The 230,686-nt window shown below is 40.1% G+C and carries 198 protein-coding genes, 8 pseudogenes, 4 riboswitches and 1 other annotated feature (1 of these 211 cut by a window edge); of the genes and pseudogenes, 146 read left to right on the top strand and 60 right to left on the bottom strand.

Features of this window, described 5'->3' with window-relative positions:
* The 9 genes from FNK51_RS05755 to FNK51_RS05715 all read left to right on the top strand — a co-directional run.
* Positions 1-865: the 3' portion of an ABC transporter substrate-binding protein gene (locus FNK51_RS05755; protein ID WP_141992710.1), read on the top strand. The gene continues 425 nt to the left of window position 1, outside the view; 865 of the gene's 1,290 nt are visible here — the last part of the coding sequence; its start codon lies off the left edge, out of view; its stop codon occupies positions 863-865.
* Between the two features lie 167 nt (positions 866-1,032).
* The gene (locus tag FNK51_RS05750; protein WP_098370419.1) at positions 1,033-1,893 is read left to right on the top strand and encodes a carbohydrate ABC transporter permease; all 861 of its coding nucleotides are present in this window, start codon (positions 1,033-1,035) and stop codon (positions 1,891-1,893) included.
* A complete protein-coding gene (locus tag FNK51_RS05745; RefSeq protein WP_076370711.1) occupies positions 1,893-2,711 on the top strand; it encodes a carbohydrate ABC transporter permease in 819 nt (272 codons plus the stop codon). The genes FNK51_RS05750 and FNK51_RS05745 overlap by 1 nt, the downstream gene beginning before the upstream one ends.
* 57 nt (positions 2,712-2,768) lie before the next feature.
* On the top strand, positions 2,769-3,812 hold the full coding sequence (locus FNK51_RS05740; RefSeq protein ID WP_141992766.1) for a LacI family DNA-binding transcriptional regulator: 1,044 nt from the start codon (positions 2,769-2,771) through the stop codon (positions 3,810-3,812).
* Positions 3,813-4,031: 219 nt separating this feature from the next.
* Positions 4,032-4,760: a ThuA domain-containing protein gene (locus FNK51_RS05735; protein WP_141992709.1), complete on the top strand. Its 729-nt coding sequence runs from the start codon at positions 4,032-4,034 to the stop codon at positions 4,758-4,760.
* Positions 4,761-4,773: 13 nt separating this feature from the next.
* The gene (locus FNK51_RS05730) at positions 4,774-5,796 is read left to right on the top strand and encodes a Gfo/Idh/MocA family protein (RefSeq protein ID WP_098370421.1); all 1,023 of its coding nucleotides are present in this window, start codon (positions 4,774-4,776) and stop codon (positions 5,794-5,796) included.
* A gap of 17 nt (positions 5,797-5,813) precedes the next feature.
* Complete coding sequence (locus FNK51_RS05725) at positions 5,814-6,854, top strand: Gfo/Idh/MocA family protein (RefSeq protein WP_098370422.1); 1,041 nt, start codon at positions 5,814-5,816, stop codon at positions 6,852-6,854.
* A gap of 21 nt (positions 6,855-6,875) precedes the next feature.
* Positions 6,876-7,844, top strand: a complete 969-nt coding sequence (locus tag FNK51_RS05720) for a sugar phosphate isomerase/epimerase family protein (RefSeq protein ID WP_141992708.1) — start codon at positions 6,876-6,878, stop codon at positions 7,842-7,844.
* A 44-nt stretch (positions 7,845-7,888) separates the two neighbouring features.
* Positions 7,889-8,089, top strand: a complete 201-nt coding sequence (locus FNK51_RS05715; RefSeq protein ID WP_141992707.1) for a hypothetical protein — start codon at positions 7,889-7,891, stop codon at positions 8,087-8,089.
* Between the two features lie 131 nt (positions 8,090-8,220).
* Here the strand turns inward: FNK51_RS05715 and rluF are convergent, their stop codons facing one another.
* From rluF to brnQ, 4 genes are all read right to left on the bottom strand, one after another.
* Positions 8,221-8,928: a 23S rRNA pseudouridine(2604) synthase RluF gene (gene rluF, locus FNK51_RS05710; RefSeq protein ID WP_063235298.1), complete on the bottom strand. Its 708-nt coding sequence runs from the start codon at positions 8,926-8,928 to the stop codon at positions 8,221-8,223.
* Positions 8,929-9,042: 114 nt separating this feature from the next.
* The gene (locus tag FNK51_RS05705) at positions 9,043-9,942 is read right to left on the bottom strand and encodes a DMT family transporter (protein WP_098370425.1); all 900 of its coding nucleotides are present in this window, start codon (positions 9,940-9,942) and stop codon (positions 9,043-9,045) included.
* 172 nt (positions 9,943-10,114) lie between these two features.
* On the bottom strand, positions 10,115-11,047 hold the full coding sequence (locus tag FNK51_RS05700) for an aldo/keto reductase (RefSeq protein WP_141992706.1): 933 nt from the start codon (positions 11,045-11,047) through the stop codon (positions 10,115-10,117).
* Between the two features lie 122 nt (positions 11,048-11,169).
* Positions 11,170-12,501, bottom strand: a complete 1,332-nt coding sequence (gene brnQ, locus FNK51_RS05695) for a branched-chain amino acid transport system II carrier protein (RefSeq protein ID WP_141992705.1) — start codon at positions 12,499-12,501, stop codon at positions 11,170-11,172.
* A 98-nt stretch (positions 12,502-12,599) separates the two neighbouring features.
* Positions 12,600-12,846: a binding site (T-box leader), on the bottom strand.
* 207 nt (positions 12,847-13,053) lie between these two features.
* Between brnQ and FNK51_RS26405 the strand changes: the two genes are divergently transcribed.
* The 6 genes from FNK51_RS26405 to FNK51_RS05670 all read left to right on the top strand — a co-directional run bounded on the left by FNK51_RS26405 (position 13,054) and on the right by FNK51_RS05670 (position 21,165).
* Positions 13,054-13,227: a hypothetical protein gene (locus FNK51_RS26405; RefSeq protein WP_164468807.1), complete on the top strand. Its 174-nt coding sequence runs from the start codon at positions 13,054-13,056 to the stop codon at positions 13,225-13,227.
* A 494-nt stretch (positions 13,228-13,721) separates the two neighbouring features.
* Positions 13,722-16,463, top strand: a complete 2,742-nt coding sequence (locus FNK51_RS05690; RefSeq protein ID WP_286178582.1) for a GTPase domain-containing protein — start codon at positions 13,722-13,724, stop codon at positions 16,461-16,463.
* A 95-nt stretch (positions 16,464-16,558) separates the two neighbouring features.
* Positions 16,559-16,664, top strand: a riboswitch (SAM riboswitch).
* A gap of 116 nt (positions 16,665-16,780) precedes the next feature.
* On the top strand, positions 16,781-17,893 hold the full coding sequence (locus FNK51_RS05685) for a sugar ABC transporter substrate-binding protein (protein ID WP_141992704.1): 1,113 nt from the start codon (positions 16,781-16,783) through the stop codon (positions 17,891-17,893).
* A gap of 57 nt (positions 17,894-17,950) precedes the next feature.
* Entirely contained in the window at positions 17,951-19,453 is a 1,503-nt protein-coding gene (locus tag FNK51_RS05680; RefSeq protein WP_141992703.1) for a sugar ABC transporter ATP-binding protein, read from the top strand.
* A gap of 1 nt (position 19,454) precedes the next feature.
* Positions 19,455-20,459 carry an ABC transporter permease gene (locus FNK51_RS05675; RefSeq protein ID WP_098370429.1) on the top strand — a complete coding sequence of 335 codons (1,005 nt, stop codon included), beginning with the start codon at positions 19,455-19,457 and terminating at the stop codon, positions 20,457-20,459.
* Positions 20,460-20,805: 346 nt separating this feature from the next.
* Entirely contained in the window at positions 20,806-21,165 is a 360-nt protein-coding gene (locus FNK51_RS05670; protein ID WP_098370430.1) for a winged helix-turn-helix transcriptional regulator, read from the top strand.
* A gap of 69 nt (positions 21,166-21,234) precedes the next feature.
* Here the strand turns inward: FNK51_RS05670 and FNK51_RS05665 are convergent, their stop codons facing one another.
* Positions 21,235-21,765 carry an NAD(P)H-dependent oxidoreductase gene (locus FNK51_RS05665; protein ID WP_141992702.1) on the bottom strand — a complete coding sequence of 177 codons (531 nt, stop codon included), beginning with the start codon at positions 21,763-21,765 and terminating at the stop codon, positions 21,235-21,237.
* Between the two features lie 319 nt (positions 21,766-22,084).
* Here FNK51_RS05665 and FNK51_RS05660 point away from each other — a divergent pair, with 319 nt between their 5' ends.
* Both FNK51_RS05660 and hmpA read left to right on the top strand, forming a co-directional pair.
* Positions 22,085-23,068, top strand: coding sequence for a ketoacyl-ACP synthase III (locus tag FNK51_RS05660; RefSeq protein WP_098370432.1), 984 nt, complete (start codon positions 22,085-22,087; stop codon positions 23,066-23,068).
* A 274-nt stretch (positions 23,069-23,342) separates the two neighbouring features.
* Complete coding sequence (gene hmpA, locus FNK51_RS05655) at positions 23,343-24,563, top strand: NO-inducible flavohemoprotein (protein WP_141992701.1); 1,221 nt, start codon at positions 23,343-23,345, stop codon at positions 24,561-24,563.
* Between the two features lie 61 nt (positions 24,564-24,624).
* Here hmpA and FNK51_RS05650 read toward each other — a convergent pair.
* Positions 24,625-24,726: pseudogene (locus tag FNK51_RS05650) on the bottom strand (IS3 family transposase); the annotation flags it as partial.
* A gap of 212 nt (positions 24,727-24,938) precedes the next feature.
* Positions 24,939-25,295, bottom strand: a complete 357-nt coding sequence (locus FNK51_RS05645; RefSeq protein WP_076370771.1) for a hypothetical protein — start codon at positions 25,293-25,295, stop codon at positions 24,939-24,941.
* 189 nt (positions 25,296-25,484) lie between these two features.
* On the opposite strand from FNK51_RS05645, the gene FNK51_RS05640 reads away from it, so the two are divergent.
* The 8 genes and pseudogenes from FNK51_RS05640 to FNK51_RS05605 all read left to right on the top strand — a co-directional run bounded on the left by FNK51_RS05640 (position 25,485) and on the right by FNK51_RS05605 (position 33,924).
* A complete protein-coding gene (locus FNK51_RS05640) occupies positions 25,485-26,156 on the top strand; it encodes a DUF309 domain-containing protein (protein WP_141992700.1) in 672 nt (223 codons plus the stop codon).
* A gap of 190 nt (positions 26,157-26,346) precedes the next feature.
* Entirely contained in the window at positions 26,347-27,582 is a 1,236-nt protein-coding gene (locus FNK51_RS05635; protein ID WP_141992699.1) for a S1C family serine protease, read from the top strand.
* A 264-nt stretch (positions 27,583-27,846) separates the two neighbouring features.
* Positions 27,847-28,161, top strand: a complete 315-nt coding sequence (locus FNK51_RS05630; RefSeq protein ID WP_179891008.1) for a hypothetical protein — start codon at positions 27,847-27,849, stop codon at positions 28,159-28,161.
* 1,176 nt (positions 28,162-29,337) lie between these two features.
* A complete protein-coding gene (gene qoxA, locus FNK51_RS05625; RefSeq protein ID WP_141992698.1) occupies positions 29,338-30,267 on the top strand; it encodes a cytochrome aa3 quinol oxidase subunit II in 930 nt (309 codons plus the stop codon).
* Positions 30,268-30,340: 73 nt separating this feature from the next.
* The gene (qoxB, locus tag FNK51_RS05620) at positions 30,341-32,287 is read left to right on the top strand and encodes a cytochrome aa3 quinol oxidase subunit I (protein WP_141992697.1); all 1,947 of its coding nucleotides are present in this window, start codon (positions 30,341-30,343) and stop codon (positions 32,285-32,287) included.
* Positions 32,287-32,883, top strand: a complete 597-nt coding sequence (gene qoxC, locus FNK51_RS05615; protein ID WP_141992696.1) for a cytochrome aa3 quinol oxidase subunit III — start codon at positions 32,287-32,289, stop codon at positions 32,881-32,883. Before qoxB ends, qoxC begins: the two co-directional genes overlap by 1 nt.
* Before the next feature lies 1 nt (position 32,884).
* Complete coding sequence (qoxD, locus tag FNK51_RS05610) at positions 32,885-33,169, top strand: cytochrome aa3 quinol oxidase subunit IV (RefSeq protein ID WP_076370787.1); 285 nt, start codon at positions 32,885-32,887, stop codon at positions 33,167-33,169.
* A gap of 300 nt (positions 33,170-33,469) precedes the next feature.
* A pseudogene (locus FNK51_RS05605) lies at positions 33,470-33,924 on the top strand (YfmQ family protein).
* A 247-nt stretch (positions 33,925-34,171) separates the two neighbouring features.
* Here FNK51_RS05605 and FNK51_RS05600 read toward each other — a convergent pair.
* Positions 34,172-34,462 carry a BA3454 family stress response protein gene (locus FNK51_RS05600; RefSeq protein ID WP_098370443.1) on the bottom strand — a complete coding sequence of 97 codons (291 nt, stop codon included), beginning with the start codon at positions 34,460-34,462 and terminating at the stop codon, positions 34,172-34,174.
* 91 nt (positions 34,463-34,553) lie between these two features.
* The gene (locus FNK51_RS05595; protein WP_260398002.1) at positions 34,554-35,411 is read right to left on the bottom strand and encodes a DMT family transporter; all 858 of its coding nucleotides are present in this window, start codon (positions 35,409-35,411) and stop codon (positions 34,554-34,556) included.
* 130 nt (positions 35,412-35,541) lie between these two features.
* Positions 35,542-35,587: riboswitch (PreQ1 riboswitch) on the top strand.
* Positions 35,588-35,691: 104 nt separating this feature from the next.
* Here FNK51_RS05595 and queF point away from each other — a divergent pair.
* The 3 genes from queF (at position 35,692) to FNK51_RS27090 (ending at position 38,036) form a co-directional block, all read left to right on the top strand.
* On the top strand, positions 35,692-36,192 hold the full coding sequence (gene queF, locus FNK51_RS05590; RefSeq protein WP_061461394.1) for a preQ(1) synthase: 501 nt from the start codon (positions 35,692-35,694) through the stop codon (positions 36,190-36,192).
* A gap of 203 nt (positions 36,193-36,395) precedes the next feature.
* Complete coding sequence (locus FNK51_RS05585; protein WP_141992695.1) at positions 36,396-37,742, top strand: aspartate kinase; 1,347 nt, start codon at positions 36,396-36,398, stop codon at positions 37,740-37,742.
* Between the two features lie 162 nt (positions 37,743-37,904).
* Positions 37,905-38,036 carry a hypothetical protein gene (locus FNK51_RS27090; RefSeq protein ID WP_286178581.1) on the top strand — a complete coding sequence of 44 codons (132 nt, stop codon included), beginning with the start codon at positions 37,905-37,907 and terminating at the stop codon, positions 38,034-38,036.
* A gap of 426 nt (positions 38,037-38,462) precedes the next feature.
* Here the strand turns inward: FNK51_RS27090 and FNK51_RS05580 are convergent, their stop codons facing one another.
* Positions 38,463-39,023, bottom strand: a complete 561-nt coding sequence (locus FNK51_RS05580; protein ID WP_141992694.1) for a nitroreductase family protein — start codon at positions 39,021-39,023, stop codon at positions 38,463-38,465.
* Positions 39,024-39,473: 450 nt separating this feature from the next.
* On the opposite strand from FNK51_RS05580, the gene FNK51_RS05575 reads away from it, so the two are divergent.
* From FNK51_RS05575 to FNK51_RS05535, 9 genes are all read left to right on the top strand, one after another.
* On the top strand, positions 39,474-41,222 hold the full coding sequence (locus tag FNK51_RS05575) for an ABC transporter ATP-binding protein (protein ID WP_141992693.1): 1,749 nt from the start codon (positions 39,474-39,476) through the stop codon (positions 41,220-41,222).
* 4 nt (positions 41,223-41,226) lie between these two features.
* Positions 41,227-42,987: an ABC transporter ATP-binding protein gene (locus tag FNK51_RS05570; protein WP_141992764.1), complete on the top strand. Its 1,761-nt coding sequence runs from the start codon at positions 41,227-41,229 to the stop codon at positions 42,985-42,987.
* Positions 42,988-43,366: 379 nt separating this feature from the next.
* Positions 43,367-45,421, top strand: coding sequence for a carbon starvation CstA family protein (locus FNK51_RS05565; RefSeq protein WP_141992692.1), 2,055 nt, complete (start codon positions 43,367-43,369; stop codon positions 45,419-45,421).
* A 13-nt stretch (positions 45,422-45,434) separates the two neighbouring features.
* A complete protein-coding gene (locus FNK51_RS05560) occupies positions 45,435-45,638 on the top strand; it encodes a YbdD/YjiX family protein (RefSeq protein WP_098370450.1) in 204 nt (67 codons plus the stop codon).
* 304 nt (positions 45,639-45,942) lie between these two features.
* Positions 45,943-47,157, top strand: a complete 1,215-nt coding sequence (locus tag FNK51_RS05555) for an ammonium transporter (RefSeq protein ID WP_141992691.1) — start codon at positions 45,943-45,945, stop codon at positions 47,155-47,157.
* Positions 47,158-47,170: 13 nt separating this feature from the next.
* Positions 47,171-47,533, top strand: coding sequence for a P-II family nitrogen regulator (locus tag FNK51_RS05550; RefSeq protein WP_098370452.1), 363 nt, complete (start codon positions 47,171-47,173; stop codon positions 47,531-47,533).
* A 581-nt stretch (positions 47,534-48,114) separates the two neighbouring features.
* Positions 48,115-48,765 (top strand): LytTR family DNA-binding domain-containing protein, encoded by a 651-nt coding sequence (locus FNK51_RS05545; RefSeq protein WP_098370453.1) that lies wholly within the window; start codon positions 48,115-48,117, stop codon positions 48,763-48,765.
* Positions 48,766-48,896: 131 nt separating this feature from the next.
* Positions 48,897-50,423 (top strand): succinyl-CoA:acetate CoA-transferase ScpC, encoded by a 1,527-nt coding sequence (locus FNK51_RS05540; RefSeq protein WP_141992690.1) that lies wholly within the window; start codon positions 48,897-48,899, stop codon positions 50,421-50,423.
* Between the two features lie 318 nt (positions 50,424-50,741).
* Positions 50,742-51,848 carry an AI-2E family transporter gene (locus tag FNK51_RS05535; RefSeq protein ID WP_063235330.1) on the top strand — a complete coding sequence of 369 codons (1,107 nt, stop codon included), beginning with the start codon at positions 50,742-50,744 and terminating at the stop codon, positions 51,846-51,848.
* A 68-nt stretch (positions 51,849-51,916) separates the two neighbouring features.
* Here FNK51_RS05535 and FNK51_RS05530 read toward each other — a convergent pair whose 3' ends face one another.
* The 5 genes from FNK51_RS05530 to FNK51_RS05510 all read right to left on the bottom strand — a co-directional run bounded on the left by FNK51_RS05530 (position 51,917) and on the right by FNK51_RS05510 (position 58,136).
* Positions 51,917-53,335 carry an NAD-dependent succinate-semialdehyde dehydrogenase gene (locus tag FNK51_RS05530; protein WP_141992689.1) on the bottom strand — a complete coding sequence of 473 codons (1,419 nt, stop codon included), beginning with the start codon at positions 53,333-53,335 and terminating at the stop codon, positions 51,917-51,919.
* A gap of 210 nt (positions 53,336-53,545) precedes the next feature.
* The gene (locus tag FNK51_RS05525; protein ID WP_141992688.1) at positions 53,546-54,814 is read right to left on the bottom strand and encodes a dicarboxylate/amino acid:cation symporter; all 1,269 of its coding nucleotides are present in this window, start codon (positions 54,812-54,814) and stop codon (positions 53,546-53,548) included.
* A 231-nt stretch (positions 54,815-55,045) separates the two neighbouring features.
* Positions 55,046-55,957: a ketopantoate reductase family protein gene (locus FNK51_RS05520; RefSeq protein ID WP_063235333.1), complete on the bottom strand. Its 912-nt coding sequence runs from the start codon at positions 55,955-55,957 to the stop codon at positions 55,046-55,048.
* Positions 55,958-56,113: 156 nt separating this feature from the next.
* Positions 56,114-56,674 (bottom strand): 3D domain-containing protein, encoded by a 561-nt coding sequence (locus FNK51_RS05515; protein ID WP_063235334.1) that lies wholly within the window; start codon positions 56,672-56,674, stop codon positions 56,114-56,116.
* A gap of 397 nt (positions 56,675-57,071) precedes the next feature.
* Positions 57,072-58,136, bottom strand: a complete 1,065-nt coding sequence (locus tag FNK51_RS05510) for a M20 family metallopeptidase (RefSeq protein ID WP_141992687.1) — start codon at positions 58,134-58,136, stop codon at positions 57,072-57,074.
* A 163-nt stretch (positions 58,137-58,299) separates the two neighbouring features.
* On the opposite strand from FNK51_RS05510, the gene FNK51_RS05505 reads away from it, so the two are divergent.
* Positions 58,300-58,806, top strand: coding sequence for a general stress protein (locus FNK51_RS05505; RefSeq protein ID WP_098370460.1), 507 nt, complete (start codon positions 58,300-58,302; stop codon positions 58,804-58,806).
* A 50-nt stretch (positions 58,807-58,856) separates the two neighbouring features.
* Here the strand turns inward: FNK51_RS05505 and FNK51_RS05500 are convergent, their stop codons facing one another.
* The 3 genes from FNK51_RS05500 to FNK51_RS05490 form a co-directional block, all read right to left on the bottom strand.
* Positions 58,857-59,195, bottom strand: a complete 339-nt coding sequence (locus FNK51_RS05500) for a methyl-accepting chemotaxis protein (protein ID WP_141992686.1) — start codon at positions 59,193-59,195, stop codon at positions 58,857-58,859.
* Between the two features lie 180 nt (positions 59,196-59,375).
* Positions 59,376-60,839 (bottom strand): PH domain-containing protein, encoded by a 1,464-nt coding sequence (locus FNK51_RS05495; RefSeq protein WP_141992685.1) that lies wholly within the window; start codon positions 60,837-60,839, stop codon positions 59,376-59,378.
* Positions 60,839-61,333, bottom strand: a complete 495-nt coding sequence (locus tag FNK51_RS05490; RefSeq protein ID WP_141992684.1) for a PH domain-containing protein — start codon at positions 61,331-61,333, stop codon at positions 60,839-60,841. Before FNK51_RS05490 ends, FNK51_RS05495 begins: the two co-directional genes overlap by 1 nt.
* Positions 61,334-61,646: 313 nt before the next feature.
* On the opposite strand from FNK51_RS05490, the gene dacB reads away from it, so the two are divergent.
* The 3 genes from dacB (at position 61,647) to bluB (ending at position 64,698) form a co-directional block, all read left to right on the top strand.
* Positions 61,647-63,068 (top strand): D-alanyl-D-alanine carboxypeptidase/D-alanyl-D-alanine endopeptidase, encoded by a 1,422-nt coding sequence (gene dacB, locus FNK51_RS05485; RefSeq protein WP_141992683.1) that lies wholly within the window; start codon positions 61,647-61,649, stop codon positions 63,066-63,068.
* 288 nt (positions 63,069-63,356) lie between these two features.
* Entirely contained in the window at positions 63,357-63,962 is a 606-nt protein-coding gene (locus tag FNK51_RS05480) for a uridine kinase family protein (RefSeq protein WP_141992682.1), read from the top strand.
* Positions 63,963-64,056: 94 nt separating this feature from the next.
* Positions 64,057-64,698, top strand: a complete 642-nt coding sequence (gene bluB, locus FNK51_RS05475; RefSeq protein WP_098370466.1) for a 5,6-dimethylbenzimidazole synthase — start codon at positions 64,057-64,059, stop codon at positions 64,696-64,698.
* A gap of 182 nt (positions 64,699-64,880) precedes the next feature.
* On the opposite strand, the gene FNK51_RS05470 is transcribed toward bluB, so the two are convergent.
* Positions 64,881-65,303 (bottom strand): RNA polymerase factor sigma-54, encoded by a 423-nt coding sequence (locus tag FNK51_RS05470; protein WP_286178579.1) that lies wholly within the window; start codon positions 65,301-65,303, stop codon positions 64,881-64,883.
* A 20-nt stretch (positions 65,304-65,323) separates the two neighbouring features.
* A complete protein-coding gene (locus FNK51_RS05465) occupies positions 65,324-66,241 on the bottom strand; it encodes an RNA polymerase factor sigma-54 (protein ID WP_141992680.1) in 918 nt (305 codons plus the stop codon).
* Positions 66,242-66,607: 366 nt separating this feature from the next.
* Here FNK51_RS05465 and FNK51_RS05460 point away from each other — a divergent pair, with 366 nt between their 5' ends.
* From FNK51_RS05460 to FNK51_RS05450, 3 genes are all read left to right on the top strand, one after another.
* Positions 66,608-67,933 (top strand): aminotransferase family protein, encoded by a 1,326-nt coding sequence (locus FNK51_RS05460; RefSeq protein ID WP_141992679.1) that lies wholly within the window; start codon positions 66,608-66,610, stop codon positions 67,931-67,933.
* An 18-nt stretch (positions 67,934-67,951) separates the two neighbouring features.
* The gene (locus FNK51_RS05455) at positions 67,952-69,385 is read left to right on the top strand and encodes an aldehyde dehydrogenase family protein (protein ID WP_098370639.1); all 1,434 of its coding nucleotides are present in this window, start codon (positions 67,952-67,954) and stop codon (positions 69,383-69,385) included.
* Positions 69,386-69,634: 249 nt separating this feature from the next.
* On the top strand, positions 69,635-71,155 hold the full coding sequence (locus FNK51_RS05450; protein WP_098370469.1) for an aldehyde dehydrogenase family protein: 1,521 nt from the start codon (positions 69,635-69,637) through the stop codon (positions 71,153-71,155).
* 226 nt (positions 71,156-71,381) lie between these two features.
* Here FNK51_RS05450 and FNK51_RS05445 read toward each other — a convergent pair whose 3' ends face one another.
* A complete protein-coding gene (locus FNK51_RS05445; RefSeq protein ID WP_141992678.1) occupies positions 71,382-73,430 on the bottom strand; it encodes a molybdopterin oxidoreductase family protein in 2,049 nt (682 codons plus the stop codon).
* Between the two features lie 156 nt (positions 73,431-73,586).
* Between FNK51_RS05445 and putP the strand changes: the two genes are divergently transcribed.
* From putP to megL, 4 genes are all read left to right on the top strand, one after another.
* On the top strand, positions 73,587-75,056 hold the full coding sequence (putP, locus tag FNK51_RS05440; protein ID WP_098370471.1) for a sodium/proline symporter PutP: 1,470 nt from the start codon (positions 73,587-73,589) through the stop codon (positions 75,054-75,056).
* Positions 75,057-75,220: 164 nt separating this feature from the next.
* Complete coding sequence (locus tag FNK51_RS05435; RefSeq protein ID WP_098370472.1) at positions 75,221-76,498, top strand: ATP-binding protein; 1,278 nt, start codon at positions 75,221-75,223, stop codon at positions 76,496-76,498.
* Positions 76,499-76,545: 47 nt separating this feature from the next.
* Positions 76,546-77,682: a DEAD/DEAH box helicase gene (locus FNK51_RS05430; RefSeq protein ID WP_098370473.1), complete on the top strand. Its 1,137-nt coding sequence runs from the start codon at positions 76,546-76,548 to the stop codon at positions 77,680-77,682.
* A 379-nt stretch (positions 77,683-78,061) separates the two neighbouring features.
* Positions 78,062-79,237, top strand: coding sequence for a methionine gamma-lyase (gene megL, locus FNK51_RS05425; RefSeq protein WP_098370474.1), 1,176 nt, complete (start codon positions 78,062-78,064; stop codon positions 79,235-79,237).
* Positions 79,238-79,250: 13 nt separating this feature from the next.
* Here megL and FNK51_RS05420 read toward each other — a convergent pair whose 3' ends face one another.
* Complete coding sequence (locus FNK51_RS05420; protein ID WP_141992677.1) at positions 79,251-79,982, bottom strand: TspO/MBR family protein; 732 nt, start codon at positions 79,980-79,982, stop codon at positions 79,251-79,253.
* A 203-nt stretch (positions 79,983-80,185) separates the two neighbouring features.
* Positions 80,186-80,316, top strand: a riboswitch (FMN riboswitch).
* A 146-nt stretch (positions 80,317-80,462) separates the two neighbouring features.
* Between FNK51_RS05420 and ribE the strand changes: the two genes are divergently transcribed.
* The 4 genes and pseudogenes from ribE to FNK51_RS05400 all read left to right on the top strand — a co-directional run bounded on the left by ribE (position 80,463) and on the right by FNK51_RS05400 (position 83,749).
* The gene (gene ribE, locus FNK51_RS05415; RefSeq protein WP_141992676.1) at positions 80,463-81,101 is read left to right on the top strand and encodes a riboflavin synthase; all 639 of its coding nucleotides are present in this window, start codon (positions 80,463-80,465) and stop codon (positions 81,099-81,101) included.
* A gap of 18 nt (positions 81,102-81,119) precedes the next feature.
* Positions 81,120-81,758 (top strand): annotated as a pseudogene (gene ribB, locus FNK51_RS05410) (3,4-dihydroxy-2-butanone-4-phosphate synthase); the annotation flags it as partial.
* Between the two features lie 79 nt (positions 81,759-81,837).
* A complete protein-coding gene (gene ribH, locus FNK51_RS05405) occupies positions 81,838-82,308 on the top strand; it encodes a 6,7-dimethyl-8-ribityllumazine synthase (RefSeq protein ID WP_048685088.1) in 471 nt (156 codons plus the stop codon).
* Between the two features lie 274 nt (positions 82,309-82,582).
* Positions 82,583-83,749 carry a DHH family phosphoesterase gene (locus FNK51_RS05400; RefSeq protein WP_098370478.1) on the top strand — a complete coding sequence of 389 codons (1,167 nt, stop codon included), beginning with the start codon at positions 82,583-82,585 and terminating at the stop codon, positions 83,747-83,749.
* A 60-nt stretch (positions 83,750-83,809) separates the two neighbouring features.
* Here FNK51_RS05400 and FNK51_RS05395 read toward each other — a convergent pair whose 3' ends face one another.
* From FNK51_RS05395 to mreBH, 5 genes are all read right to left on the bottom strand, one after another.
* Entirely contained in the window at positions 83,810-84,676 is an 867-nt protein-coding gene (locus FNK51_RS05395; protein ID WP_141992674.1) for a YihY/virulence factor BrkB family protein, read from the bottom strand.
* A gap of 444 nt (positions 84,677-85,120) precedes the next feature.
* Positions 85,121-86,347, bottom strand: a complete 1,227-nt coding sequence (locus FNK51_RS05390; RefSeq protein WP_098370480.1) for a cation:proton antiporter — start codon at positions 86,345-86,347, stop codon at positions 85,121-85,123.
* A gap of 6 nt (positions 86,348-86,353) precedes the next feature.
* On the bottom strand, positions 86,354-86,851 hold the full coding sequence (locus FNK51_RS05385; protein WP_098370481.1) for a cation:proton antiporter regulatory subunit: 498 nt from the start codon (positions 86,849-86,851) through the stop codon (positions 86,354-86,356).
* A gap of 52 nt (positions 86,852-86,903) precedes the next feature.
* Positions 86,904-87,467, bottom strand: coding sequence for a tyrosine-type recombinase/integrase (locus tag FNK51_RS05380; protein ID WP_063234693.1), 564 nt, complete (start codon positions 87,465-87,467; stop codon positions 86,904-86,906).
* A gap of 263 nt (positions 87,468-87,730) precedes the next feature.
* Positions 87,731-88,738, bottom strand: a complete 1,008-nt coding sequence (mreBH, locus tag FNK51_RS05375; protein ID WP_141992673.1) for a rod-share determining protein MreBH — start codon at positions 88,736-88,738, stop codon at positions 87,731-87,733.
* A gap of 400 nt (positions 88,739-89,138) precedes the next feature.
* Here mreBH and FNK51_RS05370 point away from each other — a divergent pair, with 400 nt between their 5' ends.
* The 7 genes from FNK51_RS05370 (at position 89,139) to map (ending at position 94,119) form a co-directional block, all read left to right on the top strand.
* On the top strand, positions 89,139-90,236 hold the full coding sequence (locus FNK51_RS05370) for an AbrB family transcriptional regulator (protein ID WP_181762193.1): 1,098 nt from the start codon (positions 89,139-89,141) through the stop codon (positions 90,234-90,236).
* Between the two features lie 37 nt (positions 90,237-90,273).
* Complete coding sequence (locus FNK51_RS05365; RefSeq protein ID WP_141992671.1) at positions 90,274-90,549, top strand: hypothetical protein; 276 nt, start codon at positions 90,274-90,276, stop codon at positions 90,547-90,549.
* Between the two features lie 139 nt (positions 90,550-90,688).
* On the top strand, positions 90,689-91,480 hold the full coding sequence (motA, locus tag FNK51_RS05360) for a flagellar motor stator protein MotA (protein WP_141992670.1): 792 nt from the start codon (positions 90,689-90,691) through the stop codon (positions 91,478-91,480).
* The gene (gene motB / locus FNK51_RS05355) at positions 91,473-92,228 is read left to right on the top strand and encodes a flagellar motor protein MotB (RefSeq protein ID WP_141992669.1); all 756 of its coding nucleotides are present in this window, start codon (positions 91,473-91,475) and stop codon (positions 92,226-92,228) included. Before motA ends, motB begins: the two co-directional genes overlap by 8 nt.
* 45 nt (positions 92,229-92,273) lie before the next feature.
* Entirely contained in the window at positions 92,274-92,549 is a 276-nt protein-coding gene (locus tag FNK51_RS05350; protein ID WP_260398005.1) for a late competence development ComFB family protein, read from the top strand.
* Between the two features lie 200 nt (positions 92,550-92,749).
* Positions 92,750-93,265 carry a type 1 glutamine amidotransferase domain-containing protein gene (locus tag FNK51_RS05345; RefSeq protein WP_141992668.1) on the top strand — a complete coding sequence of 172 codons (516 nt, stop codon included), beginning with the start codon at positions 92,750-92,752 and terminating at the stop codon, positions 93,263-93,265.
* A gap of 107 nt (positions 93,266-93,372) precedes the next feature.
* Positions 93,373-94,119, top strand: coding sequence for a type I methionyl aminopeptidase (map, locus tag FNK51_RS05340; protein WP_098370491.1), 747 nt, complete (start codon positions 93,373-93,375; stop codon positions 94,117-94,119).
* Positions 94,120-94,160: 41 nt separating this feature from the next.
* Here the strand turns inward: map and FNK51_RS05335 are convergent, their stop codons facing one another.
* The 4 genes from FNK51_RS05335 to FNK51_RS05320 form a co-directional block, all read right to left on the bottom strand.
* Complete coding sequence (locus FNK51_RS05335; protein WP_179891011.1) at positions 94,161-94,403, bottom strand: DUF2164 domain-containing protein; 243 nt, start codon at positions 94,401-94,403, stop codon at positions 94,161-94,163.
* An 11-nt stretch (positions 94,404-94,414) separates the two neighbouring features.
* Positions 94,415-94,930, bottom strand: coding sequence for a molybdopterin-guanine dinucleotide biosynthesis protein B (gene mobB, locus FNK51_RS05330; RefSeq protein ID WP_181762192.1), 516 nt, complete (start codon positions 94,928-94,930; stop codon positions 94,415-94,417).
* Positions 94,918-96,183, bottom strand: a complete 1,266-nt coding sequence (locus FNK51_RS05325) for a molybdopterin molybdotransferase MoeA (protein ID WP_141992666.1) — start codon at positions 96,181-96,183, stop codon at positions 94,918-94,920. The genes mobB and FNK51_RS05325 overlap by 13 nt, the downstream gene beginning before the upstream one ends.
* A 97-nt stretch (positions 96,184-96,280) precedes the next feature.
* Positions 96,281-96,505, bottom strand: coding sequence for a DUF1128 domain-containing protein (locus tag FNK51_RS05320; protein WP_098370495.1), 225 nt, complete (start codon positions 96,503-96,505; stop codon positions 96,281-96,283).
* 231 nt (positions 96,506-96,736) lie between these two features.
* Between FNK51_RS05320 and FNK51_RS05315 the strand changes: the two genes are divergently transcribed.
* Together FNK51_RS05315 and FNK51_RS05310 are read left to right on the top strand one after the other, a co-directional pair.
* Positions 96,737-97,129: a YtxH domain-containing protein gene (locus FNK51_RS05315; RefSeq protein WP_141992665.1), complete on the top strand. Its 393-nt coding sequence runs from the start codon at positions 96,737-96,739 to the stop codon at positions 97,127-97,129.
* A gap of 16 nt (positions 97,130-97,145) precedes the next feature.
* On the top strand, positions 97,146-97,985 hold the full coding sequence (locus tag FNK51_RS05310; RefSeq protein ID WP_141992664.1) for a YihY/virulence factor BrkB family protein: 840 nt from the start codon (positions 97,146-97,148) through the stop codon (positions 97,983-97,985).
* 234 nt (positions 97,986-98,219) lie between these two features.
* Here FNK51_RS05310 and FNK51_RS05305 read toward each other — a convergent pair whose 3' ends face one another.
* Positions 98,220-100,139, bottom strand: coding sequence for a heavy metal translocating P-type ATPase (locus FNK51_RS05305; protein ID WP_141992663.1), 1,920 nt, complete (start codon positions 100,137-100,139; stop codon positions 98,220-98,222).
* A gap of 330 nt (positions 100,140-100,469) precedes the next feature.
* On the bottom strand, positions 100,470-101,636 hold the full coding sequence (locus FNK51_RS05300) for an MFS transporter (protein WP_141992662.1): 1,167 nt from the start codon (positions 101,634-101,636) through the stop codon (positions 100,470-100,472).
* Between the two features lie 192 nt (positions 101,637-101,828).
* On the opposite strand from FNK51_RS05300, the gene cax reads away from it, so the two are divergent.
* A complete protein-coding gene (gene cax, locus FNK51_RS05295; RefSeq protein WP_181762191.1) occupies positions 101,829-102,884 on the top strand; it encodes a calcium/proton exchanger in 1,056 nt (351 codons plus the stop codon).
* Positions 102,885-103,354: 470 nt separating this feature from the next.
* Complete coding sequence (locus tag FNK51_RS05290) at positions 103,355-104,167, top strand: YfkD famly protein (protein ID WP_141992661.1); 813 nt, start codon at positions 103,355-103,357, stop codon at positions 104,165-104,167.
* A gap of 33 nt (positions 104,168-104,200) precedes the next feature.
* On the opposite strand, the gene yfkAB is transcribed toward FNK51_RS05290, so the two are convergent.
* Complete coding sequence (gene yfkAB, locus FNK51_RS05285) at positions 104,201-105,328, bottom strand: radical SAM/CxCxxxxC motif protein YfkAB (protein ID WP_098370501.1); 1,128 nt, start codon at positions 105,326-105,328, stop codon at positions 104,201-104,203.
* A 150-nt stretch (positions 105,329-105,478) separates the two neighbouring features.
* On the opposite strand from yfkAB, the gene FNK51_RS05280 reads away from it, so the two are divergent.
* On the top strand, positions 105,479-105,664 hold the full coding sequence (locus FNK51_RS05280; protein ID WP_034305661.1) for an SE1561 family protein: 186 nt from the start codon (positions 105,479-105,481) through the stop codon (positions 105,662-105,664).
* A gap of 307 nt (positions 105,665-105,971) precedes the next feature.
* The gene (locus FNK51_RS05275; protein ID WP_098370502.1) at positions 105,972-107,540 is read left to right on the top strand and encodes a fumarate hydratase; all 1,569 of its coding nucleotides are present in this window, start codon (positions 105,972-105,974) and stop codon (positions 107,538-107,540) included.
* 49 nt (positions 107,541-107,589) lie between these two features.
* Here the strand turns inward: FNK51_RS05275 and FNK51_RS26400 are convergent, their stop codons facing one another.
* Positions 107,590-107,727, bottom strand: coding sequence for a hypothetical protein (locus FNK51_RS26400; RefSeq protein WP_181762190.1), 138 nt, complete (start codon positions 107,725-107,727; stop codon positions 107,590-107,592).
* Positions 107,728-107,838: 111 nt separating this feature from the next.
* On the opposite strand from FNK51_RS26400, the gene FNK51_RS05270 reads away from it, so the two are divergent.
* From FNK51_RS05270 to FNK51_RS05250, 5 genes are all read left to right on the top strand, one after another.
* The gene (locus FNK51_RS05270) at positions 107,839-108,024 is read left to right on the top strand and encodes a hypothetical protein (protein ID WP_098370503.1); all 186 of its coding nucleotides are present in this window, start codon (positions 107,839-107,841) and stop codon (positions 108,022-108,024) included.
* Between the two features lie 219 nt (positions 108,025-108,243).
* Positions 108,244-109,029 (top strand): delta-lactam-biosynthetic de-N-acetylase, encoded by a 786-nt coding sequence (pdaA, locus tag FNK51_RS05265; protein ID WP_377412602.1) that lies wholly within the window; start codon positions 108,244-108,246, stop codon positions 109,027-109,029.
* Between the two features lie 122 nt (positions 109,030-109,151).
* On the top strand, positions 109,152-110,036 hold the full coding sequence (locus FNK51_RS05260; protein WP_098370504.1) for a DNA-3-methyladenine glycosylase family protein: 885 nt from the start codon (positions 109,152-109,154) through the stop codon (positions 110,034-110,036).
* Complete coding sequence (rlmD, locus tag FNK51_RS05255; protein ID WP_141992660.1) at positions 110,033-111,418, top strand: 23S rRNA (uracil(1939)-C(5))-methyltransferase RlmD; 1,386 nt, start codon at positions 110,033-110,035, stop codon at positions 111,416-111,418. The genes FNK51_RS05260 and rlmD overlap by 4 nt, the downstream gene beginning before the upstream one ends.
* A 116-nt stretch (positions 111,419-111,534) precedes the next feature.
* Positions 111,535-112,056, top strand: coding sequence for a YehS family protein (locus tag FNK51_RS05250; RefSeq protein ID WP_141992659.1), 522 nt, complete (start codon positions 111,535-111,537; stop codon positions 112,054-112,056).
* Between the two features lie 172 nt (positions 112,057-112,228).
* Here FNK51_RS05250 and FNK51_RS05245 read toward each other — a convergent pair.
* A pseudogene (locus tag FNK51_RS05245) lies at positions 112,229-113,121 on the bottom strand (3-hydroxyacyl-CoA dehydrogenase).
* Between the two features lie 275 nt (positions 113,122-113,396).
* On the opposite strand from FNK51_RS05245, the gene FNK51_RS05240 reads away from it, so the two are divergent.
* Positions 113,397-113,597: a hypothetical protein gene (locus tag FNK51_RS05240; RefSeq protein WP_098370508.1), complete on the top strand. Its 201-nt coding sequence runs from the start codon at positions 113,397-113,399 to the stop codon at positions 113,595-113,597.
* Between the two features lie 92 nt (positions 113,598-113,689).
* Here the strand turns inward: FNK51_RS05240 and FNK51_RS27085 are convergent, their stop codons facing one another.
* Positions 113,690-113,821 carry a hypothetical protein gene (locus FNK51_RS27085; protein ID WP_257790335.1) on the bottom strand — a complete coding sequence of 44 codons (132 nt, stop codon included), beginning with the start codon at positions 113,819-113,821 and terminating at the stop codon, positions 113,690-113,692.
* 375 nt (positions 113,822-114,196) lie between these two features.
* On the opposite strand from FNK51_RS27085, the gene FNK51_RS05235 reads away from it, so the two are divergent.
* The 6 genes from FNK51_RS05235 (at position 114,197) to FNK51_RS05210 (ending at position 121,998) form a co-directional block, all read left to right on the top strand.
* Complete coding sequence (locus FNK51_RS05235; RefSeq protein ID WP_098370509.1) at positions 114,197-115,387, top strand: glycine C-acetyltransferase; 1,191 nt, start codon at positions 114,197-114,199, stop codon at positions 115,385-115,387.
* Between the two features lie 44 nt (positions 115,388-115,431).
* Complete coding sequence (locus FNK51_RS05230) at positions 115,432-116,391, top strand: L-threonine 3-dehydrogenase (protein WP_098370510.1); 960 nt, start codon at positions 115,432-115,434, stop codon at positions 116,389-116,391.
* Positions 116,392-116,722: 331 nt separating this feature from the next.
* Entirely contained in the window at positions 116,723-118,120 is a 1,398-nt protein-coding gene (locus FNK51_RS05225) for an amino acid permease (protein ID WP_141992658.1), read from the top strand.
* Positions 118,121-118,504: 384 nt separating this feature from the next.
* Positions 118,505-118,798 carry an RNA polymerase alpha subunit C-terminal domain-containing protein gene (locus tag FNK51_RS05220; protein WP_141992657.1) on the top strand — a complete coding sequence of 98 codons (294 nt, stop codon included), beginning with the start codon at positions 118,505-118,507 and terminating at the stop codon, positions 118,796-118,798.
* Between the two features lie 175 nt (positions 118,799-118,973).
* Positions 118,974-119,894, top strand: a complete 921-nt coding sequence (gene coaA, locus FNK51_RS05215) for a type I pantothenate kinase (protein ID WP_141992656.1) — start codon at positions 118,974-118,976, stop codon at positions 119,892-119,894.
* A gap of 598 nt (positions 119,895-120,492) precedes the next feature.
* Positions 120,493-121,998 (top strand): malate:quinone oxidoreductase, encoded by a 1,506-nt coding sequence (locus FNK51_RS05210; protein WP_141992655.1) that lies wholly within the window; start codon positions 120,493-120,495, stop codon positions 121,996-121,998.
* Between the two features lie 188 nt (positions 121,999-122,186).
* Here the strand turns inward: FNK51_RS05210 and FNK51_RS05205 are convergent, their stop codons facing one another.
* Positions 122,187-123,239: an ion channel gene (locus FNK51_RS05205; RefSeq protein ID WP_181762189.1), complete on the bottom strand. Its 1,053-nt coding sequence runs from the start codon at positions 123,237-123,239 to the stop codon at positions 122,187-122,189.
* 106 nt (positions 123,240-123,345) lie between these two features.
* Between FNK51_RS05205 and FNK51_RS05200 the strand changes: the two are divergent.
* The 13 genes and pseudogenes from FNK51_RS05200 to FNK51_RS05150 all read left to right on the top strand — a co-directional run.
* A pseudogene (locus FNK51_RS05200) lies at positions 123,346-123,869 on the top strand (hypothetical protein); the annotation flags it as partial.
* 286 nt (positions 123,870-124,155) lie between these two features.
* Positions 124,156-124,302, top strand: a complete 147-nt coding sequence (locus tag FNK51_RS26395; RefSeq protein ID WP_181762188.1) for a hypothetical protein — start codon at positions 124,156-124,158, stop codon at positions 124,300-124,302.
* Positions 124,244-124,646: pseudogene (locus tag FNK51_RS27730) on the top strand (DDE-type integrase/transposase/recombinase); the annotation flags it as partial. The gene FNK51_RS26395 and the pseudogene FNK51_RS27730, both read left to right, overlap by 59 nt.
* A gap of 108 nt (positions 124,647-124,754) precedes the next feature.
* Positions 124,755-126,377 carry a nickel ABC transporter substrate-binding protein gene (gene nikA / locus FNK51_RS05195; protein WP_141992652.1) on the top strand — a complete coding sequence of 541 codons (1,623 nt, stop codon included), beginning with the start codon at positions 124,755-124,757 and terminating at the stop codon, positions 126,375-126,377.
* Positions 126,378-126,397: 20 nt separating this feature from the next.
* Entirely contained in the window at positions 126,398-127,342 is a 945-nt protein-coding gene (gene nikB / locus FNK51_RS05190) for a nickel ABC transporter permease subunit NikB (protein ID WP_141992651.1), read from the top strand.
* Entirely contained in the window at positions 127,339-128,169 is an 831-nt protein-coding gene (gene nikC / locus FNK51_RS05185; protein ID WP_141992650.1) for a nickel ABC transporter permease subunit NikC, read from the top strand. The genes nikB and nikC overlap by 4 nt, the downstream gene beginning before the upstream one ends.
* An 18-nt stretch (positions 128,170-128,187) precedes the next feature.
* The gene (nikD, locus tag FNK51_RS05180) at positions 128,188-129,015 is read left to right on the top strand and encodes a nickel import ATP-binding protein NikD (protein WP_141992649.1); all 828 of its coding nucleotides are present in this window, start codon (positions 128,188-128,190) and stop codon (positions 129,013-129,015) included.
* 33 nt (positions 129,016-129,048) lie between these two features.
* Positions 129,049-129,870: a nickel import ATP-binding protein NikE gene (nikE, locus tag FNK51_RS05175; protein WP_141992648.1), complete on the top strand. Its 822-nt coding sequence runs from the start codon at positions 129,049-129,051 to the stop codon at positions 129,868-129,870.
* A 96-nt stretch (positions 129,871-129,966) separates the two neighbouring features.
* Positions 129,967-131,283 (top strand): MATE family efflux transporter, encoded by a 1,317-nt coding sequence (locus tag FNK51_RS05170; protein WP_141992647.1) that lies wholly within the window; start codon positions 129,967-129,969, stop codon positions 131,281-131,283.
* A gap of 556 nt (positions 131,284-131,839) precedes the next feature.
* Positions 131,840-132,112 (top strand): hypothetical protein, encoded by a 273-nt coding sequence (locus FNK51_RS05165; protein WP_141992646.1) that lies wholly within the window; start codon positions 131,840-131,842, stop codon positions 132,110-132,112.
* A gap of 161 nt (positions 132,113-132,273) precedes the next feature.
* On the top strand, positions 132,274-133,050 hold the full coding sequence (locus tag FNK51_RS05160; protein ID WP_098370515.1) for a transporter substrate-binding domain-containing protein: 777 nt from the start codon (positions 132,274-132,276) through the stop codon (positions 133,048-133,050).
* A gap of 65 nt (positions 133,051-133,115) precedes the next feature.
* Positions 133,116-133,760, top strand: a complete 645-nt coding sequence (locus FNK51_RS05155) for an amino acid ABC transporter permease (protein ID WP_098370516.1) — start codon at positions 133,116-133,118, stop codon at positions 133,758-133,760.
* Entirely contained in the window at positions 133,757-134,491 is a 735-nt protein-coding gene (locus FNK51_RS05150) for an amino acid ABC transporter ATP-binding protein (protein WP_098370517.1), read from the top strand. Before FNK51_RS05155 ends, FNK51_RS05150 begins: the two co-directional genes overlap by 4 nt.
* A gap of 221 nt (positions 134,492-134,712) precedes the next feature.
* On the opposite strand, the gene FNK51_RS05145 is transcribed toward FNK51_RS05150, so the two are convergent.
* On the bottom strand, positions 134,713-137,220 hold the full coding sequence (locus tag FNK51_RS05145) for an NEW3 domain-containing protein (RefSeq protein ID WP_141992645.1): 2,508 nt from the start codon (positions 137,218-137,220) through the stop codon (positions 134,713-134,715).
* 254 nt (positions 137,221-137,474) lie between these two features.
* Between FNK51_RS05145 and FNK51_RS05140 the strand changes: the two genes are divergently transcribed.
* From FNK51_RS05140 to argH, 5 genes are read left to right on the top strand one after another with little or no spacing between them, the layout of a single operon-like run.
* Positions 137,475-138,701 (top strand): ROK family transcriptional regulator, encoded by a 1,227-nt coding sequence (locus FNK51_RS05140; protein WP_098370520.1) that lies wholly within the window; start codon positions 137,475-137,477, stop codon positions 138,699-138,701.
* Positions 138,701-139,792, top strand: a complete 1,092-nt coding sequence (locus tag FNK51_RS05135) for an extracellular solute-binding protein (protein WP_141992644.1) — start codon at positions 138,701-138,703, stop codon at positions 139,790-139,792. The genes FNK51_RS05140 and FNK51_RS05135 overlap by 1 nt, the downstream gene beginning before the upstream one ends.
* Before the next feature lie 15 nt (positions 139,793-139,807).
* Positions 139,808-140,920, top strand: a complete 1,113-nt coding sequence (locus tag FNK51_RS05130; RefSeq protein WP_098370522.1) for an ABC transporter ATP-binding protein — start codon at positions 139,808-139,810, stop codon at positions 140,918-140,920.
* Positions 140,917-142,605, top strand: coding sequence for an ABC transporter permease (locus FNK51_RS05125; protein ID WP_098370523.1), 1,689 nt, complete (start codon positions 140,917-140,919; stop codon positions 142,603-142,605). Before FNK51_RS05130 ends, FNK51_RS05125 begins: the two co-directional genes overlap by 4 nt.
* Positions 142,606-142,621: 16 nt before the next feature.
* Complete coding sequence (argH, locus tag FNK51_RS05120; RefSeq protein WP_098370524.1) at positions 142,622-144,106, top strand: argininosuccinate lyase; 1,485 nt, start codon at positions 142,622-142,624, stop codon at positions 144,104-144,106.
* A 26-nt stretch (positions 144,107-144,132) separates the two neighbouring features.
* On the opposite strand, the gene FNK51_RS26390 is transcribed toward argH, so the two are convergent.
* The 4 genes from FNK51_RS26390 to FNK51_RS05105 all read right to left on the bottom strand — a co-directional run bounded on the left by FNK51_RS26390 (position 144,133) and on the right by FNK51_RS05105 (position 147,850).
* Positions 144,133-144,279, bottom strand: coding sequence for a hypothetical protein (locus FNK51_RS26390; protein ID WP_181762187.1), 147 nt, complete (start codon positions 144,277-144,279; stop codon positions 144,133-144,135).
* A gap of 264 nt (positions 144,280-144,543) precedes the next feature.
* On the bottom strand, positions 144,544-146,022 hold the full coding sequence (locus FNK51_RS05115) for a sodium:solute symporter family protein (protein ID WP_141992643.1): 1,479 nt from the start codon (positions 146,020-146,022) through the stop codon (positions 144,544-144,546).
* Complete coding sequence (locus tag FNK51_RS05110) at positions 146,019-146,219, bottom strand: DUF3311 domain-containing protein (protein WP_098370527.1); 201 nt, start codon at positions 146,217-146,219, stop codon at positions 146,019-146,021. The genes FNK51_RS05115 and FNK51_RS05110 overlap by 4 nt, the downstream gene beginning before the upstream one ends.
* A 287-nt stretch (positions 146,220-146,506) precedes the next feature.
* A complete protein-coding gene (locus FNK51_RS05105; protein ID WP_141992642.1) occupies positions 146,507-147,850 on the bottom strand; it encodes an amino acid permease in 1,344 nt (447 codons plus the stop codon).
* Between the two features lie 207 nt (positions 147,851-148,057).
* A riboswitch (glycine riboswitch) is annotated at positions 148,058-148,136 on the bottom strand.
* 505 nt (positions 148,137-148,641) lie between these two features.
* On the opposite strand from FNK51_RS05105, the gene FNK51_RS05100 reads away from it, so the two are divergent.
* A complete protein-coding gene (locus tag FNK51_RS05100) occupies positions 148,642-150,027 on the top strand; it encodes an amino acid permease (protein ID WP_141992641.1) in 1,386 nt (461 codons plus the stop codon).
* Positions 150,028-150,295: 268 nt separating this feature from the next.
* Positions 150,296-151,645, top strand: coding sequence for an FAD-binding oxidoreductase (locus tag FNK51_RS05095; protein ID WP_141992640.1), 1,350 nt, complete (start codon positions 150,296-150,298; stop codon positions 151,643-151,645).
* A 110-nt stretch (positions 151,646-151,755) separates the two neighbouring features.
* Here the strand turns inward: FNK51_RS05095 and FNK51_RS05090 are convergent, their stop codons facing one another.
* Positions 151,756-151,968, bottom strand: coding sequence for a hypothetical protein (locus FNK51_RS05090; protein WP_057278656.1), 213 nt, complete (start codon positions 151,966-151,968; stop codon positions 151,756-151,758).
* Positions 151,969-152,371: 403 nt separating this feature from the next.
* Between FNK51_RS05090 and FNK51_RS05085 the strand changes: the two genes are divergently transcribed.
* The 17 genes from FNK51_RS05085 to FNK51_RS05005 all read left to right on the top strand — a co-directional run bounded on the left by FNK51_RS05085 (position 152,372) and on the right by FNK51_RS05005 (position 167,898).
* Positions 152,372-153,283: a LysR family transcriptional regulator gene (locus FNK51_RS05085; protein ID WP_141992639.1), complete on the top strand. Its 912-nt coding sequence runs from the start codon at positions 152,372-152,374 to the stop codon at positions 153,281-153,283.
* Positions 153,284-153,416: 133 nt separating this feature from the next.
* The gene (locus FNK51_RS05080) at positions 153,417-154,439 is read left to right on the top strand and encodes an LLM class flavin-dependent oxidoreductase (RefSeq protein ID WP_141992638.1); all 1,023 of its coding nucleotides are present in this window, start codon (positions 153,417-153,419) and stop codon (positions 154,437-154,439) included.
* Positions 154,440-154,513: 74 nt separating this feature from the next.
* Positions 154,514-155,848 (top strand): LLM class flavin-dependent oxidoreductase, encoded by a 1,335-nt coding sequence (locus FNK51_RS05075; RefSeq protein WP_141992637.1) that lies wholly within the window; start codon positions 154,514-154,516, stop codon positions 155,846-155,848.
* Positions 155,849-155,886: 38 nt separating this feature from the next.
* Positions 155,887-156,147 (top strand): glutaredoxin family protein, encoded by a 261-nt coding sequence (locus FNK51_RS05070; RefSeq protein WP_141992636.1) that lies wholly within the window; start codon positions 155,887-155,889, stop codon positions 156,145-156,147.
* A 121-nt stretch (positions 156,148-156,268) separates the two neighbouring features.
* Positions 156,269-156,802: a GNAT family N-acetyltransferase gene (locus tag FNK51_RS05065; RefSeq protein WP_141992635.1), complete on the top strand. Its 534-nt coding sequence runs from the start codon at positions 156,269-156,271 to the stop codon at positions 156,800-156,802.
* Between the two features lie 20 nt (positions 156,803-156,822).
* Positions 156,823-157,641 carry a transporter substrate-binding domain-containing protein gene (locus FNK51_RS05060; RefSeq protein ID WP_141992634.1) on the top strand — a complete coding sequence of 273 codons (819 nt, stop codon included), beginning with the start codon at positions 156,823-156,825 and terminating at the stop codon, positions 157,639-157,641.
* Positions 157,642-157,673: 32 nt separating this feature from the next.
* Positions 157,674-158,381, top strand: coding sequence for an amino acid ABC transporter permease (locus tag FNK51_RS05055; protein ID WP_141992633.1), 708 nt, complete (start codon positions 157,674-157,676; stop codon positions 158,379-158,381).
* Between the two features lie 20 nt (positions 158,382-158,401).
* Positions 158,402-159,112 carry an amino acid ABC transporter permease gene (locus FNK51_RS05050; protein ID WP_141992632.1) on the top strand — a complete coding sequence of 237 codons (711 nt, stop codon included), beginning with the start codon at positions 158,402-158,404 and terminating at the stop codon, positions 159,110-159,112.
* Positions 159,109-159,879 (top strand): amino acid ABC transporter ATP-binding protein, encoded by a 771-nt coding sequence (locus FNK51_RS05045; protein ID WP_098370538.1) that lies wholly within the window; start codon positions 159,109-159,111, stop codon positions 159,877-159,879. Before FNK51_RS05050 ends, FNK51_RS05045 begins: the two co-directional genes overlap by 4 nt.
* A gap of 22 nt (positions 159,880-159,901) precedes the next feature.
* Entirely contained in the window at positions 159,902-160,411 is a 510-nt protein-coding gene (locus FNK51_RS05040) for a GNAT family N-acetyltransferase (protein WP_098370539.1), read from the top strand.
* 14 nt (positions 160,412-160,425) lie between these two features.
* A complete protein-coding gene (locus FNK51_RS05035) occupies positions 160,426-161,568 on the top strand; it encodes an amidohydrolase (protein WP_141992631.1) in 1,143 nt (380 codons plus the stop codon).
* A 439-nt stretch (positions 161,569-162,007) separates the two neighbouring features.
* Entirely contained in the window at positions 162,008-163,012 is a 1,005-nt protein-coding gene (locus tag FNK51_RS05030) for an LLM class flavin-dependent oxidoreductase (protein ID WP_141992630.1), read from the top strand.
* A gap of 87 nt (positions 163,013-163,099) precedes the next feature.
* Positions 163,100-163,933: a MetQ/NlpA family ABC transporter substrate-binding protein gene (locus FNK51_RS05025; protein ID WP_141992629.1), complete on the top strand. Its 834-nt coding sequence runs from the start codon at positions 163,100-163,102 to the stop codon at positions 163,931-163,933.
* Positions 163,934-163,983: 50 nt separating this feature from the next.
* Positions 163,984-165,063 carry a methionine ABC transporter ATP-binding protein gene (locus tag FNK51_RS05020; RefSeq protein ID WP_141992628.1) on the top strand — a complete coding sequence of 360 codons (1,080 nt, stop codon included), beginning with the start codon at positions 163,984-163,986 and terminating at the stop codon, positions 165,061-165,063.
* A complete protein-coding gene (locus FNK51_RS05015; RefSeq protein ID WP_076371001.1) occupies positions 165,005-165,655 on the top strand; it encodes a methionine ABC transporter permease in 651 nt (216 codons plus the stop codon). The genes FNK51_RS05020 and FNK51_RS05015 overlap by 59 nt, the downstream gene beginning before the upstream one ends.
* Positions 165,656-165,690: 35 nt before the next feature.
* Positions 165,691-166,542 carry a MetQ/NlpA family ABC transporter substrate-binding protein gene (locus FNK51_RS05010; protein ID WP_181762194.1) on the top strand — a complete coding sequence of 284 codons (852 nt, stop codon included), beginning with the start codon at positions 165,691-165,693 and terminating at the stop codon, positions 166,540-166,542.
* 12 nt (positions 166,543-166,554) lie between these two features.
* On the top strand, positions 166,555-167,898 hold the full coding sequence (locus tag FNK51_RS05005) for an LLM class flavin-dependent oxidoreductase (RefSeq protein ID WP_141992626.1): 1,344 nt from the start codon (positions 166,555-166,557) through the stop codon (positions 167,896-167,898).
* Between the two features lie 195 nt (positions 167,899-168,093).
* Here the strand turns inward: FNK51_RS05005 and FNK51_RS05000 are convergent, their stop codons facing one another.
* Both FNK51_RS05000 and FNK51_RS04995 read right to left on the bottom strand, forming a co-directional pair.
* Complete coding sequence (locus tag FNK51_RS05000) at positions 168,094-168,879, bottom strand: glucose-1-dehydrogenase (protein WP_098370547.1); 786 nt, start codon at positions 168,877-168,879, stop codon at positions 168,094-168,096.
* Positions 168,880-168,897: 18 nt separating this feature from the next.
* Complete coding sequence (locus FNK51_RS04995) at positions 168,898-169,749, bottom strand: GRP family sugar transporter (RefSeq protein WP_141992625.1); 852 nt, start codon at positions 169,747-169,749, stop codon at positions 168,898-168,900.
* Positions 169,750-169,963: 214 nt separating this feature from the next.
* Here FNK51_RS04995 and FNK51_RS04990 point away from each other — a divergent pair, with 214 nt between their 5' ends.
* Positions 169,964-170,524: a thioredoxin family protein gene (locus tag FNK51_RS04990; RefSeq protein ID WP_141992624.1), complete on the top strand. Its 561-nt coding sequence runs from the start codon at positions 169,964-169,966 to the stop codon at positions 170,522-170,524.
* Between the two features lie 186 nt (positions 170,525-170,710).
* On the opposite strand, the gene FNK51_RS04985 is transcribed toward FNK51_RS04990, so the two are convergent.
* Positions 170,711-171,256, bottom strand: a complete 546-nt coding sequence (locus tag FNK51_RS04985; protein ID WP_098370550.1) for a helix-turn-helix domain-containing protein — start codon at positions 171,254-171,256, stop codon at positions 170,711-170,713.
* A 401-nt stretch (positions 171,257-171,657) separates the two neighbouring features.
* Between FNK51_RS04985 and FNK51_RS04980 the strand changes: the two genes are divergently transcribed.
* From FNK51_RS04980 to FNK51_RS04915, 15 genes and pseudogenes are all read left to right on the top strand, one after another.
* Positions 171,658-171,897, top strand: coding sequence for a PLD nuclease N-terminal domain-containing protein (locus FNK51_RS04980; protein WP_034305547.1), 240 nt, complete (start codon positions 171,658-171,660; stop codon positions 171,895-171,897).
* A complete protein-coding gene (locus tag FNK51_RS04975) occupies positions 171,894-172,799 on the top strand; it encodes an ABC transporter ATP-binding protein (protein ID WP_141992623.1) in 906 nt (301 codons plus the stop codon). The genes FNK51_RS04980 and FNK51_RS04975 overlap by 4 nt, the downstream gene beginning before the upstream one ends.
* Complete coding sequence (locus tag FNK51_RS04970; RefSeq protein WP_141992622.1) at positions 172,796-173,584, top strand: ABC transporter permease; 789 nt, start codon at positions 172,796-172,798, stop codon at positions 173,582-173,584. Before FNK51_RS04975 ends, FNK51_RS04970 begins: the two co-directional genes overlap by 4 nt.
* 49 nt (positions 173,585-173,633) lie before the next feature.
* Complete coding sequence (locus FNK51_RS04965; protein WP_179891015.1) at positions 173,634-174,350, top strand: ABC transporter ATP-binding protein; 717 nt, start codon at positions 173,634-173,636, stop codon at positions 174,348-174,350.
* Positions 174,325-175,917: a hypothetical protein gene (locus FNK51_RS04960; protein WP_141992621.1), complete on the top strand. Its 1,593-nt coding sequence runs from the start codon at positions 174,325-174,327 to the stop codon at positions 175,915-175,917. The genes FNK51_RS04965 and FNK51_RS04960 overlap by 26 nt, the downstream gene beginning before the upstream one ends.
* 79 nt (positions 175,918-175,996) lie before the next feature.
* Positions 175,997-176,284, top strand: a complete 288-nt coding sequence (locus FNK51_RS04955; RefSeq protein ID WP_098370555.1) for a transposase — start codon at positions 175,997-175,999, stop codon at positions 176,282-176,284.
* Positions 176,285-176,649: 365 nt separating this feature from the next.
* Positions 176,650-177,363: a 4'-phosphopantetheinyl transferase family protein gene (locus FNK51_RS04950; RefSeq protein WP_141992620.1), complete on the top strand. Its 714-nt coding sequence runs from the start codon at positions 176,650-176,652 to the stop codon at positions 177,361-177,363.
* Positions 177,354-178,013 carry a hypothetical protein gene (locus tag FNK51_RS04945; protein ID WP_141992619.1) on the top strand — a complete coding sequence of 220 codons (660 nt, stop codon included), beginning with the start codon at positions 177,354-177,356 and terminating at the stop codon, positions 178,011-178,013. Before FNK51_RS04950 ends, FNK51_RS04945 begins: the two co-directional genes overlap by 10 nt.
* Positions 178,014-178,025: 12 nt before the next feature.
* Entirely contained in the window at positions 178,026-185,564 is a 7,539-nt protein-coding gene (locus FNK51_RS04940; RefSeq protein WP_181762186.1) for a non-ribosomal peptide synthetase, read from the top strand.
* Positions 185,565-185,574: 10 nt separating this feature from the next.
* Complete coding sequence (locus FNK51_RS04935) at positions 185,575-185,841, top strand: phosphopantetheine-binding protein (RefSeq protein WP_098370559.1); 267 nt, start codon at positions 185,575-185,577, stop codon at positions 185,839-185,841.
* A 26-nt stretch (positions 185,842-185,867) separates the two neighbouring features.
* The gene (locus FNK51_RS04930) at positions 185,868-190,586 is read left to right on the top strand and encodes a non-ribosomal peptide synthetase (protein ID WP_141992617.1); all 4,719 of its coding nucleotides are present in this window, start codon (positions 185,868-185,870) and stop codon (positions 190,584-190,586) included.
* Positions 190,587-190,665: 79 nt separating this feature from the next.
* The gene (locus tag FNK51_RS04925) at positions 190,666-198,351 is read left to right on the top strand and encodes a non-ribosomal peptide synthetase (RefSeq protein ID WP_181762185.1); all 7,686 of its coding nucleotides are present in this window, start codon (positions 190,666-190,668) and stop codon (positions 198,349-198,351) included.
* Positions 198,348-199,631: pseudogene (locus tag FNK51_RS27725) on the top strand (amino acid adenylation domain-containing protein); the annotation flags it as partial. The gene FNK51_RS04925 and the pseudogene FNK51_RS27725, both read left to right, overlap by 4 nt.
* Entirely contained in the window at positions 199,620-201,251 is a 1,632-nt protein-coding gene (locus FNK51_RS27720; RefSeq protein WP_483296111.1) for a thioester reductase domain-containing protein, read from the top strand. The pseudogene FNK51_RS27725 and the gene FNK51_RS27720, both read left to right, overlap by 12 nt.
* A gap of 19 nt (positions 201,252-201,270) precedes the next feature.
* Entirely contained in the window at positions 201,271-202,002 is a 732-nt protein-coding gene (locus tag FNK51_RS04915; protein WP_141992614.1) for a thioesterase II family protein, read from the top strand.
* 643 nt (positions 202,003-202,645) lie between these two features.
* On the opposite strand, the gene FNK51_RS04910 is transcribed toward FNK51_RS04915, so the two are convergent.
* Both FNK51_RS04910 and FNK51_RS04905 read right to left on the bottom strand, forming a co-directional pair.
* Positions 202,646-204,037 carry a hypothetical protein gene (locus FNK51_RS04910; protein ID WP_141992613.1) on the bottom strand — a complete coding sequence of 464 codons (1,392 nt, stop codon included), beginning with the start codon at positions 204,035-204,037 and terminating at the stop codon, positions 202,646-202,648.
* 119 nt (positions 204,038-204,156) lie between these two features.
* Entirely contained in the window at positions 204,157-204,342 is a 186-nt protein-coding gene (locus FNK51_RS04905) for a hypothetical protein (RefSeq protein ID WP_141992612.1), read from the bottom strand.
* A gap of 327 nt (positions 204,343-204,669) precedes the next feature.
* Between FNK51_RS04905 and FNK51_RS04900 the strand changes: the two genes are divergently transcribed.
* The 5 genes from FNK51_RS04900 to FNK51_RS04880 all read left to right on the top strand — a co-directional run bounded on the left by FNK51_RS04900 (position 204,670) and on the right by FNK51_RS04880 (position 209,448).
* On the top strand, positions 204,670-205,734 hold the full coding sequence (locus FNK51_RS04900; RefSeq protein WP_141992611.1) for a C45 family autoproteolytic acyltransferase/hydrolase: 1,065 nt from the start codon (positions 204,670-204,672) through the stop codon (positions 205,732-205,734).
* A gap of 212 nt (positions 205,735-205,946) precedes the next feature.
* Positions 205,947-206,237, top strand: coding sequence for a DUF3817 domain-containing protein (locus FNK51_RS04895; protein WP_034305497.1), 291 nt, complete (start codon positions 205,947-205,949; stop codon positions 206,235-206,237).
* Between the two features lie 178 nt (positions 206,238-206,415).
* On the top strand, positions 206,416-207,183 hold the full coding sequence (locus FNK51_RS04890; RefSeq protein ID WP_141992610.1) for an ABC transporter ATP-binding protein: 768 nt from the start codon (positions 206,416-206,418) through the stop codon (positions 207,181-207,183).
* Positions 207,170-209,089 (top strand): ABC transporter permease, encoded by a 1,920-nt coding sequence (locus FNK51_RS04885; RefSeq protein WP_141992609.1) that lies wholly within the window; start codon positions 207,170-207,172, stop codon positions 209,087-209,089. Before FNK51_RS04890 ends, FNK51_RS04885 begins: the two co-directional genes overlap by 14 nt.
* Positions 209,090-209,094: 5 nt before the next feature.
* A complete protein-coding gene (locus tag FNK51_RS04880; protein ID WP_141992608.1) occupies positions 209,095-209,448 on the top strand; it encodes a YxeA family protein in 354 nt (117 codons plus the stop codon).
* Positions 209,449-209,506: 58 nt separating this feature from the next.
* Here FNK51_RS04880 and FNK51_RS04875 read toward each other — a convergent pair whose 3' ends face one another.
* Positions 209,507-210,907 carry a sensor histidine kinase gene (locus FNK51_RS04875; RefSeq protein WP_141992607.1) on the bottom strand — a complete coding sequence of 467 codons (1,401 nt, stop codon included), beginning with the start codon at positions 210,905-210,907 and terminating at the stop codon, positions 209,507-209,509.
* Positions 210,904-211,614 (bottom strand): response regulator transcription factor, encoded by a 711-nt coding sequence (locus FNK51_RS04870; protein ID WP_141992606.1) that lies wholly within the window; start codon positions 211,612-211,614, stop codon positions 210,904-210,906. The genes FNK51_RS04875 and FNK51_RS04870 overlap by 4 nt, the downstream gene beginning before the upstream one ends.
* A gap of 376 nt (positions 211,615-211,990) precedes the next feature.
* Between FNK51_RS04870 and FNK51_RS04865 the strand changes: the two genes are divergently transcribed.
* Entirely contained in the window at positions 211,991-213,166 is a 1,176-nt protein-coding gene (locus tag FNK51_RS04865; protein ID WP_141992605.1) for an MFS transporter, read from the top strand.
* A 79-nt stretch (positions 213,167-213,245) separates the two neighbouring features.
* On the opposite strand, the gene FNK51_RS04860 is transcribed toward FNK51_RS04865, so the two are convergent.
* From FNK51_RS04860 to FNK51_RS04830, 7 genes are all read right to left on the bottom strand, one after another.
* Positions 213,246-213,983, bottom strand: coding sequence for an amino acid ABC transporter ATP-binding protein (locus tag FNK51_RS04860; RefSeq protein WP_141992604.1), 738 nt, complete (start codon positions 213,981-213,983; stop codon positions 213,246-213,248).
* A 29-nt stretch (positions 213,984-214,012) separates the two neighbouring features.
* Positions 214,013-214,717: an amino acid ABC transporter permease gene (locus FNK51_RS04855; RefSeq protein WP_141992762.1), complete on the bottom strand. Its 705-nt coding sequence runs from the start codon at positions 214,715-214,717 to the stop codon at positions 214,013-214,015.
* On the bottom strand, positions 214,701-215,525 hold the full coding sequence (locus FNK51_RS04850) for an amino acid ABC transporter substrate-binding protein (protein ID WP_098370580.1): 825 nt from the start codon (positions 215,523-215,525) through the stop codon (positions 214,701-214,703). Before FNK51_RS04850 ends, FNK51_RS04855 begins: the two co-directional genes overlap by 17 nt.
* Before the next feature lie 308 nt (positions 215,526-215,833).
* Complete coding sequence (locus FNK51_RS04845) at positions 215,834-217,423, bottom strand: CehA/McbA family metallohydrolase domain-containing protein (RefSeq protein WP_141992603.1); 1,590 nt, start codon at positions 217,421-217,423, stop codon at positions 215,834-215,836.
* Positions 217,424-217,650: 227 nt separating this feature from the next.
* A complete protein-coding gene (locus FNK51_RS04840) occupies positions 217,651-218,238 on the bottom strand; it encodes a YjgB family protein (RefSeq protein ID WP_286178578.1) in 588 nt (195 codons plus the stop codon).
* Between the two features lie 36 nt (positions 218,239-218,274).
* Positions 218,275-218,457: a hypothetical protein gene (locus tag FNK51_RS04835; protein WP_286178577.1), complete on the bottom strand. Its 183-nt coding sequence runs from the start codon at positions 218,455-218,457 to the stop codon at positions 218,275-218,277.
* A gap of 403 nt (positions 218,458-218,860) precedes the next feature.
* Positions 218,861-219,331, bottom strand: coding sequence for a DinB family protein (locus FNK51_RS04830; RefSeq protein ID WP_098370582.1), 471 nt, complete (start codon positions 219,329-219,331; stop codon positions 218,861-218,863).
* Positions 219,332-219,841: 510 nt separating this feature from the next.
* On the opposite strand from FNK51_RS04830, the gene FNK51_RS04825 reads away from it, so the two are divergent.
* From FNK51_RS04825 to FNK51_RS04810, 4 genes are all read left to right on the top strand, one after another.
* On the top strand, positions 219,842-220,732 hold the full coding sequence (locus tag FNK51_RS04825) for a TIGR01777 family oxidoreductase (protein WP_141992760.1): 891 nt from the start codon (positions 219,842-219,844) through the stop codon (positions 220,730-220,732).
* A 62-nt stretch (positions 220,733-220,794) separates the two neighbouring features.
* Positions 220,795-221,973, top strand: coding sequence for an LL-diaminopimelate aminotransferase (locus FNK51_RS04820; RefSeq protein WP_141992602.1), 1,179 nt, complete (start codon positions 220,795-220,797; stop codon positions 221,971-221,973).
* 307 nt (positions 221,974-222,280) lie between these two features.
* Positions 222,281-222,553, top strand: coding sequence for a phage holin (locus FNK51_RS04815; protein ID WP_098370585.1), 273 nt, complete (start codon positions 222,281-222,283; stop codon positions 222,551-222,553).
* 192 nt (positions 222,554-222,745) lie between these two features.
* Positions 222,746-223,225 (top strand): C40 family peptidase, encoded by a 480-nt coding sequence (locus tag FNK51_RS04810; RefSeq protein WP_098370586.1) that lies wholly within the window; start codon positions 222,746-222,748, stop codon positions 223,223-223,225.
* Positions 223,226-223,310: 85 nt separating this feature from the next.
* Here FNK51_RS04810 and FNK51_RS04805 read toward each other — a convergent pair whose 3' ends face one another.
* Both FNK51_RS04805 and FNK51_RS04800 read right to left on the bottom strand, forming a co-directional pair.
* Positions 223,311-223,847 carry a GDYXXLXY domain-containing protein gene (locus tag FNK51_RS04805; protein ID WP_098370587.1) on the bottom strand — a complete coding sequence of 179 codons (537 nt, stop codon included), beginning with the start codon at positions 223,845-223,847 and terminating at the stop codon, positions 223,311-223,313.
* Complete coding sequence (locus FNK51_RS04800; protein WP_179891019.1) at positions 223,840-224,898, bottom strand: DUF2157 domain-containing protein; 1,059 nt, start codon at positions 224,896-224,898, stop codon at positions 223,840-223,842. The genes FNK51_RS04805 and FNK51_RS04800 overlap by 8 nt, the downstream gene beginning before the upstream one ends.
* Before the next feature lie 235 nt (positions 224,899-225,133).
* Here FNK51_RS04800 and FNK51_RS04795 point away from each other — a divergent pair, with 235 nt between their 5' ends.
* The 6 genes and pseudogenes from FNK51_RS04795 to FNK51_RS04770 form a co-directional block, all read left to right on the top strand.
* Complete coding sequence (locus tag FNK51_RS04795) at positions 225,134-225,454, top strand: PadR family transcriptional regulator (RefSeq protein ID WP_141992601.1); 321 nt, start codon at positions 225,134-225,136, stop codon at positions 225,452-225,454.
* Complete coding sequence (locus FNK51_RS04790; protein WP_141992600.1) at positions 225,451-226,005, top strand: DUF1700 domain-containing protein; 555 nt, start codon at positions 225,451-225,453, stop codon at positions 226,003-226,005. The genes FNK51_RS04795 and FNK51_RS04790 overlap by 4 nt, the downstream gene beginning before the upstream one ends.
* Positions 225,998-226,792, top strand: coding sequence for a DUF4097 family beta strand repeat-containing protein (locus FNK51_RS04785; protein WP_141992599.1), 795 nt, complete (start codon positions 225,998-226,000; stop codon positions 226,790-226,792). The genes FNK51_RS04790 and FNK51_RS04785 overlap by 8 nt, the downstream gene beginning before the upstream one ends.
* A gap of 407 nt (positions 226,793-227,199) precedes the next feature.
* On the top strand, positions 227,200-228,162 hold the full coding sequence (locus FNK51_RS04780) for a sensor domain-containing diguanylate cyclase (RefSeq protein ID WP_181762184.1): 963 nt from the start codon (positions 227,200-227,202) through the stop codon (positions 228,160-228,162).
* A gap of 335 nt (positions 228,163-228,497) precedes the next feature.
* Complete coding sequence (locus tag FNK51_RS04775) at positions 228,498-229,703, top strand: MFS transporter (protein ID WP_141992597.1); 1,206 nt, start codon at positions 228,498-228,500, stop codon at positions 229,701-229,703.
* Between the two features lie 172 nt (positions 229,704-229,875).
* Positions 229,876-230,686: pseudogene (locus FNK51_RS04770) on the top strand (hypothetical protein); the annotation flags it as partial.

Here is a 230,686-nt window from a genome sequence, read left to right as displayed (position 1 = left end):
ATTTAACCAGGAAGGATACGGCTTGATTTATAACAAACGGATATTTAAAGAAGCCGGAATTAATCCTGATGAAATTACAAGTTATGAAGCCTTAGAGGCGGCAGTTAAGAAAATGGATTCACAAAAGGACAAATTGAAAATCGATGCAGTTTTCGCTTATCCGGTCAAAGAGAAGTGGGTGACAGGAAACCATTTATCCAATGTTTTCTTAGCACCGGAGTTTGATGGGAATGTGTTAGAGGCAAGCAAGGCTCCAACGGTTAAATTCACGGATGGTGACAAGTTTAAACAACTGGTCGATATCCAAAATAAATATTCCGTCCAGCCGACAGCAAGCCTCGATTACTCCCAACAAGTGGAAGAGCTGTTCTCACTTGAAAAGGTTGCGATCATTCAGCAAGGCAACTGGGTGTATAACACAGTGTATGATATGGACCCTGAGTTAGCTGAAAAGGGAATTGGCATCATCCCGATTCCAAATGGAGACTCTGCAGGCATGCCGGTCGGCGTACCGAACTATTGGGCAGTGAACAAGAAATCGGATGAAAAGGTACAGGAAGCAGCGAAGAAGTTCCTCGACTGGATGTATACATCCGAGGAAGGGAAAAAAGCCGTTTTGGAAGACTTTAAATTCATTCCTGCATATGAAGGATATGATGTGGAAAAAATTGCCGATCCAATTTCAAAAGAAATTTATAAATACTCCCAAGAAGGAAACACGATTGGTTGGGTGTTTAATGGATATCCGGTTGGTTGGAATGATGATCTTGGGGCAAGTGTCCAAAAATACGTAACCGGTAAATTGACTTGGGAGGAACTTGTCCAACAGAACATTGAAAATTGGGAGAAGATTCATAGCAAATAAGTATTGGGAAATGCAAGTGACCGATCGGCATGAAAAGTGTGCCGATTGGTTGTTCCTTGTTATAGAAAAGTCGCATAGGGAAATTGCCTCGACAAGGGATTCATCAAATAACCCAGTCATGATCTAAAACCAATAACTATTAAATCATTTCAAGGAGGTCGGTTTCGTTGAGAAATCGGGATGCCGCATATTGGCTGTTTTTGACACCTGTTCTTGCTGCACTCATTTTGGTTGTGATCGTGCCACTCATCTACGGATTCTATTATTCCTTTACGAATTGGAACGGTTTAGGGACGCCGGATTTCATCGGTCTTAAGAATTATATAGACTTGTTTACGGATAAAGGGTTCCTTGATACATTTTGGTTCACCATTAAATTTTCCGTAGCGGCAATTGTGGTAATCAATATCATCGGATTAAGTTTGGCTCTCATCGTGACTTCGAAAATTAAATCAAGCAACATACTGCGGACAGTTTTCTTTATGCCCAATTTAATTGGCGGCTTGATTCTCGGCTTTATTTGGCAGTTCATTTTTATTAAGGTCTTCGGTGCGATTGGTGATTTGACTGGGATCGAAGCATTTAATGGATGGTTATCAACGACTGATACAGGTTTTTGGGGATTGATCATTTTAACATCATGGCAAATGGCCGGATATATCATGATCATTTATATTGCCTATCTGCAGGCTGTTCCTGAAGACTTGATCGAAGCGGCAAAAATTGATGGAGCTAACAGCTTCCAGCGCTTTCGCCATATAACTTTTCCACTAGTGGCACCTGCTTTTACCGTCAGTTTGTTTTTGACGCTTTCACACTCGTTCAAGATCTATGATCAAAATCTTTCTTTGACGAATGGAGCTCCCTATAATTCAACTGAAATGGTTGCGATGAACATTGTAAAATCGGCCTTCACCGAAAACGATATGGCATATGCACAGGCAAAAGCCGTTATCTTTTTCGTGATCGTGGCGGTCGTTTCGCTGACACAAGTCTATTTCAATAAAAAACGGGAGGTTGAGCTGTAATGAGGGGAAAATGGAAATTGTGGCTAATTGGATTCATCGGATTCATTTTGGCCATATTATGGCTCACTCCGTTTTATTTAATGCTTGTAAATGCCTTTAAAATGAAACGGGATATATTTGCCGATACACTGGGACTGCCTGAAACCTGGACATTCGAAAACTTCACTCAAGCTTTCGAGCAATTGGATTTCCTCCGGACTTTATTCAATTCTTTATTGATATCGGGCGTCAGTGTAGTCATCATCATCATTTTTTCTGCGATGGCAGCATACGCTCTTTCCCGAAACAAAAGTAAAATAAGTTCCCTTCTTTTCTTCGTGTTTGTAGCAGCCATGCTAATTCCGTTTCAGTCTGTGATGATACCGCTCGTTGCCCAATTCGGACAGCTTGGGATGTTGAACAAGGCCGGACTGATTTTCATGTATTTAGGTTTTGGCTGCAGTCTTTCCATATTCTTATATCATGGTACCCTAAAAGGGATCCCCATCTCACTTGATGAGGCAGCAAAGATTGATGGTGCTAACCGGTTTCAGGTATTTTGGTATATCATATTTCCATTATTAAAACCGATGTCGATTACAGTTGGTATCTTAAATGTCATTTGGATATGGAATGACTATTTGCTGCCATCCCTTGTTATTGGCGGAGCGGGATCGGAGACCATTCCGCTTAAATTATTCTTCTTTTTCGGTCAATATACGAAGCAATGGCATCTTGCCTTGGCTGGACTTACTTTATCCATCATTCCAGTCATCATTGCGTACTTTTTTGCTCAGAGGCAAATTATCAAAGGAATTGCAGATGGAGCCGTTAAATAACTATTTAAATATAGGGAATATTAAACCATGTGCGGTGAACGGGGAGTGTTGATGAATTTGTCTGTTACTATAAAAGACGTTGCCAAAAAAGCGAATGTCGCTCCATCAACGGTATCGCGTGTAATCCATAACAGCCCGACAATCAGTGAAAAGACAAAGCGTAAAGTACGCAAGGTATTAAAGGAAATGGGCTATCATATGAATGAAAATGCCCGGAACTTAGTCACGAAGTCAACTAAGGCCATTGGGATCGTCATGAAAAGTTCGGCAAGGGAATCACTTTATAATCCCTTTTTTCCAGAAGTGATTAGGGGCATCGGGGATTTCTGTAATAAAGAAGGGTACAGTCTTTCTCTGACAACCGGCGAGACGGAGGATGCCATCTTTGAGGATGTCGTGAAGATGGTTAAGGGCAGAAGAGTGGATGGCATGATTGTTTTGTACTCTAAAAAGGACGATAAAGTGGTGCCGTATTTATTAAAGCAGGGCTTCCCGTTCGTTTTGATCGGGAAGCCAAGCACGAACATGAGCGGTATCACATTCATTGATAACGATAATGTTCAAGCGGCCAGGGAAGTATCGGAGTTTGTAATCAGTCTTGGACATGAGCGAATTGCCTTTTTAGGGGGCAGTCCCGAGTTTGAGGTGATCCAGGACCGCTTGACAGGCTTTCAACAAGCGATGGAACAGGCCGGGTTGGATATACGACAGGAATATATCAAATTGATTCCTTTAAATCGAACTGATGGAATAAAGGCGATTGACGAATTGCTGGAATTGAAAGAGGCACCAACCGCTTTTTTGGTTATGGATCTTTTATTGGGTGTTCTCTTGCTTGGAGTGTTGGCTGAAAAGAACTTGAAAGTCCCACAGCAAATAAGCGTCGTCTGTTTTAACCACTCAGAATTCATAGAATTTTTAAGTACGCCGCTGACAACGGTTGATATCCATACGTATCAGTTAGGATATGAGGCGGCAAAATGCGTGTTCGATCTAATTGCAAATCCGGAAATGATGGAAAAGAGTATTAGCATTCCTACCAAAATCATAAAGCGGGAGTCGCATTTTGTTGTCGAAAAGGAAATTAAAAGAAAAATGTAGAAATGTTTTACCAATTAAAGCTTGATTTTTGCTAACATAAATTTACAATATAGATTATCACTATTATTTTTAAAAAATCATACTTTGAAGGCATCATAAAGTATGTTCTTATAATTTGATCTTCTCTAACGCAAACGTTTGCGTTAAGAATAAATAGGTAATAGTTAAACAGGCAAAGCAAGTTGCCATGAAATGAATCTTGAATGGAGGAGGATGTTCATGAGAGTCCTAGTATGGAATGAGTTTCGCCACGAGAAAACAAAGCCTGAAGTAGCAAAAGTATATCCGGATGGTATCCATGGTGCAATTGCCAGCTTTTTACAAAGTGGGCAGGTCGAGGTGAGAACCGCCACTCTCGATGAAGAAGAGCATGGATTAACCGAAGAAGCACTGAAACAAACCGATGTACTTCTTTGGTGGGGGCATGTTGCACATGATGAAGTTCAGGATGAAATCATTGCAAGGGTTCACAAGCGAGTACTCGAGGGAATGGGTCTCATCGTCCTCCATTCTGGTCATTTTTCAAAAATCTTCAAACGATTAATGGGCACGACTTGCGATTTGAAATGGCGGGTGGCGGATGAAAGGGAACGGCTCTGGGTTGTTGATCCAAGTCATCCTATCGTTGATGGAATCGGAGAATATATAGAGCTTGAGAAGGAAGAGATGTACGGGGAACATTTTGATATTCCTGCACCAGATCAATTGATATTCGTCAGTTGGTTTGAAGGCGGGGAGATATTCAGAAGCGGTTGCACGTATCAGCGGGGAAAAGGGAGGATTTTCTATTTCCGTCCAGGTCATGAAACATATCCTACCTACCATAATCCCGAGATTCAACGAGTGATTAAGAATGCCGTTAATTGGGTCAAGCCGGAGTTTGGAATCGTAACGAACTACGGGAAAGCCGAACCGTTGGAATCCATCTCAGGCAAAGAGCTGAAGTGAAGGAGAGAACAAAATGGGCAAAGTGAAGGTAGGAGTCATTGGATGTGGGAGTATTGCAAAAAACAGGCATTTTCCGGAGTATGATGCACATCAGGAAACGGAGATCATTGCCGTTTGTGATATTGTACCGGACCGGGCGAATGCAGCAGCACAAAGGTATGGCGCGCAAGCATATACTGATTATATAGAACTTTTGAAGAATGAGGAGATTGAAGCGATCAGTGTATGTACCCCGAATTACCTGCATGCACGCATCACAGTTGCGGCCTTGGAAGCTGGTAAGCATGTCCTTTGTGAGAAACCAATGGCTACTTCTTTAGTAGACGCTGAAAAAATGAATGCAGCAGCAGTGAAAAGCGGCAAAATACTAATGATTGGTCATAATCAGCGTTTTGTTCCCTCTCATCAAAAAGCGAAGCAGCTTATTGAGAGCGGGGAGGTAGGGAAGGTCTATAGCTTCAGGACGGCTTTTGGACATTCCGGGCCGGAAACCTGGAGCGTGGACGGAATAGAAAGCTGGTTTTTTAAAAAGGATCAGGCAGTCATTGGCGCAATGGGTGATTTAGGTGTTCATAAAGCTGATTTATTACGGTATATCCTTGGAGAAGAATTTGTTGAAGTGGGAGCCTTTGTGGAAACGACTGCCAAGAAAAATACAGACGTTGATGACAGTGCGGCCTGTATCCTCCGGACGGAGAGCGGTATCATCGGTACGCTTACCGCCAGCTGGTCTTATGCAAAAGAAGACAATGCTACGGTCATTTATGCGGAAAAAGCGGTATTGCGCCTTGAAGACGATCCGAAATACTCACTGATCATCCATCATGATAATGGAAAGACAGAAACCATCCAATTAGGAAGCATCCAGACTAATGACTCAGAAGGACAGCATGATTCCGAAGTGATCAGCCATTTTGTAAAATGTGTGGTGGACAATGAGGAGCCACTTGTCTCAGGAGTTGAAGGATTAAAATCATTAAAAGTCATTCTTGGCGCGATGGAATCAAATGCATCCCGAAAAATCATCCGCTTATAAAGGGGTTAAAAGTCATCATGTACAAATTAAAAATGGGTATTATCGGTGCTGGCGGAATTGCCCAAAAAAGGCATATTCCAGCTTTTCAAAAATTTCAAGATAAAGTGGTTTTATACGCCATTCATGATATAGATGAAATGAAGGCGCGAGAAGTGGCGCGTGAATTTCATATCGAGAAGGTTTTCACCAATTATGAAGAAATGTTTGCCGAAGTGGATGCTGTTACGATTGCAACGCCAAACAAGTTCCATGCGGAGATTTCCATTGCTGCTCTGCAAGCGGGTGTACATGTGTTATGCGAAAAGCCAATGGCCATTACAACTGAGGAATGTTTAGCAATAACCGAGGCTGCAAACATATCGGGTAAAGTTTTATCGACCGCTTATCATTACCGCTTCATGAAGGAAGCCCAGGCTGCAAAGAAAATGATTCAGGCCGGTGAAATCGGTGAACCATATGTAGCGCGTGTACAGGCAATCAGACGACGTAAAGTTCCTGGCTGGGGAGTGTTTACAAGCAAGGAATTGCAAGGCGGGGGAAGCGTGATCGATTACGGCTGCCATTTGCTTGATTTGGCTTTATGGCTGATGGATGACCCAGAACCGATTGAAATCGTAGGTTCGACATATAATTATGTCAGTAAGGGTGTCGATCAAGTCAATTTGTGGGGGAATTTCGATGCCTCTGTATTTGAAGTGGATGACCATGCCACGGCATATATCAAATTTGCCAACGGAGCATCTTTATTATTCGAAACATCTTGGGCCGCGAATATCCGTGAAGAAGCAACTGTTTTAAGTTTATCCGGAACGCAGGGCGGACTTGATGTGTTCCCGCTGGTCTTGAATCAGGCTAAGCATGGCATGCTTTTAAATAGTGAGGCAGTATGGATGCCAGGGGAGGATACACCAGACCTGCAGCAGGCAGAGAACTTTATTAATAGCTGCCTGGGGTTGGCAGAACCATTGGTAAAACCATCGGAAGCCATGAAAGTTTCGAAAATAATCGAAGCCATTTATCAAAGCTCGGCAAGTGGGAAGGTCATGAGCATAAATTAATGAAAAGGTGAGGTGGGGCATGTGAAATTAGGGATTTTTACAGTGCTATTTGCTCAAAAATCATTCGAGGATATGCTTGATTATGTCGCAGATTCCGGATTAAAAACAGTTGAAATCGGTACAGGCGGGTATCCAGGCAATATCCACTGTCCGCTCGATGAACTGCTGGAAAGTGAAGAAAAACGCCAAAAATACCTCGAAGCCGTTCAAACAAGAGGATTAACGATCAGTGCATTCAGCTGCCACGGCAATCCAATCTCTCCAGATGAAGCATTCGCTAAAGAAAGTGATGAAACACTGATTAAAACAATCAAGCTTGCATCCTTACTGAACGTCCCGGTAGTCAATACCTTTTCTGGTACAGCCGGTGATCACGAAGGAGCTAAATATCCAAACTGGCCTGTCGCCCCATGGCCGAATGAGTATACAGATGTGCTGAAATGGCAATGGGAAGAAAAATTGATCCCCTATTGGAAAACAGCAGCCGCCATTGCCGATGAGCACAATATAAAAATCGGACTTGAACTACATGGGGGCTTTCTCGTCCACACACCCTACACCTTGTTAAAACTGCGGGAAGCTACATCTGATGCAATAGGCGCCAACCTTGATCCAAGCCATCTTTGGTGGCAGGGCATCGAACCAGTCGGGGCCATCAAAATCCTAGGGAAAGCGGGAGCAATCTACCACTTCCACGCAAAAGACACATACTTGGATCAGGATAACATCAATATGTATGGATTAACCGACATGCAGCCATATGGAAATATCCAGAGCCGTGCCTGGAACTTTCGCTCTGTAGGATGCGGCCACAGCCTGCAAGAATGGTCCGACATCATGAGCGCCCTTCGCACATACGGTTATGATTACGTCGTCAGCATCGAACATGAAGATCCGCTGATGTCAGTTGAAGAAGGATTCCAACGGGCTGTTACCAATCTGAAAACTGTACTCATCAACGAAAGCCCAACTGATTTATGGTGGGTATAATTTGTAGCCCATAACGAGCAGCCTAATGCAGGTTGCTTTTTATTTTGGTCCTTACTCGTGAAAAAGTGGAATTAACGAGTAAAGTGGAATTCACGAGTAAAAGCGTGAAACTCACGAGTAAAGTGGAATTCACGAGTAAAAGCGTGAAACTCACGAGTAAAAGTGCGAAACTCACGAGTAAAGTGAAATTCACGAGTAAAAGCGTAAAATTCACGAGTAAAAGCGTGAAACTCACGAGTAAATGAGCAAAATTCACGAGTAAAGTGAAACTCACGAGTAAAAGTACTCAGATAAGAATAAAATAGCAAATTATTGCGGAAAATTCTTCTGAAATTAAAAAAGAGATGCCCCCGGAAATCTGGGGGCATCTTCATTATCATCTTTGCCTTGGAGTATAATCTAATTCCTTAAATAGTTCCGTCAATTCATCCTCGGTTAAGTCGCGCCATTGTCCGATCGCCAGTCCGTCCAGATGGATGTTCATGATCCGGATTCGATGTAAATCACGGACTTCGTACCCTAGTGCGGAGCACATACGGCGGATTTGTCTGTTCAGTCCTTGCATCAAAGTGATATTAAATGTATATTTGGTCAACTGTTCAACCTTACATGGAAGTGTTTTCGTATCCAAAATCTCTACTCCGGATGACATATCTTTAATGAAGGAAGCGGTAAGTGGTTTATCCACGGTTACGATGTATTCTTTTTCATGTTTGTTTTCTGCACGAAGGATTTCGTTTACGATGTCTCCATCATTTGTAAGAAGGATCAGACCGCTTGAGTCTTTGTCCAGCCGTCCGATATGAAAAATGCGAAGCGGATGATTTACAAAATCAACGATATTCCCTTTTATGTGTTTTTCCGTCGTACTTGTAATACCTATCGGTTTATTCAGTGCAATATAGACATTTTGCTGTTCCACTTTTATCGGCTTGCCATCTACACGAACATCATCACCGGGTTCGGCTTGACTGCCGAGCTCAGCTACAGTTCCATTAATCGTCACACGGCCCTCGGCTATCCATTTGTCTGCGCCTCGTCGCGAGGTAATTCCGGATTCACTGATATATTTATTGATCCTCAACTAAAGCACACCTTTACATTCAGATTTTCTTCTTTAAAGGATAACGTAAATCATGGTGCATAGACAAGGGGAAAAGACAAGAAAGCATAGTTGGTGAGAATTACTGGATATTCTTTACATGTTCTTCGTGAAATCTGCCGGATATTCCTTTTTCTTTTTGCTTGTCAGGTAGACGCCACTGAAGACAAAAAGACCTCCCAGGATTTGGACGATGGTAATAGTATGACCTAAAATCAGGCTAAGAATGGCGGTAAATACAGCTATCAGATTTAGATAAATTCCAGCCTGGCTAGCATTGATATGACGAAGGGAGATATTCCAGAAAATAAAGGAACCGACAGACGGGAAGATTCCAATATATAAGAGCCCCGTGACGGCTTCACTGCTTAAATTAAGGTTCATTCCCGAGCCAATGGCGAATGGAGCGACGAGAATCAATCCGAGAAATACGGAAACGGCAGTGGCTGAGATGATCGGAATGTTTTTCAGTTTTTTACCGATTATTGAATAGAAGGTCCAAACGAGAATCGCCAGGATCATCAATAAGTCGCCTTTATTGTAAGTGAGCTGGAAAATATCCAGAAGGTGTCCTTTTGTCAAGACCAATAAAACGCCGAATAAAGATATGATAAGTCCGAGTGCATGGAGGGATGAAATTTTCTCCTTTAACAGCCAAGCGGAAAAAAGCACAATTAAGGCAGGGTTCATGGAATTGACAAGAGCGGCATTCATGGAAGTTGTATAGGTCAGAGCCCAATAAAGGAAAAAATTATAACTGATGATTCCGAGCACACCCATGACTAACAGCAATCTCCATTCTTTCCATACACTCTTCCAATTTGGCTTTTCAATCCATTGGGCTAAAGGAAACAATAAGAATACGGCTATTAGCCATCGCGTAAATGTTAGTTGGATTGGGGAAAGTTCGGTCACAACGTATTTTCCGAAAATGTAATTACCGGCCCAAAACAAATTTGCAAAGATAAGAAATAAAATAACAATAGATTTTTTCATCAGACTGCCTCTTCCTTAATTGGTGGAATATTCACTAAATATATCAAAACAGGAGTACCTAAGCAATATAGCGAGCCTAGTAGTCAATTTTTGTACAAGGATGAACCAAAGAGCAGGATAAATAGAAAAAGGCCATTCAACATGAGCTGAACAGCCTTTTTTCATATCTATGTTAAGCGAAAATGGCACTGATTTCGGCGATTTCATCCATGGTTAAATCGACATCCAATGCTTGTAAGTTGCGTGTGACCTGCTCAGGCTTTTTCGCTCCGGGAATCAGTACATCTATCGAGTGCCGAGTTAAATACCAAGCAAGTACGACATCGGCGACATCGGTATGCTTCCTGTTGGCAATCGCCCGGACTTCTTCTACTTTTTGCAGGTTGCTTACAAAGGCTTGTCCTTGGAAAAGCGGACTTTTTGCCCGGCCATCCTCGAATGTTGATTCCTGATTATATTTGCCGCCGAGCAGACCGGAAGCAAGGGGAAAATAAGGAATGAAGGAAATATTATTTTCGGCTGTATATGGCAGCAGGTCTTGTTCTGCCTCCCGTTTGAATAGATTGTACTCAGATTGCAACACATCGACATAGCCGTCTTTATTCGCTTCCTTCAATTGTTCGAACGAAAAGTTCGAGACGCCGATCGACTTGATTTTGCCTGCATCCTTCAATTCCTTTAAGGCACCTACCGCTTCATCTTTAGGGGTATCCTCATCAGGGAAATGGATATAGAATAAGTCGATGTAATCCGTTTGGAGCCTTTTTAGACTCGATTCCACAGCATTTTTCAGAAAAGCCGGAGAGTTATCAAAGACGATGTTGCCATCGGCAAATTTATGTGCCCCTTTAGTGGCAAGGACTATATCCTCGCGTTTGCGACTATCTTTAAGGATTTCACCGATAAGTTCTTCTGAACGCTCAGGACCGTAAATGTAAGCTGTATCCCAAAAGTTGATTCCCTCTTCCAATGCTGTTCTCAAAACATCCCTTCCTGTATCCTCACTTAGATTAGGGAACAGGTTATGTCCGCCAATTGCATTCGTGCCAAGGCCAATCGGATTTACATACAGATCTGTTTTACCAATACGGGTTTGCTTAGACATATTACTTATCATCTCCTTTGACCCCATCATAACAAAAAGTGGATGTCGATTTCCAAAATAAAGCAGTGCAGGCGTGTACAAAATAAGCAGGTGACCCGTAAAATCACCTGCTTCCTTCATTATTATAGTGTTTCGATTTCCAACTCTTCAGCTCGAGCCGTTTGTCCAAATTGACTGAGAAGCAGGCCAAAGGCTGTACCGACGAGAGCGGGGATGATCCACTCCATTCCGTAGGCAGAAAGGGGAAGGACATCACTCAACGTTTGCACGGGTCCTAATTGTAAGCCGAAGGCATTCAGTCCGTCCATCAAGGCGAAAACTCCTGTGAAAATCATTGCACTGCGATAAACCTTCTTCGGGTTTTTGAAATGACGGCTGAAGAATGTCAGGACAATCAGGACGATCGTTAACGGATAAGCCATCACAAGGAATGGTACAGATACTTTCAAAATTTGATTCAGACCCATATTTGAAAGGATGAAACCGACGATTGTTACAATCAGAATGACGGTTTTATAGTTCAGCTTGGGGAAAAGTTTCGAGAAATACTGTCCGCAAGCAGTCGTCAACCCGACGACGGTGGTGAAGCATGCTAAAGTGAAAATGATTCCGAGAAGGACTTTCCCGCCAGTTCCAAGTAAAAGGGTGGATGCGACAGTGAGGATGTCCGTTCCGTTTTCAAAGGACCCACCGGCTGCCATGCGTGCTCCCATTACACCTAATGAGATATAAACTAATGAAAGCAAAACACCAGCGATGAGACCAGCTTTTACTGTATATCTCGTCAATTGTTTTCGTTCGGAAATCCCCCTTTGCTGGATAGAAGTCAGGATGACGATTCCAAAAGCCAAGGCAGCTAGTGCATCCATCGTGTTGTAACCTTCAATGAAACCTTTCGAAAATGCTCCTGCAGCATATGCTTCGGTTGGAGCTTGGAATGGTGCATCAAGCTTTACGAACCCAACGACACAGAGAATGACCATGGACAGAAGTAGAACGGGTGTAATCCAGCGTCCCATGAAGGTTTCCATTTTTTCTGGATTCAATGAAATGGCATAAGCTGTGATGAAAAATATGGTTGTGAAAATGAATAGGAATAGTGATTGATTCATTGAGTCGCCAAAATACGGCTTGAAGCCCATTTCATAGGCAACATTCGCATTTCTTGGAATGGCCAGAAAAGGCCCGATGCTTAAATAGATGACCACCATGAACAACGTGCTGAATAGAGGATGTACACGGGCTCCGATAGTTTGTGCCCCGCCTTTAACAAGTGAGACTGCAAGAAGCACCAAAATTGGCAGGCCGACTCCGGTTACAACAAAACCGGCAATGGCTGGCCAGAAGGAAGTTCCTGAAGATGCTCCCAAAAATGGAGGGAATATGAGATTCCCCGCTCCGAAGAACATTGAGAAAAGCATAAGGCCGATAAATAATGTGTCTGTTTTTTTCATGGTGATTTCTCCTTTTTTAAAAAATGATAACTCTCGCCGACTGGCCTGAAAAAGGCTAATTAAAGTGTTTTGTGCAAATAAAAAACTCGCCCCTGAAAATCAGGGACGAGTTTGTGCTCGCGTTACCACCCATATTCCGCAATAAAAAAAAACTGCGGCACTCAGTCAACGTACGTATTCATACGTGATCCATTGTAACGGCGGAAACCCGTCAAAGCCTACTGCATTTTCAGCTTTGCATCTCAGAGATGATTTTCGGATAGGCCTTGGACATCGACTTCCACCACATGTCGACTCTCTGTGGAACAGGGTTCTCATCTTACTCTTTCTCTTCATAGATTTTTTAATATATAGACAATTTAGCAAATTCTGATTATGAAGTCAATATAATTTATCATTAATCCTTTTAAAGGAGCAGGAAATTAGTCCCTCGTTGGCGAAACTTCCTATATCCAGAGGATATTTTCAAGAAGAATAGGATATTACTCCCTATTATCTTTCTAATCGCAACTATATTATAATAGAAGGCAGAACACTAAAGGAGACAACAGTATGTCTGAAAATAAAAAATTAAGCCTGGCGGATGCAGTCAAACAAAAACTGGCTCAAAAGCAAGCAGGATCAAGTAAAGATAAACTGGAAACAGGCGTTGTGAAGAAAACGAAACAGCTTAAAAGCCAGTTGACCAAAAAGCCGAATAACCAACGTAAGCGTACAGGGGTATAATCCTAATTTGTCAAAGGACAACGACTGTTCGGAGCTTATCAGAGAGCAGTTACCTTTTATGAATGAGGGTACTGCTTTTTTATATGAACGGAAAAATGGGGATATAGTAATGGACGAGGCAGGGTGATTTTGCTTTTTTACCGTTATAGGTAGTTGAAGGGCTGGGCTTCTGGTAATTTAGAGGTATAAAGAATGGTTCGCCCAGCTCTATCTGATATGTGGTAAAACTGGGAAAAACATTTTTTCTCGAATATGGAAATGACATTTATGTATCTCTTTATTAAAAACATTACAGTTCCAATTGTTTCTGTTTTAAAATTGTAAGAGTGGTGACATGTTGTTACCATATTGTTTTGCTAAAATAATATTTTAAGGTTTTGTAAATGATTTTTTAACTAAAGGAACCAATAGATTGAAGTTAGGTCTATTAGAAGGCTTATAGAATCAGTGATTATCCTTTAATTGAAAATATGAAATATATCGGGGGAATAAAGATGGACGAACGGCTGATCGGAAAAAAATATTATGAAACGATGATTGAGGATACAAGGAAGCACCCGATTCAAGCTTTGGGTGAAATGTTTCTCGTGGAACAAAAAAAGGAAAGAGCGGATTTAACTGCAATTCGATTTGCTCAAGGAGAAGTATATTTTCAGCATCATGACTATGAAGCAGCCATTTTTAAATGGGAGAACATAGAAGGGGAACTTGGTTCATGGGCGAAGAAAAACATCGCTGATGCTTATTTTGAACTGGAAATGTACTCTACCGCAGAGGATATCTATAAATCCGTCAATACGGATGAAGCGGTCTTGAAAACAGAGGTTCTTTTGCAACTTTTTTCGCTGTACATAGTGGAATCGAGAAATGACCTGGCTTCCAAAGTTGTGAAAGAAGCAGTCGAGTTTCAACCGGATTACCCGAATGTCACGGAAATCGCACGCGCCTTTTTTGAAGAACAAAAGGATTGGAACAGTGCAGTGGTATTAGCGGCTAATGAAAGTATCCGTACAGAATCAGTGGGCTGGTTCGATGTGCTGAAGACGTATATCCAGCAGGGTGTTGCCCAATCGATTGATCCGGATTATTTTTCAACTGTCCTTGGTTCGCTTTACACACTCGACCAGGAACGTTTCGAAAAGGTGACGGTTGCCCTTTGGAAAAATTATAAATATACGGATTCTTATTTCGAATGGCTAAGAGTGATTAATAACTTGATAGATACCATCGAATTGAACCATGCTGATGTATGGGATGAGCTTTCCGTCTATTACAGGGATGCATATGCAGGTCTTTTAGAAGGAACGCACCTAATCAAAGATTTAAGTCCTGTCGTGCCAAGGTTACTGGAAAACTGGCTCAAAATCGCAGATGGGGAGCTCTCGCTGTTTGCGGCGGCATCCGCGTTGTCCTGGAATGAAATCTTCCCGGTTACGATCAATGCGCTGGTCATTCAGGATGCAGAAAGCCTGTTGGCGAAATCGCCTAAAATAGGAGGCGGACTGGAAGCGGGAGAGAAACTGTTCAATTCCATTATCCAGTGGGCTGAAGATAATGATTTAATGGTTGGCAATAAGCTTAAATGGATGGTCGAGGGGCTTAAGGATACCGAAAACTTCAATCTTCTTCTTGTAGGAAGTACAGGAAATGGCAAGACATCCTTCATTCAGTCAATTGTTGGCGAGAGCATTGCCGCTGAAGATCATTCGTCATTAGTCAGTGTCAAAGACGGGGATGATTTGGAAATCCTTGAAATTACCGATACAGATAGAAAGGTTGTCATGGAGCTAACTGAATTGGATGAAACACGCCGCCAGCGCGGGACTATTGTTGATGTGACAATCATAAGTGACTACCTAAGAAATAATGGTCTGCGATTATTGGATACACCGGGGTTCAATGGGGAAAAAAGCGTGGAATCAGATTTCCAAGGCTATTTACATGGCAGTGATGGACTGATGTTCGTTCTTGACGCCCGGGCGCCTTTCACCGGCAGTGAACGGGATCTGTTATTGGAAATTCAAATGATGGCTCCGAAACTGCCGATTCATTTCTTGTTAAATAAAATGGATACGATATACAGTGATCAGGTGGCAGTCCGGATGGAAGACGAAACATGGGATAAAGTGAATGCATATTTCCCGAATGCGAAAGTATTCGCTTTCTCCAAACTGTATGATAGCAAGCAGCAATTGAAGGACCTTTCAGCCTTCCTTCAATCGAATTATCAAGAGGATAATTGGAAGGAAAGAAGATCTGAAAAAATCCTTGCATTCATTCGTAAAACTTTATCTTATCTGTTAGAAAAACGGGCAGCCAATGAGCGGAAATGCGAGCATTCCATCTCTTGGAATGAACAGATGGAAGTCAAACTGAATGGGGCGGTCAATCAACTGGCTGATTTGGAAAAAGAAAAAAGTGAAAATATCATAAGGTCGTATCGTCTGCTTAAGGATGAAGTGAAAAATCAGCTTTCTTCTAAAATTCCTGAATTACTGAGGGATTGCTCTAAATCATTAACGGAAAGCAGTGATTTCAGTCAGGTCCATGTACAGTTAAACCAAGAAATGAATGAACGGATTCAAAACTTCATTTCTGATAAGATCATGCCTCAATATTACCGTTCTCTTCAAGACTGGATTGCCAGTTCCCAAATGGAGTTCTCACAAAGCCAGCAGTTTATGGATGAGATGAGTGCCGGATTCAATGAATTATACAAAGAAGAACGGATTACGCTTGCAGGTGACTTCAGGGTATTGGATGACTGGCGCCGTGATGCCGATCGGATGACAAGCAGTATCCGCATCGAAAACGTTAATATCCTTTTGCGCAGGACTCCATCACAATTGCTGCTTAAAGGAGCAGGGAAGCTGTTTGGGGCGATACCGCAAAATAAAGCCAATATGTACAATCGTTATAAGAAATATCTGGAAAGTGAAGATTACCTGGATGTTGCGGAAATGATCACGGAACGTTTCCTTACCCAATTTGGATTGTTTGAAAAATCTTTGGATCGGGACATCGCACTTTTCTATCGCAGTTCATTTGCCTTACTTCAAAAAACGATTGAACAAACGCAGACCGAGATAAAAGACTTCCAGGCTGCATTGGAGCATATGAAAGAAAATCCGGAAGTTTACCGTGACCCGATCACTTTGTTCGAAGTGAAATTAAGGCAGTTGGAGAGGCTTGAAAAAATCGAGAAAAAGCGTCTAGCCCAGCTTCAAAGAAAATAAAAAATAACGGGGAACATTTCAAATATTCAAAAATCTATTGACTTTACGACTATATCCCTATAAAGTGATAATTACGAAAACGTAACACAATATATCTCTTATCAAGAGTGGCGGAGGGACTGGCCCTAAGATGCCCAGCAACCGTTCCATTAGGAATTGGTGCTAAATCCTGCAAAACAGAAATGTTTTGACAGATAAGAGAGGGACAAGTCTGCAAAACAGCCGATTAAACCTCTCTATATTAGAGAGGTTTTTATTTTGGGATTTACACCGACTTAACTGATAAGACTAATTAGAAAACATGGAGGGAAAACAAGATGAGAAGGTCTATTAAAGGGATATTTATTTCAGCCATCGCTTCGGCTTTGCTTTTAACGGGTTGCTCTACTGGGCAGAGTTCCACAGAATCGAAGAAAGAAGAAAAAGTATCATTTGAAAATGTACCGGAAAGATTTGCAGATGGGGATGGAGCCAAGATCAAAGTGATCCGTAAAATTGGCGGTGATGATCATACGGCCCAATACCTGGCGGGGGCGAAGGAAGAAGGAGAAGCACTCGGATTCCAAGTGGATACATATACAGCCAATGGTGATACGGCTAAATTTCATGATGCGATAGCGCAGGAATTGGAGGAAGATTACGACGGCTATATCATTTCCCATGGTGATGATGCAGCAACTGTGAATGACGTTCAAAAGTTGGTTGATGCAGGTAAAAGCGTTGTCACGTTCGATTCAATAAGCGATCTATCTAAAATAGATGGTGTGACATTAACTTCACAGGATGATGAAGCGTTGGCAACACTGGCTTTTGATAAACTGATAAAAGAGCAGAAAGGTGAAGCGGCAATTGCATATCTTTGGGTGGATGGTTTCCCACCAATGGTAAGAAGAAATGCAGTCTATCAGGAAAAACTAAAAGAAAATCCTGGGATTAAAGAAGTCGAAAGATTCGGAGTGGCATCTGCCGATACTTCGGTTCAGACACAAAATGCTGTAGCCGCAATGCTGAATAAATACCCTAAAGGTAAATTGGATGCCATTTTCGCAACATGGGATGCCTTTGCCATCGGTGCAGCCCGGGCGATTAAAGAAGCGGGCCGAGATGAAGTGAAGATATATGGAATTGATGTATCTAACGCAGATCTCCAGGAAATCCAATCGGCAGATAGCTCATGGTCCTACACGGCAGCAGTCGATCCCAAGTTGATCGGTGCAGTTAATATGAGGATATTGGCTAAAAAATTGGCGGGCGAAGATACGCCGCAAACCTATGACTTAGAGGCTTCACTTATTTCACAAAAGCAAGTCCAAGCTTCAAAAGAAGCGGTAAACATGGCAAATCTGTCTGGTATTGTCGATGGATGGGGTGAATCTACGGAATTTGAAGAAGATTGGATGAAAGTTTTGAAGGATCATTATAAAAAGTAAAAAGAGACACTCTCTTTCAAGTAGAAGGGAGTGTCTGTTCAATAAGGGGGAATGGACATGGGCACGCAACTAGAAATGAAGAAGATTTCGATTGAATTTCCGGGGGTGAAGGCGCTGAGTGAAGTTGATTTTTCCGTACAATCAGGGACAGCCCACGCATTGGTCGGTGCAAACGGAGCAGGGAAATCGACGTTAATGAAAGTTTTATCGGGAGCCCATGTTCATTATTCAGGTGACATTTTTATTGATGGGATGAGGCGGGATATCCGCTCGCCAAAAGCGGCTCAGGAACAAGGCATTCAAATTGTTTATCAGGAAGTGGATACAGCCCTCATCCCTTACTTAACGGTTGGGGAAAATGTAATGTTGAATGATATGGTCCAAAACATGGGGAAAAAACAGAGGGTCCAATGGAAAGAGCTGCACAAACAAGCCTCTTATATTCTTGAAGATATGAAAATTCGTGTCCCTTCGAAAAAGCTGGTAAGAGACCTTACCTTGGCTGAAAAACAGATGGTCCTGATAGCAAGAGCCGTTTCGACAGAATGCAAATTCCTGATTCTCGATGAGCCAACTGCTCCGTTAAGTCATACGGAGACGACAGAACTTTTTCGAATTGTAAATGAATTAAAGCAAAAAGGCGTGGGAATCATTTTCATTTCACATCGTCTGCCTGAGATTTATGAAATCTGTGAGGAAATTACGATCATGAGAAATGGGGAGCGTGTCACTTGTCGAAAGAAGGAGGACATAACCCGTAACGAAGTGGTAGAGAATATGCTCGGTAAAGCCATGGATGACCAGTTTCCAGAAGTCAATGCTTCGATCGGAGACGTCATTCTGGAAGTGAACGGATTGTCAGATGCCGAGAAAGTCAAGGATGTCAGTCTGAATATTAAAGCAGGCGAGATAATCGGCTTGGCAGGGTTAGTCGGGGCGGGAAAAACGGAACTCTGTAAAACCCTTTTCGGTCATACTTCGATCAAAGCGGGGGAAGTAATCCTGAATGGTCGAAAGCTTTCTTTGAAATCACCGCACGAAGCAGTAAAAAGCGGTCTGGCACTTGTACCTGAGGAACGCAGGAAAGAAGGGGTCCTCGTTCAGGAATCAGTCTCGGCGAACTTGACCGCAGCCAGTCTCGGCAAATTCTGCAAGACGTTCAGCTTCGTGGATCGTAAGGCGGAAAAGGAAAAGGCGAAGGAAATGATCGCAAGTCTCGGCATTAAAACTCCTTCAGGAGAAGTGAATGTCGAAAACCTTTCAGGTGGTAACCAGCAAAAAGTTGCCATCGGAAAATGGCTTATGGCCGATGCGGATGTATACATATTCGATGAACCAACGAAAGGGGTCGATGTTGGAGCCAAGAAGGATATATTCGAATTGATTGCAAAGCTTGCAAGGAATGGGAAAGCGATCATTTATGCATCATCCGAGCTTTCCGAAATCATTGGCATTACCAACCGGACATATGTGCTATATGACGGGAGCACTGTCATCGAATTAGAAACGAGCAAAACGAATGAAGAAGAACTACTATTCTATTCAACAGGAGGAAAATAGGATGAGCATACCCATTCCTGTTACACAGACAGCGAAAGCGAAGAAAAAGCTGGAACTATTCGACTTTTTCTATAAATACGGCACAATATTGACGATTATCATTCTGATTGTAATTTTTGCCGTGTCCAATCCATCTTTCATTCAAACGAATAATCTGATCAACATCCTGCGTTCCATTTCAATCGTGACCATCATTGCGATTGGCATTACGATATCCCTGACCGTGGATGGCTTCGACCTTTCCGTCGGCTCCGTCGCATCATTGGCCAATGCCATCGTCATATCAATGTTTGTCTGGTTTTCGCAGGATACATTAATCGCCATATTAGCTGCGATCGGCGCCTCACTTGTCGTAGGGGCTTTGAATTCATTCATGATCGTTAAATTGAGAATTCCCGACATGCTGATGACATTGGCTACCATGTTCATTATCCAGGGAATTGCCCTTACTTATACAAAAGGGGCAACGGTTTCGCAAAATATGGTCATGCCCGACGGGACATTCGCAACAGGACTGATCAGCCCATTTTTCGCCAAAATTGGCCAGGTACCATGGATAATCCTGATCATGGCAGTCATTGTGATTGCGACCCATATCTTTTTGACTTATACGAAGCACGGTCGTTATATGTACATTATTGGGGGAAATAAGGAAGCGGCGAGACTTTCCGGGATATCGGTCAATAAATACAAAATCCTTGCCTATCTGCTATCAGCTCTATTAGCTGCAATCGGGGGGATTGTCCTAGCTTCAAGGGTCATGACATCGGAAATCAATTCAGGGTCCCCCTATTTAATGGATGCCGTTGCAGCAGCCTTCATTGGTTCCTCCGTTTTAGGAGCGGGAAAACCGAATGCATTTGGAACCTTTGTCGGTGCAGTCCTGATCGGAATCCTTCAAAATGGTTTGATCATGATGTCCGTTCCGTATTATGCGATGGATATCGTCAAAGGAACAGTGCTGGCCCTTGCGCTCGCGGTAACCTATTACAAACAAAAACACTAAAATGAATCCGTTACGTTAATCTACAAGAAACCTATCATTGGGATTGTTGAATATTGATAAAGATCCTGTTGGATATGCAACAGGATCTTTCCTTTTTTAAAAGGGACGGGTCATGGATATAAATTTGCGCAACTTCATCATTTTACTTAATAATAATGAACTCTTTTTACTTTCGCTAAAATGGGGGCAGGAGGACCTTTTGCTCCTCATTGTTGGAGTATAAACATTGACCACAATAGTCAATTTTTATAGGGAACTTACTTTACCTTTTAATAAGATTGATAATGATTTATTGTAAAGTATGAACATTCATATCCTATACTTATCTAAAGGAGAGTGTAAACTTATGCGTGAAACCTGTGTTCCGACTGGCGTGAAACCAAATGACACTGGCTTTGGATATACGTTGTCCTTAATAGGCGGCAAATATAAAATGATCATAATGTATTGGCTGTCTGAAAATAAGGTTATGCGGCATAATCAGCTGAAGCGAAGTATCGGTACCATTTCCTTTAAAACACTAAGCATCATGTTAAAAGAGTTGGAGGCAGACGGCCTTATCATACGCAAGGAATTTCCCCAAATACCCCCAAAAGTAGAATATTCATTATCTGAACGTGGTCTATCTCTCATTCCATTGTTAAATTTGATGTGCGAGTGGGGAGAAAAAAACAGTTTGCCAGCTCAGGAGTCTGTACAGCCGTAGGTGTAGCTATGATTAATTCAAAAGAAGTATTTCCCTAACAAGGAAATACTTCTTTAATGGAACTGCCTATTAAAGGTTGTCGACAAAATTCAAATAATCTTGTGCGCTTTTTTCCAATTCGCTTGCGGACGGCTCATTTTCAGCACCATAAAACGCAAAGAATGAACGATAATCTGCATTGCAGTATAGGAAGGTAGTTTCAAAGGGAGATAATAAATGTTCAAGTGTATAGCGATATCTTCCATCTTCACTATAATCTTCTTTGTTAATTCCGGCAGATACAGCTAAAGCAGCTTTGCGATTCTTTAATTTATCGCCTCCATTTGAACCATAAGCCCAACCATAAGTAAAAACATCGTCAAGCCACCTTTTTAGGAGAGGCGGACAATTAAACCAATAAAAAGGGAACTGTAAAACAAGATTACTATGCGATTCGATTAATTGCTGTTCTTTTTCCGCATTAATGTTTCCGTCAAGGTAAACCTTATTCAATTCGTGTAATGTATACTTTTCCGGATATTTCCTGAGCTCTTCTACCCATCGCTTATTTATGACGGATGTTTCTAGACTTGGGTGTGATACGATAACAAGAGTTTTCAAAGATTTCTCCTCCTTAATTATTATTTATCTTAAGTATAAAGTGCACTCTGCAAGTACGTAAGTATGCACTTTTAGTATAGGTACTTACCTAAAGGAGAGTGTTAAATCGGGATAAGTCTTTAAAGAGATTAGAAAAGAATGAATGGATTTCTTCTTACTGGGGGGTGAGCAAGGACCTCGTTCTTTGTCGTTCAGCTCTTTTCCTTTGGGTTCTAAAGTGACCGGTAGTTGCATAAGATTTTTTTTACTTTATAATTAGTACCAGGTATTAATATCAGTTATAAAATTGATGCAATTCATAACACGAGGTGGTTATTTTATGTTCAAATCCAAAGCACGTATTACTGCGATAGGTTCTTATGTTCCAGAAAAAAGCTTAACAAATAAGGACTTAGAAAGAATGGTTGAAACCAATGATGAATGGATTGTTAAACGTACTGGTATTAAAGAGCGAAGAATTGCACATGAAGAAGAGTTTACTAGTGATATAAGTTATAAAGCTGTAAAGGATTTAATGGAACGGTATGATAAATCTGTCGAAGATGTTGATATGATTATTGTCTGTACCTTTACACCTGATTTTAACACTCCGAGTGTAGCTTCTTTAGTCCAAGCAAAGCTAGGTATTAAGAATACTGGAGCTATTGATTTAAACGCAGCTTGTGCAGGATTTACTTATGGGTTGCATGTAGCTAATGGATTAGTAACATCTGGTTTAAACAAGAAAGTTCTTGTTATTGGAGCTGATACTTTATCTAAAATTATGGACTATGAAGATCGAGCCACTTGTATTTTATTTGGAGATGGTGGAGGAGCAGTTCTTGTAGAATATGATGAAAAACAGCCAAGTTTTATTTCTTCACATTTATATTCGGAAGGAGAAGGCGGAAAAAATTTATATAGTACAAACCTATCGACACGTATAAATGGTGAAGACTTGAATAATAGTGGTAATCTTGTTCAAAATGGACGTGAGGTTTATAAATGGGCTGTTACTACTGTTCCAAAAGGAATGCAAACTGTGATGAAAAATACTGATTTGCATTTGAATGATGTTGATTGGTTCGTTCCGCATAGTGCAAATTTAAGAATGATTGAGTCAATATGTGATAGAAGTGGCTTTCCAATTGAGCGTACTTTATATAGCTTAGTGGAATATGGAAATACTTCTTCAGCAACAATACCATTAGCTTTAGATCAAGGAGTAAGTGAAGGAAAGCTAAATAATGGTGAGAAGCTTTTATTATATGGTTTCGGTGGTGGGTTAGCACAAGCAGGATTGCTTATCAATTGGACCCTATAACACTTTTTCTGCTACTGATCTTATTGATATAAAGGGTCAGTTTAAGTTAACTATGATACTAAAATAACAAAAGACACCGTACTAATAGGTATGGTGTCTTTGAATTATCTTAAGGGATTTCAAAATCTCCAAATGGGCTGAAGCCCGCCTTTAGTAAGGAGTTTGGGTTGGTTAGTGATAAGTGAAAAGGGCCAAAATATCATGTTTACTCCAATATTTAACGGGAATGCTATTTACAGTATATATCCCTGAAATTTGAGGAGGAAATTTTAACATGCTTGATGCTAAGACCATAGAAATCGTTCAGTCAACAGCACCTGTTCTCAAGGAACATAGTAAACCAATAGGAAAGAGATTTTATGAATTACTATTTTCAAAAGCTCCTGATTTGTATAATCTTTTTAACCAAACGAACCAAAAAAGAGGAATCCAACAGGAGGCATTGGGATATGCTGTCTATGCTGCAGGTGAACATATTACGAACCTTGAAGCGATAAAACCGGTAATTAAAAGAGTTACTGAGAAACATCGTGCCATAGGGGTCAAGCCTGAACAGTATCCGGTTGTAGGTGAAACGTTGCTTCAAGCAGTTAAAGATGTGTTGGGTGACACAGCCACAGATGAAATCATAGAGGCATGGGGAAAGGCCTATGGCTATATTGCCGATGCCTTTATTGATATTGAAAAAAACCTTTATGAGGAAACAGAACATCAGCCTGGTGGATGGGAAGGATATCGAAGTTTCAATATCGATAAAAAGATAAAAGAAAGTGATGTGGTAACCTCCTTTTATCTAAAGCCTACAGACGGAAAACCCATTGCCTCCTATCATGCTGGGCAATACTTAACACTTAAGGCTGAAATTCCTGGCGAGAAATATACGCACATACGCCATTACAGTCTTTCAGATTCACCTGGTAAAGATTACTACCGAATTAGTGTTAAACGTGAAGATGCCTATGGAGATGCTCCATCTGGAATTGTATCTAACTATTTGCATAAACAGCTGCAAGTTGGAGATATGCTGCAATTTTCTGCTCCTGCAGGTGACTTCGAACTGGATAACACTGATTTACCCGTTGTTCTAATTAGTGGGGGTATTGGAATTACACCTTTGCTTAGCATGTTAAATACCATTATAGAAAAGCAACCACAACGTCAGGTTACGTTTATCCATGCAACAAGCAATAGTCAAACACATGCTTTTAAAGATCATCTGCAACAAATAGTGAATGAACACCAACATATAAAATCATATGCAGTCTATGGTGCACCAACAGAAGCCGATCGAACCTCTGGACATTTTGATAAAGAAGGATACGTGGGTTTAGACTTCCTGCAATCAATCGTTCCATCAAAAGAAGCTAATTTTTATTTCTGCGGACCTATTCCTTTTATGGAAGCAATCAATGAGGCCCTGAATAAATGGAGTGTATCGAAAGACCATATTCATTATGAAGTATTTAGTCCACTCGCTATTTTAGGAGAAAAATAAGTAAACTAAATTTGTGGATCTTTCATTGAAGTGAACCCAAAAAGTTAGGCACTTTATTTAATTATGCAGCCTTGAGGGCATGAACCCGGTAACCTACCGGGCTCATGCCTTTTAATTTTATCTTGATTCGTTGATGATTGTAGTAATGGAAATATTCTTCTAGTTTTTACCATTAGCTTTGATGATTATTGGTGGTGTAGGTTCAGACTATTTGAAAGATAAATATGTAGATTGAAAGGAACCTGCGTATAAAACTGTATAATGAATCACAAAATGGAATCTTTTTTCCTTATATTAGGGGGGAAGGAAGGCTATTTGATTGAACTTGATCATAAAAGAACAGAACCTTTGAATTTTAGGTTCTGTTCCTATTTGTTATTTGAACTTTTGCACTTCTTCTTTTCCCTCGAATTTGTTATCTTTCAATATGCCGATTTCTTCAATATGGTTTCGTGCCGTTTCATCCCCTAATTTATAAATGAGGGCATAAAGTCTTTTCATGGCTGCATCGTATTTATCATTTGCCCGGTCATGATGATAGAGAAGGTAGGGCACATGTGAACGGGCATATGCCTCCAGGTCATCTGTCCGGTGTTCCTCCAAGCATTGTTTCAATTCTGCAAGTTCCTCATCAGTTGCGTGTATAGTGAAGCTTGGATTCTCTTCAAGTTTTTGTCCGAGTACGTCGCCGCTGACCAAATCGACATGGTAGGTCTGTTTTTCCTGCATCATTCTGCACATCATCCTTTCAAGCGTTTATCTATTCTGTACCACTATTTGTAAAAAGTTAATCATGAACGTAAACATTTCCTTAATGAAAAAGATAGGAAATAGAGGTATCGGATTTCTTATCAAATGGTTTAAGATGGATTTACAGAATATTATGGAAAAGTGAGGGGTGACATAGTGAAGAGGTCAATCATGGTTATTTTTTTTGTGTTGATTGCTTCAGGCTGCGTAACAAGGAATTATGATTCCAATATGGATTTAGGGAAAAGTCAGTTGAATGAGGAAAATTATTTAGAAGCCCATGAGGCATTTGAATTAGCTTATAAAGAAGCAAAAACACCGGAAGCAAGGGAGTTAATGGATCTTTCAGGTTTTCTGGCAAGTGGGATGAAGAATTACGACGAACAGGATTTTGGTTCGGCCAAAAGCGATTTTGAAAAAGCAACCGCATATAAAGCAAAATACCGGGAAGGTAAACAAATGGTTTCAAAGGGGGGGGAAATGCACCTGGTATCAAACTCCGCCACGATAGAAACTGTAGAGGGGAATGACGAACCGGTGGAGGAAGCAACTGAGGACGGATCCAAAGTAGAAGATAAGGCGGCAACGGAAACAAAAGGCAAAGGAAGCAAGGATTCGGTTAGTACATTAAGTAAATCTCAGGCGGAGAAGCTTGTGAAGGATTATGTGGACATGGAAAATTTCCCGAATTTGCATATCGAACATGATCATGATTCCGAAAAGGGAGATTACATTTTTCATGTTTTCGAGGTGGATGAACCTAGTCAGAAAAGTGGCCATAAAACCACTTGGGGCTGGTATGGCGTGAATAAGAAGACTAAAGAAGTTTATGAAGTCATGTAAGGATAACTGAATGTTCGGATTAAAGGCCCCTGTAGAGGCCTTTTTATTTTGTGGTGCGGCAAAGTAACAGGATTCGATAAAATTTTAATTTTTTTAAAAAGGTCACCTTATTTCTTATTTTCTTAAGAATTTTTTAATATTTACTGTTTATGATTGAGCCAAGTAAAGGACAATCCTAGGAGGGGTAAAGATGGAGAATTATAATGGTGATGAGCAAGTCAGAGTAAAGGCAGAACGGAAAAAGGGTAAATCTCTTTGGATAACCAGTCTTGTTTCCGGAGCGGTTGCTTCTATGGTTACATCGTCTGTATTTCTATTTGGCGGGGATTTTATAGATCAAGGGAAAAGTTCAGTGAATGAGGCAACAGAAACGGCAGGTGTACAGCAAACGGAAAGTGTTGAAAAGGATAAAAGTGTCACGGCGGAAAAGTTATCGACAAGTACGGATTCAAATGATAGGGCAGAGATGGTCGAATCAGCATCCAAATCAATTGTAGGGGTCGTGAATTTACAGGAGATGCAAAACCAGAACCCGTACCAGCAGCAAAGCACGGAGAGCGAAACGGTTGAGAGCGGCACTGGCTCAGGGGTCATATATAAAAAAGCTAATGGGAAAGCCTATATCATCACGAACAATCATGTTATTGAAGGAGCTAAGGAAGTCGAAATTTCATTGTATGATGGACAAAAGGCAACAGCAGCGGTTGTCGGCGCGGATGCTTTGACGGATTTAGCGGTTTTGACAATTGATGCCTCGAAAGCACCGGAGGGAATTAAATTCGGTAATTCTGATAGCATGCGTCCAGGTGAAGAAGTATTGGCAATTGGCAACCCACTTGGACTTGATTTTTCACGATCGGTTACACAAGGGATCGTCAGTGCGACCGGACGCTCCATTTCAGTCGATACCTCGGATGGGGAGTGGGAACTTGATGTCCTTCAAACAGATGCAGCGATTAACCCTGGCAATAGCGGAGGTGCTTTGATCAACACCGCTGGGGAAGTGATCGGCATAAACAGCTTGAAGATTTCCGAAAACGGTGTGGAAGGCTTAGGGTTTGCCATACCAAGCAATGATGTGATTCCGATTGTTACGGAGCTGATTGAAAATGGAAAAATCACGCGTCCATATTTAGGAGTCAGCTTGGCCAGTATGGAAGAACTGCCGCAATATTACATTCAAAATGTTCCTGAAGCCGTAAAGTCCGGTGTAATGGTGACGAGTATAGAAGCGGGATCGGCTGCGGCGAATGGAGGGCTTAAGCAACAGGATATCATCGTTGAAATTGATGGAACGAAAATAAATACAGCCGCTGCATTAAGGAAGTACTTATATACAGATAAGAAAATCGGCGATAAAGTAAAGGTTACAGTATATCGGGGTACTGAAGAGAAAACGGTAACGTTAACCTTGCAAAAACCATAGAAAGTAGTTAGCCCCCTGATTAATCATCAGGGGGCTTTTAATTGGAAGTCGAGAAGTTTTTAGTAGTATAGAAAAGGTTAATATAGGAAAAAGTAGATAGTGTATTTGCACTGTTTTACATATTTTTCATATAGTCTTGAATACCTAAAAGCTAATAGTAGCGCGTTCTATTTGTCAAGGTTTTCATTGTGAATATGTTAAAATATAGAAAAGATTTGACAAATTTGTGAAATGTCATAAAATAGAAAGAAAGGGGATGAAATTATGGAAGCTAATCAGAAGATGTTAGATGCAGTGAAATGGGTATCGGGCACAGGTTGTGTAATCGGAATTATTATTTTTGCTTTAAGCTTCTTTGTAAGCGATTACAATAAAGATTATATATTTACCGCCGTTGGAATCGCCATCACACTAAGCGCAGCTGCAATTTTTCTAGTTGGTATATTTTTTGTCCTGACAGAAGAAATGGTAATGAAAACACATAAAGGTGAAAGAATTGTACCGGAAACGACTAAAATCATAAAAATGAAGTCAAAGGCTAACACTCAAACAAAAAGAAGTACAGAATTCAGTAACTAAAACGAGGAATATAGCATAATGAACTTGCATTCTATCATCAGATTTACTAACATGGATGAACGCCTGTCTAAAGAATTTGAGTCAAAGTGATCCGAATGATTGAATGCGCTTTCATTTTGTGGAGGACTTGGATTAATTATCAGTTGGCTACTTTTTAATTCAATACAATATACTGCACTCGTCATGTACCAAAAAAATATTTCAAGTAACCCTTTGTTTTTGAAATACATACGATGTGCTTGGACATTCAAACCAAACTGCCTGAACGCCAGGAAGTTTTCACTTTGATTTTGAACTATATCCACGAGAAAAGGACACTTTTAAGAAGTCCTTTTTTTGTGGTTTTTTTTATGCACTTTTCCTTGAAGATACAAAAGGGATGTCATTGATTTTTGAGTAGTGAGTTTCCAAAAGCGGAGTTTATTGAACCACCCAATGTACTTTTTTGTAAAATGGTTTTTGTCCTGTCCTACTGATATTGATTGATAAACAACTTGACTAGTTGTAACTAGTTTGACTGATCCCTGAATTACTTCACCCACGACTACTGCTAAACGGCTGTTTAGGAATACTGTCAGGGCAATAAGTATTGCGAGGAGAATAAAGCCAATTACATTTCACACTCGTTATTTCCTTATATATATATAATATTGACCAGTGTTGGATCAAAAGGGTATTAAAGCATGGAAACAACATCGTGTACAATGCGGCTACCATTTACCAACTTCCATGGCCGAGTGGAAAAAATCCGCTATAGATCATGTTTTCCAACGATAGATACCTAATTAACAGGATAGGTAATTTAATTCATAATCTTTATAAGTCTTGAGGCAATAAACGCGGTGAATATAATGTGAAAAAATTATTTCATTATATTAGAGTAATATTAAACGGAAAGTGACCGATACTGTCAGCAATCCTGTACTGATAAGTGAATTTTCCATAGGTAATTTATTAAACAATTATTATATTTCATTTGCTGAAGATTTTCGAACATTTCTGTTCATTTACCATCTTCTTACTGCTCTTTATTGAACTTTATGTGACAGATGTCACTTTATATTGTCTTTTTTTACACTTGGGATTAATATTGGTATGTCGGGTTTGTGAACATGGTAACACTTTGTCCGAATAATTACCAATTGGAATTTTATTATGTAAGAAAGGGGTAGTACTATGAAAATAAAATGGGCTCTATTAACTATACTTTTTACAATTGCCACTGTGCTAACCGGTTGCGATAACCCATTAATGGTCTTGGACCCTAAAGGGCCAGTAGCTGCAACACAAGCAGATGTTATTATGATTTCGATATGGACAATGTCCTTTGTCGTCCTTGTCGTTATGGTACTGTATATCTTCATGATAATGAAATATCGTGCTTCCAAACAACGTGATGATTATGAACCGCCTCATATAGAAGGAAGTAAGGTTCTTGAAATAATTTGGGTTGCGATTCCAATTTTAATCGTCGCTTTCCTATCCGTTGTTACTGTTAAAACAACAAATGAAGTTGAGGCAACACCTAAAGGGTACGGAGATCAAGAACCTTTAGTTATTTACGCTTCATCTTCCAACTGGAAATGGCATTTTAGTTATCCGGAAGAGGATATCGAAACGGTCAACTATCTGTTTATACCTACTAACCGACCAATTGAATTTAAACTTTACTCATTCGGTCCAATCTCAAGTTTCTGGATTCCGCAACTTGGAGGACAAAAATACGCGATGTCGGACATGGTTAATACGTTGCACTTAGCAGCTGATGTACCAGGTGAGTATATGGGTCGAAATTCAAACTTCAGTGGTTCAGGTTTTGCTCAGCAAACGTTCAACGTTAATGCACTGTCTGCAGAAGAATACGATAAGTGGGTAGATGAAATTAAAGCTACTGCTAAACCGATTACTGAGGAAAAATTCAATGAATTATTAAAACCTGGTCATGTGGGACAATCCACTTACACTGGAACTCACTTAGAGTTTTCACCAGCTCCTGAAGGGGAAAATGCTGGTCATGACCACGGATCTTCTGATACTGAAGAAAATGATTCCAAGGATTCACACGAGGAACATTCAGAACACAGCAACATGAGTCATGATCACTAAGAATTAATTTCGTTCGATAAAACAACTAGGTTTACAAGATAAGGAATATTTTCCTGAAAGGAGTCACAAAAGTATGGATTACTTTGATCGATTTGCCGTACCTCATCCAAGTCCCGCGATTTATGCATCCATGATTGCCATTGGCTTAACCATGATTGCGGTTGTTGCCGGAATTACCTATTTTAAAAAATGGGGTTACTTATGGCGTGAGTGGTTAACAACGGTTGACCATAAACGTATTGGTATCATGTACATCTTGGCAGCACTGCTTATGCTTTTCCGTGGTGGCGTCGATGCTCTTATGATGCGTGCTCAAACGGCTATTCCAGATAACGGTCTTTTGGATGGACAGCATTATAATGAGGTATTTACAACACACGGGGTCGTCATGATCCTGTTTATGGCTATGCCATTTATCATTGGGTTAATGAACATTGTTACACCATTACAAGTTGGAGCGCGTGACGTAGCATTCCCACGTCTGAACGCAGTAAGCTTCTGGTTATTCTTCATGGGGGCTATGCTATTTAACATCTCTTTCGTAGTCGGTGGTTCTCCTGATGCAGGCTGGACATCTTACTTCCCGCTGGCAGGTAATGATTTCAGTGAATCAGTCGGTTCGAACTATTACGCGATTTCACTTCAAATAGCAGGTATCGGTACATTAATGACTGGTATCAACTTTATCGTAACCATCTTGAAAATGAGAGCACCTGGCATGAACTTAATGAAAATGCCAATGTTCACATGGTCTATCTTGATCACTAACTTCATTATCGTTTTCGCTTTCCCTGTATTGACAGTGGCACTTGCGTTGATGACAATGGATCGTCTATTCGGAACTCAATTCTTTACGATGGCCAATGGCGGTAGCGATATGCTTTGGGCGAACTTGTTCTGGGTTTGGGGACATCCTGAAGTTTATATAGTAATTCTTCCCGCTTTCGGTATTTACAGTGAAATCATTTCGACATTTGCACGTCGTAACCTGTACGGGTACAATTCAATGGTTATCTCCATGGTAGCTATTTCTACACTATCTTTCATTGTATGGGCTCACCATTTCTATACAATGGGTCACGGTGCAATGGTTAATGGTATCTTCTCGATTACCACGATGGCAATTGCCGTCCCGACTGGTGTTAAGATTTTCAACTGGTTGTTCACACTTTGGAAAGGTAAAATCGTATTTACCGTTCCAATGCTATACTCTTTAGCTTTCATTCCGATTTTCACGCTCGGTGGGGTAACAGGGGTAATGCTTGCCATGGCAAGTGCTGACTACCAATACCATAATACAATGTTCTTGGTAGCTCACTTCCACTACGTTTTAATCCCTGGTACTGTATTTGCCGTACTTGCTGGTTTCACGTACTGGTGGCCAAAAATGTTCGGTTTCATGTTGAGCGAAAAAATTGGGAAATGGTCGTTCTGGTTCATTATAGTAGGCTTTAATGTAACATTCTTCCCGATGTTCATCACTGGTTTAGATGGGCAGGCACGTCGTATGTATACGTACTCTGAATCAACAGGGTATGGCCCATTGAATATGCTCTCTTTCGTTGGAGCGATTGGTTTAGCAATAGGTTTTGCACTTATTGTGTACAATATCTATTGGAGTACTCGTTATGCATCAAGAAATATTTCGAACGATCCATGGGATGCACGTTCTCTAGAGTGGGCTACACATACACCAATCCCTGAATATAACTTTGCAATTGTGCCAACAGTTGATTCTACAGAAGCATTCTGGGATTCAAAGAAAAAAGGCTTTAAATTATTTGGCGGTAAAGTAGAAAAGATTCATATGCCAAATAACAGTGGCGTGCCGTTTATCATGAGCTGTATCTTCTTCGTTTGGGGCTTTGCATTGGTATTCAGCATGTGGATCATTGCAATCATTGCAACGATCGGTATCTTTGCTTGTATGATTCACCGTTCATTCGAAAAAGATCACGGACGTTATATCTCTGTTGAAGAGATCGAAGAAACTGAAAATAAATTGCGAGGTGCTAAGTAATGAAAATAGATAACTCGCTGCCACTAGAATATAGCACGGAAGAAAATCGCTTAAAGATTTTTGGGTTCTGGATTTTCCTAGGAGCAGAAATAGCTCTTTTCGCTACACTGTTCGCCACTTATTTTGTCTTAGTTGATGGTACTGGAAATGGTCCAACAGGGGAACATCTTTTTAAAGTCCCAACACTAATGTTTCAAACAATCTTTCTTTTAACTAGTAGTTTTACCATAGGTCTTGGAATCAATGCAATGAGACTTGGCAGGCAGAAAGCAACGATTGGTTTCTTCATTATCACCCTTATTCTTGGTTTAGGCTTCTTAGGAGTCGAAATTTATGAATTCGTGGAGTATGTACATGAAGGAGCAACGATTCAAACAAGTGCTTTCTTATCTAGTTTGTTCACATTACTAGGTACGCATGGAGCTCACGTTACACTTGGTTTATTCTGGGGAACCTTCATCGTCATGCAGATTAAAAAGCGCGGTATGACTCCACAGACAACAAACAAGGCTTTCATCTTTTCACTTTACTGGCATTTCTTGGACGTTGTCTGGATTTTCATCTTCAGTTTCGTCTACCTGAAAGGAATGATGTAATATGAAAGAACTATTCCCACGGGGCCAAGTTATGGGATTTGCTTTTTCGCTAGTTCTGACTTTGGTCGCACTATCAGTTATTGTGTTTGATCTCTCACTTAAAATGGCTGTGATCATCCTACTTGTTACAGCTTTCATGCAAGCTGCACTTCAATTTGTTATGTTCATGCATGCAGGAGAGTCTGAAGATAAAGCATCGATTTACACAAACGTTTATTACGGATTGTTCGTTGCATTGGTTACAATTTTCGGTACATTGCTAACAATGGTTTGGGGATATCAATAATCCATTCCGGAAAAACTGGGCGTCTTGATGACGCCCAGTTTTTTGTATTTAATTAATAATATACTGCTCTATCCACTTCATACTTTGAAGATGTGGATGAACCCATTTTGTTTAGTATTACCATTTCGGAACATTATATTTATAAAAGAAAAATTTTCCCCTTTCGAAGCGCGGCCGTGCGTTCTAGTGTAATGTTTTACAAAAGTAAAACGTTAATAGAACGTACACATTTTCTAAGAAAAACTGTCAGACCTTTTTATATAATAAGCGATATAAGTATTTATAAACGTAGCGGAGATGATGAACTTGACATTGCCGGTCTTGATTTTGACAATTATCTTAAGTTTGTTAAAAATATTGGTTTCCTGTCTTCCGACCGATGCAGTTAATTGGATTATCAGCAAATTTAAAATACACTCAGAAATTAGTGACGAGAATGCGATCGTAACCTTAGACGGAAAACGTTTGGAAGGTGAAGAAAAAATTCAAGTTATTAATTATTTTAATAACGCTAGATTTTTGAAAAAAATCATATATTCCCAGGGAACGAGCAATTGTTTTTACATCCAGAGAACAGTGGGACTCCATTGGTCATAGATACTAAAAGAAGCAAAAAGGATGTTAGGTTATTTGTGTACATTTACAATGACCACGTGGATGTAGTTAAACAGTACAAGAAGAAAGTCATTTCTTATAGCCTGCTTTCAGATAGCCTCCAAGAGCGTTCCATGCCATTAATAAGAAATTTAGTTTAAAAGAACATTAAAAAGACGGTCCTTAAAAAGACCATCTTTTTTTATAAGTCTTTTATAATGTAATCCTTAGGTACAACTCTAAATTACTTGTTATTCAGATTAAGAGGTTAACGCACACACTGACGTCTCAATTTTAGTTTATTTTGGAAAAAGCAATTAAAAGTGAGGGAATTGCTGTAAGAGGTTCTTTAATCGCGCATATGAAATGGTATTAAAAAAGCAGGTATCTATTGCGATGCCTGCCTTTTTATGCTTTCCATTGTTTTTCAACTTGATGAAGCGCTTGTTGTAAAATTACTTCATGATCTGTATCCGGTTTAGTAAGTACGTTAGTTTGATAAGATTTCCCTTGAAAATCAACTGTTACTGTAACTTTTACCATTATGCATCTTTCCTTTCCTAATTCAGAATTAAATGAGGTGGTTGTACCTATTTCTTTAATACCCGTGGCAGAGGATTTTTCAAACATTTCAAAAGCGGTAAAACCTAACGAATTAATATTCAAAATTATCTGATATTTTTTAGGAAGTGTCAACACTTTTTTTTGACCACTCTATTCCCCGGCAAAATAAAAAAACGACCTGGCTTGTACTCATGACAGCCAGGTCGTTTTTGTAAATGAACTAAATTCATATTTTAGTCAAGATAATGCCGATTAATGCTGCAAGTACGCCGGCAATTTGATAGTTTTTTAGTTTTTCCTTGAATAAATAACATCCTGCGAATACGACAACTAAACAGTTCAGGCTGACGACAGGGAAGATGATGCTTGCGATGCCGGTGTTCAACGCAAAGAAATAACATCCATAGCCTATAGTGCTTAAAAGGCCTACTAAGGAACCGATTTTGACTTCCTGTAGCTTGATTTTTTCCTTTTTAAAGGCCAGAGCCGAAAGAAGATAAAGAGTTCCGCCTCCATACATTGATACCAGGATATCAAGGGAATTTAAATGAAGACGTGTTGATGTCGTCATAAGAATGCCGAGCACACCAAAAGATAAAATGGATAATAATGTGTGCATCATCCAAGGGACATATTGATGGTTACCTTTAGCATTAGGTGTATACTGAATGACTAATGTAGCAAGAAACATGCAGACGATTCCAGTCCACTGCAAAGTAGAAATATGTTCGTGAAAAATTAAAGCTGCACAGAGAATGGGGAATATTGCATTCGCTGCGATTAATGGGGATGTCAAGCTTGCCGGCCCTTTTTCAAAGGCGCTTGCCATCTGGATATTACCATTAGCGTTCAGTACCCCAATGGCTCCACCAAGCATGATGGACAGCCAGTTAAACTGTAAACCATCCACAAATACTCCATAAAATATGGCCAAAATAAAAGCTGAAAAATAAAAGAAAAATTGGATATGTACTTTTGAGTAACCCTTTCCGCTACTCCATTTAAAAATGCTGTTATTGATTCCGAAACATAAACTAGTGATGAGGGCTGCAAAAATCCACATTGACGTAATCTCTTCCTTCATGTAGGATAAACTTCTTCTACATTTTAAGCTGAATGCATGCAGGAATCAAACCAAATTTAAAAAGTATGATTGACAGATTAGATATTTTTTTCTATATTTACTATGACAATTTTAAAATATTTCCCGATAAACGGGAGAGGTTCATAGCATCACCCTCTTAAAAAAACTATGGCTTTGATATTTTTCGCGAATCAACCATATCTTTGAGGAGATATGGTTTTTGTTATATAGAGGCCCATTTTATGAATCTCCCTGAAACGTGGGATTAGGAGGACTTTTAATGTCTGGAAGAAAAGAAGAAGAATTAAAAAAAGATATCACACTGCTTGGGAATCAAGGAACAAAATATACATTCGACTATGCGCCTGAAATCCTTGAGTCATTCGATAACAAGCATCCGAACCGGGATTATTTCGTCAAATTCAATTGCCCGGAATTCACTAGCTTATGTCCGATAACGGGCCAGCCGGACTTTGCGACCATCTACATCAGCTATATTCCAAGTGTGAAAATGGTGGAAAGCAAGTCTTTGAAACTTTATTTATTCAGCTTCCGCAATCACGGTGATTTCCATGAAGACTGCATGAACATCATCATGAATGATTTAATCGAATTGATGGATCCTAAATATATTGAAGTCTGGGGCAAGTTTACACCTAGGGGCGGAATTTCCATCGACCCTTACACGAATTATGGGAAACCAGGTACGAAGTATGAGGAAATGGCGGATTACCGCTTGATGAACCATGACCTATACCCGGAAACCGTGGATAATCGCTAAAGAATAGGAGAGACAATGGGCAAATGCCCGTTGTCTTTTTTAGTTTTTTAGCCATTCTCGATCAATGGTCTTGTCTCTTTGTCCATTTTAAAAATACAAATGTCCTCCTATAACGGAATTCTCACTTGATTGTTTCGAGAAAAAGCGTAATAATAGGGAGAGCTAATTATGACAGAATATTTACGAAAATAGGGGATGTCGAGATGAAAGTTGCGAAGTTTGGTGGAAGTTCACTTGCGTCAGGTGAACAGTTGAGAAAGGTGTTCGAAATTGTTGTTTCTGATCCAGAGAGGAAAATTGTAGTTGTTTCAGCTCCAGGGAAACGCAATTCCGATGATATAAAGGTGACGGATTTATTGATTGAAGCTGCGGAACAGCAGCTGCGCGGGGATAACGGAGAGCATTTGATAGAAGATGTCGTATCCCGCTATGCGAGCATTGCTGAAGAACTGGATATATCCGAGAGTGTCATCACTGGGATCCATGAAAATTTAATGTCACTGTTGCATGCAGACCAGACTAACCCGAAGCGCTATTTGGCTGCCTTGAAGGCCAGTGGCGAGGATAATAATGCGAAGCTGGTCGCGGGTTATTTCCAAAGCCGCGGGGTAGAGGCGCAGTATATAAATCCGAAGAAGGCTGGCTTGATCGTAACGGATGAAGGTGGATTTACCAAGGTGCTGCCAGAGTCTTATGATCGGTTATATGCTCTGCGTGATGAGCCTGGAATCGTAGTATTCCCAGGGTTCTTCGGTTATACGTTAGATGGTGATGTTTTAACCTTCTCAAGAAGCGGTTCCGATATTACGGGTTCGATTCTTGCGAATGGGGTCAAAGCTGATTTGTATGAGAACTTTACGGACGTGGATGCCGTTTATGCAGTGAATCCAAATGTGGTTTCCAATCCCAAGGGAATCCGGGAATTAACTTATCGTGAAATGCGTGAGCTTTCTTATGCAGGTTTCTCGGTATTTCATGATGAGGCGCTGATTCCAGCATTCCGTGCGGGAATACCTGTCCATATCCAGAATACGAACAATCCGGCGGCACAAGGGACCCGCATTGTGAGTACACGGGATAATACGAACGGGCCGGTCATTGGTATTGCAAGTGATAAAGGATTTTGCAGCATTTACATTAGCAAATATTTGATGAACAGGGAAGTTGGTTTTGGCCGGAAACTGCTGCACATCCTCGAAGATTATGGAGTTTCATATGAGCATATTCCATCAGGCATCGATGATGTGACGCTTATTCTAAGGCAGGACCAGATGAAGGGTGAAGCCGAGAAGAAAATCATTTCACGGATCAAGAAAGAGCTTCATGCTGATGAAGTGAATGTGGAGCATGATCTTGCCTTGATCATGGTTGTAGGGGAAGGAATGCGCCATAATGTCGGTACAACGGCAAGAGCGTCAAGAGCCTTGGCCGAAGCAAAGGTGAATATTGAGATGATTAACCAGGGCTCTTCGGAGGTAAGCATGATGTTCGGTGTGAAAGGGCATAACGAAGAGACGGCAATTCAGGCATTATATCACGAGTTCTTTTGAGAATAATAGTTCAGTGACCTCCTTTTAGAAGGGGGTTTTTTGTTAGTAATCTTTTAGTCACTATACATACGGCTGGACTTTTCATCTGGTTCTTTATGAAAGTGGCAATGACCGTGTGGGGATAATCATTCCAAGCTAACAGACGCGCTGTAGAGGGTCAGCGTGTCTGTTTTAATTCAATATTACCCATTTGTCAAGTGGCTAAAGCAATTGGAGGAGAACGGAGTTGACGCTCTTGAAACGGATAAAAAGGGGCGTCCAACCTCTGAATACATATCTTTCACCAAATCATAAATGAAAGAGGTGTCAATGGCAGCATCAAGTTTACGAGCCAAATGATTCACTGGACCAATTGATTTAAAGTAATCACTTCGAGTTGATCTTGCTGAATAGAATCATGTTTAGAAAGCATCCTTATCACCTCAAGTTTAATACTTCTATATAATACAAAAAAGACTGTAGGAATAAGATCTATATGTTTAAAACAAAGTTGATTGAAGTGTAAGGTGCGAGACTCCTGCGGGAAAAGCTCGTCTAGGGGAGACACCGCATGCGTAAGCCGAGGAGGCTCCCGGACCGCCCGCGGAAAGCGAATGCCCTACGTTACAATCCACGTTCAAATTGTAAAGGCCATAAAAAAACTGTAGACAAACTCGATTTTCATCGAGTTTGTCTACAGTCTGAGCCTTCTAATAGGAGATTGGAGGCTTTCCTTTTATGTTAGTCCATAATTGTCAGGAGTTGATCGATCTCTTTCCTTGGACGTGGAGTGGGGATCATATCGGGATAGCCGACGTGAAGGCTGCCGACGATCTTCTCGCCGGGTTTCACGCCTAAAGCTTCACGAAACTCCATGCTGTGTATCATGCCGTATGTTTCCCATATCATCCCAATTCCTTGTTCCCAGGCAAGCAGGCTGAAATTCTGGATCAATGCACTTGTGGCCGCATAATCTTCTTCACGTGTCATGGGATTCGGATTCTCTTCCATGATCACCGCGACAAACATCGGTACACCTATAAGTTTATTATATCCTCGCTGACCGGCCGCTTTTTTCTTTTCAGGGTCCTTCTCTTTGCCTGCCATGAATGCACTGGTTGCTTCCGCGAGTTTTAAACGGCTATCACCATGCACCACGACGAAGCGCCATGGTTGGGTCATTTTATGGTTCGGTGCCCATGTTGCAGTTTCCAATAATGATTGGATGGTATCAATAGGAACAGGAATGTCCTTAAATCGTTTGATGCTGCGCCGTTCTTTAATGATATCTTCTAGTTTCATGATCATCCTGCTCCTTTAATCATATATGTAAGTTTAATAGTTTAAAAAAAATAATCCCCGGCTGCCTAATATGCTTCCAACGTGAATAAATTACTTGAATAAAGAGGGGGCAATATTCTAGTGACTTGCATTCGCTAATGAGCATATAATTTTACTAGGCACAGAGAAGCCGGGGCGACATTGTAGCTATGTACAATATCAAAAGGGTACGATAAGAGAATATCGTAATTGCTTATCAAATTTCAGAGATCGATAATGAAATTGAAAATCATTATCAATTAGAATTTTCTCTTATTTCCTGTAATTTGTCAAGGGTATTTATTAAAAAAATTTCAATATATTTACCAATCCTATATAATAGTTAAAATCTTTTAAAAAATCTGTATAAAAATGTATAATGAGAGGATGAAAAGATGGTATATACATATGAAGAATTGAAGGGTGTCATAGATGAAAAATTTGTCCTCATTTCTTAAGCCCTACTGGCTTTTGATTATTCTTGCTTTATCCTTAATGATTGTCGAGCTAGGGGTAGAGCTGTTACAACCTCTATTTATAGCAAAAATAATTGATGATGGCATTTTGCAGAAAGATTTATCGGTAGTGATTAAATGGGGAAGTGTCATGGTTGGGCTTTCCGTTTTTTCATTCCTTGGCGGGATCGTTAATTCCTTTACGGCATCACATGTAAGTCAAAGCTTTGGACATGATGTAAGGAAAAGCCTTTTTGGTAAAATACAGGCGTTTTCTTTTGCGAATTTGAATAATATCCCTACTTCCTCGTTGATAACAAGGATGACGAATGATGTGACCCAACTTCAAAATACGGTTTTTATGGGCCTGCGTATCATGGCAAGGGCGCCATTGATTGTAATCGGCGGGGCGATAATGGCTATTACGGTCGATTTGAAACTATCCCTTGTTTTGGTCATTTCAATTCCGGTTCTTGTCTTCTTCCTTAGATGGGTGATGAAACGAGCGGCCAAGCTGTTTAAGCTCGTACAGAATAAACTCGATAATGTCAATGGCGTCATGAGGGAGAGCCTGATAGGCATGCGCTTGATCAAAGCTTTTCTGCGTAAGGAGCATGAAATCGGCCGATTTGACGATGCGAATGAAGAGTTGAAAAGAAAGACTGTGACTTCCCTTCGTTTAATTGAAACGACGATGCCTGTGCTGATGCTTGTCATGAATGTGGCGATTCTGATCATTCTCTGGCTTGGAAGCGAATTTATAACAACGGGAGATATACAGGTAGGGGAGGTTGTGGCGATTGTCAACTATGCCACGAGGATTGCGGCATCCCTTTCCGTTTTTTCATGGTTGATCATGGTCATTTCCCGTGCGAAGGCTTCAGCGGAACGTGTGACGGAAATATTTGAAACCCCGATAGATATTGATGAAGGCAAGGCGGAAAGCAAGAGTGGGGCCTTCGATGGGGGAGGCATCAAGTTTCTGGATGTATCTTTCCGCTATCCTGGAACCGATACCCCGATATTGAAAAACTTGAGCTTCTCCATCGATCCGGGAGAATCGCTTGCCATCATAGGAGCGACAGGATCAGGGAAAACATCACTGTTTCAGCTGATTCCGAGATTATACGAAGTTGAAAGCGGCTCCATTCGAATTGATGAACAGGATGTGAAGGATATTCCCTTGAATTCGCTGCGGAAAAGGATCGGCTATGTACCGCAAGAGGCCCTGCTTTTTTCAGGAACAATAAAAAATAATGTCGCTTGGGGAAAAGAAGATGCCTCGATGGAGGAAATCGTGACAGCGGCCATGCATGCTCAGGTGCATGAGACCGTAATGAAACTTCCGAAACAATATGAGACAAAGTTAGGGCAAAAAGGTGTGAATCTTTCCGGAGGGCAAAAACAGCGCTTATCGATCGCAAGAGCATTGGTGCGCAGACCAAAGATTCTCCTTCTGGATGATAGTACTAGTGCGCTGGATTTGAAAACGGAAAGTAAATTGCTTGCCGCTTTAAAGGACTATACATGCACAACGCTCATCATTACACAAAAAATCAGTACAGCCATGGAGGCGGACAAAATATTGTTGCTGGAAAGTGGTCAAGTGCTTGCGCTGGGGAAACATCAGGATTTGATGCAAACAAGCGATCTTTATCGAAAAATCGTTCACTCACAGTTTGGGGAGGAGGGGATTTCTCTTGAGTCGAAGAATATCTCCCGATAAGACAATGACTAAACCGGTCAACTCCTGGAATACGATAAAGAGGATCATTCCCTACTTAGCAACGAATAAAAGCCTGCTATATTGTGTCCTTTTCATGGTACTGATAAGCTCGGTTTTGGGATTGTTTGGCCCTTTTCTTGTTGGGATGGCCATTGATGATTATATTGTCACAAGAGATAGCGGGGGGCTGATCAGCCTTCTTTTCGGACTTCTCGGGGTCTATATATTCTATTCCTTATCCATGTGGCTTCAGAATTATTGGATGATCGGAATCGCGCAGGATACGGTTTATGCAATGCGCAATCAATTGTTCAAAAAGCTTCACCAATTGTCCATTCCCTTTTTTGACCGGCGTCAGCATGGGGAATTGATGAGTAGGGTCACGAATGATATAGAAAATGTCAGTTCCACTTTGAATAGTTCAGTCATCCAGATTTTTTCCAGTGTGCTGACACTGGTCGGGACAATCGGAGTTATGCTGTATTTGAGCCCTTTATTAACTGTTTTAACATTATTAATCGTTCCTCTTATGTTCTTTGGGCTGAGGTGGATAACGAACCGGACGGGAAAACTGTTTAAAGAACAGCAGAAGAATCTTGGAGAACTGAATGGGTTTATAGAAGAAACGATTTCCGGACAACGGATCGTAAAGGCTTTTTCACAGGAAGATAAAGTGATCCGAGATTTTGTCATCCGGAGTGAAAACTTAAAGAAAGCTGGTTTCCTATCACAATCATACTCTGGGCTGATTCCGAAATTGATGAATTTACTGAACAACTTAAGCTTCACGGTAATAGCCGCTGTAGGCGGGTTTTTGGCGCTGAGTGGCATAGGGACGGTTTCCATCGGGGTCATTGTCATTTTCACCGAGTATTCAAGGCAATTCACCCGTCCACTCAATGACCTGGCTAACCAATTCAATACACTTCTCTCAGCTGTTGCCGGTGCGGAGCGGGTTTTCACCATACTTGATGAAAAAGAAGAGGAAGTGGATGAGAAACAGGCCTCTGAACTTCGTGATGTCCGTGGTGATGTGGAATTTGAGGGTGTTTCCTTTTCGTATAATGATGAGGAGCAAACGATATATGATGTTGATTTCCGTGCGGAAAAAGGGGAGACCATCGCGCTTGTAGGTCCCACTGGGGCAGGTAAGACTACGATCATTAATCTTCTTGCCCGTTTTTACGAGCCGAACAGCGGCCGGATATTGATTGATGGCCAGGATATCCAACAGGTGACGAGGTCCAGTCTCCGTAAGCATATGGGCTTCGTTTTACAGGATTCTTTTTTGTTTCAAGGTACGATTCGTGAAAATATCCGCTACGGTCGACTGGATGCCGAAGATGAAGAAGTGGTGAATGCAGCCAAGCTTGCCAATGCCCATTCCTTTATCATGAAACTGCCGGATCGGTATGATACCATCTTGAATCAGGATGGCAGTGGAATAAGCCAGGGACAGCGCCAGCTATTATCGATTGCCAGGGCTATTTTAGCCGATCCCGTTCTCTTGATTTTGGATGAAGCGACAAGTAGTATAGATACGATTACAGAGCTTAAAATCCAGGAGGCTTTACACCGTTTGATGGAGGGAAGGACAAGTTTTGTCATTGCCCACAGATTGAATACAATTCAGCAAAGTGATCAAATCCTTGTACTTGATGAAGGAAGGATCATTGAAAAGGGATCCCATGAAGAATTGTTGCGGCAGAGAGGTTTTTATTACGAACTATTTCGCAGTTCATTAAGGGGAAACCAGATTGGATGAAGAAAGAATGTGTGCCGTCAGGGCGCACATTTTTTGTGTTGGTCCCATTATAACGACTTTAAACTTGGGGATTGCCTTCCATTCATTTAAAGATGCACCTTCAAAAATGTGGATTTTTCACCAAATGCGTTTTTTTAAAGCGTGAAAATCACCAATTCCATCTTGGTGGGAACGGAGGGAATTATCGACAAAATAATGGAAAATACTTTACAAATTGACCAATTTGCTATTGCTAAAAAACCTTATGGTAACATATAATTCAGAATATATATAAAATTCTTTAAATTTAATGGGTTAGGGGAGGAATATAGCCCTGGCCCCTTATAAATGAGGTTTTTTATAGTTGCACACCAGTTCAATAGAGAGGAGATGGAAAAAAATGAAAGCGCTTAAGTCAGTCATTCTTTGGGGGATCATATCTGCGTTGGGTGCGGTGAGTTTTGGTTTCGTCGCGCTAAACCGGGGGGAAAGCATCAATGCCATGTGGATTGTCACTGCGGCACTCTGTGTTTATTCAATTGCATACCGCTTTTATAGTAAATTCATTGCACGGAAAGTGTTTGAGCTAGATGACAATCGCCAGACTCCATCGGAAGCGAATAATGATGGGAAAGATTATGTTCCTACAAACAAATGGGTGTTGTTTGGCCACCATTTTGCAGCGATTGCCGGAGCTGGCCCTCTTGTTGGTCCCATCCTTGCAGCGCAGATGGGATATTTGCCAGGGACACTATGGCTTGTAGTCGGGGTTGTATTGGCTGGTGCCGTACAGGATTTCATCATTCTCTTCGGTTCGATGCGCCGTAACGGCAAATCATTGGGAGAGATGATCAAGGAGGAAATTGGACCGATTACAGGCTTGATAGCGATGATCGGTATCCTGGGTATCATGATCATTTTATTAGCGGTACTTGCCCTGGTTGTCGTAAAGGCGCTCGTCGGAAGTCCGTGGGGGATGTTCACGATTGCCTCGACCATACCGATCGCTGTGCTTATGGGCATTTACATGCGCTATATAAGGCCGGGACGGGTTGGCGAAGGATCGATTATCGGAATCATACTATTGATGCTCGCGTTATATTTCGGTCGCTTTGTATCAGAGAGCGCTACATTGGCGCCAATGTTCACATTCAGTGGGGAAACGATTGCCATCATGTTGATTGTATACGGATTCGTTGCCTCTGTTTTGCCTGTATGGATGTTATTGGCACCGCGTGATTACTTAAGTACATTCTTGAAAATCGGTACGATCATCGGACTTTCACTTGGTATCTTTATTGTCATGCCGAGCCTTGAAATGCCTGCTGTCACTCAATTCATCGATGGAACAGGACCCGTATTTTCCGGGAACTTATTCCCATTCCTGTTCATTACGATCGCTTGTGGGGCGGTATCAGGTTTCCATGCACTCGTTTCTTCAGGTACAACTCCTAAAATGATCGAACGCGAATCCCATTCGCGTCCAATCGGATACGGGGCGATGTTGACTGAATCCTTTGTAGCCATCATGGCGATGATAGCAGCTTGTGTACTGACTCCTGGTATCTATTTTGCCATTAATAGCCCGGGTGCCGTTGTGGGAACAGAGCCAGCTCAAGTGGCTGCTACGATATCCGATTGGGGTTTCATTTTGACACCTGAGATGATTACCGGCCTTGCCGACGATGTTGGGGAAGAGACCATTATATCCCGTACTGGAGGAGCTCCAACCTTTGCTATCGGCATGGCCCATATCTTCTCGCAAGTGATTGGCGGAGCGTCCCTGATGGCGTTCTGGTATCATTTCGCGATCCTGTTCGAGGCATTGTTCATATTGACCACCATTGATGCTGGAACCAGGGTAGGGCGTTTTATGATACAGGATATCATCGGGACCTTTTACAAACCTTTTGCCGAAACGAATAAATGGCTGCCCAATATTATTGCGACTGCCATTTGTGTAATCGGTTGGGGGTACTTCCTTTATCAAGGGGTCATTGATCCTCTTGGTGGAATCAACACCCTTTGGCCATTGTTTGGAATTGCGAATCAAATGCTTTCCGCCATTGCGTTGCTGCTTGGGACTACGGTCCTTTTCAAAATGGGCAAAAAAGCGTACACATGGGTCACTCTTGTACCTACTACATTCTTGTTGATAGTGACCATGACGGCTGGGTGGCAAAAGCTGTTCCACGAAAACCCGGCTATTGGCTTTTTAGCACATAAGGATAAGTTTAAAGAGGCCTATGATCATGGGGAAATTCTTGCTCCGGCAGCTAACCTTGCCGAGATGAAACGGGTTATCGTCAATGATTATGTCGATGCTGCCCTATGTGCCATCTTCATGATCGTTGTGATCACGGTTCTGATTTCTGCAATTCGGTTATGGATAAAAGTCTTGAAGAACCAGAAAATAGATTTACATGAAACACCTTATGTATCAAGGTCGTCATAAGGGAGGGAAGGCAATGTTGAAAAGATTAATTAAAATTCTCAGCTACAGAAAGCAATTCGTCAGTTTGCTAGTCGGCGTGCCGAGTTATGATACTTATGTGGCACATATGAGAATGCATCATCCTGAAGATCCTGTGAAAACCAGGAAAGAATTTTTCTGTGAAGCCCAGGATGAGCGGTATAACGCAAAGGGTGGGAAAGTGTCTCGTTGCTGTTAATGATATTTTTTAAAAGGGTCCTCAATAGGAGGGCCCTTTTTTTAATGGGATTTTTTTAGAACGGGACATAAGTAGAGGGGGAATGTAATGGGAATGGAGTCGTGAAAGTGGTGAAAAGTATTTTCAAAACGAAAAAAACCATATTTTCTGATTCTTTATTCATATTGATGTTATATAACCTTACATATTTTTATGGAAAATAAAAATTAAGTTGAATTTTTAGAAAATTAAGTATATGATAAAAAACATAACATTTAAGTGTTAATAAACATAACATATACAAAAATAAGGGGGAAAAAACAGTATGCAAATGGCGGATTCGGTATTCATGTTTTTGGCGACGATGATGGTTTGGCTAATGACACCAGGGATTGCCCTATTTTATGGAGGGATGGTAAAAAGTAAAAATGTCCTGAATACGGCAATGCATAGTTATATGCCACTGGCTGTCATTTCGATTCTTTGGGTGCTGATTGGATATTCATTATCATTTTCACCTGGTAATACATTTCTGGGCGGTCTTGACTGGGTTGGTTTAAAGGATGTAGGTTTTGCACCAGGACCATACAGCGAAACAATTCCTCATAGTTTGTTCATGTTATTCCAAATGACTTTTGCCGTGTTAACAGTCTCGATCATTGCAGGTGGCATTGCCGAGCGGATGAAGTTTTCAGCATTCCTGATTTTTACGATCCTTTGGTCCTTATTCGTATACGCTCCCGTTGCACACTGGGTATGGGGAGGCGGTTGGTTAGCGGAACTGGGTGCACTTGACTTTGCAGGTGGCAACGTCGTTCACATTTCTTCAGGGGTTGCGGGTCTGGTTTTAGCGATCATGTTAGGTAAAAGGAAAGAGTCGGGTGACAGTGCACCGCATAATCTTCCTTTAACATTCCTCGGCGGTTCATTAATTTGGTTCGGTTGGTATGGCTTCAACGTCGGGAGCGCACTGACAATCAATGAAGTGGCGATGAATGTATTTGTTAATACAGCTGTTGCAGCAGCAGCTGGTATCATTGGCTGGCTGATCGTTGAGTATATGGCTAATAAAAAGGCAACATTGCTGGGTGCAGTATCAGGAGCTATTTCTGGCTTGGTAGCCATTACACCTGCTTGCGGATTCGTAACGCCTGCATCATCAATGATTATCGGGGTCGTCGGCGGTGCCGTTTGTTTCTGGGGCGTTTTCTTCCTGAAGAATAAACTGGGTTACGACGATGCACTTGATGCTTTCGGATTACATGGGATCGGTGGGACATGGGGTGGCATCGCTACAGGTTTGTTCGCGACCACTTCTGTAAACGACAGCGGTGCAAATGGTTTATTCTATGGTGATTTCAACTTGTTGTGGAAGCAGCTTGTAGCGATCGTCGCGACATATATTTTCGTTGCCGTGGTCACTTATATCGTTGCGAAAGTCATTAACCTTTTCGTGCCTTTGCGTGTCAGTGAAGAAGATGAGTCAATGGGGCTCGATCTTACACTTCATGGAGAAAAAGCTTATCACGAATCAATTTAAAGGGGGGGCTCATATGTCCGAAGTTTTAACGAAAATAGAAATCATTACACGTCCTATCAAGTTTGAACAATTTAAAGCGGAACTTGCAAAAATTGGGGTAAGCGGAATGACAGTATCGGAAGTAAAAGGAACGGGTCTTCAGAAAAGTTATGTGGAAACATATAGAGGAAGAAATCGTGAAATGTCATTGCATGACCGAATGAAAATCGAAATCGTTGTGTGTGAGGTGCCAGTTCAGGACGTTGTGGATGTAGCAAGGAAATTCTTGAGTACCGGTAAGCCTGGTGACGGTAAAATCTTCACGTATGAATTGGCGAATGTTGTGAATATCCGGACCGGAAAAGAAGGTCATGATGCGTTAAAGAATGACATCTGATGCTGTGATTAATTCGGCGAATGTGCCGGATACAGTAGATTAAGGAAAGGGAGCTGAAAATGGGGAGACTGGTCCGAATTGTTAATGCGAAAAAACAGAAGATCGTTAATACGCTCATTTCAGAGGATGTATATCAACCTGATGACCGACCCTTTTTATTGGAATTGCCACTGAAAAACTTAGAAGAGATATTATCCCTTCGAATAAAATCCTCGTTTCAAAATCCCCGTTTTAAAAAATAACCTTTCGGCCGCTATCCAATATAGGGAGAGCGGCTTCTTTATGCGTTTGATGCCCAACCTCGGCTGTGGAGTTTAAATGTTAGTCATAAGGAAACCTTTTTCTAGAATCCCCCATGGAAATCGGGGAGCTTTCCAACTATAATGAATAAGGATATAAATTTAAATACGATTTTTTTGCTTTTTTTGACGTTTTTCGCTTAGTTACTTCCATTTTTCTTTATTTTACGAAACGTGAATTCAAAAAAATGTAAGTTTTCCAGAAAACGATGAATTATTTCATGAATGCCCTGTTTAATAATAGGGAAATTATTAATATGTTCTTTTAAGAGGTGAAAGGAAATGGATCAATTTACTGTCGAATCCGTTTTGAATATCATCAGGGAGTTTGTACCGAAGGATGCTTCAATTTCTGTGGCTGATTCAGAAAAATACATTTATTATCAACCGAGCAAACAAGTTGACTTAAGAATAAAACCGGGTGATTTATTCAGTGAAAAAACGGCGACATATAAAGCGCTGAGTGTTCGTAAAAAAATAGGGGTGCAAGTTGAAAGTAATGTATTTGGCGTACCTTACTATGGGCTGAGTGTTCCTATCATGGACGAGGGCAATCCTTTAGGGGCGGTAACGGCCATCTTGCCGTCAAAGCCATTAATTTTACCGACATCATTCTTGACCATTAAAACAGATGACCGCTGGATACCGCTTCCATATGATGAAATTATGTATTTGGAAGCTCAAAATAGGAAAACTAAGATTCAGTCCGAACGTGTGAGTGGATTTCATAAAATGAATTTAAGTGAATTGGAATTCATTTTACCTAGTGATTTATTCATTCGTGTGCATCGTTCGTACATCGTCAATATCAATTATATACAAGAAATCCTTCCCGATTTTCATTCTACATTTTTATTGATAATGAAAGACAACTCCAAAATCCAGGTCAGTCAAACATATGCAAGTCAATTTAGAAGGGCTTTGGGGTTTTAGTGATTCTCCTTTGTGTAAAAAAAATGCTGGTTTATGCTCTATTTAAGGCTTTTCATTCGAAATCGAATGTGATGATTACACAGGATTGGTAAAATTAAGTGTAAGAAAAGCGAAAAATGGGGGTCTTTTGTATGAACGAAAGCGTTTTCAAAAAAATTCGCAACGAACAATTTAAGGGGAAAGTAGTTACAGCGGAAGAAGCAGCTTCATGGATTAAAGATGGGATGAAACTCGGTATGAGTGGATTTACCCGTGCTGGAGACGCTAAAGTTATTCCGATGGCTCTAGTTGAAAGAGCTAAATCAGAAAAATTCAAAGTTGACGTATATACAGGTGCCTCATTAGGACCGGAAGTCGACCAACATATGGCGGAAGCAGGTATCATAAACAAACGTTTGCCGTTCCAAGCGGATAAAGGTATTCGCAATAAAATTAATGCTGATGAAGTCACTTATGTGGATCAGCATTTATCTCATACAGCTGAACAAGTTCGTCAAGGCATTGTCGGACCTATAGATTTTGCAATCATCGAAGCATTGGCGATTACGGAAGATGGATTAATCATTCCGACAACTTCTGTAGGAAACTCAGCCATATTCGTTCAAGAAGCTAAACATGTAATCATTGAATTGAACGTGTCCCATCCAGAAGGATTGGAAGGGATGCATGATATATATACACCAGCTAAACAAGGGGAACGCGAACCGATTCCTATGACTAAAGCAAGTGATCGCCTTGGTTCGATCGGTATTGCGGTTGATCCTGAAAAAGTAATGGGAATCGTAGTTTCCACAGATCTTGATGCACCTTCTACAATCGTGCCGCCGGATGAAGAAACTGCAACAATCGCCAACCACCTTATTAACTTCCTTCGTGAAGAAATCAAGGCTGGCCGTTTAACTGAAAGCCTTGCTCCGCTTCAGTCGGGTGTAGGTTCAGTTGCAAATGCAGTATTCGCTGGCTTCCTTGATTCTGAATTTAAAGATTTGGAAGTTTATTCAGAAGTGCTGCAAGATGCGGTATTTGATTTGATCGATGCTGGAAAAGTTAAATTCGCTTCAGGGTGTTCGATTACATTAGCTGAAGAAAAAGGTAAACAAGTTTACAGTGAGCTTGAAAAATACCGTGATAAACTAGTTCTTCGTCCACAAGAAATATCTAACCATCCTGAAATCATCCGTCGCCTTGGCTTGATTTCAATCAATACAGCGTTAGAGTGTGATATCTATGGTAATGTGAACTCGACACATGTTTCTGGGACAAGAATGATGAATGGAATCGGTGGATCAGGAGATTTTGCCCGTAACTCACGCCTAGGCATTTTCGTAACGAAATCATATGCAAAAGGCGGCAAAATTTCTAGTATCGTTCCTTTCGTTTCACATGTGGATCATACTGAACATGATGTGGATGTATTAGTGACAGAGCAAGGGATTGCTGATTTACGTGGTTTGGCACCAAAAGAGCGCGTAGAGTTAATCATAGAAAACTGTGCGCATCCTGACTACCGTCCACAACTTCGTGCATACTTCACTGAAGCTGTTGCGCAAACTGGTGGGCATCAAACTCCACACATTCTTGAAAAAGCATTTTCATGGCATACAAACCTAGCTAAAAATGGTACGATGCTTGAAGCAGTACTACAAGATCAAAAATAAGACACAAAACCACCCCGCCAATACAGCGGGGTTTTTTTTATTTGGGTCCGTGTCCCTTATTGGTGAAAACAAACCCATGAACCTTTCGGCACCACTGGAAATAGAATATTTTAAAATGAAGCTTAACCATTAAAAAGATAGGGAACTGTATCTTTTGGCTTTTTCTTTTATTTTTGTATATAATTATTCATTCAAGTTATGGAAATATGGTAAACTGCTAACAATGAGAGATTATCATACATAGGATTTTTCGTATTTATGATGTTGTATCCTTAGAAATAGGGAGTTAAATAGAATGGTTATAGTGGAGGAGATAATTTGTTCAAGACAAAATTACATTTTTGGACGTTAGAGTTATTACTATTGTCTTTACTTTTTTATGTTGGTACAAAGATTTCTTTTCTTTTTGAACCGATAGTCATCTTTACATCTACATTGTTCTTTCCAATCTTGATTTCAGGTTTTCTCTACTTTTTGTTCAACCCCACTGTTGAATTCCTGGTTAAAAGAAGAGTGCCTAGGGGATTGTCGATATTATTGCTATATGTATTTTTCCTGGGATTGATTAGTTTGTTGGTCGGTCTGGTTGGCCCGTCACTGTCCAAACAGGTTACGGATTTAATCAATAACCTCCCGGAATATTTCAATCAAACAAGGAAGTTTATTGAAGATTCAGCTGATTCAAAATGGTTTTTGTGGACGATGGAACAAGACTATGTTTCCCTGAAAGAAGTGGGCGACTCGCTTCAGAAATATTTGACTGATTTACCTAGTAATATTACGAACAGTTTATCTTCCGTTTTCAGCGTAGTGACGAATATTACTTTAGTGGTCGTAACGGTTCCTTTTATTCTATTTTATATGTTGAAGGATGGGGATAAACTTCCGGCCGCCATTATGAAATTCGTTCCGGTTCGCTATAGAAAACCAGCTTTAACAGTACTTCAGGAAACTGGAGGGACGCTTACTACATACATACAAGGGCAGATGCTTGTTTGCATGTTTGTCGGGATCGGAACGTTCATCGGGTATGTAATCATTGGTTTGCCTTACGCGTTCTTATTCGCGCTGATTGGTGCTGTAACCAATATCATTCCATATGTAGGTCCGTTTATCGGAGCCGCTCCTGCTGTCATTGTGGCATTGATTCATTCACCGACCGAGGCGTTATTGGTCATTCTGGTTGTAACGGTCATTCAGCAATTGGATGGTAATTTCATTTCACCGTTAGTCATCGGGAAAAAATTGAACACACATCCGCTTACCATCATCATCTTATTGCTCGTGGCCGGAAACATTGCCGGTATCATCGGTATGATTTTGGCCGTTCCGACTTATTCCGTTGTTAAAACGATTGTATTGAATATCGTAAAATTCATCAGGATCCGAAAAGAGGAAAAGCTTGAAGAAGATATATTGGAATGAAAAAACGGGCCCGACTCAATTAAGTCGGGCTCGTTTTCTTAGTGAAGGAGCAAAAGCGCCTAAATAGGTTACAAACCTAAGGAAATATATTTTACTTCCAGGAATTCTTCGATGCCTTGATGTCCACCCTCACGGCCAAGCCCGCTTTGCTTGAATCCGCCAAATGGAGCTTGCGGAACGGAAGGAAGTCCATCGTTCAAGCCAACAATACCGAATTCAAGTGCCTCGGTGAATTTGATGCCCTTGGTGATATTTTCAGTGAAGACGTAAGCTGCCAAACCGAAGATGGAGTCATTCGCCCTCTTGATTACCTCTTCATCAGTCTTAAAGGAGGCGATAGGGGCTAGAGGACCGAATGTTTCTTCCTTCATGCAGAGCATGCTGTCATCAATGTTGGATAGTACGGTTGGTTCAAGAAAAAGGCCGCTTATTGATTTACCGCCAGCTTCGAGCTTAGCGCCGCTGCTGATTGCTTCATCAATTTGTTTTTGAACCTTATCAACTGCATTTTGATCGATAAGCGGACCGATATCGACGCCATCCTCCAGTCCATTTCCTACCTTTAGTTCTTTGACCTTGGCAACGAGCTTTTTGATGAAGGCTTCTTGAATGGCTTCGTGGACATAAATGCGATTTGAACAGACGCATGTTTGTCCTGCGTTACGGAATTTTGAGCTGATGATGCCATCAACCGCTTTATTAAGGTCGGCATCCTCAAGAACGATGGCGGGTGCGTGACCCCCGAGTTCAAGCGAGATTTTCTTTACCGTGTCAGCTGAGGCCCTCATAAGGGTTTTACCGACTTCTGTAGAACCGGTGAACGTCAATTTACGAACCCTTGTATCTTGAAGCCAAGTTTCGCCGATTTCTGATGATTTTCCTGTCACGACATTGATGACTCCTTTTGGAATACCAGCTTCTTCAGCTAATTCAGCCATTTTTAGAGCTGTTATGGGAGTCAGGTTTGCCGGTTTAATGACGACTGTGCAGCCGACTGCAAGCGCTGGTGCAACTTTTCTTGTAATCATGGCTGCAGGAAAGTTCCAAGGCGTAATGACAGCTACAACTCCGACAGGCTGTTTTGTCACGAAAAGCCGCTTATTGGATACGGAAGCAGGAATCGTTTCGCCGTACACCCGTTTTCCTTCTTCGGCAAACCAAGATAAAAAGCCATTTGCATATGTCATTTCACCAAGAGCCTCTTTAAGGGGCTTACCTTGCTCTTCAGTCATGATTTTGGCTAGTTCTTCTTTATTATCATCAATCAACCGATGCCATTTCCAAATTAGTTCAGCACGTTCGTAGACTGATAGTGCAGCCCAGCCCGTAAAGGCTTCATATGCGGCATCTGCAGCCTTCGCCGCTTCAGTTGCACCGCCTTTAGGAACGGTTGCAACTACTTCATCCGTTGCCGGGTTTCTCACTTCAATTTTATCCAATCCAAAATCCGACCACTCACCGTTAATAAATAATCCGTAATCCTTCATGATAAAACCTCCTAATTTGGTTAAATCCATCAAACTACTAAAACTTGTAACTTTATACTTTTACCTGTTACATAAAAGTATAAACACTTTTCTGTGATTCTGAAATTTATTTGATTGGCTATTTATAGAAAATTGGCTATTCATCGATAGAAAGGGAGCATTACATAAAAAAAGAGGTGCGAGTTGCACACCTCTTCATTAAGGGTTCGATTATTTTTCCGATGAGACGGCCACTTCACTCATATCACCTGAGATGGCTTGATTTGGATTGAATTCACCTTCTGATTTAGAAATGACCACTGTAGCAACACTGTTACCGATTAGATTAGTGATGGCACGTGCTTCAGACATGAAGCGGTCGACTCCCAGCAGTAATGCCATTCCTTCAACTGGAATCATTGGGAAGGCAGCTAATGTTGCAGCAAGTGTAATGAAACCGGATCCCGTTACACCGGCAGCTCCTTTGGATGTTAACATCAAGATTCCTAGAAGGGTCAATTCCTGCCAGATGCTTAAATCGACACCATAGGCTTGGGCGATGAAAATCGCTGCCATGGATAAGTAGATGGATGTGCCATCAAGGTTGAAAGAATAACCAGTTGGGACAACTAAACCGACTACCGATTTTGAGCAACCGTATTTTTCGAGTTTTTTCATCACGCTTGGTAAAGCGGATTCCGATGAAGATGTTCCTAAAACTAAGAGGATCTCTTCTTTTAAATAGGCTATGAACTTGAAAATATTAAAACCGTAGATTTTTGCAATCGAACCAAGGATAAGAAAGATGAATAGTGCCATGGTGATATATACGCTACCCATTAACTGTCCTAAAGAGCTTAAAGAACCAAGGCCAAACTTACCGATTGTATAAGCCATTGCTCCAAATGCGGCCAATGGAGATACTTTCATGATCATACCGACGATGCCGAAGAAAATATCGGCAATATGCTGAAAGAAAGAAACGACTGGCTGCACTCTCGGTCCCATTGCCGCCATTGATAATCCGAATAAAACGGCAAAGAATAAAATAGGGAGTAAGTCTCCGCCAGCCAGTGCGGCAACGGCATTATCAGGAATGATATTAGAAATGAAAGCAACGGCTCCATGTTCCGTTTCGGAAGCGGCCGTTGTATATTGTGATACATCTCCGCCCTCGACTGAATCGATGTTAAAGCCTTTACCAGGTCCCAGCAGATTGACTACGATGATTCCGATGGCAAGTGCGAAAGTGGTAACGATTTCAAAATAGAGCAGGGCCTTTCCGCCGATGCGGCCAACCTTTTTCATATCACCCATACCGCCAATTCCGATTACGACGGTTAAGAAGATGATTGGTGCAATGACCATTTTAATCATTTTAATAAATAAATCAGCTAATATCTTCAGCTGTTCACCGAAAGCAGGGAAGAAGAAACCGACTGTTATACCCAGAATGATACCGATGATGACCTGAACTGTTAGATTTTTTAATATTTTCAAGGTGCATTCTCCTTTGTTATATGATAGCGCTTTCGTAACTTGATAATAGTGTAACAGAAGAAAGAATCAGAATATTCTTTTGGTGATATTGTTTTCTTTTTGTTCTTTTTGGTCTTGGGGATTTTTTAATAACTGAGGGGTGGAAGAGGAATTAAAAGTGTCTATTAGGATATAGATAGATTACTAAACTGCAATAAAAAAATACCGGTGGAGTGCCGGTATTGGGGAAAATTAATTTTCAAATGGTTTTATAAGTGCATATAGGGTTCCGATCACAGGAAGTTTCAAACCGACCTTGTCGGCAAGGCGCAGTGCACCGCCCTGTAAATGTTCCACTTCTAGCGTTAAGCCCTTCCGGCGGTCCTGGTGCATGGAAGAGGTAGACTCTTCAGGTAAACCTGCCATGTTTTCCAACGCCTGAGCAATATTCTCCACAGTAATTCCGACGTCATAAGCATTCGCAAGCTCCTTCATTTCAACAAGGACCTTTTCTAGCAATCCATTGGTTTCCGGGAATCTCCGTATCGTGCCGATAGGGAGGTTGGAGGCAGTTGTCACACCGGAGAAAGCGGTGATGAACATGTATTTGATCCACATCCTGATTAATATGTTTTCCGTTCTGCTTACCTTCATGATAGCTGATCCGGCCGCCTGTTCGAATTCATCACAAATCTTTTTTTGTGACGGATGAAGCGGTCCATAGATTAAATCGTGATTATCATTGGAGTGAATGACATGACCTTTTTCATCAAGGGTGGCAATGATGAAGGCACTTCCTCCCAAGACGGCCTCATCGCCCAGCTCGTCCTGTAAAATGGATACATGTTCTAATCCATTCAAAAGCGGGAGGACCTTTGCGCCCTTTTCAACAAGGACCTTTAAATCTGTAAGGGTACCTTGCAGATGCTGGCCTTTTACGGCGAGAATCACGAGGTCGACCTTTTCTATATCACTTACTTTCTCTGTGATATGAAGGTCGTTAAATTGGTAGTTTCCATGTGGGCTGGTTATGCTGATGCCGTTTTCTTTCAATTGTTTGGCGCGGTTTTTACGGACAAGGTATTGAACATCCTGCCCGGCCTGCTGCAACCTGCCTCCAAAGTAGGAGCCGAGTGCCCCGGCCCCTATAATGACAATATTCAAAGTGCACACCTCTCTTTTGATTAAGATGTACTAATCATAACATTGACTGAAATTTCAGTAAATATTTCCGATTGAAGATAAACTGGTTGTTTAGATGTTTGTAAGAATGGGAAAAACAAAAGACCAGCCTGAAAGGTTTCAGGCTGGTACTTATCATTATTTATAGATTTTTACTTTAACGGTTTTTCTGCCCCAATTGATAGCTTTTGAGTGAGAAGAATAGAAGACGTCAATTTTATTCCCTTTGATTGCGCCGCCTTTATCTGCCGCAATGGCATCCCCGTATCCTTCTACATGAACTTTTGTTCCTAGTGGAATGACCTTAGGGTCGACTGAGATCGCTTTTGCGTTAGGGTTTTTCTTTAAGTTAAGACCTGATGCTGTAATACCGCTGCAACCTTTGCAGTTCGCAGTGTAAGCTGTAGCCTTCACGGTAATCGTTTTATATTTCTTGGATGATGACGTTTTAGCTTTAGCCTTAGGTTTAGCAGAGGTCGAAGTCTTCTTGACCTTTAAAACTTGTTTTGGATGGATGTTATCTTTTTTTAGGTTGTTCCAACTTTTGAGTTGATTGACTGTTATATTATGTTTATTGGCGATACCCCATAGTGTGTCGCCGCTTTTAACTTTGTATGTAGTAGTAGCAGCCGATGAAACTCCGGAAAAACTAAATACCAGGAAGAAAGCAGTGAATAGTGGAAGTAGTATTTTTTTCAAAATGAATAGTCTCCTTTGTTTTAAATCGTAGACTTAGAATAACAGGTCTTTATGACAAAGATGTTTCGGTGGAATAGTAATTGTGTTACAAAAAGGTTTCCCTTGATAAATAAATGTAATATAAACTAGGACAAAAGGACTTATCTATTAATTGTAAATATATTATTTTTTATGTCAGTATAAGCGTATTTTTGGTAAATAGTGTTGGTGTTATGGCGTATCCTGTTTAATGAGGTAAAATATGGATATGCATTCCCTGAATTAAAAGTCCTGTATATTTTGTAAAAAAACAACGCAATAATGAACAATTGAGTGCCTTTTATTTTAGTAGGAAAGGATATTCGGAGCATGAAAAAAGCCCGCATCTATGTGATGCCGGCTTTTTTCATGATTTGGATTAATTTAAAACAAATTCAGAAGCGAAATCGACTAGCATTTTTTGATAGACTGCTACTGATTCAAGGTTGACGCATTCCCTATCTCCATGCCAGTTCTCACCTTTTGGACCGAATTCAATGGCTGGGATATCATATGCCGCAAAAAACACGGTATCTGCGGAGCCGTGCTGCCCAAAAATGACAGCGTCCTGCTTTGTGTTCCTTTCGATAATCGGGCGGAGCAGAGTGATGAATGGGTCTGACTCTTCGGTTTTTACAGGTTTACTATACATATTAAGGTGGACATTATTTCCTGTCACACTTTCGATCTGAGCAATGATATCTTCCATTGTTTGCGTAGGAAGATAGCGTATATCAAGACTTAGCAAACAGGCATCCGGTACCTTATTATAAACATCCCCGCCTTTTATTTTTGCTAGGTTAAGTGATGGGGAAGAGTAAAGGGGAGTATAATCCCGGGTGAAAGGAAGTTCCTTTATTTTTTGATAGAGATCATAGGCCTTTTCAATTGCATTCACGCCTTCCCATGGACGGCTTCCATGTGCGGATTTGCCGGATACTTCAATATCGAGACGAAGGGCACCCTTTGCCTGGAGTCCGATTCCCAATTGCGTAGGTTCAGCACAGATTACAAAGTCCCCTCTATAACCATGTTTCGCTAAATATCCGGAACAGTTCAACCCGCCAATCTCTTCATCCGATACGATCTGTAGCTGGATTTTCAAACCTAAGTCCTTATCTTTCAGTTCGGTAAATGCACACATCATCCCTGCAACTCCCGCTTTCATATCGGCTGTCCCGCGTCCATATAAGTTTCCCTCATGAACTTCAGGGAAAAATTGATCCGGCGTTCCGCTGACAACATCGACATGGCCATTCCAAATTACGGTTTTATCTCCGCTGCCAATCTCGCTAACAAGCATTTTATAACCGTTATTTACGATCACATTCACGGTAAGCCCTTGTTTTTTAAGCCAGTCCGCACAGTAATCAACTGCTTGGTTAGCTCCTTCTTTCGCTGAACTGTCAATAGATACTAAATCTTTAAGTAAATCGATGAGCAAAAAGAAAACCCCCTAAAAATGTGCATACTATTATTATATATACCCTTTCTAAGTAAGGGTTAACTCAAAAATATTTTCCTGTTAAATAACGTTTAGCCTTTTCATCCCCTGGGGTATGTAAAGGGGGAGCGACAATTTACATTCTTTAAGGAGGATGATAGATATGGATAAACGTATAATTGGTGTATATGAAACTGGAGAAGAAGCCATAAAGGCTGTTGAATCATTACAGGCCCAAGGGTATGATCGTGAAGATATTTCGGTGGTAGCTAAAGATAAAGAAGAATTAAATACAGTGAATGAAGAAACGGGTACAAAAGTTGAAGAGGGGCTCGCAGCTGGTGCGGCGACCGGAGGTATTTTGGGCGGTGCTGCCGGGTTATTAGCTGGTGTGGGTGCGCTGGCTATTCCGGGAATCGGACCGGTACTGGCAGCTGGGCCGCTTGCTGCAACATTAGCCGGAGCGGCAGTAGGTGCTGGTACAGGAGGATTGGCCGGTACATTAATCGGTATGGGCATACCTGAAGACGAAGCTAATCGTTATGAAGCGGATGTAAAGAGTGGCAAGCTGCTTGTGTTAGTCGATTCGGATGCGAGAAAAACCAGTTCTTCTTACTCAGGAATAACTGAAACCGATGAAACGCTAACGAACAGTAGAAGAACTCTATAAATCGTAAGGTAAAAAAGGACGGATCCCTTAGGACCCGTCCCTTTTTTTGATTAGAATGTGAATTTCTTTATTTCTTTGTGCATTTCCTGAGATAGGGCATCCAATTCACTAGCCAGGGCATTTAATTGTTCCACGGAAGCATTCGTTTGTTCTACGGAAGCTGATACTTCTTCAGTTCCTGCTGCAGTTTCCTGACTGATCGAATTTAATCTTTCTGCATTGCTCTCCATTAGTGTGACCTCGTTTACCATATCGTTCATCATCTTTTTTATTTCGTCGAAATTGCTGAATGTGTTCGCGATAATGGATGCAATCATGATCAAAGCTAAAAAAGGAATCAAAATTTGTTTTTTTAGCGAATTAAAATACCAGTCTATCAGTCTTTTCATTTGGACAATTATCCTTATATTCCTCAAAATAATTTAGGTTCTCTAAGATATTTCGGTCTGCTTTGTCTTTTTTAAAGTTTCAAGTTAGAAAATTCCCAATATTAATTTTGACATGAGTGGGGGATATAGAGGATAAAAAAAGAGCTGACTGCCATGGTCAACTCTTTCATTCATTGATTGCTATTCGACTTGGATATTTTTTGTCCTGCCCATATACCATGTGTAAAACTCGTCTGCATATTCAACGGTTACATCTTGGAGCTTTGTATGGTGTACAGGCTTGGAACGGTTGATCGTTTCAATTGTGGCAAGACCGAAAAGCTTTTGCAACTTCGAACGTTCCACCTCAATTTGAATGACCTTGCTTCTTTTGGTAATGAATAGTGATGTTTCCAAACTTCCGGATTTGAACTGAATGAACTCATCATTTAACAAGTAACGGCTATTTTTGTAATCCATTATTCTCAATGAATAAATGAGGACGAGTAAAATCAGCGAGATATACCATAGGGAGGGTTTGAAATAATAGATCGCCAATGTTGTGAGAATCCAGAAAAAGCTGGGCCGCAGCATTCGGATTTTGAAGGCCTGTTTCGATAGCGGCTTCATTGACCGTTCCATTTTGTAAGCGGGTAAAATCTCTTCTACCATCCCATATGCCCGTTCAATCGATAAAAAAGGATAGAGTGTATTCGTTTCCAGCTCTTCATCGCCCGTATTTCCTGCACTTACCAGTTTCACTTCTGCCAAGCCTAGCAATCTTTTAATGATTGATTGGGTGATTTCTAGAGCTTGTACTTTTTCTTTCTGAATGGAAAAAGCGGATTCATCCAGTACACCTTTCTTTATATATATACGCTCGTGATCGGATGAAATTTCATATTTTCCATATTTGACGAATGTGGAAACGATTCCGAAGGCAACGGCGACACATATGAGGCCTGCAAGAACGATGGTTATGATCCACCACGTATCCAATAACTTGGCAAGAAACCCTTCGGCATTCTCCAAATTGATAAAATCATCGAGTGTATTATATAACGTAGCCAATATTGGGATAAGAGCCAGGAAGCTGAGTGATGTAAAGGAAGCTTTCAGCACATCTTGTTTGGTTGGTGTGAAATGGATCGTTTTTCCATGGGTTGGTTCTGCTATTCGTTCTTCGGGAATATCCACTTCGATAACCGGAATTTCCTGTTTTGAAGCATATTCCCCCTCAAGCCGTTCGGCCTCTCTTCGGGAAATCACCTCAAAAGGTACGGTACCCTGATCACCAGTCATCCCCGTTTCGAATGTTAAAGAGGTTAAACTGAAAATTTTATGAAAGAACGTCGTGCGTTGCTGAACATTCTGTACCTTATGAAGCGGGACCGTTCGATACGATTTCGAGATAAGCCCTGAAGTAATATATATGGTTCCTTCTTTGATTTGGTATTTATACGTATACCATTTTAGGATGATGGAAATGACTTTCCAAATCAGATAAACTAGAAAACCGATTTGGAGTACCTTCATATACGTCTTTTCAGAACCGAAATTCAGGACATAAAGCATGATGATGAAAAACGCATTTCCTTTCAGCAATTTCCAAAACTCGAAAGGGATTTTGAAAGGGTGTAATCGTTTTGCATGTTCTTCCATCATTAATCCACTTCCTTAATTTTTGCGAAATGGGCAATTTTATCTCGTAATTCATATGCTTCTTTCTCGGGAATGGCAGGTATGTCATGAGAGTCCCCCATTGTTCCGATGCTAAGGGAATAAAGGTTATATTTTCGCAAAAACGGTCCTTGGTTCAATTTGACGGATTGGACCTTCGTCATCGGAATGAGTTCATGTGTTTCACTCCAGGCTCCATGTTTTGTTTGAATGAATTCTTCGTTCACGTCGTAACGCCAATACTTTTGCAACAAGATCGGTTCAATGAAGATGGACCAGATTGCATGAAAAAAAGATAATACGATAAGTCCGTTTAAAATCCATCCAATCCAATCTTTCCAATTGAAATAATCATCAACAAATAATAGGATTCCAAGGACGGCGAGGATAATGAGATTGGTAATGGCTTCAGTAATCCGCCAAACCTTCACTGATTCTTTGGAAATTTTCTTGGTTGGTGGCTGTATCTTTGAATACATATATTCACTCCTTACTATGTCTTTATACTTATACGGATTAACCGACAAGAAAGTTTCCTATTATCCTTTTGTGCCAAGAAATCATGAAGTCGGGGTTCCTATCGATTCCGTGGAGTGGCGGCCGAATAATCCTCCAGTTTCCTGAGTATGTATATATAAGGACTTCTAGTGGATCTTTTCTTTTTATATGACTGTAAATTGGACAAGATAGAAGTGGTGAGCTTTTAGAGTGGGAGTGATAGGTTTGACATACAAAAGGAAGTTGAGTTTTATATTCTTCCTGTTTTTGATTTGTTTTTTTAATGGAGAATCGATGCAAGCTGCGAATGATGATGGAAACCTAGGGCAGGAAATTCAACAAATATTGGATGAATCGCCGGGATTGTCTGGCGCATTAACGGGAATTTCCATCCGTTCAGCTGAAACGGGGGAAATGATTTATGAACGGGGGTCGCAAACGAGATTGCGTCCTGCTTCGAACCTTAAGCTATTGACTGCAGCAGCTGCGCTGGAAACTTTAGGGGAAGATCATGCTTTTCAAACGGAACTATACATAAAAGGAGTACAAGTTGGCCATGTTCTGCAGGGCAATGTGTACCTGAAAGGAAAAGGAGATCCAACATTATTGGAAAAGGATTTCGATGAGCTGGCAGCCTCACTGAAGCACAAACAAGTTAAGGTGGTTCATGGGGATCTTATAGGCGATGATTCTTGGTATGACGATGTTCGCTATTCCCAAGATTTAGTTTGGAGCGATGAACAGGAATATTACGGGGCGGCCGTTTCAGCTTTAACTGCTTCCCCGAATGAAGACTACGATACCGGTACCATCATTGTGGAGATATCCCCTGGGAAAAAGGCTGGTAAAAAGGCAACGGTGAAGCTGAAGCCGGAAACGGATTATGTGAAGGTCATCAACAAAACGAAAACTGAATCGGAAGACGGCAATAAGAAAATTGAAGTCGAACGGTCTCATGGCACACAAGTCATTACGGTGACGGGAACCATTCCGGAGCATGCCGGGGTGACCAAAGAGTGGATCTCGGTGAAAGATCCCACAGAATATGCCCTGAGCCTATTTGAAAACTCAATGAATAAACATGGAATTAAAGTGTTGGGAAAAAGGAAAAAAGGGAAAACGCCAGTAGGAGCGGACATGATTGCCACTCATCAGTCCATGCCGCTTTCACAACTGCTTATTCCTTTCATGAAATTGAGCAATAACAGCCATGCCGAGGTTTTGGTGAAGGAAATGGGCAAAGAGGCAGAAGGGGAGGGAAGCTGGAAGGATGGTTTGAAGGTTGCTCGAAATCAGCTGAAGAGTATGGGTCTCGATATGCAAACGATCATGATGCGTGATGGATCTGGAATTTCCCAAGTCAATATGATTCCAGCGAATGAAATAACGAAGCTGCTGTATGCCGTACAGGAAAAAACGTGGTTTCCTGCTTACTTGAATGCTTTGCCGATTGCAGGCAACGAAAATCGGATGGTGGGCGGTACGCTAAGAAAGAGGATGAAAGGGACATATGCAGCCGGGAATGTTCGCGCTAAAACAGGGACGATTTCAGGAACGAGCTCCTTATCAGGTTATGTTACGACCAAAAGAGGGGAAAAAGTCATATTTTCGATCATCTTGAATAATTTTGTAGAAGAAAAAGGAATTACGGCAATCCAGGATAAGATAGCCGTGATGCTCGCAGAAAAGGAAAACCGGTTGGGGGGTGACCTTTAGTATCCATTTGGAAAACAAAATTTGAAGTTCAGGGAAATCTGCTAGAAACAGATCGGCATCTGCCAATTCATTTTCTTCGGCAAATTCGAATTGGCAGAATGCAGCCGATGAGCCATTTTATTTGCTGACTCGATGTCGATTTCGATCGCAAATCGGAATGGCCTACTCAATTCGATGGTCATTCAATAACATTGCCAGCACCTTCTTCTAGTTTTTTTTCATTTTATCCTCTCAAGGAAGGAATTTCAGGGAGGATGAATAGAAATAAGTAGTATAGGAGGAATGCTCATGAATTTTCCAACACTTGATGGACAGTATACGATTAGCGGTCTTATAGCTGAAATTCACGAAATTCCCAAAAAACGATCTCCATATATATTGGCCATAGACGGCCGGGGCGGATCTGGAAAAAGTACACTCGCTTCCCGTATCCAAGCTGAGTGTCCGGGTAGCGAGGTCGTTCATATGGATGATTTTTATTTGCCATCATCGGATAGGGGCCAAATGCCTCCATCCCAAAAGCAGGTTGGTGCGGATTATGATTGGGAACGGGTGTTAAATCAAATTCTGAAACCGCTTACAAACGGGCGGGATGCAAGGTATCAAAGGTATGATTGGAAAACGGACACTATGGCCGAATGGCATGATGTTCCTGCTGGAGGCCTTGTTATTATAGAAGGAACATATTCCATCCGTAAAGAATTGGCAGGGTACCATGATTTTACGATTTGGGTGGAATGTACCCGCGATCAGCGTTTGAAACGGGGGCTTGAGCGGGATGGTGAAGAAGCGCGGCAAATGTGGGAGGATAATTGGATGGTGCATGAAGATCTCTATGTGGGTGCGCAAAGGCCTAAAGAAAGAGCGAATCTTGTTGTGGACGGAACGAGCTGAATCCTTGGATTTCTGGAACTCGCTTTTAATTTTAAGGGTTTACCTATAAAATTGTATGTATGTTTAGATAAAGCCGGAAACTTGGGGGGGAACTATGTTTACTAATGAAGAACAAGCTGCCGTATATAAAGCCATTTATAACCGAAGGGATATCAGGAGTTTTTTGCCTAAGCCCATTTCAAAGGATATACTCCGCAGAATTTTGGATGCTGCACATCATGCGCCGTCTGTAGGGTTCATGCAACCTTGGAGTTTCATCGTGATTTCATCTCAGGAAACCAAGAACAGTTTGGCATGGGCAGCGGATAAAGAAAGAAGGGCACTCGCTATTCATTATGAAGGAGATAAAGAAAATAAGTTTCTTAGCTTGAAAGTGGAAGGGTTAAAAGAAGCACCTTACACCATTTGTGTTACATGCGATCCGACACGGGGCGGCTCCCATGTTTTAGGGAGGAACTCCATTCCGGAAACGGATATCCTATCCACAGCCTGCGCGATTCAAAATATGTGGCTGGCTGCCTGTGCGGAAGGATTGGCAATGGGATGGGTAAGCTTTTATAAGAAAAATGATATTCGTGATATTTTGGAGATTCCGCCGCATATAGAACCCGTCGCACTCCTGTCGATTGGCTATACGGATCAATATCCGGATAAACCCATTCTTGAACTTGCTAATTGGGAAAAAAGAAGGCCGATGGATGAACTTATTTTCAAAGATAAATGGGGTAATAAATAAAACTATATATTATGATTCTAGCCCCTGTTTCAGGGGTTTTTTGTTGAAAGGAATTGATTTTTTTACATAAAAAATGAAATGAAGCAGTGAAAAAATAGAAGACCCTTACGATAGATACATCCTTTGTAAGAGTCTTTCAAAATATAACATTTCGTAATATGGACACAAAATTTGGTTTGAATTTAAAATCTACGCCGTTTTGAAGATCCCGGTATACCGAGATCTTCACGGTATTTTGCAATAGTGCGGCGGGAGATCTTCATCCCTTCATTTTCGAATATTTGACAAAGTTTCTGATCTGAAAAAGGCTTTATCTTATCTTCATCGGCAATCAAGACCTTTATTTTTTCTTTGATGGTGGTCGTTGATTCGGTTGCTTGGCTGTTCGCGCGGTTTACCCCTCTAGTAAAGAAGTTCCTAAGTTTAAAGAGGCCATGCGGTGTCTGGATATATTTATTGCTCGTCGCCCTGCTGATTGTTGATTCATGAACCTGAAGTTTTTCCGAAATGTCTTTCAGTGTCATAGGTTTTAACCCCGTGATTCCCTTCATGAAAAACTCTTGCTGCTCGTCCACGATTGTCGCTGCTACTTTGTAAAGTGTCATTTGCCTTTGTTCGATTCCTTTTAAAAGTAATTGGGCATATTTATGTGCCCTTTTATATAATCTTTAGCTGGATTGACAGGATTCAGAGCGATGTGGTCCTTGTAGAAAGGACTGATGGAAAGTTTAGGTGTGCAGCTATCATTGACCGTTATCAGAAAATCTTCTTTTTCTTTTTCCACGTAAACGTCCGGAATGATGTAATGAGTCAAATCATTGGAAAAGTGACTGACGGGACGCGGGTTTAACGTACGGATGAAATCCGACGCTTCTTGTACTTCCTGAATGGTCGCTTTGTATAGGGCGGCAATTTTCCTGTAGCGTTTTTCTGCTAAGTCCGTTAAGTGCTTTTTAACGATCTTAACCGCCAATTCATTGCGAGCCTCATGCTCACGCAGCTGAATGAGTAAGCAATCGGCCAGATCTTTAGCCCCGACTCCAATCGGGTCAAGGGATTGCAAAACTTGAATCATTTTTTCTATTTCTTCGACGGACATGGAAAAATGCGAGGCAGTCCAATTGGTATCCAATTCAAGAAATCCATATTCATTTAAGTTCCCAATTAAAAATTGGAGAATCCTCCTTTCAATTGCTTTCAATGAACTTAGTAAACTCACTTGTTCCAGTAAATGGCTTTCCAATGTTTCTGTGTTGATTGAATAATTGTTGATTGGATTGTAATCATTGTCTCCGTTGAAACTTTTACTTTTAGAGGACCGTTTCAGAGATTTTATTTTAGGTGTACGAATGCTAGATGCAGAAAGTGATGCGAGGGGGTCTTTAAAGCTTATTTCGAGAACGGGATTTTCGTAAGCCTGTCGGTTTAGGAAACCTATTAGTTCATGGGTCGAATATTGAAGGATCTTGATCGATTGCTGTAATTCAGGGGTTAATGACAATTTCATAGTTTGTTTTTGGTATAGTTCAAATCCTACCTGCATATATATCAACTTCTTTCGTTTAGATTAACATGGCGGCTCAAGAGGGCTAAAAAATATTAACATGATAATAATACAAATCTTCCGAAAATTCAACATAGTGTGTCAGGTTTTGTAACATCAATTAGTAAATAAAGAGGGGGACGAAGTTATTCTAATGAATGGGTGTTGGGTGATTCGAATATGAATCGAACGATTTATATTCGAATCAACACAAACTCCTAATGATTTATATATGAATCATTTTAACCTGAATGCCTTTAATATAAGGCTCATATAATTTGGCATGCATCTTGCTATATCTAAATATATAAATAAAAAAATAAACTAGCTTGAAAAAATCCACTACAAGAGAAGGGTGTTTTTTACATGATCAAAGAAACGACGGGTATTCAGGAATTAATCGATTTGGATAAAAAGCATTTTATTCATCCGACTACGGCAATCGAGCAACAGCAGGCAGATGGTCCAAGTTTCATCTTTAAGGAAGGGAAGGGAATATATCTTACGGATGTCACGGGCAGGACTGTCATTGATGGCATGGCTTCACTTTGGAATGTGAATATTGGACATGGACAAGAAGAGATGGCTGAAGTCGCGAAGGAACAAATGACGAAGCTAGCTTTCACCTCAAGTTTCGCCACTTTCAGCAATGAGCCGGCAATCCGGTTGGCGGCCAAAATCGCTTCCATCGCTCCTGGGGATCTGAATGCAGTTTTCTTCACTTCAGGTGGATCGGAGTCGAATGATACGGCCATCAAACTTGCTCGTCATTACTGGCTTTTGAAAGGGCAGCCTAATCGTCAAAAAATCATTTCCCGCTCGAAATCCTATCATGGAGTGGCAATGGGAGCTACAAGTGCGACTGGCCTGAAGCCGTTCCGAGACTTCACGAATTCAATTGCACCGGATTTTTACCACGTGGACGGTTCCTCCATTGAGGAGTTGCGTAAGGTTATAGAACAGGAAGGGCCGGAAACGATTGCGGCATTTATTGCTGAACCGATTCAAGGGGCTGGTGGCGTAAACCTTCCTCCTGAAGGCTATTTTAAGGAAGTAAGGGAGATTTGTAATGAATACGGCATTTTAATGGTGACGGATGAAGTCATTACAGGTTTCGGAAGAACAGGGACTTATTTTGGGATTGAACACTTTGGTGTTGTACCTGATATGATGTGCTTCGCAAAAGGTGTGACGAGCGGATATGCACAGTTAGGCGGGGTCGTCCTGAATGATAAGATGCATCAGGATTTCATTGCCCTTTCAAAAGGCACGCTTTTACACGGCTACACATACAGTGGCCATCCTATGGCATGTGCGGTTGCTTTGAAAAATATTGAAATAATTGAACGTGAAAACTTGATAGAAAACTCGAAAAAGCGTGGTGAAGAGTTGCTTGCCGGCTTTAAGAAGCTTCAAAGCAAACACCCGATTGTTGGTGATGTCAGGGCACTTGGATTAATTGGAGGCATCTCCATCGTAAAGGACAAACAAACAGGCGAAGGCTTTGAGACACAGCTTGCTCCAAGACTGGTTGCTGAAGCGGCGAAGAATGGTTTGATTTGCCGGTCTGTTACGTTTGACCAAGATACACTCGTATTCGCACCGCCTCTAATCATTACTAAATCGGAAGTCGAAAGAATAATTGAAATCCTTGATGAGACATTTACTGCTGTCGAAAAAGAAATTTTATAAGAGGTGAAAGTGATGGTCATGACGGAAACGCTGAAAAAGAAATTATTCATTAATGGTAAATGGCAAGAAGCTGAAAAGTTCACGACACTAAAGTCTCCCTATAGCGGGGAAGTTCTAGCGGAGATTCCTTCGGCAAGCCTTGAAGATGTAGAGTTGGCAATAGAATCAGCCTATCAAGCTAGAAAAACAATGGCAGCTTTACCTAGTCATAAACGCGCTGCAATACTTGAAAAGCTTGCGAGCCTTTTGGAGAGCCGCAAAGATGAGGCAGCTGAAATTATTGCTAAAGAGGCAGCGAAACCGATCAAAACGGCAATGGTTGAAGTATCCCGGACGATTGCCACATATAAATTTGCAGCAGAGGAAGCAAAAAGGATTCATGGGGAAACATTGACGATGGATGCTACAGCTGACGGAGAAGGAAGGATAGGATACACAGTCCGTGAACCTCTAGGCGTTGTGGGTGCGATTACCCCTTTTAATTTTCCGATGAACCTGGTTGCCCATAAAGTAGGCCCGGCCATTGCTGCCGGAAATACACTTGTCCTGAAACCTGCGAGCCAAACACCGCTATCTTCGCTATTTCTTGCTGAACTATTAGCCGAAACTGAATTGCCGGCAGGTGCGTTTAATTTAGTTACCGGAAGCGGTTCGGTTATTGGTGATAAATTAGTCACCGATTCACGGGTGAAGAGCATTTCATTTACTGGAAGTCCGGCTGTCGGAATCGGGATCCGTAATAAGGCAGGATTAAAGAAAGTGAGTCTTGAACTAGGTTCGAATGCGGCTGTCATCGTTGATAAAGGGATCAATATCGATAAAATCATCCAACGCTGTGTATCGGCAGCATTCGCTTTTCAAGGGCAGGTCTGTATTTCCTTACAGCGCGCATATGTTCATGAAGAGGTATATGATGAGTTCGTCAAAAAATTCATAGAAGCAACGAATGGCTTGAAACTAGGAGATTCTTTGGACCCGTCTGTGGACCTTTCGGCATTAATCAGTGCTGGTGATGTACAACGAAGCCTGGATTGGATCGGGGAAGCTAAACAACACGGTGCGATCGTTGCAGCAGGAGGTAAATCTGAAGGGAATATCCTGCATCCGACTGTGTTGCTGGAAGTGGATGCAATGCTTAAGGTATCTTGTCAGGAAGTCTTCGCTCCCATTGTTTTGATCAATAAGGTTTCTTCTGTTGAGGAAGCGATTGACTTGGTCAACGATTCCGAATTCGGATTGCAGGCCGGGATTTACACAGAAAATATCAATCTGGCTCTTTCTGCCGCAGAAAAATTAGAAGTCGGCGGTGTTATCATTAATGATATCCCAACTTATCGTGTCGACAACATGCCGTATGGCGGAGTCAAAAAAAGCGGGACTGGCCGCGAAGGGTTAAAATATGCCATTGAAGAAATGACGGAAATGAAACTGGTCATTATTAACCGAAATTAATCAAAAAAGAGATGAGCAGCTGCTCATCTCTTTTTTTGAGCTGCAGGTTTATTTTTCTGTGAATCTTGAAAGAGGTTGAGATGAAGGATTGGCCAAATGTTATGCAAAAATGAATAGGTAATTCACGGTTGAATTTAAATGAGACAGGAAAGGGTAAAAAAACGTGTTTTACCTATTATTTCAAACTGGCATGAATCTTGCTCATATCTTATATATAGGTAGATAACTTAAAACCGAGGAGGAATTTACATGCAGGAAACTTTGCAAAATAACACGAAAAAAGAGGGAACGGGAGCACTGGACTTAAAGATGTTCATCAATGGGGAATGGGTGAATTCGACTTCAGGAGAGAAGAGGGATGTATTGAATCCGGCCACCGGGGAAGTTATTGCCAAAGCTGCGGAAGGAACACAGGAAGATGTGGATGCAGCGGTCGAGGCAGCAAAATATGCTTTCTATGAAGGTGGTTGGTGGGGAACTCCTGCAGTGGAAAGAGCTCGCATTTTATTCAAAATAGCCGACAAAATAGAAGAAAAAGCTGAAGAATTAGCTACGTTGGAAACATTGGATAATGGGAAACCATTACGTGAGGCTCGTTATGATATAGCGGATTCAGCAGCCTGTTTTAGATATTATGCAGGATTGGCTACAAAACCGACAGGTCAAACTTTTGAAGTTCCTGACGGTCAGCAAGCGATGGTCGTAAGGGAACCAATCGGTGTATGCGGGCAGATCGTTCCATGGAATTTTCCGCTAATGATGTCAGCATGGAAACTCGCCCCGGCGCTTGCAGCAGGAAATTCCGTTGTGTTCAAACCATCTGAGATCACCCCTGTGACAGCGGTCAAACTATTCGAAATCATGGATGAAGTCGGATTGCCAAAAGGTGTCGCAAACCTTGTGTTAGGAGCGGGGCCGGTTGTTGGACAAGCCATTGCCGAACATGAGGAAATCGATAAAGTGGCCTTTACAGGAGGGACGGAAACAGGGCGTAAAATCATGGAGGCTTCACTCGGTAACCTAAAGAAGGTGACATTGGAGCTCGGCGGGAAATCGCCAAATATCGTATTTGCCGACTCTGACTTTGAGACTGCCGTTGATTATGCTCTATACGGGATTTTCTGTAATCAAGGACAAGTGTGTTCAGCAGGTTCTCGTTTACTGTTGGAAGAGTCCATTTACGATCAGTTCATTGCAAGTCTTACTGCGAAGGCGAAAAAGATCAAAGTAGGTTCAGGTTCTGATGAAAGCAGTCAGATGGGTCCTATTGTTTCAGAAGCCCATATGAACAAAATATTATCGTATATCCAAATCGGAAAAGAAGAAGGTGCCAAAATAATCGTCGGTGGAAATCGAATAAAAGAAGAAGGCTTGGATAAAGGTTACTTTGTCGAACCTACTATTTTTGTTGATACGACACCGGACATGCGGATTGTGCAGGAAGAAATTTTTGGACCGGTGCTTGTCGTTCAAAAGTTCAAGGATGAAGCGGAAGCACTTCGACTGGCCAATGATACGAAATATGGTTTAGCGGGAGCGGTGTTCACGAATGATATCGCAAAAGCGTACCGTGTCATAAAAAAAGTGCGTGCAGGCATCACGTGGATAAACTCATATCATCCGACTTATAACGAAGCTCCTTGGGGAGGGTTCAAGCAAAGTGGAAATGGACGCGAACTGGGAACTTTCGGTTACGAAGCTTACACCGAAGTGAAGCAAATCAATAACAACTTGGATATCCAGCCAACAGGCTGGTTTGATGAAGAGTAAATAGCTTGACGAAAAGGCTGTTCCTTGTGGAACAGCCTTTATTTGTGAAATCGCAGATAAAATGCCGGAAATCGTAGATATATTTCAAAAATCGCAGATAAAATGCCGGAATCGGAGATATATTTCAAAAATCGCAGATAAAATGCCGGAATCGTAGATATAATCCGAAAATCGCAGATATAACTCCGGAAACCGGAGATATATTCAAAGATTGCTAAACATTGATTTACTTTTGCTGAACTCTTTCAAGATCAACCCGTCCTGAAAAGAAAACGGCGCCATTACCCATATCTGCGAGGCGATCTGGGGTAAGGGAATTGATGTGTTGTTTTGTTTCAGGTGTATTCTGCCACAAGCCTTGGCTGACAAGAACGCCGGGTAACACATTTTCACCGGGAGCAGCGGTAAGCAAACATTCACCGCGATCGTTCCAGATTTTAACCATATCTCCGGAGGATATCCCCATTGTTTTGGCATCAGCGGCATTCATGTGCAGTTTCGGTTCCTTTTCCATGGAGATATGTTTGGCATTATTTGAAAAGGTTGAATTCAAGAAATTGTGATTAGGTACCGGAATGAATAAAAATGGCAGGTCGCTGTCTTTTATGATTGGCGTATATGTTGGCAAAGGCTCGTATCCATCCTGCTTCATCCGTTCGGAATAAAGTTCGATTTTACCGCTTGGTGTCGGGAGTTTTCCTGGGAACATCGGCTGCATCTTGGCTTTGACAAATTGATTCCTTGAAAGGGAGTCATAGGTGATGCCTTCTAAATGCGGGTTATCGGGAAAATCCAGCGCCTGACGTATCATATCTTCCTCAGAATCTCTAAATGCTTGTTCCTCAAATCCCATTCCAGCAGCTAACAGTTTGAACAATTCAACATTCGATTTCGACTCGCCATATTTTTCGACTACAGGTTTTTGTATTTGCACGTAATTATGCCAGTATGAATTATAAAAATCCTCCGTTTCATAAGATGATGTGGCAGGAAGGACGAGGTCGGCAAACATGGCCGTTTCGGTTAAGAATAGATCATGTACAACTGTAAATAGATCTTCCCTCATTAGGCCTTCCTGCACCTTATTTGCATTCGGAGCGACAAGTGCTGGGTTGGAGCCGTATACAAACATGGAGCGAATCGGGTTTTCCTTTTCCAGGAGAGCTTGACCGATTTGGTTCATATTAATGGTCCGGGTAGCTTTATTATGCAATAAATCAGGACGTCTTAAGGCATTTGTATTAAAAGCCAGATATCCAGAATTCCCTTTGATGGCTCCGCCCCCCTCGGTCATCCATTGGCCGGTAAGTGCAGGCAGGCAGGCGATGGTACGTACCGCCATGCCTCCATTGTCATGGTGCTGCAGGCCATTGCCTATCCGAACGAATGATGGACTTGTGGTACCGTACATCCTGGCTAATTCATATAAGTCATCAATTGGAACGCCAGTGATCACGGAGACGGTCGCAGGGTCATATTGGCGGACGTGTTCGCGCAATTCGGCAGCACCAACTGTGTATTCATCCAAAAAGGGCTGGTCGACTAGATTCTCGGCATATAGTATATGCATTAATCCGAGGGCAAGCGCACTATCGGTGCCAGGCAGAATCGGAATGAACCAATCTGCCCACTTGCCGGTTTGGTTTTTATGTACGTCAATGACAACTACTTTGGCCCCGTTTTTTCGGGCTTGCTGGGCAAGAGTTACTTGGTGCATATTTGTGCTCACAGCGTTAATGCCCCACATGATGAAAAGCTTTGTATGAATCGTTTCTTCTGGATCGATGCCGAATGAACCACCCATTGTATAGCTGTATCCGACTGAGCCTGCCGCGTTACAAATGGAACGCTCGAGCATGCTTGCACCGAGTTTGTGGAAAAAACGGCGATCCATCCCTTCAGCGCTGAGGTTGCCCATGTTTCCGTAAAAGCTGTAGGGAAGTATGCTTTCCGATCCGTGCATTTCAATCAGGTCTTTCCATTTGGAAGTGATTGTATCAATGGCCTCTTCCCAGCTGATTGGAGCAAAATTCCCTTCTCCTTTCGGACCGATGCGCTTTAATGGCTGTTTTAAGCGATTGGGGTCATATAGGCGAGCGGTCATGTTTCGGACTTTGTTGCAAATATTCCCTTTTGTTACTGGATGATCAGGGTCTCCTTGAACTTTAATGATTTTCCCGTCTTTTTTGTGCAGCAGTAAACCGCATTGATCAGGACAGTCAAGAGAGCAAACAGAGGGAAAGACTCCATCTGGCTGATTGATATAGGATTGCATGGCGTATTCCTCCTAATAATTTAATCTAATAAAAAGAATTTTCTTAATTATATTGAAAGTGAAATCGTTGAAAGGTGCAAGAACTTCTTAACATATGTTTTTTTTTCTGATAAGCTTACAAGATGAAAATTAACCTATAAATAGGAGGATTCATTTTTGGATTATGGAATTATAATATCAATTGGAATATACATGGCAGGCATGCTGTTAATTGGTTATTTTGCCTATCGGAAAACGGCCAACTTAACCGATTACATGCTTGGCGGCCGGAACTTGGGCCCGGCTGTAACTGCATTGAGTGCAGGAGCTTCCGATATGAGCGGCTGGCTGTTGATGGGTCTTCCCGGTGCTATGTACATAAGCGGGTTAAGTGCTGGCTGGATTGTCGTCGGCCTTTGTGCAGGGTCTTATTTAAACTGGTTATTCGTGGCACCAAGACTTCGGACTTACACGGAAGTGGCCGGCAATTCGATTACGATTCCCGATTTTTTGGGGAATCGGTTTAAAGATGGCTCCAGGGTCTTAAAAGTGGTATCAGCATCGGTCATTTTAATTTTCTTCACCTTTTACACATCTTCAGGCATGGTAGCAGGCGGTGAGCTTTTCCGCTCCGCTTTCAATTTGGATTATCGGTGGGGCATCTGGCTGACGGCGAGTGTTGTTATTCTTTATACATTATTTGGCGGATTCCTAGCTGTTAGCTGGACCGACTTCGTACAAGGTACAATCATGTTCATTGCCTTAATTCTAGTGCCAGTTGTCACGATTGTAAATATTGGTGGCTGGGATCCTACCTTCAATGAAATAAGATCGATCAACCCGAATTTATTGCATGTCTTTGAAGGAACATCAACCATTGGAATCATATCTCTTCTGGCATGGGGGCTTGGTTATTTCGGGCAGCCTCATATTATCGTTCGATTCATGGCGGTTTCATCTGTTAAAGAATTGAAAAGTGCACGCCGGATCGGTATGGGCTGGATGATTTTTGCTATCGTCGGAGCGATGTTCACTGGATTGGTGGGGATAGCTTATTTTAACCTGACAAACAGTCCTTTAGGGGAAAAAAATGCTGAGTCCGTCTTCATCATTTTATCTAAAGAACTGTTTCCTTCTTTAATTACAGGCTTCTTGTTGGCTGCTATTTTAGCAGCGGTAATGAGTACGATTGCATCACAGCTTTTAGTTTCGGCAAGTGCTTTGACCGATGATTTCTATAAGCAGTTCATTCGGCCGAATGCATCTGATAAGGAATTAGTTCTGGTAGGGCGGTTTGGTGTATTGGCGATATCTGCCATTGCCCTATTGTTGGCTTTTAATCCAAGCGGTACGATCCTTAAATTGGTGGGTTATGCATGGGCTGGCTTTGGAGCGGCCTTCGGTCCTGTCATTCTGTTAAGCCTGTACTGGAAACGGATGACGAAATGGGGAGCACTGGCGGGAATGATTGTCGGAACGGCAACCGTGATCGTCTGGGATATGATCGATAAGTTCGCTGAAGTATACGAAATCATACCTGGTTTCATCGCTGGTTCAATAGCGGTAGTCGTTTTCAGCTTATTATCGGCCAAGCCTACAAAAGATATAGAAGAAGAATTCAATCAAGCCATTAAAAACCTCTCTTGATCATTGAAAGTCCAGTTAAAATGCTGCTGGTTTTTTTAGCGATATAAAACAATGAATGCAATATATATGGTACAATACCGATAGAGTCCTTATGTTGAAAACATGAGGGCTTTTTTTGAGTGATTTGGGAATAATAAACCAAAAAACAATACAAAGGAAAAAATATGAACCAATCTCATAAAATTGCATGTAAAGTGGCTTTTATATATATAATCATTGGGGTCTTATGGATTTTCGTTACGGATTACATCTCTATGACACAGGCAAGGGCAGATGTTCAGATATATGCAATGTTCCAACATTCCAAAGGGTGGATGTTCATTTTCATAACCGGGCTTTTCCTATACTTCATAATCAGGTATTGGACGGGGAAAATGTTGAGGTCCCAACAGGAATTCATTCTGAAGGATGAACAGTATCGGTCACTGTTCAAGCATAACCCGGATTGTGTGCTTGAGCTGGATCTCGAAGGAAATGTCGTTTCGATAAACCCTGAAGCTGAAAAACTATTAGGTCATAACAGTGACAATTTGAAAGGCAAGAATGCGAATCATCTCCTTAACTGGAATGAAAGTGATAAAGTATCTGTATTCTTTAAACAGTCCCTTCAAGGGGAGGCTGTAAAATTCGAAACGACCATTCAGAATGGCAGTGATGAAGAACGGATAATCCGTGTAACCTTTTTACCGATCATCGTTCACGCGGAAATGCTGGGAGTATATGCAATCGTTAGGGATATTACTGAATTGCGGCGCGAAGAGGAATTGATGATCATGTCTGAAAAGCTATCTGTAATCGGACATCTGGCTGCAGCGGTAGCACATGAGATAAGGAACCCGCTGACATCGTTAAAAGGATTCGTACAGTTAATGGATATGACGCAGGAGGTAAACCCACTGCATTCTGATATTATGTTGAAGGAAATTGACCGGATTAATATTATCTCAAGTGAACTTTTGATTCTTGGGAAGAAACAGGATGTAGCATTCCGCAGGATCGATCTTGCCGACAGTTTACAACAGGTATTCACGTTGATGAAAGCAGAAACGAATTTGAATAATATCGAAATGGGGTTCAGGGTTAAAACCGCCGAACCGATTTATATTATGGCTGATCCAATTGAAATTAAACAGTTGATAATCAATATCGTCAAGAACAGCATTGAAGCGATTGAGGATAATGGGGAAATTGATATATCGCTGCAAACCAGCGATGGACAAGCTGTAGTCAGCGTGAGTGATAATGGCATGGGTATGGTGCCCGAGCGCCTTGAACGGATTGGTGAGCCTTTTTATTCGACGAAGGAAAAGGGTACAGGGATCGGGCTAGCAATTTGCCGGAAAATCGTTCATCGACTTCACGGGGAAATGCATTTTGAAAGTGAGTTAAACAAAGGGACGACGGTTACAATTCGTATTCCGTTGGCTACTGGACAAGAATAAATGGTACTATGAAAGATAGGAAAAGTTATATTTTAAAGGAGAACGATATGAGCGAATTACCTGAATTAGTGAACGATAGAAAACCATATATACAAGAGGTCTGGAAGAAGTCCGGATTCGGACAACTTACCCCGATTCAAACGAAAGCGATTCCGGTGATAGTCGAGGGAAAAGACATCATGGCTGAATCACCGACTGGTACGGGAAAAACATTAGCATATTTATTGCCATTATTAGAAAAGATAGATCCTGAAAAGAAATCGCCCCAAGCTTTGATTTTGGCATCATCACGAGAACTGGTCATGCAAATCAATGAAGAGATTCGCATTTGGTCAGAGGGAAGCGGCATTACGGGTGCAGCATTCATCGGCGGTGCTAATGTGAAAAGGCAGTTGGACAAACTGAAGAAGCGTCCCCAGGTGATTGCTGGAACACCGGGGCGTATTTACGAATTGATTGCCCAAAAGAAATTGAAGATGCATGAAGTTAAGACGATAGTACTTGATGAAGGTGACCAATTGATCACTCCAGAGCATATGGGAACGATCAATAATATTATCAAAACAACGCTAAAAGACCGGCAAATCATGGTGTTTTCAGCGACCTTGCCGGAGGAAACGGAAAAAGCCGCCCGGGGATTCATGAATGAACCCGAAATGATCAAGGTCGATAAGCATGAAAAAATGGAATCAAAGGTGGACCATCTTTACTTTGTTGTTGAGAGACGGGAAAAGTCCAAGATCCTCGAGAAAATAACAAGAATTAAAGATGTGAAGGCCCTTGCCTTTCTGAATGATATAGCAGAGCTGAGCGTCTTGCATGAAAAGCTGAGTTATAAGGGTATTGAAATGGGCGTGCTTCACGGTGAATCCAATAAAGTCGACAGGGAGAAAGCGTTGCGTAAGCTTCGTTCCGGAAAATCCCCAATGCTGATAGCAACGGATGTAGCGGCAAGGGGGCTTGATATTAAAGGTCTTACTGCGGTCGTTCATATTGATATGGCTGATAACATCGAACAATATATCCATAGATCTGGGAGAACTGGGCGAGCAGGTGCAGATGGCACTGTCATTTCGATCGTAACGGAAAGAGAAGAGCGAGAGTTGAAAAAAATGGGTCGTGAACTGGAGATTCCATTAACGAGAGTAACCTTCTATGGTGGAAACATCGTAGTCGATGAATGATACGAAAAAAGGGACGGCCATGGCGGCTGTCTTTTTTTTTTGCCAATGCCCGTTAAGATTAAAAATTAAAAAGTTGCTCATCGTACAGAACTCCCAATACATGCTTTTCCACTTTCTGAATATGGTGGGATTCCCAGTAGAAAAGTGATTGTTTTTGCTGAATCAAATTTAACGATGGGTGCCTCGGCAAAAGGGCTGAAATGATCCAATAAAGCTCAGGATAATATCCCCTCATAGCATTTGATACTATAAATATTCGATTGTGAAATTATACTAAATTCAGGAGTTCATTAATGGGGGATAATCATGAATGAAAACGCTTCCTTTATGTGGTTTTTTGACATATGATAGCAATAGACATAGGTTAGGAGGAGACGGTATGACAGGAAAGTATAAACAGTTTGAAACGGCAGTCATCCATGAAGGATATGACTCGAAGAAGCATTTAGGAAGCTTGGCAACACCCTTATTCCAAACCTCAACATTCACTTTCGAAAATGCCGAGCAAGGAGAAAGGCGCTTTGCCGGTATGGAAGAAGGATACATTTATTCTCGCCTAGGAAATCCAACGGTACAAGTGCTTGAAGAAAAGATTGCCGCTTTGGAAGGCGGGGAAGCTGGCCTTGCTTTCGGTTCAGGCATGGCTGCCGTTTCAGCAGTGCTTTTTGCGTTAACAAAAACAGATGACCACATCCTGTGCTCACAGGGGCTATATGGTTGTACATTTGGCCTCCTGCAGCTAATGAAAAATAAATACCGCATCACACATGATTTTTGTGAAATGGATTCAGAAGAACAAGTAAGGAAAATGATCCGGCCGGAAACGACCTGTATATATGTAGAAACCCCGATCAATCCGACGATGAAAATGATTGACTTACAGATGGTGGTGAGAGTTGCGAAGGAATATAATGTGACGGTCGTAGTCGATAATACGTTTTCGACTCCCTACCTACAGAGACCGCTTGAATATGGCTGTGATATCGTCCTTCATAGCGCTACGAAATATCTTTGCGGGCATGGTGATGTCGTTGCAGGCCTTGTCGTCGGTAAGAAGGAATTCATGAATCAGGTAGCCGGGACTACACAGAAGGATATCGGTGGAATCATTTCACCATTCGATGCCTGGTTACTATTACGGGGGCTAAAGACCTTGCCTGTCAGGATGGACCGTCATTCGGCCAATGCAATGGCAATCTTTCAAGAACTTAAGAAACATCCAAAGGTGAAAAAAGTATATTATCCAGGTGATGAAGCTTCACCGGATCATTATATAATGCAAAAACAAATGAAACATGGCGGCGGCCTTATCTCTTTCGAACTGCATGGCACAAAACAGGATGCACAGGAATTCCTCAATAAATTGAAACTTATCAAAATTGCCGTAAGTCTAGGTGATGCCGAAACATTGATCCAGCATCCCGCTACCATGACGCACTCTGCCGTTCCTGAAGATTCACGGGAACAAATGGGCATCAGTGACCAGCTGGTCCGTCTCTCAGTTGGCCTTGAGGCTTGGGGGGATATCTGGCAAGATCTTAAGCAAGCATTTTAGGGTAACATATCCCTCATTTGTACCTCCTATTATTAATGAAGATGGTGATGGATACGATAAAAGTGATGGCAGCCAGGATATAAGAAATGTCTGTGATTATCGGATAGGCGTCGCTATTTCGTATCCCGATGCCTATGAATGCCCAAACGAATACGAGAGGATAGCACCAATCCCGGTTTTTACCTGCAAAGACAAAGGCCAAGGCTGTTGCTGCAATCAGCAGGACGATTGTCCAGGTTATACGGGAAACCCCAAAACCGTCCCATTTGATATAGGTGAGGTAATAAGAAATGTCAGCTATGGCTGCAACACTTACCCAGCCTGTATAAACGGAAAACGGAAATAGGTCGAAAGCAGCATGCTCCACTTTTTTCATTCTTGTATAAATGACCATTAAAGTAGCCAAAAGAGCAAGGATAATGAATACGGATAACAAAAAGCGTTCATAGTGCCAAGCCAAAAGCCAAGCGCCATTCAGGACACAGCTTAAAGCGAACCAAGGGAAGGATGCCTTATAAGCAGGGCTGTTTTGATGTTTACTTAAAAACTGCCTGAATACCGAGATGGCAAGCAAGAAATAGATCAAGCCCCATATGGAAAATACATAACCGGCAGGAGTGAAAAAGACATCCAGTTTATCGGAAATCTCTCCCGATGTTTGGCCGTTCAATGGCAGGAAATTGGCTAAAAAATTCATCGTGACGACGAACAGGTAGAAAATCAAGTTAATGATGGAAATAATCATGGGCTTCCTCCTTGTATGATTTGTGATCCTTCTAACCTTATTCCACATATTTAGCCTGGCTAACCTTTTCGGAGCACATCGGGGGTACTTGGGGGGGATTTTTCCATAAAGAGAGGAAGTTCCTGTAACAATTGAACCATTTAAGGTTAGAAATTTTACATCTTCACTTTATGGTGATAAAATATTCAAAGATTCATATTATTTTAGTCCTTCGGGGTCGGGTGAAAATCCCAACCGGCGGTGATGAAGAAATTCTAAGCCCGCGAGCCTGATAAAGGCAGGATTTGGTGAGATTCCAAAGCCGACAGTACAGTCTGGATGGGAGAAGGACGTGTGGAACCCAAGTGTATACGTATGCCTAATTTTTCGAAAATGAAATTATTAGGCTTTTTAGGTATACAATTTTTTTCACTCATTTCTCCTGCTAACTCCTTAGGTCATCCTAAGGGGTTTTTTATATTTTATAAAAGGGGGAAAAACATGTTTACGGGAATCATTGAGGATATCGGTACCGTACATTCCTTGAAAAAAGGAAAAAGCAGTATGGAGTTATCGATTCGTTCTGAAAAAATCCTTGAAGATGTGCATCTGGGGGATAGTATTTCAGTCAACGGGGTCTGCTTAACGGTAACATCCTTCACGAAAAGTTTGTTTACGGTGGACGTGATGCCGGAAACGGTCAAAGCTTCCACGATCCGGACGTTAAAATTGGGATCACCTGTTAATCTCGAAAGAGCAATGAGTGCACAGGGAAGGTTTGGCGGTCATTTTGTTTCAGGTCATATCGACGGAACCGGAACGATCATAAAAAAAGAACGGAAAGAAAATGCCGTATATTATGTAATCCAATTGGAAGAAGGGCTTAGTACCTTCTGTATTCCAAAAGGTTCCGTGGCCATTGATGGAACGAGCTTGACGATATTTGGGATCGAAAGGAACCATTTGACTGTATCATTGATTCCATTGACTCATCAGGACACCATATTGGGACAAAAGGCGGCTGGCGATATCGTTAACATCGAAAACGACATGATAGGGAAATATATAATACATCAAATGAAAAATGGCAATCCAAAACCAGGACTGAATTTAGAGTTTTTGGCAGAGCATGGATTCTAATAAAAGGGCGGTGTAATGATGTTCCATACAATAGAAGAAGCAATAGAAGATTTGAAGGCTGGCAAGGTAGTAATCGTATCCGATGATGAAGACCGTGAAAATGAAGGGGATTTTGTAATGTTGGCCGAAAAGGCGACACCGGAAGCGATTAATTTCATGGCGACTCATGGACGTGGTTTGATTTGTACAACCATCACTGAAGAACTGGCAGCGAAATTGAAACTGCATCCTATGGTAGGTGAAAATACCGATCATCATGGCACTGCTTTTACGGTAAGTGTCGATCATAAAAGCACCTCTACAGGAATCAGTGCTTTTGAACGGTCCTTGACCATCCTTGAACTTCTTAATGATGATTCTGTCGCTGAAGATTTCCAAAGGCCTGGTCACACTTTTCCGATAGTCGCTAAAGAAGGCGGCGTATTAAGGAGGGCAGGACATACGGAGGCATCGGTGGATTTGGCGAAGTTATGCGGTGCCGCTCCAGCGGGTGTCATTTGTGAGATCATGAATGAAGATGGATCGATGGCCCGCGTATCCGATTTAGAAGTCATCGCTGATAAATTTAACCTGAAATTCATTACGATAGCCGATTTGATTCGGTATCTTGAACAAAATGATTCAATTGGGAAACAGGAACTTGAACTGAACATCCCGAAAGCTTGAAGGATTATTAGGAATTAAATCTTAACGTGAAAAAAATGATATTGTTTTTTAAAATTAGGAGGAATTGGACATGGGGAAAACTATTGAAGCACAATTGATCGGATCAGGATTGAAAGTCGGAATCGTGGTAGGAAGATTTAATGAGTTTATCACAAGCAAGCTTTTAGGAGGGGCATTGGATGGCCTTAAGCGTCATGGCGTTGATGAGAATGATGTTGACATCGCGTGGGTCCCGGGTGCTTTTGAACTTCCGTTAATTGCTAAGAAACTTGTGAATACAGGTAAATATGATGCTGTAATCGGTCTTGGAACGGTAATCAGGGGTGCCACTTCACATTATGATTATGTCTGCAATGAAGCAGCTAAAGGCATGGCTTCCGTTTCATTGGAAACAGGTGTACCGGTTATCTTCGGTTTGCTGACAACTGAGAATATTGAACAAGCCATTGAACGTGCAGGAACAAAATCGGGTAACAAAGGCTATGAAGCTGCGGTTAGTGCCATTGAAATGGCCAACCTTGGAAAATTAATAGAACAGTGATTTCACATAAGGAAGCCGCAGGGAATAACATTCCTGCGGCTTTTTTAATTGTCAGATTGGAAATACCTCGATTTCAAAGTAATGTGTTTTAAGGTATAAATCTTGAGAAATAAAGAATAATTAGGGAATTTCAAAAAAAAAAACGAACAAAAGCATCACGTAATGGAAGCATGATAAAATATGCGGATATGATTATGCTACAATTGTAAAGATTGCAATTGAAATTCATGACTTTAGGGAAAAGTAATTTTATTAGTTATTAGGAGGGGTTTGTGTGTACCATCTCTTTACACATAATGATTTAGATGGAGTCGGCTGCGGCATTGTAGCTAAGCTGGCATTCGGAGAAGAAGTAGTGGTTAGTTATAATTCAATTGGCCGCCTTAATCAGAATGTAGGAGCATTTCTTGAGCAGGCTAAGATTGAAGATACATTGATCGTTACTGATTTATCGGTTGATGAAGATAACGAAAAAATGATTACTCAGTTTGTGGAAGATGGAGGCAAGGCACTGCTGATTGATCATCATAAGTCAGCACTGCATTTAAACGAACATGATTGGGCATCTGTAACTGTCGAACAGGAAGATGGTAAACAGACGGCAGCGACATCATTATTCTATCAGTATGCAGTTGAAAATAAATTGCTGGAACCTTCAAGTATTGTCGCTGAATTCGTTGAATTGGTTCGTCAATACGATACTTGGGAATGGGAAGTCAATAAAAATACAACGGCAAAACGATTGAATGACCTGTTTTTCATGATTCCGATAGAGGAATTCGAAATGAAGATCGCAAATAAGCTGTCCACGGCTGAAAGTTTTACTTTTGACGAAGTGGAGCAAACCCTTCTGAATGTTGAAGAGAGTCGGGTAGATCGGTACATAAACAGGAAAAAAAGAGAAGTCTATCAGGCTACGGTCGGTCCCCATACAGCTGGTGTGGTCCATGCAGAGTCATACCACTCGGAATTGGGTAATGAACTGTCGAAAGAGTTCTCGCATCTGGATTATATAGCCATCCTGATGGTAGGAAGTAAAAGAATCAGCTTCCGGACAATCCACGATGATATAGATGTTTCTGAGGTTGCCGGCAAGTACGATGGGGGCGGTCACCAAAAAGCCGCCGGTTGCACCATGTCCGAAAAGGCATATAGCCAATATGTCGAAAAGACCTTCCATGCCGAGCCCCTTAAACGAGACGCACATAAGAATCAATTGAATGTAAAGGATTCCCCAGAGGGTTGCTTATATTCAACGAGAGACAAACAGGACATATTCATCTATGAAGATGAAGAAGAGGAATGGATTGTTGAAATCAACGGAAAACAACAGAAAAAAACATTCGATACATTTGCGGAAGCGGAAAAATACATGAAGCGGAAATACGCTGCATGGCTGGCCCATGATGAAAGATATGAAGAGTTTATCAATAAGGGATGAATTAAAAGCGGCTGTCCAAATGGGACAGCCGCTTTTCAATCTTCCATTGTCATTCATGATTTACCTTTTAAGCGGGACAGGATGAACGATCGTGCGGGACTGTTTTTTCGGAATGGAATTTTGGCGATGTAGAATTGCATTGATTTCTCCGCCGATCACAAAAATCAGACCACTTAAATACAACCAAAGCATCAAGATGATCACGCCTCCTAAACTGCCGTAAGTGGAAGAGTAGTTGGCAAAGTTACTGACATAGAATGAAAATCCAAGTGATATTCCCAGCCAAAGTACAGTTGAGGTCACTGCCCCAGGGATGACATGTTTAATGGGAAAACTTTTATTCGGTGCAAAGCGATATAAAAAGGCCAGGACAAGTGAGATGACCACAACCGCGATAACCCACCGTAATAAGCTGAATAATATTTGCATTTCTTCAGGGATCGGAATGACTTGCTGTAATAAATCGATGATGACCTTCCCGAAGACGGGGAGACCCAACATGACGATGAATGCTACAACAAGGCTTAATGTCAATACAATGGAAATGATGCGGGCTTTGATGAAATTCCTTGTTTCTTCTACATCATAGGCAATATTCATGGAATGGATGAACGCATTCATTCCGTTGGAAGCCGACCAAATGGTTCCAAGGAAACCAAAAGTCAGTAAGCCGCCGTTCCGTTCAGATAATATGTTGATGATATTTTTCTCGACGACTTCCATCGTTTCCGCAGGCATGAAGGTTTTTATCGTGTTAAGGGCTGTCTGAATATCGATGTTCAGATAAGGTAATATGGACAGAAGTAAAATGAGCAAAGGGAATAGTGCCAGTAAATAGTAATAAGCTTGTTCTGCTGCCAGCCCGGTTACACGATCTTCCTTTATTTCTTTAATCAGTTTCTTTGAAAATTTTATCGACTTATTCATCTGGGCATCACTCCTGAATAGTTACTTAGGTTATCTCTTCTTTTCCCTCTGTTCACGTAAGTTAATCCTCAAAAGAAAAGAAATTGAAAGTTCTAATCCGCGCGCATGTAGAAGCTTGTGATAATAACCAAAACAAATTTGAGGAGAGGCAAATCAATTTTAAATGCTCCAGCAAAGTGCAAAATCGGAATGATGGAAAGGTGAAGAAATGGCAAGCCAAGGATGATCAACCTTAGCCTATTTTTTCCGATACCCTTTGGAAGGTTTTGCGATTAACTGTAAATAGGTGCTGTTGATACTTCAAGCCTATGAATAATACGGCCAAACACTACTACTAGGTATGATTTTATGCCTTCTTTATAACAAGTATAATAATAATTATGGTAGCAAGTTATGGAAGGTAAACAGAAAAAAGGCCAGACAGCAATGTCTGGCCTTTTTTCTCTATTGCACTTCTTTTCCCTGTTCCTTTTGAACCTTTGGAGGGGTCCATTTGAATACTTTATTTAGGATATTATAGATGTGTTTGGATTCTTTTGTAAGGATCGGCCCAAGAATCGCTAAGGTTAAAACATAAAGTGCCGCAAACGGGGTTAGTATAGGCATTAAACCGCCTGCAATGCCTAAGTTGGCTAAAATGATGGAGAATTCGCCGCGTGAAACGATCGTTAAACCGATGTTTGCGGAAGCTCTGTGAGATAAACCGGATTTGCGTCCGGCAATCATACCAGCTGCAAAGTTACCGATTATGGTGATGATGACTGCTCCAAGAACCATCCAGACAGCTCCCCCAAGGGTCGTCGGATCGATACTCAAGCCAAAGCTGAAGAAGAATATGGCCCCGAAGAAGTCTCTAAAGGGAATGACAAGTTTTTCGATCCTGTCGCTATGTTCCGTTTCAGAAAAGACTAGGCCGAGCAGTAATGCACCGATGGCTTCCGCAACATGAATCGTTTCCGAGAAACCGGCAATGAAGAATAGTAATGCGAAAACGACGATGATAAAAATCTCATCGGAGGTTATATTGAATAATTTGTTAAGGACCCCAGATGCTTTCCGGGCGATAACGAAAAATATCAGCATATACCCTATCGCGATAAATGTAGAAAGTAATGTTCCCCAAACGGAACCAGAAGAGCTTAATACCAATCCGGATACGACTGATAAATAAACGGCGAGGAAGATATCTTCAAACATGATGATGCCAAGGATTAGCTCCGTTTCATTGTTACCGGTCCTTTTAAGATCCACAAGTACCTTTGCCACAATGGCACTTGAAGAAAAACTTATGATCCCGGTTAATATCAGAACCTCTTTTAAGGGAAGACCGAGCAGGAAACCGTACAGCAAGGCCATTCCCACGTTGATTAAAATGTAATAGGTTCCGCCTGTCACGATATTTTTCCCGGACTTCATGAGCTTTTTCACGGAAAATTCAAGCCCAAGGTAAAACAGAAGGAATAAAATACCGACACGACCGAGGAATGCTATTATTTCATCACTTTCAATGAAACGCAGGTCAATTAATCCGAAGTGCGGGGCATGGGGGCCAACGAGCATCCCGATGATAATTAATAGTGGAACATTTGATATTTTGAATTTACCTGCAACGAGAGCGGCTAATGCCACTAGAAGTAGGGCAGTACCCACTTCAAAGACTAAATGGTCCATATGAGCTTAGTCACTCCTTTCGTCGGTCAATAATTCTCTTGTCAGGTTACGGATATCTTTTCTTTCACCGGATATCACAAGAGTGTCGCCTGTTTCGATGATGGAGTCAGGACCAGGATTACTCAATTGTTTTTTTCCTTTTTTAGAATGGGCGATAACGGTCACGTTATAATTGCTCCTGATATCAATCGAACCGATCGTTTGATTGATGGCCTTTGAACCTGGTTCGACTTTGAACCATTCAATCACCAAGTCACCCAATGACATTTCAATTGTTTCAAGTGCTTGTGGTTTATAAACCATGCCGCCTATGATGGAAGCCATTTGCCGGGATTCCTGATCGTTAAGGGTGATGCTCGATATGACGTCCTCATGTTCATTATCAAAATGGTATAATTCCCGACGGCCGTCATCGTGAATGACGATTACTAACTTTTCATCATTTCTCGTTATGATTTCGAATTTTTGGCCAATACCAGGAAGTTCACTTTCTCTAATTCTCACTGGAATTCCTCCTTAAAATGTTGGTTAGAGTTAATAGAAGATAGCAGGATGTTTATAAGTTAACGTCAATATTCGTCTTGAATTTCTTCTCCTTGGATATGCCGATGTATTTTAATGTCTCCGATGGACTGGAATGATGGTAATGCTTCTGTATCAAGGCCAGTGAAACTCCTTGTTTATAGGCATGGTAGCCAAAAGTTTTACGCATCGAACTTGCTCCGAATTTGCCTGTCAGCCCTGCACCTTCGACAGCATCATGGATGATTCGGTGCGCTTGTTGCCGTGTTATCGGCTTTTTTGTCTTAGGGGAAAGAAATAAAAATTGACCTTCGATAACCTTAGAGCCTTTAAGGTATTCTTGTAACGCGGTACGGACTTTCAGGTTCAAATAAATTTGATTAACTTCGTCATTTTCCGTCCGTTGTTCATAGAACTCCTTGATTTTGCCCGTTTCATCCAGAACGCTGGCCACGGTGATTTCAAGCATTTCATTTATCTTCATACCTGTATTGATGCCGAGTACAAACAATAAATAATCACGACTGGAGTGAGCGCGTAAGTATGTTTTTATTTTGCTGATTTGATTGATATCCTTAAAGGCTTCTACATATTCCATAGATCTTCTCCTCTTGCTAATGTAACATAATTACATTATAACACAAGTTATGTAACATTGCATGCATTTAGTCCTGCAGGTGATTCCTATCCAAACAGTAATGCATGCTGTCGAACGTAAAAAAACCTTTTCCATATTCTCTGCTCAAACGAGATAAAATATTTCAGGGAAGTTATTTAATGTGGAGATCGCTGTTTGCATCATCGGGGACATCAGCCTGGAACGAAAAAAAAGAAACCCCAAGTTGGGGTTTACTCATCTTTTTAGTATACGGCTTTTTGTAGTTTGTGAATGACCTCAAGTGAAAGCCCGGTTCCGATGGCAACTGATTCAAGCGGGTTATCTGCAAGTTGGACTGGGACGACAATTTCATTCGTCAGCCATTCTTGTATCCCGTTGAGAAGTGCACCCCCGCCGGATAAGATGACACCTTGATCGACGATATCCCCGCTCAATTCAGGAGGACAATCTTCCAAAGTGGCCCTGATTGCTTCCAGTATATGAAGAAGAGATTCCTGAATGGCTTCCTGGACGTCAGTGGATGATAGTGTAATCGGCTTTGGAAGTCCCGTTACAAGATCGCGGCCCCTGACTTCCATGCTGATCACGGAATGTTTAACGAGTGCGTAGCCGATTTCTTTTTTTATTTCCTCGGCTGTTCTTTCCCCAATCAGCACATTATGTTTTTTTCTAACATATTGGCTGATATCTTCATCCAATTGATCTCCGCCAATTCTGATTGAATTGCAAGAAACGACGCCGCCATAAGAGATGATTGCGACCTCAGTCGTTCCGCCGCCGATATCAACGATGACATTGGCAACGGGCTCTTCGACAGGCAGGCCTGCACCTATTGCTGCTGCTACTGGTTCCTCGATAAGGTGGACCTGTTTCGCTCCGCAGCTTTTGACTGCATCCTGAATGGCCCTTCTCTCAACTGAAGTGGAACCTGATGGTGTACAGACCACTACACTAGGTTTGCGAATCGATAAACCTAGGGCCTTACTTGCTTTTTTCATGATTTCCCGAAGCATTTGCGCTGTTACATTAAAATCCGCAATGACACCATCCTTAAGCGGACGGATTGCCACGATATTTCCGGGTGTTTTCCCGATCATGTTTTTTGCATCCACACCGACTGCCAATACTTTATTAGTCTCTATATCAATGGCCACCACAGATGGCTCATTAAATACGATTCCTTTATTTTTACTGTAAACTAGCGTATTTGCAGTCCCTAAGTCAATGCCTATTTCTGTATTTGATAACATTTAGTCACCCCTCCATAAGAGTTTGACCCCCTATATACTCATTCTACCTTTTATTGCGAGTTTGTGGGGGTGGGAAATCTAGTAAATTGTGGAATTGCCATGCCGTTTCTTTTCATAGAAAGAAAACATGATGAAATATAAAAGTGCACTTGCGATGGCAAGCGCGCGGATAACGGCAAATGTCCAATTGTAACCAATCCACTGACATCGGAATGGCTAATGGCGATAACATTCTGCCTATTGTAAAATATTGACCTCTCATATGTACCGTTTTTAGTATATTTCACACAGCGCTCCTCACTTCAGTCGAAAACAAGCGTGGGTGGCTGCTTTGAATCAGCTTAGCTTATTTTATGTTAAGATATAGAAGAAAATCAGCTTAGATAAAGAAGGTAATTTTGTGAGTGCAGATTTAACCGAGAGTAAGAGTTTTAGAGTCATCTTTACAGCTTTTCTAGCCTTCTTGGGTGGTTATGCGTTGGATAGCCTTGGAATATACCTGCCATGGATGCTTGGACCATTATTCGTCGTGATGATCGCGAAAGTGAAGTTAAGGAAGTACTTGTTTTGGTCTAAAACCTTTAGAAGTACTGGATTGGTCATTCTAGGATTACAACTGGGCAGTTCATTCACGAAACAATCGTTAAATGAGATGATTGAATATTTACCTGTTATGCTTTTTACGACAATCGCAATCATTTTATTTACAGTTTTGACTGGCTGGTTTGTCGGGAAACGAATGAACTTATCCTTGGGCACATCCATGCTTGGCAGTTTTCCGGGAGGGCTTTCCCAGATGGTGGTCTTAAGTGAGGAAATGAAGGATAGTGATGAAACGGTTGTAGGTTTCATGCAAACACTGCGGGTCATCCTTGTGATTTCCATTGTTCCTTGGATCGTGACTCATGTAATGTCAGTTGGATCAGGTACGGTAATGGCCATTTCGGAGCGGCCGTTTTTCTTATTTGATTATGATGGGAAATTAGCCATCATGATGTTGTTAACCTTGCTATTATTCATCTTCATCACAAGGAAAGTGAATTTTCCGCTGCCTTTTTTGCTAGGACCTCTCATGGCTGCAGCACTATTCAATTTAGCAGGCCCAGGTGCCCCGCAGATTCCTGATTTTTGGTTGAACTTGTCGCAATTGTTGATCGGCGCACATTTAGGCTACACACTGAAGGTTGATAATCCCCGACTTTTCAGAAAGATGTTTGGGGCTGTATTCGTCAGTAATGTCCTATTGATTGGATTTTGCTATTATCTTTCCGTTCAGTTTGCCCCGATCCTATCTTTGCAGCCGAACGAATTATTTTTGAGCATGGCGCCAGGCGGCGTCGCCGAAATGGCCGTAACAGCCATGTCTGTGCATGTGGATTTATCCGTTGTCACAAGTTTTCATTTATTCAGGATCCTATTCATTTTATTTTTCCTGTCACCCATCATAAAATGGCTGGTTGGAAGAAGCAAGGGAAAACAAGAACAGGGACAAAGCTGACAGGCTTTGTCCTTTTTCTTTTCGGAAAAACTGAAGAGTGAAAAGAACAAATGTCAGGCGTTATGCGGAACTCACGAGTAAAAGCAGAAAATTCACGAGTAAACCGCTGAAACTCACGAGTAAAGGCAGAAAATTCACGAGTAAACTGCTGAAACTCACGAGTAAAAGCAGAAAACTTACGAGTAAACCGTCAAAACTCACGAGTAAAAGCGCATATTCCAGACGTTATGAGAAAAGTACGAACGGAACAGGCTTGAAATTCAATTCTCGAAAGAATATTGTACCCGAACCATTGAAATGTGCTGTTGAATAAGCTCATGTAGGCGCCGAAGTGGGTAGGTTTTGTGAGAATTTAATGAAAAATGAAATCGAATAGTAAAATAATCCTCACTTTTTTTGAACTTCATCCGATATAAGGAGGAGACGAGACTTTAAATGAATGGGTGAGTATTATGGATATAACATCAGTTTTGGGCGTAGTTCTCGGTATTGTGGCCATCTTGGTCGGAATGGTGTTGAAAGGCGTAAGTGTAACGGCGTTGATTAACCCGGCGGCTATTTTGATCATTATTGTAGGGACGATAGCTGCTGTCGTAACGGCTTTCCCTTTGTCGGAATTAAAAAGACTACCAAAAATATTCAAGGTTTTATTCTATGAACAAAAATTGACAAAGCCTGAAGATTTAATAAAAACCTTTTCGGAATGGGCGGTCATTGCCAGGAAAGAAGGCTTATTGGCATTGGAAAGCATTTCGGATCAAGTGGATAATACCTTTTTGAAAAATGGCTTGAATCTTGCAATAGAAGGCCAGAGTGCCGATTATATTCGTGATATTTTAGCGGAGGAAATAGACGCGATGGAAGAACGTCATTTAAGCGCGGCAGCGATTTTCAGTCAAGCCGGTACATACGCACCGACGCTAGGCGTATTGGGTGCGGTAATCGGGCTGATTGCTGCATTGGGGAATATGGCTGACACGGAGGCATTGGGACATGCCATATCTGCAGCATTCGTCGCAACCTTGATGGGGATTTACACGGGGTATGTATTATGGCATCCATTCGCCAATAAGCTCAAACGGAAATCGCAGCAGGAAGTCCGAATCAAAGAAATGATGATAGAAGGTATTTTATCGATCATCGAAGGGGAAGCTCCAAGAACGATTGAACAGAAATTAACATCCTATTTGCCTGCTGGAGATCGTAAGAAGTGGTTAGAAGGCGATGTGAGAGAAGATGGCTAGGCGCAAAAAGAAACAAAGGCATGAAGAGCATATCGATGAATCATGGCTGGTTCCCTACGCCGATATCTTAACATTGCTTCTTGCGCTTTTTATCGTCTTGTTCGCTTCAAGTTCGGTTGATTCAGTAAGGTTCCAGCAGTTGTCCAATGTATTTAACCAGGTTTTTACAAGCGGAACGGGTTTTATGGATTTCCCAAGTGATTCCCCCAGCAATGAGCCGACGTCACCAGAACAAAGAACAGGTGCAGAAGATCTTGAGAAGCTAGGGAAAAACGAACAAGAAGATCTTATGGAAGTTCAGGAGCGTGTAAATGCCTACATCCAAAAAAATGATTTAACGGATAAATTGGGAACGAACCTTACGGATGAAGGGATGTTGATTTCAATTAGGGAAAACGTGCTGTTCGAATCGGGGGTGGCTGAGGTGAGGCGTGAAAACCGAAAAATCGCTAAGGAAATCTCGGATTTACTGGTCATGGACTTACCCAGAAACATTATCGTAAGCGGACATACCGATAATATTCCCATTAAAAATTACCAATATGAATCCAACTGGGATCTGAGCGTGATGCGATCCGTGAATTTTATGAAACTTCTCCTAGAAAATAAAGAGTTGAATCCCGAAATGTTCAGTGCTAAAGGGCATGGGGAATTCAAGCCGGTTGCTTCTAATGAAACGAAAAAAGGAAGAGCGAAAAACCGGAGAGTTGAAATCCTAATTGTTCCACGGACAGCGATAAATGAGTGAAAACCTGTCAGGAATGGACGGGTTTTTCTTTTTGAAGGAGAATATATGGAAAGAGAATATACAAATGTGATGGAAGAAATCGTTGTGACATGGGTGCAGGTATTAATGTCAGGTATGGAATATCAAACATTTTGTTCGTGCAGAAAATGTAAGAATGACATCATCACATTATCATTGAATAACCTGCCTAATTACTATGTAACCACGGAAGAAGGGCGGAAAAGGATATTTGGAAATTTGAATACAGAAGAAAATAGGGAATGGATCAATAAAAGAATCATCAATGCGATACACGTTGTTGGCCAGTATCCTAAACATTGATCAAAAGGCTGCCATTATCTTTTTTCCGATATTAAAAAAGGCGGACAGCGACCTCCGAAGGGATTTAGGAAATATAGGGGTACATTACTCATAAACAAAAGGGACAACCATTAATTATGTGTTTATTTATGGTGGCAAAGGGAACATAAATAAAGTACAAAGTTGGTTCATTCGATCAAAAATTGAGGAGATGAATGATTATGGGTAAAAATATTGCATGTGTTGTAACGAATATGTTTGAGGACTCGGAGTATAGTGAACCGGCAAAAGCATTCGAAGAAGCCGGCCATACGGTAACGACGATTGAAATGGTAAAAGGGAAAACTGTTAAAGGGAAACAAGGGGAGGTAGAAGTCGAGATTGATGAAAGCATCGACTCAGTGAAACCAGAAAATTTCGATGCATTATTTATCCCCGGTGGGTTTTCCCCTGATCAACTGCGTGCTGACGAACGCTTCGTATCTTTCGCCAAATCGTTCATGGATGATAAAAAACCAGTATTTGCGATCTGTCATGGACCGCAGTTGCTGATTACGGCCAAAACACTTGAAGGACGCCACGCAACAGGATATACATCCATTAAAGTCGATATGGAGTATGCTGGTGCCACCTATTTGGACAAAGAGGTTGTGGTTTGCGGCAACCAGCTTGTAACCAGCAGGACACCTGAAGACCTTCCGGCATTTAACCGGGAATCGCTCAATCTATTGAAATAATGAAAAATCCCGGCAGCTGCCGGGATTTTTCATTTTAAAAGGATTCATATACTTCAATCTTTGCAGTAAAATAAAAGGAGAGATGAATTAAAAAGGAAGTGTCACGATTGATCGTATTAAAATCTGCGCGTGAAATTCAAGCGATGCATGAATCGGGTAAAATTTTGGCAGCTTGTCATAGGGAGATTGCAAAATTGATTGTTCCTGGGGTGACAACATGGGAAATAGAAGAATTTGTTGAAGGATTCTTAAAAAAACATGGTGCGAAGCCGGAACAAAAGGGTTACAAAGGGTATGAGTATGCGACATGTGCCAGCATAAATGAAGAAATTTGTCATGGTTTCCCTCGTAAGACCCCTTTGAAAAACGGAGATATCGTAACGATTGATATGGTCGTTAATTATAACGGGGCCCTTGCTGACTCTGCTTGGACGTATACGGTCGGTAAGGTTTCAAAGGAAACCGAACATTTAGTGAATGTGACGAAGGAATCTTTATATAAGGCGATTGAAGTATGTGTGGAAGGCAATCGGATTGGAGATATAGGTCATGCCATACAAACATATGTCGAAGCGGAAGGCTTCTCTGTCGTTCGTGATTTCATCGGACACGGGATAGGAAATGTCATTCATGAAGAGCCGCAGGTTCCGCATTATGGACTGCCGAATAAAGGTCCGCGTCTTAAGGAAGGCATGGTATTCACCATCGAGCCAATGGTAAACGTAGGTACATATAAAGCAAGCCGGGATCCGAATGGATGGACGGCATCCACTGCAGATGGGAAGTACTCGGCACAATATGAGCATACGATTGCCATTACGAAAAACGGTCCGCTTATTCTGACCGAACAATGAACATAAAAAAACAGCATCGATTATGATGCTGTTTTTTCATTTTAATCAATTGGACGTTCCAATGAATACAAATCTTCTTCAATATTTCCTAATCTGTCCTCAATGACTTTTTTAGCATCTTTGATACCTTCATTATAAATAAAGGGAGCAATATTTTCGAAAATGAACTGCAAATGATTTTCAGCAGCGATTTCACCGATTTCCTTGCCTTGTTCCTGATACACATATTCTTGGATACTTTCGATCATCTTGCGGCGCTTTTCAATGGGAAATTGTATGAACATTGTGCCCTCCTTCATATTTGTTCTAAAAACCATGTAATGAATTGATCCGAATCCAATGGGAAGACGGGTACTGAAGCATGATTCCTTGTTCGTTCCAGACATTCGGGCCAAGCCACAGCTGCTTTGACATTAGTAAGCCGTTCCAATAACAGGAGGTCACTTTCTTCTTTGATTAAAATGACCTTAGGAAAGTCCTCTTGCTTATAACCTTCAATTAAAATCACATCAGGGAGAAATAGATACAGTAATTGAATTAGTTCAGTGATAGGGGCTTTCCCCTTGAAATTGCCGAGCAGCTCGATTGTGCCATCTCCTTCAACAAGTGAGGCGGCCGCCCCGGCATGAAAGTGTTTATTGGAATCCTTCGTGCCTGTGACATCTGGTTTTCCGCCATGTCCATGATGTTTTAAAACGGCTGTCTCTAATTTTGCTTCGCGAAGCTGTTTGATTATATTCGTTATGAAGGTCGTTTTTCCTCTATTTTGGTAGCCAACCACCTGGAAAATAAAGGGCTTCACCAAGGCCATTTGCATCCTTCTTGGTCATCGAGAAGCAGGATGTCCACAAAATCTCCAGTTTGGAAACCACGGGTCCCCCCAGGTAAGACGGTCAGTGAATTGGCACCTGCCAAGCTTGTTGTAATATTGGATTTATCCACACCACTAGGAATTACCTTCAACTGGCCGGATTCGTAAAATAATCGGGTCCGAAGCAGACGTGAGAATGGATTGGGTTTTAAGAAGTCTTCTGCCAATTGTGCCGTCTCTTTTCGTAAATGCGGATGTTCCGAAAACAGCATGGTGCGGATGATCGGTCTTGCAAATAGTTCAAAGCCGACATAACTGGCGGATGGATTGCCGGATAAACCGAATAAAAATTTGTTATTATATACGGCTACGGTCGTCACGCTGCCGGGGCGCATGGCCACTTTGTTGAATAAGACATCAGCGCCAATTTTTTGATAAATATCCGGGAGAAGATCAAAATCACCGACAGAAACTCCTCCTGTCGTAATGAGCAGATCCACTTCCTCCAAGGCAGTTGAAATGGCCTCGTAGCTTAATTCGAATTCGTCCTTAAGCTTTCCGTAGAAACGGACTTCTCCTCCGGCCCTCCGAATTTGGGCGGAGATGGCATGTGAATTGCTGTTGCGAATTTTGCCGGGCTGCAACGGTTCATTAACATCAAGAAGTTCAGACCCGGTAGCGAATAATCCGACGATAGGCTTAGTGGCAACTGGCACTTCGGCATAACCGAATGTTGCGAGCAAGCCGATGATCCCTGGATTGATCGCTGTTCCTTTTTTCACAAGAACATCGCCTTTCTTTGCATCCTCACCTTGAAAAGAAACGTTTTCGCCTTCCTTAAGCGAGCGTTTAAATGATATGTACTTCTTTCCGTCCTTCTCGAATTCCTTCGTAAGCTCGAGCATGATTACGGCATCACACTCAGCTGGCATCTGAGCTCCAGTCATGATCCTTGCCACTTGATTTTTTTGAACAGGAATATTCGATACCATACCCGCAGCCAACTCTTCAATCACTTCGAACTCGAGAGGGTTATTTATGGAACCTTCGGCCGTATCCTTGGACCTAAGGGCGAATCCATCATATGGCGAGCGGTTAAAATGTGGAACATCATTTGTAGCTACAATATCTTGAGCCAAAAAACGGTCATGGCTTTCCTCGAGGGGGATCAGTTCCATATGTCCTGTTAATTTATGCTTCATCACTTTTTCCACTGCTTCTGCAATACTGATGGGCGTTCTTCTTTCTACCATGCTTACAACTCCTGTCGGTTTTCAATTTCTATATCCAATGTAGCAGAATTTTTTAAAAAATGAAAAAAATCCTCACCGGTATGGGAGGATTTGAATGTTACTTATTACGCAGTCTTCCAAGTTCTTCAGCGATAGCTTCCATTTCACGGACACTGAAATTCGTTTTCTTCATCACCATTATATAAATATCGTGTAGTTCTTCGTACATCTCGATATCAAAATGGGTCGATTTGATTGCACCGAAGTTCATCACCTTTAATTTATCCTTGATTGCTTCGATCATAAACTCGACACTTTCGGCTGTGTTTTGCGTTAAATCCATTTCCCTCATCCTTTCATACGTTCCTAAATTATTTTCATCTTTGCATGATTACCTCTAGAAGTCAATGAATAATCGGGTGGAAAACGAAGCTTGATTCCCGATTCACTTGGTCATCTCCCGCGTTTTAAAGTGAGAGAGTTTGGGAAAAGATAGGAAAAAACTTTTTTAAACATTGTATAATGGAGGTAGCTACCATTATCCATCACTAATATATGAAGAGGAGGAGAATATATGAGCAACATTCGAGAAGAATATAAGTGTGCCAAGAAAAGCAAATTTATGCAAGCGGTCTTTATTGGGGCGTTGGCTGGGGCAGCGATAAGCCTTTTTGATAAGGATACGCGTAATTCTGTATTGGAAAACAGTAAAAGCTGCATGGGTAATATGAAAGAATTCATGAAGAATCCTAATGGGGTGCTTAAACAAGTAAGTGAAACATCATCTAAGGTCCGTTCCACTGTTGAAAAAATTTCCGATGATGTATCCTTCATTTCCCAAAAGGTGGAGGAAATGAAGGACATTCCTTCGCAAGTTGCCCAAGTGGTGATGGAGACGAAGGAAGTTTTTGCTGCAGAGGAAGAAGAGCCAACTTCAAGTCACCATGAACGGATTTCCTTAAATTAGAAAATGGGGTGGAGGTATGGCCAATAAAAAAGAATGGCTGAAAGGCTCATTCTTTAAGACATTCATAAAACGGTTACATGTGGATGATGTGTCGGGGCTTGCCGCACAGCTGTCTTATTTCTTTTTACTTTCCCTGTTCCCGTTACTTATTTTTTTATTCACTTTATTGGCCTATCTGCCATTTTCCCAAGAAGATATATTGAATACCATCCGTACATATGCGCCTGACGATTCGATGAAAATCATTGAGGCTAACCTATCTGAAGTGATGGAAGCGAACGGGACTTTATTGTCGTTTGGTGTCATTGGAACGATATGGTCGGCCTCGAATGGGATGAATGCAATCATTAAAGCATTTAACCATGCATATGGTGTAAAAGAAAGTCGAACTTTCTTTATTTCCCGGGGAATGTCGATTCTTCTTACTTTAGCGATGATTTTTGTTTTTATTGTCGTTTTATTGCTGCCGGTATTCGGAAAACAGATCGGAGTGTTTTTATTTGCCGAAATTGGACAATCCGATGAGTTTCTTACGATTTGGAACCAACTTCGCTGGGTGATCAGTACGCTTGTATTTTTAATTGTGTTCACCATCCTTTATTGGATTGCGCCCAACATAAAGCTGAAATGCATAACCGTAATGCCTGGTGCTATCTTTGCAACGGCAGGATGGAGTCTCGCTTCCTTTTTGTTTTCTTTTTATGTGGATAACTTCGCAAATTATTCCGCAACATATGGAAGTCTTGGAGGGATAATCGTATTAATGGTCTGGTTTTATTTATCAGGACTCATCATCATACTGGGCGGGGAAATAAATGCGCTCATTAGTAAAAAGGAAAAACCAGAATGTGGATGATTATCCTGGGGTTTCCGTAATAATGGACTATCATGCTGCGGATACTATTCAAGAAATGATAACTTTTGAAGAGGAGGAGTTCTTTCATGAGTAAAAAAGATGGCAGCACAAAGCAAAAAGGAAAAAATAAAGGTTCGAACCATAAAACATCAGGTTCTGCAAACGGTAAGAACGGATATCACTAAATGAAAATATCATAAAAAAAGGGAGCCTTGGAAGGCTCCTTTTTCATGTTTAATTTCTCAAAAGTCTTAAGCTGTTCAGTATAACGAGAATTGTGCTTCCTTCATGGCCAATCACGCCATATGGGAGGTCTAGGAATTGAAGGAAATTGGATGCTATCAGGATCATGATGACCGAAATTGAAAAGATGACGTTTTGTTTGATGATCCGATTCATCTTCTTGGATAATTTGACCGCTTCCGCAATGCGCGGCAGATCATTCTTCATCAGAACGACATCCGCTGTCTCCAAGGCAACATCCGTGCCTTCACCCATTGCAATTCCAACAGATGCTGTTGCTAGTGCAGGTGCATCATTGATGCCATCCCCAACCATTGCTACAGTGCCAAAATGTTCTTTCAGCTTTTTCACTTCAGTCACTTTGGTTTCAGGCAGGCATTCGGCAATATATGCATCAATATGGCTCTCCGAAGCAATCGCTTTAGCCGTTTTTTCCCCATCTCCTGTAAGCATGACGGTATGGATGCCCTCATTTTTCAAGGCTTCGATGGCTGTAACGGTTTCTTCACGCACGACATCTTTCAAAGTGAGTATGCCTGCAATTCCTTGATCATCTTTTGCATAAACGATTGTCTTCCCTTGTTCAGCCAATGTCAGTGCAATGCCATTTTGGAATCGTTCTGCTTCACTGCGACCGACGAAATCAGCTTTTCCGACTTGCCAAAGCACGCCATTGATATAGGCTTGAACCCCATTACCTGAGATATCTTCCATGTTATTTGGTTTAATGATATCCTTTTGCAATTTTGTTTTGGCATAACGTACGATCGATGTTGCCAAAGGGTGATTCGAATAATTTTCAACAGATGCAATATGAAATAAGAAATCATCTTCGTTTAAATCTTCGCGGATAATGACATCCGTTACCTCTGGTTTTCCTTTTGTCAATGTACCGGTTTTATCTAAAGCAATTGCCTGCAGATTACCTAGATTCTCAAGATGGATGCCTCCTTTAAATAAAATGCCATGACGGGCTCCATTTGAAATGGCAGAAAGTGTAGCTGGCATGATAGAGGCCACAAGGGCACAAGGAGAAGCGACAACGAGCAGGATCATCGCTCTGTAGAATGTCTCGGTCCAGCTCCACCCCAATAGGAAATGGGGTACGAACATCATCAATCCGACAACCGTCAATACTACTTTTACATAAGTCCCTTCAAACCGTTCAATGAACAGCTGGGAAGGGGACTTTTCACTTTGTGCGGATTGAACGAGAGTGATTATTTTTTGAAATAATGTTTCACTTGCCGGTTTGGTGATTTCCACGGTAATCGTTCCACGGAGATTAACCGTTCCCGCAAATACTTCATCATCCAATGATTTACTGACTGGTATGGATTCGCCAGTGATGGCGGCTTCATCGATATTGGTACGGCCGTCCGTGATTTTTCCATCTGAAGGAACTCTCTCACCTGGTTTCACTAAAATTAAATCCCCGACATGCAGCTGTGAAACGGATACGGTTTCTTCATATCCGTTAGTGATGCGCAGTGCTTCTTCGGGCTGTAAGTCCATTAGTGCCGAAATTTCTTTATGGCTTTTATTCATCGTGTATGTCTCAAGGGCACCGCTTAAAGCGAAGATGAAAATCAATATGGCGCCTTCCGTCCAGTATCCAATGACCGCAGAACCGATTGCCGCAAAAATCATCAGCATCTCAACATTCAATTCCCGGTCGGCAATCGTATCTTCTATGCCTTCTTTCGCCTTGGCATATCCGCCAATCAAGAAAGAGGCCAAGTATATGACTATGGAAGCAGTTTCCATTCCGTTCTTTGAAAGGGCCCAGCCCAATACTATTAGTAAACCGCTGAATAATGCAGCAATAAGTTCTAGATGAGGTTTTGCTTTTTCCAACCAAGTGTTTTTGCATGCAGCCGGTTGGGTTAAATGTTTAGTATCTGTAGTCATAAGACTCCCTCCCACATTCTTATCTATTTTGTGTAAATGATATAGATTATCATTTGTGTTATATCTAATTGAGAAAGATAATCAACGTCATTTCTCTGGATAAAATATGAAAGCTGCCACCGTAATTGCGATGACAGCAATGTTTTCAATGGTTTATAAACGTGATGTCCTTTTTGTTATTATTATAGTACCACATATCCTATTCAGAAATAAAGAAGAATGATTCTAATCTAGTAAAAAATATAAAGTATTTCCTAACTAATATAAAGTCTATTGATAAATACCGTTCAAATTGAATAATAAAAGAAGTAGTCCAGATAAAAAACTATACTACATAACTGAAGCAGGCATTTTTTCCTTAAACAAGGCCAATGATATGAAGACAAGGAAAAGCATGATACTGATCATATAGAAAAAGTTCCCTCCATCGATGTGTTCTATAACCAGGCCGCCAAAGAATGGACCGCCGATGCTGCCGAGACTAAAGAATATACTGCATAATAAATTCCCGGCAGGTAATAGGTTTCTTGGCAAAAGATCTGCCATATAACTGATTCCCAGCGAGAAAGTCGAACCAACCATCATTCCGCCAAACATAAAGCAGACGAATAGGCCAAGAACTGAATAGGAATAAATCCCTGCAAGCGTGAATATGGCAAACCCTGAAATAAGAATCGTCAACAAGGTCTTTCGCCGTCCAAAACGGTCACTGACCATCCCCAAGGGAATCTGGGTAAGCAGAGTCCCAGCAGAAAATGCCGGAATGATGATGGATACTGCTGTTAAATCGATTCCGGAGCGCAGGGCAAATACAGGGAAATTGCTATTCAATGAGGCTTCAAGCACACCAAATGTAAAAGGAAGTAAAAAAGCGACCCAGGCTATGCGGCTTACTTTCGTAAACCTTTTGAGTGTGCCAAGGAATGATGTGCTTTCAGAATCATCCTGTTCAGGAAGCTCATTTCTAATAAGGAAAACAGTGGACCAAGCCAGAAGGCTAAGTATGGATGTTATGATGAAAGGCAACGACTGATTGATCTCGAGAAGCTTCGTCATCAGCGGGCCAACCATGAAGCCAAGACTGAAGAAAAGTCCATAAATGGCAAGATTCCTTCCGCGCTTCACTATTGGTGAAATGGCAGTGATCCATGTCTGTGTAGCAAAGTGAAGTGTATGATCGCCGATACCAATGAAGAAACGCAGAACGAACCAAAACCAGAATGATTTCCAGACAGGAAATAAGGCAAGCGATACAATGACCGTTATCCCGCCAAATAATATCAATGGCTTATAGCCGTATTTACGGAGTGGGGCTTCCATAAAAGGAGAAATCAATAGAATTCCAATATACAGGGAGGCTGCATGAAACCCGTTTAGGGATGAGCTAATTCCTTCATTTTCAAAAATGATGGCAATGATCGGCAGAAGCATCCCTTGAGAAAACCCCGATATGCCGACAATTAAGATTAAAACGCTTAAAAGCAATTTATTATTCATAAAATCATGTCTCCTAAGAAATGTATACCTTCTTGATGTTACATCTTAGGAAGAGGATTAAGCAATAGAAATTTGGGTAAATATTGTCAAGAAGAGAGGTGTTGATAAAATTTTCCTTTGTCTTCACCCGAAGATTATGTATGATAGTTTTTGTTACATAAAAAGAACTATAGGATTGTGAGGAGAAGTATCGTGAATAAAATATTTTTGGGGCTTGTCCTGTTAGGCGTCCCTTTATCTGTCATTGGGTCATTATTGCATTGGCCGAGTGTAATCATGTTCATAGTATATTGCTTAACAATCGTGGCGCTGGCAGGCTTCATGGGCCGGGCCACTGAAAGCTTAGCAATCGTTATGGGACCAAGGATTGGCGGTCTCTTGAATGCAACCTTTGGTAATGCAGTAGAATTGATCATATCCATCTTTTCATTAAAGGCGGGGCTAGTGGGTGTCGTGCTGGCGTCTTTGACTGGTTCCGTTTTAGGAAATTTATTGTTGGTGGCAGGACTTTCATTCTTTGTCGGAGGGACTAAATACAAACGGCAGAAGTTTAACGTATTCGATGCGAGGCATAATGCCGGACTATTGATTTTTGCAGTAATTGTAGCCTTCGTCATACCGGAAATATTCACACAAAACATGGGTGAATCAAGCACGATGTCGTTAAGTGTCGGAATTTCCATTATATTGATCTTATTATATCTTGCTGCATTATTCTTTAAATTGGTTACTCACCGCGGGGTATATCAGCATACAGAGAAACTCGAGGAACATGAAGAGGAAGTACCGGAGTGGAGCAGGAAAAAGGCAATGATAATACTTGCTGCCGCTACATTGGCTGTTGCTTACGTATCGGAAAAACTTGTCCATACGTTTAGCGAGGTGGGGGAAGCCTTCGGATGGTCGGAGTTATTCATCGGTGTCATTATCGTTGCGATCGTCGGTAACGCGGCAGAGCATGCTTCCGCCGTCATAATGGCCTATAAAAACAAAATGGATGTCGCTGTGGAGATTGCCGTTGGTTCCACGCTTCAAGTAGCGATGTTCGTCGCTCCTGTACTCGTATTGATTTCGTTAATGTATCCAACCCGTATGCCGCTTGTTTTCACAATGCCAGAACTGATATCAATGGTTTCAGCAGTCTTTTTGGTGATCATGATTTCTAATGACGGGGAAACGAACTGGTTTGAAGGCCTTACCTTATTGGCCGCTTACTTCATTATGGGAATTGGATTTTATTTATTATAAGAATGCAGGCCTTCCGATGTGGGAGGTCTTTCTTTTTATAAAGTTAAAAAATAAAAATGACTCTGCTCAGGTTAGATTTAGCAGAGTCATTTCTATATCAGTAAATTACCATTCATAAGTTATTCCAAAATTTTTCATCATGCTTTTGAAAAAGTTGAGAAAATATTCTAGAGTGTCACACCATCCTTTTACATCAGATTTAAGTATAGGCGAATTCGTTTTCTGTCATCCTTTAAAAGGGTGTCATGGAATGTTCGATAAGCATACCTCCTGAAGGTTTAATAGGTATGAACGATTTCGCCTCCTTTTTATAATGTAAAATAAGTATAACTGATTCGAAGAGAAAAGTAAATATTCTAAATTTTACAAATTCATTACAAAGTTGAAATCGTAATGAAATGTATAGAATGTTGGCTAAAAACAAAATCTATAATCAATATGATTGAACCCCTCAAAAGGAGTGCGACAGCATGAGAAGAACTATTTTTATTACGATGATTGCCCTAATTGCCTTCATTCAGGCGAATGTAAGTTTTGCAGCTGATATACCAGAAGTCAAAGCAGATCCGAATAAGGTGAATATCCCACCTTCAGTATTGAATATTGCAAAGGAGAATACGTATCCGAACCCGACCCAGGATCTTCCGATGCTGCAGCCAAGTAATCTTGCCGAACAATTGATCGATTCGTCGGATATCAAGATTGAAAACCCAGAACTCATCCAAATGTTGAATGAATCCGCAATTGCAAAAGCCCCGCTTGCTTTTGGATACAGGGCGACCATTTACCTTGGCCATTGGGCATTGAATTATGAGTCCTCGGAAACGGCACCAAACTGGGAATACCAAAAGATCAATACGAATTACTATGATAATCGCGGCGGTGAAGTTCCCTATAAGATCCGTTATGTCCAGGAAAGTCAGAAGGCAGTAAGTGGCGGTCTGACAGCGAAAATTCCTAAGGCTGAGGATGTTCAAAAGATGATGCTGCTAAAAGCCACTGAAAAAACGAATTTGCCATTGGCTTTTGAAACGATCATCGGAGCTGGTACGAAAAAAGATCAAGTATACAATGTTGCTTCAAATAGGATTGGTTACTTATCCAGTTTTGCTTCCGCCGTCAATGAAAAAGGCAAGGTCACATATGGGGAAGTATATTTGAACCTAAAAGGAAATAAAAGAACCATTACGATAAAGAATATCACTTCACAAGGCATCGGTGCATGGATACCGGTTCAGGACCATGTTTCCTTCAGCTTTACAGTCTCGCAGCAACCTAGGTAAATTGAAAAACTCGCCGGCTTGGCGAGTTTTTCTTCATATGGTTGACTTCCTCATCCTGAAGTCATCCTTCGGGTAGTAGGCATTTTTGACGAGAACATTCGGGCCCAGACATTTGACTGCCGGGCAGTGGCAGTTCAATTCATTGGCCAGTTTCGAATTCATCCATGTGTCATAGGAATCGGTCAAGGACTGGTCTTTGATATTCCCTAATGTAGGCGCGTCACCGAAATCGGTCACGATCACTTCCCCGGTGAAAATATTGATGTTCAACCTGGAACGTCCATCAGGGTCATTCCGTACGGTCACTTTATGTGAACCATAAAGTCGTTGAAGCAGCTTTATATCCTCCTTACTGTTATTGCAAGGATAAAATGGCAGGGTACCGAAAAGCATCCAAACATTTTCATCACGGATATCAAGCAAATGATGAATCGCTTCACGCATATTATCCAATGATAAAGTTTCAAGTGCCGAAGCGAAATCGCTTGGATACATCGGATGAATTTCGTGCCTTTGACATCCCATTTCATCGACGATCTGTCTGTGAATATGCTCAAGATGAGGCAATGTCCGTTTATTAAGCATCGTTTCTGCAGATACCAGCACACCAGCTTTTGTCAGGGCACGGGAATTTTCAATCATTTTATCAAATAATATCTTTCGCTGTTCCCGAGATGGTTTTCGGTCCATCATGGCAAAGCCGATATCAATGAATTCATCGATCGTTCCCCAGTTATGGGAAATGTGCAGAACATCCAAATAAGGAATGATTTCCTCATACCGTTCCAGGTCAAGGGTCAAATTGGAATTGATTTGTGTCCGTACCCCGCGGCTACGGGCATATTTCAATAGAGGCAAAACATAATTCTTCACTTGTTTTCTTGAAAGCATCGGTTCCCCGCCAGTAATGCTGAGCGAGCGAAGCAAAGGGATCTCATCAAGGCGCCGAATCAGTAATTCCAGAGGCAGGGCATCCGGGTCCTTGGGCTGAAGTGTGTAACCGACGGCACAATGCTCACAACGCATATTGCAAAGGGTGGTGGTGGTGAACTCCACGTTGGTGAGGCTGAGTTTTCCATATTGTTCAACGTCCATATATGCTTCCCAAGGATCATACTTGGGTGTAATTGGTGTTAAAAGATCTTGCTTGATTATTGACATATTTAAAACTCCTTACGTAATAATGCACTAACCCATTATGAACAATGGGAACAAAAATTGTCAAATGGCGGAGAGCTGCATTTATAGCTTGCCATTGCACTTTCAAGCAGATTTCGTTACGATGAAAGAAGAACGGAAGGAGAGTGCCTCATGGGAAAATCCATTACAGGTAAAAACGAACAATTAACATACTTAAAAGAACGCCTCACGATGTTCATGGAAGTTCTTGATCATATCGAACCGGAAAATACGGAGTTGGAAGATATAGACCGTTTAATCGGCATGATAGATGATTTGGAAGGCAAAGTGGAACAATTCAAAACCCGGGAAGACTAATATCTGTTTCGATAGTATGACTTTTTCAATGTTAATATTCATGAAGGGATGACGAGAAACCTGCGTCATCCCTTTTTAATATCAAATCTTCTTGGAAATGATTGGTGATGACATTTTGACTTATGGGCTATTTAAGGCGCTTTGATCATTTCTCTCCAAATTGCTGTTCATTAAGAAAAATAATTACTTGTTTTCGAAAGATTATGTTAGATGTATAATAAAACGGGTGTTGAATCATTCGCTATTTATAGAGAAGCAGGGAAATGATTAAATCTAATCTAGGGGAAATAAGAGGGGGAAGAGAAATTTGGATATTCAAAAATTCCAAGAAAGTATGTACAGTCTTATCGTTGAAACTTCAACGAATCTTCCAAAGGATGTTCGTCGTGCGGTCAAAAGTGCAAAACAACGTGAAAATGCAGGTACTCGTTCTGCATTAAGCTTGGACACCATCACGAATAATATTACAATGGCTGACGACAATGTATCACCGATTTGTCAGGATACTGGTCTGCCGACTTTCAAAATAAAAACTCCAGTTGGCGTGAACCAACTTGAAATAAAAAAAGCAATCCGAAATGCGATCATTTTAGCGACTAAAGGCGGAAAACTTCGTCCAAACGCAGTTGACTCTTTATCGGGTGAAAATAGTGGGGATAACCTTGGGGAAGGTCTTCCTGTCATTAAATTTGATCAATGGGAAAATGACTATATTGATGTTCGTCTTATCTTAAAAGGCGGCGGCTGTGAAAATAAAAACATCCAATACAGTCTGCCTATGGAGCTTGAAGGATTGGGGAAAGCGGGCCGTGATTTGGACGGAATCCGTAAATGTGTACTTCATTCTGTCTACCAAGCACAAGGACAAGGCTGCAGTGCCGGCTTCATCGGCGTTGGTATCGGAGGGGACCGTTCATCCGGATATGATCTGGCTAAAGCTCAACTTTTCCGCAGTAATGAAGATGTGAATCCGAATGAAGACCTTCGTAAACTTGAAGATTACATCATGAAGACAGCTAATGAATTGGGAATCGGCACGATGGGCTTTGGCGGCGAAACTACACTGCTTGGATGTAAAATCGGTGTCATGCACCGTATTCCGGCAAGCTTTTTCGTATCCGTTGCTTACAACTGCTGGGCGTTCCGCCGTTTAGGAGTGAAAGTCAATCCTGAAACAGGTGAAATCAATGAGTGGTTGTATCAAGAAGGCGAGAAAATCGACTTTGCTTTAGAAGCAGAAAAAGCAGCGAAGGATGAAGTGGCAGCCGCTGCTGAATCGGACGTTAAAGCTTCCCGTGAAATCACCCTGCAAGCACCAATCACGGAAGAACAAATCCGTGAATTAAAAGTTGGTGACGTAGTTCATATTAACGGCAGAATGTATACAGGCCGTGACGCCATCCACAAGCATTTATCTGAAAATCCTGCACCAATCGACTTAGATGGACAAATCATCTATCATTGTGGCCCAGTTATGCTGAAGGACGAAGAAGGTAAATGGCATGTGAAGGCTGCCGGACCAACAACAAGTATTCGTGAAGAACCATACCAAGGAGATATCATGAAACGATTCGGCATCCGTGCAGTTATCGGTAAAGGCGGAATGGGACCGAAAACACTAGAGGCACTAAGTGAACACGGCGGCGTTTATCTAAATGCAATCGGCGGGGCTGCTCAATATTATGCAGACTGCATCAAGTCCGTCGAAGGTGTGAACTTCACCGAATTTGGTATTCCAGAAGCGATGTGGCATCTGAATGTTGAAGGATTTACTGCCGTAGTTACCATGGATTCACATGGAAACAGCCTGCATAAAGACGTTCAGCAATCTTCGTTGGAAAAATTGGCACAATTCAAAGAACCAGTATTTAAATAATTGTATGGAAAAAGACGCTCACCAAACGGTTGAGCGTCTTTTGCATATCTTACTTTTCGATTTCCGGCAGTGGATCGATCCTTGAAGCATCCTCTAAATTCAATCCACTTTTCACAAAATGAACAAACACTCCGCCACCTAAACCAAGACAACCAACAAAGCCTATAGTGATAACCCATTCCAGCATTTCATTCCCCCCTTGCTAAATGTATATGAAAAAAAAGGCGATAATTAACTCAAAAAAGTACAATCTTTTGGAACGCTCGCACATACATTAAAAGAGAAAGGGGGGATTTTCATGCAGAATAGCTACATCTTATACTTTATCGCCATGTTAACCGGTTTTGCTTTCATCAAGCTTCCTGTGGCAAATACGATTTTCTCCGGTCTTGAAACATTCCTTGACGTAGTCGGAATTGTAATCGTTCTCATTTTCGCTATCGCCATTATTTGGAAGGCGGCACAAGCGTTATTTAAAGGATAAACAAAGCATGGGGGGCCAATCCTTTTTCGAGGATAGGCCTTTTTTATGTGGATTAAGGTTTTGCGGGGAAATACCTTTAATAATTCGGCCCGCGGTACTAAAATTTGTCCCTGAGCGTAGTAAATTAGACCCTGGACCAATAATTCGACATTCACAATATCATGCATATAAATCTTCATGTTCCAAACAATAAGAAAAAAGGACATGGGGGATATTCCAATGAAAAAAATGGTGATTTTATCCGCTTTTATATGCTTGATATGCTCTTTGGCAAGCCCAGCTTTTGCAGAATCCTATAACTGGGGTTTCAATAAAGGAAAAAATGGGACACCTGCCGATGCCGGTAAAAAATTCAATGAAATGCTGCCTGAATATGAAGCGATTTATAAAGGGGATACAAAGAAAAAAGCCGTTTATTTAACGTTTGATAACGGTTATGAAAATGGCTATACGGCCCAGATTTTAGATGTTCTGAAAAAACATGGCGCTCCTGGAGCTTTTTTTGTAACGGGTCATTATTTAAAGACCGCACCTGAGCTTGTTGTCCGTATGGCTAATGAGGGGCATATCGTAGGAAACCATTCATGGAACCATCCGGATATGACCAGCGTGACGGACGATGTGATACGCATGGAGCTTGAGCGGGTAAAAAAAGCAACGGAAAAATTAACGGGGCAAAAGGGAATGAATTACTTAAGGCCGCCTCGTGGGGTATTTAATGAGAGAACAATGAGGGTTGCAAAAAAAGAAGGGTATTACCACATCTTCTGGTCACTGGCATATAAAGACTGGATTGTTGATCAACAAAAGGGTGCCGCGTTCGCACACGATGAAGTGCTTAAGCAGATTCATCCTGGCGCGATTTTATTACTGCATACCGTATCGAAGGATAATGCGGAAGCATTGGACTCAATTCTGACGGATCTTGAAAAACAGGGGTACACATTCAGTAGCCTTGATGATTTAATGATTGAGAAACGGTTGCCAAACCGAATGCTTTATTAAGATGAGAAGCGGGTCCTGTAGTGATAATTCAGGTCCCGCTTTTATCCATTCTCTTCAATTTCAAGTAATATTTCTGGAAACATGCTATAATACGTGGAAAACTGCTAAAGGATGGATCGCTTGTGTGGACAGAAAAATTACAGGTTCAAGGACCCTATAATTTCGATCTAGTTCTCGAACGATTATCGTTAGACCCACTTCAGGTAGTTGATTTTACTAACAGGACGGTAAAAGTTCCGCTATATATAGAAAAAGAACCAATCGTTTTGCAGGTTCAGGCAATAGGAAATATCGATGAACCTTCTTTTATCATCAAAGGTCATTCAGAGGTTTACAAGTCAAAAGCAATCGAACGGTTAAAAAAGGTTTTTCATTGGCATCAGCCATTAGAAGGCGTTTCCCGGCATTTCCGGGAATCAGATTTAAGGGGAATCTTCGAAGAACACCGCGGTACTGCCATAGTCTTGGACTTCGATTACTACAGTTGCCTCGTCAAATGCATCATACATCAGCAATTGAACTTATCCTTTGCCCATACGCTCACGGAACGATTCGTTAAAACCTTCGGCTACCAGATGGAAGGTGCATGGTTTTATCCGACACCGGAAACAACAGCCCAACTTCAAATCGAACAATTAAGAGCCATTCAATTCAGTGGCCGAAAAGCCGAATACGTCATCGGTCTTTCCGAGCAGATCATTCAAGGCCATCTCAACCTTGATATAATGGAAAAGCTATCCGATCAAGAGGTTATGGATACACTAATAAAAATACGCGGTATCGGTAGATGGACGGCTGAAAACTTCCTGCTTTTTGGACTTGGCCGGCCGAACCTATTTCCTAAAGCCGATATTGGCATTCAAAATGCCTTGAAAATATTATATGGCTTACCGCAAAAGCCGACCCAAGAAGAAATGGAGTCCTATAGTGTGAAATGGGCCCCATATCTAAGCTACGCTTCCCTCTATTTGTGGAGAAGCATTGAAAAACGGAGTGAAAAGAAATGACAAACATTCAAGATACAAAACTGGAAGTAAATCAAACCCTTCCCCTTACGATTAAACGGCTTGGCATTAACGGGGAGGGAGTCGGTTATTTCAAAAAGAAAGTCGTCTTCGTCCCAGGTGCATTGCCTGGTGAAGAAATTGTAGCTATGGTCACAAAGGTTCAGCCAAACTTCACCGAGGCGAAAATAAAAACCATCCGTAAAGAATCACCGCATCGCATTGCAGCACCATGTCCGGTTTACGCTGAATGCGGCGGATGTCAGTTACAGCATTTAAGTTATGCCCAGCAGCTTATTGAAAAACGCGATATCGTCATTCAAGCGATGGAACGTCATTCAAAATTCCCAGTTTCTTCATTAAATGTAAAAGAAACGATCGGCATGGAAGATCCTTGGAATTATCGCAATAAGAGTCAGTACCAAGTCGGCCAAAAAGATGGCAAATTGATTGCTGGCCTTTACGGCTTGAATTCCCACACACTGATCGATATCCCGAATTGCCTTGTACAGCATAAGGCAACAAATAAGGTAACGCGTACAGTGAAAAAGATACTAAAGAACCTGAACATCTCGATTTATAACGAAAGAAAAAGAAAAGGTGTTATCCGTACGGTCATTACACGGGTAGGCTTTGAAACAGGTGAAGTACAGGTTGTCCTCGTTACTGGTGCGGAAGAAATTCCACAAAAAGATCAGTTGCTTAAACAAATTCGTGACCAACTGCCAGAAGTGAAATCGGTCGTTCAAAACATCAACAACCAGAACACATCACTTATCTTTGGCGAAAAAACGATTCACCTGGCAGGTGAAAAAGTCATCAACGAAACATTGGGTGACCTATCATACGAACTATCAGCCCGTACTTTCTTCCAACTTAACCCGGTCCAAACTGTTCGCTTATATGATGAAGTGAAAAAAGCAGCAGCCTTAACCGGCACGGAAAAAGTGGTTGACGCTTATTGTGGTGTTGGGACCATTGGCCTATGGCTGTCCGAAAATGCCAAAGAAGTCAGAGGAATGGACGTCATTAAAGAATCCATTGAGGACGCCAAGAAAAATGCAAAAAAACATAAACGCAACAATGTTTTCTATGAAACAGGCAAAGCCGAGAATATCCTTCCAAGCTGGACCAAAGAAGGCTGGAAACCGGACGTACTGGTCGTCGACCCGCCAAGATCCGGCTGTGATCAATCATTACTGCAGACAATCTTGAAAGTTAAACCGAAAACCATTGTGTACGTATCATGCAACCCGTCCACATTGGCGAAGGACTTACAAGAACTAGGCTCTTCTTATCGCGTGGAGGCCATGCAGCCGGTGGACATGTTCCCGCAGACGAGCCATGTTGAAGTAGTAACCTCATTGAAGCTGATTAAAGAATAAGCAGAGTGATCCGGGAATCTGTAAAAGATTCTCGGATTTTAATCTGCGTTTATTTCCATCCATTTGTGAAATAATGAAAGTACTGTGAAATCGAGAAATACATAGGAGGGTTTTGGATGCATAATCATGATATATTAATTCGATTAAGGTATGCGCTGGATATTAAAAATAAGGATATGGTTGAGATATTTAAGCTCGGGGATATTGAAGTGACAAGAGAAGAAGTCATGCAGATGCTCACAAAACCAAAAGATGATTATTATGATGAATATGATGATGGTATGGATGAAGATGAAGATGGGGTAAACTGCAATAACATGATGTTAGAGTCCTTTTTAAATGGTTTGATCATTTTTAAAAGAGGGAGACAAGAGCCAAAACCTGGTCAGCCTCAAAGTCAGGCACCGGATGTAAAGATTAAGGAAAGTGTGAATAATATCCTTCTGAAGAAACTGAAAATAGCATTGACATTAACCAGCGAGGATATGATTGATATCTTGGACGAAGCAGGTGTCATGATAACAAAAGGGGAATTAAGCGCTATATTAAGAAAAGTGGGTCATAGGAATTATAAAGAGTGCGGGGATCGATACGCCAGGAATTTCTTAAAAGGATTAACTTTGAGATATAGGGGATAAGGGTTCAGTAACTGTTTTTATCATGCACATCATTACAATTAGACTTTGATTTCGTGAAAAGTACTTTTCCGATTTCAGGGTCTTTTTCTTTTAGTATGAACGTTATTGAAGTCATTGGAAAGTTCGAAAGTTAAAAAACAGAAGGCACCCTTAATGCACCTTCGCACGTTCATTAACCTCTTAAAAAGTCTGGTTTTACGAAATTGGGGTTGGGATATTTATAGAAGCCTTCTCCTGCTTCTCTACCGATTTTCCCTTATCGATATACTCTGTTTTCAATAGGTTAGCCAGCTTTTCAACCTCTGGATCACCTGTCGCTTTCGCAAGTGAAATATTATAAGCGGTATTGATTCCTACCACGTCTAAAATGGCGAAAGGGCCAAGAGGCGCTCCTGTTGCGACCATCCACGTTTTATCGATGGTTTCCGTATCTGCCACTCCTTTTAATAAGAGCATTTGGGCAGCATACAAAAGGGGGACCAGTAAGGAATTCAAAATATAGCCTGGCTGCTCTTTATGTAAAGGCAGAGGAACCATTCCAATCGCTTTTGCAAAATCAATCACTTCATCGAACACTTCACTATCCGTTCCAGGATGTTTCATGATTTCTGCCGTATTGTTTTTCCAGATCTCATAAGCGAAATGTAACGCCAGGAATTTTTTTGGACGGCCTGTTGCTTCGGCAAATTGGCTTGGCAATAATGTTGAAGAGTTCGTCGCGAAAATTGTTTTATTAGGAGCCACTTTTCCTAACTCCGTGTAAAAATCCGTTTTGATTTGAACCACTTCTGGAATCGCTTCAATCACAAGGTCAGCTTCGGATACTGCAGCAGATAAATCACTGTGGAAAGAAATGCGGGCATAAGCAGTATTGAGATCTTCCTCCGTTGCGCCTATGTCTTCTTTATAGTATGGCTTCAAATTAGTGATCCTATCTTTTGCACGTTCCAATGCTTCATCATTGATGTCATATACAGATACGTTGAATCCTTTGAAGGCGGTTTGAAATGCGATCTGACTTCCTAAAACACCGCTGCCGGCAATCGTGATATTTTTATATTTCACAGCCATTCTCCTTTATTTCTTTGAATATCACTTCTTGTTAATTATTTCACTTATCTTGAAAATAGATGCAGGAATTAGCTTGATATACGTTATTTTCCCTTAATGAAACCTGATAAACGTATGTTAAGAACGTAACAAACCTTCTCAGATGTAGGACATTCTTCATAACTTTTGCCTATCTCTTTGCATAGCTTGTATGTTTTGCTCATTACATCATGAAAGGAAAGTTGCCTATTGCATTTCAATCGAAAAGAATTCCAGGGGTGGACCAATGGATGGCCATTGAGCTGTTAATGGGTTATTCAGAGGAAAGACCGCTTGGCTGTTACATTGTAGAAAATCACAAGGTGTGGATAAAGGAAGAAGGAAATAGAAAAAATCCTAATTTTTCAAACTTTCCTCCTGATAATGTGCATAACTTTTTTGTTTTTTTTGATTTCTTTGTACTTGAACGTAACTTCAATATCCTAAGTTGATCAGCAGCTCTTTTTTTATTGTTGTAATGGACTTAAGCGTCCATTAGTACAATGTAAAACAGACAAAAAAGAGGATAATTATACCCCTTAGTTTACTTGTCTTCATTTGTTTGTTCATCAGATTTTTGGACGATTTCTTTTAGTTCCCCAATGTCACCTTTTGCATTAATAATCTCAAAAATCTCATTTAGGCCTTCCGAGGTTTTTTCATCTTCTGTTTTCACAATACCCCTCCTTAGTTGTAGTTATTTGTTAATGTCTCCAAAAAACAGAAGATAAAACATCGTTCACATTGAAAATTGATGATTATTTTCTCTTCGTATTTCCGTTGATATAAGCGCATTTTAGGCGAATGTTTATTGTAAAACTACAAAAATTCCGATTTTTTTGTCCGTGCAATATGGACAACATTAAAATTATCTATTATTATGATTGTTATAACACTTAGTATAAAGGGATTTAGGTTAATCCTTTGTGTGTTTTTGGAGAAGACACCTGTATTTTTAGAAAAAAGGAAATAAATACAATATTTTTTAAATAGGGGTAAAACATATAAAAATCCTGCATTTATTCCAGCCATCAATGAGGGGGTATATTAAATGTCAAGTGAAGTATTAAATCAATTTTTGAAAGAAAATTTGGAAGATTTAAAAGAAAAGGGACTATACAACGTTATTGATCCGGTGGAAGGTCCAAATGGTCCGGTAATCACCATTGCAGGCAGGGAGTTAATTAATTTATCATCCAATAATTATTTAGGTTTAGCAACAGATAGACGATTAATAGAGGCTTGCATAGAAGCGACGAAAACATATGGTGTCGGTGCCGGTGCCGTTCGTACGATCAACGGAACATTGGATATTCACGTCAAATTAGAAGAAAAGCTTGCCGAGTTTAAACATACAGAAGCAGCCATTGCTTATCAATCTGGATTTAACTGTAATATGGCAGCGATTTCAGGAGTGATGGATAAACATGACGCCATTCTTTCAGATGAACTGAACCATGCTTCAATCATTGATGGATGCCGATTATCCAAGGCGAAAATTATTCCCTTTATCCATTCCGACATGGACGATTTACGGACAAAAGCACGCCAAGCAAAGGAGTCCGGATTGTATAACAAAGTCATGATCATTACCGATGGAGTTTTCTCGATGGACGGGGATATTGCCAAGCTTCCTGAAATTGTGGAGATTGCAGAGGAGTTTGACTTAATTACTTATGTTGATGATGCACATGGATCGGGTGTATTAGGTAATGGTGCAGGAACGGTAAAACATTTTGGGTTATCGGATAAAGTGGATTTCCAAATTGGAACATTATCCAAAGCAATTGGTGTTGTTGGAGGCTATGTAGCAGGAAAGAAAGATTTGATTGATTGGTTAAAAGTGAGAAGCCGTCCATTTTTATTTTCAACGGCTGCCACACCGGGAGCAGTTGCAGCTAGTATAGAAGCCATCGATATTTTGATGAATAGCTCAGAACTTCAAAATAAGCTGTGGGAAAACAGTGATTACTTGAAAAAAGGCCTAAAGGAATTAGGGTTTGATATCGGGGAGAGCGAAACACCGATTACGCCTTGCATCATAGGGGATGAAGCAAAAACGCAGCAATTCAGCAAGAGGCTGAATGAAGAAGGTGTGTATGCTAAATCCATCGTATTCCCTACCGTTCCAAAGGGTACAGGAAGAGTGAGGAATATGCCTACTGCAGCTCATACAAAAGAGATGCTGGACCGTGCAATAGCCATTTATGAAAAAGTAGGAAAAGAGATGTCGATCATATAAGAGATTGCTTGTTTCAGAGTTTAAAACATAGGGAGGGATTTTTGATGAAAAAGGTCTTAGTAACGGGGGCTTTAGGTCAAATTGGTTCAGAACTGACGCTGAAAATGAGAGAGATTTATGGAGCTGACAATATCATTGCAACAGATATTCGAAAAACGGACAGCGATGTTGCCCAATCAGGTCCATTTGAGATTTTAGATGTTACAGATGAAAAAGCGATGTTTAACATGGCAAAAAAACATGAAGTGGATACAATTATACATTTAGCCGCTTTATTGTCAGCAACAGCTGAAAAGAAACCTCTTTTAGCTTGGCATTTAAACATGGGCGGATTGGTCAATGCTTTGGAATCGGCACGGGAACTCGATTGCCAATTATTCACACCTAGTTCGATTGGTGCGTTTGGTCCAACCACTCCTAAAGATTGGACACCGCAAGACATCATTCAACGACCGAATACGATGTACGGAGTGAATAAAGTATCCGGAGAGTTATTATGTGATTATTATCATCATAAATTTGGGGTTGATACGAGGGGGCTTCGATTCCCGGGACTGATTTCGTATGTCACACCTCCTGGCGGTGGAACTACCGACTATGCAGTTGAAATTTACTATGAAGCGATTAAAAACAAGCGATATACTTCTTACATTGATAAGGGAACGTATATGGATATGATGTATATGCCTGATGCTTTAGCTGCCATCATTAATCTAATGGAGGCAGATGCCTCAAAATTAAAACATCGCAATTCTTTCAATGTGTCAGCCATGAGCTTTGATCCGGAGCAAATTGCAGCCGAGATCAAAAGGCATATTCCGGAATTTGTCATGAATTATGAGGTCGATCCTGTAAGACAATCCATTGCCGATAGTTGGCCAAATACAATAGATTCAACTTGTGCAAAGGAAGAGTGGGGATTCAAGGCGGAATATGATTTAGAGAAAATGACGAATGATATGTTGTTGAAGCTGAGATTGAAGTCCCTTTTAGTAACAGCATGAATTAACACGCCAGCCGAATAAAAGAGTTGCAATACTCTTTTATTCGAGTTACTTTATACAGAGGAATTTTAACGTATAAGGGGTGGGCTGTTATAAACGATAAAAAGTAAGCGCTTTCTATTACACCTTGAACAGAATTAAGATATAACATGAAATTTGATAGTAATCTTTCTAACTGTCAGGAATGCTTAAGAGTGAAGAATGATTTTATGAGGCAGCTTTAAGAAAGATTAAAAAAATGGAGCCTGCTATATCATTTCTATACTAAATAGGGAGTGTATTAAGCATCTTGCATTAAATTTCGACTATTAGTAGTGTAGGGGGAAATGGAATGGCAAACAAAGATTTGAATAGGGACTTGAAAGGTCGTCATATTCAGATGATCGCTTTGGGCGGAACTATTGGTGTCGGTTTATTTATGGGTTCAGCCAGCACGATTCAATGGACAGGTCCGTCAGTAATGTTAGCTTATGCGATCTCTGGGATTTTTATATTCTTAATCATGCGTGCAATGGGGGAAATGTTGTATTTAGAGCCAAGTACAGGTTCATTTGCAACATTTGGTTATAAGTACATTCATCCATTGGCAGGGTATATGACTGCATGGAGTAACTGGTTCCAGTGGGTTATTGTCGGGATGGCAGAAATAATTGCAGTGGGGACGTACATGCAGTATTGGTTCCCTGATCTCCCGGCTTGGATTCCAGGTTTAATCGCAATGGTGATTCTTGGAGCAGCGAACTTAATTTCCGTTAAATCCTTTGGGGAAATTGAATTTTGGTTTGCACTGATTAAAATCGTAACGATTATATTAATGATCGTTGCAGGATTTGGACTTATTTTCTTTGGAATCGGTAACGGAGGGGAAGCCTTAGGATTATCGAATCTTTGGGAACATGGTGGTTTATTTACAGGTGGTTGGAAGGGCTTCTTCTTTGCTCTCTCACTGGTGGTTGCCGCTTATCAAGGTGTAGAATTAATCGGAATTACGGCTGGTGAAGCAAAAGATCCGCAAAAAACGATAACCAAAGCGATTCAAAGTACCATTTGGCGTATTTTAATTTTCTATATCGGTGCGATTTTCATTATTGTAACCGTTTACCCTTGGGATCAATTAAGTGCGATTGGCAGTCCATTTGTTGCTACTTTTGCGAAAGTTGGTATCACGGCAGCAGCTGGAATCATTAATTTTGTCGTAATCACGGCTGCTATGTCTGGCTGCAATAGTGGTATTTACAGTGCAGGACGTATGCTTTACACATTAGGGATGAATGGCCAAGCGCCAAAATTCTTTGCGAAAGTATCTAATAGCGGTGTACCTTTATTTGGTACGTTCGGAGTGATAGTCGGGTTAGCGATTGGGGTTGTTTTAAGTTATATTGCACCAGAAAATTTATTTGTGCATGTATATAGTGCGAGTGTGCTTCCTGGTATGATTCCGTGGTTTGTCATTCTGATCAGCCAAATTCAATTCAGGAAAATTAAAAAAGCTGAAATGCACAATCATCCATTCAAAATGCCATTTGCACCTGTTACAAACTACCTGACCATCGCATTCTTGATTATGGTATTAATCGGTATGTGGTTTAATGATGACACACGTATATCACTAATGGTTGGAATAGGTTTTCTTGCTATCGTTGTAATTAGTTATTTCGCTTTTGGAATAGGCAAGCGTGTACAAGCCGATGCTCAGACAATGGCTCAGAAGGAAGATAAAGTGGGTTAATCTATAATTCACTTGGTTTTGCAAAGGGTTGCTTCGGCAGCCCTTTTCCAATGAAACTAAAAGGGCAGTTTAGTTTTGAAAAGAGATGATAAAATGATAGTTGAAGATGAAAGTTGTGCTATAGATATTGCTTGTTGGATATATGAGGTGTATAGTGACCTTGGATATATCCCGAGAAGCAATTGAAAACAGTAAGTAATGGTTCTTGTTGGGCTCCCTTAGTTAATTAAAAGCTTTCTGGGCTATGATGAATGGAGAAAGGTCAGGGCAATCTAGTTAGTGACATCAGTATACGTTTCCGCAAAAGTTTAGCGTAAGATAACTGCGATGTTATTACTTCTTAAGATAGAATGTTAAAAATCATAAGAAAAGGAGACATTGACAATGACAACTTCAAAGAAGAATTTGAGGACTTGCGAAAAGGGTCACAAATACTATAAATCCAGCGACTGTCCGACCTGCCCTGTATGTGAGCAAGAACGCAAACCTGACACCGGATTTCTTTCATTGCTTTCGGCACCAGCCAGACGAGCATTGGAAAATAACGGGATAACCTCTTTGCATCGGCTATCAACATATAGTGAAAAAGAGATTTTGAAGTTTCACGGTATGGGACCAGCTTCTTTACCTAAACTTAGGGATGCTCTGGAGGCAGGTGGGTTATCATTCAAAGATTAACCACCTATAATGTTTAATCTTGCAGGAACGCCTTTTATGCCAGCTGGTTCCATACATTCATTTTCTTTATCAAGTCATAGGGTCTTTATGTAAATAAGGGGTCAGGAACTCTTTTTTTATGGACATCATCCTTGTTAAACTGATAGTAACTCTAAAAAGTGAGGTAGCGAAAAACATGAGTTCCTATACTCCCTATTATGAATTCAATCGAAAAAAGTGGGCATCTTTGCGAAACCATACGCCTCTTCCTTTAACTGAAGAAGAATTGGATAACTTAAAAGGCATAAATGAAGAAATATCCATTCAGGAAGTAGAAGAGGTTTACTTGCCCTTGACTCGTTTAATCAATTTATATGTTGAAGCATCTCAGCAGCTTAATACATCCACTTCTTCATTTCTAAAAACTAATGATAAAAAAGTACCTTATATCATTGGAATTGCAGGGAGTGTTGCTGTAGGAAAGAGTACGACAGCAAGGTTACTTCAGACCTTATTATCTAGATGGGATAATCATAGAAACGTAGGTCTTGTCACTACCGACGGTTTTTTGTACCCAAATGATCTTTTAGAAGAAAAAGGACTGATGAAAAGAAAAGGGTTTCCTGAAAGTTATGACACTCAAAAATTAATTAATCTTATCGGGGATGTAAAAGCGGGAAAAAATAAAGTGGAAGTTCCAATTTACTCACATTTGAAGTATGACATTTTGCCAAATGAAGTGCAGACTATCTGTAATCCGGATATTTTAATAGTGGAAGGTATTAATGTTCTTCAAGTTGATAAGGAGAATCAAGTATTCGTCAGTGACTTTTTTGATTTCTCACTTTATGTAGATGCAGACGCAAATGACATAGAGCGGTGGTATGTTGAAAGGTTCCTTTTACTTCAAAAGACCGCATTTCAAAGTCCCGAATCCTATTTTCATCGTTATATTGACTTGTCTAAAGAACAAGCCATTAAACAAGCGACCCAAATTTGGGAAGAAATTAATTTGAAAAATTTACATGAAAATATACTGCCGACAAAAGGACGGGCAAAACTCGTTTTAAAAAAAGGATCAGATCACAAAGCTGAAAATATCTATTTGCGAAAATGAAAACTTAAATAATGTTTTTTTGTAATAACAATAAAGGATAAAATTTCATTTTTAAGGGACTATGCAATAAGTCTTAAAATTAGGAATATTTTCAATGACCGTACCTAATATTGGTTTAATTATCAGTAATTATTGGTATTGTTATAATATCTAATTATTGGGTGAAATTTATGATCCAAGTTAAAAAGGTAGTAGTTTAGCAATTTCAGGAAGGTCCTTGTTTTTTCGGGAAATGGTTACAGAAACTTCTAATTTCACTTCCGATTTTGTCAATAAATGTGTATTTTCGTTACTTTTTCTGATGTGTCAATATTATTTCACTAACAGTTTCTTCCTTCAATAAGAGCAATCTGCTGAAGAAATCTTTTTCTTCGACTATCATGGCGGATAAGTTTAAGCTAATTTCTTCACAAAATCAATTTTTTAGCAAAAAAAGTAATAGTAGAATATTTTAATCTATGAAATAATAATAATAGATTATGATATAGTTATAAGGAGACAGAAAAGGTGTGTTCCTAGTTCATGCCTGGCTTTTGGTGACACCTAAACAGGAGCGCCTACATCTTTTTTGCAAATATAGGGGATAAGGAAGGTTATAATGAGCAACATACAGAAACAAACAGACGTTATCTTAATTGGCGGCGGAGTCATGAGCGCGACTTTGGGATCATTACTGAAAGAGTTAGCACCGGAATGGGAAATCAAAGTATTTGAGAAGCTTGCAAACGCAGGAGAAGAAAGCTCTAACGAATGGAATAATGCGGGTACGGGACATTCTGCACTGTGCGAGCTTAACTATACATCCGAAAAATCTGACGGATCTATAGATATTAGCAAAGCAATTAAAATTAATGAACAGTTCCAAGTTTCATTGCAGTTTTGGTCGTATCTTGTAAACTGTAAGCTGATTGATAATCCGCAAGACTTTATCATGCCATTGCCTCATATGAGTATGGTACAAGGGGATAAAAATGTAGCGTTCTTAAAGAAACGTTTTGAAGCGCTGTCAAAAAATCCTCTGTTCCAAGGTATGGAGTATTCCGATGACCCAGCAAAACTGATGGAATGGATTCCACTTATTATGCAAGACCGTCCATCGAATGATTCTATAGCGGCAACAAAAATTGATTACGGTACAGACGTTAACTTTGGTGCTTTAACACGCATGTTGTTTGACCATCTAAAGACTAAAAACGTCGATATCAAATATAAACATAGTGTTGATAATGTTAAACGTGCCAGCGATGGCTCATGGGAATTAAAAGTGCGTAATGTCGATACTGGTAGCGTAGAACGCCATAATGCTAAATTCGTCTTTATCGGAGGCGGGGGCGGAAGCTTGCATTTGCTGCAAAAATCCGGTATTCCTGAAGGGAAACATATCGGCGGATTCCCAGTAAGCGGATACTTCATGGTATGTAATAATCCTGAAGTTGTTGAGCAGCATCATGGAAAAGTATACGGAAAAGCTAAAGTTGGTGCACCGCCAATGTCTGTTCCGCATCTTGATACACGTTTTATCGACAATAAAAAATCGTTGCTATTTGGACCATTTGCGGGCTTCTCACCGAAGTTCCTAAAAACAGGTTCAATGTTCGATTTAATAACTTCCGTAAAACCGAATAATGTTTTAACTATGTTGGCGGCAGGCGCAAAAGAGATGCCATTGACAAAGTACCTGATCCAGCAGGTTATGTTATCGAAAGAACAGCGCATGGAAGAGTTACGAGAGTTCATCCCGAACGCTAAGAGCGAGGATTGGGATTTAGTAGTAGCTGGCCAACGTGTACAAGTTATCAAAGATACTGCAGAAGGCGGCAAAGGTACACTTCAATTTGGTACGGAAGTTGTCAGTGCATCCGATGGCTCGATTGCAGCATTGCTAGGTGCATCTCCAGGTGCTTCTACTGCTGTTCACGTTATGCTTGAGGTAATTAATAAATGCTTCCCGCAACGTATGGAAGAGTGGGAACCAAAAATTAAAGAAATGATTCCTTCTTATGGAGAGTCACTATTGGAAAATCCAGAGCTTCTGAACGAAATTCAAAATTCAACTTCAGAGACGCTTGGTCTAAGCAAAAAAAAAGAGCTAGTTTATAGTTAATTTTTGGAAGTGGCATTGAAATTAAAAACAACAGAACCTTTAATCTATCTTTGATTGAAGGTTCTTTTTTGTCTTGAAGCTTATTCAAATAAGGATGCTTACTTCGAAAGGGAAGGTTTGACTAAAGGCGCAGTATAGTTTAATAAGAAAAATCAATAAGGGATGCTATTATAGCATCCCCAAAGATTCTAATGTGTATTTGAATTTATTTGGGAAATGGTCTCTTTATCGCAAATGACGAAAAGCTGTGCATCGTCAGGAATTCGTTCATCTAATTTTTGGTTTATGTTAAGATCACCACGATCTGCTACCAGTGTGGCTCCTTTATTAAGTAGATCTATGAACGCATCACGATAGGTTTTCCATTCATCTTTTTTAGAAATCTCATACATGGTTTCTTCATACTTTGTGCTCATAAGTTCAGAATACATATGGATGACTCCATGAGAAAATAATGATCGTACTGCTGCGTGGGAGATCATTTCTTGTGTAGGAATAAACTCATCCACCTTTACACGCTCGAATAAACGAATATGCTTTTGATTGATCACTTCGGCGGTGACATGAATGGACGTACTCGTTTTTTCCTCAATGGCCGTTATGGCAGTGGCAACTAATAATGTCTTTCCATCGACGAGTAACGGGTCTTTTGTAGCATAATTATCTTGTGTTATTTGGTCAGCAAAAATGATAACGCCTTTTGCTCTAGGCAGATTTGCACGGAGTAATGTTTCTTCATCGGTAGCATCCCCGCGAACATAAAACAGACGCTCCTCCAACATAGGAGCTTTTTCCAAGTTATCGATGATTACAATGTCAATGGTTTCATCAGATTTAAAAATTTCTTGGAGTGCTGATTTTGATTTATCACTCCATCCAATCAAAATGATATGATTTTTACCTGTATATTTCATTTTTCCACCAACTTTACGTTTTTCGATAAGATATACAGATTTAATGATTTTTCCAATAAAAAGACTAACAAGCCCAATACCCGTGATGTAAAGACCAATGGTAAATGCTTTTCCAAGATCGGTGACCGGTGCATAGTCTCCAAAACCAACCGTAGCAAGCGTTGTAAGAACCCAGTAAACCGAGGTTAAATATGATTCGAACGTCTGTGGCTCTATAGAATAAGCAACATACGCAGCAAGTAATATATATAAAATGGCAAATGGTATAAAGATTCTACCTCTTAATTTAATCAGGTAATATATTATTTTTTTTACCGTAATCCTCATCATACCCATCCTAGTTTTCAAGTCATCATTGATTAAATTTATATTTCCCCAATTTAACAATTAATTAAACGTAAGTGTAAAAAAACTATTTTTTACCCAAGCAGGGAGCAAGAAGCATATAAAAGAAGGAAAATACACGCTTAAAGAAGCCGCTATTATTGCAACGGGTTTTTCAACCGTTTCAGCAACGTTCATGAACGTTGTAGCAAAAACTCCCGGGCTTATGGACATATGGTCCCTTTTCTTTTGGGTTTCTTTAGGGATAACGTATCTTGTCACTGCCATTACCGTACGTATTTGGCCATTAAATAAAATGAGCGACGTTTATTATTCGGATAATGCGGATTCAGAAGAAGTTATCAAAGAAGGACTTTTCCGAAATGCCTGGAACAGTGCGATGGTGGGAGCAAACAATTCCGTTAGTCTTGGCAGAAATTTATGGGAAAACCTAAAGGACGGTTTTCTTATGACAATGAGCATTCTGCCGTCCATTTTATCCGTTGGGCTCATCAGCCTTGTATCCTATCAACTGAAATCTCAATCAGCATTCCGAAGTTGGTTGTAATCTGGTTTGAACGGACGCTCATCACGTTAATTATTACTGCACCTATCGCAATATTGCTGCTTTAGTACAAATCAACGAATCTTAATTCGATTCACAAATCGAACAGGTGCGTTCTTATTATAAGGTCGACCAGTAAAAAAAATTACTGGTTGACCTTTTTAAATAGAATCATTTATATCAGTAGCCAGGGGAGGACGTACGGGTGCGCGGGATATGGATCCCGTTACTAAACTGTCAGCGTAGCAACATGTTTGAAGGCTTGTTGGGACATAGATTTCGTATAACAAGCGAAGCTATGACACTACATGGAGGGACTAGGGGTACTGGTTAGTGAGTAGAGGGAGGGAAACAATGAATGGTCTGGATGTGGCAAAAGGGGAGAGTCAAGTTCAGGCATTTTTATTTCTGCGGGCCTTAATAAGAAGATACAATTGGTGGGAACAAAAAGGCTGTAAAGTACTTCTTCAAGAAAGCTTAGCGGTCAAAATATGTTGCTAATCTCGTGTCAGTACAGTGGATAAGAATCTGGTTAACCTATAGCCATTAAAGAGCTGAAAAAAGAAAAAGCATAACTGATGGTATGCTACTTAGACAACAGAAGTATCTGATTAACATAGTGGAGCAATATCATCGGTTTATAAAGAAGAGAGTCCATCTATGCTAGGATTAAAAAAATTTCGAACAGCAAAGAGATCATCTGCGGAGTGGGGGTGAATCCATATGCAAAAAAAAGACAACTTCAACAAAAATCTCTCAAAAGCCAGATTGAATTCATATATAAATTATTTGGAGCAGCACCATCATTCTTATATGAAAACGATATTGAGGTTATATGTTTCTAATAAAACATATTTATATCTTTCTAGAGTTTCGACATTATATTGACAATAATATAGTTACTCATTAGAATTGAAAATGATTCTCAATATGGTACTGGAGGCACCAATATTATGTCAAAAAGAAGAAACAGCAAACAAGTGTTATTTATATCAGCAATCGTTTTAATTTTATCAACGCTTTTACTTGGATGTACAAATGAATCAAAAGAAAATTCAACTTCAAATAAAGACAGTAAAGACATGCTTACTTTTGCTTGGCCTAGGGATATAGGTGAAATGAATCCGCATGTCTATAATCCTTCTCAATTATTCGCTCAATCGATGGTATATGAACCTTTGGTTAGCTACCAAGATGGAGGCAAGCTGAAACCACATTTAGCTGAATCTTGGGAAATTTCCAAGGATGGGAAGGAATATACGTTCAATCTACGTCAAGATGTGAAATTTTCTGACGGTACAAGCTTTAATGCTGAAATTGTGAAAAAGAACTTTGATGCTATATTGAAAAATGTTGATTTACATAGTTGGTTGGGCTTTATTCCGAAAGTGGATCAAACGGAAGTAATTGACCAAAACACGTTTAAACTAACATTAAAGGAGCCATATTATCCTACTATTCAAGAGTTGGCCGTCGTTCGTCCAGTCCGTTTCTTAGGTGATGCTGGATTCCCTAAAGATGGTGACACTTCAAAAGGAGTTACAAAACCAGTCGGTACAGGGCCATGGATTTTGGAAGAATATAAAGCAGATGAATATGCTATTTTCAAACGCAATGAAAATTATTGGGGTGAACTCCCTAAAATAAAGAAAATCAAAATCAAGATCATTCCTGATGCTGAAACCCGAGTTCTTGCTTTTGAAAAAGGTGACATAGACCTTATATATGGTGAAGGCGTTATCAGTCTAGATGCTTTCAAACAATTAGAAACAACAGGTACCTATGAGACTAGTATTTCTGATCCGGTTGCGACAAGACAACTAGTTATGAATACCAAGAAAGAACAGCTTTCAGATTTACGTGTTCGTCAAGCGTTACAATATGGATTTAATAAAAAGGCAATGGTTGACGGAGTGACTTCTGGGTTGGAAGAGAAGGCAGATTTTATTTTACCGACAAACTTCCCTTATACTTCAGACATTGATGTAACACCGATTGATTATAATGTCGAAAAAGCAAAAGCTTTATTAGATGAAGCGGGTTGGAAGCTGCCTAAAGGAAAAAGTGTTCGTGAAAAAGACGGAAAACCACTTGAAATCGAGTTAATGTACGACTCTGCAGAATCGACTCAAAAAGCAATGGCTGAAACATTACAATCTGAGTGGGCGGCACTAGGTGTTAAATTAAATATTGTTGGAGTTGAGCTTACGGTACAAATTCAAAGATTTAAAGCTAATGATTTTGAATTGAATTTCTTTAGTAACTATGGCGCACCCTATGATCCCCATACTTTTGTAAACATTGTTGGTTCAGAAGGATTTGGATTTAACGAAGCCATTTCATCTTATCCGAACAGAGATAAGTTGTTAAAACAAATTGCAGATGTTCCTGGAACAACGGATGAAAAAGAACGTCAAGAACTTTACTCAACTATTTTGGAATCACTACAAGAACAAGGAGCGATTGCACCTATTTCATATATCAAGAAAATAGCTGTTTATCAAAAAGATGTATCTAATTTTACATTCCCTGCTAACCGGGATGAACATCCATTCACAGGAATTAGCATCGAGTAGTAAGTTACAGGAGGGTTTTCATGGGCACTTATATCTTGAAACGAATTATGGCCATTATTCCCATCTTTCTTTTGGCCATCCTTCTAACGTTTGGAATGATTCACCTTTCACCCGTGGACCCAGCTGAGGCATATTTATCGGCAGCACATATCCAACCCACAGATGAGATGTTGGCTCAGAAAAGACATGAGTTTGGCTTAGATCAACCTCTCCATATTCAATATGTAAACTCTATCATTAAGATATGCCAATTTGATTTTGGCATATCTTATGTTTCGAATAAACCTGTTTGGGACGAGGTTACATATCGAATGCCAGCGACCATTCAGTTAGCTTTAGGTAGCATCATATTAGCGGTCCTGGTCAGTGTCCCTCTTGGTTTTTGGGCAGGCATTAAGAAAAACAGTGGAATCGACCATTTTAGTCGACTTCTCTCTTTTTTCGGGGCATCGATCCCCTCTTTTTGGCTTGGTTATTTATTGATTTTTTTCTTTTCTGTTAAACTCGACCTATTCCCTGTTGAAGGAATCGGGACTTGGCAACATCTGGTTCTCCCTTCCATTACTTTAGCTTTGCCATTAATAGCCTTGTATACTCGACTATTACGTGCTAGCGTTCTTGAAAATTTACAGGAACCTTATATCCTTTTTGCTCGCACAAGAGGGATTCATGAAAAAGTGATTATGGGAAAACATGTATTGAGAATAGCCATATCTCCTATGATTACTGGACTAGGGATGAATTTAGGAAAGCTGCTGACTGGAACCATTATCGTCGAAGCGGTCTTTTCCTGGCCAGGATTTGGTCGTTATTTTATTGAAGCTATTTTTAATCGGGATATTCCTGTCATTCAATGCTATGTGCTTTTAGCAGCGGGACTATTCATTATTAGCAACTTGATTGTTGACCTGATTCAAATGTGTATCGACCCACGCATCTCCAGAAAAGGAGGGCAACGTCAATGATAACAAGTCTTCGCATTATGATGAGAAGTCAGAAAGTGATTGTCCTTTGTTCGATAATATTGAGCTTCCTATTTATCATCACCATCTTGGCACCTTGGATTGCACCTAATGATCCTATTGCTGTCAATTTAGCTAATAAACTACAGCCCTCTTCCTTTGAATATCCATTGGGAACTGATCATTTAGGAAGATGCACGTTATCACGCCTCTTATATGGAGCTCGCATTTCGTTAGGATTTGCCACATTAATCTTTATTTCATCTTTAGGCATCGGTTTGATTGTTGGAACCATTGCTGGTTATAAAGGCGGATGGGTGGACCAAGTGCTAATGAGACTTTGTGATGGTGTTATGGCATTTCCGAATCTTTTGCTCATTCTTGGACTTGTTGGTATATTGGGACCTGGCCTTAAACAGGTCATCTTAGCATTGGTGCTTGTGCAATGGGTGTATTATGCGAGAATTTTCCGAGGAATGGTACTTAGTCTGAAAGAACAAAACTATATAGAGGCAGCTAAAATAAGCGGTTCTTCTCAATGGAAGATAATAAAGAAACATATTGTTCCAAATGTTCTCCCTCCGCTCGCTGTTATGGGTACATTAGAAATGGGTTGGGCCATCATGGATATATCTGCCATGTCGTTTCTGGGTTTAGGTGTGCAACCCCCTACACCAGAATGGGGAGCGATGATTCATGAAGGGAAATCGTATATTCGGACGAATCCAGAATTAATGCTATATCCAGGTTTGATGATTATGCTTGTTGTCGTCACCTTCAATTTATTAGGCGAAGCGCTATCAGAACGTTTTGGAGTCAAACGTCGTTAATAAAAAGGAATGAGAAGATTGAGAACAGAACGGTCGAATGTATTAAAAGTGAGCGATCTACATGTACAAGTACAAACAAAAGATGGTGCTTCCACCCTCGTTCAGGATATTAATTTTGAACTGGAAAAAGGGAAGGTACTGGGTCTTGTTGGGGAAAGTGGGAGTGGTAAAACCGTTACGAGTATGTCCATTCTGCAGCTTCTTGATCGGAAAACAACGACGATTGAAGGTAGCATTACCCTCCAAGGACGAGAATTGAATGGTTTAGACGATAAAGAAATACGTGAAATTCGTGGCAAGGATATTGCCTTTATTATGCAAAATCCGATGAATTCATTTACGCCTGTTTTTACAATTGGCAATCAATTTATCGAAACGATTAGGTCTCATACCTCATTGAATAAAAAACAAGCAAAAGAGCTTGCCATCGATGCTATGCAAAATGTAAACCTGCCAGATCCCGCGAAACTATTAAAAAGCTATCCTTTTCAATTGAGTGGAGGTATGCTTCAACGCGTGATGATTGCGATGGCCGCATGTTTACATCCTTCCGTTATTATTGCTGATGAGCCGACAACTGCACTCGATGTTCATAACCAATTACAAGTACTTCGCCACTTGGATAAAATTCGTGCTGAATATGGAACATCCATTTTACTCATTTCTCATGATCTAGGAGTCATTTCTGAAATGGCTGATGATGTAGTCGTTATGCAACATGGCAGAATTGTAGAAACTGCAAATGTATTTGAACTATTTGATAATCCGCAGCATGAGTATACAAAGAAACTGCTAAATGCCCGCCTTATCTTAAATCATGAAGAACCTATCACCCATGTGTTGTGATATATAGATTGCATTCTTTTGAGGGGGGAACAAATGAGTTTATTACAAGTAAAGGCAGTAACTCATAGCTATAATTCTCATACGTTTTTTAAATGGAAAGATCATTCAAAAAAAGTACTCACTGACATTTCCCTCTCTATTGACGAAGGAACATGTTTAGGACTACTTGGGACGAGTGGAGCTGGAAAAAGCACATTAGGAAAAGTGATTCTTGGCTTAGAACGTCCACAGCAAGGACAAGTTCTGTTTCAAGGGCATGATATTTATACTGCTGATAAGCTTATTCGACAAAAGATACGCCGAGATCTACAAGTCGTCTTTCAAGATTCGTATTCATCTGTCAATCCACGAATGACAGCCGAGCATATTATAGGCGAACCATTAGAAAACTATGAAAAACTAACCGTAGCCGAACAAAAAAGAACCGTTATTGAGTTATTGGAAAGAGTAGGCCTAAGTGAGAATGATTTAAAAAAATATCCACACCAATTTAGCGGTGGACAATTGCAAAGAATTAATATTGCTAGAGCAATCTCTCTTAAGCCACTGCTAATCGTCTTAGACGAATCCGTAAGTAGTCTGGATATGGTTAATCAAACACTAATTTTAGAATTATTAAGTGAGTTAAAAAAAGACTTCGGCTTATCTTATCTTTTTATTACACATGATATTAAAGCGGCTTATTCAATCGCGGATACTTTGGGTGTACTGGAAAAAGGAGAATTAATCGAGCTTTACGATTCTAAAAATCAGTTTTTTTCATCAGAACATCCTGTCGTCAAACAGATGAGAGGTTCTATCCTTGCTGAGCATCCACGTTTTCGTTCTCTTCCAACGAGGATTAACAAGACCTAGTCTAGAATTTATATTTATTGATTGGAAGGCCTCGATTTCAACTTGAAAATCGAGGCTCTTTTATTTTTTCCGAAGAACATATTGGAGGGAAATTGGATGAATCATCGAACATACCTTGCTTTAGCTATCCCCTTAACGATTTCAACGATGACAACCCCTTTATTAGGGGCTGTGGATACTGCAGTTGTTGGTCAGCTTCCAGATCCGGCGTATATTGGGGGAGTTGCAGTAGGCAGTATTATTTTTAATACTTTATATTGGTTATTCGGTTTTCTACGAGTTAGCACGTCTGCGTTTACCGCTCAAGCTAATGGGGCAAACAATCAACCTCAAGGAGCACTTGCTTTGTTTCGCCCTTTTTTATTAGCTGTCATTGTAGGTCTTTGTTTTATCCTCCTACAATGGCCGATTGAATATGCGGCTTTGAAACTGATCGCCCCTGATTTCGATGTTAGCAAATTTGCAGCGGAATATTTTCGAATTCGAATTTGGGGAGCTCCCTTCACTTTGATGAATTATGTAATTCTTGGTTGGTTGATGGGCATGTCGAAGATTAAAATATCTTTATTTTTACAAGTGTTCATGAATGTTCTAAATATTGTTCTTGCCATTTTGTTTGTTCATGTCTTTTCTTTGGCCGTAAAAGGGGTGGCTATGGCAACTTTAATCGCAGAAATCACAGCATTCTTAATTGGCTTACTCCTATTATTGAAGGCATCACCGATTCAATGGAAAATGCCAGCTGTGGGAACGCTTATAGATTCACATTCTATGAAAAAGATGTTTATCGTTAACCGGGATTTATTTATTCGAACGATTTGTTTATTAGCCGTTTTTAACTTGTTTACAGCAAAAGGTGCTTCTTTTGGTACAGAACAATTGGCTGCAAATGCTGTATTGATTCAAATTCATTATATTATGGCTTATTTCTTTGATGGGTTTGCAAATGCTTCCAGCATTTTCGTAGGTAAAGCGATTGGTTCAAATAACGAAAAATTATATAAAAAAACGCTCACCTTGTCCTGGCAATGGTCAATTCTATCCGCCTTCTTCATTGCTTGCGCCTATGGACTATTTCAAGAACAGATTATTGGACTCTTCACGAATTTACCGAGAGTAATTGAGCTTTCGAATATATATGGAGCTTGGCTAATTATTTTCCCATTTGCAGCCTGTTTCGGACTCGTCATTTACGGTGTCTTTACGGGAGCGACTGAAATTGCACCGGTTCGAAACTCTATGATTTACGCGTTGATTGCGTATATTATTGTGCAAGTCACTACAACCCCCATCTGGGGCAATCACGGCTTATGGCTTGCCTTCATCGTCTTTAGTGTGGGTAGATCTGGTTTTCTAGTTATGTATATCTCTAGATTGAATAAGAAAATTTTTCATGTTAAACAAGAATTGTGAATGCCCCTCCTTAATCCTTATAGCGTTTGTATGGAGTCTGTATTACTGAAAAATCTACAAATATATGAACAGGGAACAGGTCGGCAGCTGCGTCGATATGGAGAGCATAAAGGTATTCCGAAGTATCAAAGAGACATGTTGCTAAAGACCAGCAGGTGCATTGGTTAAGATTGAAGCTGTCTTTAAGGCAGCTTTTTTTTATGGATTTATAGCGCACTTTAGTTAAAGAAGGCGTTATTTCAGACCTATTAGCTTTTATAAGTGGTGGCGTTAAAATACAGAAGAAAATTAAATTGAACATAGATATAGGGCTTCTCTTAATTGTTCTTTTATCTTTAAAAGGATTAGTATTGTCCAATAGATATGTAAAAGAGCAAGATAAGAAAAGGATTAGTAATAAGTGAGTGTGGATTTTCGGAAATACTATTTATCTTTTGATAAGTCAATTACAATTTAAGGTAAAAAGGCAATATATAATAGTGTGCTTCAGGTTCTTCTGTTTTGGAAGGATCAAAGGTTTAGTTATTCAATTAACAGGGGGAAGAGTTCAATAAGAATGGCTAACATTCTAGGTTATAAGGCGGTGTTTTGTAATGGTTTTTTGAAAAGAGAAAGTACAAAAATCATTAATGTTTATCAGAAAAAGGGCTGCCCGGAAAGTCGAATTCCTCCGACATTGGGACAGCCCTTTAAATGTTTTCTGCGCATCTTTTACCTTGTTGCAATTCTGCATGCTTACAATGACCTTATTGGATATAAAGGGGTATTTCCTATTATTGATGGCATGATCGGCTATTCTTATAGTGAAGGTTTCCATATCCTTTTTTGATTTTCCATCACTGAAACAATATTAGGAAAAACATCCATAAAAATTATTTAAAGAAAATAATATATATTCTAAAAATTCATATTATAATACTTTATTCTTATGCTATATTATAGGGAGAATTATTTATTATCACGTATAATCTAAGAATTGGAGTGATTTGAATGAAGAAACTTGGTTTATTGAGTATGTTTTTGATTCTAACTATCTTTATCTCGGCTTGTGGAACCAATGAAGAAAAAAATGCAGGTGAGGAAAAGGAACCTGAAAAGGTATATAAGGTTGGTGTGGATACGACTTATCCTCCTTTTGAATTTAAAGAGGGGAACGAATATAAAGGTATTGATATAGAATTGATCAATGCAATTGCGAAAGACCAGGATTTTAAAATCAAATTGTCTCCGATGGATTTTGGCGGCATCATTCCGGCTATGCAAGCCAATCAGCTTGATGTGGCCATTGCGGGCATGAGCATTACAGAGGAAAGAAAAAAGGTAGTAGATTTCTCAACACCATATTTTGATGCGGGATTAACAATAGTTGTTAAAAAAGATAATACAAGCACTAAAACTGTTAAAGATCTTAAAGGAAAAACCATTGCAGTCAAAAAAGGGACAACAGGTGCTAAGTATGCACAGGATAATGCTACTAAGCTAGGAATTAAAGTAGTTCAATTCAATGATAGTCCAGCGATGTTCCAGGAAGTGGCCAACGGTAATGCGGATGCTCTTATAGAAGATTACCCGGTAATCTCCTATGCGATTGCCCAAAAAGATCTTGGGTTGAAAATCGTAGGTGACCGTTTGAATGGTGACCAATATGGAATTGCTGTATTGAAAGGGCAAAACGAGGATTTATTGAAGAAAATAAATGATGGTCTTGCCAATCTGAAAAAAGACGGCACGTATGATGAAATAATTAAAACGTATCTTGGTGAATAAAACAATAGATTAAATCTCGATAGGCGCGCTTATGGCGCGCTTTCTTTTTCAAAGGGGTGAAAGAAATGGATATAATTGTTGCGGCATTGCCTATTTTATTAAAAGGACTTCAGGTGACACTTTATATCTTTGTGATTGCCATTATCCTAGGTTTTTTGATTGGTTTAGTGGTGGCTTTGCTGCGACTTGCCCCCATCAAAATCTTGAACTGGATTGCAAAGGTTTATGTGGATGCGATACGAGGGACACCGTTCATCGTGCAGTTGTTCTTTATCTATTTTGGTGTGAATTCACTGAACTTGATTTCTTTGGACAGTACAACAGCTGGAATAATTACCGTTGCAATCAATGCAGGGGCATATTTTGCTGAAATAATAAGGGCGGGGATACAATCCATCGATAAAGGACAAACGGAAGCGGCAAGATCCATCGGGTTCACGGGTACTCAAACAATGAGGTATGTTGTGCTGCCGCAAGCCTTTAGAAGGATGCTCCCTACCATTACGAATCAATCGATCATCAGCTTGAAAGACACTTCGCTATTATCCGTCATTGGTATAGCCGATTTAACCCAGCAAGGTCAGATTCAAGCTTCGGCAACCTTTGAAGCATTCAAGATTTGGCTGGCCGTTGGTGTGATTTACTTTATCATCATCTATTTGTTAACCCTAATTGCTAATTTCATAGAAAGGAGGGTACAAGTTCGATGAGCATCATTACTGTAAAAAACCTGAGAAAATCATTTGGAACTGTCGAGGTTTTAAAAGATATTAATGCAGAAGTGCAGGAAAAGGAAGTAATTTGCGTAATAGGCCCTTCTGGATCTGGAAAGAGTACATTCCTGCGTTGCCTGAATCTCCTTGAGGAAGTTACGGGCGGTGATGTGGTCATTAATGGACATGATATAACCGATCCTAAAAGGAAAATCAATATAAACAAAGTCCGGCAAGAAGTTGGAATGGTTTTTCAACATTTCAATCTATTTCCCCATAAAACCGTCCTTGAGAACATAACCTTGGGCCCTATTAAAATTCGTGCCACGGATAAAGCGGAAGCAGGAAGATTGGCGCTTGAGTTATTGGATAAGGTTGGCCTTAAGGAAAAAGCAAATAGCTATCCAGGGGAACTTTCCGGCGGACAAAAACAGCGGGTCGCCATCGCAAGGGCATTAGCGATGAATCCGAAAATCATGCTATTTGATGAACCGACTTCTGCCCTTGACCCTGAAATGGTCGGCGATGTTCTGGAGGTAATGAAACAACTTGCCAAGGAAGGCATGACAATGGTCGTCGTTACGCATGAAATGGGCTTTGCCCGGGAAGTCGGGGACCGGGTCATATTCATGGATGGAGGGTATATCGTGGAAGAAAATGAGCCGAATGAATTATTCGGTAACCCTCAGCATGAAAGAACGAAAGCATTCTTGAGCAAAGTGCTTTAACGGGATGACTGTAAGAGATCATGGTACATCATGAATGAAGTTGTGCATAAAGTGGGGACAAAGGAATGCGGCAAATGAGGGGAAACCCAAACGCATCAGTCTTTTCCTTATCTTTGTGCATAACTTTTTTGAGCAGGAATCAGTCAGGCATGTTTATGAAATCATCGGGCAAGCATCAAAAAAAACCTATGCATTCGCCACATGCATAGGTTTTTTCTTATTTACTTTGCACCGTAACTAATCAAGTTCGTCATGATTCGATATCCGCCTGGAACCTGGCCTTGAATTTGCCTGTATAGGACAAGGTTTGTGTAGAGGTAGGTGCCATTACCGTATTTAGCCATAAGGATTCCACCATCAAATGGTTCTTCATTTGGATCGGCCATGGAAATGAATGTTTCAAACCGTTCATCCCATTCCATTGGGAAATACAATCCTCTTTCTTGGACCCAATTGCTCCAGTCATCACTTGTTATTTTATTTGGATAGTTAAAGAGAGCCGATTCTGGTTTCGAGACGTTTACCGTGGCGTTTTCATCGGTTACCCGCCAGCGGATGGAAGGATTCCCGAGGGTAAGGGGATATGGAGCTGTCTTCAGGGCATCCCATCCATCACCCGGTTTATGGTATTGAACGACAAGATGACCGCCGTTTTCCACATATTCAAGTAAGCGCGCGTTATTTGCCTTTAAATCTTCCCTTGATAGATAAGCACGGATGCCTGTAACGATCGTGTCATATTGACTTAAATCACCTTCAGCTAAATCGGCTGCAGTTAACTTCGTAATGTTCAGGCCTGCATTGCTCAAATAATCTGCCACTTTATCGAATCCGCTTTCAATGTACCCCACTTTTAATGAAGCTGGCTTCAAAAGCTCAAATGCAACGGTGTTGATAGCTGCTGGGTATTGGTAATAGAATGTTCCGATATGGTCATAGGAAATTTCCTGAATGGTCGAATCAAAGGTTTTCCCATTGACAGTAGCAGCAGCCTTAACATGATATTCACCATTTTGAATTGTCTTCGGCGGTCTGAGGGTGAACTTCACTTGTTTTTCTTCTGATTTTTCATTAAATGATACAGTGGTATTTTTTGGTTGAACCCCCCAGTTTTCAGGGACTTTTAAAGCGACCTTTGCTGATGCTTTTCCTTCTGTATAGTTTTTCAAAGTTACGGTCACTGGGACTTCTTCTTTTACATCAGCTGTATTTACGACGATATCTTCAGGTGATAGGGTAAGGCCAACGTCGGGAAGGACAGCGATCGTTCCGCCCACTTCTTCCTTGATTGCTGTTTTTGTGCTGCCGTATTTATAAGAAATGCTCGTTGTAATGGTTGATTCATCATAGGCATGGTAATAGGCGGCATCTTTAGGGACTTCAACCTTGTAGGTGATCGTTGCTGATTTATTAGGTGCCAGATTGACATCTTTAGATTTTGTTTTAGTCTGCCATCCTTTAGGCACGTTCAATGTAGCAGTGACTTTTTTCAATGTTTGTTTCCCATTATTCTTAACCGTTACGGTTACATTTGTACTTTGCCCTTTCGTAAGAATGTTTGAGGCTGCTTTAGCTTGAACATCCAGTCCTGAAGAGACATAACTGGCGTTTTGTAATTGCTCTTCTTTTAATGAGAGTTTATGGAGCAAGTCGTTCTTAATGGCAGGGCTTAGCTTTGCCTCTTTGACTTGCGCAGTAATTGAACGAACTTTGGAAAGAGCATTTTGGGATGTTGAAAAAACACGTTTTTCATTGGGATAAGCCGCAATAACGGCGTCCAAATTCCTTTGCAGGTATCTAAATTCTGCCTTTAATTTTGAAGCCGAGTGAGGGAGTTTTTCAGCCCATTCAGCGAAATTATAAGGTACACCTGAAAAAAGATCCGACTTGTTTTTTGTATCAACGGCACTTTGCTTTAAATCCAGATGGACCTGGCGAGGTGCTGCAGGGATATCGGAACCCATGCCTTGGCTTTTATGCAGATAGCGGGATTGTTCTCCAAGCTGAGGGTAAGTCATGCCGTATATTGGATCATATTTACCGATTTCAATGGAAGTGGTTGCTTGATCTGCGGAGGAAACAGGTAAATATAATTTTTTCACTTGCCATACCGATAGACCTTGTTTCAATTGTTTTGGGAAAACAGTTGGATCTGCGGCATCCTTAAAAGCACGTTCACTTAAGATTGTCATTGTTCGATGATGTCCATGCTGGGTATCATCATTTTGAAAGGATGGCATCAATATATCCGGCTGATACGTTCGAATAAAGCGGATAAGGCGTTCATAGGTGAGTTCCTCGCCCCATTTTTCCAATGTTTCCTCTGGTGTTTTCGAGAAGCCGAAATCATAAATGGGATCACTGGTTGTTTCACTTAGATGATAGGCCTTAACCCCGGTGATTTTTGCAGCTTCTATCATTTCCCTCGAACGGATGATTCCAAGGGCATTGTCCAGTTCATCCCCAATTTCATTTTGTCCTCCTTCACCACGGTTTGCAATCAGGCTGGATGTCTTAACCCCTAACCCTCTCGAGAGATAAGCGAGAAAGTCACTGCGTTCATCATCCGGATGGGCACCGCTGTTCAAGAATGCCACGGTCGTCTCGAGCGGCTTGACCGCATTCCATAACTCAACGTTAGCTTCCTCAGGAATTGCAGCGCTACCTCCAAGCGGCAATAATGCAAGGACCAACAAAAGGGAAAGCAACGATAACAAAGCTTTTTTCATTATTCTTTTAACCCCCTTCATTTTATAAAAGACCTAAAAAAAATGTAGGTTAGTAATATTTTCTAACTAACCAGATGAAAAAACTTATCTAATAAATAGCACTAATGGGTATAAATGTAAATGATGCGAAGTAACTATTAAAAATTGAACATTTTAAAAGTTCTGAAAAATAACTTGTATGCTGGATTTTTTTAAGTTATATTTTTACTTAATTAGGAAGATTTACTAACTAAATGATGTAAGGCCGTGATGTGATGAGTTTTAAAAGACCACCCAGTCATCAAAAATATGTCAATAAAAAAAGAATCATTCAATGCATCCAGGAATGTTCGCCCATTTCAAGAGCTGAAATCGCCGTTAAGCTTCAGCTAAGTAAACCAACTGTTTCTCTGGCTGTAGATGAACTTATACAGGAGAAATGGGTATTTGAGAAAGGAATAGGAGAATCCTCCTCTCAAGGCGGGAGAAGGCCTATCCAGCTATTTTTTAATGAAAAGGCTGCCTATATCATCGGGGTCGATATAGGCGGGACGAAAGTGAAAATCATTTTAAGTGATTTAAGCGGCAACATCCTTGCCGACACTAGTTTTTCAACTAACATCTATTTACAATCAGGGCTTCTTAAACAAATGGCGATTGAAACTGAACGGTTAATTGCAAAGAATCAGATTGCGAAAGGCAGGATATTGGGGATGGGAGTCGGGATCCCTGGTATAACGCAAACGGCAAGCGGATTGGTAATAGAGGCACCGAGTTTAGGCTGGGTACAATATCCGTTCATAGCCGAAGCGAAACGGTATTTTGATTTCCCCATTTTTCTAGATAATGATGTAAACGCGGCTGCGCTAGGTGAACAGTGGCTGGGCAATGCCCAAAATAAGCGGAATTTGCTGTTCATTGCGGTTGGCACGGGGATAGGAAGCGGCATCATCTTGAATAACCAGTTATACAGAGGGGCTTCCAGTGCAGCTGGGGAAATGGGTTATATGGTAACGGACAAAGAGGATATGAAGCGTGAATTCAAGCCGGTTTTCCATAGATACGGCTATTTGGAAAGTGTCGCAGGAGGAAAGTCGATTGGCAGTCATTTTACAAGGGAGGTTCTCAAGGATCCTCAGCATTCTTTATTCGAACGGGCCAAATCTTCCGAACTATCGGGGGAGGATGCTTTTTTGTCAGCAAAAAAAGGAGACGCGGCAGCTATGGCCGTCATAAATGAAGCCATCGAGCATTTGGCCTGCGGCATTGTCAATGCGGCCAGTTTACTAAATCCAGAGGTGATTATTTTAGGAGGTGGTGTTTTAAATTCATCTGAATACATTTTACCTAGAATTCGGGAGATCGTTGATCGATATCTTCCTAGTTTAGTAGAAATGAAAACTTCACAACTGGGAGAAAACGCAGGAGTACTTGGAGCGGTTTCCCTTTTCTTAAGGGAACATGATGGCATTTTGAATTTTCGTGATGAGGGGGAGTATTAATGAAAAATAGGAAAAAGTCGCTTGTTTCAGTAATGGCCTTATCGGCAGCACTATTGATTTCGGGGTGTAACGGTGGCGAGACGAAAACGAATTCGGATGCTGGCGGTGCCAAGGGAAAAAAGGGTGAGCTGGAAGATAAGATCGTTGTTTATTCACCGCATGGCAAAGATATTTTATCAAAATTCGAAAAACAGTTCGAAGATCAGTATGGTATTGATGTTGAGTGGCTTGATATGGGGTCTCAGGAAATCCTTGACCGCGTTCGATCAGAGAAAAGTAATCCACAGGCAGACGTTTGGTGGGGGGCACCTTCCACGAACTTCAATCAAGCAAAGAGTGATGGGCTGCTGGCTGCTTATAAGCCTACCTATTCCGATAGTCTCGATGAAGGATTCCACGATCCGGAATGGTATTGGACGGGAACGAGCCAGACACCGGAAGTCATCATGTATAACAGCAAAAAGCTATCAAAAGACGAGGTACCGAAAGATTGGGATGAGCTGCTTGATCCGAAGTGGAAAGACGAAATCATCATTCGCTATCCGTTAGCCTCCGGAACGATGAGGACAATTTTTTCTGCGATGATTTATCGTACGTATAAGGATACAGATGACCCAAAAGAAGGGTATGACTGGTTAAAGAAGCTCGACCAAAACACAAAGGAATATTCAGCAAACCCGGAAATGATGTATAACAAGGTGGCCAAAGGAGAGGGTTCACTTTCCGTTTGGGCAATGCCGGATGTTGTCATGCTTAAGGAAAATAAAAATTATCCATTTGAGTTCGTCATTCCAGAAAGCGGAACACCAGTATTGACAGAAGGTATCGCCATCGTTGAAGGTTCCAAGCATCCAAAAGCGGCAGAAGCCTTTTATGAGTTTGTGAATTCACCGGAAGCCGCAAAAACTTTGGCAGAAGAATTTTACAGGATTCCGACCAGAAATGATGTGAAGGATTTACCTGAATGGATCACGGAAACAGAAATTAAAGCGATGGAAATTGATTGGAATGCATTCGAGGAAAAAGGTGACGAGTGGATGAAATATTGGGACGAAAATATTAAAAGTGGAGATAAAGAAATTAAAGAATAAGGAAGTGTCGTTGGGATGGCGTCAATAAAAATAGAGAATGTCCAAAAAGCCTTCGGGAAAACGATAGCTGTCGACCATTTAAATCTGGAAATCAAAGAAGGGGAGTTTTTTACCTTTCTTGGTCCAAGTGGCTGTGGTAAAACGACAACGCTTCGGATGATTGCCGGTTTTTATTATCCGACAAAAGGTGTCGTCCGATTTGGCGACAAAGATATGACGCGTGTACCTCCGGAGAAAAGAAATACTGGCATGGTTTTTCAAAACTATGCCCTCTTTCCCCACATGACTGTTTTTGAAAATGTAGCGTTTGGCTTGCGTGTGAGAAAAGTTTCTTCTGCTGACTTAAAGAGGAGAGTGCTGGATGCCCTCCAAAAGGTCAGGCTGGAGAGCTATTCGAATCGTCAAGTGAGCCAGTTAAGCGGAGGACAGCAGCAGCGGGTGGCCCTTGCGAGAGCACTGGTCATCGAACCGGAAATATTACTGCTGGATGAGCCATTAAGTAATCTGGATGCCAAGCTTCGTGATGAAATGAGGGTGGAAATCCTAAGGCTGCAGCGTGATTATAAGATTACCACCATTTATGTCACACATGATCAGGCTGAGGCATTATCGATGAGTGATCGGATCGCTGTGTTCAATTATGGTGTATGTCACCAGGTCGGGACGCCGGCAGAAATTTATAATCAGCCGGCCAATGATTTTGTGGCGAGTTTTATAGGCGAGATTAATCTATTGCCCGTTCAAGTCGAAAAAGTTCAACAAGAGAATATAGTGGTTGCTCTTAAAAATAGTGAACAACCGATTAAATTGAATGTAGAAAATCAAGCTAGAGAAGGAATTTCAATCTTACAGACTGATGATGACCTTGCTGTTTCGATTCGTCCTGAAGCAATCAGAATTCTGGATGTAGCCGAAGTAGGAATGAATATCTTTAAAGGTAAAATAAATTCCGTCCAATTCTTTGGATCTGTTGTGAATGTCATGGTGGATGTTCAAGACGTGTTACTAAGGGTCGACGTATTCAACACTCAGGATTTTGGATACTTTCATCAAGGAAAGGAAGTGTATGTCCAGCTTCCTGAGAAACAGCTGCGTCTTATCCCTATCATAAGCGGTGAAGCTCCATGATTAAAAATCGTGATACGAGATTGACGATTTGGCTCCTTATACCAGTTGTATTAGTGCTCGTAGCGTATGTTCTCTACCCATCGTTGAGGACCTTTATCGAAAGTCTGCAAAAAGACGGAACGATATCCCTTGGAAATTATCAGGACTTCTTCGTGCAGGAATCGAAAACGAACCTAGAGGCGCTATGGAATTCCGTTTATATATCCTTATTGAGTGTATTGGTCAGTGCCTTGATTGGCATTCCGCTCGCATTTATTTTTAACCGTTATGATTTTCCCGGCAGAAGCTTCTTTTCATCAGCAGCGATTTTGCCGATTGTCCTTCCATCATTGGTAGGGGTCATGGCTTTTATGTTTTTATATGGAGAATCGGGATTGATCCCGAATGCCATCAAGGATCTGTTTGGTCTTGATAAAGTTCCATTTAAAATTGGCGGGGTATCGGGAATCCTTATCGTGCATGCCTATACGATGTATGTCTATTTTTATATGACCGTATCCGCTGCAATCAATAAAATAGATCCGTCCCTTGAAGAAGCTGCTTATAACTTAGGGGCAAATAAATTCAAGGTTTTTTGGAAGGTGACATTTCCATTATTGACACCTGCCATCGTTGCTGCTTCTTTGCTTGTTTTCATGATATCAATGGCTTCATTCAGTGCCCCGTTTTTATTGGCTGGCGGATACAGGGTGTTGAGCCTGCAAATTTATTTTTCGAAAATAAATGGTGATATGGAAATTGCCGCTACTCAATCCGTCATTCTATCCATCGTTTCGATTTCATTTCTATTATTCATGCGTTGGTATCAGAATAGGAAAGATTATCGAATGGCTTCGAAAGGGATTGGGGCACACAGGAGTGAAGTGAAGAACCCGATTATGAAATGGGTGATGGTCGTAACGGGCATTATTGGCGTAATTATTTTGCTTTTACCGCACTTTACGATTCTTTTGCTTTCACTTGTGCCGGATGGAACCTGGACATTTCAAACGTATCCAACAGTATTTAATGTGGAAAATTACAGGCTTTTGTTTGAAGATCCTAATATCTTCAAACCGTTACGAAATAGTTTACTGATGGCGGTTATTGCAACGTTGGCAAATCTGGTGTTTGGGGTCATAGCGTCCTATGTGCTTGTCAAACGGAAATTCGTCGGGAAAAGCTTTGTCGATATTCTAGTCATGATTCCTTGGGCGTTGCCTGCAACGGTCATAGGGATGAACTTGATATTCGCATTCAATGAACCTAGCGTTTTTTCCTTTGGTCAAATATTGGTAGGAACATTTTGGATTTTGCCTCTTGCCTATTTCATCAGACATATCCCACTCGTTGTCCGCTCGACTAACGCCGTTCTGGAGCAGCTCGATGATTCGATTGAAGAAGCAGCCAGAAACTTGGGGGCAAAGTGGTTTTATACCTTCAGAAAGGTCATATTTCCGATTATTATGCCTGGCGTTTTATCAGGGACATTATTGGCATTTATCGAATCTGTGGGGGAATTCCCGACCTCGGTCCTGTTGTACACGATTTCAAACAGACCCATATCCATTGAAATCATGAATCAGCTTCGAATGTTCAATATGGGGCAGGCAGCTGCCTATGGGATGATTCAAATCACACTGATTGTAATCGTTCTCTTTATTTCGAACAAGTTTTTTGGAATCAAAGCGGAAAAAGCTTTATGAATTTGGAGGTTTAAAGATGAGCAGGCTTGAAGAATTTATCAAAAATGAAGGTAGTGTCTTTCCCGGAAAAACATATGCAGAAGAGCTTCTGATGCCTGTTTTTAATGATCAAAGAGATTACTTATTTCATGCAATGTTCGATATTCATCGGGCGCATGTCATCATGCTTTCGGAACAAAAGATCATTAAAGAAGAAGAGGCGAAAACCATGCTTGATGGGATTCGGAAAGTGGCCCAAACAGATCTCAAGCAGTTGACCTATCAGCCCCAATTCGAAGACTTATTTTTCATGATGGAGGCAAAGATAGGTGAGGAAATCGGTCATGAACTTGCAGGAAAGATTCATATCGGCCGCAGTCGTAATGATATGGGAGTCGCGATGTACCGGCTTGTTTTGAGAGGCCATCTGCTCCAATTGATTGGCTACGCAAACCATTTGAGTGAGGCATTTCTGGTGCAGGCTGAAAAACATACAGAAACCTATATAACTGGTTACACGCATACCCAACCGGCTCAGCCGACTACGATAGGACATTACTTTTTAGCCATTTATGATGTGCTTCAAAGGGATATTGGCCGGTTATGGGCAGCCTATGAAACGGTTAACCAATCGCCTTTGGGCGCTGCCGCGTTAACGACCACCGGTTTTCCGATCAGCCGGAACCGTACTGCTGAACTGCTTGGGTTTGATTCGGTGATCGAGAATTCCTATGACTCGATAGGCGGGGCGGATTATTTATTGGAAACCGCAACTGCCATCATGACGTGCATGGTCAATGCAGGAAGATGGATTCAAGATTTCCTGCAGCATGTGACAAGGGAGTTTGGTACATTTCATGTGGCCGATCCTTATGTTCAAGTGAGCAGTATCATGCCGCAAAAAAGAAATCCAGTTTCCATTGAACATTCCCGTTCGATTGCAAGCAGTGCGTATGGTGATGCACTCGCTGCAATGAATATGATCCACAATACGCCATTTGGTGATATCGTCGATACGGAAGATGATTTACAGCCGCATTTATATCGGGCTTTTTCGAATGCAGGACGTGTCATGAAACTAATGTATGCCGTCATATCGACTTTGAAAGTAAATGAAGAACATACAAAGAAAATGGCCGCAAAATCCAGTATAACGGTTACTGAATTAGCGGATACCCTATCAAGAGATTACGAGATATCATTTAGAAAAGCTCATTCCATAGCGAGTCATATTGCAAAACGGTCGATTGGTGAAGGGAAGGAGCTTTATGATTGGGACACGCAAGACATCAACAAGATCATCAATGAATTCGTTGCAGTGAATTTAACTGAAGACGAATGGAAAAAGATCATCTCTCCCGAATACTTTGTGGAAATTAGAAGCATTCAAGGCGGGCCCAGCCCGAAAGAGGTTACGAGGATGATCGTAAATAGAAAACAAAAACTGGAGCAACAGTTGCACGAATATAAGGGAATCGTTAAAGCAATGAATGATGACAGGAAGGCTTTAGTGGATTACTGAAGGTACGTGAAAAAAGGAAATGAATTTTAACGGGCATGAAATTCACGAGTATTTACTCCAAATCCACGAGTAAAAGCATGAAATTCACGAGTAAAAGCGTGGAATTCACGAGTATTTACTCCAAATTCACGAGTAAAAGCGTAGAATTCACGAGTATTTACTCCAAATCCCAAGTAAAAGCCCGAACCTCCTGAAAAGAGTATTTTCTCGTTGTATTTATTAGTTAAAATAGGGGTTTTGATTATAAACAAAAAAGATTAGTAGTTTCATATGAGACATTGTTTTTTGTCCGCTATTAACTTTGTATAATCACTCTTAAGAAAAAGGACATTATGACTTTGGGTGTCGATTATAAGAAAGGCTCAGTCTTTTGACTGAGCCCTTTCGATGTTCTTTTAATGTTTCTTTATCCAAAATAACCAGCATCAGAAAGTGTTTCAAATATCGTTAACGGATTTAGGTTCCAACTGAACCGCGTGCTTTCTGAAAGCAAGACTTGCCGTGATCATCACAATGAAATTGACCGCCAAGGCGATGATTCCCACATTCAAATCTTTCGCGGCTTGCGGCAAGGACGGAAACAAGGTTCCTATAGTTGAAGAACTGAGTGTAATGCAGATTACGATGAATAATCCGGTGATTATGCCGGCGATTGCGCCATATTTATTGATGGGATTATTCTTCTTCAGACTAAAGAGCAGGGACGGGAATAGCTGTGTAATGAGACTGTATCCCATTAGAATTAATGCTGACATCGTTTCGCCGCCGTTTAAGGTGAAGTAGACGGCTATAAGGGCAATGACTGGAACAAGAAACTTTGCCAATCGTACAACGTGGCGATCGGACACTGCAGGTGCAAATTCCTTATAGACGTTTTTCGCGAGCAGTGTAGCGACGCTCATCAAAAGCATGGATCCCGGCACCAATGCGGTCAACAATCCAGCTCCGCCGATTATGCCTATAAACCATGGATCAAAGGTCTCGATTGAAAGGCGCAGCAATGAGAGGTCTGCATCTGCCCCAACAAGTCCGGGCACTTTCAATATAGCTGTAAACCCAACGAAAAAGACGAATAACAGCATGAGTGTATATAAAGGGCTGATGATGGCATTTTTTCGAAATACCTTGCCGCTGCGTGCTGAATAGACAGCGCTGAAAACTTGTGGCCACATATAGAAACCGAATACGAGCAATATTACCGTGGAGATAAACCATGATACGCTAAGTCCCTGGTCAGGGAACTTTAGAAAACCAGGTTTGGCCGCATCAATCGCTTCAAACATCGGCTGAAATCCGCCAAAGTAATGGATCGGCAGATAAATCCCCAAAAATCCTATTATGGCGACCATCATGATATCTTTAATGACCGCTATCCAAACAGAACCGTGTATACCGGAGATCATCACATAAATGGTAAGGCTGATCGCCCCCATCCAAACTGCCTCGGACATTGAGATGGCACCATAAGATGCCTCTGAGACAATGATTCCCAATCCTTTCAGCTGCACGACGATCACTGGAATCATCGACACCACACCGACAAGTGCAGCCAAAATTCCTAAACTGGGACTCTTATATTTGCTCACAAAGAAATCGGATTGAGACATCAGTTTATTTTCTTTGGCATATTTCCATATTTCCGGAAGGAGCCAATAGGATAATACGTAAGACAGAGTAATGTAAATTAGAACATATAGAGCGGGTGCGCCCTTGCCATATGCCCAGCCGCTGCCGCCAAGGAAGGAGAAGGTCGTATAGATTTCCCCGGCCATCAGCAGAAAGACGAAAATCGCACCAAAACCACGTCCGCCCACCGTCCATTGTTCCAAGTTCATATCTTTTCCTTTTGAAGAGCGTATCCCTAAAAATATCGATAGAAGTAAAAATGCTAAAATGATTAAGAGAGCAATATTCATTTCTGGTCACCTTCCCGATTCCTGGGATCCAGCTTATACATGATGCCCAATATGGCAGAGGTAAGGACAACCCACATAGCCATCCAGAACATATTGAAAGGCATCCCTAATACGTATGGTTCTATTTTATTAACAAAAGGTAGAAATCCTAGTATGCCTATAAAAGGAACTAGAGTAAGGATATATATAATCTTCATTAAACAAACCCCTCCGTTTTAAATAAGTGAAACGTCCATCAATGGGGTTTATTCTTCAATGCCACTGATGGCTGGGTGAACCAAACCGGGAAGGAAAATTCATACAAGACGGATTTACCTTCTTTTAAAAAGGTCCGATGATATATAATAGCTTACACTATTTTGATATAAAATTTAATGGAGTTGGGTGATATATTTTAGCAAAAACGCGCCAACTGCCTAATCTTGATATGTTTCTTAGATGGATAAAGCCTTGAATTCGAATTGAATTCAAGGCTTTATTTCCTTTAGCTATTTTTTTTCCGATAGTTATATAGTATCACCAAGAGTATGAACCAGATCGGGGTCAAGAGCAGTGATAGTCGTGTAGCTTCAGCGAATAGCATAACAATAAGGATGAATAGGAATAATCCTAAAATGGCGTAATTGACAAAGGGTGTAAAAGGAGCCTTGAAAGTCGATTCGGCTCTTAGATCAGGCCTTGTTTTCGAATATTTGATATGGGAGATCAAGATAATGCTCCATACCCAAATGAAACAGATGGCACTGATGGTCGTCACGACGGTAAATGCCTGTTCCGGTATCAGCTTGCTTAATAATGCCCCTATTGATACAACGATTGTGGATGTTAATAAGGCATTGCTTGGAACAGCCTGTTTATTTAATTTTTCCAGTTTAGCAGGGGCTTCGCCATTCCTGCTTAACGTATAGAGTATTCGGCTTGTTGAAAATAAACCGCTGTTACATGCAGAAGCAGCGGATGTCAACACGACGAAGTTGATGATTCCTGCAGCGACAGGAATGCCGATTAACGCAAAGACCTCTACAAATGGGCTGCTTGAGGCATCAAGTTGTGTCCATGGGTTGACACAGAGAATGACGAATAGGGCACCAACATAGAAAAGTAAAATCCGGACAGGGATTTTATTGATGGCAGAAGGAATGTTCTTTCTTGGGTTCGCCGTTTCCGCTGCGGAAACCCCGACCAATTCGACACCGACAAATGAGAAGACGACCAACTGTAATGATAATAGGAATCCGGAAATGCCATTGGGGAACATGCCCCCATGATTCCATAGGTTCGTTACGGAAACCGTTCCGGTATTGGTGTTGAAGCCGATGATCAATAGAATGATTCCTACGATGATCAAGGCAATGATCGTGATTACTTTAATGATGGCAAACCAGAATTCCAATTCGCCAAATAACTTAACGGTCAATAGGTTCAACCCTAACAGAATGACTAGGCATATTAGAGCTGGAATCCATTGAGGGATATCGAACCAATATTGTATATAGACACCGACAGCTATGATATCGGCCATTGCGGTCATGATCCAACAGAACCAATATGTCCAACCTGTCACGAATCCAGCCCATGGACCGACATATTCGGTTGCAAATTCAGTGAATGATGCATAACCTGCATTGGATAATAGCAATTCGCCCAGCGCCCTCATCACAAAAAACAAGGCAATCCCTATTATCAGATAGGAGAATATAATGGAAGGTCCAGCCAATTGTATGGCTTTTCCGGATCCTAAAAATAAACCGGTGCCAATGGTTCCTCCTATTGCAATCAGTTGTACATGTCGATTTTTTAAATCTCTTTTTAATTCCTGTTTAGCCAATTCTTACGCCCCCGTTTTTTATAGTCTTGTTAGTGAATGATTTCAACCTGCATGGTCTTGGAGAGAGGGACGTGATTTTTTGCCCTGCTTGCCTATTCCATTGGTTTTCAAGAGTGTAGTTTTAAGTCCAATCACAAAATGGACAATAAAAAAAGAGATTGGATAATACCAATCTCTTAAAGGGTTCAGAATAACAATTCTATCATTCGTTACTCTTCTGTCCTTTTGCCTGAGATTGTGAATCCTTCGGCGCTGCATCTTGTACAGTCTCTCCAGAAGCTGCTCCTGCTATAGTGTCATCCATAGCATTCATCGCTTGCTTGTATGCGGTTGTGAAGAAATGTCTGTCAGTGTTAATCTTCCACTGTTGGATCATTCATTATGCTTATAAAATAATATTGGAATTCTATCATCAATTTTTCGGTAGGTCAACAAATATTTTTGAAATGAAACAGGCATTATCGCAGTTTAATAGTGGTTTGTATTTAACTTAAGGTTTAAGCAGAAGTGATAGTTTTCTGCTCTTTTTGAACGATCACTATTATAAAATACTGAACATCATTTTTTTAAAATGATATTTTTAGATTAGAAAAATCGACAAGATATTATTGGTAACTGTTTATTTCAAAAATACAATTGTATTTTTACAGAATATTTACTATTATAAGATAAGAAAATATAATTGAAGTGTTATGTAATATTGATTACGATAAAGCATTTCTAATTAAAAGAGAGTCGTTCGTGGCAAGGATGGAAAAGCATTACCGATATTGCATCTGGGGGAGTTAATCATGTCGAACAAGGATTTAAAGAGAGGGCTGGAATCAAGACATATTCAAATGATAGCTTTAGGCGGAACCATCGGGGTCGGTTTATTCATGGGTTCTGCGAGCACGATCAAATGGACCGGGCCCTCTGTTATGCTTGCTTATGCAATCGCAGGTATTTTTATATTTTTCATCATGCGTTCCATGGGTGAGATGCTATATTTAGAACCGACTACAGGTTCTTTTGCAACCTTTGCGAGCAGCTATATACATCCCTTGGCAGGTTATATGACTGCTTGGAGCAATTGGTTTCAATGGGTAATCGTCGGAATGTCCGAAATCATCGCGGTTGGGTTGTATATGCAATATTGGTTCCCGGAGTTACCTGCTTGGATACCAGGTGTGGTCGCCATGATCATCTTGGGGGCGGCAAACCTTATTTCGGTTAAATCCTTCGGGGAATTTGAATTTTGGTTTGCGCTTATAAAAATCATAACGATTATATTAATGATCATTGCCGGCCTTGGCCTTATCTTCTTTGGAATAGGGAATGGCGGGGATGCTATTGGATTATCGAATCTTTGGGCAAATGGCGGCTTCTTTACGGGAGGCTGGACAGGATTCTTCTTCGCGCTTTCCCTAGTAGTGGCTTCCTATCAAGGCGTTGAGCTTATCGGAATCACAGCAGGAGAAGCGAAAAATCCAACCAAGACCGTAACAAAAGCGATCCAATCAATCATATGGCGCATTTTAATTTTCTACATTGGTGCCATATTCGTCATCGTGACAGTATTCCCTTGGGATCAACTGGATGACTTAGGCAGTCCATTTGTTTCAACCTTTGCCAAAATAGGTATCACTGCAGCGGCAGGCATCATTAATTTTGTCGTAATCACTGCAGCAATGTCTGGATGCAACAGTGGGATTTTCAGTGCAGGACGTATGCTTTACACACTGGCATTGAATGGCCAAGCTCCGAAAGCCTTTGCTAAAGTATCTAAAAATGGAGTGCCGGCATATTGCACGATCGCTGTACTTTTAGGATTGGGCATCGGGGTTATCCTGAATTACCTTGCACCGCCTCAATTATTCCTTTATGTGTACAGTGCGAGTGTATTGCCCGGGATGATTCCATGGTTTGTCTTACTTATCAGTGAGCTTAAATTCAGAAAGGTGAATGCTGCTGAAATGGAGAAACATCCGTTCAAAATGCCGTTGGCCCCTTACAGTAACTATGCGACGATTGCCTTTTTACTGATGGTGCTGGTCGGTATGTGGATCAATCCTAGTACAAGGATTTCCTTGGTTGTCGGGATCGTTTTCCTAGCCTTGGTCGCAGCAAGTTATTACATGCTGAAAATGGATAAACGAACACCATTGGATGTTAAATCCGATGATGAGATTTCCTGATAAGGTAAAAAAAAGCCCTTCTCTTAATTCGAGAAGGGCTTTTTTTGTTTTTTTGGATCAATTGTGGAATTCACGAGTAAATGCGTGGAATTCACGAGTAAAACAGCGAAATTCACGAGTAAAACCGTTGAATTCACGAGTAAAACAGCGAAATTCACGAGTAAAGCTAAATTGACCCCATTACAAGGGAGGGACAGCAAGGGGAATGTATCTTCCTGCCAGTTTTTTCATAGGATGTAACATATTTACCCGAGGAAGGGGTTATCTTTTGGAAAGAACTAAGCTTACCGGGCGTATCGTTACACCAAATGATGCTGAGTATGAGCGTGCCAGGATAAATAATAACTTAAGTTTTTCTAAATTCCCAAAGGTCATTGTGTTTTGTCAAAATTCCGATGATGTGTTGAATTCATTGAAGTGGGCCCGGGAAAATCATGCACCTTTCCGGGTTAGGAGCGGCAGGCATAGTTATGAAAATTTTTCATTAGTGAATGGCGGTCTAGTCATTGATATTAGTGAAATGTACAATATCAAGGTCAATCGTGAAAAAATGATCGCAAAAATTGAAGCCGGAGCTGATTTAGGGCGAGTATATAATACGTTATGGAACTATGGAACGACGATTCCGGCAGGGACCGAAAGCAGTGTTGGTGTTGTAGGTCTTACGCTCGGCGGTGGAATAGGTATGTTAACGAGGCGCTTTGGACTTACTTGTGACAATCTACTTGAAATAGAAATGGTAAGGGCGTGTGGAAAGAGGGGCGCCAAACTCATTAAAGCAAATAGGAAAATCAATAGTGATTTATTTTGGGCATGCTGCGGGGGAGGAGGGGGAAACTTTGGCATAGTCACTTCTCTTACTTTCAGGGTAACCCCCGTATCAAGGGTATCCGTTTTCTCCGTCACATGGGGGTGGGAAGATTTCGAAGCGGTGTTTGAAGCCTGGCAGGATTGGGCCCCTCAAGCTGATGAATGCTTAACTTCAGAAATAGAATTCAAGGCAAAGGAAGCAAACGAAATTTTTGCTAAAGGTGAATTTGTTGGATCGTCACATAGATTGAAGCAGCTATTAAAGCCTTTGACAAAAACTGGTTCACCAATAAATGTCATGATAAAGGAAGTCCCATACATTGAAGCCGTAAGATTCTTTGATTATCCAGCTGGAAATCAACCGGCGTATCGAAAGAGGTCAGGATCTTTCATTGAAAAAGCTTTTCCGGAGCAAGCAATCATGACCATGAAACATTTTTTAGGAAATGCTCCAAATGAAAATGCAGCCATTTGGCACCAATCCTTAGGAGGAGTGGCGGGCCTTAAAGATCCAAAGGAGACAGCTTTTTATTATCGCGATGCCATCATCGCCCAGGAGTATCAGGCTGCATGGACCAATCCAGAAGAAGAGCGGCTAAACATTCGTTGGATCAAGGACCTGAAGCATGCCTTGTCGCCATTTACTACCGGTGACTATGTGAATTGGCCGGATACTCTAATCAAAGATTGGCCAACTGCGTATTATGGAAAAAATTTCAAACGGCTTAGGGAAGTGAAAACGAGGTATGATCCATACAATGCGTTTAAGTTCCCACAAAGCATACCGCCATTAAATAAGTGGGTTTGAAAAAGCTTGGATTCACCATAAATATTCGTTATATAAAGGCCTATTCCTAAATTTGGATATAGGCCTCTTTCTTCTTGTTTTGAATTAATTAATCGAGATAATACTCAAAATCATTCCGCTTGCTGAGCTTGTACTGTATTGTAAACCTGATTTACGGAAGATTGGGCTTGGGCGATTTCTTGAGCCGCTTGTTTAATGGCTTCTTGTGCCAAAGTTGGATCAGAGGAAGATTTTTCAATTGCTTGTGAAAGTAAGGTTTGCGTAAGGGTAACGTTTGCTTTTGCTTGATTTAATTGATTGATATCAATTTGTTGCTGAGGCATGTAGTTTCTCTCCTTATGTCATTATTGGGATTACTCCATTAGGATGACCGTTCTTTTCTATTTTATAAGGAGAAAAAAATATAACCTAGACAGGATGGACAGCTTGGAAAAGTTCTGAAACGGCCAAAAAAGTATTCGTTTTATTTACTTATAATCCTGAAATTTTCATCTGCATAATTACTATTACGTTCCTTGAATATCATAATGTATGAAAACGTAAAAAATATATCGTGATTTTTTGGTTGTTCAGTTAATTAAATTATACTTTACTTATTGGTTTTATCAGATTAAAATCGGAGAAAGAATTATTATAAGTGATGAGCTGATTGGACAACCGAAAGCTCCTGAACGTGATAAGCGAACAGGAGCTTTTTGCGTTCACTTGGAAAAAGGAGTTGGCAAGATGAATATTGATCATATTGAAGCTTTTATGTATGTTGTTCACCTTAATAGTTTTCATAAAGCCGCAGAGGCAATGTTTTTATCACAGCCAACGGTTTCGGCAAGAATTAAGACGCTTGAGAGTGAACTCGATTCAGTACTATTTGAGAGGCAAGGAAGAGGGATTATTTTAACCGAAAAAGGGAAAGCCTTCATTCCGTTTGCGGATCAAATTATTCGTACCTTTCACCAGGGGAAAAAGCAGTTGAAAAGAGGACGCGAACTGGAGGAAATAACGATAGGGGCTAATATCATTACATCGCAATACTTTATTCCATTTGCTCTTCCTCTATGGAAAAAGGAAAACCCCAATTTACGCTTTAAATTTATTTCAGCAACAAATGATGCATTAATGGAAAAATTGCTTCAGAAACAGGTTGATATAGCCTTTATGAAGGATGTTACACATAGTGGTCTGCAAAATTACAAAACCCTTGATAATTCGATTCGTTTAGTCGTGTATCCAGGACATCCATTTCAACTTCGAACTGGGCTAACAGTACAGGAATTAGCAATGGAGCCGTTGGTATTTTTTGAGTGTGGTGCGTTTGACTGGAACCACGTTCATAAAATTTTTGAAGTATCCAATGTAGAGCCGCGCATTGAATTTCAGGTTGATCACCTGGAAGTGGCGAAGTCGCTAATTCTTAGCAGAAGCTGTATCGGATTTTTACCGTACTTATGTATTAAAAAAGAGTTAGAACAGGGAACTTTGATTGAAGTGGATGTGTCACATTTGATCAAGATTAAGCAGCACATCCATCTGACGCATTTAAATCACGGGATGGAATCCCCTTTATTATGGAAAGACATTCTCTTATCAGTTCGGAAATTTGAGAAAAACCCTCAGCAATTACAGATACAATCGAATTGATAGATATTTTCTATCAATACAATATTTTTTTCTATTAGTAAAACCATTGCCATTAGCATGTTTTAGATGATAGGATATGTCAAAATATAATTATTCACATAAGTAAACTTTGAATTAAAGCGGAGGAGAGAATATGAGTTATAAGCTTGGCATTTTAGACCAGAGCCCGATATTTCCAGGAGCTTCAGCATTTGATGCACTACAGCAAACCATTAATCTGGCTAGACATGCAGAAGAGTGGGGTTATACCCGTTTCTGGGTATCGGAACATCATCATGCCGAACAGTTGGCGGGGTCCTCCCCGGAAGTATTGATTTCTTATTTATTAGCCCAGACAAAATCGATTCGGGTAGGGTCCGGAGGAGTTATGCTTCAGCATTATAGTCCATATAAAGTGGCGGAAAACTTTCACGTATTATCGAATCTTTCACCAGGCAGGGTAGACCTGGGCATCGGAAAGGCACCAGGTGGCCTCCCCTTATCAACGAAGGCGCTACAGTTTGGAACTGTGAATGATGGAAAAGATTTCGAAGAGCGGTTATCTTTCCTGCAAGAAATAATCGAAAATTCAGTTAATGAAACTCACCCGCTTGCAGGCATTCAAGCGACACCACTCCCTTCCAAAAAGCCTAAGATGTTTCTGCTTGGTGCAAGTGCTGATAGTGCCAGGCTAGCAGCCGATCTTGGTATAGCTTATGTATTTGCTCGATTTATCAATAGTAATGAGACTGTACTCGAAGATGCTTCACGCATTTACCAAAGTATCTATCCAGCTGGGAGCTTTAAGGTATCGGTTTCAGTGATTGCTGCTCCTTCACAACAAGAAGCAGAACAGTTAACAGGTGACCAGAAGATTGTGAAAGTTCATCTCAAAAGCGGTCGTTCTGTCACGGTCCAAACACTAGCGCAAGCAGAGTTATTCGGGAAGCAGTCTGGGGAGCCTTACGAAATAGAAGAACAAGATTCCAATATTATTGCTGGAACTCCTTTTTATGTAAAAGAAGTCTTAGCAAATTTACATGAAAAGTACGGGGTAGATGAGTTTATCCTACATTCGCCGATTTTAAAGGAAGCAGAAAGGTTCAGATCCTTTCGATTGTTGAGTCCACTTCAATTAGTCTTATCTGAAGAGAAACACGTTACGAGCCAAAATTAAAAAGACTTCAGCAATTAGGGAAGTTGGTGGATGTCAGCAAAGCTGAAAACCGATTAATTAAAGGAGGAGTATTGATGTCTGAGCAGAGAAAGTTGAAATTTGGAGCGCTTATTCATGGAGTTGGAGGGAGTATATCTGGTTGGAGACATCCAGACATTCAAGCAGATGCCAGTGTTAGTCTTGAATTTTATAAGGAGCAGGCCCAGAAGGCTGAAGAGGGAAAGTTCGATTTACTTTTCATTGCTGACGGATTGTTTATCAATGAGAAGTCAATACCGCATTTCTTAAATCGATTTGAACCACTTACCATTTTATCCGCACTCGCTGCTTTCACATCAAGAATAGGGCTTGTCGGAACAGTTTCCACCTCATACAGTGAGCCATTTACTGTAGCTCGGCAATTTGCTTCACTTGATCACATTAGTCAAGGTCGTGGCGGATGGAACCTTGTTACTACCCCTCTTGAGAGTACGGCCTTGAATTATAACAAAACGATTGAAGAACACCCTGATCATGCCAAACGCTATCGGATAGCATCAGAATATATACAAGTCACCAAAGGACTTTGGGATTCATGGGAGGATGACGCGTTTACTAGGGATAAAGAGTCAGGTGAGTTTTTTGATCCTTCAAAAATGCATCAATTAAAGCATAAAGGAGAATTTTTCTCCGTGCAAGGACCACTCAACATTGCCAGATCTAAACAGGGGAGACCTGTCGTTTTTCAAGCTGGTTCATCAGAAGCTGGCAAAAATTTTGCGGCTAAAGAAGCGGATGCAATCTTTACAGGTCAACCAACATTGGAAGATGCAAAGATTTTTTATCAGGATGTAAAAAACAGGGCTATTGCATTCGGGAGAAATCCTGATGAAATTGTTATTCTGCCAGGTATCGCGCCAATCATTGGTGCAACTGAGGAAGAGGCGGAGCACAAATATCAAGAACTCGCTAACCTAGTTTCTATAGATAAGGCGCTTGACTATTTGGGACGCTACTTCGATCATCATGATTTTTCCCAATATGAACTGGATGCACCTTTCCCAGATCTCGGAGACATCGGAAAAAACAGTTTCCGAAGTACGACTGATCGAATTAAACAGGAAGCGAAGGAGAAACAGTTAACGCTCCGTCAAGTAGCACTTAAGGAGACAACACCCCGGACTTCTTTCATTGGAACTCCAGAGAAAGTAGCGCATTTGATTCAGCAATGGTTCGAAGAGAAGGGGGCGGACGGATTTATCTTTTCTTCAAGTGTTCCAAATGCTTTAAGTGACTTTGTAGACTATGTGGTTCCTATCCTTCAAAAAAGGGGAATATATCGTACTGAATATGAAGCAGAAACCTTAAGAGGCAACTTGGGGCTTCCATTCCCGGAAAATCGTTATGCGAAAGAAAGCATTAATCAATGATTGAAGAATCAATTTAAAAATTGAAGGAGGAATAAGAAATGGGAGAAGCGTTATCTGTCGTCGTTTGGTCAAAACAAGGATGTCACTATTGCGAGGAGGTTAAACAATACTTAAAAGAAAAGGAGATCGCTTATCAAACGGTGGATGTTACCAATCATGATGATCGGCGAGATATTTTAGAAATCAAATATGGTGTTCGATATGTGCCCATTATTGAAATTGGGCGAGGTAGTGTATATGAGAGCGTTACGGAAATTGGAATTCCTCATCTTGAAAAAGTACTTAAACGTGTACAATAACAAAAAATCATGCGTTAAAATCTAAGTCTATAAGTATGACTGATTGAATTAAGGAAAGATTGCAGAAATAAATCCGACTATTCTTGTGTAAATAATAAGTTATAGAAATGGGGAGTTAATCATGACACAGTTAATCCGTCTTGCCACTGTAAAGGATGCTCCAGAAGTGCTAAACGTCACACTTCGGGCTTATGAACCAATCAGAGAATTGAATATTAACTTTCTTGCTGCGACAGCCGATTTACAGCTAGTGACGAATAATATTAGGCGGAATCTCACTTATGTTTTAGAGCAGCAGGGCCAAATTGTTTCCACTGTGACAGTTCGTCATCCATGGAATGATCCTGATCATTTCAGTCCGTACCCATTCATTTGGTGGTTTGCAGTCGACCCCCTATACAAACAAAAAGGTTTTGGCTCGACTTTGTTAACCTGGGTGGAAGAAAATGCACTTCGGAAACAGGTGAAAGCGCCGGCTGTCTATTTGGCGACAGCTGATCGTCACCCTTGGCTAGTTTCCATTTATGAAAGAAGGGGCTATGAGATTTTTGCTGAACGAGATCACGATGGAGAAAAAATTGTGTATCTTCGTAAAATTCTAGATGAAACGTTGTATCGCATTATTGAAAATAAAGAACCAATTGTTAGTAATTAAAAACGTACGGGGGAATTGAGATGAAAAAAACATTACTAATTGTTATGGCACTGCTACTAACTTTTTTAGGAGCTTGCTCTTCAAAAGAAACAACGAGTACAGCAAAATCTGGGGATTCAAAAGATAAAAAAGTTCAGAAAATCATTGTTGGAACAGGGACGCAATTCCCTAATATTTGCTTTTTGGATAAGAATGGTAAGCTAACAGGGTATGATGTCGAGTTGGTTCGTCAAATCGATGAAAAGCTGCCTGAATATGAATTTGAATTTAAAACGATGGAATTTTCTAATCTATTATTAAGTTTAGAAACGAACAAAATAGATTTTGTTGCTCATCAAATGGAAGTGAATGATGAACGGAAAGAAAAATTTCTATTTAATAAAGAACCCTACAATGTCTTTCCGCTTCAAGTTACAGTTCATCAGGACAACAATGATATCCATTCCATTAAAGATCTAAAAGGAAAAAAAGCGATAGTGAGTGCAACGAGCAATTCTGCTGTTTTTCTTGAAAAGTATAATAAAGAAAATAATGCCGGTATTGAAATAGTCTATTCTGGCCAAGGCACAGATGATACGAAGAATCAAATCAAAACTGGTCGGGCGGATGCTACCATTACTACACCATTTGCAGTCGACTTCTTAAATAAACAAGCAGATGCACAGCAAAAGGTTGTGGGTGAGCCGCTTCTTAATTCAAAAGTATACTTTTTGCTAAGAAAAGACGAAACGCCTTTACAGAAGAGAATTGATGAAGCACTTGTGGAACTGAAAGAAGAAGGGGCAGTTAGCGAACTAAGTAAAAAGTGGCTGGGCGCCGACTATTCAGTGGGATTTTAATTAGATAGTAGTAAGCGCGGAGGTGCTAAAGCATGGGGAAAGCATTTGATCCTTCATTAATCGTCGATTTCATTCCGACGTTAATATATTATCTTGGCGTAACATTGAAAATTCTGGCAGCATCTGTTTTATTAGGAATGGTCATCGGGATAGCGGCAGCCATCCTGAGATTATTTCGTATCCCTGTTTTGAATCAAATAGTCATTTTGTATATTTCATTCATTCGGGGAACGCCTATTTTAATACAATTATTTCTAGTTTTTTATGGACTGCCTGCAATCCTTATATTCATTAATATTGATATTTCAAGAATGGATGCTCTGTATTTTGTCATTATTACGTATGCATTAAGTAATGGGGCGCATTTCGCAGAAATATTCCGAGGAGCAATTAAGGCTGTCGATTATGGGCAAACGGAAGCAGCCTATTCTGTTGGCATGAATAATAGTCAAAGTTTTTTTCGAATTGTGCTTCCTCAGGCAATAAGGATTGCTTTTCCGAATATCGCAAACTCTATTATCGGATCCTTGAAGGATACCTCACTTGCCTTTACCATCGGCGTAATGGATATGATGGGTAGGGGAGAGACATTGATTGCCGCAACTGCACATGCTCTCGAAGTCTATCTCTCATTAGCCGTTATCTATTATGCAGTCGTGCTATTGTTCGAGAAAATATTCAGACTTTATGAAAACCGCATTAATCGGCATCAAACTGTTGATGTGTCTGTTACTGGATAACAAAGAGAGGAGGGAAGGACTTGACGATTGATATACCATTCATTTGGACTGCTTTTAAGGAGATTATTAGAGCACTTCCAATCACACTTATCTTAACGATTCTTCCTCTTCTTGCAGGTTTTATTATCGGTCTCACTGTTGCCTTGATAAGGATATATAAAGTGAAATTTCTAAGTAGAGTTGCAAATGGATATGTTTCCTTCTTTAGAGGAACACCGATTATCATGCACATCATGCTCATTTATTTCGGTTTTCCATTATTAATCGATCAAATTTCTAAAAAGTTTGATTTGGGTATTCAATCTAATTCCATTCCGATCATTTTATTTGTCTTAACCGCCTTATCGTTGAGTGCGGGTGCCTATTTATCGGAAATATTCAGATCGGGAATTATCAGTGTCTCCAATGGCCAAATGGAGGCAGCTTATTCCGTGGGCATGAATTCGTTTCAAGCCATGACGCGAATTGTTTTGCCACAGGCCATTGCTCAGTCCATCCCGAATTTCACGAATATTTTCATTGGATTCTTGCATACGTCATCCATTGCTTTCGTTGTATCGCAAAAAGAAATGACAGGAGCGGCCAATGTTGTTGCATCCACCAATTTGAAATTTTTAGAGTCATTTATCGCTGCTGGTTTAATTTATTGGGGCCTCACAATCATTGCAGAGGGGCTTTCGTTTTTAATTGAGAAAAAGGCCACTGCCTATAATCGAGGAGGAGTACAATGATTTATTTAAAAGAAATAAAAAAATCATTTAACCAGCAGCCCGTTTTAAAAGGAATTAATTTGAAAATAGGCAAGGGAGAAGTAGTTACCATACTTGGACCGAGTGGATCTGGGAAAACAACCTTGCTTAGGTGCTTGAACTTTCTCGAGAAACCGGATGAGGGAATTGTTCAAGTGGGGGATATAAAGGTGAAGTCTAAGAAGGCGACCAAAAGGGAAATCCTATCCCTTAGAAGACAATCGGCAATGGTTTTTCAGCATTATAACTTATTTGCTCATAAAACTGTTTTGGAGAATGTAATGGAAGGGTTAATTGTTACAAAAAAATATAAGAAAGCTGAAGCGAAACGGGAAAGCGAGCTGTTATTGGAAAAAGTAGGTTTGGGAGATAAGCATAACCATTTCCCTTCGCAATTGTCAGGAGGGCAACAGCAACGTGTTGGAATTGCCAGGGCACTTGCTTTAAATCCGGAGGTCATTCTATTTGACGAGCCAACGTCGGCACTCGACCCTGAGTTGGTTGGGGAGGTGCTTTCTGTCATAAAAGCAATTGCCCAGGAAGGCATCACGATGGTGATTGTAACCCATGAAATGAGTTTTGCTAAAGAGATATCGGATCGCGTTCTTTTCATGGATGGCGGGGTCATTGTTGAAGAAGGGTCACCATTGGAGATTTTCAATGCTCCAAAGGAAGAACGAACACGACAATTTTTAAACCGGATATCAAGAGATTATTCCTTATCGTTATTACAAGAAAAGGCCAATTAAAGGAAGGGGCCAAGGAGGACGTATGATTAATACAATCGTAGTCGATGAATTGATTGAAGAAGATAAAGAGACGGTGCGCCGTTTATTGGTTGAAAGTTATCAACAATATGAACATGAATATTCGAACCCGGAAGCCTGGGAAGGGTATTTAAAAAACATTCAATCTTCCGTGGATAATCCACATGTTGATAAGGTGTTGGTTGCAAAGTGCAATCAGGATATCCTTGGTACATTACAGCTTTTTCAGTCATCTGAAAAAGCATATGAAAAGCCGGAACTTGGGATTTTTTCACCAATCATTCGGTTGTTGGCCGTTCATCCCGAATCAAGGGGACGCGGTATCGCACAGGAATTATTAAAAGCTAGTGTAAATTATGCAAAATCGCAAGGTGCGTCCAGTTTGTATCTACATTCTACTGATAAGATGCATAAAGCCATTAAACTATATGAATGGTTTGGCTTTAAACGGGATCGAACGAAGGAATTTCAAAATCATGATATTTTAGTAAAATGCTATCGCTTAGATTTATAGAAGGAGGCGACTGTATGAGTCGGGAGCTGGAAAAGCGCTTAATATCGATACGGCGCCATTTACATCAATATCCGGAATTATCTAATGAAGAGTTCGAAACGACAAAATCGATACAAACGTGGCTCGAGGAAGAGAGCATTGAGATCCGTCATACAGGATTGAAAACAGGTGTTTTTGCAGATATAAAGGGCGGCCACCCCGGACCGACAGTAGCCATAAGGGCGGATATCGATGCACTTCCGATTGAGGAACGAACCGGGCTGCCATTTGCTTCGAAAGTAAAAGGAGTGATGCATGCTTGCGGCCATGATTTTCATACGGCAGCTGTAATGGGTGCTGCCTACCTTTTAAAAGAATGTCAATCAGAGTTGTGCGGGACAGTGCGATTGCTTTTTCAACCCGCAGAAGAATTTGGTGGCGGAGCGGTGCATGTGATAAAAGATGGTCAAATTGACGATGTAGCGGCTGTGATTGGGCTGCACAATAAACCCAATTTGCCTGTCGGCACCATTGGAATAAAAGATGGCCCGTTAATGGCGGCAGTGGACCGTTTTCATATTGTTCTTCAAGGGAAGGGGAGTCACGCGGCCATCCCTCAACACGGAAAAGATCCAATAGCGGCAGCGGCTCAGCTTATTACCGCTCTTCAAACTATCGTCAGCCGGAATGTCTCCCCATTAGATAGTGCTGTTGTAAGTGTAACGAGAATTACAGGTGGAAACACCTGGAATGTAATTCCGGGTGACGTCATATTGGAAGGAACGATTCGAACCTTTAATTCTGAGATACGCGAAGAATTAAAGAATAAGTTTTATTCGATTGTGAATCATATCGCCGCTGCTTTTTCACAGGAAGCTGCGATTGGTTGGTTTCCTGGACCACCCGCGCTTCATAATCATCCAGCTGTCACAGAAATGGCACGCAGGTCTGCTTTGGAGCAATCATTACACGTAATCAATCCAGAACCTTCAATGGGTGGTGAAGATTTCGCTTATTACCTTCAACATATCCCCGGTACCTTTGCCTTTTTTGGTACAAACGGAAACGAAGACTGGCATCATCCAGCCTTTACTGTTGATGAAAAAGCCATTATTAAAGCCGCTTATTTTTTATCTGGAAGTGCCAAGGATTTATTATCTAACCATGGTAAGTGGTGAACATATTTGACTTAGGTGCCAGACACGATTTCGTGCCTAGTACCTTTGTTGTTGTAACTCCAAAGGTTTCGTTCCACCTTAATTTCAAGTATAGTCATGATGCGAACATTCTCCCCTTTTTTTCCTTCAATACATAGCCACTCTTCGTTCATTCATTCCAGCTTTTCATAGACTCCTCTCTCTCTCATTGATGAATCTTATTCTGAAAGGGTCTAGAAGATTAAATCTCAAACCATTATAGGCGAGAGCTTGGTCAATTATTAGTCAGAGGTATTCCATACTCATAAGCGAATGATAGATTTTTTTAATCAATTAAATAAATTTTTCTATCAATTAAGGTGTTGTCAAGTGCTTGTTTACAATGTTAGGATGAATTTCAATCAAATTAAAACAACTAATTCGATTTGTTAACTTGGTTTTGATGATTGGAGAGAGAGATATGAATTTTAAGCTTGGAATATTAGATCAAAGCCCCATTTTTCCTGGGAATTCGGCAGTTGATGCACTTAAGCAAACCGTAAACCTAGCTCAAAAAGCTGAGGAATGGGGATATACCCGTTTTTGGGTATCTGAACATCATCATATGGAACAAGTTGCTGGCTCTTCACCGGAAGTATTAATTTCTTATTTATTATCGAAGACCACATCCATTCGTGTAGGTTCTGGAGGTGTCATGCTTCAGCACTACAGTCCTTATAAAGTCGCTGAAAATTTTCATGTTTTATCCACGCTTGCCCCGGGCAGGGTAGATCTTGGCATCGGTAAAGCACCAGGTGGATTTCCTTTATCAACAAAGGCATTACAATTTGGAACTGTAAATGATGGAAAGGATTTTGGGGAACGTGCATCCTTATTGCAGAAGATTATTGAAAATTCAATCAATGACGATCATTTGCTTTCTGGTATTCAAGCAACGCCGATACCGCCTGAAAAGCCCGAAACTTTTCTGCTGGGTGCAAGTTCAGACAGCGCTCAACTAGCCGCTAACCTAGGAATGGATTTTGTATTCGCCAGATTTATTAATAGTGATGATACCATGCTGTATGAAGCTTCCTCTGCTTACCGAAGCAAGTACCCAGAAGGTCGTTTTATCGTATCAGTAGCGGTTGTGGCAGCTCCTACCCAACAAAAAGCAGAGGAGCTGGCAAGCGAACACAAACTATTTAAAGTTCATCTTCAAAGTGGCCGGACGCTTACAGTTCAATCACGTGAGCAGGCTGAGTCATTTGAGAAGCAGGCTGGTGAAGCTTACGAAATAGAAGAGCAGACCCCAAGTGTTATTGCTGGGACTCCAGGATATGTTAACGGGATTTTAAAGGAACTTCAGGAAGTTTTTCAAGTGGATGAATTTATTTTGCATACACCGCTTCGAACAGAAACAGAACGGATCCAATCTTTTCAGTTGTTGAGTCCGCTTCTCTTAGGGGATGAGACTATCATATAGAAGGAAAAGAAATACCAGCAGATATGAAACAGCTGATAAATATTTGTTATTCCAATATAAAAAGATAAGAAAGAGGAGTGAGAAACATTGAAGAAAATTAAATGGCTGTCCGTAACGATTTTAACAATAGCATTGCTGGTATTGGGAGCTTGTGGAAATAATGAGCAAACAGGATCGGAGAGTAAAGGAGACAAAGATGAGGTAGTGACTTTGAAAATTAGTGCAGCCTCGATCCCACATGCAGAAATTTTAGAGTTTATCGCACCGGATTTAGAAAAACAGGGCGTGAAACTGGATGTAGTGATTTCTACGGATGGTATTCAAACGAATCAACAAACCGCAAACAAAGAATTGGATGCAAATTTCTTTCAACATACCCCGTATTTAGAGCAAGTAAATAAAGATAGTGGTTTAAATTTGGTTAATGTGAAGGGCGTACATATTGAACCATTTGGTGTCTATTCAAAGAAAATTAAGTCTATAGAGGAATTGTCAGACGGAGCGAAAGTAGCTATCCCGAAAGATCCAGTAAACTTTTCACGCGCGTTACAGCTTTTTGCAGCAAATAATATCATTGAGCTGGATGGTTCCAAGTCAGGGGATTATACGATTGAGGACATTACAAAAAATGATAAAAAAATAGAATTCATTGCAGTCGATTCCCCACTTTTAGTTCACTCGCTTGACGATGTGGAAGCATCGGCCATTAACACAAACTATGCTCTGGAAGGAGGGTTAAAACCTCTAGATGATGCACTGATAATTGAAGGAAAGGATTCACCATATGTAAACATTTTAGTGGCTCGTCCTGATAATAAGGACGATAAAGCGATCCAAAAGCTTGCGAATGCATTAACGACGGAAAAGGTCAAAGAGTTTATTTTAGATAAATATGAAGGAGCCGTCGTGCCAGCGTTTTAAGGGAAGGGAGTATTCTATACCAAGCTAGTTAAAAAGAGGAGGTGGCCACTTTGATTGAATTTCGTCAGGTTTCAAAAGTATTTGATGATGGAGAGAAGAAAATCGAAGCGTTAAAGGAAATTAATATAACCGTTGAAAAAGGGGATATATTCGGGGTCATCGGTTTTAGTGGAGCCGGAAAAAGTACACTCATCCGAACTGTGAATCTGCTAGAATATCCTACTTTAGGTGAAGTGATTGTAGAAGGAAAAGATCTAACAAAGATGTCTGAAAAAGATTTGCGTGAAGCTAAGAAAAATATCGGCATGATTTTTCAGCATTTTAATTTACTTAATTCCAAAACAGTCTTTGATAATATAGCGATGCCGTTATTGTTAAGTAAAAAAAAGAAAAAAGAGATTGAAGAACGAGTTTATGAGATTCTCCGCTTTGTTGGCCTAGAAAATAAAGCAATGAATTATCCAAATCAGCTATCAGGTGGACAAAAGCAGCGTGTCGGGATTGCCCGTGCATTGGCTACAAACCCTTCCATTTTATTATGTGATGAAGCAACATCAGCTTTGGATCCACAAACAACAAAATCAATCTTGAATTTGCTGAAACGGATAAATGATGAATATAAAATTACCATTCTTATTATCACGCACGAAATGGAAGTGATTAAAGAAATTTGTAATCGGGTTGCAGTGATGGAGGATGGTATCGTGATTGAATCAGGGGATGTGATCGATATCTTTGCCCGTCCACGAACAGAAGCAACACGTAACTTCATTCGATCGGTTGTTCGCGATGAAGTGCCATCAAGTGTTTATGGATTGCTCAATGAGAATACCTATTTCAGCCGTATTTTTAAAATTGATTTTTTGGGATTGAGCTCTGGGCAGTCAATCGTTTCAAGAACAGCGAAGAGGTTTAATGTGGAAATAAACGTTCTGTTCGGCAATATTACTGAGTTACAAGGCATCCCATTTGGTAATTTAATTGTTGAAATAATAGGAAATGATGATGAAATTGATCGGGCATTACAGTTTATAAAGAATCAAAAGGTTGAAGTGAAGGAGGTTACGAAGGATGGAAGTAAGCAAAGAGCTCATTTTAAACGCCTTGTGGGAAACGCTGTACATGGTTAGTATTTCACTTTTTTTTGGAAGCATCATCGGAATATTCTTAGGCATTTTATTGGTTGTAACAAGAAAAGGTCATATTTATGAAAATAGATTTATTTTTTCTATAGTGAATCCAATTGTAAACATTTTCAGGTCGATTCCGTTTATTATCTTGCTTGTGGCGATTATCCCATTTACAAGACTAATTGTTGGTACGTCGATTGGTACCACAGCAGCAATTGTACCACTCGTGCTTCATATTGGCCCTTATATCTCAAGACTAGTAGAGAATTCGTTATTGGAAGTGGATGAAGGCATTATTGAAGCCGCGAAAGCCATGGGAGCAACGCCGTTACAAATTATTTTCAGGTTTTTAATGCCTGAGGCTTTTGCGTCGTTAATTCTGAGTATAACAACTGCAACAATTGGTTTAGTGGGCGCTACAGCTATGGCAGGAGCTATAGGTGGCGGTGGACTTGGAGATGTAGCGATAACATATGGCTATCAACGCTTTAGCACCATTACGATATTCGTCACCGTTGTAATTCTAGTAATTGTAGTTCAGGGAGTTCAAAGTTTAGGAAATATGTTCGAACGAAAAATTAGAAGGGTGTAGTGGCGGTATTGAACAGAGGGAGAGGGGAATGAATGATGAAAAAATGTATTTTACCTATATTGCTTATCTTGGGGGTGTTATTGACAGGTTGCACAAGTGATTCAACGAATGCAGGAGGGAAACAAACGAAAGTGAAGGTCGGGATTAGAAATTCTGAACTTCGAACATGGGAATTTTTAAAGGAACAGGCTGAAAAAGAAGGGGTAGAAATTGAAATTGTTAATTTCTCATCGGCTTATGATCCGAATGCAGCGCTGGCAGAAGGGGATATTGATATCAACGCCTTTCAACATGTTGCCTATTTAGATTCATTTAATGCGAAAAACGATACAGACATCGTTCCAATTGGGACTACAATTATTGCTCCTCTTGGTTTGTATTCAAGTAAATATAAATCGGTGGAAGAGATTCCAAATGGTGCACAAATTGCTGTGCCCAATGACCAGGCTAACTGGGGGAGAGCTTTATTGTTATTACAAGAAGCTAAACTCTTAAAGGTTGTTGATGACTTTGACGGGAATGGTGGACAGGATAAAATAAAGGAAAATCCGAAGAAAATCAAAATTGTTCCTGTCGATGGTGCAAGTGCCCCACGTGTGATGGAAGATACAGCTGGTTCGGTGATTAATAATGGAGTTGCGGTAGAAGCGGGACTCACTTTAAAAGATGCTCTTGTGCATGAAAGTAGTACTGCAAAGCCATATATAAATATTATAGCGGCCAGGAGTGAAGACCAAGACACTGAAGTTTTCCGAAAACTAGTTGATCTCTATCAATCAGAGAAAACGGCTAAGTTTATTGAAGAGACCTATAATGGAAACTATATTCCAACATTCATTACCTTGAAAGAATTGAGCAGTTATAAGGAGATATATTCTAATAAATAAGGAGAGATTAGAATGGCTCAAGACAGACAGATGAAGTTAGCTGCTTATCTGATTGGAACAGGCATGCATGTTGCGTCGTGGAGGCATCCGGCATCAAATCCGAATGCAAGTATCGATGTAAAAGCTTTGCAAAGACTCTCAAAAATTGCGGAGAAAGGGAAATTTGATCTTGCCTTTGTGGCAGATAGTTTGGCCATTAATCATGAATCACATCCTCAAATACTTAATCGGTTTGATCCGATTGTACTTATTACAGCATTAGCTGCAGCGACAGAAAAAATTGGCATTGGGGCGACAGCTTCTACAACGTACAGTGAACCTTATGTACTCGCTCGCCAATTTGCTTCTGTTGACCATATAAGCGGCGGACGGGTGGGCTGGAATGTTGTTACGACAGCTGATGCGACCGGAGAAACGGCCTTGAATTTCAGTCGCGATAAACATTGGGCGCACGATCATCGTTATGAACGAGCGGAGGAGTTCATCGACGTTGTCCAAGGATTATGGGATTCGTGGGAAGATGATGCGTTTGTGCATAACAAAGAAACGGGACATTTTTTTGATCCTGATAAAGTACATGAGCTTCGGCATAAAGGCAACTATTTTTCAGTTAAAGGTCCGTTGAATATTGCACGCTCGGCGCAGGGGCAGCCGGTTATTATTCAAGCGGGTGCGTCAATACCAGGGCAGCGATTAGCCGCTCGAACAGCCGAAGTCGTTTTCACTCATTGGGATAACATTGAAGAATCGAAACGATATTATCAAGAATTAAAATCGTCTTTAATGGATTTTGGAAGAAGCGGGGAAGAGCTCCACATCCTTCACGGAATTTCCCCTATTATCGGAGAAACCGAAGAAATAGCCATTCAAAAATACAATAAACTCCAAAGTCTCGTTTACCCTTATGAGAGTTTGAAATTCGTTTCTGGTTATATGGGCAACGTAGATTTTTCAAAATATTCTTTAGATACACCAGCGAAGGATGTTGATTTTCCATCAGTAAATAGCATACAAAGTAATTTTAATGAAATGAAGAAAATTATTGATGAAGAAGACATAAAAGTCGGTGAATTATATGCGAGATTTTTCAGTCCTGCCAGACGGGATAGATTTGTCGGTACACCAGCTCAAGTAGCCGATGAAATGGAGTTATGGTTTACTGAAAAAGCTTCAGATGGCTTTATGCTTCAATTTCCACTGTTACCAGGCGACTTAGAGGATTTCGTCGAGTTGGTGGTTCCAATTTTACAGGAGAGAGGTTTGTTCCGTTTGGACTACGAAGGAGACACTCTCCGTGATCATCTTGGATTAAAGAATCCAAAAAATCGCTTTGTTAACGAAGAAATAACAAATTAATGGGAATAAGGGATTAAATTACTCGCATTTTCATTAGAATCCATCAAATAAAGTCATATATAAGGGAAGGACAAAGGAAAGAGGGACTATGGAGAAATCCTAGTCCCTCAAATTCTTTTCTCCTATCCATATACATAAAGGTCTCTTGTTTATAGAAGGGAAATATCAACAGCTACTAAAACTAACAAGTTAAGTTCAGCCCTTTCCTGCTTGGAATCCTGGATATTTGGTCATTCCGCCATCAGCATATAAGGTCATTCCCGTTACGTAGCTAGATTCTGCGGACGCTAGCCAAGCGGCACAAGCGGCAATTTGTTCCGGTTTTCCGATGTATCCCATTGGTATCAGGTCGATGACTTCTTGTTTAGCTTTTGGGTCATTGAATTTTTCGGCATTGATGGGTGTGTCGATTGCGCCAGGTGAAATATTATTAATGCGAATCCCTTTGGGAGCATATTCAAGTGCAAGAGTTTCAGTCATCATCTTCACTCCGCCCTTACTTGCTGCATAGTGGACAAAATGAGGCCAAGGTATCCGGTCATGAACGGATGACATGTTAATGATATTGCCCTTGATACCATGATCGAGCATGTAACTGATTGCTTCCCTGCTTGCCAGGAACATCCCCGTTAGATTTACATCGATGACTTTCTGCCAATCTTCCAACGTCAATTTTTCGCTGGGCACTTCATTTTCAATACCAGCATTGTTGATCATGATGTCGATCGTACCAAAGGTGTCCGCAGCGAATGAAAGCAATTTCTTCACATCAGCTTCCTTTGAAACGTCGCCTTGAATCGCTGCGGCTTTCCCGCCTGCAGCTTCAATCGTTTTAATGATTTCCTCATGGTCGTCATTTTCAGTGTGATAATTTAATACGACATGTGCTTTTTCTTTACCGAACCTTTCGGCCATGGCTTTTCCTAACCCTTTTGCCGCCCCAGTAATGACTACCACTTTTTTCTCTAAATCTTCATACATCATTCATCGCTCCTTTGACTATTCTTTTGTGAAGCCGATCATGACTCCGCCAGCAATTACGAGTACACACCCGATGATGACGAAGGCCATTTGCTTTTTGGATTTTTTCTCTCCTAAAAGAAAGATGCCGCCTAATGTGGAAATGACGATTCCCATTTGGGAAAATGAAAATGCGATGGCAACGCCCACCTTTGGATTAGCAAGCAGGAGACCGATATTACCGACTGCCCACATCAATCCGGTTAGAATATTACGCCTAGCATACTTATTAAACGGTCTATGTTTGATGGAAAGGAGCAGGGCAGCCAGGAACATGCCGATTGCTTGCGGCAGGATCGCCGACCATCCGTCAACTTCATTCCATCTGACAACAATGACATATGTAACATAACCCACCGTCGAAATGGCAAGATAAAAAACCCCTTTTTTCATGTTTCCCGCTTTTTTGTTATCACCATCGCCGTAGCTCGTCAGCAAGACACCTGTAATTAAACAGATTATTGCAACAATGCCGATGATGACTGTCATCCTGTCATTCCATTCCCTGAAAATGATAACCGCAAAAAATGTATTTCCTAGAATTTGCAGTCCTGTTGAGATTGGAACGGTTTTCGATACCCCGATTTCCTTGACGCTATTGAATTGAAATAACTGCCCGAATGCCCAGCCTATCCCGGAAATGATGCCGACAATCCACACTAGACTGCTCCATTCCGGCGGATTGACGAAAGACATCATAATGGCGAACAGTAATGAACCGATTGTAATGCCAAGCGTTTGATTATAAGAGTTGCCTCCGAGTTTTTCGGAAACAAGCACTAAGCTGCCCCATGTCAATGCAGGGAGTAGCGCAAAGAGAAAACCTTCCACAAAATTTCATCTCCTAAACTAAAAAACAATGTTTTAATGAATATAAAATAGGTAGTTAGCAAGCTATTGAATGTATTTAGAGTTTTCCCTTTACCCGGGAAAGAAAAACATGGTTTTAATTTACCAATTTGTCATTTTATTTTTCAGGGTGGAAACAATGAAATAATAAGTGGTTTATGGTACTTTTAATTTAAAAATAGTTAGGAGAAATAATATGACGACGCTGAATGAATGGTTTGAAAAGGGGATTCCTGCTAAAGAATTTGTAGCTTCGATGAAAGTTCATAAAGAAAACTTACAATCGATTCAGGAGGGTTTTTCCATTTCTGCAGAGGACCAAGGGTTCTTTGATGAATTAAAGACGAAGGAACTTCGAGCCATTGTCATTACTGAAGACTGGTGCGGAGATGCGATGATGAATATTCCTATATTGCTGAATATATCTGAAGCGGCAAATATTGAAACTCGCATGGTTTTACGAGATCAAAATCTTGAACTGATGGATCAATACTTAACGAATGGAACAGCGCGTTCGATCCCTATTTTTATATTCATTGATAATAATGGTGAAGAAAAAGCTGTTTGGGGACCTCGTACACCAAAGGTACAAGAGTACGTAATGGAGTTGAGGTCTGACCTGCCGGCCAAGGATGATGAACGTTTCGAGGCAGAGCAAAAAGCAGTTATTAAAAAGATAACTGCGGCTTTTGCTGAAGAAAAGCACCTGTGGGACGAAGTATACAGCAGCATCAAGGAAGCATTGGGGAGCTGCTGACAGCGGGTATGGCACTTTTTGACCTGTCCAAAAAAAGAGTGGTAAACCCATTTTAGAGTTTCTTCCAAAATGAATGGCTGTTTCAAAACGGAGATTGCAACCTGATTGGTTGAATATATAGATACGTTTCCATCTATAGAATTCACCGTTCTTGAGTCCATGGTTTTGGAACAGCCTTTTCATTTTTTATGATTCTGGAATAATTGTAACGCCGATTGTTCGAATAGGAGAGTCTTGTTTAGCACTTTGATTCGTAGCTTTGTAGTATTTTAACATTAAATCGTTCAATTCATTTTGGAAGTTAATAAAGCTTTCATCATCAAGCTTTAGTTCTAAAAGGGAAAAGGTTGAACCATCCTCCGCGCAGTCTCTTTCTTCTAATTTATTAAGATAGTTTTGATATTGAGTCATAAGGGATAATTGATAATAAGAAAAATAATTCACCTTTTTCTCATTAGAAGATTTTTTCCATTCTTCCCCGCTAAGTCGCGCTTCTTCTTCATTTAAAACATAGTATTTTTCGGAAACGGATCTCACTTTTTTCTCTTTTACAATGCGAATGACCCCTGAATCCAACAGAACCTGTATATGTCTATATAATGTTGCTTGGGGTACATCTTTAATGATTTTTAACATTTCCAATGGTGTTAAGCCATTTTCTCTGTTTCTCATTAAAGCTTGGGTAATCTTTATTCTTACAGGATGCATTAAAATTTCAGCTTTATTAATCATCTTATTCTCCTCACATTGGAAATTATAACTGGATAATTTTCAATCAATTTTAATGTTGGCCATGAATAATAAGTTTAATTCATCATATATTGTAATGTTTGAATCATTTTCATTTAAATAAAAATGACACGGTTTGAAAAATAATATTACAGAAATATTTTTTCGAAGTAAATAATAAGCCTTTTCAAATAAGTGTAAAAAAATAATGTCTTCATGAAATAAAATTTAATAAATAACACTATATTTTTATTATTATTCATTGTGATAATATTATCATTATAAATAACAATAAAAACTAAAACAATATTTTATTAAAGAAAAAAATAGGTGCAAAATTCCATTTTTCATGTTATCATTATCGATAATGATAATAATATTTCGTTTTCAAAGGAGTGGTATATATGGAATTGCATTATGGATGGAACGAATTGAAAGATATTGATTTCATGTCTATTCTGCCGATTATTTTACCGGTAATTGCTATTGGAATGATTTTAGTGCTTATAGCATTAATTGATTTATACAGAAATCGAAAGACGAGGAAAAATGTTTTATTGTGGACACTCATCATTATTTTTGCAAATACTATCGGTCCAATTCTGTATTTCGTTATTGGTAGAAAGGACAGTGAAAGAATATGAAATTAGAGATTAAAAATGTTACAAAAAAATTCAAAGAAAAAACAGCGGTCAGTAATTTTTCAATGGAACTGCAATCAGGGGAATGTGTTGGATTGATAGGGCCAAATGGGGCTGGTAAATCGACACTAATAAAAGTGATTTCAGATATTATAGATCCAAGTATGGGAGAAGTATTGCTTGATGGTAAGAAAATTTCAAAAATGAAAAAGGAAATAGGCTATTTACCACAATACCCAAACTTCTTTCAATGGATGACTGCCAAAGAGACCCTCACTTTCATGGGTCAGCTCTCAGGTATCAAGAGGGAAGAATTATTAAGCGGCATTCCAGAGATATTGTCAAAAGTGGGGTTGAGCGGGGAAGAGAACTCCAAAGTGCGGACTTTTTCAGGCGGAATGAAACAAAGGCTTGGAATTGCACAGGCGCTGTTACATAAACCAGCATTGATTGTCATGGATGAACCGGTTTCTGCATTGGATCCAATCGGCCGAAGAGAAGTGTTAAACATCATAAAAGAGATAAAGAAAGATACGACAATTTTATTATCGACGCATATATTAAGCGATGCAGAAGAAATATGTGAGAGGTTTGTCATTATAAAAAGTGGTAAAAAAATTGAGGACACAACAATGTCGGAATTATTAAACAGGAATAGCGGAAATAAAATCAATGTCGACATAACCTCTAAAAGTCAAAAATGGATTGAAAACGTTAAAAGCTTGAACTTTGTCAAAGGTGTAGAGGTAATGGGAAATAAATTGAAGATAGAAGTGGAAAATATTGAGTCAAACAAGAATATGTTACTGGCGAATGCTTTAGAGCATAATGTTGATCTTGTAAGGTTCGAAATAGATAACGATACATTGGAAGAGATATTCTTAAAATTGGTGGTGGAAAAATGAATAATTTTGCCGTTTTAGCTAAAAAGGAATTTGTTCAGATGTTACGTGAATATAAAGTGATTTGGCTGCCGCTTGTATTTATATTTTTAGGAATAACTCAACCAGTCGTAAGCTATTATTTACCTTCAATATTAGAGGCACTGGGCGGGGGCCAAGGGATCACCATTGATCCAAGCATGGCTGCCCAAAAAGGCGGCGAAGTTCTTGCTAGTACCTTAGGGTCTCAATTCGATCAGCTAGGGGTCATGATCATCATCGTTTCCATGATGGGAGTCGTACAATCCGATAAAGCAAATGGAATGCTGGCTTTCATTCTTACAAGGCCAGTGACGGTTGGATCTTATATAAGCGGGAAAATCATTTCCAATTATCTGTTTGTTGCCTGCAGTGTAGCATTGGGATATTTGGTTTCATATCTGTATGTAGTTTTTTTGTTTACGAGTGTTGATTTTGGGGATTTAGTAGTGGCTTTGCTGTTCTATCTGCTGTGGATCCTATTTATCGTTTCATTCACGACGATGATCAGTACCATTTTTAATAGTCAGGGTATTATTGCATTAATTTCGATAGTATTTCTCCTCGGCTGTAGAATCATAGTTGGGTTAAGTCCGGTTATAGACAATGTGAATCCGGCAAGCATGAGTAAACATGCCATGGAAATACTGATTTTAGGCACAGTCAATTCACAGGCGATTTGGGGTGCAATAGCGGCACTTGCGTTAACGGCAGTAACGATATTGGTAACGAATATATGGATTTCAAAAAAGAAATTCAATAACGAGTAAGTTGGGGATGGAAATGTGTTAATCATGAAGTGATGGGAGGATGATAACTTTGTTAAGCATCACAGATTTAGAGAAAAGCTACTCGGCCAAGAAGATTTTGAATGGTGTAAATCTAGAAATCAAAAAAGGGGAAATCTTAGGTTTTATAGGGGCAAATGGTGCAGGGAAAACCACGACGCTGAACATTATTACAGGTATTTTAGATTCTGAAAATGGAAAGGTTGAAATAAATGGCCTTACCAAAGAAGACGGCATAGAATATAAAAAACAATTTTTCTTCATCCCTGATACTATCAATGTTTTTAACAATGTTTCGGGATTTGATTGGATTCGTTTCTTGATGAACCTATATGGAAATGATGACAAAGAACGTTTGGGGAAATATATCAATCGGTTTGGGATGCAGGAGTCCATTAAAAAGCCAATGGGAAGTTATTCTTATGGAATGATGCATAAGGTATCCCTGATAGCGGCTTTTACCATTAATCCCCCGATCATCATTATGGATGAACCGTTAAATGGATTAGACCCAAACGCCGTTTTAGTTTTTAAGGGGTTAATCAAACAATATGTTGAAACGGGCGGTACAGTGTTTTTCTCGACGCATCTGCTGGATGTGGCAGAGAAAATTTGTAATACAGTGGCTATTTTAAAAGAGGGGAAAATCATCCTGCATGATGAAATACAAAATATAATAGGTGAAAGTTCATTAGAATCTACCTTTATGGAGGCTCAGGTATATGAAGGAAAAACTTCAGTTAACTAGATTTTTCATTTCTTCCTTCTATAAAATGCCCAAGCAGACAATGTTGCAGGCTGTACTGATAATAGCCGTTTTTTATATGTTTTTGCAGCTGACTGTCGTAAACGCTTTTGTTTATTTTCTTGGAGATACCGAGGTCTTCCTGTTTTATAATGTAACGATTTCTAGCATTCTCGTCTTTGCGTTGGTTTGCTATTTGTCCACATCACAAATATTTGCGTATTATGAATTTAAAGTGTTGGCGCCTCTGCCACTCACCTATAAAGAAATATCAAGGGCTAAGGTGTTAAGTAGCTTATGGGTCCCCATCATCTTATCAATGGTAATCCAGGTGCCAACAATAGGCTTCTTGATATTCGATCTAAAGTTTATGGAAGCGTTTAAATTATTCATATTTTTACCGATTGTCAATGGTTTAACGGCTTTGCTCCTGCTTTTTATCTTATCGTGCATTAATAGGTATTATTATAGATTCAAAAATAAAGTAGCATACTTAATGGTGAACATTGCTGTCATCCTCATGCTTGCGATTATTTCCATTGTATATTTTGCTGGAAAATCACCGATTGCCATATCAAAGGTCATCTCGGAAATAGATTTGAATTCTTTTGAAGGGCTTAAAAACTCGTTGGAATCCATAATGAGACATATGTTTGAAACCGCAAATATGATTCCAGTGATTAAGTGGATACTGGATGCTTTTGTATCAAATGAAATAACAGTTCAATTTATTATTATTTATATTTCGATACTAGTAATTGGTTTCCTATTGTATTCATTTATTATAGAAAACATTTCCGTTAATTATTTCAAAAACGGGTTATTAGGAAATAACAAAGCGAATATGAAAAACTCAAAGGTTAATATATCAAAAAATCAATGGAGTAACTATTTACACAGAGAGATATGGATCATTAAGTCTGAAGCATATTTTAAGATGCAAATCGCTTTAGGTCTTTTATTGCCGCCAGTCTTTTCACTTGTCATGTTATTGCTGATTCAGAATGAAGTGTTCCCGAATTATTTGAATATAACGAAAGAGGGAGTCTTTGATAAATACTTTTCATATTCGATCCTTTTCTTGTGCTGTATTAATAATATAAGCGGAACCCCATATTCAAGAGAAGGGAAATATCATTATTTACTGAAAAGTGCCCCTTTTGATGAAAAATATGTTTATTTTTCTAAAGTGATATTTTCATCAATAATAGGAATTATAGCCGTATTGATCAGCTTTATGATATTTGCACTTTTTGGCTATTGGGAAATGGAAAATGCAGTCATGTTATTAATTACTTCTTGTTTAGTGGTTTGCTATAATCTTCTAACACCATTATATGATATGAAAAATCCAAGTATAGAATGGGAGAACCCATCTGCTGCCATTAAATCAAACCCCAATGTATTAATAAGCCTGCTTTATGGATTGCCATTATTAATCATGGTTACAGCCATTCATTTTGGCTTGGTTTGGTTCAGTGTCCAACCCCTGATGGGAGCTCTCATAATATTAATGATCGTAATAGCGATCAATTCCGTTTTGATTAATAGGTTGAAATATAATTTATGAAAGTCGTTATATTAGAAAAGTATATAAAGGAAGTACAGAAAATCGGCACTAAATAAATTTAAAAAAGGAGTGTCTTATTATGGGGAAGCACCATGATAGAGATTTTAAAATTTATGCTGCTCGATTAGTATTGGAAGAAGGCAGAAAACCTAGGGAATTGGCCGAAGAACTTAATATCTCGACACCTACATTAAGAAATTGGGTCAATATCTATAAAGAAACAAATGAAGAGGGACAGGCGGACTCCAGTATTGGTTTATCAGGTCTCAGTCTGAAAGAGGAAAAGGATAAAATAATTAAAGATTTACAGGAAGAGAATGAGATATTAAAAAAGGCAATGCACATTTTTACGAAACAACCAAAATGATCGAACAGTATTAAAGCCATATTTTATTTTTCACAAATTATAGTGAAAAATAAAATATGGCTTTTTTAATTAGAAAATTTATTCACTTCATACACATTTTTTAAAGTATTTCATACTAAAATCCCTATGAAAATACTACTAAGAAGGAAAAATAATAAAAAATTGGTAAAGTTATTATGTAATGTAGATAATTTACAAATTTTTAATGGACTCGGCAAAATTGTTGTGATAAAGTGTTATCGATAATGATAATAGGTAATAATTAACCTAGAAAATGAAATAATTGTTTAAAAAAAGAAATTTTTGAGGAAAAAAATGGAGAAAAAATGCGATGTTTTTAAAAAAAGAGGGGAGGGAAATTATAATTGATTGAATATTTTATGAATAAGGAGAAAATTTATAAATCTTACATCAAGTTTTATGAAGCGGATTCAGTCAATTTGGACTATATTGATGATATTTTCAACGAAAAGGAATGGAATTATCTTAATTTGCAAAATGGCAAAAGAACCATCGAAGCAAAGAAAAGTTTGTACTTTGGAAAAAAAGCAATTATGGAGTTTTTAGATATAGATTTGGATGAAATAAAGAATGTATCACTGTTGAAAGGAGTCTTTGGACAGCCGATTATTGTTAATAACTTGTTCTTATTAATGAACATGAACATTGGTATATCCATCACTCATACGGATAAAACATTCGGAATATTGATTTTTGATCAACTGCATCCAATGGGAATCGATATTGAAACTAAAACGAAAACTGATTCTGAATTTTTAGAGACCTATTTAACAGAAACCGAGAAAAAAATGATTAAGGATAGTGAAGGTCTTTTAAGTAAGGAAATTTTCTTTAGTGCAAAAGAAAGTCTATCAAAAATACTAAAAACAGGATTGACCTCACCACTTGAAATCTATGAGATTTCCAAGGTTGAAATGAATCATGATAACATCTCACTTTTCTATAGGAATTTTTTCCAGTACAAATCAACGGTTGTACTCGTGAATGATGAAATAAGAAGCGTTACCTTTCCAATAAATTCTACGAAAATAATTGAGGGGGAATACCAATGGAATTAAAAATGGAAGCAAATGCTGAATTTAAAAACAATAATAAATTAGTACAATATCTTTTTAAAAAAGAGGATAGAGTTCATAAGTTAATATTTTCGTTATTGATACTCAGTTTAATCGCAGGTATCGAAACGACGCTTTTGTTATATACTGCGGATCAAAAAGGGATGAATGTATTAAATGGCATGTCCATTTCAGAAATCGGAGCCATGAGTTTTGCCATTAACACAATTGTAATGGGGGCTCTAGGATTATTGGTCACTTTCATCATTCAAATATTAATTGTGTGCCTATTATTTTTAGTTTTAAAAGAAAGACCGGTAAATATTAAAGGAATTTGCCAAGCTGTCATAAATGCTGGGATATGCATCGTAATTGGATCTGGTGTTAATGCAATAATCGCATTATTGGTTAAAAGCAAGGAAACCACATTTACTAGTTTATCCTTACTGGTGCATGATAAAAGTTCCATTCTTCACACCTTCATGGCCGAGTTTGAATTGTTTTACATTGTCAGTTTAATACTATTCAGTTTTAGTTTGGAAAAGTTGGCGCTCGTCAAGAGAAGAAATGCAATAATCATAGCGATTGTAATAGCTTTAATTTCTTTAGTTTTTCATATGTTGACAGTTGCATCAGGCACATATTTAAAATAATGGGGGAAAATGATGAAGATGAATTCTTTAGCGAATCTATTTGAAGAAAGTGTTAGGGAATATGGAGACAATATTGCAGTAAGAAATAAGGATATGCAATTTACATATAAAGAAACGAATATCTTGGCAAATAAAATGGCGCTGTACATAAAGGAGAAAGGGATAAATAAAGGAGATAATGTCGGAATCTATATTGAAAAGTCGGAGCATGTTTTATTTTTAATCATAGCACTCCTTAAATTGGGGGCTACCTATGTACCTATCGACCCTAAAAGTCCTGATGAAAGAGTAAAGCATATAATAAAGAATTCAGAATTGAAGTTATTGATTGGGGATAAAGGCCGGATTAGCGGCATTGATTGCAATTATGTAACCCTCGATGAAGTGATAGAGAATTCAAATGATATGGCAAGTGAGAATTTCCATACCTTAATTGATCCAGAGGATTCAGCTTATATCATTTTCACATCGGGCTCTACAGGAAAGCCTAAAGGAGTTTGCGTTTCACATGAAAATGTCATGAACTTGTTTTTAGGCTGCGACGGTTTGTTCGAGTTTAATAATAAAGATATATGGACATTTTTCCATTCCTACGCATTTGATTTCTCTGTCTGGGAGATGTGGGGGGCTTGGATATATGGCGGAGAAGTTGTAGTGGTTTCATTTGAGGAAAGCAGAAATCCAATATCCTTTGTTGATTTATTGATAAATACACAAACAACCGTTTTCAATTGTACACCAAGCGCTTTTTTCGAGGTGATTGGTGAACTCATAAACCGACAAAATGAATTAAGTTTAAAATACATCATTTTTGGAGGGGAAGCATTAAACTTCAAGAAATTGACGCAGTGGTTTTCTCCCGAAAATGGCAGGCTGCCAAAGCTAATAAATATGTACGGAATAACTGAAACCACCGTGCATGTAACATACAAAGAAATTGCTAAGGGTGATGTGGAAAAAGGAATTACGAATATCGGAAAAGTCTTGCCACATCTTGGGTTCAAGGTGATGAATCAAAATGGAGAAGAAGTAACTGGAGATGAAGAGGGAGAGTTATACGTTTCAGGAAAAGGTGTTTCGCTAGGCTACTATAAAAATACCATGATGAATAAGATGAAATTTACGGATATTGATAATGTTCTCTACTATAAGTCAGGGGATGTAGTGAAAGTTTTGGATGATGGTGATCTGCAATATATCGCCAGGAATGATGAGCAAGTGCAGTTAAGAGGTTTCAGGATTGAATTAGGGGAAATAGAGAGCTCGTATAATGATTTGAAAAACATCAAGAATGCAGTCGTTACGATGGATAAAGCATTTAATGATGATATGCATCTATTTTTATACTATGTTGCTGATGAAGAATTAGCTGCTGATTATTTGAGGGAAAGTGTAAAAAGCTCATTGCCAGCCTATATGATACCAAGCTTTTTTATCAAGGTGGACAACATCCCCCTAACGGTAAATGGCAAACTGGATAAATCTTTATTACCCAAAATCGTCATAAAAGACTGTGAAGCTCCATCGAATATCAAGAGTCCAGTGGATGAAACAATTAGTGAAAAAGTAAGAGAATTGGTTGTTAGCATCATAGGCAATGGGGTTATAAAAAATAATCAGTCCCTACTTGAATGTGGAATGAACTCATTATCGATAATGAGATTAATTGTCAAGATTAAAAATCAATTTCAAATTGAAATTGCTCCTTCAGTTTTATTGGAGAACGATACGATTATGAAATTATCCCGGGTCATAGAAACTCGTCAAAAAGAAGAGGTAAAGCAAGATTATACACCGATCAATATTAATGCCAGAAATACATACCCTTTAACATATGAACAAGAAAATTTGTGGTTCATTCACCAAACCAATGTAGACAAATCGTTATATAACATAGTTTTTTCGTATGAAATATCAGGTGAAGTGAATGAAGGAAATCTGGAACTATCTTTAGATGAGCTAAGCAATAAACATCAAATATTAAAAAGTGTCATTAGAGAAGAATCTGGAATGGGCATCTTGGCTTTCGATGAGTCGATTCATCATTATATTAACTATTTCGATGTTTCGGATATTCCTTTAGACATGCAGGAAGAAAAAATAAATCACTTGGTGATGGAAGAAACGGAACGGCAATTTGATTTAGGAAATGGTCCCCTCTTATCGATTTCGCTAGTGAAGACAAATGAATGTGAACATCAATTATTATGTAACATCCACCATATTATTTTTGATGGTTGGTCGATTCCATTAATGATCAATGATTGGTTTTCCATTTATGAGGAAATCGAGAATGGCGAACGAAATGATAGAGATAACCAATCAATCCAATATGGAGATTATGCTTTATGGCAAAAAAACTCGCCAAATTATGTAAGTGGTAAGGATAATGAGTTCTGGAGTAATGAAATAACTGCATTACGGCAAAAGTCCTTTTTACAATATGATCATCAAAAAACCGGAGAAGGTAAAAGCACTTCCGATATTATCAGCTTTTTGTTACCTAAAGAAATTCAAAACAACCTGGAAAGTCTTCATAAAAAAACGAAATCGACTTTGTTCATGAGTTTACTTACCGCCTATCAAACCTTTTTATCGGTGTACTTTGATGAAGAGGAAGTTGTCGTTGGAAGTCCTTTGGCAAAGAGAAACCATGTGGATACCGAACAATTGATAGGGTATTTCGTCAACACATTGCCCTTTAAATTAAATGTATCCCAGGAAGATTCATTTGAAGAAATATTGCGGAAAAATAAAAAAGCTATTGCAGGTGTTTTTGACCATCAAAATTTACCTACTAAGGAAATTTTGAAATATTTATCGGCAGAAAGAACCATGGGAAATACGCCATTGTTCGATACAGTATTTGTCCTGCAAAATAACCAAAAAGAAAAGCTGGCATATAGAAATTTCACGTTAAAGCCGAAAAAAATCAATACCTTTAAAGCTAAATTTGATTTAGTTGTTCAGGTAGAAGAAATGGATGGGGATGAATTATTCATTTCGTTTGAATTCAACAAATCATTATTTAATAAAGCGACGATTCAAAGAATGGCTAGTAATTTTCAGTATTGGCTGCAAGAGATTACAACCGAGGAAAGCAAGAAGATAAAGGACATCACCTACTTAGAGCCTCAACAGTTACGATCAATAATCGAAATGGGTACAGGCAATGTAAATCAAGAAGTGGAAGATCAGCGTTTTGAAGATGTAATAACTAAGTTTGAGAATATAGTAAGTACAAATTTAAGTGATGTTGCCATTGTTCATGGTGATGACCAAGTGACGTATAGCGAGTTAAATGCCCGGGCAAATCAGGTGGCGCACCGATTATTCCGAAACCATGTAAATGTAGAAGATAGAATTGGGATTTTTATGGATCGATCGATCAATATGGTTACGGCCATTTTAGCCATTATGAAAGTTGGGGCGGCATATGTGCCTTTGGACCCGTCACAACCAGAGTCACGGCTGAAACATATGATTGAGGATTCTCAAATCAAATATTGTTTAAGTAATGAAGAAGGACTTTCAAAGTATCCCGGTGATGAAGGAAAACTAATATGTATCGAAGACATACTAAAAGAACGAGAAATTGAATGCGAAGAATTCGTTTCAAGAAAGATATCGGAAAGTGATCTGGCCTATATCATCTACACTTCAGGAACAACGGGAAAACCTAAAGGGGTCATGATTGAACATGGAGGGTTGGCTAACCTCTGTAATTGGCATATCAATTATTATTCTGTCGATGGAAAAGATGCAGCAGTACTAGTTTCGAATACATCTTTTGATGCTTCCGTTTGGGAGATATTCCCTTACCTGACAAATGGGAATAAACTCGTGATATTGGATTACTATGATTTATTGGATGTAGAGATCCTTTCGGAGAAGTTAGAAAAGGAGAAAGTCACACTCGCGTTTTTTTCAACGGGACTGCTCGAGCAATTATTTATCAACGATATGAAATTTCCAGAATCAATCAGAGCCATTTTGACAGGGGGAGATCGTTTAAAAACAATACCCGATCATTTGAATTTTGATTTATATAATAATTACGGGCCAACTGAGGGCACTGTCGTTTCGACAGCATATAAGGTACTTTCAAGTGATGATACAGTGATCCCGATCGGAAAGCCGATCTTAAATGCAGAAGCATATGTATTCAATACCAGGATAAAGCCCACTCCTAAGGGTCAAATAGGCGAGTTGTATATCGGCGGGAAAGGCATTGCAAGAGGATATATAAATAATCCGGAGAAAAACGTTGAAAGCTTCATCCCAAATCCGTTCAATCCTTCAAGGAAGCTATATAAAACTGGAGATTTAGTTAAGTATACCGAGGATGGAAATTTACTATTTGCAGGCAGAGCGGATGACCAAGTGAAAATCAGGGGATATCGTATCGAACTTGGCGAGATCAGTGCCGTTCTAAATAAATGCACAGGTATAAAGGATTGCTTTATAGCGATAAAAGATGAATCTAAGGCAAAGAAATTCATCATTGCTTATTATATCTCCGACAATGACCTGGAAGAAAATTATATCCGGGATTATATGAAGAATCATCTTCCCCAATATATGATTCCTTCTTATTTCATTAAAATGGAGTCATTTCCGCTAACAGTTAACGGCAAAGTCGACATGAAGAGCCTGCCGGATACAAAAACGAACACGGAAGGAACCAACAATAAAAGTGCCATTAATGGAACGGAACAAAAATTGTTAAAGATATGGAAAGAGGTGCTGAATAATCAGGAAATAACCATCTTTGATAACTTTTTCGAATGTGGAGGAGACTCCATCCTAAGCATTCAAATTTGTTCACTTGCCAAGAAAGAAAATCTTTTCATTACTTCAAAAAACATCTTTGAAAAACAAAGTATCGAAGAGCTGGCAAAGGTTGTGGAATTGACGGGCGATTTAACGATAAATCAGTCTGATGTTTTTGGAAAGGCGCCATTTACACCTATTCAAAGTTGGTTTTTCACTCAACAAATAAATAATTATAATCATTGGAATCAATCTGTAACGTTAAAGGGATACCCGAAATTGAATGAGAAGCTGCTGCAAAAGATCATGGCTCATATCGTTAGACATCATGATGGGATGAGATCAAGGTTCAATAAAGATGAAGCATTTTCAAAAGTGGAAAAGCATATCGACCCGACTGAAAATTGGACTATGAATTACGTAAATCTATCGAATATGAATAAAGATAAACAGGAACGGGAAATAGCTAGACTCGGGAACGATGCACAGCAGGGCATGAACATTTCAAACGGACCACTGATGAAAATCGAATGCATCAATACTGGCCAAAATGAGCATGTAATCATTTGGATCATTCATCATTTACTTGTTGATGGGGTTTCCTGGAGAATATTGATCGAAGATTTTGATCGGCTATATATTCAAGATATCAACGATCAAGAACTAAAACTGGATACTAAAACGACATCATATAAGGAATGGGCGAATAATCTAAACCAATACAAAAATAGCATTCCATTAGGCATTAAAGAGTACTGGCTGAATGAATATAAGGCAGTAAACGAAAACGCCATAGTCAAAACAGGGAATGTTTACGATGGAAAATCATTTGAATTGAAGCTGAATAAAGAGATTACAAACAAAATCTATAATGAAATGACAAAAGCGTATAAAGCATCTATTGATGAAATATATTTATCAGTTTTCGCAACGCTAATCGGGAAGTATTTTAATAAAAAGGATATTCATTTCACTTTGGAGGGACATGGCCGCGAAGAATTATTTGCAGGTGTCGATTTGTCCAGGACAGTAGGATGGTTTACGACCATGAGCCCGGTTTATATAGAAAATAAAGAAACCATTTCGAACACGATTCAAGGTACAAAGAAAAAGTTAAGGACACTGCCTAATAAAGGGATTGAGTATGGAATCCTGACCGAATTATGTGGCGAGACACATATGAAACAAAATAGGCCGATCATCAGTTTTAATAATTTAGGCAGATTTCACCAAAGTAATGAATTGGCTGCAAAAGAGGTCATCTTTTTTAGTGAAAAAGATATTCAACATAATTCCTATACCGAGCATGAAGTCGATATTGAATTGCTTGTAGTGAACGAAGAGCAAACTATAAAAATAAACTATAACAGACATTTCGTAAGAGAAGATTTTGAAAGATATTTTCAACGCAATTTGCCGGAATTGTTGCGGACATTGGAAGAAGAAACAAAATTGGTAAAACAGATGTACCGTCCGGAAGACTTTCCATTGTTGGATATGCCTGAAGAGGAACTTAACCAACTACTGCGCAAAGAAACAGGAATTATTGATATTTATGAATTGACTGCTTTGCAAAAAGGGATGTTGTACCATAGCTTGTTTGATAGTGAGAGCAGCCAGTATAAAGTGCAACTCATATTTGATATTAAAGGTTTTCTGGACTTTGAAAAATTAAAGAATGCCATTGTGACAACGTCAGGGAAACATGACATTTTAAAAACGAAATTATATTCAAGTAAAAAAGGGTTATTCTACCAATTGTTAATGAATTCCATGGATCCCGAGATTGAATATGAAGAAATAATGGATCAACAAGTAAAGCTGGAAAAGTTGTTAGCAGATCAATATAAGATGATAGATATCGAGAACAATAGGTTGAATCGATTTATGATCGTTAAGCTTACGGACAATGAATACCAATTAATTTGGACATTCCATCATATTATTATGGATGGCTGGAGTTATTCGATGGTTATTAATGACATCTTTAATTCTTATCATTCCATAACACCATCATCATCCGGTAGTGCTTCATTTAAAGAGTATGTTGAATATATGAAAGATTATACGAGTAATAAGGAGCTGCGGGAATATTGGGCAGGGAAATTGGAAGGTGCCCGAAATTCCGGATCCAGTATAACGGGAGTGTTGGAAGGCGAGGGATACATTGAAAATTGTTACTTGAAAGTACTGGATGAGGAATTGATTGATACCATTCAACGATTCTGTCAGGAATACAAGATTACCATGAATACTTTCTTTCTAACTATATGGCTAGCCACTTTAAAAGAAGTAAAAGGTACGGAAAATGTATGCTGCGGTGTAGTGACATCCGGCAGGAATATCCCAGTCCGGAATATTGAGGCCATGGTTGGTCCATTTATCAATACTGTGCCATTTATAAAGCATATCAGCCAAGAAAAGACTTACATTGAACTGCTCGATGAAGTTCAAAAAGAGTTTTTGGAACTAAGTGCCTATGAGAATACACCATTATCAGAGATTTATGAGTGGGCTAATTTGGAGAATCATTTGTTCGAATCATTATATGCTTTTGAAAACTATCCCATGCTACTAGCTAATAATGATGAAATCAATGTGAGTTTGAAAGAAGGACGGGAAACGACCCATTATCCAATCGTCATTATCATCACCCCGGGTTCAAGTGTTCAAATTAAGTTTAATGAGGCAGCGGTCAATCCAAAGTTAAGGTCATCAGTACTTTCTATATTTAATCGAATCTTAAGCGAAATGTTAGAAAAAATGAAAGTTAAGTGAGGGGATATATATGGAAACAACTATTGCTGTTAAGGAAAGGTTAATTGAGGAAAAGCTTATAGGATTTTGGAAAGAGATTTTAGAACAAGAAACTATAGGTACAGATTCCAACTTCTTTGACTTAGGAGGGAATTCCCTTTTAGCCATGCAATTCATTCAAATGGTGAAGAATAACATGGGAGTGAGATTACCAATCAAAGTGATGTTCGAACAATCAACCATCCAGGAACTATCCGTACTCATCAAACAATTGGATGATATTAATAAGTTAGGTTGAATGGAAAAGAATTGAGGTGTTTTTCTATGAACAGGATAATCAGTGAAACGGAAGATAGGCTATTAAACTTGATTTCAGTTGTTATCGAACCTTTTGAAATATCACTAATGGAGGACATGAATGAATCACTAAGCACAAATGAAAAAAAAGATGAGTTCTTGTCTTCGATAAAACGGGAGTTTGGTATTCAATTAACACCGGAAATCATTTCAAGTCAATGGAATATAGAAAAGCTGGCAAGTTTTCTGGACATGCTTATCAGCATGAGGGAAGTCGAGGTAAATCAGCCTTATAAACGTGGGAAAAGTGAAGGGATGCTATCTCATAATCAAGATCGAATGTATCTGTTTGACAGCCTGAATGAAAGGAAAATGCTCTATAATATGCCATTTAAATTCATTTTAAATGGAGTAGTGGACATTGATGACCTGCAACAGGCATTAGATTTCATGATTGAACGCCATGAAACTTTGCGAACCAATTTCAAAGGTGAAGAACATCAAATCCTTCAATTCTTATCAAAAAAAAGCAGAAACATAATTGCCTATGAAGACTGTCGGGAAGTAGATCCCGAAGTCAGTAATATAATGGTCACCTCCCATCTTACTGAAGAAATGGAAAGATGTTTCGACCTGGAAAATGATCATTTATTTAATATGAAACTATTTCGAATTGACGAAGAAAAACATTATTTAGTATGCAATTTTCACCATATCATTTTTGATGGAGTATCGTTTGTCACCTTTTTCGAAGAGTTAATGGAGATTTATGAAAGAATTCAAACGGGCAAGGTTGGGGATATTCCTCCTCTGGACATGCAATATTTAGATTATGCTGTCTGGCATAAGGAGTGGGTCAAGGAAAGTACGCCAAGCCAAAGGAGGTTTTGGGAAAGTTATTTAGATCAAGAGGAAGAAGCATTGGAACTTCCATTTGACTTTCAACGTCCAAAATCACCTTCATACTCAGGTGGAAGAATGGAAATGGCGATAACGGGTGAACTCCGTGTATTGATAGACAGGATTTTAAAGGAGAATGGCACGACTTTATATGCTTTTATGATGACCGCCTATCAAGTGTTTTTAAGTCAATATACCGGGAAGAATCAAATCATTGTCGGGAGTACCGTGGCAAACCGCGGCCAGCTAGAATTTGCCAGGACAGTTGGATGTTTTGTCAATACTCTGCCATTGAAGCTGACCGTGGATGCCACAGAATCATTTCATGAAATATTGAACCGAAATCGTAAAGTGATTTTGGATGTATTGGAACATCAGGCCTTTCCATTTGAAAAAATCGTTGAAATCATTAATCCGGACAGGGATCTCAGCCATTCCCCATTGTTCCAAACAGCATTGGCAATGGAAGAAAGCTTTGATGGGAACTTTAGCAATTCATTCTTCACTCTTGAACAAGACAAATTCGAAATTCCTTATTCAAATTATGACCTGACAATAAAAGTAAAAGGTTCCCATAACCTAATCCTAGAGTTTGAGTATTCCGATGAACTTTTCAGACGGGAAACAATTGAAAGACTCATGTTGAGTTTTGAAAAATGGTTATTCCAAATTTGCAGAAATGCAAATAAACCTATACGTCATTTGGAGCATTTAGATGACAATCAAATGAATCAATTGTTATTTGAGTGGCAAGGTGAGGTTTCGAATGCACATCAAAATGAGACGATCACCTCCATATTCGAAAGAATCGTTAAGAAGCATTCAAAGAAATTAGCCGTTGCTGATAATGGTAAGTCCATTACCTATTCGGAATTAGATCAACGATCAAATGTGATTGCGAAATTGCTTAGGAATAATATCGAAAATGGCTCCAATAAGGTGGGGCTGCATGTAAACAGATCGATTGATATGGTGATAGGCATGTTGGGAATCATTAAAGCCGGATGTGCATATGTTCCGCTTGATCCTATGCTGCCAGCTGAAAGATTGGAATATATCATTAATGATTCGAAAATGGATATATGCATTACGAATCAAGTTGAGGTTCCAGCCATAAAAAAAATAGCTAAAGTGATTAATCTTGAATCCGTCCATTACGTGGATACCGAGTGCTGTAACGAATCGATTGCACCTTCCGACCTGGCTTACATAATTTATACTTCGGGAACGACAGGAAAACCTAAAGGTGTCATGTTATCCCATAGAGGAGTAGTGAATTTAATAAAAAGTCAAAACAAGTACTTACAACTTGTTGAGACCTCTAGGGTATTACAATTTGCAACTTTTAATTTTGACGCTTCTATCTATGAGATTTTTGGAAGCTTATTAAATGGTGCAGAGCTGCATATCGGGAATAATAAGGAGGAAATGTTTGATTTATTCGCGTTGGAATATCAAATCAAAAGTGAAAAGTTAACCCACCTAGTATTGCCGCCTGCAGTTTTGCAAGAGCTCAATATAGAGGGATCTGATGTGAAATTCGTTGGTTCAGCCGGATCTGAATGTCCAATAGCTTTGCTGGATCGCTATCGAAATATAAACTTTTATAATGCCTACGGTCCAACGGAATATTCAGTATGGACCACGATTGAAATGTTTAAAGCATTCGAAAACAATGAGACTGCTAATAATAAAGTATCGATAGGCAAACCTATCCTGAATACTGACGTCTATTTACTAAGTCCGGAGCAAAGACTTGTCCCGATAGGTGCCGCAGGGGAAATATATATAGGTGGTGAAGGGTTAGCTGTTGGCTATGTGAATAATGATGATTTAACAAAAGAAAAGTTCATTGAACATCCTTTTAAATCTGGAAAGCGTTTATATCGCAGCGGCGACCTTGCAAAATTCACGAGCGATGGTGAGTTGATTTTTCTGGGGCGTAAAGATAATCAAGTAAAAATAAGAGGTTTCCGAGTGGAAGTTGATGAGATTTCGGTCAATCTCAATGCGTATCCGCAAGTAAGTGACTCATTCATTAAGATTCAGGATCAGCCAAACTTAAATAAACAAATAATCGCTTATTTCACATCCAAACAACAAGTTGATCATGACCACTTAAAAGCATTTTTAAAAGAGAGATTACCAAGTTACATGATTCCTTCATTCTTTATGCAAGTGGACAAATTTCCGTTAAATGCAAATGGGAAAATTGATTCAGCGCTTCTTCCGGTACCCGTAACTAGAAGCAATACAGTGGAAGAACCTGAGACGGTCAATGAGAAAGTGCTTCTTCGGATTTTTAAGACTGTCTTAGGGTTGGATGACATAAGTATCCGAGATAACTTTTTTGAACTTGGCGGCGATTCCATTCAGAGCATTCAAATATGTTCTCTAGCAAGGCAGGAAAATATAATCATCAGTCCAAAATCTATTTTTGAAAATCAAACGGTAGCAGAGCTGGCAGCGATCGCGAAAACCGAAAATAAGGTCATGATTCAACCTATAGCCACTAGAGGGAATGTGGAACTGACCCCCATCCAAGAATGGTTCTTTGCAGAACACACGACTTCCATCAATCATTGGAACCAGTCCATTGTTTTTAGTAAAGATTCCTGTGCTCAAATGGAGGACATTGAAAAAATTCTATCTCATATCGTGGAACATCATGAGGGATTGTTAACCCTATTTAAAAAACATGACAATAAATATATCGGGAATATAGACTCAGAACACAAAACATGGGAGTTAGTCTATAAGGATATCCATCATTTAGATGAGGAAACGCGATTAAGAGTGAGAGATGAATGGGAAAGTAAGGCTCAACGTTCATTGGACATAAGTAATGGACCGATCATGAAAATGCTTGTTTTAAAAGAACAATCAAACAAGTATCGCTTCTTTTGGGTAATCCACCATTTATTGATTGATGCAGTTTCCTGGAGAATTTTACTTGAGGATTTCAATACTCTCCATGATCAAGCTTTAAACAATCAAACAGGGAAGCTTGCTTATAAAACTTCTTCATTCAAAGACTGGTCAAACTTCTTGAAAAAATACAATGAATCGTTGATGGACCCTGAAACACTCCGTTATTGGGAACAAAAAACAAAAAGTGAAATAACAGATTTTAAGATAGCGGAAGACTTTATAGCTAAAGAAGAAAGAACGATGGAGAAATCATTCAGTGAAGAAGAAACTGAAATATTGATCCAGGAATTATCAAGGCAATCAAAAGCGACTGTAGAAGAAGTATTGTTGTCATTAATTGCAAAGAGTTTGAAAAAGTCTTTTGAAGTGAAGGACTTCTGGATGGAAGTAGAAGGGCATGGCAGGGAAATGGCGGATGAAACAATGGATGTTACTCGGACCGTTGGCTGGTTTACTGCGATGTATCCGATATTGCTGCATTCAGGAGAGACGTTTGATGACACTTTAAAAAACACGAAGAATGCTATAAGGGAAATTCCAAATAAAGGTTTTGATTATGGCGTTATCAAATATTTACGCCCTGGGGTCATTAAGGAGCCGGATATCCACGTTACTTTTAATTATTTAGGAAGATTGGACTCCCAATTTGAATCATCCAATAGCAGGGACTTTGGTGAGTTTGAAAATAAACCAAAACTCCATTTCCTGGCATTGATCCAGGACGGAAAACTATTCATAAAAATAATCTCAAAATTAGCTGAAGAAAAGATGAACTTAATAATAGAAGCTATTGGTAATGTCGTCATGGAAATCAGGGGAACTGAATTTGACCAAGCTTCTTTAATAGAAAGTGATTTTCCAGATGCGATGCTTACTGAGGAAGATTTGTTTCATATATTGAATTCCAATAAATAAGGTGATTAAGGGTTTAATAGAATGATTGCAGTCGGCAGGTATGGATGACACGAAGATAATGGAATCGGGAGGCGCAAAATTGGAGAAATCTATTCAGAATATCTACTCATTAACTCCGCTTCAAGAAGGAATCCTTTATGAACTGGAAATGAACAATACAGCAGAGAACCTTTACATTTCTCAAATGCGAATCAGGATAACGGGCGCTCTTGAAGTAAATGCATTATTCCAGGCGTGGAGTCAGGTTGTAGAACGTCATGAAGCATTAAGGATGAAGGTCATCTCTAAAAATATCGAAAACAATGTTCAGGTTGTATTCAATGCAATGGATTATCAACCAGAAATAATCGATATGACAGAGTTGAGTAAACATGATCAATTAAATGAAATTCAGAGAGTGACATCCAAATCCCAGGAGATGGATGTGAATAACTCCAATTTGATGAAACTCCAGTTAGTGAAGATCGAAGAAAATCAGTATATCTTGATTTGGACTCATCACCATATAATTTTGGATGGCTGGAGTACCAGCATAGTCATCTATGAACTCTTTGTTATTTACAGCCGAATTGTAGGAAAAGACTCCAAACGGCTTATTGATAAGCCGAAGCAATATGGAGATTTTATCCGGTATATGAATAAAATCGATGCGGAAGATCTAAACCGTTTTTGGAAAGAGCTAGCACAGGATATTGAGCAGCCGACAATCACATTCCCCGTTCTGAAGCATGTGAAGGAAAACCAGCAGGAGAATGATCTATTTTGGGAGCTGGATAAAAAACAGAGTGAGCTTTTAAGGGGATTTGCCGCTAAAAACCATGTAACGATTAATGTATTATTGCAGTTAATTTGGTCGATCGTCCTAAAGGAAATGTCCAATCAAAATAGAATAGTCTTTGGAATTGTAAGCTCTGGCAGGTCGAATAACTTATTCAAATCCGAAGAAATTGTTGGGCTGCTCATTAATACGATTCCGATGATAGCTGAAATGAACGATACAGATAGCATTACTGATTTACTGAAACGGTTCCAGGAAACATTAAACAATATGCTCGATTACTCTCAAATTTCTTTAGTGGATATTAAAAGGCATACGAAATTAAAGAAGGAAGATCCGATTTTCGAAACTTTATTTGTTTATGAAAATTATCCGGAAGCGAAAAATGAAGGGTTTGATATTAACTGGGAAATCGAAGGAGGAAAAGAGACACATAGCTTTCCATTATCATTACAAGCCCAGGATAATAAAGAAACGATTAAATGCAAATTGTATTTTAATTCCTGCTTCATAGAGCGTTCACTAGTAAATGATATCCATTCAGCCTTCATGCAGATTGCCCATCAAATTACAAAAGTACAGCAAATTGACGAAATATATGTCGATGTTGATTTTTCAAAACTAAAAAATAATGTGAGTAAGAACCATCAAGCAACAAGTGACCATGCGATCACATCCACATCCGTTAATCAAGAACTTAAAGAAATATGGCAAGAGTTTTTCTTGAACAGTGAGATTAATGAGGATTCTGATTTCTTTCAATTGGGCGGGCATTCGATAACAGCCATGAAATTGGTATCTAAAATTAATAAAAGACTTGATGGGAATATGAAATTAGCCGATTTGTTTGAAAATCCTACATTGAAATTGCTAAGTCATAAGATCTTTCCGGAAGTGAATACGCCTCCGAAAGATGAAACGGAAGTAGTTTCATCTTTTGTGGAAAAGACATTTTTGGAAGTCTTATCAACAAGTCAAATCGATAAAGATGCTGATTTTTTTGAAGTGGGCGGACACTCGATTTTAGCCATGAAGTTATTGACGAAATTAAACAAAGAATACAATCAAATTCTAACCTTGAAAAATATTTTTCAAAATTCAACAATCGATTCGTTGACGGCCTTCATCATTAATGAAATTTCAGAACATGACATTGAGCACATTGAAGCGCAACAAAAAGGTCATGTTTTATCCAGTAACCAAGAGGCTTTGTGGTTCAACGAAAAACTCAATGGTAAGACAATCAATTATAATATCCCTCAGAAATATAAAATTACTGGTGCAGTGGATACTTCAATACTGGAAAAATCAGTAAATCATGTCGTTAATAGACATGAGATTTTAAGGACCACCGTCCGTGAAAATGCCGGGAAAGGCTACCAGGAGATCAAGGAAGATTTGTACATTAAAATAGATGAAATCGACCTCTCTGCGTTAAAGCCCGAACAGCAAACGATTCGTATGCTGCAAATTGAAGAAGATGTCCAATCGGAAATCTTTGAAATGGAAAAAGGTCCTCTCATGACAGTGAAACTGGTTAAATTGAGCGAAAAAGAGTCTGTTTTATTTGTGAATCTCCACCATTTCATATTTGACGGATGGTCAGTGAGTATATTTTTAGACGAATGGTTATCTTTTTATGACAGTGAAGTGAATGAAAAGGAACTTATCCTTGGAAACGACTTTAAACAATATAAGGATTTTGCCATTGAGCAGAAAAGCTGGCTAGAACATAACATTAAAGAAGAATCGCTATTTTGGAAAACAAACTTATCTGGGGAATTACCTAAATTGGAGCTTCCTTTAGATACGATACGTACAAAAGAAAATAGCACCGATGGCAGTAGTTTCATAGTGGAACTAACAAGTGAAGAGCTCCAAGGTTTAAAACGGATGTCCCTTGAAAAAAACTCGACATTATTCATGACACTGCTAACGATGTACCAGTCTTTTCTAGCAAAATATACAGGTCAAAACGATATCATCGTCGGAAGTCCTTTGGCGAATAGAATGATTGAAGGAACAGAAAAATCGATAGGTTATTTTGTCAATACACTGCCCTTTAGATTAAAGCTGGGACTTGAGGAAACATTCGAAGAGATTCTTGAAAGAAATACAAACCATATCATCGACATCTATGACCATCAGCAAATGACATTGGAGAAAATTGTTGAAGTCATTAATCCTGAAAGAAATTTAGCAAGCACTTCATTATTTCAAACCGTCTTCATTTTACAAAATAATGCCAAAGCTTCATTTGAAAGTGAATACATAAAGATAACGCCTGAAGTAATAAAATCAAAGGCAGCAAAATTCGATTTGAGTTTAGCTGCAGAAGAATATGAGGATAAGCTTTTATTCGCTTTTGAGTATAATTCAGGGATCTTCAATGAACAAACCATTCAATTATTAGCTGAAAATTTCTTAGAGTGGATTAGGAAAATTACCTATCAGCCTGAACGATCGATTGACAAGGTATCCGTCGTGAGTAAGAGGCAGGAAAAAGTATTATTGGAAGAATGGCAGGGAGAAACCATTCGTTTTGAGGGGATCAATGACACAATCCCAGAAGCCTTCCATAAAATTGTTGAGCGGTTTCCTGATAAGATAGCCATTGTTGATGGTCCGAGAACCATTACATATCGCGAATTGAATGATAAGAGCAATCGACTCTCACACTATTTACTAAGCAAAGGGATTTCTAAAGAAGAAAGAATCGGAATTTATATGAATCGATCAATTGATATGGTGACAGGGATGTTGGCAGTAATTAAAGCTGGTGCTGCGTATGTTCCATTGGATCCTCATTATCCTGATGAACGATTAAGCTACATGGTGAAGGATTCGTCCATTTCCTATTGCTTGAGTCACAAAGAACTCGGAAAGAATGGTTTGATTGACTCATCCAAAATAATATATTTTGAAGATATTGAAAAAGAATCGGATTTGTTATTGGAAACGAATCTTCACATTGCGGATCAGAGAGACTTAGCATATGTCATTTATACCTCGGGAACGACAGGCAGGCCAAAAGGAGTAATGTTAGAACATAGAGGAATCATTAACTTAGTTTATAACCAAAATGAAATGATGTGTTTGGATACATCAGCTAAAGTGCTGCAATTCGCTACGTTTAATTTTGATTCATCCGTCATAGAGATTTTCAGCACACTATTATTCGGTGCCGAGCTGCATATAAGTGTAGATAAAGAAAATCAATTTGACATGAGTAAACTTGTTGAACAAATTAAGCGTGAAGGAATTTCTCATATCATTTTACCGCCTGCTGTATTGAAAGAACTGCCAATCATTGAATTGAGCACGATTAAAGTGTTGGGATCTGCAGGTTCTGAATGTCCAGTTGAGCTCGTTTCAAAGTTTAAACATATATCGTTTTTCAATGGCTACGGGCCTACGGAATATTCGGTATGTACAAGTTTTAAAATGTTTCCCCCGAATGAGGATGTTACAGATGAATTCGTTGTTTCGATCGGGAAGCCTCTGACCAACACGGTCGTACTTGTGTTGGATGAAAACCGGAAACTAGTGCCGGCAGGGTCAGTTGGTGAACTTTACGTTGGAGGAATTGGGTTAGCAAGGGGATATTTGAATAATGAGAGTCTGACAAATGAAAGATTCATATCCAATCCATTCAACCCTGCCGAAAATGTATACAGAACTGGGGATTTAGTTAAGCATAACAAAGCTGGGGAATTAGTTTATATAGGCAGGGCGGACGATCAAGTGAAAATAAGGGGATACCGTGTTGAACTATCGGAGGTTAATGTTTCATTACGAAAAATAGCAGAAATCAAGGATAGTTATGTAACGGTAATGGAAGATGGATTTGAGAATAAAAGGCTAATTGCTTATTATACGGTGAATGATGAGGTTTCGATAGATTCAATCAGAAGACGATTGAAAGATACACTGCCTGCTTTCATGATTCCTGCTCATTTTATGCAACTGGATAAATTTCCTTTGACGCCGAATGGAAAAGTTGATCGGAAATCCCTGCCGAAATGGACGGAACAGTTGAATGAGAGGAAGGAAAAAGTGCTGGATGTGCAAGATTTGTCCAAAACTGAAACAGAGCTGCTGACAATCTGGAGAAATGTTTTAAACGATCCCACTATAGGACCGGAAGATAACTTTTTTGAATGTGGCGGTGATTCAATCATCAGTATTCAAATATGCTCTGCCGCAAAAGAAAAAGATTTATTTATAACTCCTAAAGATTTATTTGAATTTCAAACGGTCCGTGAGCTAGGGAATATTGTAAATGAGCTGGAGCAAAAACAAGTGGTTCAAGAAACGGTATCAGGTTATGTCCCGTTGACGCCTATTCAATCTTGGTTTTTTAATGAAAATCATGAGAATATCCATCATTGGAATCAGTCAGTCGTTTTGATGAAGGATAATACGTTGACGACTGAACAATATAAAAAAATCATCATGAAATTAATTGATCAGCACGACGTTTTAAGGACTTTATTTGAAAAACATGGTGATTCATATATTGGCAATATTTCAAATGCTGATACAGCTTGCAGTTTTCATGAGTATCATGTTTCAAGTTTTAAAGATGAAAAAAGCTTGAAGGAAATTAATGAGCTAAAAGAAAACGCCCAACAAAGTTTAAATATACACAATGGCCCTTTGATGAAGTTCCTTCTATTCAGGGATCAAAGGGAGGTAAGGGTTTTTTGGGTGATTCATCACCTAGTGGTTGATGGTGTTTCGTGGAGGATACTTCTTGAACATTTCGAAAGGTGCTATCAACAGATAAAGAATGAACAAGAACCATCACTGCCTTTAAAAACGACTTCTTATAAACAATGGTCCGAGAAACTAAACGAATACAAGAACACTGACCTATCAGAAGAGGCCGTTCAATATTGGGAAAAGGAAATAAATGTTCCAGTATCTCCGCTAACGGAAGACTTAGGAGAAACGTGTGATTTTGAAAACATGTATAAAATACAAGTGAATGAGGCCCAAACTCAAAACCTCATTAAAAATACTTTAAGAAAACATAAAACGACGATTGATGAAGTTTTATTATCCGTTATCGCACATGCACTTTCCAATCGAATGGGAATCAATGAATTTTGGCTCGATTTGGAAGGGCATGGAAGAGAGGGTATTGAGGATGATATTGATTTATCAAGGACGGTAGGGTGGTTCACCTCGATTTATCCAGTAAGGATTAAAGGAATGGCGACTTTGGGCTCAACCTTGAGAAATACAAAAAACATATTAAGAAATGTGCCAAACAAAGGGTTTGACTTTGGAATCCTGAAGTATATTTCCAATCGGAATCATAACTATCCAGATAGCCTTGTGAGTTACAACTATCTAGGTCAGTTTAATAACACTGGTGATATGGAACAAACCAATAGCAGCAATATCGATTTGAACTATAAATTTCCATATAAACTCAATTTTGTCGCCAGCATCGTAAACAATAGACTCATGCTGAATATTATTGGCGATAGCAGCAATGAAAACTTCCGAATGATATGTAAAGAAGTTGAAGTACACTTAAACAAAATTTTAAGTGGAAGTGCAGATTTGAATGACTCTATTGTCGAAACGGATTTTGAAGCTGAGAAAATAGTCGATGGAAGCACGATCACCCATTTCATTAATAAGTTTAATAACATTGAAGAGATTTACCCAGTGACATCACTTCAAGAAGGAATGTTATTCCATAGCGAAGTAACCCAAAGTCCTGAATATATTTCACAGCTATCCATTGATTTAGTAGGTGATCTGGACTTGGTTAAATTAGAAGAAGCCTGGAATGAAACCTGCAGAAAATACGACGTTCTAAGATCCGTTTTCAGGCGCAATCAATTGGGGGACCGTTATCAAATCATACTTAATGACATTTATTATGTGTTTAATCATGTGGATCTAACGATGTTTAGTGAAGACGAGTCAGAATCCAAACTAGAAAACCTTTTAGAGCATAGCAAAAACAGACAAACGGATTTAGAGAATGGCCCGCTCATGAACATCACTTTGATTCAGCTATCGGATCATCGCTATAAATTCATATGGACACATCATCATGCTTTAATAGATGGCTGGAGCCTGCAAATTGTCATTAATCATTTTTTGGATAATTACCGAAACCCATCCAATACGACGAAAGACAGGGATGAACATAAGAATGCTTATAAACAAGTCATGAATCATGTCAGGAATATTAATAAACAGGAAGAAGCAGCTTTTTGGAATAAAGAATTGAGGGATTTCGAACAAGTAAAAGCACTAGTGAGTAATAAAACGGATAAGGTAGCTTTTACATCGGATAAAGTTATTGAGTATAGCTTACCTGAAGAGCTTACCGAAAGATTAATAGAATTATCCAAGCGTCATAGAAAGACCATTAATACCGTTGTTCAAGGAGTTTGGAGCATCGTTTTATCCTACCTCAGTGAAAGCGACTCAGTATGCTATGGGGTGACAAGCTCAGGAAGGAACCTCAGCATTCCGCATATTGAATCAGCTGTAGGCTTATTGATCAATACTCTGCCATTCTCTTTGAAAATCGATTGGGATGATGATGTACAATCCTATCTAACTGCTATTCAAAACAAGCAATTACAAATGAGAGAGTATGAGTTCAGTTCACTTACGGATATAAAGAGATACGCTGAAATTCCATGGGATAAGGAATTATTCCAACATATATTTGTATTCGAAAATTATCCGAGCACAGAACTGGCAGAGGATTCGCAAATCATGATCGAAAATTCAGTTGGAAGTGAATCGACCAATTTTGATCTTACGTTCTCTGCGGCTGTAGTGCAATCCAAGCTGCACTATAAAATCATTTATAAAGAAAGTAAATTCGATGAAAATGAAATTTTACGTTTTATGGATTCCATGCAGGAAATATTCTTAAAACTAACAGAAGATGAAACAATACTATCTATTGGTAAATTAATAAATCACTTGAAAGTTGGGGCCCGATGATAAGTAAATCGATGACGACGAATAAATTGATGTCAATAACTGAAGCTTTTATAAAAATCGTGGAAGATAATCAGTCAAAAGCGGCACTTTGTGAAAATGACAGGCAAATTACTTTTAAAGAATTAGATATTCTTTCAGATAATCTTGCTAAAAGGATCATTGATTTGGGGATTCAAGAAGAAACAATGATCGGGATTCCAAGCAAAAGGTCCATTGAACTGATCATCGGGATGCTTGCGATAATAAAGTCAGGCTGTTGTTATGTTCCGATAGACGAAAAGTACCCATTAAAAAGATTGGAATATATGATTGCAGATACGGATATGAATTTCTTCTTATCGTTTAATGGCCAAGAAGGGAAGCTCTGTGAATTGGATATTGAACCAATTCCATTTGAGATTAATGAATTAAGCAAGGAAGGGCACATTCCCGTTAACCGTTCTTCGGAGAATGGTCTCGCGTATGTTATCTATACATCAGGAACGACTGGAAAGCCGAAAGGTGTGATGATAGAGCATAAGAGTGTAGTCAATTTAGTATTGAACTCTGAAATACTTGAAATAAACGAAAATAATAGAGTGGCTCAATTTTCCAACCCGTGCTTTGACGCCGCAACTTTTGAGATATGGGGAGCTTTATTGAATGGCGCAACTTTATTCTTGATGTCGAATGAGTTCACTTCTTTTGATGATTGGAAAGAAGCGATATCCATTGGAAAGGTGGATGCTGCTTTTTTTACGACAGGTCTTTTCAATGCAATGGTTGATGAGGATCCATTAATTTTTGAGGGATTAAAGAAAATTGTGGTTGGCGGAGATAAAATCTCGGTTTCCCATGTGAGAAGATTGAAGCAAACAATCGGTCATTTTTCCTTGATTAATGGGTATGGACCAACTGAATGCACGACTTTTGCCATTTGCCATGAGGTCGAAGACAAAGATGCAGATGTTATTCCCATTGGAAAGCCATTGAGCAATGTAGAAATCAAGATTCTATCTGAAGAACAAGTAGAGGTAGAGGATGGGGAAATAGGCGAGATCTACATTGGCGGTCAAGGGGTCATGAGAGGCTATCTAAATCAGCCGCAATTAACGGAACAAGCTTTGCTCATGAATGATTTGAATCAGGCGAAGTGGTACAAAACAGGTGATCATGGCGTCCGGTTACACAATGGTGAAATTCTGTACAAAGGCCGAAAAGACAGTCAAGTGAAAATTCGCGGCTTTAGAATTGAACTGAATGAAATTCAGGAAAAGCTTGATAAATACATGAAGATTGAAAGTTCAGTAGTTGCTGTTAAAAACATCAATGATGAGAATTATGTTATCGCTTATTACAAACATAAAGATGAAAAAGCGGAAAACGCTGAAAAGGATATTAAAGATTATCTGAGCAATGAATTGCCGAATTATATGATTCCCCATTTTTTTGTCAGGGTAGATGAGTTCCCGCTTAATGCCAACGGTAAAGTGGATAAAGACAAATTATTGGAAATGGATATCATGCAAAATAAAACTGCCTTAGCCAATCAAGAAACTGGAAAGAAAAAAGAAGTATTGGAGATTTGGAGAAATGTATTAGGAAATCCAAGTCTAGGATTGGACGACAACTTCTTTGAAAATGGAGGCCATTCCATTTTAGCTACAAAACTGGTCTATGTAATGAAGGAAACCGTACTTCCTGAGGCCACTTTACAAATATTATTGGAAAATAACACAGTCAATAAATTTGTTGAGGCACTTGAAGCCGAATCAGCTGGCAGCATGGAAGCAGTGATGGAGAAGGATTCCATGCTCGCTCCAGCGTTGATGGAGAAAATAAGGGAAATATCCACTAAACCAGTTGAAATTGAAAAAAATATGATGATTACAGGTGGAACAGGGTTTTTAGGGGCACATCTATTAAATAAATTGTTACTGGAATTGGAGGATGTCAAAATCTATTGTTTGGTTAGATTTCCTTCAAGAAATAGATTGAAAGATACCTTAATGAAATACGGTCTTTGGCAGGATGATTTCGTAAGTAGAATCGTTGTAATTGAAGGGGATCTTAGTAAACATCAATTTGGTTTGGATGATATGACATATGAGAAAATAAGCAATGATGTTTCTCATGTGTATCATGTCGGTGCCGAAACGAATTTCTTCGAGCCATATAGCAAATCAAAGATTTCGAATGTGAATGGTGTAGTGGAAATCATTAAGTTTGCTTCATCATACACTCGGAAAAACATTCATTATGCCTCAACGCTTTCTGTCTTGACCGGCGAAAGGAAATGGGACGAGGAAGACGAATTGGTTTACTCCCCCGATTTAATGATCGGGTACAGCCAGTCCAAATGGGTTGCCGAGAAATTGCTTCTTCAAGCAAGGGAACATGGACTGACAATCGATATTTTCCGATTAGGCAGGATTTCATCTAATTCAAACGGGGTTTGGAACGAGAAGGATATGTTGTACAAGGTTTTTGAATCATTTATTGAACAAAGGATATTGCCATTTAAAGAGGAAATTCATTTTGAATTGATGCCAGTCGACTTTGTAAGTGAGTTCATTTACAAAATATCAAGATTGAATGAGAATCAGAAGCTCGGGATCTATCATATGTTCAATGATCAGAGGGTTTCAAGTGAATTCGTGACCGCCTTCTTCGAAAAAAATGAAATACCTTACTCCAACATGGATTTGGAAGAATGGTTACAATCATTAAAAGAAAAGACACAATCTAACGAGATTCATTCATTAAGTGCTTTGTCCCAGTTAATTGATGAATCAACAAAATTAAAAGAGTCGGAAATCCTGCAATCCAAAACCAAGGAGGAAATGGAATTGCTATCAATGAAAATGCCGGAAATCGATTCAGGGTATGTTGAAAGCTTTATGAAGTTCATGCTGAAATAATCGATCATGGAGAAGGGGGATGGAAGGGCTGAAGAAGACACTTTTTTGTTTCCCTTATGCCGGGGGAAGTGCATCTTTTTATAGAGAATGGAAATTTGATAATGATGTGATAGAGGTAATCCCGCTGGAATACCCAGGACATGGCAGTAAATATAGTGAACCATTGTGTGACCATATGGCGGATTTGACGGATATATTAATGAAAGAAATGGAAACGAAGCATCAAATGGATACACTGGGAAGCATCTCTTTGTTTGGACATAGCATGGGTGCGATCGTAGCCTTTGAAATTGCAGCAAAATTAGAAGAGAGAAATGCTAAAAAAGTAGAGCATATATTCATTTCAAGTAAATCGTCTCCAAATTATAAAGTAGACCAAATCGATTGCTCTAATGCAAAACATTTAAAACGATCGCTTGAAAAAATCGGGGGAACGAACAAGGAACTCCTAGAAACCGAAGATTTCATGAATATATTCCTTCCGATAATCCAGTCGGACTTGAATGTTTTAGCCAACTATCACCATGAAAAAAAACGCGATAAAAAGGTGGGAAATAAAGCCGTTTTGCTATTGGGCTCGGATGATACCGTGACGAAGGAAAGTATCGAAAGCTGGAATGAATACATTGCACATATTGAAGGATTGCATATATTAAAGGGTGATCATTTCTATATAAAGCAAAACCAGTCTATCGTTTTAAAAATCATTCAAGAGTATTTACTCAATAGTCGTTGTGAAGTTCTGATTTAAGGTTGCGGACTGTCTTGAATACAACCGAAATTTGTTCCGCCAATTAGTTTCAGAAGTCAAAAAAATTTAATATAATGTGAGTTTGGAATTATCCGCTTGGATAAGCATGAAACCCGATCTTCATCTAAAAAGGACTGATTTATTCAGTCCTTTGATACTGTAGATAGACTCAATGAAAATCGAGTATATCTACAGTTTTTTATTGGTTTTAGAATTTGGACGTTGATTTCCACTCCAGGCACTCGCTTTCCGCGGGCGGTCCGGGAGCCTCCTCGGCTTGCGCCTGCGGGGTCTCCTCTAGACGCGCTATTCCCGCAGGAGTCTCGCACCTTCCATTCCAATCACCTTAACTTAGAAAAATTAAAAAAGTTCCAGTTGATTTCATAAATCCGCTACCTTTTCGCCGACTGTCTGCCAAGCCTCGTCAAAGTAAACGTCTGTGGGGACTCGGCTAGCCAGTTATTCGGCAGGAGTGTCGTAAATTTCTTCAATCACTCCATATAAAAAAGTAAAAAAACATGAAGGATGACCAAGTCATTTTCAGGGTTCGGGGTGAGACTAACCGAACCTCTTTTTAAATATGGGAATGGAAATTGAGAGGCCGTTCCGTGCTTCAGAGTCGACAAACGTCGATGCAGATCGATTAAATGAGAAACATCGCGACTATCGTAGTGACTGCCAAACCAATGGTTACCGGAAGCAGATTCCGGCGGGCAAGTTCAAAGGGACTGACGTTACATATTGCAGCGGCTGGTATCAATGCCCATGGAATCAGGGTACCTCCGCCAACCCAAATCGCGGTTATTTGCCCGAGTGCAGTCAAGGTGGCGGTTCCGCTTCCGATTGCCGTTCCAAATAGTTTGGCGACAGATCCGGCTAAAGAAATGCCTGAGAAGCCCGATCCATCCAAGCCAGTGATGGCACCGATTCCCGTTAATGTGACGGCGGCTATTTCTTTCGTTAAAGGAACGGAGGCCGCTAAGGCGGCACCGAGGTCATTGACGATGCCAAGTGATGTTTTTGGTAAGTAGTCACCGATGATCTGATTGAATCCAGAATCACCTAAATAGAAGAATGCGGCGATTGGAATCACAGGTCCGAATACTTTGAAGCCAAATTGAAAACCCTGAATCAAATAGGCCGTTGATTTTTCAAGTCCTTGCTGTTTATGTGCGACAAGGGATAAAATCAGCAAAATGAAAACGGCTGTACCGCCAACCAACGCCGTGGCATCTCCGCCTTGCAACTTCAAAACCGACAATGCCACAACATCCAACAGAAAGGCAATCGGAATGAAAACGGCAAAAAACTTCTTTTGTCCCAGTGTGAGCAGATCTTCACTAATTGTCTGATCTGGGATGATTCCCTCATTATCCGCAGCCTTGATTCTTCCAAGCTTCATATCCCGCTTTAAAAGGATAAAGGCGGAGATGGTGGTGACGACCCCCATTGTAATGACAAGGGGAATGCTCGCAGCGATGACATCACCGACTGGTATGGAAGCGGCATCCCCCGTTAGTTTAGGAGCAGCTTGAATGATGAAATCCCCTGATAATGCTATTCCGTGACCAAAAAGGTTCATCGCCATCGCCACGCCAAGAGCAGGTAAACCAGCCCGTAAGGCAACGGGAAGCAGAACCGCCCCAAGTAAGGCAACGGCAGGTGATGGCCAGAAGAACCAGGAGATTATCATCATGACGATTCCAATTACCCAAAAGGCAAGTGTAGGATTCTTAATGAATTTCGCAAACGGTGCAATCATGACATCATTAATGCCGGACCTCGTTAAAACCGTGCTCATGGCAACGATGATTGAAATGATTAAAATCGTGGACATTAATTCCGTAATTGCGAAAATGAAGCTGTTGAATATCCCGCTTACGGATGAGGCTAAACTGCCTGTAGCCACTAAAGCCAAAAGGAAAATCCCAATTATGCAGATGAGGGTAGTATCACGACGTTTTACCATAAACCCGATTATCAATGCAATAAATACAACATAAATCCAATGGAGTGCCGTTAATTCCATCTCCATGATCCGTCCCCCTCATAAATGTGCCTATTTACAGATTATGAGGGAGATATGGGGTGGTGAGTTGTTTCAAAAATTTTAAAGGCTTATCTTATTTTCAACTTATGCTGTAAATATCGAGTTTAAGAAGCAGTAATTCCGAAGGAGGTTACCCATTCTTTAACCTTCTTCTGCAGTTCTGCTTTTAAATCACTAGCATCTCCTGTATCTTTCATTGCCTTTTTTGAATATTTGCTAGGAAACATATTCTTAACCGAATCTTTGTATTCAGACCCGTCTGATGGTTCTTTATCAAGAGATTTAAACACGTAGTAAAAAATCCTACTGGAAAGATTATAAATACGTATTATTTCAATACTGCATATGGTGTAGGTGCTCCTTATATAAAAGTTAAATATAAATAAGTATGGTCAATTTTGTTTAATCTAATTTAAAGTCCAGAGATGGCCTTTAATTGAAAAGATTCTTTTGTAAGCTATAAACATGCCAAGCCAGTTAACGAACCGTAAACAACGGGGAGCAGAAAAGGCCAAGTGAGTTGTTTCGTAAATTTTGAAGGTTTATCTTCTTTATTTTCAACAATACTTCAAGTATCCTTAATTTGAATAGCAACTACTGTAAATGAGGGATAAGCCGTGAAGCAAATATATAGTGATGTCATACAATTTCGGGGTACACATTATGAGTTTGGATACATGCAAGGTGAGAAATTAAAAGATTCACTAACGGTAAAAAATCGTGAAGATCAGTGGAAGATTAGGCAGCCGCGGTTTACGGTTGAGGAAGAAGAGGTCAAGAAAGCAATTACACAATTCGCCCCTGGAGTTTGGGAAGAATTACTGGGGTTGCAAGAAGCGTTGAAATGGCCAATTGACCGCGTGCTGCAAGAGTTCGGTGGATACCGATTGGATTATGTTCGGTCGGGCTGCTCCATCATGACTGGCGATGATTATCTCATTCGCAATTATGATTACCACCCAAAGACCTATGAAGGACGCTATGTCTTATTCCAGCCAACCGATCAAGGGTATTCAAGCATCGGCCCGAGTCAGCGAGGGACTGGTCGAATGGATGGAATGAATGAAAAGGGTCTGGTGATAGGCTATAATTTCATGAATCGCAAGAACCCTGGTGATGGTTTCATTTGCTGCATGATTGGCAGACTGATTGTTGAATCTTGTGCGAACGTACAAGAAGCGGTCGCGATGTTGAAGGAAATCCCGCATCGTCATTCCTTCACTTACGTCGTCTATGATAAAAGCGGGAGTACCTATATCGTTGAAACCTCTCCGAGAAATGTAGAGGTGCGCACGTCAAATGCCTGTACCAATCACTTTGAAATCATGAAAAATGAGAACCGTAACCATCTTATCGATTCGAAACGCCGATTGGAGATCATCCAAGATCATGAAGGGAGACTTTCATCTGCCTACGATGCTTACAGGTTGTTTAATGATACCAATCAAGGTGTCTTCTCGGATTTATATAGCAGCTGGGCGGGAACGATTCATACTTCCGCTTATTTACCTAAGGAGATGAAAGCTTGGATTGCCTTGGGAGGGAACCAGGAGCCGACTTCAATAGATTTTGCGAAATGGCTTGAAGGGGAAAATGTTGAATTAGAACGAATCAAAGGTGTTATTGATACGGATATTCCCTTCGTGCATATGGATGAGGGAGCGAATTGGTTTCGGAATTGAACGTATTGAAGTAAATTTAAACCTTACATTGTTAAAAGGCCCAATCCTTGGATTGGGCTTCTTTTGTTGTTCTATTTTTAGGAAAATCTGGTACTATTTATTAGAGGATCTGCCAGTAATATAATATGATAGAGGAACACATTTTGGATGGGGGACAAGAAGCTGGAAGTCTGTTTGTGCCATACTTGTACAATGAATAAGGGGATGTGCGAATGTTTTCTACAGCTATTGGATGGTTTCGGTTTATTACAATAATTGAGGGAATCTCATATGTTCTATTGCTTGCCATTGGTATGCCCATTAAGTACATATTGGATATTGGGGAAGCAACACTCATTTTAGGAAGCATCCATGGTTTCTTATTTGTCGTGTTTGGGCTTTTATTACTTTATGTGAGCATCATATCAAAATGGTCCTTTTTAAAAATGGCTATGATTTTCATCGTTTCATTCATCCCATTTGGGAATTTTGTAATCGACCGCAGGCTATTGAAGCAAAGTTAAATGATAAAGATCCATGCCCTAATACTTTTCCTTTTGAAAAATCCAAAAAAAACGTCTTTCCATTTAAATGGAAGGCGTTTTTTTTATGGATTTAAGCTTGCTGTAAGGTTGGCACAAAGATGCTGTAAGAATGAGCATGTAAAGTATAAGTATCAACAATACTGAAGAGGTGAAACAAATGGAACCATTATTAAAAGTGGAAAATATAAAAAAAACATATGGTAAATCAAGCGCTGCCTACACAGCGTTGGAAAATATATCTTTTGACATTCATGAAGGGGAGTTTGTAGGGATCATGGGACCTTCTGGAGCAGGTAAATCGACGTTGCTCAATATGTTGGCAACCATTGATTCGCCGACTGAAGGGAAAATTTTTATGAATGATACGAGCATTCACGATATGAAAGGTGCTGACTTAACGGATTTCAGACGTGATAATCTTGGTTTCATCTTCCAGGATTACAATTTGCTAGACTCATTGACTGTGAAGGAAAATATATTATTACCACTGGCGATTGCGAAAGTTCCAGCGAAAGAAATTACTAACTTGGTGAATCGTATTGCTAAAGTATTTGGGATTGAAGATTTATTAACTAAATACCCATACCAAATCTCCGGTGGGCAAAAGCAAAGAACAGCTGCAGCCAGAGCGCTTGTGACAGAGCCTGCATTGATCCTGGCTGATGAGCCAACAGGTGCACTTGATTCAAAATCAGCAACTGGCCTGCTGGAAAGCTTAAGTGAACTAAATGAAAAAAATCATTCCACCATCATGTTGGTGACACATGATGCATATGCCGCAAGCTTCTGCCGGCGGATCATTTTCATCAAGGATGGTACGCTTTCAGCAGAAATTTATCGTCGTGGCCAATCACGTAAAGCTTTCTTCCAAGAAATTATGGATGTCCTTGCAACAATTGGAGGTGAGGTAGATGACGTTATTTAGTCTAGCGAGAAAAAATATTGCTCGAAACCTCTCCCAATATTTTTTATATATCGCATCCATGGTATTTAGCATTATCATCTACTTCACGTTTGTAACATTAAAATATAGCGATACAATTGCAGAACAAACGGCTTCATCACAGAAATTAGATTCATTGATGAGTGGTGCGGCAGTCATCCTAATTTTCTTCGTTGCCATTTTTATTGCCTATTCCAATTCATTCTTTATGAAAAAACGTAAAAAAGAAGTGGCATTGTATGCATTGCTTGGCGTACGTAATCGTCAGATTGGTTTTATGCTCTTCTTTGAAAACCTATTGCTAGGTTTGGTTTCATTGGTTGTGGGGATTTTACTTGGATTTCTTTGTTCAAAAGGGTTCATGACGATTTTGATCTATTTAATGGGCTATGATGTCATGGCACCATTTACATTTTCGGGATCTGCAGCTTTGAACACCTCTATCGTATTTCTTATTATTTTCTTGGTGACATCAGTCCAGGGCTATCGTTTAATTTATCAATTTAAACTAATTGATCTCTTCCATGCATCGAAAAAAGGGGAAGCGGCTCCGAAGCCATCGATGATTGTAGCCATTCTGGGAGTTTCCCTGATTGTCATGGGTTATTGGTTGGCGATGCAAGATCTTTTTACTTCTAAAGTGTGGGAAAAGGTCGGCTTTTTAATGACGGCACTTATCATTTTGACAACGGTTATTGCCGGTACGTTTTTATTGTTTCATAGCGTTACAGGCTTTGTGTTGGCCGTGATTAAGAAAAATGAAAAATGGCTTTGGAAAGGCCTGCATATGATGACGATCTCGCAACTGCTATATCGCATTCGGGGGAATGCACGTACATTGACCGTAATTGCGGTGTTAAGTGCTACTACGGTAACGGCTGGCGGTGCGGTTTATGGTCTTTATTACAACGCGAATGACCAAGTTATGACCGTTGATCCGAATACCTTCATGTATCAGCAAACGGATGCAAAAAGCGATCATCAAGTCAGCGCTGTATTGCCAAATACAAAGTATGATGAAAATGTCGAAGCACTATCTGTCACATTTAATACGAAAGAATTGAATAAGGGATCGGCATTCGATAGCTCGGATAAAAGGATTTACACGATAATCGATGAAAGAACATATAACAAATTAGCAGAAGTGCAAGGCAAGGAAGCACTGCATGTGAATAATGGCAAAGCAGTCATTTTAGATATTGGATATGACAAAAGATTCTCACCTGAATACAAGGACAAGACCATCAGGACAGAAAACAACACGGCAATCACATTCCAAAGCTTTAAAACACAAACAGTACTAAATGCCGGAACTGCAGGCATTGCAGTGGTCGTATCGAATGATCAATTTAAATTATTGCAAAAAGAATTGGAAGCGCTAAAATATCGTGTCATCGGTGTTGATCAAGCTTCCACGGATTTATCTGAAAAAATTGCAAAACAAGTGCCTGAAGAAGCGCTATTTTCCAGTGCCCCTCAAGATTTCCAAACAAGCATCGAAGGTGTAGGCTCATTGCTCTTTATCGGAAGTTTTCTTGGCCTGGTTTTTTTAGCGGCAACAGGCAGTATCATTTACTTTAAAGTTCTAACGGAAGCAGAGGAAGATAAATCACAATACAATATGCTTCATAAAATGGGCGTTAACGCAAAGGAAATGCGGAAATCCATTGCATCACAAGTGCTTGTAATCTTTTTCGTTCCACTGGCAGTGGGGTTATTACACAGTGCGGTTGCTTTAAAAGCCTTCTCGGGCTTATTGATGATGAATCTTGCAAAACCTGTGTTGATCTGGATGATCGCTTATACGGTTATTTACGGTCTGTATTATATCTTAACGGCAGCTTCCTACAATCGTATTATCATACAAAATAATAAAACAGAAGGATGATCGAAATGAAGAAATTTCTTATGGTAGTTGGCATTTTGTTTATACTGGGAGCGGCAGGAGTCTTCGCTCTTACTAAAATCGACTTTAACCGCATGAATGCCGACAATTATTATTTGCAAATTACAGAGGATGGGGTACAACATGAAACCAAACTGGATGATGGTTCAGTGATGACTTACTATTCTTATAAACTTGACGCCAAAAATGCAGATGGTGAAACGTTACCGCTTGAATTCACGGCACAAAAAAATCTTCGAAAAGATGCTTACTTAAAGATGTACGTAAAAAATGGTGATGAAGTTTCGTCATTTGATGAAGTGAAATTCGAAGACATTCCAAAAAAGGCACAAACAAAATAAATAGGAAAGAAGGGCTGTCTGTAAATTATGGACAGCCCTTTCTCTGCAAGAAAAATAATTATAAAAGTATCGTGATCGTGGTTCCCTTATTTTCAATGCTAGTCAAATCCAGTTTACCTTTATGAGCCAGGATGATGTCCTTTGCAATGGCCATTCCTAAACCGGTCCCATGTGTACTGGCAGTATTCGTACCTCGATAGTAGCGTTCAAAAACCTGTTCTAAGTCTTTGGCGGGAATACCGCGGCCATTATCGGCAATGGTAATTTGGGTATGCAGTTCTGATTGTGGACCAATATCATCAATTTGTATTTTCACAACGACATTTTCCTCGTTATGCACGAGTGCGTTATAGATAAGGTTAAATATCGCCCGTTTCAGTAATTTTTTATCCACTTTATGTGTTGCTTTGTCCAAATTTGCCACAAACTCAACCTGTTGATCACCAAATTGTGAATCATTTAAAAGCTCGATCGTCATTTCTCTTATAAACCCAACGATATCAACATCTTCAAATTGCAAAGGAAGTCGTTGGTTGCGCAAACGCATCGTTAAATTCAGGTCATCCAATAAATCTTTCATATAAACGGACTGTCTATTAATAATGGATGTAAACTCATACAATTCCTGTGGAGTTAATTCAGTGGCGTTATCTTTCATCAATTCTGTATATCCATGGATGGAAGCAAGTGGTGTCTTCATGTCATGAGAAACATTGCTAATCCATTCCTCACGCATTTGGTCGAGCTGATCACGTTCTTTTTCATAATGATCCAACTTCACCGATAGTTCATTCATATTTCGAAATACATCTTCATAAACGCCTTTTGGTATGCTCATTTTTTTAAAGCGCCGCTCCCGAAGCTGCTGAATTCCTTCTATTAAAATGTTCAGCGGACTCGTTAATTTTTTCCCAAATAAGAATCCAATGACTAATGCAATGATGATATCTACGATTAAAAATATTACTAGTAAGATGTTAAAGTTCTTAAAAACTTTTTCATAATCATAGGTTATTACATAGCGGCCAATTTTCCGTTCCTTAACTCCTACAAAATAGCTGAAATTATGGGCTTCGCCGACAAAAACAGTCGTCTCTGCATCAATTTCCTTATACTTATACATTTGGACGATTTCAACAGGAGAATATACGGTTTGCAATTTTTGAGGTGTATAAAAGGCTGCAACTTGCTCACCCTCATCATTCAAAAATTGTATCCAGGCGTTATTGTTCCGCAGTTTTTCTAGCCCTTCTTCATTTACGATCGGTTTGTTATCTATTAGTTCCACATATTGTGAAAAGGTTCTGCTAAAGTTTTCAGCTGAAACTTCCTCTGCCTCGAAATTATGCATGGCTCGATAAAAGAGTAGAGATAAAAGTAAAATTGTATTTACGATCCCTACGATTACAACAATTGTCACAACGGATCCTAAAAAGCGCCGTGTCAATTTCCACTTCATTTTGTTTCACCCTTGGTTTGTAATTTATAACCAAGCCCTTTAACGGTTATTAAAAATGAAGGCTTTGAAGGGTCTGCCTCGATTTTTTCACGTAAACGGCGAATATGTACCATCACTGTATTATCAGAGCCAAAGAAATCATCGCCCCACACCTTTTCAAATAAAGTTTCCTTGCTCATGATCTGATCCGGATGATGCATAAAACAGCTCATCAATCCGATTTCTTTAGCTGTGAGCTCAAGCGTTTTGCCATCCTTTTTCACTTCATTTTCATTTGCACTAAGCTCAAAGGGACCAACTTGCCGTTTTTTCGGAACGGCCTTTTCCTCTGAAAAGCCCGCACGCCTCAGCTGCGCCTTTACTCGATATGCAACTTCTTTCGGACTGAATGGTTTGGTAATATAATCATCCCCGCCAATCGCCAGCCCAAGAAGCTTATCAATTTCCTCATCCTTTGCCGACAAAAATAAAATGGGTACACTCGACACTTCACGAATTTGCTTGCATAAATCATAGCCTTCACCATCAGGCAGCATTATATCAAGCAAGACCAGTGATGGATCGAACTCCTGAAACTTTGCCCACCCATCCGCAATCGTCCCCGCCGTAACAATATTCGGGATACCTTCTTTATGTAAAACTGTCTCCATGAGACGTGCCAAATCTTCTTCATCGTCAATAATTAAAATCCACTGATCATTCGACATTCTGCTACCTCCCAAACATCAATCATACCCTACAGTATAGAGTACCCCTTAAGAAAAAATAAGGGGAGGAAAGATATTTAACGAACTCATTCATTATTTTCACGAAACAAAGTGGAAAAGACGTAAGTACTATTACCTGAAAAATTACTGTAAAGATCAGGATTCTGATGCCTGGTCTTTATTTAGTTAAGGTAGTTTCGGAAAGAAGAGCGTACTTCATACTGATTTGGTAAAGGTTGTATGATAAACTGTTTAAAGTATTGTTAGGAAGATTATGCTAAGTAGTATAATTAAGGAATTCGTTGCTGTTCTTTTGACCCAAACCTTTAAATAAAAGTATGCAGCGAATGTGGAAGAATAAAAGGAGAAAAAAATAATGGAAACAAAAAAGGTGTTACCCGTTCTTTTTTTAGTGATGTTTTTAGTCATGATCGGATTTGGGATCATCATTCCCGTCATTCCGTTCCTTGCCGAAAAGGTTGGTGGCAGTCCTGCTGAGCTTGGTCTTTTAATGGCTGTTTATTCATTAATGCAATTATTTTTTGCCCCGATGTGGGGACGTATATCTGACCGGATAGGACGTAAGCCTGTCATGATTATCGGGATTGCTGGACTGGCCCTTTCGTTTTTCATCCAGGCTTCGGCAGATTCCTTATGGGTATTATTTGTAGCCAGAATCATTGGTGGGATTTTGTCATCGGCAAACATGCCAACCGCAATGGCGTATGTGGCTGATATCACGACGCCGGAAGATCGGGGAAAAGGGATGGGAATCATCGGGGCCGCTACAGGGCTTGGATTCATCTTCGGACCGGCGATTGGCGGGGTATTCTCCAAATCAAGTTTGAACTTACCGTTTTACATTGCAGGTATATCCTCTTTGATTACTTTATTCTTAGTGATTGCGATACTAAAGGAATCACATACGGTTGAAAAGAGGGCCAAACAGTCAATAAATAAAGAGTCCATGTGGAAAGCCTTTAAAGGGCCTCTTAAAACCATGTTCTTTCTGCAATTGATCGTCACTCTTTCAATGGCAGGACTCGAAACGACTTTTGCCTATTTTGCAGCCAAAAAGGCTGATATAAGTCTTGTACAATTAGGCTATATCTTCATGATCATGGGGTTTGGCAGTGCGATCGTTCAAGGTGGATTAGTGGGGAGGATGACAAAGAAATATGGGGAAGGCGCGGTTATCCGAATGGGAATCATCGTGTCGGCAGTTGGTTTCATTCTCATCCTGTTTTCTTCCGGTTTTTGGACATCGGCGATTTTCCTGACGATCTTCGGATTGGGTAATGGGTTCATCCGGCCGGCAATTTCGGCACTGCTGACCAAAAGTTCCATGACGGGCCATGGCAGTGTCACTGGCCTGCTATCTTCCTTCGACTCGTTCGGCAGGATTGCGGGTCCCCCGATAGGCGGTTGGTTATTTTCGATTTCGATTGATTTACCATTTATATCGGGCGCAATCCTTTCCGTTTTTGCTTTGATTCTTTTTCAGTTATACCATGTAAGGACACAGACAAGACAGGTCCAAGCATCTCATTAATTAATTTAATGATTGCAAAAACCCCCCATTTCTAAAAATGGGGGGAGCCGCGAGCGGTGCTTGAATAGCACCGTTTTTTTTATTGAATCATATTGAGGAATTTACGTGTACGAGCTTCTTTAGGATTTGTGAAAATTTGCTCGGGTGTTCCCCGCTCCATTATTTTTCCTTCATCCATGAAAATGACTTCGTCGGCGACTTCACGGGCGAAACGCATTTCATGGGTTACCACGATCATTGTCATGCCTTCTTCTTTCGCCAGGTCTTTCATGACCTGTAACACGTCTCCAACTAGTTCGGGATCTAAAGCGGACGTGGGTTCATCGAATAGCATGACCTTAGGCTCCATGGCCAGGGCCCTTGCAATTCCGACTCGTTGTTGCTGTCCGCCTGACAATTGAAACGGATAAAAATCGATTTTTTCACCTAAGCCCACTTTTGTAAGCAGGGCAGCAGCCGTTTCTTTCGCTCGATGTTTGGCTATGTTTTTTACAATGATGGGGCCTTCCATTACATTTTCCAATGCTGTTTTATGGGGGAAGAGGTTATAGCTTTGGAAAACCATCCCTGTCAAACTGCGGAAAGCTGTAATTGAATTTTTTCTAACGGGTTTTTTGAAGTCCATTATGGTTTCATCAATTTCAATCGTCCCGTCCGTGGGTACTTCAAGGAGATTCAAACACCGAAGAAAGGTTGTTTTACCTGAACCCGAAGGGCCGATCAATACAATGACTTTACCTTGCTCCACTTCCAAATCGATGCCCTTTAATACGTCAAGGTCACCAAATGATTTATGAAGATTCTTAATGTTGATCATTTTAAAATCTCCTTTAACTACTGCGGTTCTTATTTTGCTACATAACGATTAAGTTTGTCCTCTAAACTTCCTTGAATGAAAGATAGAATGGTACACAAAATCCAATATAAAGCAGCTGCCTCTATGTATAGTAGTAGAAATTCATAGTTTTTTGCAGCGATTTCCTGGGCTTTACGGAATAATTCCGTTACAAGAATGAGTGATGCAAGCGATGTATCTTTTAAAAGGCTAATGAACGTATTGGATAATGGGGGAATGGATACCCGAGCTGCTTGCGGCAAAATGATGCGCTTTAAAGCTTGGGTATATGTCATTCCGATTGAATAACCTGCTTCCCATTGCCCTTTTGGTATCGATAAAATGGCTGCTCGTATAATTTCCGAAGCATATGCTCCAACATTTAAAGAGAATCCTATAATAGCCGATATGAAAGGATCGATGGTTACACCTAAATTTGGAAGTCCATAGAAAATGATAAATAATTGCACAAGTAAAGGTGTCCCGCGGATGATTGACACATATACACGCGCAATTATTTGAAGAATTCTCATGGAAGATAATCTAGCCAATGCTGTGAATACAGCAAGAATAAGGCCGAGAACGAATGTGATCAATGTTAGTGGAATCGTATATTTAATAGCTCCCTCTATCATTGGATAGAGGGAGGTTTGAGCGATGGAAACAAGCTGGTTCATACGCTCGGGGTCGGTGAAAATATTACTTAGGAGAAACATCTTCACCGAACCATTTATCCGAGATTTTCGCGTATGTGCCGTCGTCTTTCATTGCTTTAAGTGCTTTGTTTACTTCTTCCACTAATTTGCCGCTGTCTTTTCTGAACATTAAACCGCTGGCGACTCCGCTTTCTTCCTCATCAGCGACTTTGATAGGTGCATCCGGGTGTTGCTTTTTATAATCAAGGTACGATAATTTGTCATTGATCGTAGCATCTACACGTTTAGAACCAATAAGCTGTACGGATTGAGAAAATCCTTCAATGCCTGTAACCTCAGCACCATGTGATTTGGCTAGATCATTGTAATTACTCGTTAAAGATTGTGCAGAGGTCTTGCCTTTCAAATCATCGAAGGATTTAATATCCGAATTATCTTTGTGTACAAGCAATACGGCCCCTGATTGAATATATGGGTCAGAGAAATCATATTTCTTTTGACGGTCTTCATCGATGCCCACTTGGTTTGCGATCATATCAAAACGTTTAGCATCCAAGCCTGCAAACATGCCGTCCCATTGTGTTTCCTTGAATTCAGCTTTCACTCCAAGGCGTTTTGCCACTTCTTTAGCAATTTCAACATCAAACCCCGTTAGTTTATCTGAATCATCGTGGAATGTGAAAGGAGGATATGTACCTTCAGTTCCAACGGTTAATACGCCATCTTTTTTGACTTTATCATACAGACTTTCTTGTGACGAAGATTTATTGTCGGTATCGTTTGCCTCATTTTTGGTATTGGTACCACAAGCTGTAAGTACGACCGTGAAAGCTAACAATAGCGATAAAAGTGCAACCATTTTTTTCATTTGGGTAAACCTCCTAGTAATCTGATAGGGATTGATACTCTGTGATACTATACAAGAAAAGGAAAAAAGTCAATGAAAATAACTTACATCATTATTGTTAATGAAACTTGGTGAATTATACGGATTTTCACGCATTGAAGTGAAATAATACTAAAAGAAAGATGTATCGTTATCCGAAAAAGGATTTGAAAGGGAAGTGATCATTAAGAATCCAAGGGGACAAAAGGCCCCTCATCCACATGATTTTTAGCTAAGTGGAAAAGGGGCTTTTTTGGGCCGTCCGGAACTATTGCAAGATTCTTTTTACCTTAGTGTTTTTCATGATTCCTATCCTCTACGCTGACGAATATAGGGTTCGAATAGAACCAAAGGTCTTTATAGTTACGTTTGTTTATTTCCGAAAAACGCGTTTCGTTATCCTCGATTTCAGTCTTTTTATCGATCAGCGGTTCCCCGTCAATCGTTTCTCCAGAGACATTTTCCCCTAGGTTCGTGCCTCGCAAACGGAAATATTGATCCTTATTTGCTTTGACTTTGTAAGTGATGGTATGAAAACCATCGCGATCGGTTTTCCAGTCTTTACTGGTAAAGCGTTTAACAACTTTTGTCGTATCATTGGTGGATTTATTATAAGCAGGTGTTCCAGGCACTGCTTTCCCGGTTACTTCCCCGGAAATTAGATCCACGTGATCCACCTTGACGGGGTCCCCGTTATTGTTTTTTTGGGGGCTCTTAAATCGGATGGTGATCTTGACCATCTGTCCTTCCTTCACTTTAAGGTCCCCACCCATATCAACCGCGTTGTTTCCGTTTTTAGCTTGTAAATCAAGGGCATCGATCAAGTCACCAAAAACAGAGAAGGATTTCCCAGATCGCATGCCATCAAGGACGGATTTTATTGATGAGCCATTTACCCATGTATAATTCTTGGAATATTCTCCTGGCCAGTAACCACTGGAGTATAGGCGGTTTTCACTGATTTCAAAATGGGAGTCCGAATTGGAAAAATTCCAGAACTTACGACCTTCCCCAAGAAGTGCATCCCATGCCCCCCCTACCTTAGCAAGCATATAATCGGATCCGCCATAGGTCCGGTTTTCCGGTGTTGTCAGATTTAATCCGCCTCGATCTGGCTCCATCTGGTTACCTGGCATACCTTCAAATCCGAACATGACATCCGGGGCGATATTGTTGAAGTCACGAAAATCAGATATGTTGTACACCCTCTTTCTTGATGGGTGGTTCAATATGGCATAACTTGTATGCTTATAATTTTTCTCAAGCCATGCCAATGCTGTTCGGGCATCCTCGGAAGTCTTATTGGCTCTTTGATCCTGTGCTTTCCAGACAGCTACATCCTTAGAATCGAACATCTTTTCATCCTGGTTGGTGAACAGATATTCGAACTGATTGCCAGCTTTCAGACTTTTAGGTGAGCTCGGCTGATCTCCCAAAATGCCTATGCCGACATGCTCGTATGTAGGCATATCCCATTCGAAGCCTGAAAAGATGACTTTATTTTTATATTTGCCCTCTTTTTGCAGTTGTTCCATTTTCGGGGCTTGATATTGAATGATTCCTTGAGACAGCGGTATCGGCCCGCCTGGAATCAAATGTCCCTCATCATCCCTTGAAGACATCCTCAAGTGGTCGGAAATTCCCATCCAATCCAGGCCATACTTATCAAATGCGTTATTTAGCAAGCTTTCAAGGCTCTGTGATCCCTCGGTATCATCTGACTGAGTGGTATGGGCATGATATTCCCCCTTCATCCATCTGCCTCCCGGATTTGTCTGATTGTCTTCTGCATCATTTGCAGCACCCGCGACAGGTAGACCCTGAAAAAGGATGGCTATGCTTAGAACCGATACTGTGAAAGCCCTGAACTTATTAATCATCTTACCGACAACCTCCATATATTGAAATAATATTGAACAAGCTAATTTTATTGTAAAAATATTAAGAATCCGTTTGGGGTGAGTATGGTTTTTGTAAATGGAAAGACCGATTCTGGTAACAGTGGTTTGGAAATTGAAAGGGAATAAAGGGGAGGGGCTCGAAATAAAAAAGGTGTAGAGAAAATTTTCTTTCTCTACAACCTGTAACGACTATTTTGCCGTAAATATTATTTAGCTTGTAGTAGATTGATATGATCTACAGTCCGATCTTCACCGACAATGAATTGCAGTTCATAATTTCCTGTCTTGTAAATGTAGTTGATTTCATTCGTACTGGAAATATGGCGTATTTCGTCAGCACTGCCGAGCTGTTTTCCTAAAACTTTTGGTGTGATGCTTCCTAGATTATGGTCCCGTTCTACATTTGTCCCAAAATATCGGATTTGTGAGATGGTCTTGTCATCGTTATAGGCAAATGCAAATCCCGGATGCCCCATTTCTGCATGGTAATAGTCAAAAGTTTCATCTGTGTTACTTGGCTCAGGGGGAGAACCGAATGTCTCATATACATCTTTTTGGGTGTTTTCATTAATTTTCAAACCCATGGCAGTATAAGGCATTTCTCCTGAAAAAGCTTTGTTGTAGATTTCATGTAAGGTGGTAAGAGCGTGTTCCTTAGCTATGGCAGGGGCGGAATCCATTGTGGATGCAGCCTCAACCGGTTCTGTTGATAACGATGCACCTGCCCCTAAAAGAGAACCGGTTAGAATAACGGAGCTAACCATTCTGGCCGCTGGTTTTTTAGATAACATCATTTCTTATCCCTCCTATAATTACTTTTCCACAATTTCTTAGCATAAAACATTTTCTTGGTGATCGATTGGAATGTTTGATAATGGTGGAGCATCAGGGAATTTACAAGCTGCATCTGCGGCAACGGCTTCCGGTTTTCCAACTTTCTCAATCACTTGTTCAACATGTGGCTCTAAGATTTGACTGTCATGTGAATTTCCAGGTGCTACAATCGGTCCCAATACAAAACTTTTGCGGTCTGCGGCACCAGTTGATTTAAAGTAATCATTTCAAGTTGATCTCTAGAATCATGTTTAGCAAGCATCTTCATCACCTCAAGTTTAAATAATTCTATTTTAGAACAATAAAGAATAGGCAAAAGGGTTCTATCTGAAATTTAAAACTAAGTTAATTGGAGCGGAAGGTGCGAGACTCCTGCGGGAAAAGCGCGTCCAGGGGAGACCCCGCAGGCGCAAAGGCGCCGAGGAGGCTCCCGGACCGCCCGCGGAAAGCGAGTGCCTGGAGCGGAAATCAAAGTCCAAATTGTACAAGCAATAAAAAAACTGTAGGCAAACTCGATTTTCATCGAGTTTGCCTACAGTCTGGGTGCTTCACTATGATGAAACACCTTTGAAAATGATGTAATTAATCCCAAACGTTAATTCTAGGAACTCCAGCAGTTCTTAAGTAGTCTAATAATTGACCAGTATGTACAGACTCATGATAAGCGATTCTTAGCAACATGTCTCCTAAATCCCTGATATATCCCATATCGGAGCGATCGATTTTAATATTGGATAAGTCGTCCTCGCTGAAGGATATGATTGTTTCCAAAAAATCACGCCTGTAAGGTTCGGCAAAGTTCAATTCCGCTTCAACAGAGGTAAGTGGCTGTTTTTCAAATGGTGATTCATAAACTTGTAGGCTACCTTGATTTTTAATGGATAAATGATAGTAATGCTCACTATCAAGAACATGTCTAACCATTTCTAAACAGCTCATTGCCTTGTCGTCCGGTTTCCAATGGAGTGTGCTTTTAGGTATTGATGTCCATAGTTTAATGTTTCTTCTTCTAACCTCTTCCAGATTTAAGATGATTAGTTCTATCGATTTCATAATTATCTCCCCTTTTTAGCAGGTATATTTTAACTATACACGAATGGACGCTGAGAATATGGGGTTATTTTGAAAATATAGAAAATTCAATGATCTGTTCAGGTATTAATCTTTGCGTATTCCTTCTATAGAAGTGGGTTGCTTGATGGAAGTAGGTTCCTTGATTGATGTACGTCTATTATTGTTTTAAAAATTATTTAAGATTCTTCTCAAGGCTGACCTACGGCTGTTATTTTCACTTCCGGAATTGCCATTACTGGAACCGCCAGTTCTTCTTAGTCTTTTGTTTGACACTGCAATCATCCCTTTGTTTTAAAAATTTCCACATTACTAATTTATGTGTAATATTCCTTTTTGCTTGGACAAGTTCACAAATTGTTGCACGCGTATGTTATTTATTCGTGATACCAATTAATGTAATAAGATGGTATACTTGTGAAGTAATTCACAAAAAGGTTGAAACTGGTTATGGCTCGGCCTATTCACTCTAAAAGAAAGCGGGTTGGTTATATGCTGAAGAAAGTGGTTTTAGCTGGCGGGACTGGTTTTGTCGGTCAATACTTTGAAAAGCATTTCAGGAATTTGGGATATGAGGTAAGGATCATCTCCAGGCAAACCCCGCATACTGGCTGGGAAGATAAAGAAGGAATAAGGGAAACGATCGATAATTCGGATATGTTAATCAACTTAGCAGGAAAAACGGTCAATTGCCGCTACAATGCCAAGAATAAGAAAGAAATATTGGATTCACGAACTGATACGACTGAAATGCTAGGTAAGGCGATTGAACAATGTGAAAATCCTCCTTCATTATGGATAAACTCAAGTACGGCAACGATTTACAGGCATGCTGAAGATAAACCAATGACGGAGGGGGATGGTGTAATCGGTTCAGGTTTTTCTGTAGATGTTGCGAAAGCGTGGGAGCTCTCATTTTTCGATTTCCGATTACCCAAGACGAGACAAATTGCTTTACGGATCGCCATTGTATTGGGCGATGGGGGAGTGATGACCCCATATAGGAATTTGGTTAAATTCGGACTGGGAGGCCATCAAGGATCAGGAAATCAGAAATTCAGTTGGATACATATAGAAGATTTATTTAACATTGTCCTTTTTCTGAGAAAGAATCAAGAGTTGAGCGGGGTGTTCAATTGTTCATCGCCTCATCCAGTTACAAATCGTGAACTGATGGCTCATTTGAGAAAGCTCATGAATATTAGGATAGGACTTCCCTGTCCAACACCCATGCTTGAAATGGGGGCTTTATTTATGGGGACCGAAACGGAATTGATATTAAAAAGCAGGTGGGTCATACCTGAGAGGCTGGAAAAGGCGGGGTATGTATTTAAATTCCATCATCTTGATGAGGCTCTGGAACAGATACTGATGAATCCTTAAAATACTCGAGATTGATTGCTATAATGATAGATAGAAAATCATTAAGAGAGGGGAATCGTAGAATGAATATGACTCCATCTGAAAAAGTCGGAAGATTCACAACAGGAATATTTTCAGAGTTGGCGACCCGCAAGCAGGATGCAATGAAACGAGGGGTGGATGTTATCGATTTGAGTGTAGGAAGTCCGGATTTACCACCGCCTGATTTTGTAGTGGATACGCTTGTGAAATATGCGCAGGATCCCAGTTCTTACGGGTATACGTTAAAAGGTACGCCTGAATTCAATGAGGCAGTCCGTTATTTTTATCGGATGCGTTATGGAGTGGAGCTGGATGCAGAAAGGGAAGTCCTCCAACTGATGGGATCGCAGGATGGCCTTGCACACTTGGCAACGGCGATGATTAACCCTGGAGATTATGTGCTGGTGCCAGATCCAGGATATCCAATTTATGAAGCGAGTGTAGAGCTTGCCGGCGGAATCATTCATCCGATGCCGCTTACTGCCGAAAATGCCTTCCTGCCGCAGCTCAACGTTATTCCGGATGAAATAGTGAAAAAGACCAAAATGATGATCATCAGTTATCCGGGAAATCCTGTCACCGCCCTTGCTGATGAAGATTTCTTTTCGGAAGTCATATCGTTTGCGAAAAAGAACGAGATCATGGTGGTTCACGATTTTGCTTATTCAGAGTTGATTTTTGATGATCATCCGCAAATTAGTTTTATGTCCATTCCTGGTGCCAAGGAAGTGGGGATTGAATTTAACTCACTTTCCAAAACTTTTAATATGGCGGGCTGCCGCATTGGGTATGCGGTGGGCAATAGAGAGGCGCTGAACATCCTGGGAACGTTGAAATCACACATCGATTATGGGGTTTTTTATCCAATCCAAAAAGCTGCCGAGATGGCACTAACTTCCAATCTTTCGCTGCTATCAGAACAAGTTAAGGAATACCAGTCCCGACGTGATGCCTTGATATCAGGTCTTGCTGAAGGGGGATGGCATGTGCCGAAAACCTCAGCTACCATGTTTATTTGGGCCCAAATTCCTGCTGGCTGGAAATCACGGGATTTTTCCTATGCATTGATTGAAAAAGCAGGGGTTACGGTCGTCCCAGGCGATGCTTTTGGGAAGCAAGGGGAAGGGTATGTCCGGATGGCCTTGGTCCAGCCGGCCGAGAGATTGAAAGAAGCTGCTGAACGGATCAAATTGTTTTTGGAGAAAAAAATTGGAGTGTGAAAAATCCAGCATTTAATATATTCAGGTTTTAAGAACGCTCGATCATGGGCACGCTGAGGAATATATATAGCTTGAGGAAGTTGTTACTTACTTGTTAAAGTGAGGCGCTCTCTAGTGTTTTAAAAAAACTACTTTGAAGTTTAAGAGAAGGTCCATCCTCGGATGGGCTTTTTTTGTTTAGGGGAACTAGCGTGATAGATTATGAATGGAATTTCCGAACGTAAGATGGACAAGCCGCATAATATATAGCAAGTCCGCAACCCTCTTAAATGAAGCGGGCTTAATATGATAGAGAGGGGGAAAAGCAATGATCAACTGGAAAGTGCGTTTTAAGAATCCTACGTTTATATTCACGGTACTCATTCCAGGGCTTTTAATATTGGCCCAGATGATTGCTGCGTTCATAAATAATTTCATTACCCCTATAGGCTTTACCATTACTGATGATGCATTGAACGGGGCTTTAGGCATCATTAACTTCATAGCGCTTACATTCTTTGGGGTCGGTGGTGTGGTCGATCATACCACTAAAGGTCTAAGCGACAGTGAAAATGCCCGACAATACAAGGAGCCTAAGTAATGGACACTATTCTTTCATCTATTGAAGAGTAGAATATACCAGATAACACCGTTACTTGCTACACAACGGCGTTATCTGGTTATTTGTTTTTTGGGCAGAGATGATGATTTGGGATAATGATTTTGGTCTAAAAACCGAAATGCAACATACATTTAAAATTGTGGTTCATTTTCAGTTTGGGGAGGAAAAAGGATGAGTTATAGTTTACCAGTTTCAAAATGGTTTGCAGCCATAGTTTTAATCGGGGCATTATTGATGGCATTCATTTTCAGTCCGGCTAATGCTTCAGCCTCTATCAATTATGGTGATGAAGTTGCCGCTTTGGCAAAGAAGCAGGTTGGAAGCAAATATAAATATGGGGGGACGACTCCAAAAGGGTTTGATGCTAGTGGTCTTACCCAGTATGTATATAAAAATGCCGCAACGGAAATGAAAATTCCGAGAACGAGTGCGGAACAGTATAAAACTGGAAAGGCCGTGAAGCAAAATGATTTAAAAGCGGGCGATTTAGTCTTCTATGCGACAGGTAAGAAAGGGGAGGTCTCTTTTGTAGGAATCTATTATGGAAATGGTACATTTGTCGGGACCACCACTAAAGGGGTTAAGGTGGTCAAAATGAGTGATAAGTATTGGAAGGAAAAATATATAGGGGCAAAACGAGTTATTAAGTAACAATCTGATGTTCATATGAAAAAGTCCTGCAAAAAAGAGCATCGAAAAACCGATGCTCTTTTTGCTGGTCATATCCGGGGGTCATTCATTCAATGATGATATCGGTTAAAACAACGTTGCCATTACGAACTTTTACGACGGCCACTGAAGGATTAGCCAATGCGTCCTTCTCCATTTCCTTTGCCTTTTCTTCGGATGCGAAATAATTGTCCAGACCGTATCTGATCTGAATGGTTTTAGCATTTTGCAGGTCATATGGGATTTCCAATTCCCCTTTTAGGTAAACGCCTTTGCCGGGTTTTTCTTTCGTTACGTAATCGACACCGTATAGTCCATCAGTGTTTTGTTTTAAACGTACATATACCTTTTTATAATCACCCATATTTCTTGTATTGAACCCGGTTTTAATCGAGTCATCGACTTGTGACGGCTTAACTGATTCAATTTCGTATTTCAAAGCCACATAGCTTCCCCTAAACAAATCAGTCGGGTCGACCGGGGCTGTTTTGATCTTGATTACATCTCCTGTCATTGTTGTCCAGACCGGAGGAAATGCCAAGACTAACAGAATCAAGACTGGAATGGAAAATACGATGAGTGGCCGGAATGATGGATTACTCATTGAGTTCCCCTCCTTTTTTTCGTTGATTTTCAAAGAAGAAGCCAAAACCGATAAGCATGATTCCACCAATGATGAATGTAAGCGATTTTGGCAGGAAGTCAAAGGAGTAGATGTAATATCTGAAAATCAGTGCACATATTATTACGATGCTGGTCAAACTGCCTTTTAGAATGAGATAAAGCAGAAAAACGAAATAAGCTAAAGGAAACCAGATTGAAAAATCAAAGGTAAGGAAGAGTGCGGTAATACCATGTAAGATATGCCCTTGTATGTGTGTGATGTTCTGTAATTTTGCTCTTACCGGAATATAGGCAAGCACGATTCCCAATACAAACAGAATGGAAAGGACAATTGTATTCGAATTTTCAAAACCCAGCTTCGGCACGAATTCCATAAGAAATAAGGCAATTGTATTGATGGCTAAAGCGTTAATGAAAAAAGTCAAATATTTAGGGTAATCGAATTTCTTTAACAGAATGTATAAAGCCGGTAGAAATATAAGAATGGCAAGCGGATAAGACGTTTCATCAACGAATATACTTCCGTTAATATAAATGAAAAGCAGGAAAGATGTAAAAAGGAGAACAAAGACATCCTTCAAATAGTAACCAATGAATACCGTACCGATCGCCCATAATAAAAAGGAACTGTTGAAATTGATGCTGATGTTAAACATCTGCTCGATTAGAAAAATCCCTGCACCAAAAATCAGAATACCTGCATAATGCAGACTTCGTGACGTTTTGGGCAAGCGTGCCTGCACCTTCACGCCAGCAAAGTTCACTCCGATGAGGCATGCAATGATAAGCAGGAATTTAACCGCTTTACTTAAATAGATCCAGTTACTGGCTACGAAGGTCAATACGCCTAAACCTAAAAGAAGTGCCCCAATGGATAATAGAATAGTGATGAAGTTCAAATTACCTTTTACATCATAGGAACCTAACATCCTCACTTTCTCTTGCTGGGAGATGATTCCTTCCTTTTCAAGGTAATTAAATTCATGTTCAAGAAATTCGAATTGCTTTTTTGTTATTTCTTTGTTGGCCAAATTAACTCCTCCTTCCATATTTTACTATTATACATCGTATTCTCTTGCAGCTTTGAATATAATGTTAATTTTCTTCTACCCTAATAGGAATGCATGTAGTACAAAAAAAAAACATTTTCAGTACCTTGCAATAAATAGTACCATGTGGTAAATTATTTACATAAGATGTATTGTTCGGTGTTCAGTACTGTTTATTGAACTATACTAAAAGACTTTTGGAAGGAGTGATGGTGCTATGAATGTACAATTTAAGAAAGGTGTCCTGGAACTATGTGTCCTGGTCTTACTGGATAAGCAGGATCGCTATGGATATGAACTTGTACAAAAGATTTCGGATCAAATTGAAATATCGGAAGGGTCGGTATATCCACTTTTACGACGCTTGACGAAGGAGGAGTATTTTACGACATATTTGCAAGAATCAACAGAAGGGCCTCCACGCAAGTATTATAAATTAACGGACAAAGGCCGGAGATACCTTCAAGAGCTGCTGTCGGAATGGTATGAATTTTCCAATGGGGTCAATCAATTAATCAAGGAAGGTGTGAACCAATGAATAAAGAACAATTTTTAAAACAATTGAATGCCTCTTTAACCAGACTTACCTTAGAGGAACGGGAAGATATCCTTCAAGATTACGAAGAGTATTTCGAAATTGGAATGGAAGAAGGGAAGTCAGAGCAGGAAATCTCCAAATCCCTTGGGAATCCTAGACAGATTTCCAAGGAACTGATGGCATCCTATCATCTTGGTCAGGTCGAACAAACGACTTCTGCAGGTAATGTAATGCGGGCGGTTTGGGCAGTCATTGGTTTGGGATTCTTTAATTTAGTGATCGTTTTGGGACCATTTATAGCATTGATCGGAGTTGTCATTGCAGGATGGGCTTCGGCGATCGCGTTCATTCTTGCTCCGTTTGGCGTTCTTTTTAACCTTGCGATAGGTAATTTTCAATTATTCGATCTTTTCTTCGCATTGGGACTATGCGGGATTGGCATTTTCATTACCATCGGAATGTTTGCCGCTACGAGTGCTTTAACTAAAGGATTCATTCGCTATTTAAAATTTAACGCTTCCCTTGTGAAAGGCGGTTTGAAAAATGATTAATGTAAAAAAATTATCAATCATTGCACTTGTATTGTTACTGGTCGGAGTAATAGGAAGTCTGTTTACTTTTTCCCAAGTGACAAATAAGGAAACGACTACAGAGGAAAAAACGATTTCGGAGATCGTGACGGACATTCAGATCGACACGGACAATGCAACTGTAGAAATCGTTCCAACAAAGGATAAGGAGACCAGGATAGAATTGGTTTCAAAAGGGATGGATGTTTCCAAGTTGGATTTCACTGCCGATGTGGAAGGGAAGAAGCTTTCGGTACAATTAAAAGATCGACGTACCTTTAGCTTTGGTTTTCATATTCAATCCATACATTTAAAGGTGTATGTGCCTGATGAATCTTATAAATCCTTTGTCGTCGAATCCGATAATGGAAAATTGCAAATATCAGGATTGAAAAGTGAAAATCTGAATGTGAAATCTCAAAATGGCCGGGTAGAATTAAATGATATAATAACCGAAAAAGTTGAAGTGAAATCTGCTAATGGAAAAGTGGATCTTAATAATGTGGAGGGAAAACTGGTTGGGTCATCGAATAACGGTAAAATTACATTGGTCACGAAAGACTTGGATAGGGAGATCGACTTCGAAAGTAATAATGGTAAAATCATGATCAAAACAGAGAATGAACCGACAAATACAACTTTCGATGTTCATGTTGACAATGGGAGAGTGGATATCCTTGGTAAGTATGAGGGCGATACTGTCATTGGCAAAGGTGAAAACTTAGTGAAATTGGAAACGAATAATGGGAAAATCGAGATAACGAAATAGTGAAGCATGAAAAAGCCGATCCAATTGTGATCGGCTTTTTTCAATTATGCGGCCATTTCATCTTCATGAGCAGCAGGTGTTTTATAATAATGCCAATTTAGAAATGAACGATAAACAGAAGCCAATATTTGTTGGAACAAAGTACTGACCGGCTGGAGAGGAATAGACGAGTTTCCGATAATAAAGAAGATGCCAGTGGTTCTTCTGTTTTTCATTTTATCATAGAGTGGGTAATTTGCTGGAAGTGGTCCCCTTTCTAAGAAAATATATTTATAGTTTTTCCTTTTAGTTGTTTAGAATTATAATATAGAAAGGATAATTATGTTAAAAGTAATGAGTGTTAGTCCGCCATCAAATCTAAGGAAAAGATTTTAATGAAAATGACTTCAAAGTATGGGGGCTGTAGAATGAAATTCAATAAGTTGTCATTAAATATATTTAAATGTATGATCTTCACTCGCAAGAAAAGGGAAAAGGACTATCTGAAGAAAGGATTCGAAGAGCAAAAAGAGGTTTTTAATATAGTGGAAAGTTCTAAGGATATTATCTACTGCTACGAATCAATCCCAAGTTCCAAGTTCAGGTATCTAAGTCCGTCCATCAATACACTTCTAGGTCAAGGCGTCTTGGAAGAAGCCTATAATGACCCTTCCTCGCCTTTTGAAAGGATTCATCCTGATGACTTTGATATCCTAAATGAAAAGATATACGTTGGGATTGATTATACTAAGCCTGTCATTCAACGCTGGAGAGATATCGAGGGGAATTATTGGTGGTTCGAGGAATATGCTACACCTATATATGAAAAAGAGCAATTGGTAGCTGTTCAAGGAATCATTCGGAATATTGATGAAAGAGTGAGATTCATACAGGATATTGAGTATCAAATGTCCCATGACCCATTAACGAATATCCATAATCGACAGTTTTTCGATAAAATATCTGCCAAATCCAATCTTGATTTTGACACTCCGGTTGCCATGATATTGTGTGATCTAGATGAGCTGAAATTTATGAATGATACGTATGGTCATAAGAAAGGGGATGAATTGATTAAAGAAGCGGCCAATCTATTGAAACGGATTTTCTCGGACATCGCAGTTGTAGCGAGAGTAGGAGGAGATGAGTTTGCCATTCTGCTGATTGATAGAAGCAAGCGAGAAGTAGAATCTCTTTGTGAATTATTAAAGGAAGAAATCCTTCTGCAAAACTCCCTAAAAAAAGTCCCTCACATCAGTATGTCATTCGGGCATGCTTACCGTTCGCATTCCAAAGGGAATATGGATAGCTTATTCATGGAAGCGGATCAAAAAATGTTTCAAGATAAACGGCGAAGAAAAGAACAGAAACTCGTTCGGGCGGGTAGATGAAAGATAAGGGATACAATAAGCTAGGGCAAGGGCAATACCACCATTCCTCACTAGCAGAATGGTTGATACCTGGGTGGTTTAATGGAATTTTGAACTAAAACAATTCGCTGTAAGAATGATGAATAGAAAGCCTGGCGAACTTAAATTGTTTTTTGCGTAAGGAAGGTAAGTGGACGGAAACGAACATATTGGCATTTCGATATGAAGGGGGGAGCCCAGTGTCATACTGGACTTTTATTTTTATATATATTTAGGTATACGAAATAAATCATTCGCTTATTTTAACCAATTTTAGTAAACTGGCAATGACTATTTTAATTAGAAGGTGAAGGGGTATGAGGGAAAGCTTAGTGGATGAACGGGTAAGAGGCACTGATAAAATCTGGACACGTGATTTCATCATGATCTGTTTGGCAAATATGTGCATCTTCATGGGGTTTCAAATGACGATGCCGACCCTCCCGCTGTTTGTTGAGCAGCTTGGCGGTGACGACCGCCTGGTGGGGGCTGTCCTTGGAATCTTCACTTTTTCGGCCTTGCTTGTTCGGCCAATTGCCGGCAGATTATTGGAGACGAAGGGAAGACGCATCGTTTTTTCTGTCGGGTTAGCCATTTTTGCATTATCCGTGGGTTCATTCGGGTTTATGGGGAGCATCGGCCTGTTATTCATGATGCGGATTGTACAGGGCGTCGGATGGGGATTTTCTTCAACGGCATCAGGAACGATTGCTTCCGATATAATCCCTGCGAAACGGCGTGGCGAGGGGATGGGGTATTATGGATTATCGGGTAACTTAGCACTTGCATTCGGGCCATCATTGGGTCTTTTTCTAGTTACTGTCATTCCGTTTCAAGAGTTGTTTTTGATCTGTTCATTATTAGGTTTGTTTGCCATCATTGCAGCATCACTTATTCGGTATCAAAAAGTGGAAAGTGATCCTTCGGCGGCTGTCAGAGCCAAAAGGTTTGATATATATGAAAAAAGTGCTCTTCAGCCATCTTTGCTCATTTTCTTCATCTCCGTTACATTCGGTGGAATTGCAACCTTCCTTCCCCTATATACAGCGGAAAAAGGTGTAGATGGCATTCAGTGGTACTTTTTAGTATATGCAATGGCCCTCATGGTCACGAGATTATTCGCGGGTCGATTATATGACCGAAGGGGACATCGAGCCATATTCGTGCCTTCAACATTACTCATCATGGCTGGGATGCTGCTGCTTGCATGGATGCCGAGTGAAGCGGTCCTTTACATTGCGGCAGTGCTTTATGGATTTGGATTCGGTTCTGTCCAGCCAGCGCTGCAGGCATGGTCAATTGAAAAGACGGCACCCAATCGGAAGGCGATGGCGAATGCAACATACTTTTCATTTTTCGATCTTGGTGTGGGCATAGGTGCCATCGTGTTCGGGCAAATAAGCTTCCTCTTCGGTTATAGGAGCATCTATATCACGGCAGCCGCCTCGATTTTCATTTCAATGATCGTTTATTTGTGCATCATCAGGAGCGAGGATAAATTAAAATCAATGGAAAGACGTTGAATGGCTTCAATAGAAGTCATTCTTTTTTTGAGTCAGGAGGAACACCACTGGCTTCCTTGTTTTATCAGTGTATCATCCTTAATATATAAAAAATGGAAAAACTTTGTTATTATCGAAAAGAGAATATACATAAGATGATAGAAGGTCTATTTGAAGGAAGGGGAATCTTGGGATGAATGATTCTTCAAACGAAGAAATGACATTAGAAAGAAGGAAGCGTATTTTCCAAGAAGAACTGGATGTTTTATGGGAAAGGCGGCTCATCCCTAAATCAGAATATATACGGATTAGCAGGGCATACAATCGGCATTTCCAATTAGCCCTCCATAAACAAAAGCGCTTAGGGCATGAAAAAAAGAAATCCATCCAAGGACATGGAACGATTATCGGTGAAAGTGCCGAGGTGAGGGTACAAGATAGCCTGATTGAAGAATCTTCATTGAAATTACGTGAATCTAGTGGAGTGAAAGAAACGATAACGAAAGATGAGGAGACCACATATGAAACTAATGAATCAGTTTTCGAGGAAAGTCTTGAACCGGTCAAGGAGATCACTGATAGGAAACCTGTTATTCAAAAGCAGGCCATCAAGCGGGAGAAACAGGTAAAACCGGCAAAGCCGGCAAAGCCGAAGAAAACACCTGAGCAAATCAGGGAACGGAATATCTCGGTCATCCTGCTCACCGGGGTCATATTGCTTCTGTTCGGCGGGTTGATTTTAGCAACTTCCTCTTGGGGGGATCTGAATGCGGTCCTGAAAGTTTTCTTCATTGGAATGGTATCCGTCATTTTTGTAGGAATGGCCTTCATCGCTTCGAAGCTGAAAATTGAACAGACAGCTTTTGCATTCCTGACGCTAGCGGGTTTATTCATTCCGATTACGATTTTATCAGCTTCATATTATCGGATTTTTGGAGAGTACCTTTCACTTAATGGTGGGGGGCGGGGGCTACTGGGGTTTCTTCTGTCTCTTATACACATCT

The organism is Bacillus sp. B4EP4a (assembly GCF_006680105.1).
Lineage (GTDB): Bacteria > Bacillota > Bacilli > Bacillales > DSM-1321 > Peribacillus > Peribacillus simplex_E.
This window is presented reverse-complemented; position numbering and strand designations above follow the sequence as displayed.

Bases quoted from the DNA above. Each gene is read 5' to 3' on its own strand.
- FNK51_RS05745 (WP_076370711.1), top strand. From the start codon at position 1,893: ATGAGGGGAAAATGGAAATTGTGGCTAATTGGATTCATCGGATTCATT.
- FNK51_RS05735 (WP_141992709.1), top strand. From the start codon at position 4,032: ATGAGAGTCCTAGTATGGAATGAGTTTCGCCACGAGAAAACAAAGCCT.
- FNK51_RS05730 (WP_098370421.1), top strand. From the start codon at position 4,774: ATGGGCAAAGTGAAGGTAGGAGTCATTGGATGTGGGAGTATTGCAAAA.
- FNK51_RS05725 (WP_098370422.1), top strand. From the start codon at position 5,814: ATGTACAAATTAAAAATGGGTATTATCGGTGCTGGCGGAATTGCCCAA.
- FNK51_RS05705 (WP_098370425.1), bottom strand. From the start codon at position 9,942: ATGAAAAAATCTATTGTTATTTTATTTCTTATCTTTGCAAATTTGTTT.
- FNK51_RS05700 (WP_141992706.1), bottom strand. From the start codon at position 11,047: ATGTCTAAGCAAACCCGTATTGGTAAAACAGATCTGTATGTAAATCCG.
- brnQ (WP_141992705.1), bottom strand. From the start codon at position 12,501: ATGAAAAAAACAGACACATTATTTATCGGCCTTATGCTTTTCTCAATG.
- FNK51_RS26405 (WP_164468807.1), top strand. From the start codon at position 13,054: ATGTCTGAAAATAAAAAATTAAGCCTGGCGGATGCAGTCAAACAAAAA.
- FNK51_RS05690 (WP_286178582.1), top strand. From the start codon at position 13,722: ATGGACGAACGGCTGATCGGAAAAAAATATTATGAAACGATGATTGAG.
- FNK51_RS05685 (WP_141992704.1), top strand. From the start codon at position 16,781: ATGAGAAGGTCTATTAAAGGGATATTTATTTCAGCCATCGCTTCGGCT.
- FNK51_RS05680 (WP_141992703.1), top strand. From the start codon at position 17,951: ATGGGCACGCAACTAGAAATGAAGAAGATTTCGATTGAATTTCCGGGG.
- FNK51_RS05675 (WP_098370429.1), top strand. From the start codon at position 19,455: ATGAGCATACCCATTCCTGTTACACAGACAGCGAAAGCGAAGAAAAAG.
- FNK51_RS05670 (WP_098370430.1), top strand. From the start codon at position 20,806: ATGCGTGAAACCTGTGTTCCGACTGGCGTGAAACCAAATGACACTGGC.
- FNK51_RS05660 (WP_098370432.1), top strand. From the start codon at position 22,085: ATGTTCAAATCCAAAGCACGTATTACTGCGATAGGTTCTTATGTTCCA.
- hmpA (WP_141992701.1), top strand. From the start codon at position 23,343: ATGCTTGATGCTAAGACCATAGAAATCGTTCAGTCAACAGCACCTGTT.
- FNK51_RS05645 (WP_076370771.1), bottom strand. From the start codon at position 25,295: ATGATGCAGGAAAAACAGACCTACCATGTCGATTTGGTCAGCGGCGAC.
- FNK51_RS05640 (WP_141992700.1), top strand. From the start codon at position 25,485: ATGGTTATTTTTTTTGTGTTGATTGCTTCAGGCTGCGTAACAAGGAAT.
- FNK51_RS05635 (WP_141992699.1), top strand. From the start codon at position 26,347: ATGGAGAATTATAATGGTGATGAGCAAGTCAGAGTAAAGGCAGAACGG.
- FNK51_RS05630 (WP_179891008.1), top strand. From the start codon at position 27,847: ATGGAAGCTAATCAGAAGATGTTAGATGCAGTGAAATGGGTATCGGGC.
- qoxA (WP_141992698.1), top strand. From the start codon at position 29,338: ATGAAAATAAAATGGGCTCTATTAACTATACTTTTTACAATTGCCACT.
- qoxB (WP_141992697.1), top strand. From the start codon at position 30,341: ATGGATTACTTTGATCGATTTGCCGTACCTCATCCAAGTCCCGCGATT.
- qoxC (WP_141992696.1), top strand. From the start codon at position 32,287: ATGAAAATAGATAACTCGCTGCCACTAGAATATAGCACGGAAGAAAAT.
- qoxD (WP_076370787.1), top strand. From the start codon at position 32,885: ATGAAAGAACTATTCCCACGGGGCCAAGTTATGGGATTTGCTTTTTCG.
- FNK51_RS05595 (WP_260398002.1), bottom strand. From the start codon at position 35,411: ATGAAGGAAGAGATTACGTCAATGTGGATTTTTGCAGCCCTCATCACT.
- queF (WP_061461394.1), top strand. From the start codon at position 35,692: ATGTCTGGAAGAAAAGAAGAAGAATTAAAAAAAGATATCACACTGCTT.
- FNK51_RS05585 (WP_141992695.1), top strand. From the start codon at position 36,396: ATGAAAGTTGCGAAGTTTGGTGGAAGTTCACTTGCGTCAGGTGAACAG.
- FNK51_RS05580 (WP_141992694.1), bottom strand. From the start codon at position 39,023: ATGAAACTAGAAGATATCATTAAAGAACGGCGCAGCATCAAACGATTT.
- FNK51_RS05575 (WP_141992693.1), top strand. From the start codon at position 39,474: ATGAAAAATTTGTCCTCATTTCTTAAGCCCTACTGGCTTTTGATTATT.
- FNK51_RS05570 (WP_141992764.1), top strand. From the start codon at position 41,227: ATGACTAAACCGGTCAACTCCTGGAATACGATAAAGAGGATCATTCCC.
- FNK51_RS05565 (WP_141992692.1), top strand. From the start codon at position 43,367: ATGAAAGCGCTTAAGTCAGTCATTCTTTGGGGGATCATATCTGCGTTG.
- FNK51_RS05560 (WP_098370450.1), top strand. From the start codon at position 45,435: ATGTTGAAAAGATTAATTAAAATTCTCAGCTACAGAAAGCAATTCGTC.
- FNK51_RS05555 (WP_141992691.1), top strand. From the start codon at position 45,943: ATGCAAATGGCGGATTCGGTATTCATGTTTTTGGCGACGATGATGGTT.
- FNK51_RS05550 (WP_098370452.1), top strand. From the start codon at position 47,171: ATGTCCGAAGTTTTAACGAAAATAGAAATCATTACACGTCCTATCAAG.
- FNK51_RS05545 (WP_098370453.1), top strand. From the start codon at position 48,115: ATGGATCAATTTACTGTCGAATCCGTTTTGAATATCATCAGGGAGTTT.
- FNK51_RS05540 (WP_141992690.1), top strand. From the start codon at position 48,897: ATGAACGAAAGCGTTTTCAAAAAAATTCGCAACGAACAATTTAAGGGG.
- FNK51_RS05530 (WP_141992689.1), bottom strand. From the start codon at position 53,335: ATGAAGGATTACGGATTATTTATTAACGGTGAGTGGTCGGATTTTGGA.
- FNK51_RS05505 (WP_098370460.1), top strand. From the start codon at position 58,300: ATGGATAAACGTATAATTGGTGTATATGAAACTGGAGAAGAAGCCATA.
- FNK51_RS05500 (WP_141992686.1), bottom strand. From the start codon at position 59,195: ATGAAAAGACTGATAGACTGGTATTTTAATTCGCTAAAAAAACAAATT.
- FNK51_RS05495 (WP_141992685.1), bottom strand. From the start codon at position 60,839: ATGATGGAAGAACATGCAAAACGATTACACCCTTTCAAAATCCCTTTC.
- FNK51_RS05490 (WP_141992684.1), bottom strand. From the start codon at position 61,333: ATGTATTCAAAGATACAGCCACCAACCAAGAAAATTTCCAAAGAATCA.
- dacB (WP_141992683.1), top strand. From the start codon at position 61,647: ATGCAAGCTGCGAATGATGATGGAAACCTAGGGCAGGAAATTCAACAA.
- FNK51_RS05480 (WP_141992682.1), top strand. From the start codon at position 63,357: ATGAATTTTCCAACACTTGATGGACAGTATACGATTAGCGGTCTTATA.
- bluB (WP_098370466.1), top strand. From the start codon at position 64,057: ATGTTTACTAATGAAGAACAAGCTGCCGTATATAAAGCCATTTATAAC.
- FNK51_RS05470 (WP_286178579.1), bottom strand. From the start codon at position 65,303: ATGACACTTTACAAAGTAGCAGCGACAATCGTGGACGAGCAGCAAGAG.
- FNK51_RS05465 (WP_141992680.1), bottom strand. From the start codon at position 66,241: ATGCAGGTAGGATTTGAACTATACCAAAAACAAACTATGAAATTGTCA.
- FNK51_RS05460 (WP_141992679.1), top strand. From the start codon at position 66,608: ATGATCAAAGAAACGACGGGTATTCAGGAATTAATCGATTTGGATAAA.
- FNK51_RS05455 (WP_098370639.1), top strand. From the start codon at position 67,952: ATGACGGAAACGCTGAAAAAGAAATTATTCATTAATGGTAAATGGCAA.
- FNK51_RS05450 (WP_098370469.1), top strand. From the start codon at position 69,635: ATGCAGGAAACTTTGCAAAATAACACGAAAAAAGAGGGAACGGGAGCA.
- FNK51_RS05445 (WP_141992678.1), bottom strand. From the start codon at position 73,430: ATGCAATCCTATATCAATCAGCCAGATGGAGTCTTTCCCTCTGTTTGC.
- FNK51_RS05435 (WP_098370472.1), top strand. From the start codon at position 75,221: ATGAACCAATCTCATAAAATTGCATGTAAAGTGGCTTTTATATATATA.
- FNK51_RS05430 (WP_098370473.1), top strand. From the start codon at position 76,546: ATGAGCGAATTACCTGAATTAGTGAACGATAGAAAACCATATATACAA.
- megL (WP_098370474.1), top strand. From the start codon at position 78,062: ATGACAGGAAAGTATAAACAGTTTGAAACGGCAGTCATCCATGAAGGA.
- FNK51_RS05420 (WP_141992677.1), bottom strand. From the start codon at position 79,982: ATGATTATTTCCATCATTAACTTGATTTTCTACCTGTTCGTCGTCACG.
- ribE (WP_141992676.1), top strand. From the start codon at position 80,463: ATGTTTACGGGAATCATTGAGGATATCGGTACCGTACATTCCTTGAAA.
- ribH (WP_048685088.1), top strand. From the start codon at position 81,838: ATGGGGAAAACTATTGAAGCACAATTGATCGGATCAGGATTGAAAGTC.
- FNK51_RS05395 (WP_141992674.1), bottom strand. From the start codon at position 84,676: ATGAATAAGTCGATAAAATTTTCAAAGAAACTGATTAAAGAAATAAAG.
- FNK51_RS05390 (WP_098370480.1), bottom strand. From the start codon at position 86,347: ATGGACCATTTAGTCTTTGAAGTGGGTACTGCCCTACTTCTAGTGGCA.
- FNK51_RS05380 (WP_063234693.1), bottom strand. From the start codon at position 87,467: ATGGAATATGTAGAAGCCTTTAAGGATATCAATCAAATCAGCAAAATA.
- mreBH (WP_141992673.1), bottom strand. From the start codon at position 88,738: ATGTTATCAAATACAGAAATAGGCATTGACTTAGGGACTGCAAATACG.
- motA (WP_141992670.1), top strand. From the start codon at position 90,689: ATGGATATAACATCAGTTTTGGGCGTAGTTCTCGGTATTGTGGCCATC.
- motB (WP_141992669.1), top strand. From the start codon at position 91,473: ATGGCTAGGCGCAAAAAGAAACAAAGGCATGAAGAGCATATCGATGAA.
- FNK51_RS05350 (WP_260398005.1), top strand. From the start codon at position 92,274: ATGGAAAGAGAATATACAAATGTGATGGAAGAAATCGTTGTGACATGG.
- FNK51_RS05345 (WP_141992668.1), top strand. From the start codon at position 92,750: ATGGGTAAAAATATTGCATGTGTTGTAACGAATATGTTTGAGGACTCG.
- FNK51_RS05335 (WP_179891011.1), bottom strand. From the start codon at position 94,403: ATGTTCATACAATTTCCCATTGAAAAGCGCCGCAAGATGATCGAAAGT.
- mobB (WP_181762192.1), bottom strand. From the start codon at position 94,930: ATGGCCTTGGTGAAGCCCTTTATTTTCCAGGTGGTTGGCTACCAAAAT.
- FNK51_RS05325 (WP_141992666.1), bottom strand. From the start codon at position 96,183: ATGGTAGAAAGAAGAACGCCCATCAGTATTGCAGAAGCAGTGGAAAAA.
- FNK51_RS05320 (WP_098370495.1), bottom strand. From the start codon at position 96,505: ATGGATTTAACGCAAAACACAGCCGAAAGTGTCGAGTTTATGATCGAA.
- FNK51_RS05315 (WP_141992665.1), top strand. From the start codon at position 96,737: ATGAGCAACATTCGAGAAGAATATAAGTGTGCCAAGAAAAGCAAATTT.
- FNK51_RS05310 (WP_141992664.1), top strand. From the start codon at position 97,146: ATGGCCAATAAAAAAGAATGGCTGAAAGGCTCATTCTTTAAGACATTC.
- FNK51_RS05305 (WP_141992663.1), bottom strand. From the start codon at position 100,139: ATGACTACAGATACTAAACATTTAACCCAACCGGCTGCATGCAAAAAC.
- FNK51_RS05300 (WP_141992662.1), bottom strand. From the start codon at position 101,636: ATGAATAATAAATTGCTTTTAAGCGTTTTAATCTTAATTGTCGGCATA.
- FNK51_RS05290 (WP_141992661.1), top strand. From the start codon at position 103,355: ATGAGAAGAACTATTTTTATTACGATGATTGCCCTAATTGCCTTCATT.
- yfkAB (WP_098370501.1), bottom strand. From the start codon at position 105,328: ATGTCAATAATCAAGCAAGATCTTTTAACACCAATTACACCCAAGTAT.
- FNK51_RS05280 (WP_034305661.1), top strand. From the start codon at position 105,479: ATGGGAAAATCCATTACAGGTAAAAACGAACAATTAACATACTTAAAA.
- FNK51_RS26400 (WP_181762190.1), bottom strand. From the start codon at position 107,727: ATGCTGGAATGGGTTATCACTATAGGCTTTGTTGGTTGTCTTGGTTTA.
- FNK51_RS05270 (WP_098370503.1), top strand. From the start codon at position 107,839: ATGCAGAATAGCTACATCTTATACTTTATCGCCATGTTAACCGGTTTT.
- pdaA (WP_377412602.1), top strand. From the start codon at position 108,244: ATGAAAAAAATGGTGATTTTATCCGCTTTTATATGCTTGATATGCTCT.
- rlmD (WP_141992660.1), top strand. From the start codon at position 110,033: ATGACAAACATTCAAGATACAAAACTGGAAGTAAATCAAACCCTTCCC.
- FNK51_RS05250 (WP_141992659.1), top strand. From the start codon at position 111,535: ATGCATAATCATGATATATTAATTCGATTAAGGTATGCGCTGGATATT.
- FNK51_RS05240 (WP_098370508.1), top strand. From the start codon at position 113,397: ATGGCCATTGAGCTGTTAATGGGTTATTCAGAGGAAAGACCGCTTGGC.
- FNK51_RS05235 (WP_098370509.1), top strand. From the start codon at position 114,197: ATGTCAAGTGAAGTATTAAATCAATTTTTGAAAGAAAATTTGGAAGAT.
- FNK51_RS05230 (WP_098370510.1), top strand. From the start codon at position 115,432: ATGAAAAAGGTCTTAGTAACGGGGGCTTTAGGTCAAATTGGTTCAGAA.
- FNK51_RS05225 (WP_141992658.1), top strand. From the start codon at position 116,723: ATGGCAAACAAAGATTTGAATAGGGACTTGAAAGGTCGTCATATTCAG.
- FNK51_RS05220 (WP_141992657.1), top strand. From the start codon at position 118,505: ATGACAACTTCAAAGAAGAATTTGAGGACTTGCGAAAAGGGTCACAAA.
- coaA (WP_141992656.1), top strand. From the start codon at position 118,974: ATGAGTTCCTATACTCCCTATTATGAATTCAATCGAAAAAAGTGGGCA.
- FNK51_RS05210 (WP_141992655.1), top strand. From the start codon at position 120,493: ATGAGCAACATACAGAAACAAACAGACGTTATCTTAATTGGCGGCGGA.
- FNK51_RS05205 (WP_181762189.1), bottom strand. From the start codon at position 123,239: ATGAGGATTACGGTAAAAAAAATAATATATTACCTGATTAAATTAAGA.
- FNK51_RS26395 (WP_181762188.1), top strand. From the start codon at position 124,156: ATGAATGGTCTGGATGTGGCAAAAGGGGAGAGTCAAGTTCAGGCATTT.
- nikA (WP_141992652.1), top strand. From the start codon at position 124,755: ATGTCAAAAAGAAGAAACAGCAAACAAGTGTTATTTATATCAGCAATC.
- nikB (WP_141992651.1), top strand. From the start codon at position 126,398: ATGGGCACTTATATCTTGAAACGAATTATGGCCATTATTCCCATCTTT.
- nikC (WP_141992650.1), top strand. From the start codon at position 127,339: ATGATAACAAGTCTTCGCATTATGATGAGAAGTCAGAAAGTGATTGTC.
- nikE (WP_141992648.1), top strand. From the start codon at position 129,049: ATGAGTTTATTACAAGTAAAGGCAGTAACTCATAGCTATAATTCTCAT.
- FNK51_RS05170 (WP_141992647.1), top strand. From the start codon at position 129,967: ATGAATCATCGAACATACCTTGCTTTAGCTATCCCCTTAACGATTTCA.
- FNK51_RS05165 (WP_141992646.1), top strand. From the start codon at position 131,840: ATGGCTAACATTCTAGGTTATAAGGCGGTGTTTTGTAATGGTTTTTTG.
- FNK51_RS05160 (WP_098370515.1), top strand. From the start codon at position 132,274: ATGAAGAAACTTGGTTTATTGAGTATGTTTTTGATTCTAACTATCTTT.
- FNK51_RS05155 (WP_098370516.1), top strand. From the start codon at position 133,116: ATGGATATAATTGTTGCGGCATTGCCTATTTTATTAAAAGGACTTCAG.
- FNK51_RS05150 (WP_098370517.1), top strand. From the start codon at position 133,757: ATGAGCATCATTACTGTAAAAAACCTGAGAAAATCATTTGGAACTGTC.
- FNK51_RS05145 (WP_141992645.1), bottom strand. From the start codon at position 137,220: ATGAAAAAAGCTTTGTTATCGTTGCTTTCCCTTTTGTTGGTCCTTGCA.
- FNK51_RS05140 (WP_098370520.1), top strand. From the start codon at position 137,475: ATGAGTTTTAAAAGACCACCCAGTCATCAAAAATATGTCAATAAAAAA.
- FNK51_RS05135 (WP_141992644.1), top strand. From the start codon at position 138,701: ATGAAAAATAGGAAAAAGTCGCTTGTTTCAGTAATGGCCTTATCGGCA.
- FNK51_RS05130 (WP_098370522.1), top strand. From the start codon at position 139,808: ATGGCGTCAATAAAAATAGAGAATGTCCAAAAAGCCTTCGGGAAAACG.
- FNK51_RS05125 (WP_098370523.1), top strand. From the start codon at position 140,917: ATGATTAAAAATCGTGATACGAGATTGACGATTTGGCTCCTTATACCA.
- argH (WP_098370524.1), top strand. From the start codon at position 142,622: ATGAGCAGGCTTGAAGAATTTATCAAAAATGAAGGTAGTGTCTTTCCC.
- FNK51_RS05115 (WP_141992643.1), bottom strand. From the start codon at position 146,022: ATGAATATTGCTCTCTTAATCATTTTAGCATTTTTACTTCTATCGATA.
- FNK51_RS05110 (WP_098370527.1), bottom strand. From the start codon at position 146,219: ATGAAGATTATATATATCCTTACTCTAGTTCCTTTTATAGGCATACTA.
- FNK51_RS05100 (WP_141992641.1), top strand. From the start codon at position 148,642: ATGTCGAACAAGGATTTAAAGAGAGGGCTGGAATCAAGACATATTCAA.
- FNK51_RS05090 (WP_057278656.1), bottom strand. From the start codon at position 151,968: ATGCCTCAGCAACAAATTGATATCAATCAATTAAATCAAGCAAAAGCA.
- FNK51_RS05085 (WP_141992639.1), top strand. From the start codon at position 152,372: ATGAATATTGATCATATTGAAGCTTTTATGTATGTTGTTCACCTTAAT.
- FNK51_RS05080 (WP_141992638.1), top strand. From the start codon at position 153,417: ATGAGTTATAAGCTTGGCATTTTAGACCAGAGCCCGATATTTCCAGGA.
- FNK51_RS05075 (WP_141992637.1), top strand. From the start codon at position 154,514: ATGTCTGAGCAGAGAAAGTTGAAATTTGGAGCGCTTATTCATGGAGTT.
- FNK51_RS05070 (WP_141992636.1), top strand. From the start codon at position 155,887: ATGGGAGAAGCGTTATCTGTCGTCGTTTGGTCAAAACAAGGATGTCAC.
- FNK51_RS05065 (WP_141992635.1), top strand. From the start codon at position 156,269: ATGACACAGTTAATCCGTCTTGCCACTGTAAAGGATGCTCCAGAAGTG.
- FNK51_RS05060 (WP_141992634.1), top strand. From the start codon at position 156,823: ATGAAAAAAACATTACTAATTGTTATGGCACTGCTACTAACTTTTTTA.
- FNK51_RS05055 (WP_141992633.1), top strand. From the start codon at position 157,674: ATGGGGAAAGCATTTGATCCTTCATTAATCGTCGATTTCATTCCGACG.
- FNK51_RS05045 (WP_098370538.1), top strand. From the start codon at position 159,109: ATGATTTATTTAAAAGAAATAAAAAAATCATTTAACCAGCAGCCCGTT.
- FNK51_RS05040 (WP_098370539.1), top strand. From the start codon at position 159,902: ATGATTAATACAATCGTAGTCGATGAATTGATTGAAGAAGATAAAGAG.
- FNK51_RS05035 (WP_141992631.1), top strand. From the start codon at position 160,426: ATGAGTCGGGAGCTGGAAAAGCGCTTAATATCGATACGGCGCCATTTA.
- FNK51_RS05030 (WP_141992630.1), top strand. From the start codon at position 162,008: ATGAATTTTAAGCTTGGAATATTAGATCAAAGCCCCATTTTTCCTGGG.
- FNK51_RS05015 (WP_076371001.1), top strand. From the start codon at position 165,005: ATGGAAGTAAGCAAAGAGCTCATTTTAAACGCCTTGTGGGAAACGCTG.
- FNK51_RS05010 (WP_181762194.1), top strand. From the start codon at position 165,691: ATGAAAAAATGTATTTTACCTATATTGCTTATCTTGGGGGTGTTATTG.
- FNK51_RS05005 (WP_141992626.1), top strand. From the start codon at position 166,555: ATGGCTCAAGACAGACAGATGAAGTTAGCTGCTTATCTGATTGGAACA.
- FNK51_RS05000 (WP_098370547.1), bottom strand. From the start codon at position 168,879: ATGTATGAAGATTTAGAGAAAAAAGTGGTAGTCATTACTGGGGCGGCA.
- FNK51_RS04990 (WP_141992624.1), top strand. From the start codon at position 169,964: ATGACGACGCTGAATGAATGGTTTGAAAAGGGGATTCCTGCTAAAGAA.
- FNK51_RS04985 (WP_098370550.1), bottom strand. From the start codon at position 171,256: ATGATTAATAAAGCTGAAATTTTAATGCATCCTGTAAGAATAAAGATT.
- FNK51_RS04980 (WP_034305547.1), top strand. From the start codon at position 171,658: ATGGAATTGCATTATGGATGGAACGAATTGAAAGATATTGATTTCATG.
- FNK51_RS04975 (WP_141992623.1), top strand. From the start codon at position 171,894: ATGAAATTAGAGATTAAAAATGTTACAAAAAAATTCAAAGAAAAAACA.
- FNK51_RS04970 (WP_141992622.1), top strand. From the start codon at position 172,796: ATGAATAATTTTGCCGTTTTAGCTAAAAAGGAATTTGTTCAGATGTTA.
- FNK51_RS04960 (WP_141992621.1), top strand. From the start codon at position 174,325: ATGAAGGAAAAACTTCAGTTAACTAGATTTTTCATTTCTTCCTTCTAT.
- FNK51_RS04955 (WP_098370555.1), top strand. From the start codon at position 175,997: ATGGGGAAGCACCATGATAGAGATTTTAAAATTTATGCTGCTCGATTA.
- FNK51_RS04945 (WP_141992619.1), top strand. From the start codon at position 177,354: ATGGAATTAAAAATGGAAGCAAATGCTGAATTTAAAAACAATAATAAA.
- FNK51_RS04940 (WP_181762186.1), top strand. From the start codon at position 178,026: ATGAAGATGAATTCTTTAGCGAATCTATTTGAAGAAAGTGTTAGGGAA.
- FNK51_RS04935 (WP_098370559.1), top strand. From the start codon at position 185,575: ATGGAAACAACTATTGCTGTTAAGGAAAGGTTAATTGAGGAAAAGCTT.
- FNK51_RS04930 (WP_141992617.1), top strand. From the start codon at position 185,868: ATGAACAGGATAATCAGTGAAACGGAAGATAGGCTATTAAACTTGATT.
- FNK51_RS27720 (WP_483296111.1), top strand. From the start codon at position 199,620: ATGAAGATTGAAAGTTCAGTAGTTGCTGTTAAAAACATCAATGATGAG.
- FNK51_RS04915 (WP_141992614.1), top strand. From the start codon at position 201,271: ATGGAAGGGCTGAAGAAGACACTTTTTTGTTTCCCTTATGCCGGGGGA.
- FNK51_RS04910 (WP_141992613.1), bottom strand. From the start codon at position 204,037: ATGGAGATGGAATTAACGGCACTCCATTGGATTTATGTTGTATTTATT.
- FNK51_RS04895 (WP_034305497.1), top strand. From the start codon at position 205,947: ATGTTTTCTACAGCTATTGGATGGTTTCGGTTTATTACAATAATTGAG.
- FNK51_RS04890 (WP_141992610.1), top strand. From the start codon at position 206,416: ATGGAACCATTATTAAAAGTGGAAAATATAAAAAAAACATATGGTAAA.
- FNK51_RS04885 (WP_141992609.1), top strand. From the start codon at position 207,170: ATGACGTTATTTAGTCTAGCGAGAAAAAATATTGCTCGAAACCTCTCC.
- FNK51_RS04880 (WP_141992608.1), top strand. From the start codon at position 209,095: ATGAAGAAATTTCTTATGGTAGTTGGCATTTTGTTTATACTGGGAGCG.
- FNK51_RS04875 (WP_141992607.1), bottom strand. From the start codon at position 210,907: ATGAAGTGGAAATTGACACGGCGCTTTTTAGGATCCGTTGTGACAATT.
- FNK51_RS04870 (WP_141992606.1), bottom strand. From the start codon at position 211,614: ATGTCGAATGATCAGTGGATTTTAATTATTGACGATGAAGAAGATTTG.
- FNK51_RS04865 (WP_141992605.1), top strand. From the start codon at position 211,991: ATGGAAACAAAAAAGGTGTTACCCGTTCTTTTTTTAGTGATGTTTTTA.
- FNK51_RS04860 (WP_141992604.1), bottom strand. From the start codon at position 213,983: ATGATCAACATTAAGAATCTTCATAAATCATTTGGTGACCTTGACGTA.
- FNK51_RS04855 (WP_141992762.1), bottom strand. From the start codon at position 214,717: ATGTTTCTCCTAAGTAATATTTTCACCGACCCCGAGCGTATGAACCAG.
- FNK51_RS04850 (WP_098370580.1), bottom strand. From the start codon at position 215,525: ATGAAAAAAATGGTTGCACTTTTATCGCTATTGTTAGCTTTCACGGTC.
- FNK51_RS04845 (WP_141992603.1), bottom strand. From the start codon at position 217,423: ATGATTAATAAGTTCAGGGCTTTCACAGTATCGGTTCTAAGCATAGCC.
- FNK51_RS04840 (WP_286178578.1), bottom strand. From the start codon at position 218,238: ATGATGTTATCTAAAAAACCAGCGGCCAGAATGGTTAGCTCCGTTATT.
- FNK51_RS04830 (WP_098370582.1), bottom strand. From the start codon at position 219,331: ATGAAATCGATAGAACTAATCATCTTAAATCTGGAAGAGGTTAGAAGA.
- FNK51_RS04825 (WP_141992760.1), top strand. From the start codon at position 219,842: ATGCTGAAGAAAGTGGTTTTAGCTGGCGGGACTGGTTTTGTCGGTCAA.
- FNK51_RS04820 (WP_141992602.1), top strand. From the start codon at position 220,795: ATGAATATGACTCCATCTGAAAAAGTCGGAAGATTCACAACAGGAATA.
- FNK51_RS04815 (WP_098370585.1), top strand. From the start codon at position 222,281: ATGATCAACTGGAAAGTGCGTTTTAAGAATCCTACGTTTATATTCACG.
- FNK51_RS04810 (WP_098370586.1), top strand. From the start codon at position 222,746: ATGAGTTATAGTTTACCAGTTTCAAAATGGTTTGCAGCCATAGTTTTA.
- FNK51_RS04805 (WP_098370587.1), bottom strand. From the start codon at position 223,847: ATGAGTAATCCATCATTCCGGCCACTCATCGTATTTTCCATTCCAGTC.
- FNK51_RS04795 (WP_141992601.1), top strand. From the start codon at position 225,134: ATGAATGTACAATTTAAGAAAGGTGTCCTGGAACTATGTGTCCTGGTC.
- FNK51_RS04790 (WP_141992600.1), top strand. From the start codon at position 225,451: ATGAATAAAGAACAATTTTTAAAACAATTGAATGCCTCTTTAACCAGA.
- FNK51_RS04785 (WP_141992599.1), top strand. From the start codon at position 225,998: ATGATTAATGTAAAAAAATTATCAATCATTGCACTTGTATTGTTACTG.
- FNK51_RS04780 (WP_181762184.1), top strand. From the start codon at position 227,200: ATGAAATTCAATAAGTTGTCATTAAATATATTTAAATGTATGATCTTC.
- FNK51_RS04775 (WP_141992597.1), top strand. From the start codon at position 228,498: ATGAGGGAAAGCTTAGTGGATGAACGGGTAAGAGGCACTGATAAAATC.